This is a genomic window from Streptomyces sp. NBC_00259, assembly GCF_036181745.1.
Classification (GTDB): domain Bacteria; phylum Actinomycetota; class Actinomycetes; order Streptomycetales; family Streptomycetaceae; genus Streptomyces; species Streptomyces pratisoli.
The window spans coordinates 4691220-4920502 of sequence record NZ_CP108080.1; the positions used below are offsets into that span (position 1 = coordinate 4691220).

The 229283-nt window shown below is 71.6% G+C and carries 205 protein-coding genes, 1 pseudogene and 2 riboswitches (1 of these 208 only partly in view); of the genes and pseudogenes, 126 read left to right on the forward strand and 80 right to left on the reverse strand.

Translation table 11 applies throughout. The features are described from left to right. Positions 1-20 precede the first annotated feature (20 nt). The 3 genes from alr to tsaE are packed head-to-tail and all read left to right on the forward strand — an operon-like array spanning position 21 to position 3048. The gene (alr, locus tag OG766_RS21380; protein ID WP_328725976.1) at positions 21-1262 is read left to right on the forward strand and encodes an alanine racemase; all 1242 of its coding nucleotides are present in this window, start codon (positions 21-23) and stop codon (positions 1260-1262) included. Between the two features lie 60 nt (positions 1263-1322). Then, a complete protein-coding gene (locus OG766_RS21385; protein ID WP_266381647.1) occupies positions 1323-2552 on the forward strand; it encodes an alpha/beta fold hydrolase in 1230 nt (409 codons plus the stop codon). Continuing rightward, a complete protein-coding gene (tsaE, locus tag OG766_RS21390; protein WP_266381650.1) occupies positions 2524-3048 on the forward strand; it encodes a tRNA (adenosine(37)-N6)-threonylcarbamoyltransferase complex ATPase subunit type 1 TsaE in 525 nt (174 codons plus the stop codon). Before OG766_RS21385 ends, tsaE begins: the two co-directional genes overlap by 29 nt. Before the next feature lie 438 nt (positions 3049-3486). Here the strand turns inward: tsaE and OG766_RS21395 are convergent, their stop codons facing one another. Next, positions 3487-4014: a hypothetical protein gene (locus OG766_RS21395; RefSeq protein ID WP_266384346.1), complete on the reverse strand. Its 528-nt coding sequence runs from the start codon at positions 4012-4014 to the stop codon at positions 3487-3489. Between the two features lie 127 nt (positions 4015-4141). Here OG766_RS21395 and tsaB point away from each other — a divergent pair, with 127 nt between their 5' ends. The 7 genes from tsaB to OG766_RS21430 all read left to right on the forward strand — a co-directional run bounded on the left by tsaB (position 4142) and on the right by OG766_RS21430 (position 9206). Continuing rightward, a complete protein-coding gene (gene tsaB, locus OG766_RS21400; RefSeq protein WP_266381653.1) occupies positions 4142-4795 on the forward strand; it encodes a tRNA (adenosine(37)-N6)-threonylcarbamoyltransferase complex dimerization subunit type 1 TsaB in 654 nt (217 codons plus the stop codon). Continuing rightward, entirely contained in the window at positions 4792-5289 is a 498-nt protein-coding gene (gene rimI / locus OG766_RS21405; RefSeq protein ID WP_423247079.1) for a ribosomal protein S18-alanine N-acetyltransferase, read from the forward strand. Before tsaB ends, rimI begins: the two co-directional genes overlap by 4 nt. Further along, positions 5282-6394, forward strand: a complete 1113-nt coding sequence (tsaD, locus tag OG766_RS21410) for a tRNA (adenosine(37)-N6)-threonylcarbamoyltransferase complex transferase subunit TsaD (RefSeq protein WP_266381656.1) — start codon at positions 5282-5284, stop codon at positions 6392-6394. Before rimI ends, tsaD begins: the two co-directional genes overlap by 8 nt. Continuing rightward, positions 6391-6666 carry a hypothetical protein gene (locus OG766_RS21415; protein ID WP_266381659.1) on the forward strand — a complete coding sequence of 92 codons (276 nt, stop codon included), beginning with the start codon at positions 6391-6393 and terminating at the stop codon, positions 6664-6666. The genes tsaD and OG766_RS21415 overlap by 4 nt, the downstream gene beginning before the upstream one ends. A gap of 99 nt (positions 6667-6765) precedes the next feature. Beyond that, on the forward strand, positions 6766-7122 hold the full coding sequence (locus OG766_RS21420) for a YciI family protein (protein ID WP_266381661.1): 357 nt from the start codon (positions 6766-6768) through the stop codon (positions 7120-7122). Positions 7123-7193: 71 nt separating this feature from the next. After that, complete coding sequence (locus OG766_RS21425) at positions 7194-8531, forward strand: RNA polymerase sigma factor (RefSeq protein WP_328725977.1); 1338 nt, start codon at positions 7194-7196, stop codon at positions 8529-8531. Positions 8532-8552: 21 nt separating this feature from the next. Further along, positions 8553-9206: a hypothetical protein gene (locus OG766_RS21430; protein ID WP_328725978.1), complete on the forward strand. Its 654-nt coding sequence runs from the start codon at positions 8553-8555 to the stop codon at positions 9204-9206. A gap of 24 nt (positions 9207-9230) precedes the next feature. On the opposite strand, the gene OG766_RS21435 is transcribed toward OG766_RS21430, so the two are convergent. Then, entirely contained in the window at positions 9231-10427 is a 1197-nt protein-coding gene (locus OG766_RS21435) for a class I SAM-dependent methyltransferase (protein ID WP_328725979.1), read from the reverse strand. A gap of 165 nt (positions 10428-10592) precedes the next feature. Between OG766_RS21435 and OG766_RS21440 the strand changes: the two genes are divergently transcribed. The 3 genes from OG766_RS21440 to groL all read left to right on the forward strand — a co-directional run bounded on the left by OG766_RS21440 (position 10593) and on the right by groL (position 13914). After that, complete coding sequence (locus OG766_RS21440; RefSeq protein ID WP_328725980.1) at positions 10593-11576, forward strand: polysaccharide deacetylase family protein; 984 nt, start codon at positions 10593-10595, stop codon at positions 11574-11576. Between the two features lie 307 nt (positions 11577-11883). Then, positions 11884-12192, forward strand: a complete 309-nt coding sequence (gene groES, locus OG766_RS21445) for a co-chaperone GroES (RefSeq protein ID WP_015035628.1) — start codon at positions 11884-11886, stop codon at positions 12190-12192. Positions 12193-12291: 99 nt separating this feature from the next. Further along, positions 12292-13914, forward strand: coding sequence for a chaperonin GroEL (groL, locus tag OG766_RS21450; protein ID WP_266381674.1), 1623 nt, complete (start codon positions 12292-12294; stop codon positions 13912-13914). A 108-nt stretch (positions 13915-14022) separates the two neighbouring features. Here the strand turns inward: groL and OG766_RS21455 are convergent, their stop codons facing one another. From OG766_RS21455 to OG766_RS21480, 6 genes are all read right to left on the reverse strand, one after another. Then, positions 14023-14715, reverse strand: a complete 693-nt coding sequence (locus OG766_RS21455) for an ester cyclase (RefSeq protein WP_266381677.1) — start codon at positions 14713-14715, stop codon at positions 14023-14025. Between the two features lie 129 nt (positions 14716-14844). After that, positions 14845-15915 carry a hydroxyacid dehydrogenase gene (locus OG766_RS21460; RefSeq protein ID WP_423247081.1) on the reverse strand — a complete coding sequence of 357 codons (1071 nt, stop codon included), beginning with the start codon at positions 15913-15915 and terminating at the stop codon, positions 14845-14847. Positions 15916-15985: 70 nt separating this feature from the next. Next, complete coding sequence (locus tag OG766_RS21465) at positions 15986-16840, reverse strand: carbohydrate ABC transporter permease (protein ID WP_328725981.1); 855 nt, start codon at positions 16838-16840, stop codon at positions 15986-15988. Then, positions 16837-17727 (reverse strand): carbohydrate ABC transporter permease, encoded by an 891-nt coding sequence (locus OG766_RS21470; protein WP_328727510.1) that lies wholly within the window; start codon positions 17725-17727, stop codon positions 16837-16839. Before OG766_RS21470 ends, OG766_RS21465 begins: the two co-directional genes overlap by 4 nt. Before the next feature lie 299 nt (positions 17728-18026). After that, positions 18027-19346, reverse strand: coding sequence for an ABC transporter substrate-binding protein (locus OG766_RS21475; RefSeq protein ID WP_266381682.1), 1320 nt, complete (start codon positions 19344-19346; stop codon positions 18027-18029). Positions 19347-19486: 140 nt separating this feature from the next. Further along, positions 19487-20581: a substrate-binding domain-containing protein gene (locus OG766_RS21480; protein ID WP_328725982.1), complete on the reverse strand. Its 1095-nt coding sequence runs from the start codon at positions 20579-20581 to the stop codon at positions 19487-19489. Between the two features lie 136 nt (positions 20582-20717). On the opposite strand from OG766_RS21480, the gene OG766_RS21485 reads away from it, so the two are divergent. Further along, the gene (locus OG766_RS21485; protein ID WP_328725983.1) at positions 20718-22520 is read left to right on the forward strand and encodes a DUF2264 domain-containing protein; all 1803 of its coding nucleotides are present in this window, start codon (positions 20718-20720) and stop codon (positions 22518-22520) included. Here the strand turns inward: OG766_RS21485 and OG766_RS21490 are convergent. Beyond that, complete coding sequence (locus OG766_RS21490; RefSeq protein WP_328725984.1) at positions 22483-23256, reverse strand: SDR family NAD(P)-dependent oxidoreductase; 774 nt, start codon at positions 23254-23256, stop codon at positions 22483-22485. The two genes, OG766_RS21485 and OG766_RS21490, sit on opposite strands and share 38 nt — an antisense overlap. Before the next feature lie 137 nt (positions 23257-23393). On the opposite strand from OG766_RS21490, the gene OG766_RS21495 reads away from it, so the two are divergent. After that, on the forward strand, positions 23394-24284 hold the full coding sequence (locus OG766_RS21495) for a LysR family transcriptional regulator (RefSeq protein ID WP_266381694.1): 891 nt from the start codon (positions 23394-23396) through the stop codon (positions 24282-24284). 182 nt (positions 24285-24466) lie between these two features. Here OG766_RS21495 and OG766_RS21500 read toward each other — a convergent pair whose 3' ends face one another. Continuing rightward, complete coding sequence (locus OG766_RS21500; RefSeq protein WP_017949599.1) at positions 24467-24790, reverse strand: WhiB family transcriptional regulator; 324 nt, start codon at positions 24788-24790, stop codon at positions 24467-24469. A gap of 382 nt (positions 24791-25172) precedes the next feature. Here OG766_RS21500 and OG766_RS21505 point away from each other — a divergent pair, with 382 nt between their 5' ends. The 4 genes from OG766_RS21505 (at position 25173) to OG766_RS21520 (ending at position 29617) form a co-directional block, all read left to right on the forward strand. After that, entirely contained in the window at positions 25173-25784 is a 612-nt protein-coding gene (locus tag OG766_RS21505) for a response regulator transcription factor (protein WP_003948568.1), read from the forward strand. 356 nt (positions 25785-26140) lie between these two features. Further along, complete coding sequence (locus OG766_RS21510; RefSeq protein ID WP_266381697.1) at positions 26141-26728, forward strand: sigma-70 family RNA polymerase sigma factor; 588 nt, start codon at positions 26141-26143, stop codon at positions 26726-26728. A 153-nt stretch (positions 26729-26881) separates the two neighbouring features. Then, entirely contained in the window at positions 26882-28384 is a 1503-nt protein-coding gene (gene guaB / locus OG766_RS21515) for an IMP dehydrogenase (RefSeq protein WP_328725985.1), read from the forward strand. Positions 28385-28489: 105 nt separating this feature from the next. Continuing rightward, positions 28490-29617, forward strand: coding sequence for a GuaB3 family IMP dehydrogenase-related protein (locus OG766_RS21520; RefSeq protein WP_266381703.1), 1128 nt, complete (start codon positions 28490-28492; stop codon positions 29615-29617). Positions 29618-29774: 157 nt separating this feature from the next. Here the strand turns inward: OG766_RS21520 and OG766_RS21525 are convergent, their stop codons facing one another. After that, entirely contained in the window at positions 29775-31016 is a 1242-nt protein-coding gene (locus OG766_RS21525) for a nucleotide sugar dehydrogenase (protein WP_328725986.1), read from the reverse strand. A gap of 220 nt (positions 31017-31236) precedes the next feature. On the opposite strand from OG766_RS21525, the gene OG766_RS21530 reads away from it, so the two are divergent. From OG766_RS21530 to OG766_RS21555, 6 genes are all read left to right on the forward strand, one after another. Beyond that, the gene (locus OG766_RS21530; protein WP_266381709.1) at positions 31237-32943 is read left to right on the forward strand and encodes a glycerol-3-phosphate dehydrogenase/oxidase; all 1707 of its coding nucleotides are present in this window, start codon (positions 31237-31239) and stop codon (positions 32941-32943) included. A 164-nt stretch (positions 32944-33107) separates the two neighbouring features. Next, the gene (locus OG766_RS21535; protein WP_266381712.1) at positions 33108-35579 is read left to right on the forward strand and encodes a protein kinase domain-containing protein; all 2472 of its coding nucleotides are present in this window, start codon (positions 33108-33110) and stop codon (positions 35577-35579) included. A gap of 200 nt (positions 35580-35779) precedes the next feature. Next, entirely contained in the window at positions 35780-38500 is a 2721-nt protein-coding gene (locus OG766_RS21540; protein WP_328725987.1) for a protein kinase, read from the forward strand. A 136-nt stretch (positions 38501-38636) separates the two neighbouring features. After that, on the forward strand, positions 38637-40244 hold the full coding sequence (locus OG766_RS21545) for a serine/threonine-protein kinase (protein WP_266381718.1): 1608 nt from the start codon (positions 38637-38639) through the stop codon (positions 40242-40244). A gap of 268 nt (positions 40245-40512) precedes the next feature. Further along, complete coding sequence (locus OG766_RS21550; protein ID WP_328725988.1) at positions 40513-42141, forward strand: succinic semialdehyde dehydrogenase; 1629 nt, start codon at positions 40513-40515, stop codon at positions 42139-42141. Positions 42142-42191: 50 nt separating this feature from the next. Continuing rightward, complete coding sequence (locus tag OG766_RS21555; protein WP_328725989.1) at positions 42192-43988, forward strand: GMC family oxidoreductase; 1797 nt, start codon at positions 42192-42194, stop codon at positions 43986-43988. A gap of 94 nt (positions 43989-44082) precedes the next feature. On the opposite strand, the gene OG766_RS21560 is transcribed toward OG766_RS21555, so the two are convergent. Both OG766_RS21560 and OG766_RS21565 read right to left on the reverse strand, forming a co-directional pair. Further along, entirely contained in the window at positions 44083-45153 is a 1071-nt protein-coding gene (locus OG766_RS21560; RefSeq protein WP_328725990.1) for an LPXTG cell wall anchor domain-containing protein, read from the reverse strand. Between the two features lie 680 nt (positions 45154-45833). Next, positions 45834-46124 carry a chorismate mutase gene (locus OG766_RS21565; protein WP_328725991.1) on the reverse strand — a complete coding sequence of 97 codons (291 nt, stop codon included), beginning with the start codon at positions 46122-46124 and terminating at the stop codon, positions 45834-45836. Positions 46125-46435: 311 nt separating this feature from the next. Between OG766_RS21565 and guaA the strand changes: the two genes are divergently transcribed. After that, positions 46436-48040 (forward strand): glutamine-hydrolyzing GMP synthase, encoded by a 1605-nt coding sequence (gene guaA, locus OG766_RS21570; RefSeq protein WP_328725992.1) that lies wholly within the window; start codon positions 46436-46438, stop codon positions 48038-48040. Positions 48041-48154: 114 nt separating this feature from the next. Beyond that, a complete protein-coding gene (locus OG766_RS21575; RefSeq protein WP_328725993.1) occupies positions 48155-48739 on the forward strand; it encodes a Uma2 family endonuclease in 585 nt (194 codons plus the stop codon). Between the two features lie 15 nt (positions 48740-48754). Here the strand turns inward: OG766_RS21575 and OG766_RS21580 are convergent, their stop codons facing one another. Further along, on the reverse strand, positions 48755-49195 hold the full coding sequence (locus OG766_RS21580; protein ID WP_328725994.1) for a cupin domain-containing protein: 441 nt from the start codon (positions 49193-49195) through the stop codon (positions 48755-48757). 107 nt (positions 49196-49302) lie between these two features. Between OG766_RS21580 and OG766_RS21585 the strand changes: the two genes are divergently transcribed. The 3 genes from OG766_RS21585 (at position 49303) to OG766_RS21595 (ending at position 52114) form a co-directional block, all read left to right on the forward strand. After that, positions 49303-50118, forward strand: coding sequence for a class II aldolase/adducin family protein (locus OG766_RS21585; protein ID WP_328725995.1), 816 nt, complete (start codon positions 49303-49305; stop codon positions 50116-50118). 134 nt (positions 50119-50252) lie between these two features. Further along, positions 50253-51494: a hypothetical protein gene (locus tag OG766_RS21590; protein ID WP_423247082.1), complete on the forward strand. Its 1242-nt coding sequence runs from the start codon at positions 50253-50255 to the stop codon at positions 51492-51494. A 101-nt stretch (positions 51495-51595) separates the two neighbouring features. Next, complete coding sequence (locus tag OG766_RS21595; RefSeq protein ID WP_328725996.1) at positions 51596-52114, forward strand: DoxX family protein; 519 nt, start codon at positions 51596-51598, stop codon at positions 52112-52114. Between the two features lie 156 nt (positions 52115-52270). Here OG766_RS21595 and OG766_RS21600 read toward each other — a convergent pair whose 3' ends face one another. After that, positions 52271-53581: a PspC domain-containing protein gene (locus OG766_RS21600; protein WP_328725997.1), complete on the reverse strand. Its 1311-nt coding sequence runs from the start codon at positions 53579-53581 to the stop codon at positions 52271-52273. A 151-nt stretch (positions 53582-53732) separates the two neighbouring features. Here OG766_RS21600 and OG766_RS21605 point away from each other — a divergent pair, with 151 nt between their 5' ends. The 3 genes from OG766_RS21605 (at position 53733) to OG766_RS21615 (ending at position 56937) form a co-directional block, all read left to right on the forward strand. Further along, positions 53733-55007 carry an ATP-binding protein gene (locus tag OG766_RS21605; protein WP_266381753.1) on the forward strand — a complete coding sequence of 425 codons (1275 nt, stop codon included), beginning with the start codon at positions 53733-53735 and terminating at the stop codon, positions 55005-55007. Then, positions 55004-55702 (forward strand): LuxR C-terminal-related transcriptional regulator, encoded by a 699-nt coding sequence (locus OG766_RS21610; RefSeq protein ID WP_266381756.1) that lies wholly within the window; start codon positions 55004-55006, stop codon positions 55700-55702. The genes OG766_RS21605 and OG766_RS21610 overlap by 4 nt, the downstream gene beginning before the upstream one ends. Positions 55703-55794: 92 nt before the next feature. Further along, a complete protein-coding gene (locus tag OG766_RS21615; RefSeq protein ID WP_266381758.1) occupies positions 55795-56937 on the forward strand; it encodes an alpha/beta hydrolase in 1143 nt (380 codons plus the stop codon). A gap of 99 nt (positions 56938-57036) precedes the next feature. On the opposite strand, the gene OG766_RS21620 is transcribed toward OG766_RS21615, so the two are convergent. Then, positions 57037-57810, reverse strand: coding sequence for a GNAT family N-acetyltransferase (locus tag OG766_RS21620; protein ID WP_443045517.1), 774 nt, complete (start codon positions 57808-57810; stop codon positions 57037-57039). 12 nt (positions 57811-57822) lie between these two features. After that, positions 57823-58884: a C40 family peptidase gene (locus OG766_RS21625; RefSeq protein ID WP_328725998.1), complete on the reverse strand. Its 1062-nt coding sequence runs from the start codon at positions 58882-58884 to the stop codon at positions 57823-57825. A 253-nt stretch (positions 58885-59137) separates the two neighbouring features. Between OG766_RS21625 and OG766_RS21630 the strand changes: the two genes are divergently transcribed. After that, on the forward strand, positions 59138-59491 hold the full coding sequence (locus OG766_RS21630) for a hypothetical protein (protein ID WP_328725999.1): 354 nt from the start codon (positions 59138-59140) through the stop codon (positions 59489-59491). Positions 59492-59584: 93 nt separating this feature from the next. On the opposite strand, the pseudogene OG766_RS21635 reads toward OG766_RS21630, so the two are convergent. Next, positions 59585-60872, reverse strand: a pseudogene (locus OG766_RS21635) (MFS transporter). A 171-nt stretch (positions 60873-61043) separates the two neighbouring features. Continuing rightward, positions 61044-62216 carry a C40 family peptidase gene (locus OG766_RS21640; protein ID WP_266381764.1) on the reverse strand — a complete coding sequence of 391 codons (1173 nt, stop codon included), beginning with the start codon at positions 62214-62216 and terminating at the stop codon, positions 61044-61046. Next, positions 62215-62383, reverse strand: a riboswitch (cyclic di-AMP (ydaO/yuaA leader). (Overlaps the previous gene by 2 nt.) A 208-nt stretch (positions 62384-62591) precedes the next feature. On the opposite strand from OG766_RS21640, the gene pcrA reads away from it, so the two are divergent. Beyond that, positions 62592-65039: a DNA helicase PcrA gene (pcrA, locus tag OG766_RS21645; protein ID WP_266381767.1), complete on the forward strand. Its 2448-nt coding sequence runs from the start codon at positions 62592-62594 to the stop codon at positions 65037-65039. Positions 65040-65251: 212 nt separating this feature from the next. Here the strand turns inward: pcrA and OG766_RS21650 are convergent, their stop codons facing one another. Together OG766_RS21650 and OG766_RS21655 are read right to left on the reverse strand one after the other, a co-directional pair. Further along, the gene (locus OG766_RS21650) at positions 65252-66823 is read right to left on the reverse strand and encodes a M23 family metallopeptidase (RefSeq protein ID WP_266381769.1); all 1572 of its coding nucleotides are present in this window, start codon (positions 66821-66823) and stop codon (positions 65252-65254) included. A gap of 210 nt (positions 66824-67033) precedes the next feature. Beyond that, positions 67034-67876, reverse strand: a complete 843-nt coding sequence (locus OG766_RS21655) for an esterase/lipase family protein (protein WP_266381771.1) — start codon at positions 67874-67876, stop codon at positions 67034-67036. Between the two features lie 320 nt (positions 67877-68196). Here OG766_RS21655 and OG766_RS21660 point away from each other — a divergent pair, with 320 nt between their 5' ends. Beyond that, positions 68197-68610 (forward strand): cobalamin B12-binding domain-containing protein, encoded by a 414-nt coding sequence (locus tag OG766_RS21660; protein WP_266381773.1) that lies wholly within the window; start codon positions 68197-68199, stop codon positions 68608-68610. Between the two features lie 69 nt (positions 68611-68679). Here OG766_RS21660 and OG766_RS21665 read toward each other — a convergent pair whose 3' ends face one another. Together OG766_RS21665 and OG766_RS21670 are read right to left on the reverse strand one after the other, a co-directional pair. Beyond that, positions 68680-70299: a DUF5691 domain-containing protein gene (locus OG766_RS21665; protein ID WP_328726000.1), complete on the reverse strand. Its 1620-nt coding sequence runs from the start codon at positions 70297-70299 to the stop codon at positions 68680-68682. Between the two features lie 19 nt (positions 70300-70318). Beyond that, a complete protein-coding gene (locus OG766_RS21670; protein ID WP_328726001.1) occupies positions 70319-71665 on the reverse strand; it encodes an SWIM zinc finger family protein in 1347 nt (448 codons plus the stop codon). Positions 71666-71798: 133 nt separating this feature from the next. On the opposite strand from OG766_RS21670, the gene OG766_RS21675 reads away from it, so the two are divergent. The 8 genes from OG766_RS21675 (at position 71799) to sucD (ending at position 81509) form a co-directional block, all read left to right on the forward strand. After that, positions 71799-72221 (forward strand): MmpS family transport accessory protein, encoded by a 423-nt coding sequence (locus tag OG766_RS21675; RefSeq protein ID WP_328726002.1) that lies wholly within the window; start codon positions 71799-71801, stop codon positions 72219-72221. A 110-nt stretch (positions 72222-72331) separates the two neighbouring features. Beyond that, positions 72332-73444, forward strand: coding sequence for an ATP-binding protein (locus OG766_RS21680; RefSeq protein WP_266381784.1), 1113 nt, complete (start codon positions 72332-72334; stop codon positions 73442-73444). Continuing rightward, positions 73441-75771, forward strand: coding sequence for a DUF5682 family protein (locus tag OG766_RS21685; RefSeq protein ID WP_266381787.1), 2331 nt, complete (start codon positions 73441-73443; stop codon positions 75769-75771). The genes OG766_RS21680 and OG766_RS21685 overlap by 4 nt, the downstream gene beginning before the upstream one ends. After that, positions 75768-76976, forward strand: coding sequence for a VWA domain-containing protein (locus OG766_RS21690; RefSeq protein ID WP_328726003.1), 1209 nt, complete (start codon positions 75768-75770; stop codon positions 76974-76976). The genes OG766_RS21685 and OG766_RS21690 overlap by 4 nt, the downstream gene beginning before the upstream one ends. A 178-nt stretch (positions 76977-77154) precedes the next feature. Beyond that, positions 77155-78009: a hypothetical protein gene (locus tag OG766_RS21695; protein WP_328726004.1), complete on the forward strand. Its 855-nt coding sequence runs from the start codon at positions 77155-77157 to the stop codon at positions 78007-78009. Between the two features lie 89 nt (positions 78010-78098). After that, positions 78099-79094: a hypothetical protein gene (locus OG766_RS21700; RefSeq protein ID WP_328726005.1), complete on the forward strand. Its 996-nt coding sequence runs from the start codon at positions 78099-78101 to the stop codon at positions 79092-79094. A gap of 335 nt (positions 79095-79429) precedes the next feature. Further along, on the forward strand, positions 79430-80608 hold the full coding sequence (gene sucC / locus OG766_RS21705; protein WP_266381800.1) for an ADP-forming succinate--CoA ligase subunit beta: 1179 nt from the start codon (positions 79430-79432) through the stop codon (positions 80606-80608). Between the two features lie 16 nt (positions 80609-80624). Continuing rightward, entirely contained in the window at positions 80625-81509 is an 885-nt protein-coding gene (gene sucD, locus OG766_RS21710) for a succinate--CoA ligase subunit alpha (RefSeq protein WP_266381803.1), read from the forward strand. Between the two features lie 78 nt (positions 81510-81587). Here sucD and OG766_RS21715 read toward each other — a convergent pair whose 3' ends face one another. Then, a complete protein-coding gene (locus OG766_RS21715) occupies positions 81588-82997 on the reverse strand; it encodes a helix-turn-helix domain-containing protein (protein WP_328726006.1) in 1410 nt (469 codons plus the stop codon). 117 nt (positions 82998-83114) lie between these two features. On the opposite strand from OG766_RS21715, the gene OG766_RS21720 reads away from it, so the two are divergent. After that, positions 83115-84980 carry a cell division protein PerM gene (locus OG766_RS21720; RefSeq protein WP_266381808.1) on the forward strand — a complete coding sequence of 622 codons (1866 nt, stop codon included), beginning with the start codon at positions 83115-83117 and terminating at the stop codon, positions 84978-84980. 18 nt (positions 84981-84998) lie between these two features. Here OG766_RS21720 and OG766_RS21725 read toward each other — a convergent pair whose 3' ends face one another. Beyond that, entirely contained in the window at positions 84999-85883 is an 885-nt protein-coding gene (locus OG766_RS21725; protein WP_328726007.1) for a hypothetical protein, read from the reverse strand. A gap of 225 nt (positions 85884-86108) precedes the next feature. On the opposite strand from OG766_RS21725, the gene purN reads away from it, so the two are divergent. Both purN and purH read left to right on the forward strand, forming a co-directional pair. Beyond that, positions 86109-86726, forward strand: a complete 618-nt coding sequence (gene purN, locus OG766_RS21730; protein ID WP_328726008.1) for a phosphoribosylglycinamide formyltransferase — start codon at positions 86109-86111, stop codon at positions 86724-86726. Further along, positions 86713-88269 carry a bifunctional phosphoribosylaminoimidazolecarboxamide formyltransferase/IMP cyclohydrolase gene (gene purH, locus OG766_RS21735; protein WP_266381814.1) on the forward strand — a complete coding sequence of 519 codons (1557 nt, stop codon included), beginning with the start codon at positions 86713-86715 and terminating at the stop codon, positions 88267-88269. Before purN ends, purH begins: the two co-directional genes overlap by 14 nt. Before the next feature lie 166 nt (positions 88270-88435). Here purH and OG766_RS21740 read toward each other — a convergent pair whose 3' ends face one another. Then, positions 88436-89023: a hypothetical protein gene (locus OG766_RS21740; protein ID WP_266381816.1), complete on the reverse strand. Its 588-nt coding sequence runs from the start codon at positions 89021-89023 to the stop codon at positions 88436-88438. A gap of 260 nt (positions 89024-89283) precedes the next feature. Between OG766_RS21740 and OG766_RS21745 the strand changes: the two genes are divergently transcribed. The 9 genes from OG766_RS21745 (at position 89284) to OG766_RS21785 (ending at position 101293) form a co-directional block, all read left to right on the forward strand. Beyond that, positions 89284-90141: a bifunctional methylenetetrahydrofolate dehydrogenase/methenyltetrahydrofolate cyclohydrolase gene (locus tag OG766_RS21745; RefSeq protein ID WP_266381819.1), complete on the forward strand. Its 858-nt coding sequence runs from the start codon at positions 89284-89286 to the stop codon at positions 90139-90141. 6 nt (positions 90142-90147) lie between these two features. Further along, entirely contained in the window at positions 90148-90771 is a 624-nt protein-coding gene (locus OG766_RS21750) for a DUF3017 domain-containing protein (protein ID WP_266381821.1), read from the forward strand. 407 nt (positions 90772-91178) lie between these two features. Next, positions 91179-92285, forward strand: coding sequence for a DUF2690 domain-containing protein (locus OG766_RS21755; RefSeq protein WP_328726009.1), 1107 nt, complete (start codon positions 91179-91181; stop codon positions 92283-92285). A gap of 230 nt (positions 92286-92515) precedes the next feature. Beyond that, the gene (locus OG766_RS21760) at positions 92516-93505 is read left to right on the forward strand and encodes a malate dehydrogenase (RefSeq protein WP_266381827.1); all 990 of its coding nucleotides are present in this window, start codon (positions 92516-92518) and stop codon (positions 93503-93505) included. 530 nt (positions 93506-94035) lie between these two features. Then, complete coding sequence (locus OG766_RS21765) at positions 94036-95526, forward strand: aldehyde dehydrogenase family protein (protein ID WP_328726010.1); 1491 nt, start codon at positions 94036-94038, stop codon at positions 95524-95526. 25 nt (positions 95527-95551) lie between these two features. Beyond that, complete coding sequence (locus tag OG766_RS21770; protein WP_266381831.1) at positions 95552-97093, forward strand: GMC family oxidoreductase; 1542 nt, start codon at positions 95552-95554, stop codon at positions 97091-97093. Between the two features lie 29 nt (positions 97094-97122). Continuing rightward, entirely contained in the window at positions 97123-98229 is a 1107-nt protein-coding gene (locus OG766_RS21775; RefSeq protein WP_266384364.1) for a quaternary amine ABC transporter ATP-binding protein, read from the forward strand. A 109-nt stretch (positions 98230-98338) separates the two neighbouring features. After that, on the forward strand, positions 98339-100300 hold the full coding sequence (locus tag OG766_RS21780) for an ABC transporter permease (RefSeq protein WP_328726011.1): 1962 nt from the start codon (positions 98339-98341) through the stop codon (positions 100298-100300). Positions 100301-100330: 30 nt separating this feature from the next. Then, complete coding sequence (locus OG766_RS21785) at positions 100331-101293, forward strand: ABC transporter substrate-binding protein (RefSeq protein ID WP_328726012.1); 963 nt, start codon at positions 100331-100333, stop codon at positions 101291-101293. A 162-nt stretch (positions 101294-101455) separates the two neighbouring features. Here the strand turns inward: OG766_RS21785 and OG766_RS21790 are convergent, their stop codons facing one another. Then, positions 101456-101950: a carboxymuconolactone decarboxylase family protein gene (locus OG766_RS21790; RefSeq protein WP_266381839.1), complete on the reverse strand. Its 495-nt coding sequence runs from the start codon at positions 101948-101950 to the stop codon at positions 101456-101458. A 47-nt stretch (positions 101951-101997) separates the two neighbouring features. Here OG766_RS21790 and pdxR point away from each other — a divergent pair, with 47 nt between their 5' ends. Next, positions 101998-103458 carry a MocR-like pyridoxine biosynthesis transcription factor PdxR gene (gene pdxR, locus OG766_RS21795; RefSeq protein ID WP_328726013.1) on the forward strand — a complete coding sequence of 487 codons (1461 nt, stop codon included), beginning with the start codon at positions 101998-102000 and terminating at the stop codon, positions 103456-103458. Between the two features lie 11 nt (positions 103459-103469). Here the strand turns inward: pdxR and OG766_RS21800 are convergent, their stop codons facing one another. Further along, positions 103470-104396: a hypothetical protein gene (locus OG766_RS21800; RefSeq protein ID WP_423247084.1), complete on the reverse strand. Its 927-nt coding sequence runs from the start codon at positions 104394-104396 to the stop codon at positions 103470-103472. Positions 104397-104516: 120 nt separating this feature from the next. Here OG766_RS21800 and OG766_RS21805 point away from each other — a divergent pair, with 120 nt between their 5' ends. Together OG766_RS21805 and OG766_RS21810 are read left to right on the forward strand one after the other, a co-directional pair. Next, positions 104517-104807: a hypothetical protein gene (locus OG766_RS21805; RefSeq protein WP_266381844.1), complete on the forward strand. Its 291-nt coding sequence runs from the start codon at positions 104517-104519 to the stop codon at positions 104805-104807. Positions 104808-104827: 20 nt separating this feature from the next. Then, positions 104828-106009, forward strand: coding sequence for a glutathionylspermidine synthase family protein (locus OG766_RS21810; protein WP_328726014.1), 1182 nt, complete (start codon positions 104828-104830; stop codon positions 106007-106009). Between the two features lie 157 nt (positions 106010-106166). Here OG766_RS21810 and rocD read toward each other — a convergent pair whose 3' ends face one another. Next, positions 106167-107375: an ornithine--oxo-acid transaminase gene (gene rocD / locus OG766_RS21815; protein ID WP_328726015.1), complete on the reverse strand. Its 1209-nt coding sequence runs from the start codon at positions 107373-107375 to the stop codon at positions 106167-106169. 201 nt (positions 107376-107576) lie between these two features. Continuing rightward, positions 107577-107666: riboswitch (ZMP/ZTP riboswitch) on the forward strand. A gap of 30 nt (positions 107667-107696) precedes the next feature. Between rocD and glyA the strand changes: the two genes are divergently transcribed. Further along, positions 107697-108971: a serine hydroxymethyltransferase gene (glyA, locus tag OG766_RS21820; RefSeq protein WP_266381854.1), complete on the forward strand. Its 1275-nt coding sequence runs from the start codon at positions 107697-107699 to the stop codon at positions 108969-108971. A 158-nt stretch (positions 108972-109129) separates the two neighbouring features. Here glyA and OG766_RS21825 read toward each other — a convergent pair whose 3' ends face one another. From OG766_RS21825 to OG766_RS21835, 3 genes are all read right to left on the reverse strand, one after another. Next, the gene (locus tag OG766_RS21825; RefSeq protein WP_266381856.1) at positions 109130-109843 is read right to left on the reverse strand and encodes a hypothetical protein; all 714 of its coding nucleotides are present in this window, start codon (positions 109841-109843) and stop codon (positions 109130-109132) included. A 121-nt stretch (positions 109844-109964) separates the two neighbouring features. Continuing rightward, positions 109965-110786, reverse strand: a complete 822-nt coding sequence (locus OG766_RS21830; RefSeq protein WP_328726016.1) for a hypothetical protein — start codon at positions 110784-110786, stop codon at positions 109965-109967. Then, complete coding sequence (locus OG766_RS21835) at positions 110779-111393, reverse strand: RNA polymerase sigma factor (protein ID WP_328726017.1); 615 nt, start codon at positions 111391-111393, stop codon at positions 110779-110781. Before OG766_RS21835 ends, OG766_RS21830 begins: the two co-directional genes overlap by 8 nt. 74 nt (positions 111394-111467) lie before the next feature. Between OG766_RS21835 and trpS the strand changes: the two genes are divergently transcribed. Both trpS and OG766_RS21845 read left to right on the forward strand, forming a co-directional pair. Then, positions 111468-112481 carry a tryptophan--tRNA ligase gene (gene trpS / locus OG766_RS21840; RefSeq protein ID WP_266381863.1) on the forward strand — a complete coding sequence of 338 codons (1014 nt, stop codon included), beginning with the start codon at positions 111468-111470 and terminating at the stop codon, positions 112479-112481. A gap of 122 nt (positions 112482-112603) precedes the next feature. Further along, positions 112604-113194: a 2'-5' RNA ligase family protein gene (locus OG766_RS21845; RefSeq protein WP_266381865.1), complete on the forward strand. Its 591-nt coding sequence runs from the start codon at positions 112604-112606 to the stop codon at positions 113192-113194. Positions 113195-113505: 311 nt separating this feature from the next. Here OG766_RS21845 and OG766_RS21850 read toward each other — a convergent pair whose 3' ends face one another. Together OG766_RS21850 and OG766_RS21855 are read right to left on the reverse strand one after the other, a co-directional pair. Further along, positions 113506-114261 carry a decaprenylphospho-beta-D-erythro-pentofuranosid-2-ulose 2-reductase gene (locus OG766_RS21850; protein WP_266381868.1) on the reverse strand — a complete coding sequence of 252 codons (756 nt, stop codon included), beginning with the start codon at positions 114259-114261 and terminating at the stop codon, positions 113506-113508. A 34-nt stretch (positions 114262-114295) separates the two neighbouring features. Further along, complete coding sequence (locus OG766_RS21855; protein WP_266381871.1) at positions 114296-115657, reverse strand: FAD-binding oxidoreductase; 1362 nt, start codon at positions 115655-115657, stop codon at positions 114296-114298. Between the two features lie 150 nt (positions 115658-115807). Here OG766_RS21855 and OG766_RS21860 point away from each other — a divergent pair, with 150 nt between their 5' ends. The 3 genes from OG766_RS21860 to OG766_RS21870 all read left to right on the forward strand — a co-directional run bounded on the left by OG766_RS21860 (position 115808) and on the right by OG766_RS21870 (position 118389). Further along, a complete protein-coding gene (locus OG766_RS21860; RefSeq protein ID WP_266381874.1) occupies positions 115808-116380 on the forward strand; it encodes a phosphatase PAP2 family protein in 573 nt (190 codons plus the stop codon). Continuing rightward, positions 116373-117341, forward strand: a complete 969-nt coding sequence (locus OG766_RS21865) for a decaprenyl-phosphate phosphoribosyltransferase (RefSeq protein ID WP_266381876.1) — start codon at positions 116373-116375, stop codon at positions 117339-117341. Before OG766_RS21860 ends, OG766_RS21865 begins: the two co-directional genes overlap by 8 nt. Positions 117342-117459: 118 nt before the next feature. Continuing rightward, entirely contained in the window at positions 117460-118389 is a 930-nt protein-coding gene (locus OG766_RS21870; RefSeq protein ID WP_266381879.1) for a YihY/virulence factor BrkB family protein, read from the forward strand. Here OG766_RS21870 and OG766_RS21875 read toward each other — a convergent pair. After that, the gene (locus OG766_RS21875) at positions 118337-119605 is read right to left on the reverse strand and encodes a D-alanyl-D-alanine carboxypeptidase family protein (protein ID WP_323137307.1); all 1269 of its coding nucleotides are present in this window, start codon (positions 119603-119605) and stop codon (positions 118337-118339) included. The genes OG766_RS21870 and OG766_RS21875 overlap by 53 nt on opposite strands. 130 nt (positions 119606-119735) lie before the next feature. On the opposite strand from OG766_RS21875, the gene OG766_RS21880 reads away from it, so the two are divergent. The 3 genes from OG766_RS21880 (at position 119736) to OG766_RS21890 (ending at position 124363) form a co-directional block, all read left to right on the forward strand. After that, positions 119736-119981, forward strand: a complete 246-nt coding sequence (locus tag OG766_RS21880) for an SCO4848 family membrane protein (RefSeq protein ID WP_266381884.1) — start codon at positions 119736-119738, stop codon at positions 119979-119981. Positions 119982-119993: 12 nt separating this feature from the next. Next, a complete protein-coding gene (locus tag OG766_RS21885; RefSeq protein WP_328726018.1) occupies positions 119994-121460 on the forward strand; it encodes a metallophosphoesterase in 1467 nt (488 codons plus the stop codon). A 374-nt stretch (positions 121461-121834) separates the two neighbouring features. Beyond that, positions 121835-124363 carry an MMPL family transporter gene (locus OG766_RS21890; protein ID WP_266381888.1) on the forward strand — a complete coding sequence of 843 codons (2529 nt, stop codon included), beginning with the start codon at positions 121835-121837 and terminating at the stop codon, positions 124361-124363. Positions 124364-124372: 9 nt separating this feature from the next. Here the strand turns inward: OG766_RS21890 and OG766_RS21895 are convergent, their stop codons facing one another. Genes OG766_RS21895 through OG766_RS21905 form a run of 3 tightly spaced genes read right to left on the reverse strand, consistent with a single transcriptional unit; the run spans position 124373 to position 125995 of the window. Next, positions 124373-125143: a TetR family transcriptional regulator gene (locus OG766_RS21895; protein WP_266381890.1), complete on the reverse strand. Its 771-nt coding sequence runs from the start codon at positions 125141-125143 to the stop codon at positions 124373-124375. Positions 125144-125154: 11 nt separating this feature from the next. Continuing rightward, the gene (locus OG766_RS21900) at positions 125155-125553 is read right to left on the reverse strand and encodes a thiol-disulfide oxidoreductase DCC family protein (RefSeq protein ID WP_266381892.1); all 399 of its coding nucleotides are present in this window, start codon (positions 125551-125553) and stop codon (positions 125155-125157) included. A 7-nt stretch (positions 125554-125560) separates the two neighbouring features. Then, positions 125561-125995, reverse strand: coding sequence for a hypothetical protein (locus tag OG766_RS21905; protein ID WP_266381894.1), 435 nt, complete (start codon positions 125993-125995; stop codon positions 125561-125563). 123 nt (positions 125996-126118) lie between these two features. Between OG766_RS21905 and OG766_RS21910 the strand changes: the two genes are divergently transcribed. Further along, positions 126119-126958, forward strand: coding sequence for an alpha/beta fold hydrolase (locus OG766_RS21910; RefSeq protein WP_266381897.1), 840 nt, complete (start codon positions 126119-126121; stop codon positions 126956-126958). A 47-nt stretch (positions 126959-127005) separates the two neighbouring features. Here OG766_RS21910 and OG766_RS21915 read toward each other — a convergent pair whose 3' ends face one another. The 6 genes from OG766_RS21915 to OG766_RS21940 form a co-directional block, all read right to left on the reverse strand. Then, positions 127006-127473: a hypothetical protein gene (locus OG766_RS21915; RefSeq protein ID WP_266381899.1), complete on the reverse strand. Its 468-nt coding sequence runs from the start codon at positions 127471-127473 to the stop codon at positions 127006-127008. Positions 127474-127574: 101 nt separating this feature from the next. Beyond that, positions 127575-128336: a succinate dehydrogenase iron-sulfur subunit gene (locus OG766_RS21920; RefSeq protein WP_266381901.1), complete on the reverse strand. Its 762-nt coding sequence runs from the start codon at positions 128334-128336 to the stop codon at positions 127575-127577. Beyond that, positions 128336-130090 (reverse strand): succinate dehydrogenase flavoprotein subunit, encoded by a 1755-nt coding sequence (gene sdhA, locus OG766_RS21925; RefSeq protein WP_266381904.1) that lies wholly within the window; start codon positions 130088-130090, stop codon positions 128336-128338. Before sdhA ends, OG766_RS21920 begins: the two co-directional genes overlap by 1 nt. Positions 130091-130114: 24 nt before the next feature. Further along, the gene (locus OG766_RS21930; protein ID WP_266381907.1) at positions 130115-130591 is read right to left on the reverse strand and encodes a succinate dehydrogenase hydrophobic membrane anchor subunit; all 477 of its coding nucleotides are present in this window, start codon (positions 130589-130591) and stop codon (positions 130115-130117) included. Positions 130592-130599: 8 nt separating this feature from the next. Beyond that, complete coding sequence (sdhC, locus tag OG766_RS21935) at positions 130600-130980, reverse strand: succinate dehydrogenase, cytochrome b556 subunit (protein ID WP_266381909.1); 381 nt, start codon at positions 130978-130980, stop codon at positions 130600-130602. Positions 130981-131147: 167 nt separating this feature from the next. Further along, the gene (locus OG766_RS21940; RefSeq protein WP_443045611.1) at positions 131148-131744 is read right to left on the reverse strand and encodes a 2-oxo-4-hydroxy-4-carboxy-5-ureidoimidazoline decarboxylase; all 597 of its coding nucleotides are present in this window, start codon (positions 131742-131744) and stop codon (positions 131148-131150) included. Positions 131745-131995: 251 nt separating this feature from the next. Between OG766_RS21940 and OG766_RS21945 the strand changes: the two genes are divergently transcribed. The 3 genes from OG766_RS21945 to OG766_RS21955 all read left to right on the forward strand — a co-directional run bounded on the left by OG766_RS21945 (position 131996) and on the right by OG766_RS21955 (position 135019). Further along, positions 131996-133600: a beta-N-acetylhexosaminidase gene (locus OG766_RS21945; RefSeq protein WP_266381912.1), complete on the forward strand. Its 1605-nt coding sequence runs from the start codon at positions 131996-131998 to the stop codon at positions 133598-133600. Between the two features lie 152 nt (positions 133601-133752). After that, complete coding sequence (locus tag OG766_RS21950) at positions 133753-134439, forward strand: DUF4328 domain-containing protein (protein ID WP_328726019.1); 687 nt, start codon at positions 133753-133755, stop codon at positions 134437-134439. 61 nt (positions 134440-134500) lie between these two features. Further along, complete coding sequence (locus OG766_RS21955; RefSeq protein ID WP_266381918.1) at positions 134501-135019, forward strand: hypothetical protein; 519 nt, start codon at positions 134501-134503, stop codon at positions 135017-135019. 45 nt (positions 135020-135064) lie between these two features. On the opposite strand, the gene OG766_RS21960 is transcribed toward OG766_RS21955, so the two are convergent. Then, on the reverse strand, positions 135065-136573 hold the full coding sequence (locus OG766_RS21960) for an FG-GAP-like repeat-containing protein (protein WP_328726020.1): 1509 nt from the start codon (positions 136571-136573) through the stop codon (positions 135065-135067). Between the two features lie 147 nt (positions 136574-136720). On the opposite strand from OG766_RS21960, the gene OG766_RS21965 reads away from it, so the two are divergent. The 5 genes from OG766_RS21965 (at position 136721) to OG766_RS21985 (ending at position 140981) form a co-directional block, all read left to right on the forward strand. Next, entirely contained in the window at positions 136721-137401 is a 681-nt protein-coding gene (locus tag OG766_RS21965; RefSeq protein WP_266381923.1) for a hypothetical protein, read from the forward strand. A gap of 51 nt (positions 137402-137452) precedes the next feature. Beyond that, positions 137453-138022 (forward strand): TetR/AcrR family transcriptional regulator, encoded by a 570-nt coding sequence (locus OG766_RS21970; RefSeq protein ID WP_328726021.1) that lies wholly within the window; start codon positions 137453-137455, stop codon positions 138020-138022. A gap of 306 nt (positions 138023-138328) precedes the next feature. Next, on the forward strand, positions 138329-138850 hold the full coding sequence (locus tag OG766_RS21975; RefSeq protein WP_328727515.1) for a DUF3995 domain-containing protein: 522 nt from the start codon (positions 138329-138331) through the stop codon (positions 138848-138850). Between the two features lie 344 nt (positions 138851-139194). Next, complete coding sequence (locus OG766_RS21980) at positions 139195-139890, forward strand: RNA polymerase sigma factor (RefSeq protein WP_266384372.1); 696 nt, start codon at positions 139195-139197, stop codon at positions 139888-139890. Next, positions 139890-140981: a hypothetical protein gene (locus OG766_RS21985; RefSeq protein WP_328726022.1), complete on the forward strand. Its 1092-nt coding sequence runs from the start codon at positions 139890-139892 to the stop codon at positions 140979-140981. Before OG766_RS21980 ends, OG766_RS21985 begins: the two co-directional genes overlap by 1 nt. A 197-nt stretch (positions 140982-141178) precedes the next feature. On the opposite strand, the gene OG766_RS21990 is transcribed toward OG766_RS21985, so the two are convergent. Beyond that, positions 141179-142033 carry a L,D-transpeptidase family protein gene (locus tag OG766_RS21990; RefSeq protein ID WP_266381932.1) on the reverse strand — a complete coding sequence of 285 codons (855 nt, stop codon included), beginning with the start codon at positions 142031-142033 and terminating at the stop codon, positions 141179-141181. 195 nt (positions 142034-142228) lie between these two features. On the opposite strand from OG766_RS21990, the gene OG766_RS21995 reads away from it, so the two are divergent. Beyond that, positions 142229-143809, forward strand: coding sequence for an acyl-CoA mutase large subunit family protein (locus OG766_RS21995; protein WP_266381934.1), 1581 nt, complete (start codon positions 142229-142231; stop codon positions 143807-143809). A 63-nt stretch (positions 143810-143872) separates the two neighbouring features. Beyond that, the gene (gene leuE, locus OG766_RS22000) at positions 143873-144535 is read left to right on the forward strand and encodes a leucine efflux protein LeuE (RefSeq protein ID WP_266381935.1); all 663 of its coding nucleotides are present in this window, start codon (positions 143873-143875) and stop codon (positions 144533-144535) included. On the opposite strand, the gene OG766_RS22005 is transcribed toward leuE, so the two are convergent. Continuing rightward, a complete protein-coding gene (locus OG766_RS22005; protein WP_328726023.1) occupies positions 144519-145976 on the reverse strand; it encodes an FAD-dependent monooxygenase in 1458 nt (485 codons plus the stop codon). The two genes, leuE and OG766_RS22005, sit on opposite strands and share 17 nt — an antisense overlap. A 38-nt stretch (positions 145977-146014) precedes the next feature. Between OG766_RS22005 and OG766_RS22010 the strand changes: the two genes are divergently transcribed. Continuing rightward, entirely contained in the window at positions 146015-146677 is a 663-nt protein-coding gene (locus OG766_RS22010) for a TetR/AcrR family transcriptional regulator C-terminal domain-containing protein (protein ID WP_328726024.1), read from the forward strand. Positions 146678-146827: 150 nt separating this feature from the next. Here OG766_RS22010 and OG766_RS22015 read toward each other — a convergent pair whose 3' ends face one another. Beyond that, positions 146828-148153, reverse strand: coding sequence for an alpha-2,8-polysialyltransferase family protein (locus OG766_RS22015; protein WP_266381941.1), 1326 nt, complete (start codon positions 148151-148153; stop codon positions 146828-146830). Then, positions 148153-149151, reverse strand: coding sequence for a glycosyltransferase family 2 protein (locus tag OG766_RS22020; protein ID WP_266381944.1), 999 nt, complete (start codon positions 149149-149151; stop codon positions 148153-148155). The genes OG766_RS22015 and OG766_RS22020 overlap by 1 nt, the downstream gene beginning before the upstream one ends. Positions 149152-149339: 188 nt before the next feature. On the opposite strand from OG766_RS22020, the gene OG766_RS22025 reads away from it, so the two are divergent. From OG766_RS22025 to OG766_RS22080, 12 genes are all read left to right on the forward strand, one after another. After that, positions 149340-150653 (forward strand): DUF6716 putative glycosyltransferase, encoded by a 1314-nt coding sequence (locus tag OG766_RS22025; RefSeq protein ID WP_266381946.1) that lies wholly within the window; start codon positions 149340-149342, stop codon positions 150651-150653. Positions 150654-150685: 32 nt separating this feature from the next. Further along, positions 150686-151918 carry an acylneuraminate cytidylyltransferase gene (locus OG766_RS22030; protein ID WP_266381949.1) on the forward strand — a complete coding sequence of 411 codons (1233 nt, stop codon included), beginning with the start codon at positions 150686-150688 and terminating at the stop codon, positions 151916-151918. Between the two features lie 23 nt (positions 151919-151941). Continuing rightward, a complete protein-coding gene (locus tag OG766_RS22035) occupies positions 151942-152856 on the forward strand; it encodes an N-acetylneuraminate synthase family protein (RefSeq protein WP_328726025.1) in 915 nt (304 codons plus the stop codon). Positions 152857-152861: 5 nt separating this feature from the next. Continuing rightward, complete coding sequence (locus OG766_RS22040; protein ID WP_328726026.1) at positions 152862-153941, forward strand: hypothetical protein; 1080 nt, start codon at positions 152862-152864, stop codon at positions 153939-153941. A gap of 203 nt (positions 153942-154144) precedes the next feature. Then, complete coding sequence (locus OG766_RS22045; protein ID WP_266384376.1) at positions 154145-155431, forward strand: amidohydrolase; 1287 nt, start codon at positions 154145-154147, stop codon at positions 155429-155431. 448 nt (positions 155432-155879) lie between these two features. Next, positions 155880-156920: a BMP family lipoprotein gene (locus tag OG766_RS22050; RefSeq protein WP_266381957.1), complete on the forward strand. Its 1041-nt coding sequence runs from the start codon at positions 155880-155882 to the stop codon at positions 156918-156920. Positions 156921-157121: 201 nt separating this feature from the next. Next, positions 157122-158696 carry an ABC transporter ATP-binding protein gene (locus OG766_RS22055; RefSeq protein ID WP_266384380.1) on the forward strand — a complete coding sequence of 525 codons (1575 nt, stop codon included), beginning with the start codon at positions 157122-157124 and terminating at the stop codon, positions 158694-158696. After that, positions 158693-159805, forward strand: coding sequence for an ABC transporter permease (locus OG766_RS22060; RefSeq protein ID WP_328726027.1), 1113 nt, complete (start codon positions 158693-158695; stop codon positions 159803-159805). Before OG766_RS22055 ends, OG766_RS22060 begins: the two co-directional genes overlap by 4 nt. Further along, a complete protein-coding gene (locus OG766_RS22065) occupies positions 159802-161091 on the forward strand; it encodes an ABC transporter permease (RefSeq protein WP_266381962.1) in 1290 nt (429 codons plus the stop codon). The genes OG766_RS22060 and OG766_RS22065 overlap by 4 nt, the downstream gene beginning before the upstream one ends. Then, positions 161088-161513 (forward strand): cytidine deaminase, encoded by a 426-nt coding sequence (locus OG766_RS22070; protein ID WP_266381964.1) that lies wholly within the window; start codon positions 161088-161090, stop codon positions 161511-161513. Before OG766_RS22065 ends, OG766_RS22070 begins: the two co-directional genes overlap by 4 nt. A gap of 103 nt (positions 161514-161616) precedes the next feature. Next, entirely contained in the window at positions 161617-162894 is a 1278-nt protein-coding gene (locus OG766_RS22075) for a thymidine phosphorylase (protein ID WP_266381966.1), read from the forward strand. Positions 162895-162969: 75 nt separating this feature from the next. Next, positions 162970-163299 carry an STAS domain-containing protein gene (locus OG766_RS22080; RefSeq protein ID WP_266381969.1) on the forward strand — a complete coding sequence of 110 codons (330 nt, stop codon included), beginning with the start codon at positions 162970-162972 and terminating at the stop codon, positions 163297-163299. On the opposite strand, the gene OG766_RS22085 is transcribed toward OG766_RS22080, so the two are convergent. The 3 genes from OG766_RS22085 to OG766_RS22095 form a co-directional block, all read right to left on the reverse strand. Beyond that, positions 163274-164269: a sigma-70 family RNA polymerase sigma factor gene (locus OG766_RS22085; RefSeq protein WP_266381972.1), complete on the reverse strand. Its 996-nt coding sequence runs from the start codon at positions 164267-164269 to the stop codon at positions 163274-163276. The genes OG766_RS22080 and OG766_RS22085 overlap by 26 nt on opposite strands. Before the next feature lie 68 nt (positions 164270-164337). Beyond that, the gene (locus OG766_RS22090) at positions 164338-164982 is read right to left on the reverse strand and encodes a L,D-transpeptidase family protein (RefSeq protein WP_266384383.1); all 645 of its coding nucleotides are present in this window, start codon (positions 164980-164982) and stop codon (positions 164338-164340) included. Between the two features lie 192 nt (positions 164983-165174). Beyond that, positions 165175-166479 carry an MFS transporter gene (locus tag OG766_RS22095; RefSeq protein ID WP_266381974.1) on the reverse strand — a complete coding sequence of 435 codons (1305 nt, stop codon included), beginning with the start codon at positions 166477-166479 and terminating at the stop codon, positions 165175-165177. A gap of 62 nt (positions 166480-166541) precedes the next feature. Here OG766_RS22095 and OG766_RS22100 point away from each other — a divergent pair, with 62 nt between their 5' ends. Beyond that, a complete protein-coding gene (locus OG766_RS22100) occupies positions 166542-167495 on the forward strand; it encodes a LysR family transcriptional regulator (RefSeq protein WP_266381976.1) in 954 nt (317 codons plus the stop codon). A 47-nt stretch (positions 167496-167542) separates the two neighbouring features. Here the strand turns inward: OG766_RS22100 and OG766_RS22105 are convergent, their stop codons facing one another. Next, positions 167543-168223 carry an alpha/beta hydrolase gene (locus OG766_RS22105; protein WP_423247192.1) on the reverse strand — a complete coding sequence of 227 codons (681 nt, stop codon included), beginning with the start codon at positions 168221-168223 and terminating at the stop codon, positions 167543-167545. A gap of 295 nt (positions 168224-168518) precedes the next feature. Between OG766_RS22105 and OG766_RS22110 the strand changes: the two genes are divergently transcribed. Next, positions 168519-169706, forward strand: a complete 1188-nt coding sequence (locus OG766_RS22110) for an adenosine deaminase (RefSeq protein ID WP_266381981.1) — start codon at positions 168519-168521, stop codon at positions 169704-169706. Positions 169707-169840: 134 nt separating this feature from the next. Next, positions 169841-170125 (forward strand): hypothetical protein, encoded by a 285-nt coding sequence (locus tag OG766_RS22115; RefSeq protein WP_328726028.1) that lies wholly within the window; start codon positions 169841-169843, stop codon positions 170123-170125. Between the two features lie 100 nt (positions 170126-170225). Here OG766_RS22115 and OG766_RS22120 read toward each other — a convergent pair whose 3' ends face one another. The 5 genes from OG766_RS22120 to afsQ1 all read right to left on the reverse strand — a co-directional run bounded on the left by OG766_RS22120 (position 170226) and on the right by afsQ1 (position 174156). Beyond that, positions 170226-170426: a PspC domain-containing protein gene (locus OG766_RS22120; protein ID WP_266381987.1), complete on the reverse strand. Its 201-nt coding sequence runs from the start codon at positions 170424-170426 to the stop codon at positions 170226-170228. 92 nt (positions 170427-170518) lie between these two features. Continuing rightward, positions 170519-171085: a VanZ family protein gene (locus tag OG766_RS22125; protein WP_266381989.1), complete on the reverse strand. Its 567-nt coding sequence runs from the start codon at positions 171083-171085 to the stop codon at positions 170519-170521. A gap of 121 nt (positions 171086-171206) precedes the next feature. After that, positions 171207-171860: a hypothetical protein gene (locus tag OG766_RS22130; protein WP_443045612.1), complete on the reverse strand. Its 654-nt coding sequence runs from the start codon at positions 171858-171860 to the stop codon at positions 171207-171209. Positions 171861-171925: 65 nt separating this feature from the next. Continuing rightward, positions 171926-173482 carry a sensor histidine kinase gene (locus tag OG766_RS22135; protein ID WP_266381991.1) on the reverse strand — a complete coding sequence of 519 codons (1557 nt, stop codon included), beginning with the start codon at positions 173480-173482 and terminating at the stop codon, positions 171926-171928. Beyond that, complete coding sequence (gene afsQ1, locus OG766_RS22140) at positions 173479-174156, reverse strand: two-component system response regulator AfsQ1 (RefSeq protein WP_266381994.1); 678 nt, start codon at positions 174154-174156, stop codon at positions 173479-173481. Before afsQ1 ends, OG766_RS22135 begins: the two co-directional genes overlap by 4 nt. A gap of 193 nt (positions 174157-174349) precedes the next feature. Here afsQ1 and OG766_RS22145 point away from each other — a divergent pair, with 193 nt between their 5' ends. Next, complete coding sequence (locus OG766_RS22145) at positions 174350-175105, forward strand: SigE family RNA polymerase sigma factor (protein WP_266381997.1); 756 nt, start codon at positions 174350-174352, stop codon at positions 175103-175105. 119 nt (positions 175106-175224) lie between these two features. Here OG766_RS22145 and OG766_RS22150 read toward each other — a convergent pair whose 3' ends face one another. Continuing rightward, positions 175225-175884 (reverse strand): uridine kinase, encoded by a 660-nt coding sequence (locus tag OG766_RS22150; protein ID WP_328726029.1) that lies wholly within the window; start codon positions 175882-175884, stop codon positions 175225-175227. A 120-nt stretch (positions 175885-176004) separates the two neighbouring features. Here OG766_RS22150 and OG766_RS22155 point away from each other — a divergent pair, with 120 nt between their 5' ends. Then, positions 176005-176349 carry a hypothetical protein gene (locus OG766_RS22155; RefSeq protein WP_266382002.1) on the forward strand — a complete coding sequence of 115 codons (345 nt, stop codon included), beginning with the start codon at positions 176005-176007 and terminating at the stop codon, positions 176347-176349. Positions 176350-176414: 65 nt separating this feature from the next. Here the strand turns inward: OG766_RS22155 and OG766_RS22160 are convergent, their stop codons facing one another. Genes OG766_RS22160 through deoC form a run of 3 tightly spaced genes read right to left on the reverse strand, consistent with a single transcriptional unit; the run spans position 176415 to position 179767 of the window. Beyond that, positions 176415-177335: an aldehyde dehydrogenase family protein gene (locus tag OG766_RS22160; RefSeq protein WP_266382003.1), complete on the reverse strand. Its 921-nt coding sequence runs from the start codon at positions 177333-177335 to the stop codon at positions 176415-176417. Then, positions 177332-178801 (reverse strand): aldehyde dehydrogenase family protein, encoded by a 1470-nt coding sequence (locus tag OG766_RS22165; protein ID WP_266384388.1) that lies wholly within the window; start codon positions 178799-178801, stop codon positions 177332-177334. Before OG766_RS22165 ends, OG766_RS22160 begins: the two co-directional genes overlap by 4 nt. Before the next feature lie 12 nt (positions 178802-178813). Further along, positions 178814-179767: a deoxyribose-phosphate aldolase gene (gene deoC, locus OG766_RS22170; RefSeq protein WP_266382005.1), complete on the reverse strand. Its 954-nt coding sequence runs from the start codon at positions 179765-179767 to the stop codon at positions 178814-178816. Between the two features lie 93 nt (positions 179768-179860). Here deoC and OG766_RS22175 point away from each other — a divergent pair, with 93 nt between their 5' ends. The 11 genes from OG766_RS22175 to OG766_RS22225 all read left to right on the forward strand — a co-directional run bounded on the left by OG766_RS22175 (position 179861) and on the right by OG766_RS22225 (position 193520). Further along, complete coding sequence (locus tag OG766_RS22175) at positions 179861-180487, forward strand: PH domain-containing protein (protein WP_266382008.1); 627 nt, start codon at positions 179861-179863, stop codon at positions 180485-180487. A 269-nt stretch (positions 180488-180756) separates the two neighbouring features. After that, the gene (locus OG766_RS22180; RefSeq protein ID WP_328726030.1) at positions 180757-181143 is read left to right on the forward strand and encodes a hypothetical protein; all 387 of its coding nucleotides are present in this window, start codon (positions 180757-180759) and stop codon (positions 181141-181143) included. 365 nt (positions 181144-181508) lie between these two features. After that, positions 181509-182507: a phosphate ABC transporter permease subunit PstC gene (gene pstC / locus OG766_RS22185; protein ID WP_328726031.1), complete on the forward strand. Its 999-nt coding sequence runs from the start codon at positions 181509-181511 to the stop codon at positions 182505-182507. A 37-nt stretch (positions 182508-182544) separates the two neighbouring features. After that, complete coding sequence (gene pstA, locus OG766_RS22190) at positions 182545-183819, forward strand: phosphate ABC transporter permease PstA (protein WP_328726032.1); 1275 nt, start codon at positions 182545-182547, stop codon at positions 183817-183819. Continuing rightward, a complete protein-coding gene (locus tag OG766_RS22195) occupies positions 183816-185570 on the forward strand; it encodes a phosphate ABC transporter substrate-binding protein PstS (RefSeq protein WP_266382019.1) in 1755 nt (584 codons plus the stop codon). Before pstA ends, OG766_RS22195 begins: the two co-directional genes overlap by 4 nt. After that, positions 185554-188043 carry a hypothetical protein gene (locus OG766_RS22200; RefSeq protein WP_328726033.1) on the forward strand — a complete coding sequence of 830 codons (2490 nt, stop codon included), beginning with the start codon at positions 185554-185556 and terminating at the stop codon, positions 188041-188043. Before OG766_RS22195 ends, OG766_RS22200 begins: the two co-directional genes overlap by 17 nt. A gap of 144 nt (positions 188044-188187) precedes the next feature. After that, positions 188188-189165 (forward strand): hypothetical protein, encoded by a 978-nt coding sequence (locus OG766_RS22205; protein WP_266382024.1) that lies wholly within the window; start codon positions 188188-188190, stop codon positions 189163-189165. Positions 189166-189325: 160 nt separating this feature from the next. Continuing rightward, on the forward strand, positions 189326-190729 hold the full coding sequence (locus OG766_RS22210) for a hypothetical protein (protein ID WP_328726034.1): 1404 nt from the start codon (positions 189326-189328) through the stop codon (positions 190727-190729). A gap of 175 nt (positions 190730-190904) precedes the next feature. Next, positions 190905-191861: a sortase gene (locus OG766_RS22215; RefSeq protein ID WP_328726035.1), complete on the forward strand. Its 957-nt coding sequence runs from the start codon at positions 190905-190907 to the stop codon at positions 191859-191861. Between the two features lie 28 nt (positions 191862-191889). Further along, entirely contained in the window at positions 191890-192723 is an 834-nt protein-coding gene (locus OG766_RS22220; protein ID WP_266382032.1) for a phosphate ABC transporter ATP-binding protein, read from the forward strand. A gap of 8 nt (positions 192724-192731) precedes the next feature. Then, on the forward strand, positions 192732-193520 hold the full coding sequence (locus OG766_RS22225) for a hypothetical protein (RefSeq protein WP_328726036.1): 789 nt from the start codon (positions 192732-192734) through the stop codon (positions 193518-193520). 70 nt (positions 193521-193590) lie between these two features. Here OG766_RS22225 and OG766_RS22230 read toward each other — a convergent pair whose 3' ends face one another. From OG766_RS22230 to OG766_RS22245, 4 genes are all read right to left on the reverse strand, one after another. Further along, positions 193591-194787 (reverse strand): mannosyltransferase family protein, encoded by a 1197-nt coding sequence (locus OG766_RS22230; RefSeq protein WP_328726037.1) that lies wholly within the window; start codon positions 194785-194787, stop codon positions 193591-193593. 203 nt (positions 194788-194990) lie between these two features. Then, the gene (locus OG766_RS22235) at positions 194991-196640 is read right to left on the reverse strand and encodes a phospho-sugar mutase (protein ID WP_328726038.1); all 1650 of its coding nucleotides are present in this window, start codon (positions 196638-196640) and stop codon (positions 194991-194993) included. Between the two features lie 136 nt (positions 196641-196776). Next, the gene (locus tag OG766_RS22240) at positions 196777-197586 is read right to left on the reverse strand and encodes a purine-nucleoside phosphorylase (protein ID WP_266382042.1); all 810 of its coding nucleotides are present in this window, start codon (positions 197584-197586) and stop codon (positions 196777-196779) included. A 131-nt stretch (positions 197587-197717) separates the two neighbouring features. Beyond that, the gene (locus OG766_RS22245) at positions 197718-198155 is read right to left on the reverse strand and encodes a gamma-glutamylcyclotransferase (RefSeq protein WP_266382045.1); all 438 of its coding nucleotides are present in this window, start codon (positions 198153-198155) and stop codon (positions 197718-197720) included. 190 nt (positions 198156-198345) lie between these two features. Between OG766_RS22245 and OG766_RS22250 the strand changes: the two genes are divergently transcribed. Both OG766_RS22250 and OG766_RS22255 read left to right on the forward strand, forming a co-directional pair. Continuing rightward, on the forward strand, positions 198346-199785 hold the full coding sequence (locus OG766_RS22250) for an NAD(P)H-quinone dehydrogenase (protein ID WP_266384390.1): 1440 nt from the start codon (positions 198346-198348) through the stop codon (positions 199783-199785). A gap of 155 nt (positions 199786-199940) precedes the next feature. After that, complete coding sequence (locus OG766_RS22255) at positions 199941-200861, forward strand: DeoR/GlpR family DNA-binding transcription regulator (protein WP_266382048.1); 921 nt, start codon at positions 199941-199943, stop codon at positions 200859-200861. A 71-nt stretch (positions 200862-200932) separates the two neighbouring features. On the opposite strand, the gene OG766_RS22260 is transcribed toward OG766_RS22255, so the two are convergent. Beyond that, positions 200933-201478, reverse strand: a complete 546-nt coding sequence (locus OG766_RS22260) for a TetR/AcrR family transcriptional regulator (protein WP_443045613.1) — start codon at positions 201476-201478, stop codon at positions 200933-200935. A gap of 133 nt (positions 201479-201611) precedes the next feature. Further along, complete coding sequence (locus OG766_RS22265; protein ID WP_266382054.1) at positions 201612-203366, reverse strand: acetyl/propionyl/methylcrotonyl-CoA carboxylase subunit alpha; 1755 nt, start codon at positions 203364-203366, stop codon at positions 201612-201614. A 462-nt stretch (positions 203367-203828) separates the two neighbouring features. On the opposite strand from OG766_RS22265, the gene OG766_RS22270 reads away from it, so the two are divergent. After that, on the forward strand, positions 203829-204299 hold the full coding sequence (locus tag OG766_RS22270) for a hypothetical protein (RefSeq protein WP_266382057.1): 471 nt from the start codon (positions 203829-203831) through the stop codon (positions 204297-204299). A gap of 42 nt (positions 204300-204341) precedes the next feature. Here OG766_RS22270 and OG766_RS22275 read toward each other — a convergent pair whose 3' ends face one another. From OG766_RS22275 to OG766_RS22290, 4 genes are all read right to left on the reverse strand, one after another. Then, the gene (locus OG766_RS22275; RefSeq protein WP_328726039.1) at positions 204342-204956 is read right to left on the reverse strand and encodes a nucleoside triphosphate pyrophosphatase; all 615 of its coding nucleotides are present in this window, start codon (positions 204954-204956) and stop codon (positions 204342-204344) included. Positions 204957-205140: 184 nt separating this feature from the next. Continuing rightward, the gene (gene mmpB, locus OG766_RS22280) at positions 205141-205269 is read right to left on the reverse strand and encodes a morphogenic membrane protein MmpB (protein ID WP_266382063.1); all 129 of its coding nucleotides are present in this window, start codon (positions 205267-205269) and stop codon (positions 205141-205143) included. 74 nt (positions 205270-205343) lie between these two features. Continuing rightward, positions 205344-205550, reverse strand: coding sequence for an acyl-CoA carboxylase epsilon subunit (locus OG766_RS22285; RefSeq protein WP_266382066.1), 207 nt, complete (start codon positions 205548-205550; stop codon positions 205344-205346). 25 nt (positions 205551-205575) lie between these two features. Continuing rightward, positions 205576-207177, reverse strand: a complete 1602-nt coding sequence (locus OG766_RS22290; RefSeq protein ID WP_266382069.1) for an acyl-CoA carboxylase subunit beta — start codon at positions 207175-207177, stop codon at positions 205576-205578. 198 nt (positions 207178-207375) lie between these two features. Between OG766_RS22290 and OG766_RS22295 the strand changes: the two genes are divergently transcribed. The 5 genes from OG766_RS22295 to hutH all read left to right on the forward strand — a co-directional run bounded on the left by OG766_RS22295 (position 207376) and on the right by hutH (position 213203). Further along, complete coding sequence (locus tag OG766_RS22295; protein ID WP_328726040.1) at positions 207376-208239, forward strand: biotin--[acetyl-CoA-carboxylase] ligase; 864 nt, start codon at positions 207376-207378, stop codon at positions 208237-208239. 148 nt (positions 208240-208387) lie between these two features. Beyond that, entirely contained in the window at positions 208388-209587 is a 1200-nt protein-coding gene (locus OG766_RS22300) for an adenylate/guanylate cyclase domain-containing protein (protein WP_328726041.1), read from the forward strand. A 40-nt stretch (positions 209588-209627) separates the two neighbouring features. Further along, positions 209628-210422 carry an enoyl-CoA hydratase/isomerase family protein gene (locus OG766_RS22305; protein ID WP_266382078.1) on the forward strand — a complete coding sequence of 265 codons (795 nt, stop codon included), beginning with the start codon at positions 209628-209630 and terminating at the stop codon, positions 210420-210422. Between the two features lie 30 nt (positions 210423-210452). Next, the gene (locus tag OG766_RS22310) at positions 210453-211586 is read left to right on the forward strand and encodes a GGDEF domain-containing protein (protein WP_266382081.1); all 1134 of its coding nucleotides are present in this window, start codon (positions 210453-210455) and stop codon (positions 211584-211586) included. Positions 211587-211661: 75 nt separating this feature from the next. Beyond that, the gene (gene hutH, locus OG766_RS22315; protein WP_328727517.1) at positions 211662-213203 is read left to right on the forward strand and encodes a histidine ammonia-lyase; all 1542 of its coding nucleotides are present in this window, start codon (positions 211662-211664) and stop codon (positions 213201-213203) included. A gap of 115 nt (positions 213204-213318) precedes the next feature. Here the strand turns inward: hutH and OG766_RS22320 are convergent, their stop codons facing one another. Further along, positions 213319-213729 (reverse strand): hypothetical protein, encoded by a 411-nt coding sequence (locus OG766_RS22320; protein ID WP_266382083.1) that lies wholly within the window; start codon positions 213727-213729, stop codon positions 213319-213321. Between the two features lie 119 nt (positions 213730-213848). Here OG766_RS22320 and OG766_RS22325 point away from each other — a divergent pair, with 119 nt between their 5' ends. Both OG766_RS22325 and OG766_RS22330 read left to right on the forward strand, forming a co-directional pair. Next, entirely contained in the window at positions 213849-214214 is a 366-nt protein-coding gene (locus OG766_RS22325) for a hypothetical protein (RefSeq protein ID WP_266382086.1), read from the forward strand. A gap of 316 nt (positions 214215-214530) precedes the next feature. Then, positions 214531-215796: a L,D-transpeptidase gene (locus OG766_RS22330; protein WP_266382089.1), complete on the forward strand. Its 1266-nt coding sequence runs from the start codon at positions 214531-214533 to the stop codon at positions 215794-215796. Positions 215797-215940: 144 nt separating this feature from the next. Here the strand turns inward: OG766_RS22330 and OG766_RS22335 are convergent, their stop codons facing one another. Next, complete coding sequence (locus OG766_RS22335; RefSeq protein WP_328726042.1) at positions 215941-216804, reverse strand: helix-turn-helix transcriptional regulator; 864 nt, start codon at positions 216802-216804, stop codon at positions 215941-215943. Between the two features lie 127 nt (positions 216805-216931). Here OG766_RS22335 and OG766_RS22340 point away from each other — a divergent pair, with 127 nt between their 5' ends. Both OG766_RS22340 and OG766_RS22345 read left to right on the forward strand, forming a co-directional pair. After that, entirely contained in the window at positions 216932-217984 is a 1053-nt protein-coding gene (locus OG766_RS22340) for an NAD(P)-dependent alcohol dehydrogenase (RefSeq protein ID WP_328726043.1), read from the forward strand. 74 nt (positions 217985-218058) lie between these two features. Next, positions 218059-218424 (forward strand): DUF1330 domain-containing protein, encoded by a 366-nt coding sequence (locus tag OG766_RS22345; protein WP_328726044.1) that lies wholly within the window; start codon positions 218059-218061, stop codon positions 218422-218424. Positions 218425-218529: 105 nt separating this feature from the next. On the opposite strand, the gene OG766_RS22350 is transcribed toward OG766_RS22345, so the two are convergent. Together OG766_RS22350 and OG766_RS22355 are read right to left on the reverse strand one after the other, a co-directional pair. Beyond that, complete coding sequence (locus tag OG766_RS22350; RefSeq protein WP_328726045.1) at positions 218530-220281, reverse strand: ABC-F family ATP-binding cassette domain-containing protein; 1752 nt, start codon at positions 220279-220281, stop codon at positions 218530-218532. A gap of 172 nt (positions 220282-220453) precedes the next feature. Then, positions 220454-221842 carry a DUF418 domain-containing protein gene (locus tag OG766_RS22355; RefSeq protein WP_328726046.1) on the reverse strand — a complete coding sequence of 463 codons (1389 nt, stop codon included), beginning with the start codon at positions 221840-221842 and terminating at the stop codon, positions 220454-220456. Positions 221843-222034: 192 nt separating this feature from the next. Between OG766_RS22355 and OG766_RS22360 the strand changes: the two genes are divergently transcribed. The 3 genes from OG766_RS22360 (at position 222035) to OG766_RS22370 (ending at position 224569) form a co-directional block, all read left to right on the forward strand. Beyond that, positions 222035-222700 carry a response regulator gene (locus OG766_RS22360; RefSeq protein WP_266382104.1) on the forward strand — a complete coding sequence of 222 codons (666 nt, stop codon included), beginning with the start codon at positions 222035-222037 and terminating at the stop codon, positions 222698-222700. A gap of 200 nt (positions 222701-222900) precedes the next feature. Next, positions 222901-223989, forward strand: a complete 1089-nt coding sequence (locus tag OG766_RS22365) for a sensor histidine kinase (RefSeq protein WP_328726047.1) — start codon at positions 222901-222903, stop codon at positions 223987-223989. 265 nt (positions 223990-224254) lie between these two features. Further along, positions 224255-224569, forward strand: coding sequence for a carboxymuconolactone decarboxylase family protein (locus OG766_RS22370; protein ID WP_266382110.1), 315 nt, complete (start codon positions 224255-224257; stop codon positions 224567-224569). A 79-nt stretch (positions 224570-224648) separates the two neighbouring features. On the opposite strand, the gene OG766_RS22375 is transcribed toward OG766_RS22370, so the two are convergent. Then, entirely contained in the window at positions 224649-225146 is a 498-nt protein-coding gene (locus OG766_RS22375; RefSeq protein WP_266382112.1) for an ArsI/CadI family heavy metal resistance metalloenzyme, read from the reverse strand. 113 nt (positions 225147-225259) lie between these two features. On the opposite strand from OG766_RS22375, the gene OG766_RS22380 reads away from it, so the two are divergent. From OG766_RS22380 to OG766_RS22390, 3 genes are read left to right on the forward strand one after another with little or no spacing between them, the layout of a single operon-like run. Next, positions 225260-225646 carry an ArsR/SmtB family transcription factor gene (locus tag OG766_RS22380; RefSeq protein ID WP_266382114.1) on the forward strand — a complete coding sequence of 129 codons (387 nt, stop codon included), beginning with the start codon at positions 225260-225262 and terminating at the stop codon, positions 225644-225646. Further along, positions 225550-226389, forward strand: coding sequence for an aquaporin (locus tag OG766_RS22385; RefSeq protein WP_423247085.1), 840 nt, complete (start codon positions 225550-225552; stop codon positions 226387-226389). Before OG766_RS22380 ends, OG766_RS22385 begins: the two co-directional genes overlap by 97 nt. Positions 226390-226412: 23 nt before the next feature. After that, a complete protein-coding gene (locus tag OG766_RS22390; RefSeq protein ID WP_328726049.1) occupies positions 226413-226832 on the forward strand; it encodes an arsenate reductase ArsC in 420 nt (139 codons plus the stop codon). Between the two features lie 167 nt (positions 226833-226999). Here OG766_RS22390 and OG766_RS22395 read toward each other — a convergent pair whose 3' ends face one another. The 3 genes in view from OG766_RS22395 to OG766_RS22405 are tightly spaced (at most 16 nt apart) and all read right to left on the reverse strand, a layout consistent with a single transcriptional unit that may run on beyond the window. Continuing rightward, entirely contained in the window at positions 227000-227785 is a 786-nt protein-coding gene (locus OG766_RS22395) for an ABC transporter permease (RefSeq protein ID WP_266387926.1), read from the reverse strand. Then, positions 227782-228744: an ATP-binding cassette domain-containing protein gene (locus tag OG766_RS22400; RefSeq protein WP_328726050.1), complete on the reverse strand. Its 963-nt coding sequence runs from the start codon at positions 228742-228744 to the stop codon at positions 227782-227784. Before OG766_RS22400 ends, OG766_RS22395 begins: the two co-directional genes overlap by 4 nt. 16 nt (positions 228745-228760) lie before the next feature. Then, on the reverse strand, positions 228761-229283 hold the 3' portion of the coding sequence (locus tag OG766_RS22405) for a DUF4097 family beta strand repeat-containing protein (RefSeq protein ID WP_328726051.1). The gene runs 149 nt beyond the window's last position; the window shows 523 of its 672 coding nt (coding positions 150-672); its start codon lies off the right edge, out of view; the stop codon is at positions 228761-228763.

A 229283-nucleotide genomic window follows, 5' to 3' on the forward strand; every position in this document is an offset into this window, starting at 1 on the left:
CCTCTGAGAGACTGAGCGCGATGACTCAGAACGCACCCTTCCGAGCCCGCGCCGAGATCGACCTCGCCGCGCTGCGCGCCAACGTCCGCGCCCTGCGCGCGCGGGCGCCCCGCGCGGCGTTCATGGCCGTGGTCAAGTCGGACGCGTACGGACACGGGATGGTGCCCTGCGCGAAGGCGGCGCGGGCCGCCGGCGCGACCTGGCTGGGCACGGCCACCCCCGAGGAGGCGCTCGCGCTCCGGGCGGCCGGCATCGGCGGCCGGGTGATGTGCTGGCTGTGGACGCCCGGCGGGCCCTGGCGCGAGGCCGTCGAGGCGGACCTGGACGTCTCGGTCAGCGGCATATGGGCATTGCGCGAAGTGACGCACGCGGCCCGGCAGGCGGGCCGTACGGCCCGTGTCCAGCTCAAGGCGGACACCGGCCTCGGGCGTAACGGCTGCCCGCCGGGGGACTGGGCCGAACTGGTCGCCGCCGCCCGCGCCGCCGAGGAGGCGGGCACCGTCAAGGTCACCGGCCTGTGGTCGCACTTCGCGTGTGCCGACGAGCCCGGCCACCCGTCCGTCGCGGCCCAACTGACCGTCTTCAAGGACCTGGTGGCGTACGCCGAGAAGGAGGGAGTCGAGCCGGAGGTCCGGCACATCGCCAACTCCCCGGCCACGCTGATCCTTCCGGACACGCACTTCGACCTGGTGCGCGCGGGCATCGCGGTGTACGGGATCTCGCCCAGCCCGGAGCTGGGCACGCCCGCCGATTTCGGGCTGCGCCCGGTGATGACGCTCAAGGCCTCGCTGGCGCTGGTCAAGCGCGTCCCGGCGGGCCATGGCGTCAGTTACGGACACCACTACGTCACGGAGGGCGAGACCACGCTCGGTCTCGTTCCGGTCGGGTACGCGGACGGCATTCCGCGGCACGCCTCGGGCCGCGGGCCGGTGCTGATCGGCGGCGAACGGCGGCGGGTGGCCGGCCGGATCGCGATGGACCAGTTCGTCGTCGATCTGGGCCCGGAGGGCGACCGGATCCGGGAGGGCGCGGAGGCGGTGCTGTTCGGCCCCGGCGACCGGGGCGAGCCGACCGCCCAGGACTGGGCCGAGGCGGCGGACACCATCGCGTACGAGATCGTGACCCGGATCGGGACCCGGGTGCCACGCGTCCATCTCCACACGGAGAACATGGAGAACACGGGCAACACCGAGAACGCGGGCAACACGGGGAACACCGAGAACGCGGGGAACGCGGGCAACACGGGGAACACCCGCGTGTAGGACCGGGACGCGGAGAGCACGGAACGCGACGAGGACAGGGCGACCAGTAGGAGCGGCACGGTGAGCGAGAGCAGCGCGGGGGACGTGGCGGCGGCGGTGACCGACGCCGCCACGGGCAACTGGCGCCGGGCGGGTATCGCCGGCGCCGCCATAGGGGTGATCGCCGCCGGCGCGGCGGCGGGTGTCGCGATAGAGCGGATGACCGTGGGCCGCGGCATGCGCAGGAAGGCCCGGCTGGCCCTGGACGCTTCGGGGCCGTACGGGGCGCTGCGCGGCACCCCGGGAAGGGCCACCGCCGACGACGGCACGGCCCTGTACTACGAGACCGACGAGGTGGACCCGGAGACGGGCGGCGCCGCGCCGCGCCGGCGCAGGCTCTTCGGCCGCAAGGCTCCCGCGCCGGTCACCGTCGTCTTCAGCCACGGCTACTGCCTCAGCCAGGACTCCTGGCACTTCCAGCGGGCCGCGCTGCGCGGTCTGGTCCGTACCGTCCACTGGGACCAGCGCAGCCACGGCCGCTCGGGACGCGGGGCCGCGCAGTCGGGGCCCGACGGGGTGGCCGTCACCATCGACCAGCTGGGCCGCGACCTCAAGGCCGTCATCGACGCGGCGGCGCCCGAGGGGCCGCTGGTCCTGGTCGGCCATTCGATGGGCGGCATGACGATGATGGCGCTGGCCGCCGCGTACCCGGAGCTGATCAGGGAGCGGGTCGTGGGCGCCGCGTTCGTCGGCACCTCGGCGGGCGGGCTCGGCGAGGTGAACTACGGGCTGCCGGTGGCCGGGGTGAACGCGGTACGGCGCGTGCTGCCCGGTGTGCTGAAGGCGCTCGGCTCGCAGGCGGAACTGGTCGAGCGGGGCCGACGGGCCACGGCCGATCTCTTCGCGGGCCTGATCAAGCGGTACTCGTTCAGCTCGAAGGACGTGGACCCGGCGGTGGCCCGATTCGCGGAGCGGATGATCGAGGGCACGCCGATCGACGTGGTCGCCGAGTTCTACCCGGCGTTCACGGAGCACGACAAGGCGGCGGCACTCGACATCTTCCAGGAGGTCCCGGTGCTGGTCCTCGCCGGGGACCGGGACCTGGTCACGCCCAGCTCGCACAGCGAGGCGATCGCGGACCTGCTGCCGGACGCGGAGCTGGTGATCGTGCCGGACGCCGGGCATCTGGTGATGCTGGAGCACTCCGAGGTGGTCACCGACCGGCTGGCGGACCTGCTGGTGCGGATCGGCGCGGTCCCGGCAGCGGCTAACGTTGGCACGTATGGAAGCACCGCACAGCCCGGCGGCTGAGGCCGCCGACCCCGCCGTCGCCCGTCTCACCCTCACCTCACCGGACCAGACGCAGGAGCTGGGCCGCCGGCTCGCGAAGCTGCTGCGGCCCGGCGATCTCGTGATGCTCACCGGTGAGCTCGGCGCCGGCAAGACGACCCTGACGCGCGGTCTCGGCGAGGGCCTGGGCGTGCGGGGTGCCGTCACGTCCCCGACCTTCGTGATCGCCCGGGTGCATCCATCGCTGGTCGGCGGTCCCGCGCTGCTGCATGTCGACGCGTACCGGCTGGGCGGCGGGCTCGACGAGATGGAGGACCTCGACCTCGATGTCTCGCTGCCGGAGTCGGTGGTGGTCGTCGAGTGGGGCGAGGGCAAGGTCGAGGAGCTGTCCGACGACCGGCTGGAGGTGGTGATCCACCGCGTCGTGGGGAACACGGACGACGAGCGCCGCCGGATCACGCTGACCGGGGTCGGCGCCCGCTGGGCGGACGCGGGGCTCGGGGCGCTCACCGCCTGACCTGCCGGGTGTGTACGTTCCGACAAGACGTCGGCAAAGTGTTGCGTCTGTCGCTCCGGGCATGGTCACATGGATAACGACAGCCAGGTTAGGTGTACCTAACCACGCCTGCCCCCGGAGCACCAGGAGGCATCCATGTCGGCGTCCGAGTACGAAGCGCGGTCGCGGCCCGAGTCACGAGCCGAGGCAGAGGCCGAATCACGCATGCGGCCACGGCCGAAGCCGTCGTCCCCGTCACCGGCGTCGGCGTTCTCGATGAGGGATCTGCTGGCGTCGTGCGCGGCGGCCAGCGCCGTCTCCACTCCGCCGCGTGAGCCCGCCGTCCCCGAGGAGCGTGAAACGCGCCGCGACGCGGCGTAGTCCGTCCGGGTGAGAAGGCGTCCGCCGCGGAGGGCGCCGAACGACCACGGGCGCGCACGGACCGCGCCCACCGACCGGCTACGGAACGACGACGACCTTCGAGCCGATCGTCGCGAACGTCCACATCGCGTCGCCGTCCGCCCGCTTCATCCGTACGCCGCCGGTCTTCCGCTCCGGGTCCGGGCTCTCCAGCGTCCCGTCCACGGCGGCGCTGAAGCCGATCGACACGTCGTCGACCGTCGTGAACCGTACGACGTGCTCGATGTCCACGCCGTCCGAGCCCTGGATCCTGCCGCTGCGCGATCGCACCTCGTAGGTGCCGGGCCGCGGGCTGATGGTGCTCGGCATGACCGTGAACGTCTGCGTGAGCTGCCCCGCGCCCACCAGCCAGACCCGGCGCTCGCCCAGCGAGTAGACGACGCGCACTCCCTTGCCGGAGCCCACGGGCACGGCCAGCGGGTCCTTGCGCGGGCCCTTGGCGGCCTCCGAAGGCCGGGCCTTGGGGGAGGACGCGGCGGGCTTCTCCAGGTTCGCCGGGACGTTCGCGGAGGCCTGGTAGGCGAGGAAGGCGACCACCGCGAGGGCCGCCGCGGTGAGCCCGGCCACCGTTCCCGAGCTGCTCCTTGCCACGCCGGCTCCCCTCTCTCGCACACCTGCCTGGGTGACGGTAGCAGCAGGGGCACGACGGGGCGGGACGGCCGTGCCCCCCTCGCCGTGGCCGTAGGCTGTTTGCGTGCTCTTGCTCGCCGTTGATACCGCCACGCCCGCCGTCACCGTCGCCCTCCACGACGGCGATTCCGTCGTCGCCGAGTCGACCCAGGTCGACGCCCGCCGGCACGGGGAGCTGCTGCTGCCCGCCGTCGACCGGGTGCTCGCGTCGGCCGGCCTGAAACTCGACGCGGTCACCGGCCTCGTCGTCGGCGTCGGCCCCGGCCCCTACACCGGTCTGCGGGTGGGCCTGGTGACCGCGGCCACGTTCGGCTCGGTGCTCGGCGTCCCGGTCCACGGACTGTGCACGCTCGACGGCCTCGCCTACGCGTCCGGGCTCGAAGGGCCCTTCGTGGTGGCGACGGACGCACGGCGCAAGGAGGTGTACTGGGCGCGGTACGACGGCTTCCGTACGCGGGTGGGCGAGCCGGCGGTCGACCGGCCCGCGGAGATCGCCGAGCAGGTCGCGGGGCTCCCCGCGGTCGGTGCCGGGGCCCTGCTCTACCCCGAGGTCTTCCCCGACGCCCGCGGCCCCGAGCACCAGTCGGCGGCCGCGCTCGCCGCGCTCGCCGCCCGGAAGCTGGCGGCCGGCGAGGAGCTGCTGCCGCCGCGGCCGCTGTATCTGCGCCGCCCGGACGCGCAGGTGCCGAAGAACTACAAGGTGGTCACGCCCCGGTGAGTGCCGCCGTCCTGCGCGAGATGCGCTGGTGGGACATCGCGCCGGTGCTGGATCTGGAGCACGAGCTGTTCCCGGAGGACGCCTGGTCCCCGGGGATGTTCTGGTCCGAGATGGCGCACGCGCGCGGCCCCCAGGCCACGCGCCGCTACGTCGTCGCGGAGGACCCGGCGGACGGCCGGATCGTCGGGTACGCCGGCCTCGCGGCGGCCGGCGGCCTCGGCGACGTACAGACCATCGCCGTCGTCCGCGAACAGTGGGGCACGGGTCTCGGCGCCCGGCTCCTCACCGATCTGCTGCAGCACGCGACCGCGTTCGAGTGCGACGAGGTCCTGCTGGAGGTCCGCGTGGACAACACCCGCGCCCAGAAGCTGTACGAGCGCTTCGGCTTCGAGCCGATCGGCTTCCGCCGCGGCTACTACCAGCCCGGCAACGCCGACGCCCTCGTGATGCGGCTGCACGTACACGACGCACAAGGAACCGGAAACCATGGCTGACGAACCCCTCGTACTCGGAATCGAGACGTCCTGCGACGAGACGGGCGTCGGCATCGTCCGCGGGACGACGCTCCTCGCCGATGCCATCGCCTCCAGCGTCGACGAGCACGCGCGCTTCGGCGGGGTCGTGCCGGAGGTCGCTTCCCGCGCCCACCTGGAGGCCATGGTCCCGACCATCGAGCGTGCCCTGAAGGAAGCCGGGGTCACGGCGCGGGACCTGGACGGCATCGCGGTCACGGCGGGCCCCGGCCTCGCGGGCGCGCTGCTCGTGGGCGTCTCGGCGGCGAAGGCGTACGCCTACGCGCTGGGCAAGCCGCTCTACGGCGTGAACCACCTGGCCTCGCACATCTGCGTGGACCAGCTGGAGCACGGCCCGCTGCCCGAGCCGACGATGGCGCTGCTGGTCTCCGGCGGCCACTCCTCGCTGCTGCTCGCGCCGGACATCACGAGCGACGTACGGCCGATGGGCGCGACGATCGACGACGCGGCGGGCGAGGCGTTCGACAAGATCGCCCGCGTCCTGCACCTCGGCTTCCCCGGGGGCCCGGTCATCGACCGGCTGGCGAAGGAGGGCGACCCCGGGGCGATCGCGTTCCCGCGCGGGCTGAGCGGTCCGCGCGACCCCGCCTACGACTTCTCCTTCTCCGGGCTGAAGACGGCCGTGGCCCGCTGGATCGAGGCCAAGCGGAACGCGGGCGAGGACGTGCCGGTACGGGACGTCGCGGCGTCGTTCCAGGAGGCCGTGGTGGACGTGCTGACCCGCAAGGCCGTGCGCGCCTGCAAGGACGAGGGCGTCGACCACCTCATGATCGGCGGCGGGGTCGCGGCGAACTCGCGGCTGCGGGCGCTGGCACAGGAGCGCTGCGAACGGGCCGGGATCCAGCTGCGGGTGCCGCGGCCGAAGCTCTGCACGGACAACGGCGCGATGGTCGCCGCCCTCGGCGCGGAGATGGTCGCGAGGAACCGGCCGGCCTCGGACTGGGAGCTGTCCGCCGACTCCTCGCTGCCGGTGACCGACCCGCACGTGCCCGGCGCGCACAGCCATCACCACGACCACGACCACGACCACGTGCACGAGATCAGCAAGGACAACCTCTACTCATGACGGTCGTCACCCTGATGTGGGAGGCGCGGGCGGCCGACGGCCGGGGCGCGGAACTGCTGGCGTGGGCGCGTGAACAGACCCTCGAGGCGGCCCCGTTGCGGCGGGAGACCTTCCGGGCGCCGGGGGAGCGGGTGCTGGTGCTGACCTGGTGGGCGGCGGCCGGCTCGGACGTCCCGCTGCCCGAGCTCCCCGAACCGGCCACGGATCTGGTCACGCGACCCGTGCACCGCTGGCGCTTCGAGTCCCTCGACTTCGTCCCCGGGAGCTCCTGAGAAAAAGTCCGGTGGCCGTGTCGATCGGTGTCCCTCCCGTTCGACGTAGAGGGTGAGAGGCGGGGAACGGCCCCGCTCCACCCGACCGAGGAGGTCACCATGCCCCGCTACCTGTCGATGGTCCGTATCAACGAGTCCGAGGCCCCCGCCGAGGGCCCCAGCGAGGAACTCATGGAGCGGATGGGGAAGCTGCTCGACGAGATGACCAAGGCCGGCGTCATGCTGGACACGGCCGGACTCCACCCCACCTCCGAGGGCAAGCGCGTCACCTGGTCCGGCGGGAAGCTCTCCGTCACCGACGGGCCCTTCACCGAGGCCAAGGAGGTCGTCGGCGGCTACGCGATCATCCAGGCCAAGGACATGGACGAGGCGATCGAGTGGACCAAGCGCTTCCTGGAGATCCACGAGGAGCACTGGAACGTCACCTCCGAGGTCCGGGAGATCGTCGTGGGTTGACCCGGCCGCCCACCCGGCCGAATCCGTGTCCGGATTGCTGCCGGACCCCACGGCTGCTCTGATGGGTGTCCGTGAGCGCACGGAGCACGGACGACACCACCGACGGCACCATCGCGACCGTCTTCCGGATCGAGTCCGCGCGGATCATCGCCGCGGTGACCAGGATCGTCCGGGACATCGGCATCGCCGAGGAACTCGCGCAGGACGCTCTGGTCGCCGCGCTGGAGCAGTGGCCGGAGTCGGGCGTCCCGGACAACCCGGGCGCCTGGCTCATGGCCACCGCCAAGCACCGCGCCATCGACCTCGTACGCCGCCGTGAAACGTACGCGCGCAAGCTCGCGGAGATGGGCCGCGACCTGGAGACCGCCGCGGCCGTCCACGAACCCGATCCGGCGGATCTCGTCTCCGGACCCGACGACATCGACGACGACCTGCTGCGGCTCGTCTTCACCACCTGCCACCCCGTGCTCTCCGCCGAGGCCCGCATCGCGCTCACGCTGCGTCTGCTCGGCGGTCTCACGACCGAGGAGATCGCCCGGGCCTTTCTCGTGCCCGAGCCGACCGTCGCCCAGCGCATCGTGCGCGCCAAGCGGACGCTGGCGAAGGCGGACGTGCCCTTCGAAGTCCCCTACGGCGAGGAGCGCACCGCGCGCCTCTCCTCGGTCCTCGACGTCATCTACCTCGTCTTCAACGAGGGTTACGCGGCCACCGCGGGCGACGACTGGCTGCGTCCCGGTCTGTGCGAGGACGCCCTGCGGCTCGCCCGCGTCCTCACCGGCCTGATGCCGAAGGAACCCGAAGTGCACGGCCTCGCCGCACTGCTGGAACTCCAGGCGTCCCGGACGAGCGCCCGCACCGGGCCCGACGGAGAGCCGGTCCTGCTCGCCGACCAGAACCGCCGCCGCTGGAACCAGCTCCTCATCCGTCGCGGCTTCGCCGCCCTCGACCGTGCGGGCGCCCTCGGCGGCGCACCCGGTCCGTACGTGCTCCAGGCCGCGATCGCCGCGTACCACGCGCGGGCGGTGGCCTACGAGGACACCGACTGGAAGGCCATCGCGACCCTGTACGCCCGTCTCGCGGCCGTCGCCCCGTCCCCCGTCGTGGAGTTGAACCGCGCGGTCGCCGTCTCGATGGCCGAGGGGCCCGGGGCGGGCCTGGCGATCGTCGACGCTCTCGTCGGTGAACCGGCGCTGAAGGACTACCACTTGCTGCCGAGCGTCCGGGGCGATCTGCTGGCCCGGCTGGGGCGCGGCGCGCAGGCGCGGGCGGAGTTCGCGCGGGCCGCGGAGCTGACCCGCAACGCCCGGGAGCGTGAACTCCTGCTGGCGCGCGCGGCGTCGGAGGGCGGAGAGGGCGGGAAAGGCGGGGGGCCGACTGAGGATGCCGCCGGGGTGCCGGACGCCGGTTGAGCGGGCGATAGCCTCATTGACATGTCCCGTTCTCCCTCGCTTCCGCCGCCTCCGCCTCCGGTGGAGATACGCAGCTGGCCCGACCGCGAAGCCATGCTCGCCGACCGGGCCGCGGTGCTGGGCTCGCTCACCGACCGGCTGCTGGGTGTACCGCAACTGCTGCTGTTCCTGCTGGTGATGGCGGGGCTGCAGGCCGGCTGGGGGCTGGTGGGCGCGGGGCTGGTCATCCTGGACGACGGTTCTGATCCGCTGACCTTCGTCTTCCTGGGCGTGGCAGTGCTGCTCGGGCTCGCCGTCCTGGTGCCGCTCGGCTTCGTGGCCGGTTTCGGCATCCGCCGCGACAGCAGGATCCGGCGACTGCTCACCGAGTGGGCCGCCCTGGACCTCGACCCGGCCCGGGACGCGCGGCACGGCGCACCGGGGCTGAGCCTGCTGTGGTTCCTGGTGTCGTTCCTGCTCGGCGCGGTCGGGCTGTGGATCTCGTTCGTGGCTCCGGCGTCCGCGCGCGCCGGCAGCTGGACGTACGGCGAGGTCGCGTACTTGATGGGCGTGGGCGTCATCTGCTGGGTGACGGGTCTGATCGGCGTCGCGAAGGCGGTGGCGTACTACCGCTGGGCGGTGCGCCTGACCTCCGTCGTACCGGCCGCGGCGGCACGCGGGGGCGCGCACCGCTGACCCTTCACGCGCACCGCTGATCCTTCAGCGGACGGCGGGTGCGGCCGGCGCGCCGATCAGCATGGACGGGGCCCCGGCCACCCGGGTGAGGAACACCGTCGCGGCGTTCGGGCCGCTCGGCTTCACCTTGCGGCGCAGCTCCTCGGGCTCGACCGCCGAACCGCGCTTCTTCACCGTGAGGTGGCCGACCTCCCGCTCACGCAGCAGCGCCTTCAGCTTCTTGAGGTTGAACGGCAGTTCGTCGGTGATCTCGTACGCGGTGGCATAGGGCGTGGGGCGCAGCTCGTCCGCCGTGATGTACGCGATCGTCCCGTCGATCAGGCCGCCGTCGAGGTCCTCGGCGGCCTCGGCGACCAGATGCGCGCGGATGACGGCGCCGTCCGGCTCGTACAGGAAGCGGCCGGTCTTGCGGACCGCGGGATCCGGCAGCCCGCGGCCGACGAGCGCGGCGCCGGACGGGAGGAGGGTGGCGCGGCGGGCGCCCGGGGCGGTGCCGAACCAGAGCACCGCCTCCTTCACATCGCCGTGGTCCGAGATCCACTCGGCCTCGGCCTCCTCGGGGATCGCCTCGTGAGGGATGCCGGGGGCGATCTTGAGGGCGGCGTAGCCGGGCGCACGGGCCGCGCCGATGGCCCAGGACAGCGGTGGGGAGTACGCCTCGGGGTCGAAGATGCGGCCCCTGCCGCCCCGGCGGGCCGGGTCGACGAAGACGGCGTCGTACGAGGAGGTGTCGACCTCGGTGACGTCCGCGCAGCGGACCTCGATCAGGTCGGCGAGCCCCAGCGCCTCGGCATTGGCGCGGGCGACGGCGGCGGTGAACGGGTCGCGGTCCACGGCCAGGACGGAGATCCCGGCGCGGGCGAGCGCGAGTGCGTCGCCGCCGATTCCGCAGCACAGGTCCGCCACGCTGCGCACCCCGAGCCGGGCGAAGCGGCCGGCCCGGTGAGCGGCGACGGAGGCGCGCGTGGACTGCTCCACGCCGTGTGGGGTGAAGTACATCCGGTACGCGTCCTCCGCGCCGAACTTCGCCACCGCCCGCTGCCGCAGCCGTGCCTGCGTGAGCGCTGCCGAGACCAGCTCGGCCGGGTGCTCGCGGCGCAGCCGGGTGGCTACGGCGAGTTCCTGTCCCGGGTCGTAGTCGCGCAGCGCGGCGAGCAGGGCCTGTCCTTCGTCGCCGAGCAGCGGGGCGAGGTGGGGGGAGGGGGAGGCGGCGTCGTTCACCCGGCCATTGTCGGCCAGGCGGGGGATGGTGCGCGCCGGGCGGCGGTGTCGGGGCCTCGTGGGGGAGCGGCGCTGACAGGATGCGACGCCATGCAGCTAGTACGACAAAAGGACAAAAAGACAGCAATTCGGTGCAGGCGGACGTGGGTGTGTGCGCTGCTTGCCATGGCTGTCGGCTCGGGCTGTGCCGCCGAGCCGCCGGACGGCGGCAGCGGTGGCGGTGTCGGTGGCGGGTCCAGGGCCGCCGGCTCCAGCTCCGCGGTCAAGCCCGCGCACGGCCAGCAGCGGTCGAAGGAGAGCGGCGAGAAGGGAGCCGGGGAGGAGGCCGGGAAAAAGGCGAGGAAGGAAGCCGGGAAGGAGGCGAGGGAGGGGGCCGAGCGGGCCGATCCCGCCGAGGCGCTCGCCGCGTACGCGCAGCGCATGAAGAAGACGCAGGCGGCCCGTGCCGCGGCCGCCAAGCGGTGGCGCCTCAAGCAGACCCCGCTGCTCGCGCCGGCGCCCCCCGCCAGGAAGCCGAAGATCACCACCCGCAAGGGCTTCGAGGTCGACCACCAGAAGGGGCTGCCGCCGGTCTTCACCACCGTGCCCACCAAGAAGAAGATCGTCTTCCTGACGATCGACGACGGCGCGGAGAAGGATCCCGAGCTGCTGCGGATGATGAGCGAGCTGGAGATCCCGTACAGCGCGTTCCTGACCGACTACGTCGTACGCGACAACTACGGCTACTTCGAGAAGATGCAGGACCGCGGGGTCGCCCTGCACAACCACACCCTCAACCACCGCTACATGCCGGCGCTTTCGTACGCGAAGCAGAAGAAGGAGATCTGCGAGCAGCAGGCGAAGATCGAGAAGCGGTTCGGGAAGCGGCCACGGCTCTTCCGTCCGCCGTACGGAAGCTACAACGAGGACACCCTGCGGGCCGCGAAGTCGTGCGGCGTGAAGGCGGTACCCCTCTGGGCGGCGGAAGCCTTCCCTGACCACATGGAGTGGCGCGAGTGGGACCGGGACCTGCACCCCGGCGACATCATCCTCACGCACTTCCGGGGCAAGGCGGAGTGGAAGGGCAGCATGGCGGACATGATCCGCAACGTGATGAAGGTCGTCACGGCGAAGGGCTACGCGGTGGCGCGGCTGGAGGACTACGTGTGACGCGCACCGCGCGGGGGGCGCGGGGCCGAACCGCCTCGCCCTGCGCGCGGGGCACGGGGCCGGACCTCGCCGGCCTCCGCACGGGGCAGAGGGGTCGAAACTTCGCCGGGAGCGGGCCGAAACGCGCAGTGGATTGGCACTCCGCTTGACCGAGTGCTAATCGCAGTCATAGTCTCGGCTCTGGCACTCCCCACCGGAGAGTGCCAACACAGCGACGGGCAGGTCCGGCACCCGCGACGACGGATCGACCTGGTCGCCACCTCAGACAGTTGAACCCCGTGAGATCTCCGAAGGGGGAGGTCGGATCGTGACGACCACCAGCTCCAAGGTTGCCATCAAGCCGCTCGAGGACCGCATTGTGGTCCAGCCGCTCGACGCCGAGCAGACCACCGCGTCTGGTCTGGTGATTCCGGACACCGCCAAGGAGAAGCCCCAGGAGGGCGTCGTCCTGGCTGTCGGCCCGGGCCGCTTCGAGAACGGCGAGCGTCTTCCGCTCGACGTGAAGACCGGCGATGTCGTGCTCTACAGCAAGTACGGCGGCACCGAGGTGAAGTACAACGGCGAGGAGTACCTCGTCCTCTCGGCCCGCGACGTGCTCGCGATCGTCGAGAAGTAATTCACCGGCAGATTTGCTTTGAACTGCGCCCCTGGCCCCCGCTACTGATGAAGCCGGGTGCCCGGGGCGCAGCTCGTTTGAGAGGACTTGAGAAGCTCCATGGCGAAGATCCTGAAGTTCGACGAGGACGCCCGTCGCGCCCTTGAGCGCGGCGTCAACAAGCTCGCCGACACGGTCAAGGTGACGATCGGCCCCAAGGGCCGCAACGTCGTGATCGACAAGAAGTTCGGCGCCCCCACCATCACCAACGACGGTGTCACGATCGCCCGCGAGGTCGAGATCGAGGACCCGTACGAGAACCTCGGCGCCCAGCTGGTGAAGGAGGTGGCGACCAAGACCAACGACATCGCGGGTGACGGCACCACCACCGCCACCGTGCTCGCCCAGGCCCTGGTCCGCGAGGGTCTGCGCAACGTCGCCGCCGGTGCCTCCCCGGCCGCCCTGAAGAAGGGCATCGACGCCGCGGTCAAGGCCGTCTCCGACGAGCTGATCGCCACCGCGCGTCCGATCGAGGAGAAGTCCGACATCGCCGCCGTCGCCGCGCTGTCCGCCCAGGACCAGCAGGTCGGCGAGCTCATCGCCGAGGCGATGGACAAGGTAGGCAAGGACGGTGTCATCACCGTCGAGGAGTCCAACACCTTCGGTCTGGAGCTGGACTTCACCGAGGGCATGGCCTTCGACAAGGGCTACCTGTCGCCGTACATGGTGACCGACCAGGAGCGTATGGAGGCCGTCCTCGACGACCCGTACATCCTGATCCACCAGGGCAAGATCTCCTCCATCCAGGACCTGCTCCCGCTGCTGGAGAAGATCATCCAGGCCGGCGCCTCCAAGCCGCTCCTGATCATCGCCGAGGACGTCGAGGGCGAGGCGCTCTCCACCCTCGTCGTCAACAAGATCCGCGGCACGTTCAACGCGGTCGCGGTCAAGGCCCCCGGCTTCGGTGACCGCCGCAAGGCGATGCTGCAGGACATGGCCACCCTCGCCGGTGCCACCGTCATCGCCGAGGAAGTCGGCCTCAAGCTCGACCAGGCCGGTCTGGACGTGCTGGGCTCCGCCCGCCGTGTCACCGTCACCAAGGACGACACCACGATCGTCGACGGCGGCGGCAACAGCGGCGACGTGGCCGGCCGCATCAACCAGATCAAGGCCGAGATCGAGGCCACGGACTCCGACTGGGACCGCGAGAAGCTCCAGGAGCGCCTCGCGAAGCTGGCCGGCGGCGTGTGCGTGATCAAGGTCGGCGCCGCCACCGAGGTGGAGCTGAAGGAGAAGAAGCACCGTCTGGAGGACGCCATCTCCGCGACCCGCGCCGCGGTCGAGGAGGGCATCGTCTCCGGTGGTGGCTCCGCGCTCGTCCACGCCGTGAAGGTCCTGGAGGGCAACCTCGGCAAGACCGGCGACGAGGCCACCGGTGTCGCGGTCGTCCGCCGCGCCGCCGTCGAGCCGCTGCGCTGGATCGCCGAGAACGCCGGCCTCGAGGGCTACGTCATCACCGCGAAGGTGGCGGAGCTGGACAAGGGCAACGGCTTCAACGCCGCGACCGGCGAGTACGGCGACCTGGTGAAGGCCGGCGTCATCGACCCGGTCAAGGTCACGCGCTCCGCGCTGGAGAACGCCGCGTCGATCGCCTCCCTGCTGCTCACCACCGAGACCCTCGTGGTGGAGAAGAAGGAAGAGGAGCCGGCGGAGGCTGGCCACGGCCACGGTCACTCCCACTGACCCGAGCCCGCACCGGGCACACCGCCCGTGACTGCTGTGCGAAGGCCCCCGCTCCCGAAGAGGGAGCGGGGGCCTTCCCCGTACGCCCGCGGATCCGGCGCGACGCGCCTACATCTCCAGCGCGCCGAGCTGACCCATCAGCCCGAGCCGGTCGTACTGCCACCAGCCCTCGCAGATCATGCCCTCGTGGAGCCGATGGGTGGTCGTGCCGGTCATGGAGACCCGCTTGCCGGTGGGCGCGAGGCCCAGGAACTCGCCCTTGTGCGTGCCCTCCCAGGTCCAGCGCGTGCAGACCCGGTCGGCCTCGGCGATCTGGTCCTCGACGGTGAAGCGGAAGTCGAAGCCGTCGCGCCACATCCCGGCCTCGCGGCGGAACGCCTCGACGCCGATCACGTCCGGGGCGTTGGCCGGGTCGTGGTCGTGGTAGTCCCGGGTGAGCAGTCCGTCGAGGAGCCCGAGGTCACCGGCGAGCGCGTCGGTGAAGAGCCTGCCGCAGACGTCCTTGTTGAGTCGCTCGTCGCGGACGACCTCCAGGTCGGTGAAGGTCGGCATGTCGTCGCAGAGCGCCACCATCTCCTGGAAGACCCGGTCCGTCTCGGGGAGGTTCGAGTTCCTCATCGCGTCCTCGTACGACGGGAACTCGACGATCTCTATGACGTGCGTCGCGTCGGAGCGGTCCTTGGCGACGAGGTTGTGGGTGGCGGTGCGCTTGCCCTTGGTCTGTTCGACCCAGGTGTCCATGAGCCGGTTGAGTTCGTCGAGGCGATCCGTCTTGCAATCGATCAACTGTACGAATGTCATGGCGTCTCCCGAGCGGGTGGGTCGCTGCGTCGGATGCCCCCATTCTAGTGAAATCGGGGTAATCGACCCCGGTGTCAGTCGTACGGCATCGGCGGAGCCTTGTTCAGGCGGAGTGGTCTGGCGGAGTGGTCAGGCGGAGTGGTTGAGCGCCGCCGGAACGACCGGGTCCGCGAAGGGCCGGCCCAGGGTGTACCGCTCCACCTCGTCCAGCGCCAGGTCGGCCATCCGGTGCAGCTCCTGGCCGAGAGAGCCCGCCACATGCGGGGTCAGCAGGACGTTCGGAAGCTCGTAGAGCGGTGAGTCGGCGGGCGGTACATCGGGTTCGGTGACGTCCAGTACGGCGCCGAGGCGGCCGGAGACGAGCTCCGGAATCAGCGCGTCCGTATCGACCAGCGAGCCGCGCGCGGTGTTGATCAGCGTCGCTCCGTCCGGCATCAGCGCCAGCCTGCGGGCGTCGAACATATGGTGGGTCGCCGGAATCTCGGGGGCGTGGACGGTGACGACATCGCTGCGCAGGCACAGCCCGTCCAGCGTCACCGCCTCCGCTCCGAGCCGGGCCGCCTCGGCCGCGTCGGTGTACGGGTCGTACAGCAGCACCCGCAGATCGAAGGGCCTCAGCAGCTCGATCACCCGCCGGCCGATCCGGGAGGCGCCCACGACGCCGACCGTACGGCCGTAGTTGCCGGCGTCGTGCAGCTCCTCGCGCCAGTCGTGGGGCGCGCGGAGCTGGTGGTAGCGGCGACGGCTGTGCAGGACACGCTTGTTGGCGAAGAGGATCGCGGCGAGCGTGTACTCGGCGACGGGCAGCGCGTTGGCCGCGGCGGCGGAGGTGACAACGATGCCGCGGTCCCAGCAGGCCTGGGTGATGTGGTGCTTCACGGAGCCCGCCGCGTGGACGACGGCACGCAGGCGGGGGGCGGCGTCCAGGACGCGCTCGTCCAGCGGTGTCACGCCCCAGCAGGTGAGCAGCAGTTCGGCCTCGGCGAGCGCGGCGGCGACCGCGGGTGAGGGATCGGCCAGATCGTGGGCGACGAACCGGGGGTCGGTCCGGGTCAGCGTGGCGAGGCGGGCCCGGTGGGCGTCGGTGAAGAGGCGTTCCGCGATGCCGGGCTCCATGGCGAGCAGCAGGGACGGCGGGCCGGACGGCCCGCCGCCGCTGCCGGTGGCACCGGCGGTCGCGTTGTCAGTGGCGTGGTGCATGGTGGAAGTCGGACTCCTCGTCGGTCACTCGGGGTCAACTGGCGGGCTGCTCGGCAGGTCACGTCCGAGGTCACTTGACGCTGCCGGCGGTCAGGCCCGCCTTCCAGTGACGCTGCAGGGAGACGAACGCGACGATGAGGGGGATGACGGCGAGCAGGGAGCCGGTGACGACGAGGGGGTAGAACTCCGGCTCGCTGTGGGTGTTGGTGTTCCAGGCGTACAGGCCGAGGCTCAGCGGGAAGAGCTCACGGTCGGAGAGCATCACGAGGGGGAGGAAGAAGTTGTTCCAGATCGCGGTGAACTGGAAGAGGAAGATGGTCACGAACCCGGGCATGACCATGCGCAGCCCGATCGACCAGAAGGCGCGCAGCTCGCCCGCGCCGTCGATACGGGCGGCCTCCAGCGCCTCGCCGGGGACGTAGCCCGCGCTGAAGACCCGGGCGAGATAGACGCCGAACGGGTTGACGAGCACGGGGATCAGCACGGCCCAGTAGGTGTTGACCAGCCCGGTCTTCGAGGCGAGCAGGTACATGGGCAGCGCGGTGGCCGTGGTCGGCACCAGCACACCGAGCAGCACGACGCCGAACAGCTTCTCCTTGCCGCGGAAGTCGTACTTGTCGAAGGCGTAGCCGGCGGCGATGCAGATGAGCGAGCAGCCGAGGGCTCCGCCGCCCGCGTAGAGAAGGCTGTTGAGGTACCAGCGGAAGTAGACGCCGTCGCCGAAGGAGGCGAGGGCGGTGAGGTTGGCGCCGAGGTTGAAGCCCTCGAAGGACAGCGCGTCGCCCGCGAGGAGATCGCCGGTGTCCTTGGTGGCGGCCGTGACCAGCCAGACGAGGGGGAACAGCATGTAGACGACGGAGAGGACCAGCACTCCGTTGACGGCGGTCCTGGACAGCCAGCGGTTGGCGGCGGGTCGGCCGGTCATGTCTGCTTTCCCTTCCGGCCGGCGGCGAGGCGGGTGACGGCGAACGACAGCAGTGCCGCGGTCAGTGCGAGGAGTACGGAGGCGGCGGCCGCGAGTCCGTAGTCGTTGCGGTCGAAGGCCGCGGAGTAGGCGTACATGTTGGGCGTCCAGGTGGAGGAGACGGCGGAGCCGGCGCCCTTGTTGAGGATCAGCGGCTCGGTGAACAGCTGCAGCGAGCCGATGACCGTGAACAGGGCGACCATGGTGACGGAGGCGCGGATCAGCGGGATCTTGATGCTGAACGCGGTGCGCCAGGAGCCGGCGCCGTCCACCGTGGCCGCTTCCAGGACGGAGCGGTCGATGGCCTGGAGCGCGGCGTAGAAGATCACCATGTTGTAGCCGAGCCACTCCCACAGGGCGATGTTGACCACGGAGGGCAGGGCGCCGTCGGAGGAGAGGAAGTCGAAGCCGACACCGCCCGCCTCCATGGCCTGGACGACCGGGCTGAGCTGGGGTGTGTACAGATACACCCAGATCAGCGCGGCGATGATGCCCGGCACGGCATGCGGCAGGAACAGCGCGAGCTGGAAGAAGCGGCGGGCGCGGGCGAGGGCGGAGTCGAGCAGCAGCGCGAGCGCGAGGGCTCCGCCGAGCAGCAGCGGAATGTACAGGAGGCAGTACCCGGCCAGGACGAGGAACCCGTCCCGGAACGCCGGATCACCCAGCGCGGCCGCGTAGTTGCCGAACCCGGTGAACACGGTCTCGGCCCCGCCGAACCCCAGCCCCGAGTGCTTCTCGGTGAACAGGCTCAGCCACACGGCGTACCCGATGGGCACCACCGTCACCGCCACGAACAGCGCGAAGAACGGCACGAGCAGCACGACCGCGGCCCCCGCACGTCCCTTCACCCGCACACCGCGCCGCGGTGTCCTCCCGGCCGGCCTCGCCTCGGCGCGGCCCTGCCCCGAGGCGCCGGGGGCCGGGTGCCGGCCCGGGGTGCCCTGCTGGGCGGGAGCGTTGTCCTCCGTGGTCCGGGGGCGGTTCGCGGGGGTGGCACGCACGACGGCGTCGGGGGCGCCGTCGTGCGTGCCCGTCGCGGGGCGCCGTCCTGCGGGGCCGGCGCTCGCCCCGGCGCCCGCAGGCGCCGGGACGGCCGCGGCGGCCGGGGCCTGCCGGCCCGTGCCGCCCCGGGGAGTCGGCGAGGGCATCAGCCCTCGACCTTCAGGCCGCGCTTCTTCAGCTCCGCCACCGTCGCGTCATGACCGGCCTTGATGCCGTCGGCGATCGTGGCGTCGCCGCTCTTGAGCTTGCCGAAGCGGTCCTTGATCGCGGTCGTGGTCGTGCCCGAGGTGGGACCCCAGGTCCAGTCGGGGCGGATCGACGCGGCCGCGTCCTCGAAGATCTGGTAGATGTCCTGGCCGCCGTAGAAGCCCGCGTCGAAGGCCGACTTGGCCACCGGCCGCAGCTCGGACGCGGCCGGGAAGGCGCTCGACGTCCCGGACGCGATACGGGCCTTGATGCCCTCCGGCGTCGTGGCCATCCAGGTCGCGAACGTCACCGCGGCCTCTGCCTGCTTGCTGTCCTCGGTCACCGCGAACGTCGATCCGCCGAGCATCCCGCTCGCCGGCTTCCCGTCCCACGTCGGGATCGGCGCGACGGCCCACTTGCCGTTCTGCTCGGGCAGCGTGGTCTTGACGACGCCGCCGCCCCACGACGCCCCGACGTATCCGACGGTGCCGCCGCTCTTGAGCGAGTTGACCCATTCCGGCGTGAACGACACCTGGTTGTGGACGAGGTCCTTGTCGAGGAGGCCCTGCCAGTACGCGGCGACCTTCTGCGTGGCCGGGTCCGTCGTGTCGACCTTCCACGTGTCGTTCTCGGCCTTGAACCAGTGCGCCCCCGCCTGCCAGGACATCGCCTGGAAGGTGTTCGGGTCATCGGGGAAGAAGGTCCCGATACGGGCCTTCTTGTCGGCCGCCTTGATCTTCTCCGCGGCCTTGCGGTACTCGTCCCACGTCTTCGGTACCGCCACCTCGTACTTCTCGAAGAGGTCCTTCCGGTAGAAGAAGGCCTGCGGCGCCGCGTCGAACGGCACGGCCCAGTTCTTGCCGCCCAGCGTGGTCAGTTCGACCGCCTGGGGCAGGAACTTCTGGCGTACGTCGTCGCCGACGAGCTTGCCGATCTCCTGGACCGCGCCCTGGCTGACGAACTCCGGCAGTTGCGGGTACTCCACGGCGACGAGGTCCGGCGCGTTCCCCGCCTTCACGGCGTTGGAGATCTTGGCGTAGCCGCCCGCGTTGCCGGACGGGATCTCCTCGAACTTCACCTGGATGTCCTTGTGGGAGGCGTTGAAGGCGTCCACGACGTCCTTCGACCCCTTCTGCCACGCCCAGAAGGTGATGGTGACCGGCTTCCCGTCCGCCGCGGGGCCTGATGCGCCGTCACCGCCGCCGCACGCCGTGAGGACGGCGAAGGCCGCGGCGGTGCCGGCTATGACTCGGGACGATCTGCTCCAACTACGGATCACGGCGGGGCTCCTGGCTCCTGGTGGCCGCGTCGGCACCGGTGGGTGGTGCCGGCGACGGCCGAACGGCGTTGGCCGAGATACTTGAGCCAGACATGAGCGAAGTCAAGAGCGAAAGATTGATTGATCGAAATTTGATCAAACTATGAGCGCGTCGACGCCCCGCACGACTCCCGCACGTTGAGCCGCGGCAGCAGCGTCAGATGCCTCCCCGGCTCGTCCTCGTCCCGCCCGGCCGTCAGCCGTTCCACCAGCAACTGGGCGGCGTGCCGCCCCACATGACGCTTCGGCGGGGCGACCGCCGTCAGCGGTGCGTCGGCCAGCGCCGCGACCTCGTCGTCGTACGCGATCAGTGCCAGGTCCTCCGGTACGCGCACACCCAGCTCGGCCAGCCGCTGCACCAACTGGATCGCGTCGACGTCGTTGTGCACGAGCGCCGCCGTCGCCTCGCCGGACGTCACCGCCGACCGCAGCGCCTGCGCCGCCGCCTCGAAGCCCGCGGGATCCCGCTCGGCCGGCACCGAGTCGATCACCGTGCCCGGCCCGCGCAGCCCGAGCGCGCCCAGCGCCTCCCCGTAGCCGGACCGCACCTCCAGTGCCGTCGGACTGTCCGCGCGCGCCACCAGCAGCGGCGTACGGTGCCCGAGCCCGACCAGATGCCGCAGGGCGAGCAGCACCCCGTGCCGATGGTCGGACGACACCCGGTCCAGCTCGTCGAGCGCGCTGCCGGGGACGGGCCGCCGCTCCAGCAGCACGGCGGGGACCGGCAGCTCGGTGATCCAGGCGCCGTGCTCGGCCGGGTCGTCGGGACCTCGCCAGCCCGGCGCGACCAGCAGCCCCTCCGCGCCCGCCGCCAGCAGCCCCTCCGTGCGGGCGCGGTCCTCCTCCGGGCGGTAGTCGGAGATCCGCAGGATGAGCCGTGCGCCGGCGTGCGCCGCCGCCTCGTGCGCCCCGCGGATCACCTCGGCGAAGTAGTACGTGGACGAGGGCGCGAGCAGTCCCAGGACCAGCCCCTCGCCGCCGCCCTGGCGCTGCCGGGGCAGTCCGTCCCGCTCCGGCCAGGACACCGAACCGTGCACCCGGTCCAGGAGTCCGCGCCCGGCCAGCGCCTCCACGTCCCTGCGCACGGTGACGTGGGAGACCCCGAGCTGCCCGGCGAGATCGGAGACGCGCGCGGTGCCGCGCTCCCGTACCAGGCCCAGCAGTCGGTCATGACGTTCGGCAGCACTCTCGCGCACGGCGGCTGTCCCCCTCGCAGTGATGACTCGCTTCGGTCGCTCGCAGGAAGTCGACCTTAATGCAAGGTGATCGAACGACAAGAGTTTCGATCATTCGCTCTCATTCTATTGACCGTTGAATCACCTGCGGTGAAGGATGCGGAACGTGCCCACGTTGCCCGAAGACCGTGAGCTGAGCCCGTACACCGGCTGGACCCGCGGCCACTGGGAGGCCGTCGCCGACGAACTCCTGCTGGCCGTACGGCCCTACGCCTCGCCCCACCACGGGCTGATCAACCTTCCCGGCCCGCGCCCCAGTGCCTCGGGCCCCAGGTCGGACGGTCTCGAAGGCTACGCCCGTACCTTCCTCCTCGCAGCCCTCCGGGTCGCGGGAGCGCACGGCGACGACCCCCACGGCCACCTCGCCCGGTACGCCGAAGGGCTCGCCTCCGGAACCGGGCACACCGACGGGCACGACCGCTGGCCGCTCATGGCCGACTGCCCCCAGGCGATCGTCGAGTCCGCCTCCGTCGCCCTGTCCCTGCGGCTGACCCGCCCCTGGCTGTGGGACACCCTCGACGACCGCACCCGCCGGCGCGCCGTCGACTGGCTGCTGCCCGCCCTCGGGCCGCCCCCCGTCGACAACAACTGGTGGCTCTTCGGCCTCACCGTCGCCGGATTCCTCCAGGACGCCGGCATCGAGACCGACCTGGCCCGGCGCACCATCGACCGCTCGCTGGCGCGTATAGAGGAGTGGTACGAAGGCGACGGCTGGTACAGCGACGGCGACAACAGGTCCTTCGACCACTACAACGGCTGGGCCCTGCACCTCTATCCCGTCCTGCACGCCCACCTCGCCGGCGACGAGGACCTCCTCGACCGCTACGGCCCCCGGCTGCGCGCCCATCTCGACGGCTACGCGCGCCTCTTCGGCGCCGACGGGTCACCGATGCCGTACGGCCGCTCGCTGACGTACCGCTTCGCCGCCGCGTCCGCCCCGTGGCTCGGCGCCCTCACCGGCCACACCCCGCTCGGGCCCGGCGCCACCCGCCGGCTCGCCTCCGGCGCCCTGCGCCACTTCCTCGACCGGGGCGCCACCGACGACCGCGGCCTGCTCACCCTCGGCTGGCACGGCCCGTACGAACCCGTCCTCCAGGGCTACTCGGGACCGGCCTCCCCCTACTGGGCGTCGAAGGGCTTCCTCGGCCTGCTCCTGCCACCGGATCACCCGGCCTGGACCGGCCGCGAGGAGCGGCTGCCCGCCGAGACCGAGGACGCCGTCACCGCCCTCGCGTCGCCGGGTCTGCTCGTCCAGTCCACCGTCGCCGACGGACTCGTACGGCTGCACAACCACGGCTCCAGCCAGAGCGGTGGGCAGGACGACCCCGGCTACGCGCGCTTCGCCTACTCCACCCGCACCGGGCCCACTACGGAGCCGACCGCGCTCCCCGACAACCACTTCGCCCTGGTCGTCGACGGAAGACCCACCTCACGGGGCCCCGCGGAACCCAGGGGCGCCGGCCCCGGCTGGGCCGCCTCCGCCCACACCCCGTGCCCGGGAGTGCGGGTCCACTCCCTGACACTCGCCCACGGCCGCGCCGAGATCCGCGCCCATCTCGTCACCGGAGCGCCCGAAGGCACCCCCGTACGCCAGACCGGCTGGGCCACCACCCCGGGCGGCCCCACCGCCCAGCTCCAGCCGGTGCACGGCTACGCGGTGCGCACCGCGTCCGCGTCCGGTCCCACTCTCCAGGGTCCGCGCACCCGCACCGCCGCCCTCCACGGCACCACCGGCGGCGGGCCGGACAGCCTCTTCGTCGCGCTCGCCTCGCTCACCGCCGAGCCGGACCCGACGCCCGTCACCGCGCTCGCGGACATCGAGATCACCGGCCGCACCCTCACGGTGACCTGGGGGGACGGAACTACTTCGGTCCGTACTTGCGGCCCGCCCGGGAACTGACCCCGCCGAGCAGACCGCGCGGAGCCAGCTTCACCACGCCCATCAGCGCCTTGTAGCGCGGGTCCGGGATCGACAGCGTCCTGCCACGGGCGAGGTCGGCGAGTGCCGACGACACCAGCTTGTCCGCGTCCAGCCACATCCAGCCCGGGACGTTCTCCGTCCCCATCCCCGCCCGCTGATGGAACTCGGTCCGCACGAACCCGGGGCAGAGCGCCATCAGCCGTACGCCCGTGCCCGCCAGGTCCCGGGCCGCGCCCTGGGTGAACTGCACGACCCACGCCTTCGACGCCCCGTACGTCCCGCGCGGTACGAACGCGGCCACCGACGCCACGTTCACCACCCCGCCCCTGCCCCGGTCGCGCATCGGCTCGGTGGCCGCGGACGTCAGCCGGAGCACGGCCTCGCAGTGCACCTTCAGCATCCGCAGCTCATCGGCCATGGACACTTCGAGGAACCGGCCCTTGTTGCCGAAGCCGGCGTTGTTCACGAGCAGATCCACCGGCCGCCTGCGGTCGGCGAGCCTCTTCTCGACCGAGACGATCCCGTCCTCCTCGGCCAGGTCCGCCGTCAGCACCTCCGCCTCGATGCCGTGCAGGTCGTGCAGCTCGGTCGCCTGCTCCTGCAGCCGCTCGGTGTTCCGTGCCACCAGGACCAGATCGTGCCCGTCCGCCGCGAGACGCCGCGCGAAGGCGGCCCCGATGCCCGCGGTCGCGCCCGTAATCAGTGCTGTCGTCATAGGCGGCACGTTAGTGCCAGGGGTCCGGCCCCGGCCTGTCAGGCCCGGCCCTCGGAACGGTCGCTTCCCCTCCAAGCCTCCTCAAAGCGACCCGCGAACAATTCGCCGGGCCTCCAAGCGTCCCTTATGCTCGAAAAGTGATCGAAGCCCGTCATCTCCGTGTCCTGCGTGCTGTGGCCGCCACCGGTTCCTTCTCCGCGGCGGCGCGTGAACTGGGCTGCACCCAGCCCGCCGTCAGCCAGCAGATGAAGGCGCTCGAAACATCCGCCGGCACCCCGCTGCTGATCCGCGCCGGCCGGGAGATGCGGCTGACCCAGGCCGGTGAGGCCCTCGTGCGCCATGCCGCCGGCATCCTGGCCGGGCTGACCGCCGCGGAGGAGGAGGTCGCCGCGATCGCGGGCCTGCGTGCGGGCCGGGTCCGGCTGGTGTCGTTCTCCAGCGGCAGCTCCACCCTCGTGCCCACCGCACTGGCCGCGCTGCGCGCCGCGCATCCGGGCACCCGCGTCTCCCTCGTCGAGGCCGAGCCGCCGCGTTCCGAGGAGATGCTGCGCGAGGGGGACTGCGATGTGGCCCTGGCCTTCCGTTACGGCGCCGGGGGCACGGAGTGGGAGGACCTCGTCGTACGGCCGCTGCTGAGCGACCGGCTCGTCGGGCTGGTGCCCGAGGGGCACCGGTTGGCGGACTCCGGCTCCCTGTCCATCGCGGAACTGGCGGACGAACCCTGGATCGCCGGGTGTCCGCGCTGCCGCCGCCAACTGGTGGCGGTCTGCGAGGAGTCGGGCTTCACCCCCAGGATCGACTTCGCCACGGACGACTATCCGGCCGTGGTCGGACTCGTCGGCGCGGGTCTCGGCGTGGCCGTACTGCCGGAGCTGGCGCTGGAGTCCGTACTGCCCAAGGGCGCCAGAACGGTGGCGGTGGAGCCGGCCGTCCACCGCGAGATCGTCGCCCTGACCCTGCCCGATCTGGCCCAGGTCCCCACGGTCGCGGCCACCCTGGACCGGCTGGCGCTGGCCGCCGCGCGCTGATCCGCCCGCGGTCGCGCCTGATCCGCCCGTGGTCCCGCCCGATCCGCGCACCCGCCCGCGGTCCCGCGCCGGACCGAACGGTGCGGGACCGCGCACGACAGGGCAGGGGCGGGTCGTGCAGGACCGGCCGGCCCGGGGCCGGACTGTGCAGGAACGTTTCTTCGAAAGGTTGGCGGCTCGATTCAGCCGTGCGGGGCACCTCCCGCGCCACCCGCCGGGATCAGCCGGTGCCGGGCCCGCCCCATGAGCTCCTCACGCTCGTCCTCCGTCAGTCCACCCCATACCCCGTAGGGCTCCCGCACCGCCAGTGCGTGCGCCGCGCACTCCGCGCGCACCGGGCACCGCATGCAGACCTCTTTCGCCGAGTTCTCGCGCGCACTCCTTGCCGCGCCGCGTTCCCCCTCGGGATGGAAGAAGAGTGAGCTGTCTACCCCACGGCATGCTGCGAGCAGCTGCCAGTCCCACAGATCGGCGTTCGGTCCGGGAAGGCGGGAGAAATCTGCCATAGCGCATGTCCCCTTGTAGCCGTGCTGAGTGGATGCCTGAGCTCCGACCGTACATCTACGGTGTAAGTAGATGTAAATATGACTCATTGCGAATCTAGCCACAGACACCAGTAAAAGGGAAGAAATGCCGCTAAATGGGGCATAGCTGCCATGTGACGTGCTGATGAGCTGTGTCGCTCTCCTCCGCTCACGGGTCCTCACGTAGAGTGCCGAAGGTGCCCGGCCCACCCGTAACTCTTTCGAGTGACCGTCGTTGAGAGGGCGGAGGCGGTTGAGAGAACAAGCACTCGGGCAGATGTCCGGGGGCGTTCAACCGCACAGGTGACGATACGTAACCAGCCTGGAGGCTCAAGGTGACGCGCATCAGCTGCGGAGGGCGGCCATGACATCCGTCCTCGTCTGCGACGACTCCCCGCTCGCCCGAGAGGCGCTCCGTCGCGCGGTGGCAACCGTGCCCGGCGTAGAGCGCGTGACGACCGCGGCCAACGGCGAGGAAGTCCTCCGCCGCTGGGGCGCCGACCGCTCGGACCTGATTCTGATGGACGTACGCATGCCCGGACTGGGCGGCGTCGAGACGGTCCGCCGGCTGCTGTCCGCCGATCCCGGCGCCCGGATCATCATGCTCACCGTCGCCGAGGACCTGGACGGCGTCGCGCTCGCCGTGGCCGCCGGCGCCCGTGGGTATCTGCACAAGGACGCCTCGCGCGCCGAGCTGCGGGCCACGGTGACCCAGGCCCTCGCCGACCCGACCTGGCGGCTCGCCCCACGGCGGCTGCGCTCGGCCGAGATGGGCGCCGCGCCCACGCTCACCGCGCGTGAGATCCAGGTGCTCGAAGGCATGAGCCACGGCAGGTCCAACGCCGAGATCGGGCGTGAGCTGTTCCTCTCCGAGGACACGGTGAAGACGCACGCCAGGCGGCTGTTCAAGAAGCTGGGCGCCTCGGACCGGGCGCACGCCGTCGCGCTCGGCTTCCGCTGGGGCCTGGTTCGCTGAGCGGTGCCGGGCGTGGCCGGGACCGCTCCCGGCGGGCGAACCGAAGGGGCGCGCGGCCGTTCGTACGTGCGACGCGCGCCCGGTGCGCCGCCCCACGGGTCCCACTGGTCCCACAGGCATCGTGAGTCCCGCCCGTCACACGGTGGGCGGGGCGGCGGACGAGGTGATGGCGACAGCGGGCGCACGTTTCCCGCGCGATGCCGCATCCTTGAGTTGTGGAGTTCCTCGGGGACGAGTCTGTCGAGCGCAAGGGGAGGGCGCAGGAGATGACTTCCGGCGCACCTGCTCATAACGCTTCGGTGCACAACTATGGACACGGTGCCACGGATCGACGGCAGTCGAGGCACCATGGACCGATGCGTGACGACGAGGCGGCGACCGCCCATGGGGCAATCGGTGCACTCGTTCACCGTGCCGTCGACGGCGACGATCAGGCCACGCACGACCTGCTCGCCCATGTGCACCCGCTCGCGCTGCGGTACTGCCGCACCCGGCTGAGCCGGCTTCCCGGTGATGCCCGTCACTTCGTCGAGGACCTCGCGCAGGAAGTCTGCGTCGCGGTCCTCATGGCGCTGCCGCGCTACAAGGACACGGGGCGCCCGTTCGAGGCGTTCGTCTTCGCGATCGCGGCCCACAAGGTCGCCGATCTGCAGCGGGCGGCCATGCGGCATCCCGGCTCGACGGCCGTGCCCTCCGACGAGATGCCGGAGCGGCCCGACGACTCGCTCGGGCCCGAGGAGCGGGCACTGCTCAGCGACGACGCGGAGTGGGCCAAGAGGCTTCTCGCCAGCCTTCCGGAGAACCAGCGGGAGCTGCTGGTGCTGCGGGTCGCGGTCGGGCTCACCGCCGAGGAGACCGGGCAGATGCTCGGGATGTCCCCGGGCGCGGTCCGGGTGGCACAGCACCGGGCCCTGAGCCGCCTGCGGGCGCTGGCGGAGCAGTAGCGTTGACGGATGACGGCACGCGATGAACCGCACGCCGCGTCCGTACGTACGAACGTACAAAGCTGCTCGGCGATCTTGATCGTGGAATGAGACACCTTCGGATCCCGTTAGCATGGACATCCGCACCGATCAAGGCCATTTGGGGAAGGTGTCATGACTGCCAACGTCGACGGAGTGCCCGAGAAATTCGCGACACTCGGGCTGACCTACGACGACGTGCTGCTCCTGCCGGGCGCGTCCGACATGGCGCCCGACCAGATCGACACCGCCTCGTTCATCTCGAAGAACGTGCGGGTGAACATCCCGCTGCTGTCCGCCGCCATGGACAAGGTCACCGAGTCCCGGATGGCCATCGCCATGGCCCGCCAGGGCGGCGTGGGCGTGCTGCACCGCAATCTCTCCATCGCCGACCAGGCCAACCAGGTCGACCTGGTGAAGCGCTCCGAGTCCGGCATGGTCACCGACCCGGTCACGGTGCACCCGGACGCGACGCTCGCCGAGGCGGACGCCATCTGCGGCAAGTTCCGGATCAGCGGTGTCCCCGTCACCGACGCGGCGGGCAAGCTGCTCGGCATCGTCACCAACCGCGACATGGCCTTCGAGACGGACCGCTCCCAGCAGGTGCGCGACGTCATGACGCCGATGCCGCTGGTCACCGGCAAGGTCGGCATCTCCGGCGTGGACGCCATGGAGCTGCTGCGCCGCCACAAGATCGAGAAGCTTCCGCTGGTCGACGACGCGGGCATCCTCAAGGGCCTCATCACCGTCAAGGACTTCGTCAAGGCGGAGAAGTACCCGAACGCGGCGAAGGACCGGGAGGGCCGGCTCCTCGTCGGTGCCGCCGTCGGTGTCGCCGGTGACGCCTTCGAGCGCGCCCAGGCCCTGATCGAGGCCGGAGTCGACTTCATCGTCGTCGACACCGCGCACGGTCACTCCAAGCTGGTCGGCGACATGGTCGCCAAGATCAAGTCCAACGCCCCCGTCGATGTCATCGGCGGCAACGTCGCCACCCGCGACGGCGCCCAGGCGCTCATCGACGCCGGCGTCGACGGCATCAAGGTCGGTGTCGGCCCGGGCTCCATCTGCACGACGCGAGTCGTGGCCGGTATCGGAGTTCCGCAGGTCACCGCGATCTACGAGGCCTCGCTCGCCGCCAAGGCGGCGGGCGTCCCGGTCATCGGCGACGGCGGCCTGCAGTACAGCGGCGACATCGCGAAGGCCCTGGTCGCGGGCGCCGACACGGTGATGCTCGGCTCGCTGCTCGCGGGCTGCGAGGAGTCGCCCGGCGAGCTGCTGTTCATCAACGGCAAGCAGTTCAAGTCGTACCGCGGCATGGGTTCGCTCGGCGCGATGCAGTCCCGTGGCGAGCAGCGTTCCTTCTCCAAGGACCGCTACTTCCAGGAGGGCGTCGCCTCCGACGAGAAGATCGTCCCCGAGGGCATCGAGGGCCAGGTCCCCTACCGGGGCCCGCTCTCCGCGGTCGTCCACCAGCTGGTCGGCGGTCTGCGCCAGTCGATGTTCTACGTCGGCGGCCGCACGGTGCCGGAGCTGCAGGACCGCGGCCGGTTCGTGCGGATCACCTCGGCCGGACTCAAGGAGAGCCACCCGCACGACATTCAGATGACCGTCGAGGCGCCGAACTACAGCAGGAAGTAGCGCACGCGTTTCGTCAGGGGCGGTTCCGGGGATTCCCGGGACCGCCCCTGACGTGTGCGTCGGGGATACTGGTAGGCGCAGACGTAGAGGGAAAGGCCACACATCGTGACTGAGATCGAGATCGGGCGCGGCAAGCGCGGCCGCAGGGCATACGCCTTCGACGACATCGCCGTCGTCCCGAGCCGGCGCACCCGGGACCCGAAGGAGGTCTCGATCGCCTGGCAGATTGACGCCTATCGCTTCGAGCTTCCGTTCCTGGCCGCTCCCATGGACTCCGTCGTCTCGCCGCAGACCGCGATCCGCATCGGTGAGCTGGGCGGACTGGGCGTGCTCAACCTCGAGGGCCTGTGGACCCGGTACGAGGACCCGCAGCCGCTGCTCGACGAGATCGCCGACGAACTGGACGAGGACGCGGCGACCCGCCGTCTGCAGGAGATCTACGCCGCGCCGATCAAGGAAGAGCTGATCGGACAGCGCCTCAAGGAGGTGCGCGACTCCGGAGTCGTCACCGCCGCGGCGCTGTCGCCGCAGCGCACCGCGCAGTTCTCCAAGACCGTCGTCGACGCCGGTGTGGACATCTTCGTCATCCGCGGCACGACCGTCTCGGCCGAGCACGTCTCCGGTGCGGCCGAGCCGCTCAACCTGAAGCAGTTCATCTACGAGCTCGACGTCCCGGTCATCGTCGGCGGCTGCGCCACGTACACGGCGGCGCTGCACCTGATGCGCACGGGCGCGGCCGGTGTCCTCGTCGGCTTCGGCGGCGGCGCCGCGCACACCACGCGCAACGTGCTGGGCATCCAGGTCCCCATGGCGACGGCGGTCGCGGATGTCGCCGCGGCCCGCCGCGACTACATGGACGAGTCCGGCGGCCGCTACGTGCACGTCATCGCCGACGGCGGGGTCGGCTGGTCCGGCGACCTCCCGAAGGCCGTCGCCTGCGGTGCGGACGCCGTGATGATGGGCTCCCCGCTGGCCCGCGCGACGGACGCGCCCGGCCGCGGCCACCACTGGGGCATGGAGGCCGTCCATGAGGACGTGCCGCGCGGAAAGCTCGTCGACCTGGGCATCGTCGGCACGACGGAGGAGATCCTCACCGGTCCGTCGCACACCCCCGACGGCTCGATGAACTTCTTCGGCGCCCTGAAGCGGGCCATGGCGACGACCGGCTACAGCGAGCTCAAGGAGTTCCAGCGCGTCGAGGTGACGGTCGCGGACTCCCAGCACAAGCGCTGACGCCTGCTGCGACGACGACATGGGGCCCGGCACCACCAAGGTGCCGGGCCCCATGTGGGTTCGTGCCCGGTTTATGCGGCGACCTTCTTGGTGATGGCGAAGCCCTCGTAGCCGGCACACGGGGATTCCCGGGCCGTCCGTCGCGGACCTGGGCAGGTCAGAGGCGGTGTGCCGCGCCTGCCGGGGACGCGCCCCTGGTGTCCAGCAGGATCTGCGCCTTCACCGCGAGGCCCTGCAGGTCGTAGGTGCGGTGATGCTGGAGCAGGACCGTGAGGTCGGCGTTGGCGACCGCCTCGTAGAGGGAGTCGGCGCGCGGGACCGGGCGGTCGTGCACGCGCCAGTCCTGGACGTACGGGTCGTGGTAGCCGACGGAGGCGCCGAGGTCGATGAGCCGCTGGGCGATCTCGGGTGCTGGAGAGCCTTCGAGGTCTGCGAGGTCCGGCTTGTAGGTGATGCCGAGGAGGAGCACCCGGGCCGCGCGGGCCGACTTGCCGTGTTCGTTGAGCAGGGTCGCGCAGCGCTGGATGACGTACTGCGGCATGCGTTCGTTGATCTGTCCGGCGAGTTCGACGAGCCGCAGGGTGCGGTGGGGGCCGACCGTGTCGAGGGGGACGCCGTGGCCGCCGACGCCGGGGCCGGGGCGGAAGGCCTGGAAGCCGAACGGCTTGGTCTCGGCGCAGCGGATGACGTCCCAGAGGTCGACGCCGAGATCGTGGCAGAGCACCGCCATCTCGTTGACGAGGGCGATGTTGACCTGCCGGAAGTTGGTTTCGAGGAGCTTGGCGGCCTCTGCCTCGCGGGGGCCGCGGGCGCGGACCACCTTGTCGCTGACGCGGCCGTAGAACGCCGCCGCCGATTCGGTGCAGGCGGGGGTGAGCCCGCCGATCACCTGGGGGGTGTTGGCGTAGCCGTAGGCGCGGTTGCCCGGGTCGAGCCGGCTGGGGGAGTAGGCCAGATGGAAGTCGTGGCCGGCGCGCAGTCCGGAGCCCTCTTCGAGGATCGGCTTCAGATAGCTCTCCGTGGTGCCCGGCTCGACGGCGGATTCGAGCAGCACGGTCGTGTGCGGCCGCAGCCGGGCGGCCAGCGCCCTGGCGGCGTTGCCGACCGCGCCGAGGTCGGGTCTGCGGTCGGCGCCCAGGGTGGTGGGGGCGCAGATGACGGCCGTGCGGACCCGGCCGAGTTCGGCGGAGTCGGTGGTGGGCCGGAAGCCCCCCGAGAGCATCCGGCGGATTTCGGAGGCGCTGAGCGAACCGTCCACGGGGGGACGTCCTGCGGCGAGTTCGGCGGCGGGGCGGGGGTCGGTGTCGTATCCGACGGTCGCGATGCCCGCGGCTACGGCGGCCTGGGCGAGTGGCAGTCCGAGGTGGCCGAGTCCGATGACGGCGAGGTCTGCGGGCATGGTGGTGAGGCGTCCTTCCCAGTAGCCGAAGGGGACGTGACGCGCAAGTTCTGTGGACAGAACGAGGAGGCGCAATGTCAGACTAGGAGTAAATATGACCGTTATGCGGGATTGTGAGTGTCTGGCTGCCCGAGTGTTGTCCACAGGCGGTGGCTGAAGTCGCGGAGTGCGGACAGAATCATGTGTGTGAGCCCGACCAGTGGGGGCGACGGGAGGCACCGTGAGGACAGCGACACTGGGACCCGCGCAGCGCGCGGAGGCCCTCGCCGCAATGGCAGAGCGTGAGCTGGACGTGCTCGTGGTCGGCGCCGGGGTGGTCGGCGCGGGGACCGCGCTGGACGCCGCGACGCGCGGACTGTCGACCGGGCTGGTCGAGGCCCGCGACTGGGCCTCCGGCACATCGAGCAGATCGAGCAAGCTCATCCACGGAGGGTTGCGCTATCTGGAGATGCTGGACTTCGCGCTGGTGCGCGAGGCGCTCAAGGAACGCGGACTGCTGCTGGAGCGCCTGGCCCCGCATCTCGTGAAGCCGGTGCCCTTCCTCTACCCGCTGCAGCACAGGGGCTGGGAGCGGGCCTACGCCGGAGCGGGCGTCGCGTTGTACGACGCGATGTCGGTGTCCTCGGGTCACGGCCGCGGCCTGCCCGTCCACCGCCACCTCTCCCGGAAGCACGCTCTGCGGGTCGCACCGTGCCTGAAGAAGGACGCCCTGGTGGGCGCCCTGCAGTACTACGACGCCCAGATGGACGACGCCCGCTATGTGGCGACCCTGGTGCGGACGGCCGCGGCGTACGGCGCGCATGTCGCCAGCCGGGCACGGGTCATCGGCTTCCTGCGCGAAGGGGAGCGGGTCGTCGGCGCCCGGGTGCAGGACGTCGAGACCGGCGGGGAGTACGAGATCCGGGCGAAGCAGATCGTCAACGCCACGGGTGTGTGGACGGACGACACCCAGGCCCTGATCGGTGAGCGCGGGCAGTTCCACGTCCGGGCGTCCAAGGGCATCCATCTGGTCGTGCCCAAGGACCGGATCCATTCGACCACCGGACTCATCCTGCGCACCGAGAAGTCCGTGCTGTTCGTCATCCCCTGGGGACGGCACTGGATCCTGGGGACCACCGACACCGACTGGGATCTCGACAAGGCCCATCCGGCCGCGTCCAGCGCCGACATCGACTACCTGCTGGAGCACGTCAATTCGGTGCTCGCCGTGCCGCTCGGCCGCGACGACGTCGAAGGGGTCTACGCGGGCCTGCGCCCGCTGCTCGCCGGTGAGTCGGACGCGACGAGCATGCTCAGCCGCGAGCACACGGTGGCCCACCCCGCGCCCGGTCTGGTCGTCGTCGCCGGCGGAAAGTACACGACGTACCGCGTGATGGCGAAGGACGCCGTGGACGAGGCGGTGCACGGACTGGACCAGCGGGTCGCCGCCTGCGTCACGGAGGATGTGCCGCTGATGGGCGCCGAGGGCTATCGGGCCCTGTGGAACGCGCGCGCGAGGATCGCGGCGCGGACCGGCATCCATGTCGCCCGTGTCGAGCATCTGCTCAACCGCTACGGATCCATGACGGAGGAGCTGCTGGAACTCATCGCGGCCGACCCGAAGCTCGGCGAGCCGCTCGGCGGCGCGGAGGACTATCTGCGCGCCGAAGTCGTCTATGCCGCCTCCCACGAAGGGGCGCGCCATCTCGACGACGTGCTCACACGCCGGACCCGCATCTCCATCGAGACGTTCGACCGCGGCACGCGCTGTGCGCGGGAGTGCGCGGAGCTGATGGCCCCGGTGCTCGGCTGGGACAAGGGGCAGATCGAGAGGGAAGTGGAGCACTACGAGAAGCGGGTGGAGGCCGAGCGGGAATCGCAGCGGCAGCCGGACGATCTGACGGCCGACGCGGCGCGGCTGGGGGCGCCGGACATCGTCCCGATCTAGGATCCAGCGGAATCCCTTCCTCCGGAGCCTTCCTGACACACGGTGGACCCGGGAGATTCGCCAGTGCTGGAGTGAGAGAGAATGGGGGCTCTTCCAGGGCGGGTTACCGCATCGCGCGGGAAGCGGCAGGCGCGGGCGAAGATCAGGGATCGCAGAGGGGACGCATGTCGGAGGCGGAGCAGTCGCGGGACACGACACAGGAGCCCCTTCGGGACGCGGCGCGGAACGGCGAACGTGCCACCGGCGCGGACTCGACGGCGGATGCGACCGGGGGCTCGGCCGGGCGTGAGCACGGCGGTTCGGGCGCGAGCACGGCGAAGGACGGCGGACGCGACGCGTCGGACGCGTCGCGCCCGGGGGCGGGGAGCGGCGACGCGAAGGACGTGAACGGCGCGAAGGAAGCGAAGAGCGAGAAGCCGGACCCACGACGTGCCGGCACGCGGCCGGAGACCGGGGGCGACGCGCCTGCGGCCTCCGGCGGGGCGGACGACGCCAAGTCGGCCGCCGGGCGCGGTGGTACGGCGAAGGACGCGCCCGGGAGCGCGGGCGGCGGCACGAAGTCCGGGCCGCAGGACGCCCGCGGCGCCCGTGCCGGCGCCGGTGCCGGTGACCGGGGTGCCGGTGAGCGAGGCGCCGGTGACCGAGGTGCCGAGGACGCGGCAGCCGGGCCCAAGGGCGCGCGGGACTCGGTGAAGGACGCGGCGGAGCAGGGCGCCCGCGGCGGTGACGCGAAGGCCGCCGGATCGTCGGCGCGACGCGGACCGACGGCCGAGGGACGGCTGTTGGCCGGACGGTACCGGCTGGGAGGCGTCCTCGGACGCGGCGGCATGGGCACCGTCTGGCGGGCCGTCGACGAGACGCTCGGCCGCACGGTCGCCGTGAAGGAGCTCCGCTTCCCCAACAGCATCGACGACGACGAGAAGCGCCGCCTCATCACACGCACCCTGCGCGAGGCGAAGGCGATCGCCCGGATCCGCAACAACGGCGCGGTGACGGTCTACGACGTGGTCGACGAGGACGACCGGCCGTGGATCGTCATGGAGCTCATCGAGGGCAAGTCGCTCGCCGAAGCCGTCCGCGAGGACGGCCTTCTGACGCCCCGCCGGGCGGCCGAGGTCGGTCTCGCCATCCTCGACGTGCTGCGCTCCGCGCACCGCGAGGGCATCCTGCACCGCGATGTGAAGCCGTCCAACGTGCTGATCTCGGAGGACGGCCGGGTCGTGCTCACCGACTTCGGCATCGCCCAGGTCGAGGGCGACCCGTCCATCACCTCCACCGGCATGCTCGTCGGCGCGCCCTCGTACATCTCGCCGGAGCGCGCCCGCGGCCACAAGCCGGGACCGGCGGCCGACCTCTGGTCGCTGGGCGGGCTGTTGTACGCGAGCGTGGAGGGCTGCCCGCCGTACGACAAGGGTTCCGCCATCGCGACCCTGACCGCCGTGATGACCGAGCCGCTCGACCCGCCGAAGAACGCCGGGCCGCTGGAGGAGGTCATCTACGGCCTGCTCGCCAAGGACCCGGCGCAGCGACTCGACGAGGCCGGGGCACGGGCACTGCTGCTGGACGTGATCCACGCGCCGGAGCGGCCGGCCGAGCCGGAGCCGTCGCCCGAGGCGACCCGGGTCGTCGCGCTGCCGCCGCTCCCGCCGGAGCCCGCGGTTCCCGCCAGGGACCGGGCCAAGGAGGCGGCCGACGCGGCGGCCGACCGGGTCCGCGGCGCACTGCGCTCCGTGCGGAACGCGGCGGCGAAGCCCGAGCAGAAGTCCGCGGCCGCGGCCGCGGCTCCGAGGCCGGCGAACGGGCCCGCGGTCACGCGGACGGCCCCCGTGCGGGCGCCGCTCACCGATGTGGTGCCCAAGCGCACGCTGGTCGTCATCGCGGTCGTCGCCGTGCTCGCCGTCCTGTCCACCGTGCTCGTCCTCACGCTGGGCGGGGACGACGAGGGCAGCAAGGGCAAGCCCAAGGGCGGTACGACCGCTTCGGCCGGGGCCACCGCCGGCGGTGACGCCAAGGGCAAGGGCGACGGCAAGGACGGCGGCAGTGGCCAGGGCGGCCAGGGCCAGGGCGACGACTCCCCGAAGGATGACACGGGCCAGACCGGCGGCGGGGGCACGGGCACGGGCGGCACACAGCCGTCCGGCGGCAAGGACACCGGCGGACCCGCCGGCGGGAAGGCGATTCCCGCCGGGTACGCGAGGGTGACGAACGACCAGTTCCACTTCAGCATGGCGATGCCGAAGGACTTCCGCCGCACCGGTACCGCCGGCCAGAACTCGGGCGCGATCTTCAGCGCCAACGGCGGCTTCCCGCGCGTCCAGGTGGACTTCACGGGCAGCCCGGGCGACGACGCGAAGGCCGCGTGGACGGCGGCGGTGTTCGCCGTCAAGAGCAGCAGCAACGGCTACAAGCACCTCGGCATCGACACGGTCGACTACAAGGGCTACCCGACCGTCGCCGACTGGAGCTTCGAGCGCAACCAGAACGGTCAGCGGGTGCGGGTGCTCAACCGGGGCTTCAAGGTCGACGCCCGTCACGGCTACTCGATCATGATCAGCTGCAAGGCGAGCGAATGGGACGGCGCGGAGTGCAGCACGCTGCGCAAGACGGCGTTCGACACGTTCGCCCCAAAGGACTGAGGGGTTCACCCCCAAGGACTGACCAGGCCACGTATCGTGAGAGGCCGTGGACCGTACGCAGCCGCAAGAGACCGGTGAACGACCGGAATTGACGGCTTCGTGCGGTCGGCGCGACCGGGGGACGGCGAGTGGGCCGAAGGGCGGCCCGAGCGGCCCGAGGCGAGCCGAGCCATGAAAGCAGCACGCTGTGGGGAGGCGTCGTGGACGACTATGCGGGAAGGGTGCTCGCCGAACGCTATCGGCTGCCTCTGCCGCCCTCCGACGAGTACGAACTCGTCGAGACACGCGCCTTCGACACCTACAGCGGTCAGGAAGTCCTCCTCCGGCAGGTGCCGTTGCCGGAGGTCGTGGAAGCGGAAGTGCTCGACGCGGACGGCTACGGGGGCGTTCCCGCGCCTCGCCGGGCTCCCGGGCGCAGCACCCGGCGGCCCACGGATCCGGCGGTGCGGCGGGCCGTAGAAGCCGCCCAGGCCGCCGCGCAGATCCCCGACCACCCCCGGCTCGACCAGGTCTTCGACGTGTTCGCCGAGGACGGTTCGCTGTGGATCGTCAGTGAACTGGTCGCGGCACGGCCGCTGGCCGCGCTGCTTGCCGAGGAGCCGCTGAATCCCTACCGGGCGGCGGAGATCGGCTCGGACGTGCTCACGGCGCTGCGTGCCCTCCATGCGCACGGCTGGACCCACCGGAACATCACGGTGCGCACGGTCCTCGTCTGCGACGACGGCAGAGTCGTCCTGACCGGCCTCGCGGCGGGCGCCGCCGAGGAGGCCCTGTGCGGGTACGCGCCGGTGCCGGACCCCGTGGAGCCGGTGGAGGAGGCGGAGCTGGTGGAGGACGCCGGGCCCGCCGCCGGCGAGGCGGTGCAGCCGCACGCGCCGTACACCCCGCCGGCGTACGGGTACGGCTTCGGTGAGGGCGCCGGGGACGTACGGGCCGCACGAGCCGGTGCCATCGCCGCGTACCGGGCGGGCACCCGGGCCGCGGCCCGCGTCAGCGAGGACCGCCGGCAGGAAGTGACCGGCCCGGAGGACCGCCAGGACCGCCAGGACCACCAGGATCGCGAGGACTACCAGGAGGGCCGACTCGGCCGGTACGGCCAGGACGACGCGTACGGCCAGGACGACGCGTACGGCCAGGACGGCGGGCATGCCCAGGGCGGTGACGGCGCCGTCGACGACCACGGTGATCCGGGCCTGCTGCCCGCCCCCGGTCGCGGGATCGACGGGGTCGGGCGACTGCACCACCCCGGTGTACGGGACGAGCCGGACGACGACCGCGGCGCCCTCCTGCCCGCGCCCCGCACCGGTACCGCCCCGGCCGCGCCGCAGTGGTGGTCCCAGCCGGCAGGCGACGCCGACGGCAGGGACGACGGCACGGACGACGACAGGGACGACGACAGGGACGACGACCTCTACGAGGATCCGCCCCCGAACCCCCGCCGGCCCCGGCTCGCGGGCGTCTGGCGGGACGGCCCCGCATCCGGCGCGGACGGCCCCGCGCCGATCTCCGCAGGCGGCGGCACCTCCCGCTACGGTGCGTCCCCCTACGCCGGCACCGGCCGCGACGCCCTGCGTGCCGACGCACGGCGCCAGAGCGGCGCATCCGTCCACGAGGAGCAGGCGACCGTCGGCGGCCGCTGGGACGAGGTGGTCGCCGCCGGTGCGGCCACGGCCTATCGAGGACCCGCCACGCCTCTCGCCGCCGAGCGGGCGCGCCAGACCCGCATCGCCGTCGTCGGCGCGGTCACCGAGCGCTGGGCACCCGAGCAGGCCGGACCCGTGCACGAGAACTGGCAGCTGGCGCCGCCCATCGGCCCGGCCACCGATCTCTGGGCGCTCGGCGCGCTGCTCTACCGCGCGGTGCAGGGCCACGCCCCGTACCCCGAGGAGAGCGCCGTCGAGCTGGTCCAGCTCGTCTGCGCCGAACCGCCCGCCTTCGCCGAGGAATGCGGACCGCTGCGCCCGGTCGTCGAGTCGCTGCTGCGTCAGGACCCCACCGAGCGCCCGGACTTCGAGGAGCTGCGCGGCTGGCTGCGCTCGCTCGTGCGGTCCGCTCCGGAACCCGACGCGGGCGCCGAGGTCGTTCCGCTGCCCTCGGTCGACGGCACCCGTCTGCCCGTCGTACGCCGCCGGGGCGAACTGGTCCGCAGGCGCCGGGCCGGTTCCCCGGACATCAGGCACGGCCGCCATCGCCACAAGAAGGCCAAGGCTCCGCGTGAGCCCCGGGAGCGGCGCCCGCGCGGACCCCGCTCGCTGGGCAGGATCCTGCTCCTGCTGATCCTGCTCGCGCTCGCCGCCGCCATCGCCTACGCCGTGCTGTTCATGCCGAAGTCCGGCCCGGGGACGGGCGCCGGGGAGGCTCCGCAGTCCCCTCCCGCGTCCCAGGGGGGCACGCCCGCGAACGAGCCGGCGGGCGACGCCTCCCCGGACGGCCGGCAGCCGCAGACCTCCGCGCCCGCCGTCGACCTCGCCGACGGCTATGTCGTGCGTATCGACCCCGAGGGCTTCCGGATCGGTGTCGACAAGACCTGGCAGCGCAGGCCCGTCAACGACAGCGGCCAGGTCCGGTACATCGGCGGTGACTTCACGCTCATCGTCGTCCCCGGCCGCGATCCGGTGAGTGCCAACGGCGCGGACCCGATGGCGTACCAGCGCGACAAGGAGCGTGAACTCCAGCCGTTCCGCGACTCCTCGTGGTCCTCCGCGTCCGGGCTGCGCCGGATAGACGTGGGCAAGCAGGCCATGGCGGAAGGCCAGTTCACCTGGCAGGACAGCACCGGGCGCGAGGTGTTCGTCCGCAACCTCGCGATGATCGTCGGCGACAGGTACCACGTGCTGCAGGTGATCGGTCCCGAGGACCGGCGGGACAAGGTCACCGAGATCTACGAGCAGGCCACGGCGGCCTATCGGGCGGGTGGTTGACCCGGTCGCCCGGGCCCCGCGAGGCGACCGCGCCCCGCAACCATCGGATCACGGTGCGAGTTACTGAGCCGCCCCAGGTTCCGCGTACGTACCTCCCCTCCGTAACCTGTCAATCCAAGGAACGGGGCGGGGACACGTGGAACACGCACAGAGCGCGAGTACGGCAGCGGGACTGCTGCTGGCAGGCCGGTACCGGCTGACCGAGACCATCGGCCGGGGCGGCATGGGCAAGGTCTGGCGCGCCCAGGACGAAGTCCTGCACAGAACCGTCGCCGTCAAGGAACTCACCGCAGGTCTGTACGTGTCCGAGGCGGACCGTACGGTGCTGCACGCCCGCACCCAGAAGGAAGCCCGCGCGGCAGCCCGTATCAGCCACCCCAACGTCGTGACCGTCCATGACGTCCTGGAGCACGACGGCCGGCCGTGGATCGTCATGCAGTACGTCGACGGGCCGTCACTCGCCGACGCGGCCAAGGAGTCGGGCCGTATCCCGCCCGCCGAGGCCGCCCGCATCGGTCTGCACGTCCTCGGCGCACTGCGCGCCGCGCACGCCGCCGGTGTGCTGCACCGCGACGTCAAGCCGGGCAATGTGCTGCTCGCCTCCGACCGACGGGTCCTGCTCACCGACTTCGGCATCGCCGCGATCGAGGGCGACTCGACCATCACCAGGACCGGTGAACTGGTCGGCTCCATCGACTACCTGGCCCCCGAGCGGGTACGCGGCGGCGACCCGGGGCCCGCCTCCGACCTGTGGTCCCTGGGCGCCACGCTCTACACCGCGGTGGAAGGGACGTCGCCCTTCCGCCGTACGTCACCGCTGTCCACGATGCAGGCCGTGGTCACCGAGGAGCCGGCGCCCGCCGAGCACGCGGGATCGCTGGGGCCGGTCATCACCGCGCTGCTGCGCAAGGAGCCCGGGCAGCGCCCGCCGGCCGACGAGGCCGAGAGGATGCTGCTGGAGGCGATGGAGGGCCGCCGCCCCAAGTCGGCGCAGCAGTACGTCCCGACGCAGTCCGTGGACGCCGAGGAGCGGCGCGCGGCGACGGCGGTGCTCTCCGGGCCGCACGTACCGGACGGGCACGCACACCCGTCCACCGCGGCGGTGCCGGTGCGGAAACGTTCCGGTCGCTGGCGCAGGACGTTGCTCGTCATCGCCCTGGCGGCGGTTGTCGGAGGCGGGGCGGGATTCCTGGCACTGCGCTACGCGGATAGCGGCGGCCAGGGCAAGGACGACCCCGGTTCGTCCACCACGTCCGGCGCGGCCGGCGGCAAGACCACGCCATCGGCCGAGCAGGACGGATGGGAGCGGGTCGACGACCCCGCCGGCTTCAGCCTGCTCGTACCGGAGGGCTGGGAACGGCAGCTGGACGGCGACCAGATCGACTACACGCCCGACAACGGACGCCATCTCATCCGGATCAGCATCGACAGGACGCCCGACTTCGAGAACCCGTACATGCACATGCAGGACGTCGAGAAGACCGTCCGCACCCGGCTGCCCGAGTACCAGCGGGTGAGGCTGGACCAGAACACCTTCCGCGACCAGGAGAAGTCCGCGCTGTGGGAGTTCACCTGGACCGAGACCAAGAACAACGCGGGCGAGCGCCGGGCGATCGACCAGGTCTACTACGCGGACGACGGCACCGAGTACGCGCTCTACATGTCGAGCCCCGCGAAGGAGTGGTCGACCACGCGGAAGCAGTTCGACACGATGGTGCAGAGCTTCCAGCCTCCGGCGGGCTGACCAGCGGGTCGTCCCCACCAACCTGGACGGCATGGACGCCGCTCTGCTGCGGCCGGGACGAGGCCGAAGGCATCGACCTCTTCAAGGGCGTCCGGGAGCGCGTCCCGCCTCGGAAAGGTGGCGACGGGGGCCACGGGGAGGGCCAACGACGCCACAAGCCCCTGATCAGGGGTTATCTGCCAGTGATCGCTGGCGCAATGTGTGGGCCTCGCGAAAAGCTGTTACCGACGGGTACCCAAAGCCTTGATTGCGTCATACCCTCGCCCCCATGACGGACTCGCAGGCCCCCGCCGCCCAGCACACCGACGCGCTCGGCACCAACCCCACCGCCGCCGCCCCCGCCGGCGCGCGCACCGCCGCCGACGTGGTCACACCCGAGGTGGTCGCCCAGCTCACCCGAGGCGTCGTCGGTTCCGGCCGTACGGCCAACCACACCCCCTTCACCGGGGAGAAGCTGGCCGATCTGCCCGAGTCCACCCCCGAGGACGTCGCCGAGGCGTTCACCCGCGCCCGCGCCGCCCAGCCCGCCTGGGCCGCGACCTCCCCGCGCGCCCGCGCCGCCGTACTGCTGCGCTTCCACGACCTGGTCCTGGAGCGCCAGGCCGAGGTCCTCGACCTGATCCAGCTCGAGACCGGCAAGGCCCGCCTCCACGCCCACGAAGAGGTCCTGGCCGTCGCCGTCGCCGCCCGCCACTACGGCCGCAAGGCTCCTTCGTACCTGAAGCCGAAGCGGCACACCGGTGTCGTGCCCGTGCTCACCAAGACCACCGAGCTGCGCCAGCCGCGTGGCGTCGTCGGCCAGATCGCGCCCTGGAACTACCCGCTGGAGCTGTCGGTCGGCGACGCGCTGCCGGCGTTCGTCTCCGGGAACGCCGTCGTGATGAAGCCCGACACCGAGACCGCGCTCACCGCCCTGTGGGCCCGTGACCTCCTCATCGAGGCCGGGCTCCCGGCCGGTGTCTTCCAGGTCGTCATCGGCGACGGACCGGTCGTCGGCCCCGAGGTCGTCAAGCACGCCGACTACGTCTCCTTCACCGGCTCCACCCGCACCGGCCGCGAGGTCGCCCAGGGCGCCGCCGCCCGTCTCGTCGGCGTCTCTCTCGAACTCGGCGGCAAGAACGCCATGCTGGTGCTGCACGACGCCGACATCGACAAGGCCGCCGCCGGTGCCGTACGCGCCTGCTTCTCCTCGGCCGGCCAGCTCTGCATCTCCATCGAGCGCCTGTACGTGCACGAGTCCGTCGCCGACGCGTTCGTGGAGCGCTTCGCGGCCCGTACGAAGGCGATGCGCCTCGGCAACTCCCTCGCGTACGGCGCCGACATGGGCTCCCTCGTCGGCGAGCGCCAGCTGGAGACCGTGCAGCGGCACGTGGACGAGGCCGTCGCCAAGGGCGCCACGCTCGTCACGGGCGGTGTCCACCGCACCGACATCGGCCCGCTCTTCTACGAACCCACCATCCTCGACGGCGTAGAGGCACCGATGGCCGTCTGCGCCGAGGAGACCTTCGGTCCCGTCGTCTCCATCTACCGCTTCAAGGACGAGGACGACGTCATCGAGCAGGCCAACGGCACCCCGTACGGCCTGAACTCCAGTGTCTGGACCAAGGACGGCAGGCGCGGCCACGCCGTCGCCGCCCGACTGCGCACCGGCACCGTCAACATCAACGAGGGGTACGCGCCCGCGTACGGCAGTGTGCAGTCCCCGATGGGCGGAATGAAGGACTCCGGTCTCAGTCGTCGGCACGGCTCCGAGGGCATCCTCAAGTACACCGAGGCACAGACCGTGGCCCAGCAGCGGCTGATCCCGCTCGCCCCGTCCTTCGGCATGGACGACGCGAAGTACGCGGCGTTCATGAGCACGTCCCTGAAGGTGATGAAGGCCCTGCGCCTGCGCTGACCCCCGAACCCGCACGATCGCACGTCCGCACGTTCTCGACGAGGAGAGCCATGTCCGAGGTCCCCCCTGCCCAGAATCACGACTACGACTACGACGTCATCGTGGTCGGCTCCGGCTTCGGCGGCTCGGTCTCGGCGCTGCGCCTCACCGAGAAGGGCTACCGCGTCGGAGTCCTCGAAGCCGGCCGCCGCTTCACCCGCGAGACGCTCCCCAAGAACTCCTGGGACCTGCGCAACTACCTCTGGGCCCCGGCGCTCGGCCTCTTCGGCATCCAGCGCATCCATCTGCTCGGCAATGTGATGGTGCTGGCCGGAGCCGGGGTCGGCGGCGGCTCCCTCAACTACGCCAACACGCTGTACGTCCCCCCTGCCCCCTTCTTCAACGACCCGCAGTGGAAGGACATCACGGACTGGCAGGAGGAGCTGAAGCCGTACTACGACCAGGCCAAGCGCATGCTCGGGGTCCGGCTCAACCCGACGATGACCCCCTCGGACGTCCATCTGAAGGCCACCGCCCAGGCGATGGGCGTGGGGGACTCCTTCCACATGGCGCCGGTCGGCGTCTTCTTCGGCGACGGGGTCGACGCCGACGGCAAGGCGAAGGCCGAGCCCGGAGCGGAGATCCCCGACCCGTACTTCGGTGGCGCGGGCCCCTCCCGCCGCGCCTGCACCGAGTGCGGCGAGTGCATGACCGGCTGCCGCCACGGCGCGAAGAACACCCTGAACGAGAACTACCTCTACCTCGCCGAGAAGGCGGGAGCCGTCATCCACCCCATGACGTCGGTCTCCGCCGTCACCGAGGACTCCCGTGGCGGCTTCGCCGTCACGACCCTTCCCAGCGACAACAAGCGCAAGGGCCGGGGCCGTACGTTCACGGCGCAGCGGGTCGTCATCGCCGCCGGTACGTACGGCACCCAGACCCTCCTCCACCGGATGAAGGACAGCGGGCTCCTGCCCCGCGTGTCCTCGCGGCTCGGGGAGCTGACCCGCACCAACTCCGAGGCGATCGTCGGCGCCCAGACGGACAACCGCAGGTACCGCAAGCGGCACGGCCAGGACCGGGTCGACTTCACGCGGGGCGTGGCGATCACGTCGTCGATCCACCCGGACGCCAGCACCCACATCGAGCCGGTGCGCTACGGCAAGGGCTCCAACGCCATGGGCGGCATGACCGTCCTCCAGGTCCCCTACAGCTCACGGCGCGTCCTGGCCTGGCTGGCCAACTGCGCCCGCCACCCCTGGCTCACGCTCCGCGCGCTGTCCAACCGCCGCTGGTCGGAGCGGACCATCATCGGCCTGGTCATGCAGTCCCTGGACAATTCGCTGACGACGTACCGCAAGCCGAAGGGCCTCGGCAAGGGTCTCCTCACCGCCCGCCAGGGCCACGGCGTCCCGAACCCGAACCAGATCCCCGAGGCCACGCGGGCCGCGTCCCTTCTCGCGGAGGAGATCAACGGCTTCGCCGGCTCCAACATCGGTGAGCTGATGGGCACCCCGCTCACCGCCCACTTCCTGGGTGGCTGCCCCATCGGCGACTCGGCGGAGTCCGGCGTCATCGACCCGTACCACCGCCTCTACGGCCACCCCGGCATCTCGGTCGTCGACGGGGCCTCGGTCTCCGCGAACCTCGGTGTGAACCCGTCCCTCACGATCACGGCCCAGGCGGAACGCGCGATGTCCTTCTGGCCCAACAAGGGCGAGAGCGACCCCCGTCCGCAGCAGGATGCCGCGTACGAACGCCTCACCCCGGTCGCCCCGAAGTCCCCCGCGGTCCCGGCGGACGCCTTCGGCGCGCTGAACCTGCCCTTCCTGGGCATGCCGGCGGTCCCGCCGAAGTCCTCCGCCTGACCGCCTCCGGACATGAGACCTGACCGCCTCCGGACATGAGAGAGGCGCTGCACCCCCCTCCGAGTGCAGCGCCTCCCTTGCTTGTCGCGGTGTGTTACGCGATCGCGTCGCCCTTACGGCGCTTCATCGCGAAGACCACACCCGCACCGGCGACGACGGCGACACCGCCGGCGATCCCGATGGCCGGCAGCACCGAGGACGAACCGGTCTCGGCCAGGTTGCCCGTGACCTCGATCGGCTTGGCCTCGCCCTGCGGCTTGACGTCGTTCGACGGCTTCTCACCGGTCGGCTCGGAGTCCTCGACGTCACCGGCGTCGCTGCCGGCCTTGATCACCTGGAACGGGTAGACGTCGCCGTTCTCGAAGCACGCGAACGTCTCGTCCTCGGCGCCGTTGTCGTAACCACCGGCGGCGAGCGCCAGGCCGTCGCCCGCGGGGGCGGCCTTGTCGATCTTCACGCGGAGGTCGATGCTGACCTTCTGGCCGGCGTCGAGGGCGAACTCGCCGAAGAAGATGCCGTTGTTGATCCCGGAGCCGGCGAAGTCGTTGACCCACTTGCCCGACGGGTCCTTGTACTCGAAGTGCGCGTACTTCTCGATGAGCCTGTCGTCGAAGTCCTCGGGGGACTTGCCGTACGTGGCGACCGTGTAGACCTGCAGGCTCTCGATGTCGTTCTTGCCGGAGTTCTCCACGTCGAACGTGAAGTTCTTCCAGCCGCTGCCCGCGACGATCTTGTTCGGGAAGCCGCCGAGGGAGACCTGGATGTCGCCCTCTTCGCAGATCGGGAACTCCTCGTCCTCGCCGTCCTCGGCGGGGTCCTCCTCGCCCGGCTTGGTGTCCTCGTCGGGCTTGGTGTCCTCGCCCGGCTTGGTCTCCTCGTCCGGCTTGGTGTCCCCGGCCGGGGTCTCGCCCTCCGGCTTGGTCTCCTCCGCCGGGGTCTCGCCCTCGGGCTTGGTCTCCTCGGCCGGGGTCTCGTCCGCCGGCGTGGTGTCCTCGCCCGGCGTGGTGTCCTCGGCAGGCACGGCCCCTGTGTCACCCGTCGAACCGGAGGTCGTGCTGGTGGTGCCGCCGGTCGTCGCGAATGCGACCGGCGCCGCCGCCAGGAAGGCGGCGGGGGCTATGACAGCGGTCGCGGCGGCGACGGCCATAGCGCGGCGAAGCTTCATGAAGACCTCGGTGAAGTCCGGCGTACCGCGTCATGCGGTACGGAGTCTGATGGCCCTCACCGGTTATGGGGGTACGGGTGTGGCCGATGTTCCGCATGCATGACCTGTGACCAGGGGGATTGGTTGCACGGGAACTCACACAGACTTTATGTGACCCCCGACACATTGCCTCCGGCCTATGCCAGGCGAACGCAGCGCGCTCCTGTCCGGACAACAGGAAGGGCCCCGCGGAACGTTTCCGCGGGGCCCTTGGCTGTCAGCACCGGCGTCAGGGCAGCGCCGGTGCCGAGGGCGGCGCCCGGGGGGGTGGGGCACCGCTGGTCTGGTGTGTGGTGTGGACCAATGGCAGTGGTGATGCGTTTCTGCATCGTGCTGGACGGTCCTGGTGTGCGCAACTGTTTCGACCGGATGCGGTCGGTTCCGGGCGTCCCCGGAACCGACCGCCTTGGGGTGACCGGGCTGCTGTCCCCTGCCGACCGGTCACGCGCGCCGGGGCGAGGTCCCACGACGTACCCGTTACCTGTGGTACGCCACACGCCCCGGCGGAGCCACGCGTGGTTCTTTCCTGCGGGGCCCGCCCCTGGCTGACACGGACATCGGTACCAACGAAGTGGTCCAGGAGCGGTCACGGGCCGTACGGGTGAGAGCGCGCCCGTACAGATGTATGGATCGGTCGCGTCTCAGATACGGCCCCGGCACAGCTCCAGCATCGTCATCGCCAACGCCGTACCCGGCTTGCCGAGCGCGTCCCGGTAGTGGCCGAGCACCTCCATCTCCCGCGACAGGTTCACCCGGCGGCCGCCCGACGTGACCCGGGCCTCCTGGATGACGGCCGAGACGGCCATGCGTTCCTGGATCAGACCGATGATGCGGTCGTCGAGGGCGTCGATCCGCTCACGGGCGCCGGAGATCAGATCCGCGGCCTCGTCGGTGCGGGCGCCGGTGTCGGTCGGGAGGGACATGGCGGTCATCAGGGGGCTCCTTGTGTACGAGGCCCCGGACCGACCAGCCCCGGAAGACACAGAACGCCCCGGGCCTTGTCGGCCCGGGGCGCCTGGGAAGTCGCTTGTCAGTAGCTCAAGCAGCACGACCATGGCAGCCGGCGGGCCGGGTGCCATAGGTAAAGACGAAGGTCGGGTGCTTGCGCATGGGAGCAGTATGGCCCCCCGGTCCCCGTCGGGGCCAATGCGGGTTCGGATGGTGAGACGAAAACCGGCCCCGGGGCGCCGGTAGAATCGACAAATAGAGCCCCTCCTCCCACCACCGCCGGAAGGCCGCCGTAGTGTCCTCAGCGTCCCCTGCTGCCGCGCCCGACATCGCCAACCCGGACGTCGTCCTCGTTGTCGACTTCGGCGCCCAGTACGCCCAGCTCATCGCCCGCCGCGTCCGTGAGGCCCGGGTCTACAGCGAGATCGTCCCGTCCACCATGCCGGTGGCGGAGATGCTGGCCAAGCAGCCGGCGGCGATCATCCTCTCCGGCGGCCCGTCGTCCGTGTACGAGGAGGGCGCCCCGAGTCTCGACCGGGCCATCTTCGAGGCCGGCATCCCCGTCTTCGGCATGTGCTACGGCTTCCAGCTGATGGCGCGGACCCTCGGCGGCACCGTCGACAACTCCGGCGCCCGCGAGTACGGCCGCACCGACCTGCACGTCTCCAAGACCGGCTCCACCCTCTTCGAGGGCACCCCGGCCGAGCAGCCGGTGTGGATGTCCCACGGCGACGCCTGCTCCGCCGCGCCCGAGGGCTTCACCGTGACCGCGTCCACGGACGTCGTACCGGTCGCCGCCTTCGAGAACGACGAGAAGAAGCTGTACGGCGTTCAGCACCACCCCGAGGTGATGCACTCGACGTACGGCCAGCAGGTCCTGGAGCACTTCCTCTACCGGGGCGCCGGCATCGAGCCGACCTGGACGACCGGCAACGTCATCGAGGAGCAGGTCGCCGCGATCCGTGAGCAGGTCGGCGCGAAGCGCGCGATCTGCGGACTGTCCGGCGGTGTCGACTCGGCGGTCGCCGCGGCGCTCGTGCAGAAGGCCATCGGCTCCCAGCTGACCTGTGTGTACGTCGACCACGGTCTGATGCGCAAGGGCGAGACCGAGCAGGTCGAGAAGGACTTCGTCGCCGCGACCGGCGTCTCGCTGAAGGTCGTCGACGCGCAGGAGCGCTTCCTGAACGCGCTCTCCGGCGTCTCGGACCCCGAGGAGAAGCGGAAGATCATCGGCCGGGAGTTCATCCGGGTCTTCGAGCAGGCCCAGGTCGAGATCATCGCCGAGGCCGGCGCCCACGGCGACGAGCCGGTCCAGTTCCTGGTGCAGGGCACGCTCTACCCGGACGTGGTGGAGTCCGGCGGCGGCACCGGCACCGCGAACATCAAGTCGCACCACAACGTCGGCGGCCTCCCCGAGGACCTCGAGTTCGAGCTGATCGAGCCGCTGCGCAAGCTGTTCAAGGACGAGGTCCGGATGGTCGGCCAGGAGCTGGGCCTGCCCGAGGAGATCGTCCACCGCCAGCCGTTCCCGGGCCCCGGCCTCGGCATCCGCATCGTCGGCGAGGTCACCAGGGACCGCCTGGACCTGCTGCGCGAGGCCGACGCCATCGCCCGCGAGGAGCTCACCGCGGCCGGTCTCGACCGTGAGATCTGGCAGTGCCCGGTGGTCCTGCTCGCCGATGTCCGCTCCGTGGGCGTCCAGGGCGACGGCCGCACGTACGGCCACCCGATCGTGCTCCGGCCCGTCTCCTCCGAGGACGCGATGACGGCGGACTGGACGCGCATGCCGTACGACGTGCTGTCGAAGATCTCGACCCGCATCACCAACGAGGTCGCGGACGTCAACCGCGTCGTCCTCGACGTGACGTCGAAGCCGCCGGGCACTATCGAGTGGGAGTGATTCCCGCTCCGTAGGTCAACGCCGACGCCGTCGCTCATACGTTTGGGTGGCGGCGTCGGCGTTCACGGTGGGTGGTCTGATCGGACGCACGAGACTCATGCTCATGGAGCATGCATGAGTGCAGAGATCTCGCACCAGTGGCCGGTGCCGCCGCGCGAGGGTTACACCGTGGACGACCTTCTCACCCTGCCCGACCTCCCGCCGCACACCGAGCTGATCGACGGGAGCCTGGTCTTCGTGAGTCCCCAGTGCTGTTTCCACAGCATCGCGATCGACCTCCTGGTGCAGGGGCTGCGCGGCACGGTGCCGCCCGAGCTGAGGGTCATCCGGCAGATGACCGTGGTACTCGACAAACGCAATGGTCCCGAGCCGGACGTCTCGGTCGTCCGAGCTGCCGCCGTGCGGAGCCGGGAGCAGACCTACTTCCAGGTCCGGGACGTACTCCTCGCAGTCGAGGTCGTCTCCCCCGACTCCGAGGCGCGCGACACCGACACCAAGCCGCACAAGTACGCCAACGCGGGCATCCCCTACTTCTGGCGGGTCGAGATGGCAGGCACGGACGAACGCCCGATCGTCCATACCTTTGAGCTCGACAAGGAGTCGCGCGTCTACGAGCCCAGCGGCATCTTCCGCGACCGGCTCAAGCTCGCCGTCCCCTTCGACATCGACATCGACCTCGCGGAGATCGACAACCTCTGAGCGGGGCCCGCCCCGTCAGGACTCCTCAAGTGTGAAGTCGTCGAAGTGGAAGCCCGGAGCGACGACGCAGGTGACCAGGACCGGCTCGTCGCCCGCGGGAGCCGCGGACTGCCAGGTGCCGGCGGGGACCAGGAGTTGGGGCTGTTCGCCGGATTCGACGGACGGGCCGAGGGTGAGGGCCGTGGCGGGTTCCGCCTTCTCGCCGGTGCCGCCCAGAAGGAGTCGGAGCGGGCCGCCTCGGTGCCAGAGCCACAGTTCGTCGGAGCGGACGCGGTGCCAGCGTGAGGTCTCTCCGGGGTGGAGCAGGAAGTAGATCCCCGTGGCGTAGGCGCGCGCGCCGGGGTAACCGGGTGGGGTCGTGGAGCCCTCCGTCCGCCAGGTCTGGCGGTACCAGCCGCCTTCGACGTGCCGTTCCAGGCCGAGGAGCGCGACGAGGGGTGAAGTCGGTGGGGTCATGTGCACATTGTGGCGACGGGCCGTACGGAACACCTGCCGGGCATGTGCTTTCGCGGAGCCTGCGATCGCTCTGGCCTGTTGTGGTGACCGGAGGTACCTTCCGCCGCATGACCGAGACGACGCCGGCCGGAACGCCGCTCCCCGTCCCCGTGCCCATCCCCGTCGATCAGCTCCACTTCGCCATGCCGCCGGACCACGAGACACCGGCCCAGGAACGCGCGTACCGCAAACAGCGGCTCGCCGGCGCGCTCCGGCTGTTCGCGCGGCTCGGGTACGAGGAGGGCGTCGCCGGGCACATCAGCGTGCGGGACCCGGAGGTGCCGGACTGCTTCTGGGTCAATCCGTTCGGGGAGCCGTTCGCGACGATGACCGCGGGCAAGCTGATCCTCGTCAACGGTGACGGTCAGGTCGTACGCGGCACCCGGCACGTCAACCAGGCCGCGTTCACCGTGCACGCGGAGGTGCACCGGGCCCGTCCCGAGGCCGTCGCCGTCGCGCACACGCACTCCGTGCACGGCCGCGCGCTGGCCGCGCTGGGCGAACTGCTCGACCCGGTCACGCAGGAGGCCTGTGCCTTCTACGAGGACCACGCGCTGTACGACGCGTACACCGGAGTGGCCGTCGACGCCCAGGAGGGCCGGCGCATCGCCGCCGCGCTCGGCGCGTACAAGGCCGTCATCCTGCGCAACCACGGGCTGCTCACCGTCGGAGCCTCGGTGGACGCGGCCGCCTGGTGGTTCATCTCGATGGAGCGCTGCGCCCAGGTGCAACTCACCGCCCGCGCCGCCGGGAAGCCGCTCCTCATCGACCACCGTGACGCCCTCGCCACCCGGGAGCAGCTCGGCAGCGATCTCGTCGCATGGATCAACTATCAGCCCATGTGGCGGCAGATCGCCGCCGCCGAGCCCGAACTCATGTCGTAGTACGTCAATTTGATCGTGCGGAAATCACCCGCGCGGCGGCTCAGCGGTGCGTGCGCAGCCCGGCTCGTGCGGCACAATTCCTTGCAAATGCGGGGTAGTTGCCGAAGCTGCCTACCGGGGAAGGATGCGTCGCCGTGGCGGTGCAGGACGTGGGACAGAGCGTGCACGGCGGTGGCTGCACCTGCGGCGACTGTCCGCACGGCAGGCGCGAGGGCCATCGCAGAGCGGTCGCCTGGTTCCTCGCCCGGCGGGACGAACTCGCCGACGGGCAGGGGCTGCCCGCCCAGGTCGCCTACTCCGCCGGCGGAACCCGCCAGTGGATCTCGGACGAGCTGACCGAGTCGGCCCAGGCCGTCGCCGAACGAAGCCGCTCCGCCGGGGAGGCCTGGCTCACCCGCGTCTGGCGGCGCACCCTGCTCGTGCTGTGGGGCTGGGTCACGCTGCTGCTCCTCGCCTTCGCGCTGACCGCGATCGGCTCCGGCTGGACCACCTCGCGCACCGCGGGCCTCGCCGCCGCGGCCTGCCTGGCCGCGCTGCTCACCGCCGCGGCCCGGCTGCACCGGGCGCACGGCGGCCTGCTCGCCCCGCTCGTCGGCGAGGACAACCGGCTGTCGACGTCGCGGGCCGTCGCCGCCGCGTGGGTGCTCTTCGCCGCGTACACCGTGCTGTTCCTCGCGTTCCGCCTCGCCGCCTCCGCCCCCGCGGGCCTCGGGCTCGCCCAGGGCGCCGCCCTGCTGACGATCGTCGCGGTCGTCTCCCTGATCGCCGTCGTCGTACGCCGGGTCGTCACCGTCCGCGTCATCACCCAGCGACTGCAGAAGGTGCAGGCCGACCGGCCCCGCCCCGCCGACCTGCTGTGCGACGACGCGGGCCGCGGCAGCTTCCCGGACGCGCAGTACGTCCTCGTCGGCGCCGTCGCGCTGACCTGTGCGACGGTGCTGCTCGCCCGCCGCCCCGACCAGCTGCCGGGGCTGCCGTGGGGCCTGACCGTGCTGGTCCTGGTCTCGGCGGGGGTCTACCTCGCCGGGAAGTATGCGGAGGGCGGCCGCCCGGTCGTCCTCTCCGTCGTCCGCGCCCGTGAACCCGGCGGCCTCGACGGCCCCATCCGCACCGGCGACGACATCGAGATCCGTGGCGCCGGTTTCGTCCCGCCCGGCGCGGAAGGCCCCGACCGGCTGGCCCGGATGACGGTCCGTATCGGCGCCGTCCATGTGCATGTGCCGCTGGTGCCCGTGCCCGGCGGATTCATCAACCCCAGTGATACAAGCATCACGGTCCCGGTCCCGGTCGAGGTCGCACCCGGCCGGGTGGACGTGCAGGTGGTGACGGCCTCGGGGGCCGAATCGAACCGGATGACGATCGACGTCGCCGACTGAGCGCACCGAAAGCGACTGAGCCGTACGGCCGTCCTCTCCGTATCCAAAAGTGCGGGACGTGGGGACAATCGTCCCAGCCGGGTGAGACCGCGGAGGCGACGATGACGCATGTGTACCGAACGACGGCGACGTACGCGACCGACGAGGCGCGCAGTACCTGGAAGGAGCGCGCGGCGCGTCACTCCCTGCTGCCGCTGCGGCTCTTCCTCGGCGTGACCTTCATCTACGCGGGGCTGGACAAGCTCACCGACAGCGCGTTCCTGTCGGCGAGCGGAGCCGGCTCCATCGGGGAACTGATGAACAACGTGCGGAACACCTCCGCCGTCCCCGCGCTCGTGGACATGGCCCTGAAGAACCCCGAAGGCTTCGGCTACGCGATGGCCCTCGGCGAACTCGCTGTCGGCATCGGCACCCTGGTCGGGCTGCTGGCGCGGCTCGCCGCGCTCGGCGGGGTACTGATCTCGCTGAGCCTGTGGCTGACCGTCAGCTGGCAGACCGAGCCGTACTACTACGGCAACGACCTGGCCTATCTGATGGCCTGGCTGCCGCTGGTGCTGGCCGGCGCCGCCACCTTCTCGCTCGACGGGGCACTGGCGGACCGGCGCCGACGGGACCTGTAGTGGACGAAGGTCGCGAACGCGGCCGCCAGCAGTCCGCCGAAGACCACCGGCAGGGCCACGAACCACGCGGTCTCCCAGGCGCCCGCCGCGTCGCCCAGATAGGCCGCGGCGGCAGCCAGGGCGGCCAGGCCCGCGATCAGCCGGCCCGGACGGAACTCATGAAGCAGCACGGGTGACCTCCACCTGTCCGAGCGCGACCCTCAGATCGAGGTCGAGCGTGCCCGCGGCTTTCCCACCGGCCGGCGGGGCGAGCGTATGCGTACGGTCCCTGTCCGGGGCGACGTCGACATCGCCCCGCGGGTCGTCGCCGGGCAGCCGGATGTCTCCGAGCCCCGCGCGCGCGGTGACGTGCACCGTCACGTCCTTCGGCACGACGACCTTCAGCCGCCCCGCCCCCACCTCGGCCTCGGTGCTCACCGTCGTCCTCGCCGGGACCGCCAGCCGGCTCAGATCGAGCGTGGCGAGGCCCGAGCCCAGTTCGTAGCGCGGCTCGACGGCCGCCGCCGTCACCGGCTTCCACTCCGTGCGCATCCACTGCGTACTGATCTCCTTGGGGAGCACCGCGGCGCCCGCCAGCAGCATCGCCGTGACCACCGTCAGCAGGATCGTGCCCACACCGATCCGCCCGAGGAAGCTGCCGACCACGAGGCCGAGACCGAACACCGCCATCGCGCACGCGAACCCGATCTGCAGGCTCGTGCCCAGCGGCTGGGATTCCCAGGACAGCCCGCTGCCCAGCCCGCCCGCCACCAGGGCCAGCAGAAAGACGAGCCCACCGATGCCGCGCGGCCCGCGGGGGCGTGCCGCGGGGGCGGTGTCCCGCAGGTCGCGCCCGTGGCCACGGGCGGGCGGCCCCGCCGTCGCCGCGTCGGCGGGGCCCCACAGATAGCCGGTGGCGACCGGTCCGGTGGTGCCGTCCTTGACGATCGGGTCGCGCCACCAGGAAGGGCTGTCCGGCGTCGGCGGCGCCTTCGTCTCCGGCGGGGCCTCGGCCACCGCGTGCGCCGTGGCCGCGTCGAGCGGGCCGCCGTCCGGAGTGACCCTGGTGCGCCGCTGGGACCACACGGCGGCGCCCGCGACCGTCAGCGACAGCAGCGCGGAGAAGGCGAGCGTCCCCCCGTTGCCGAGCATCGACAGGAACAGGCCGCAGCCGAGCAGCGCCACCAGCACGGCGACCAGGGCGGGCCCGTCGACGCGGCCGGACAGGGCGCGCCGTGCCTCGTTCTCCTCCTCGCCCTCCAGCGGGATCAGCAGCCAGGCGAAGCCGTAGAAGATCAGGCCGATTCCGCCGGTCACCGACAGCACCCCGATGGCGATGCGGAAGATCACCGGGTCTATGTCGCAGTACCGGCCGAGGCCGCCGCACACACCGCCCACGACCTTGTGCCGCGGGGACCGGCGCAGCAGCGCCGGCGCGGGCTGCTGCTCCGGTGGCGGCTGGGGCGGCGGAGCGGTCGGCTGAGTCATGACTCCATGGTGACGGGCCGTCTCCGCGGGCGGCAGCCGCCCCGACCCTGGCCCTTCCCTGATATTGCACCCCGGTTGCCCCTGACGTTCAGGGTCGGTCTCAGGGACGGCCCTGATGCCCGGGCCCGTACGCGCGTGTGACCATCGGGGCATGCCAGTCGCCGCCGCCCGTCCGACCGAGACCGAGGAGCCCGCCGTCCGCAGGCTGTACCGCAGCGCGGACGGACGGTGGCTGGGCGGTGTCGCGCGAGGGCTCGCCGGGCATCTCGGACTGCCGGTGATCTGGGTCCGGCTGGTGTTCCTCGCGCTGTTCATGGCCGACGGTCTCGGCGCGCTGCTGTACGCGGTCTTCTGGATCGTCGTACCGCTCGGTGTAGGGGGCAGGCCCGCCGAGCCGAAGCCGGTCTTCGAGACGGCCCCCGACGGCAGACGGCGACTGCGCAAGCCCGACAAGGGGCAGCTGTTCGCGCTGATCGCGCTGCTGATCGGCGCGGTCGTCTTCGGCGCCAACGTCGAACTGGGCGGCCCCGTCAGCCGCTATCTCTGGCCGGTGCTGCTGACCGGCGCCGGTCTCGTGCTGGTGTGGCGGCAGGCGGACAACGCCCGCCGCGCCCAGTGGGCCGGGGACGGCCGCCGCCGCAGACTGCTGCAGCTCGCGCGCGGACTCGCCGGTGTCGCCCTGGTCGGCATGGGCCTGACCGTCTTCGTGGTCGTCCGCGGCTCGGCCGCCCAGCTCGGCAACGTGCTGACGGCCGCACTCGCCGTGATCGTCGGCATCGGCCTCCTCGCCGGCCCCTGGCTGGTGCGGATGACCCAGGACCTCTCGGAGGAGCGCCTGATGCGCATCCGCGCCCAGGAGCGCGCCGAGGTCGCCGCCCACGTCCACGACTCGGTGCTGCACACCCTCACCCTGATCCAGCGGAACGCGGACGACGCGGGCGAGGTGCGCAGGCTCGCCCGCGCCCAGGAGCGCGAGCTGCGCAACTGGCTGTACCGGCCGGAGGGCACCGGCAAGGAGGAGGACGAGGAGCCGTCCACGCTCGCCGACGCGGTCAAGAAGGCCGCGGCGGAGGTCGAGGACAAGCACGGCGTCCCGCTGGAGGTCGTGGTCGTCGGCGACTGCCCGCTCGACGAGCGCCTGACCGCGCAGCTCCAGGCCGCGCGCGAAGCAATGGTCAACGCCGCGAAGTACGGTGGCGAGGGTGGGCCCGTTCAGGTGTACGCGGAGGTCGAGGGCCGTACGGTGTTCGTCTCCGTACGGGACCGGGGGCCCGGTTTCGACCCGGACGCGGTTCCGGAGGACCGGATGGGCGTACGAGAATCGATCATCGGCCGTATGCAGCGCAACGGTGGCACGGCGCGCCTGCGGTCGGTGCCCGGAGGGGGCACCGAAGTGGAGCTCGAGATGGAGAGGGCGGACGGATGACCGAGCAGACCGACGGAACGCCGGGGGCGTCGGAGCGTCGCGTACGGGTCGTGCTCGTCGACGACCACCGGATGTTCCGGGCCGGAGTGCAGGCCGAGATCGGCAGGACCGAGGAGACGGGTGTCGAGGTCGTCGGCGAGGCCGCCGACGTGGACCAGGCGGTCACCGTGATCACGGCGACGCGGCCCGAGGTGGTGCTCCTCGACGTGCACCTGCCGGGCGGCGGCGGGGTCGAGGTGTTGCGCCGCTGCGCGGGCCTGGTGGGCGCGGCCGAGCGCCCGGTCCGCTTCCTGGCGCTGTCCGTCTCGGACGCCGCCGAGGACGTCATCGGGGTGATCCGCGGCGGGGCCCGCGGCTACGTCACGAAGACCATCACCGGCACCGACCTGGTCGACTCGATCTTCCGGGTCCAGGACGGCGACGCGGTGTTCTCACCCCGGCTGGCCGGGTTCGTCCTCGACGCCTTCGCGTCGACGGACGCCCCGCCGGTGGACGAGGACCTGGACCGGCTCACCCAGCGCGAGCGGGAGGTGCTGCGGCTGATCGCGCGCGGGTACGCGTACAAGGAGATCGCGAAGCAGCTCTTCATCTCCGTGAAGACGGTGGAGTCGCATGTGTCGGCGGTGCTGCGGAAGCTGCAGCTGTCGAACCGGCACGAGCTGACGCGATGGGCGACGGCGCGCCGGCTGGTGTGAGCGCCGGGTGCGCGTATGTACGCGCATGTGTGAGGAAACCGGCATAGGGCCATGGCAACCGGGACGGGGCCTGTTCCCTCTAACCGTCCGTGATGAGCCTGACCGGAACTCCCTTCTTCGTGACCGCGATCGTGCTGGCCGTGGTCGCGGTGCTGCTGCCGCTCGCCCTGTGGAGCAGGGTGCGCGGCCCCGCCGTGGTGCGCGGCGTCACGCGGCTGCTGATGGTCGGCTTCGCGCAGGCGACCGCGCTCGTCGTGGTCTTCGTCGCCGTGAACAACAGCAACGGTCTGTACGACAGCTGGGACGACCTGCTCGGCACGGGTGACCATGTCACGGCCGCGACGGACCTCGGCAAGGACGGCATGGGCGGCGTGCGCCTCGCCGATCTGCCGAGGTCCAGGTCGGTCTTCAAGCCCGCGACGGACCCGGTCCTCGGCGAGGGCGTGCGGGTCACGAACCTCTCCGGGCAGGTGTCGGGGGTCGAGGGCGAGGTGTACGTCTGGCTGCCTCCGCAGTACGACGAGCCGGCGTACCGGAACACCAAGTTCCCCGTCGTCGAGCTGCTGCCCGGCTACCCGGGCTCCGCCAAGGCCTGGTTCGGCACCCTCAAGGTGCAGGAGCAGCTGCGGCCGATGATGGAGAGCGGCGAGATCGCGCCGTTCATCCTGGTCGCCCCGCGCACGACGCTGCTGGGGCGCGTCGACACGGGCTGCGCCAACATCCCGGGCCGCATCAACGCGGACACCTGGCTCAGCGTCGACGTCCGCAAGATGGTGACGGACACCTTCCGCGCCACCCAGCGTCCCGAGGGCTGGGCCGTCGCCGGCTACTCGGCGGGCGGCCACTGCGCGGCGAAGCTCGCCGTCGCCCACCCCGACCGCTACCGCGCCGGGGTGAGCCTGTCCGGCTACAACGACCCGGCCGCGGAGAAGGCCTCCCTCGCCGCCCTGGACGAGGAACTCCGGCGCGCCAACGACCCGCTCCACCTCCTGCGGTCCGCCCCGACCCCTCCGCGCACGTCCCTGTTCGTCTCCGGCGCCCGCGGCGACGGGTTCGAGTCCGGCCTCGCCCTGCGTGCCGCCGCCAAGCCCCCGACACTCGTCGACGTCGTCGAGATCGGCGGCGCCCACGACACCGGCGAGTGGAAGCGCCAGGTCCCCGACGTCTTCTTCTGGCTGACCCGCCACCTCGCGTACGAGCGCGGTACGACCCCGTCGGCATCGGCGGGGCACTGACGGGGGCGGCTGCGGAGGCGGTCGGACCGGCCTCGGTGGCCCCGGGCGGAGCGGCCCGGGCCGAAACGGACCCGAATCGGGGCCGGTCGGTCGCAGTCGTCAGTTCAGGGTGAAGTCCGCCTTCTCCGCGACCCGGTGGTAGCCGATGCCGGCGTAGATGCGCTCGACGGCGGCGTCACCCGGCTCCAGCCAGACCGTGCCGATGCCGCGGCCGAAGGCGGTGGCGGTGAGGAAGGCGGAGACCGCGGCGCCGATGCCGCGGCGGCGGAAGGCGGCTGCCACGCCCAGACCGGCGAGCTCGCTGAGGCCATCGGTCGGGACGGAGCAGCCGCCCGCGCCGACGGGGGTGCCGTCGTCCACCGTGGCGAGGGCCGTGACACCGCCGCCCCCGGACGCCTCCTTCAGCCAGCGGACCGAGCCCGCCGAGGGTTCGCCCGTCCCGCCGTACGCGAGGTGCTGGACGCCGGCCGCGGCCGCGTACTCGGCATCCGTGGACGGTTCGGTGACGGTGATACCGGCGGCCGGCTCCGGCGCCCGGAGGCCGTCGGGCGTACAGGCCAGCAGCGGGGCGCGGTTGCTGACCGTGAACCCGGCCGCCAGCAGCGCCTCTTCGGCCCCCGGCGCGGTGGACGGCAGGAACTCCAGCCGCGGCACCCTGCCGAGCTCCCGGAACAGCGCGACGAGCGCCTCGATGTCCGCCGTCGACGGAGCCGCGTCCGGGTCGGGAATGGCGTAATTGGCGGGCGGGATGTCCCAGTCGGGGTTGTACCGCACCGTGAACGGGCCGATCCGCCGGTGGTGCGGCGAACTCCGTGCCAGTGTGCGCGTGGAGTTCTGGATGGCCCGGCCCATGTCCTGATCGATCGTGTCCATGGGGCCGGGATGCTACGCGACCCGGGTCGCCCCCGCATACGGCATTTGGTCGATCGGCGCGATCCGCACCGGAGCACCCGCCCGCGGGGCGTGGATCATCCGGCCGCCGCCGATGTAGAGGCCCACATGGGAGACACCGGAGTAGAAGAAGACCAGGTCCCCGGGGGCGAGTTGGGACCGGGGCACCCTTTGGCCCGCGTTGATCTGGGTGTACGTGGTGCGGGGGAGGGAGACGCCCGCGGAGCGCCACGCGGCCTGCGTCAGACCCGAGCAGTCGAACGCGGACGGCCCGGTCGCGCCCCATACGTACGGCTTCCCCAGCGCCCCGTACGCGTAGGCGACGGCCTGTGCGGCACGGGCGTTGGGGGCGGCGACCGGGGCCGGCGTGCCGGGGGCGGTGCGGGCGGTGTCGCGGTCCGCGCGGCCCGTCGGCGTACCGTCCTGGGCCGTGTACGCGGCGCGCTGATCGGCGGTGAGCCGTGCCAGCAGCGCCTCGGCCGCGGCGAGCTTCTTCCGTATCGTCGAACGGTGGTGCGCCAGTTCGGCCCGCCGCTCCTCCAGTTCGGCCAGCCGCTCGCCCGCCTCCCTGCGCACCTGGGAGATCTCCCGCATCTGCCGTTGCACCCCGGCGATCGCCGTGGCCTGCCGTTCCCCGACTCGTTCGGTCAGCTCCGCGCCCGCCAGATACCGCACGGGGTCGGAGGTGAGCGCGAGCTGCACGGCCGGATCGAGGCCGCGGGACCGGTACTGCGCGGTGGCGAAGGAACCGAGGGCGTTACGGGAGGCGTTGAGACGCTCGGTGCGCCGAGCCGCCTCGTCGCGGAGCGCGTTGGCCGCGGTCCGCGCCGCGTCGGCCTTCTCCTTCGCTCCGTTGTACTTCTCGGTCGCGGCCTCCGCCTCCTCGTAGAGCCGGTCGGCCTTGGCCTTCACCTCGTCCGGGGTGAGCAGGGGCTCTGCGTGCCCGGAGCCCTCGAAGGCGGTGGCGGCCGTCGCACCGGCGAGCGCGAGGGTGGCGGAGAAGCGGGCGGCTGAGCCGGGAAGCGTGCGCTGCCTCGGTTTGCGGTGCGCTGCCACGAGGGCCGGTCCTTCCGTCGGAGTCCGCCGGTGCGGGTACCGGCGGCGGACCGCACAGGGGGAGCGGTCCACCGCCGGGTCTTTCGGCGGGGGCGACCGACTGCCGCCCGGGTACGGGACGGTGGATGGGAGCCGGTCACCTGGTGGAGGACGCTAGACCGCCGGGTTACGGCGAAGTGGCGCCATGACCGTTATTGGCGCCAGAAGGACCGCCGGGGTTCGCTTTGGGACCGTACGGCTAGGCTCCGGTGCCATGGACGTACTCATCAATGTCTTCGTCGCCCTGCACATCATCGGTATCGCGTCGCTGCTCGGCGGCTTTCTGACCCAGATGAAGGCCATGGGCGAGGGGACGACCCGCTTCACCCCGGCGATGCTGCACGGTGCGCTGACCATGCTGGTGACGGGCGTGGCGCTGGTGGGGCTCAACCAGGCGGACGACCAGCCGGTGAACAACCTCAAGATCGGCATCAAGCTGGCCGTGCTCGTCGTGATCCTGGCACTCGTCTATGTGAAGCGGGACGAGGAGAAGGTGGACAAGGGCATGTTCGCCGCGGTGGGCGGACTGACGCTGGCGAACATCTTCATCGCGACGCTGTGGACGTGACGTGACGGCGCGCAGGTCGACGATCATCGGCGGACCGGTGGAGATCGCCGGGAATGTGCTTCGAGCCGGCTGATGAAGGCCACCGCGAGCTGATCAGCCCTTGCCTTCCCCGGCAGCTGCTTCTGCGCCGTGACGTGTCAGATCAGCTGTCGAGGGAACGAGTTCGTCGTCGGTGCGGGCCCTGCGGGTGGGAGAAACGGCCAGCGCGAGTGCCTGGACGACTGCTCCGGACAGTCCGATCCACAGGGCGAAGCGATAACCGACCTGGTCGGCGAGTACGCCGCCAAGTGGTGCGCCCACCGCTACCATTCCCCAGTTCATCGAGCGGATCGTCGCGTTCATCCGCCCGCGCAGCCGGTCGGGTGTCACCGCCTGCCGGTAGCTCATCTCCACCGGGCTTTCGATGCCGATGGCCAGGGACACGATGAAGAAGCCGAGCGAAACGGAGACGAGCGCCCACGGTCCCCGCTCGGCCAGGACCAGGGGCAGCCAGCCGAAGGCGGCGACCAAGCGGAAGGCGATCAGAGTGGCGCCGACGTCCAGCCTTCCGGCCACGCGCCCGGAGAGCGCACCGCCGAGGACCGCGCCGACACCCGCGCAGGCATAGGTGCCCCCCAGACCGAATTCCCCGATCCTGAGATCGTGCAGGGCGAAGACCAGGAAGACCGTGCTCACCATGCTGTTGAAAAGCAGCATCGCGTGCGAGGTCAGGGCCATGGACGCGCCAGCGTGCGATGCCGGTAGACCCAGGCCACCCCCTCACGCAACTCGCTGCCCAGGCTGCGCCGTGCGCGATCGGGGACGGGGTCGGGCGCCTTCAGCGAGGAGAGGAGCAGGCCGGACATCAGATAGGTGAAGGCGTCCACCAGCACGGCGAGCGGCGCTCCACGATTTTGATCAGGACCCCGGCGATCAGCGGGCCTGTCGAGCCGGCCACCGCGCCGGCCTGTTCCACCCGGGCGTAGCCTGCGTTGAGCAGTTCTTTTGGGACCAGCTGGGGCACATACGACTGGTTCGCCGCCTCGAACAGCAACGACAGCACCCCGAACGCGAAGACGAACATGCACAGTGCAGGGATGCTGAGCCGACCCAGCGCACAGAGCACGGGTATCGCACCGAGCAGGACCGCCCTTGCGAGGTCCGTGACGACCATCATCAGCTTGCGCCGGCAGCGGTCCACCACGACCCCGGCCATGAGACCGAAGAGCAGATACGGAACCCAGCGGGCGGCGTTGACGATGCCGACCTCCGTGGCGGATGCGCTCAGGGCCACGGCGGCGAGGATCTGCAGGGCCAGCCCGGTGACCTGAGAACCGAAGGCAGACACAGCCGAGGCGGTCCAGAAGCGTACGTACCCAGGAACGTCCACCAGGCGCGGCATGACCGGACCGTACCAGGAAGATCACCGATGGACGATGTCGGACCAGGTCACCCAACGACGGCATCCACCCGCGAGAGCGGACTTCTCATCGCCCTGTCCAACCGGACAAGCCGCGGACAGAACGATGAGAAACGGCCAACTCACATGCGGACCTGCAACCGCGTCCACCGGCTACGCGGGGCGGATGCTCCCGTAGATCGGCATGTAGTAGATCGACTCCTCGCGGACGTTCGCACCCGGCTTCGGGGCGTGGATCATCTTGCCGTCGCCGATGTAGATGCCGACGTGGCTGATGTCGTCGTAGAAGAAGACCAGGTCCCCGGGGAGCAGGTCCGCCGTCGCCACGCTCTGTCCGGCCTTCACCTGGTCCCAGGTGGTACGGGGCAGATCGACGCCCGCGGCCTTCCAGGCGGCCTGGGTGAGCCCGGAGCAGTCGAAGGAGCTCGGGCCGGTCGCGCCCCAGACGTACGGCTTGCCGATCTGGGCGCGCGCGAAGGACAGGACCTTCTCGGCCTTGGCGGCGTACGCGCCGCCGGCGGTGCCGGTGCCCGTGCCGGTGCCGGATCCCGTGTCCGAGCCCGCGCCCGTACCGGAACCGCTCTGCTCCTGCTGCTCACGCTCCTGGCGCTGCCGCTCGGCCTCGGCCTCCGCTTCCGCCTTGGCTCTCGCCTCGGCCTTGCGACGGGCCTCTTCCTCGCGCTTGCGCTCCAGTTCCGCGAGCCGCGCCTTCTCCTCGGCGGTCAGCTGCGAGAGCAGCTCACGCGCCTCGGCGAGCTTCGTCTGGACGGTCTGCTTGCTGGTGCGCAGCGACTGCTGCGAGGCCGTCAGCGACTCCAGGCTCTTGGTGGCCTGCGCTCGCTGCTTCGCCGCCGCGGCCTGTTCGGCCTCGAACTCGGTGATGGTGCTGCGCTGCTGCTCGGTCAGCCGGTCCATGAGCTGTGACTGCTCGAAGTAGGCCTGCGGGCTGTCGGCGAAGAGCAGCGCGGCGGTCGGGGTGACCGCGCCGGTGCGGTACTGCGCGGCCGCGTAGCTGCCGAGAGCGCGGCGGGACTCGTTGAGGGAGTCCGTGCGCTTGGCGACGTCGTCGAGGATCCGGTCCACCGTGCGGCGCTGCTTCGCGGTGGACTCCTTGGCCCTGTTGTACTCCTGGGTCGCGGAACCCGCCTGCCGGTAGAGGTCGTCGACCTTCTTCTGGACCTCGTCGATGCTGGGCTTCGGGTCGGCTGTCGCGCTCTGTGCCGAGAGGAGCGAGACGCTCGCTATGGCGGCCGTCGTCAACCCGACGGCGGGGGAGTTGGTGCGTGTACGGCTGCGCGGCTTGCGGTGCGACGCCAAGGCCGGCATCTCCTTCCGTGGACCGCCTACCGGGTTAGCTGTCGGGTTCGGACGGAACGGAAGGCTGTCCTACGGGCCGAGAGAAACGCGGCCCGATTCACCCCAGTTATGCACAAATGGTGGGTCCCCGGTTCCGAACTCCCGCGAGGGAAGCACGGATTCGGCGTGGCGACCCGGTTGGCGTGGTTCGCCGATGGGGGTACGGGCTGCCTGGGCGAGCACGCTAGCCAAAGTGTGGTGCTGCTGTGAAGGCGGATGTTCGATATGCCCGATACATTTTCGTTACCTTAGCGCTGTGTGCTCCGATGTGACCGTGTGTGTTCGTGGCGAGTGTGGTGAAGGCGGCGGCGGGCTGTCAGTGGAGCGGCCTAGACTCGTAGAGCGATGAGCAGCCTCTTTGACGACAGCTTCCTGGCGGACCTCCAGCGCACCTCGGCCTCGGAGGGGCCCCCGCCCCCCGAGCACGACGAGCACGCGCCCCACGAGGAGGTCCCGCACGACCTCTTCGAGGGCACGTTCGACGTGCCTCCGTCCGGGGGCGCGTACTACAGAGACGGCGCTCCGCGCCCCGTCGTGGACCCGGCTGCGCTGCTCGAAGGGCTGAACGAGCAGCAGCGCGCCGCCGTCGTGCACACGGGCTCGCCGCTGCTCATCGTGGCCGGCGCGGGCTCCGGCAAGACCCGGGTGCTGACCCACCGGATCGCCCATCTGCTGGCGACCCGCAATGTCCACCCCGGCCAGATACTGGCGATCACGTTCACGAACAAGGCCGCGGGCGAGATGAAGGAGCGCGTCGAGCATCTCGTCGGCCCGCGCGCCAACGCCATGTGGGTCTCCACCTTCCACAGCGCCTGCGTGCGCATCCTGCGCCGCGAGAGCAAGAAGCTCGGCTTCACGTCGTCGTTCTCGATCTACGACGCCGCCGACTCCAAGCGGCTCATGGCCCTGGTCTGCCGTGATCTCGACCTGGACCCGAAGAAGTTCCCGCCGAAGTCCTTCAGCGCCAAGGTCTCGAACCTGAAGAACGAGCTGATCGACGAGGAGACCTTCGCCGACCAGGCCGCCGACGGTTTCGAGAAGTCGCTCGCCGAGGCCTACCGGATGTACCAGTCGCGGCTGCGCGAGGCCAACGCGCTGGACTTCGACGACATCATCATGACCACGGTCCATCTGCTCCAGGCGTTCCCGGACGTCGCCGAGCACTACCGGCGCCGCTTCCGCCACGTCCTGGTCGACGAGTACCAGGACACCAACCACGCCCAGTACACGCTGGTGCGCGAGCTGGTGGGGGAGGGGTACGAGGACCTGGCCCCGGCCGAGCTGTGCGTCGTCGGCGACGCCGACCAGTCGATCTACGCCTTCCGCGGCGCCACGATCCGCAACATCCTCCAGTTCGAGGAGGACTACCCGGACGCGACCACGATCCTGCTCGAGCAGAACTACCGCTCGACCCAGACCATCCTCTCCGCCGCCAACGCCGTCATCGAGCGCAACGAGAGCCGCCGTCCCAAGAACCTGTGGACGAATGCCGGTGCCGGAGCGCAGATCGCCGGCTATGTCGCGGACACCGAGCACGACGAGGCGCAGTTCGTCGCCGACGAGATCGACCGGCTGACGGACGCGGGCGAGGCCAAGGCCGGCGATGTCGCCGTCTTCTACCGGACGAACGCCCAGTCCCGTGTCTTCGAAGAGATCTTCATCCGCGTCGGCCTGCCCTACAAGGTCGTCGGCGGCGTGCGCTTCTACGAGCGCAAGGAGGTCCGGGACGTCCTGGCGTATCTGCGGGTCCTCGCCAACCCCGAGGACAACGTCCCGCTGCGCCGCATCCTCAACGTCCCGAAACGCGGCATCGGTGATCGCGCGGAGGCGATGATCGACGCGCTGGCGCTCAGGGAGAAGATCACGTTCCCGCAGGCGCTGCGCCGCGTGGACGAGGCGTACGGCATGGCGGCCCGCTCCGCCAACGCCGTGAAGCGCTTCAACACGCTGATGGAGGAGCTGCGCACGATCGTCGAATCGGGTGCGGGCCCCGCCGTCGTGCTGGAAGCCGTGCTGGAGCGGACCGGCTATCTGGCCGAGCTGCAGGCGTCGACCGACCCGCAGGACGAGACGCGCATCGAGAACCTGCAGGAGCTCGCGGCGGTGGCCCTCGAGTTCGAGCAGGAGCGCGGGGCGGAGGAAGGCGCAGGCACGCTCGCCGAGTTCCTGGAGCAGGTCGCCCTCGTCGCCGACTCCGACCAGATCCCCGACGAGGACGAGGAGGGGACGGGCGTCATCACGCTGATGACGCTGCACACGGCCAAGGGCCTGGAGTTCCCCGTGGTGTTCCTCACCGGCATGGAGGACGGCGTCTTCCCGCACATGCGGGCGCTCGGCCAGACCAAGGAGCTGGAGGAGGAGCGTCGGCTGGCGTATGTGGGCATCACCCGCGCCCGCGAGCGGCTCTATCTGACGCGGTCCTCGATGCGGAGCGCCTGGGGTCAGCCGGCGTACAACCCGCCGTCGCGGTTCCTGGAGGAGATCCCGGACGCGCACATGCAGTGGAAGCGGACGGGCCCGATGGCTGCGCCCGCAGGGCCGACGTCCGGCATCACTTCCTCGCTGTCGTCGTCCCGCGCACGCTCCGGGCCCTCGGGCTTCGCGACGCGGCGCGCGACGGACAAGCCGGTGATCGCGCTGGCGGTCGGCGACCGGGTCACGCACGACCAGTTCGGGCTGGGGACCGTCATGGCGGTGACGGGCACGGGCGGGGACGCCCAGGCGACGATCGACTTCGGGGACGAGAAGCCGAAGCGGCTGCTGCTGCGGTACGCGCCGGTGGAGAAGCTCTGAGGCCGTGAGGCCGTGAGCCCTGAGCCCTGAGGCCGTGAGGCCGTGAGGCTGCGAAGTCGTGAGGTCCTGAGGCCGTGAAGTCGTGAAGCCGTAGGGAGTGTGAGGCGCTCGGCCGTCCTGGGCCGGGCGCCGGACGAAGGGCGCCGGACGACGGCAGGCGAGCGGACGGCAGGCAGGGTCCTGCCCGGGCGGCTGATCCGGGTGCCGCAGGACTACGTGGGGTTGAGACCGTGGCTGCGCAGCCACGACAGCGGATCGATCGCCGACCCGCCACCCGGCCGGACCTCGAAGTGCAGGTGCGGACCGGTGGAGTTGCCCGAGTTGCCCGAGTATGCGATGGTCTCGCCGGCCTTGACCGTACCCGAACGGATCTTGGTGCTGCTCAGGTGGCAGTACCAGGTCTCCGTCCCGTCCGCGGCGGTGACGATGGCCATGTTGCCGTACGCGCTGTTCCACTGGGTGCGTACCGTGCCGTCGGTCGCGGCCAGCACCGGCGTTCCGTAGGAGACCGGGAAGTCGATGCCGGTGTGCATGGACATCCAGTTGACGCCGGCCTGGCCGTAGTACGCGCTGAGCCCGTGCTCGGCGACCGGCAGGGCGAACTTGGGGCGCAACGCCTCGCGGCGTGCGGCCTCTTCCTCGCGCTTCTTGCGCTCGGCCGCCTGGCGCGCCTTGAGGTCGATACGTTCCTGGGTGCGGCTGGCGCGGTCGCCGAAGTCGCGGGCGTCGGCGCTGAGCGCGGCGAGCTGGGTGTCGAGCTTGCTGTTCGCGGCGACGGGCTTCACGGACGCCGGATCGGCGGCGGTGACCGCGGTGTTGTCGTCCTTCGTCTCCTCGCTGCCGGTCAGTCCGCTGACCGAGGCCGCCGCCACACCGGCAACGCCCATCACGCAGACGGAAGGCACCGCGACGGTCAGGAGTGCGGAACGCTTGGCGGGAGTACGGCGGCGGCCGCCGCGGCCGCCGGACCGGCGCACGGGGCGGGCGGAGGCGGCGGAGCGGGTGACGGCGGGCGTGACGTCCGTGTCGGTGTCCGTGTCGGCGGCCGGCTCGTCGTCGTACGCGGACTCCGCCGTTCCCGTCTCGGACCCGGGGTCGGCTTCCTGCTCGTACTCGTACTCGTACTCCACCGCATGTTCAGGCTCGGTGTCGGTGTCGAGCGGTGCGTCGAGGGGCACTTCGAGCGGGGCGTCGTACTCGGCCGTGGGCGAGAACTGTTCCGGGACGAAGGCCTCGCCGAGATCCTGGTGCTCTTCGTACGCCGCATACTCGGTGTGTTCGGAGTGCACCGTGTGCTCGGTGTACTGCGGATAGGCGGTGGCCGTCGCGTCCGCGCCCGTGTTCCAGGCGGTGGCGTCGTAGGCGCCCGTCTCGTACGACGTGGCCGCGCCGTAGCCCGGCGCCGTCCACTGGCCGGTCGTGTCGTAGGCGAAGGTCGCCGCGGCGGTCTCGAACTGCTCCGTGGCGAACTGCCCCGACTGGTTCCAGGCGTTGGCGTCCCACTGGCCGGTGGTGTCGTACTGCGTCGCGTCGTACTGCGCCGCGTCGAGCGGTGTCGCGTCGTACTGCTGCGGGTACGCCTGCTGGTGTGTCTGCGCGCCGTAGGCGTCGTAACCGGCCGCGGCACCCGTGTTCCACTGCGTGGCGTCGTACTGTCCGCTGTGTCCGTCGTGCCCGACATGTCCCGTCTCGTAACTGCCCGGCATGGCGCCGAAGAGCGGGTCGGTGTCGAAGCTGCCGGTGGCGTACGCGTCGTACCCGGCGTGGGGGTGCTGGTCGTTCACCAACTTCTCTCTCGCCTCGGCAGCAGGACCAGGGTCTGGGGTCACCCCGCGGCGGGGGTCCCAGGGGCAACGCAGTGGCGCGACTGTACCCGGCGGTATGCGACGCCGACAATCTTCGGCAGGTTTTGGGTCAGCGGGAAACGGGCATTCGGCCGTGTTTCGGCGAACTGCGGGCAGAGCTTTGGCTTTACGTTCGACTGTTGTTCGACCTCAGGCCACCGAGGCCGCGCCGGAGGACTCGGCTTCCGCACCCGACGACTCGAGCTCCTCGCGGATGCTCGTGGCGACGGTGGGATGGACCGGGAGCGCGAGATGGCCGATGCCGCTCACGCGGACGTTCCGCACGATCAGGTCGGGGTGCTCCAGGCGGGCCGTCTCGAGCGGAACCATCAACTGGTCGAGGTCGCTCCAGAAGCTGACGAACCTGGTCCGGCAGCCCGGCGCGGGCTGCCGCAACTCCTCGATCACGGCGGAACCCGGACGCATCTGGCGCACGATGGGGTGAGCGCTCGCGAGCGGGGCGACGCCGGTGCCCGAATGGGGCGTGCCGAGGGTGACGAGCGTGCGGACGCGGCGGTCACCGCCGAGGCGCTGGACGTAGTACCTCGCGATGAGGCCGCCGAGGCTGTGTCCGACGATGTCGACCCGCTGGTGGCCGGTCCGGACGCAGATCTCCTCGACATGGCGGCCCAGCAACTCGGCGGCCGCCCGGATGTCACAGGTCAGCGGTGAGTAGTTGAGCGACTCCACATGGCGCCCGCCGGGCCGGGTGAGGGTACGGCGCAGCAGGACGAAGACGGAGCGGTTGTCGACGAAGCCGTGGAGGAGAACGGCGGGCGGGCCCGGCGGTCCCTGGGCGGGCAGTACGGAGGCGCCGTCCCCTGACGCCGCGTCGGGGGCCCGCTCGGGCGTGCGGCGCCCCGGGGCGTGGCGCTCGGGAGCGATGCCCGATGGGTAGAGGAGCAGATGCCCGGCGAGAATGGCCAGCTCCAGGGCCGTGGCCCGCAGCAAGGCGATCGACATTCGTATCCGCAAGAGCGGCAGGAACCCCATGGCCGACCTCCCGAACGGCGCACGGGTGGGCGGCTCCGTCCCCCGTATGCCCTCATGGGGCTGCCGACGGGTCGCGCCCTCGTACCGTCGCGCCGCGCGGCCGGCGGCACGGTGGTACGACGACCGAATGGCGGCTCCCCTGGCGATCGTCCCGGCTGCGGGTGTGCGGCTCCGAATGCGGGTACGACGCGTAGCGAACATGTCCCACGTGTGATTTCCCCCTCGCTGTCCACCGCGAAACGGCCGGTTGCGGGATGCTGTAGATAACGTTCGTTCACCTCAGGTGCCAATGGCGGCACAGGCGGTATGTGGAGGCAGTGATGGGTGTGACCGGTCCGATCCGCGTGGTGGTGGCCAAGCCGGGTCTCGACGGCCACGATCGCGGCGCGAAGGTGATCGCACGGGCTCTGCGGGACGCCGGTATGGAGGTCATCTACACCGGGCTCCACCAGACCCCCGAGCAGATCGTGGACACCGCGATCCAGGAGGACGCCGACGCGATCGGCCTCTCCATCCTGTCCGGCGCGCACAACACGCTCTTCGTGAAGGTGATCGAGCTGTTGAAGGAGCGCGACGCGGAGGACATCAAGGTCTTCGGCGGCGGCATCATTCCGGAGGCGGACATCCCGCCGCTGAAGGAGAAGGGCGTCGCGGAGATCTTCACCCCGGGCGCGACGACGACATCGATCGTCGACTGGGTCAACGCGAACGTGCGGCAAGCGGCCGACGCGTAGCGCCCCCGGCGAACGGCGGTACGGGAGGCGGTACGGACGGCACAGGGCGCGCCGGTACCGCACCCGGGGCTAGAGGGTGTCGCCCTGGGGCGTGAGTTCCGTGTGCATCGTGGCGCGGAAGCGCAGCGTGGAGACGAGGCGCTGGAAGGCCTCGGACCAGTAGCCGCCCGCGCCGGGCGATGCGCCCTCCGGTTCGTCGGGCGTGGCCGTGAGGAGGTCGAGGCGGCTCGCCTCCGCCGGATCGAGGCAGCGCTCCGCGAGGCCCATGACACCGCTGAAACTCCACGGGTAGCTCCCCGCGTCCCGCGCGATGTCGAGCGCGTCGACGACCGCGCGGCCGAGCGGCTCCGCCCACGGCACCGCGCAGACGCCGAGCAGCTGGAACGCCTCCGACAGCCCGTGCGCCGATATGAACGCGGCCACCCACGCCGCCCGTTCCTCCGCGGGCAGCGTCGCCAGGAGCTTCGCCCGCTCGGCGAGCGAGGACGTACCGGGGCCGGTCGCCGGTGGCTCGGACGGCGCGCCCAGGAGGGCGCGGGCCCAGTCCGGGTCGCGCTGACGCACCGCCGCCCGGCACCACGCCGCGTGCAGCTCACCGCCCCAGTCGTCGGCGACGGGCAGGGCGACGATCTCCTCGGGCGTCCGGCCGCCGAGCCGCTCCGTCCAGGCCGGAAGCGGCGCGGCCTCGACCAACTGGCCCAGCCACCACGAGCGTTCGCCCCGGCCGGAAGGCGCCGTCGGAACGACTCCGTCCCGCTGCATCTCCGCGTCGCATGCGTGCGGAGCCTCGACCGCGATCCCCGCCGCGCGCTTCGTGCGGTCCAGGCCGACACAGTCGGCGGCCCGGGCCGCCATCCGCCCGGCGAGCGCGGAGTGCGGCAGCGCGGACAGCAGCTCGGCCGCGGTCGCCCGGACATTGCGGCTGCGGTCGGCCAACGCCTGCTCCAGGAAGGGCTCGTCCGCGTCGGACAGCCCGGTGCGCAGGGAATCCAGGAACATCAGCCGGTCCTCCGCGCGCTCGGTCGCCCATGTCCGTGCCAGCAGGGCCGATGCCGCCGCCGGATCGTGGGCACGCAGGGAGCCGAGGAGCGCGACCCGCTCGGCGAACAGGCCCTCCTCCCACAGCTGCCGGACGGCCTCCGTGTCGGCGGGGCCCGGGAGCGCGGTGCCGGCCGACGTCCCGCGCAGGGCGAACTTCCAGTCCGCGTTGAGCCGGGCGAGCCAGATGCCGCGCGGTCCGGCGAAGCGCAGCGCCAGGGGCCGCAGATCGGTGCGTGCACGGGCCGCGTCGAGCAGGGCGGGCAGCGTGGACGACGGCGCCCGGTAGCCGTGCTCGTTGGCGGCGGTGAGCCACTGCGGCAGCAGCTCCGTCAGGTCCGGTGCGGTGCCGCGGCGGCCACCCGAGCTGGGCGCGGCCCGGTCGGCCAGCAGCAGCGCCAGCCGCCGCCGGGCCGCTTCGGGCAGCACCCGGCGGGTGTCGGGCGGCGCCGGCTCGGGCCTCGGCCGGGCCGTGGCGGGCCGCAGTCCGGCCCGTCGCCGCACCGTGTGCAGCGCGGCCGCGTCCAGCAGCGCGACGGGTGCCTCCCGGTCCGGGGCCAGGACGTCGGCCGGTGGTGTGCGCCGGTCGGTGCCGAGAAGGGCGGAGGTGACGAGCTCTTCCCAGGCGGTGGTGCCGGTGGTGCTGGACATCGCGTCCTCCGTGGTGCGTTCAGGTGAGGGTGACCGTCTCGGCGCTGTCGTCGGACCAGGCGGCCAGCGGGACGAAGCCGCGGTGACCGCACTCGCCGAAGACGGTGACCGGACTGCCGCCGGACAGCGCGGCGAGCTTCCACAGCCCAGGCCGGGAGAGCGCGGCGGGAGCGACGGGAAGCGCGGACCGCCCGTCCGCGTCGGCCAGCTGCCAGCCGTCGTCCCCCGGCACCGGTATGGCGTCCGTCAGCGTGACCGGCCACGAGTCCAGCCACGGGTCGTCGCGCAGCGCGGCCCCATAGGCGGCGAGCGCGTCCTGAGTGGTGCCGCCCGGGGGCGGTGCCTTGATGGGGACCGGGGCGCCGAACTGCTCGCCCAGATCCGCCCGGAGCTGCCCCGCGCCCCCGTACGGAACGACCTCGGCGTCGATCATCAGCCCCGCCGGCAGGGCCAGTTGCGGCGCGCGGCCGGCCACGCCGAAGGAGAGCAGCAGGGCCGTGCGGTGCGTCTCCCGCCCGTACAGCCAGACGCGCCGGCTGGTGATCCTGCCGTCCGCCGAGTCGTACTGCGCGAGCACCAGCCAGTCGTCCCGGACGGCGGGGCCCTCGGCGGGAGCGGTCAGCCCCACCCTGGTGCGCACGGTCGCGGCGAGCGGCTCGGGCAGCCGGTCGATGCCGAGCCAGGCCCGGTCGAGGAGGTGCACCAGCGCGGACTCCTCCAGCAGCCGGACGGGCCAGCCGGGGCCGGAGCCGGGGACGGCGCCCAGCTCCCGCACCCGTCCGGCCAGCCCGGGGGCCTGGGCGTCGACCATGCGCGCGGCCGTCTCCTCCCACAGTCCGTACCCGGAACGCTCCGCCGAGGCCAGGCCGCCCCGCAGCAGATCCGCCAGCCGCTGCTCCAACTCCCGGGCTCCCGCGGTGATCCGGCTCGCCCTGCGCTCCGCCCTGCGCCGGGCCGCCTCCGGATCGGCGGACTTCGCGGACCGCCCCTCGGCCGCGCCCCCCTCCTCCTGGTCGGCGGCGCGCTTGCGGCGTCCCGCCAGCCATGCGTCGGCCCAGTCCGGCACCTCGCCGTCCCGGACGCTCTCCTTGTCCCCCGCCCAGAGCAGCAGCAGCCCCAGCGCGTGCTTGCACGGGAACTTCCGGCTCGGACAACTGCACTTGTACGCCGGGCCCGTCGTGTCCACGATCGTCTGATACGGCTTGCTGCCGCTGCCCTTGCACAGGCCCCAGACGGCACCGCCGCCGCTGCCCGCCCCGGACCACGGGCCTGCCGTGCCCAGCTTGCTTCCCGCCTTGCGTGACGCGGCGTCAGGAGCCAGAGCCAGCACCTGTTCCGCCGTCCAGCGCACCCCCTGCTGATTCATGCCGACGACGCTACGGGCCACCACTGACAATCGCCTCTGACCTGCGGCTTCGCCTCCTCCGCAACGGTTTGACTTTGCCTTTCCTCTGCGATTCGCTGCCGGGGACAACCCGACGATCCTTGGGGGGATCCACATGCGCCGGTCCATCCGTACCGCCGTCTGCACGCTCGCTGCCGCGGGCCTCGCCTTCGGCCTGACCGCCTGTTCCGAGGCCGCGGACAAGGCGGTCGACCAGGTCGACAAGGCCGTGACCGACACGTACGAGGTGACCTACGAGGTCACCGGCAAGAACGTCGACTCGATCGAGTACCACGCGGGCGGCGGCACGGCCATGGAGCCGAAGATCGAGACGGTGCAGAAGCCCACGCTGCCGTGGAAGAAGACCGTGACGCTGAAGGGCATCATGCCGCCCGCCGTCATGCCGGTCGCGGTGGACGCCGCCGGCGCCGAGGTCACCTGCCGGATCACCTACCAGGGCAAGGCGATCAAGGAGGCGAAGGGCGAGGGCATCGCGACCACCGGCGGCTGCATCGCGGTCTCGCCGCTCGCGGGATAACTCCTCGACCGAGCCGCTGACTTCGGCCCTGACCTGCGGGAACGGGCCGTTGTCAGTGGCGTGGTGCACGGTGGGATCCACACCCGGTCGAACGATCTGGAGGGGGATCCATGACCGTGCCCGAAACCACGGCGGACACCGGCGCCGAGGCCCTGCGGCCGCATGCGGAGGACGCCTTCGCCGACGAGCTCAAGGCCCTGGCCGCGGCGGACGACCGCCCGCGTCCGGCCCGCTGGCGGCTGTCGCCGTGGGCCGTGGCCACGTATCTGCTCGGCGGCACGCTGCCCGACGGGACGGTGATCACACCCAAGTACGTGGGCCCGCGCCGGATCGTCGAGGTCGCCGTCACGACGCTCGCGACCGACCGCGCGCTGCTCCTTCTCGGCGTGCCCGGCACCGCCAAGACCTGGGTCTCCGAGCATCTGGCCGCGGCGGTCAGCGGAGACTCGACCCTGCTCGTGCAGGGCACCGCCGGCACGCCCGAGGAGGCGATCCGGTACGGCTGGAACTACGCGCGGCTGCTCGCCCACGGCCCCAGCCGTGACGCCCTCGTGCCCAGCCCGGTCATGCGCGCGATGTCGGACGGTATGACCGCGCGCGTCGAGGAGCTGACCCGCATTCCGGCGGACGTGCAGGACACGCTCATCACCATCCTGTCGGAGAAGACGCTGCCGATCCCGGAGCTGGGCCAGGAGGTCCAGGCGGTCCGCGGGTTCAACCTCATCGCCACCGCCAACGACCGGGACCGTGGGGTCAACGATCTGTCGAGCGCGCTCCGGCGCCGGTTCAACACCGTGGTCCTGCCGCTGCCCGCGACCCCGGACGCCGAGGTCGACATCGTGTCCCGGCGGGTGGACCAGATAGGGCGCTCGCTCGATCTGCCCGCCGCGCCCGAGGGCGCGGACGAGATCCGCCGCGTCGTCACGGTCTTCCGTGAGCTGCGCGACGGCGTCACCGCGGACGGGCGCACCAAGCTCAAGTCTCCCTCGGGGACGCTCTCCACGGCCGAGGCGATCTCCGTCGTCACCAACGGGCTGGCGCTCGCGGCGCACTTCGGGGACGGAGTGCTGCGGCCGGGCGACGTGGCGGCCGGGATCCTCGGGGCGGTCGTCCGGGACCCGGCGGCCGACCGCGTCATCTGGCAGGAGTATCTGGAGACGGTCGTGCGTGAGCGGGACGGCTGGAAGGACTTCTACCGCGCCTGCCGCGAGGTGAGCGTATGACGTCACGGACGGCGCCCGCGCCGACGGCCTGGCCGGCCGAGGGCCCCCTGTTGCTCGGGGTGCGCCATCACGGGCCGGGGTCCGCCCGGGCGGTGCGGGCCGCGCTCGACGCCGCAGGGCCGAAGGCGCTGCTGATCGAGGGTCCGCCCGAGGGTGACGCGTTGCTGCCGCTCGCCGCCGACGAGGGCATGGTCCCGCCCGTCGCGCTCCTCGCGCATGCCGTGGACGATCCCGGCCGGGCCGCGTTCTGGCCGCTCGCCGAGTTCTCCCCCGAATGGGTCGCGATCCGCTGGGCCCTGGCGCACGACGTGCCCGTACGGTTCATCGACCTCCCCGCCGCCCACTCCCTGGCGGCCGCGACCGACCCCGGCTGGGGCGAAGGGGAGGACGAGGCGGACGGTGGAGAGGGCGCGCTGCGGATCGATCCCATCGCCGTGCTCGCCGACGCCGCCGGCTACGACGATCCGGAGCGCTGGTGGGAGGACGTGATCGAGCACCGCGGCACCACGGCCCCGCAGGACGGTGCGGACCCTGGCGGCCCGTTCGCACCGTTCACCGTGCTCGCCGAGGCCATGGCCGCTCTCCGGGAGACCTACGGGCACGGCGGGCACGCGCGTGACCTGGTCCGCGAGGCCCATATGCGGATCCAGCTGCGCGCCGCCCGCAAGGAGTTCGGGGACGAGGTGGCCGTCGTCTGCGGAGCCTGGCATGTGCCGGCGCTGGCCGTCAGGTCGACGGCCACCGCGGACCGCGCCCTGCTGAAGGGGCTGCCGAAGGTCAGGACCGAGATGACCTGGGTGCCCTGGACCCACCGCAGGCTCGCCCGGCACAGCGGGTACGGCGCGGGGATCGACTCCCCGGGCTGGTACGCGCACCTGTTCAGCGCCCCGGACCGTCCCGTCGAGCGCTGGATGACGAAGGTCGCCGGGCTGCTCAGGGACGAGGACCGGATGGTGTCCTCGGCCCATGTCATCGAGGCGGTCCGGCTCGCCGCGACGCTCGCCGCCATGCGGGCCCGTCCGCTCGCCGGGCTGGGCGAGACGACGGACGCGATCCGGGCCGTGATGTGCGACGGCTCCGACGTTCCGCTCGGGCTCGTCCACGACAAGCTGATCACCGGCGATGTGCTCGGCGAGGTCCCGGACACGGCCCCGGCCGTCCCGCTGCAGCGCGATCTGACCCGCCTCCAGCGCAGCCTGCGGCTCAAACCGGAGCTGTTGGAGCGGGAGCTGGAGCTCGACCTGCGCAAGGACACCGACGCCGCGCGCAGCCGGCTGCTGCACCGGCTCCGGCTCCTCGGCGTCGGCTGGGGCGCGCCGGAGGCGGGGCGTGGCTCGACCGGCACCTTCCGGGAGACCTGGCGGCTGCGCTGGGAGCCCGAGCTGTACGTCAAGGTCGCCGAAGCGGGCGTGTGGGGCACCACGGTGCTCTCCGCCGCGACCGCCAGGGCGGAGGCGCAGGCCGTGTCGGCGACGGCGCTCGCCGATGTCACCTCCCTCGCCGAGCGCTGCCTGCTCGCCGAACTGCCCGAAGCCCTCCCGGTGGTGATGAAGGCCCTCGCCGACCGGGCCGCGCTGGACGCGGACGTCGGCCATCTCGCCCAGGCCCTGCCGGCGCTCGCCCGCTCCCTGCGGTACGGAGACGTCCGTGCCACGGACACCGCGGCGCTCGGTGACGTGGCGGCCGGGCTCGCCGAGCGGATCTGCGTCGGGCTGCCGCCCGCCTGCACCGGCCTCGACGCGGACGGCGCGGCCGAGATGCGGGGGCATCTCGACGGCGTCCACACGGCGATCGGACTGCTGCCGCGGGCCGAGGAGTTGAGCGGGCGCTGGGCGGACGTGCTGCGCAAGCTCGCGCTGCGCGACACCGTGCCCGGGGTGATACGAGGGCGCGCGGTCCGGCTGCTGCTGGACGACGGCCGCCTCGCCGAGGACGAGGCCGCACGGCTGATGGGGCTTGCGCTCTCTCCCGGCACCCCGCCCGCCGACGCCGCGGCCTGGATCGAGGGCTTCGTCGGCGGTGCGTCGGGAGGCGGCATGCTCCTGGTGCACGACGAGCGCCTCCTCGGACTGGTCGACGCCTGGCTGACATCCGTTCCGGCGAGCGCGTTCACGGATGTGCTGCCGCTGCTGAGGCGCACGTTCTCGGCATACGAGCCGGGCGTGCGCCGCACCCTCGGGGAACTGGTGCGGCGCGGCCCCGCGGCCGGGGGGCGGCCGGCGCGGGGAGAGGCAGGCGTGCCCGGATTCGGGGCCGGGCTCGACGAGGAGCGGGCGGACGCGGTGCTGCCCGTACTGCGGCTGATTCTGGAGGGGGAGCACGTATGACAGCGCCGGGAGCACAGAGGGCAACGCCGGACGCGCCGGCGGACACGGCACCCGACGAGCGGCTGCGGCGCTGGCGGCTCGTCCTGGGAGGCGACGCGGCCGACGGCACCGGCTGCGCACTGTCCGGGACGGACACCGCGATGGACGGCGCACTGGCCGCGCTCTACGGGGCGGCGGGCAGCGGCCAGGACAGGCGGGGCGGCAGGCGTTCGGCCGGGCTGGAAGGCTCCGCGCCCAGTGTCGCGCGCTGGCTCGGAGACATCCGCACCTACTTCCCGAGCTCCGTCGTCCAGGTCATGCAGCGCGACGCGATCGACCGGCTCGGCCTGTCCACACTGCTGCTGGAGCCGGAGATGCTGGAGGCCGTCGAGGCGGACGTCCACCTCGTCGGGACCCTCCTCTCCCTGAACAAGGCGATGCCCGAGACGACCAAGGAGACCGCCCGCATGGTCGTCCGCAAGGTCGTCGAGGACCTGGAGAAGCGCCTGGCCAGCCGCACCCGTTCGACGCTCACCGGCGCGCTCGACCGCAGTGCGCGCATCAGCCGCCCGCGGCACCGGGACATCGACTGGGACCGCACGATCCGGGCGAATCTGAAGAACTACCTGCCCGAGTACCACACGGTGGTGCCCGAGCGGCTCGTCGGCTACGGACGCGCGTCGCAGTCCGTGAAGAAGGACGTCGTCCTGTGCATCGACCAGTCGGGGTCGATGGCGGCGTCCGTCGTCTACGCCTCGGTGTTCGGCGCGGTGCTCGCCTCGATGCGCTCGATCGCGACGCGGCTCGTCGTCTTCGACACCGCGGTCGTCGACCTGACGGAACAACTGGACGATCCGGTGGACGTCCTGTTCGGCACCCAGCTCGGCGGCGGCACGGACATCAACCGGGCCCTCGCGTACTGCCAGTCGCAGATCACCCGGCCCGCCGACACCGTCGTCGTGCTGATCAGCGATCTGTACGAAGGCGGCATCCGGGACGAGATGCTGAAGCGGGTCGCGACGATGAAGGCGTCGGGCGTGCAGTTCGTCACCCTCCTCGCGCTCTCCGACGAGGGAGCCCCCGCCTACGACCGCGAGCACGCGGCGGCCCTCGCGGCGCTGGGTGCCCCGGCGTTCGCGTGCACGCCCGACCTCTTCCCCGAGGTGATGGCCGCAGCGATCGAGAAGCGGCCACTGCCCATACCGGACAAGGCGACTCATCAGTAACAAGGGACTTGCGTAAACCCAGGAGGCTCGTGCAAGCATCGTCCCTGTTGCCCGTGGAGGGTCATGTTCCGCGACTGGGAGGGCTCGTCCCATTTCGACTGTCACCGCTGCTCAGCCTGTTGCCGCCGGGCGCTTCGTGCGCCGTGCGGCCGGCCGGCATGCGGTGCGTGCGGCAGCGGTGTTGCTGTTCCTCGGCGGGCTGGCGGTGCTGGGATTCGTCCTCGGCGGCCAGGCGCACGCGGCGGAACGGCCCGGCGTGGCCACGGCGTCGGCCGCCGCGGCCGACCGCGGTGCTCCCGTTCGCAGTGGTCCCGTCCGGCAACTCCGTGACAGCGCCGAGCCGGTCAAGAGCGTGGCACGGCACGCGGTGCGGCCGGCCGCCGAGCAGGCCGTGCGCGACGTCGTGCGGCCCGTCGCCGAGCCGGTGGTGGAGCGGGCGGTCCGTCCGGTCGTCCGGCCCGTCGCCGACGCCGTCGAGAAGACCGTCACCGATGTGACGGAGCCCGTCGCTGACGTGGTCGACCCGGCCGTCCAGGGCCTGCCCGCACGGCCGTTGCCCGTACCCGCCCCGATGTGGCCGGGCGACGGAGCGGCCGTTCCCGGCCTGGATCTGCCCCTGGGCAGCGCTCCGGCGGCCGGCATGCTCGACGTGCCACGACCCGTCGCACCCGCGGGCCCCGCCCCCGTCGCCATCGCGGCCGGCAAGGTCCCGGCCACCGACCGGCAGTACCGCTACGGGTACGTCGCGGACGCACCCGGGTCCGCCCGCGCCGACGCGGCCGTCCGTACTCCGGTGTTCGGTGACGGCCTGGGCGGCGGTCCGTACCCGCGGTACCCCGGCCACGTTCCGGCCGGTCCGCACGGTGGCGTGATCCAGACCGCCGCCGACAACCACACACCACGACCCGGCGACCAGCACGCCGCGTGGTTCCCGCACGCCATGGCCTTCGGGCTCGTGCCCGGCTCCCGGCAGCCGGCGACCGGCGCCGACGTCCGCGACCGGCATCGCGACATCCTCGAATTTCCCGGATAGGGCAGGCCGTTCCCCCGCCTCATGACCTGCCGCGCGGGGGCGGAGCAGGTCTGCCCGAAACCGTCGGAAACCGAAGGAAACTCCCGATCATGAACAAGAACATCCGCCGTTCCATAGCCGTCGCGGCCGGTGCCGCCGGCATGTGGGCCATCGGCACCGCCGCCGCCAGCGCGGACGAGCTGCCCTCGCTCTCCCTCTCGACCGCCGACCAGGCGGTGGACTCCGTCGACGACACCGTCACCGGTGTCACCGAGGCCCCGGCCGTCGCTGCCGTGACCGGCAAGGCGCAGGCCACGGTGCAGGCCACCGCGGGTGCCGCGAGCGCCACCGCCGCCACCGTGACGGGCACCGCCACCGCGACGGCAGAGCAGGCCAAGGGCGCCGCCCACGACGCCACCCGGGCCCCGGTCGCCGCCACCGCGGACCAGACCCGCCACTACGTCGAGAGCGAACTGCCCGACGCGGGCGCCGAGATCGACTACCTCTTCGGTCCGCTCTCCGCCTTCGCCCCCGAGCTGGTGGAGCAGACCCCGGCCGCGGCCCAGGGCTACGCCCAGGGCGCGGTCACCGCCGCCGGCCCGATCGTCGACGAGACCGCGCAGGACGTTCTGCCGCCCGTCGCCGACCGCGCGGTCGACGGTGTGCTCCCGGTCGCCGGCCAGGCGGTCGGTGACGTCGATGGCCTGGCCACGGGTGTCGTCGGCGACGTGACCCCGTTCGCGGGCGGTGTCGTGGGCGAGGTCCAGCCGTTCGCGTACGGCGTGGTCGGCGAGGTCCAGCCCTTCGCGGGCGGCGTCGTCGGCTCGGTCCAGCCGGTCGTCGAGACCGTCGTCGACCACGTTCGCCCGGTCGTGCACGGCGTCGGCGGCAGCGCCGGGAACCTCGCCCACGGCGTCGTGGGCGACGTGACCCCCTTCGCGGGCGGCGTCGTCTCCGAGGTACAGCCGTTCACGCAGGACCTGACCGGCACGGTCGCCGCGACGCCGGTCGCGGGCAACGCCGTCTCGGGCGTGCAGGGCGTGGCCACCGCGGTCACCCCGAGTTACGTCGACACCCTGGGCGGGCAGCTGACCCAGGGCGTCTGACGGCGCCACGCAGCAGGTGACCGGCGGGTCACGGACATCGACGGGCGGTTCCCATTGGGGTGGGGACCGCCCGTCCCCGTACCCGGCTCGTGCCGGGTGCGTCGCCGTCCCGTCACCGCAGAGTTCCGCCGCGCGCGCGATCTGTGACCGGTATCACCGCTCCGGTGTGATCTGCGATTTAGGCCCCCACGGCCCACGGGGATAACCTGCGAGACGGACATGCCGCGTGCCCGGACACCGTGTACGCCTCCCTAGTGACAGCGCAGTCACGTTGCCCTTCGCGGCACGCCCACGCAGACAACGAACCGCGAATCACGGAAAAGGGACGGACGCGCGTGGACCTGTTCGAGTACCAGGCGAGGGACCTCTTCGCCAAGCACGGTGTACCGGTGCTGGCCGGTGAAGTCATCGACACGCCTGAGGCGGCGCGCGAGGCGACCGAGCGACTGGGCGGCCGTTCGGTCGTCAAGGCGCAGGTGAAGGTCGGCGGCCGTGGCAAGGCCGGTGGCGTCAAGCTCGCCGCCACGCCGGACGAGGCCGTCGCCCGCGCGACCGACATCCTCGGCATGGACATCAAGGGCCACACGGTCCACAAGGTGATGATCGCCGAGACGGCTCCGGAGATCGCAGACGAGTACTACGTCTCCTACCTCCTCGACCGCACCAACCGCACCTTCCTGGCCATGGCCTCGGTGCAGGGCGGCGTGGAGATCGAGGTCGTCGCGGAGGAGAACCCCGAAGCCCTCGCGAAGATCCCGGTCAACGCCAACGAGGGCGTCGACCTGGCGAAGGCCCGCGAGATCGTCGCGGCCGCGAAGTTCCCGGCCGACGTCGCCGACCAGGTGGCCGACATCCTGGTCACCCTGTGGAAGACCTTCATCGAAGAGGACGCGCTCCTCGTCGAGGTCAACCCGCTGGCCAAGGTCGCCGACGGCCGTGTCATCGCCCTCGACGGCAAGGTCTCGCTCGACGAGAACGCCGACTTCCGCCAGCCGGAGCACGCGGTGCTCGAGGACAAGGACGCAGCCAACCCGCTCGAGGCTGCCGCCAAGGCCAAGAACCTCAACTACGTCAAGCTCGACGGCGAGGTCGGCATCATCGGCAACGGCGCGGGTCTGGTCATGTCGACCCTCGACGTCGTCGCGTACGCCGGTGAGAACCACGGTGGCGTGAAGCCCGCCAACTTCCTCGACATCGGTGGCGGCGCCTCGGCCGAGGTCATGGCGAACGGTCTCGAGATCATCCTCGGCGACCCGGACGTCAAGTCCGTCTTCGTCAACGTCTTCGGTGGCATCACCGCCTGTGACGAGGTCGCCAAGGGCATCGTCCAGGCCCTGGAGCTGCTCAAGGCCAAGGGCGAGGACGTCTCCAAGCCGCTGGTCGTGCGCCTCGACGGCAACAACGCGGAGCTGGGTCGCCAGATCCTGTCCGACGCCAACCACCCGCTCGTGCAGCGTGTGGACACCATGGACGGCGCGGCCGACAAGGCCGCCGAGCTCGCGGCCGCGAAGTAAGGGAAATCAGACCACCATGGCTATCTTCCTCAACAAGGACAGCAAGGTCATCGTCCAGGGGATGACCGGCTCCACCGGCATGAAGCACACCAAGCTCATGCTGGCCGACGGCACCAACATCGTCGGTGGCGTGAACCCCCGTAAGGCGGGCACCACCGTCGACTTCGACGGCACCGAGGTGCCGGTCTTCGGCACGGTCGCCGAGGCGATGGAGAAGACCGGGGCCGACGTCTCCGTTCTCTTCGTTCCGCCGGCCTTCGCCAAGGCCGCCGTCGTCGAGGCGATCGACGCCGAGATCCCGCTGGCCGTCGTCATCACCGAGGGCATCGCGGTGCACGACTCCGCCGCCTTCTGGGCGTACGCGGTCAGCAAGGGCAACAAGACCCGGATCATCGGCCCGAACTGCCCGGGTCTGATCACCCCCGGCCAGTCCAACGCCGGCATCATCCCGGGCGACATCACCAAGCCCGGTCGCATCGGTCTCGTGTCCAAGTCCGGCACGCTGACCTACCAGATGATGTACGAGCTCCGTGACATCGGCTTCTCCTCGGCCGTCGGCATCGGTGGCGACCCGGTCATCGGTACGACGCACATCGACGCCCTCGCGGCGTTCGAGGCGGACCCCGAGACCGAGCTGATCGTGATGATCGGCGAGATCGGCGGCGACGCCGAGGAGCGTGCGGCCGACTTCATCAAGGCCAACGTCACCAAGCCGGTCGTCGGTTACGTCGCGGGCTTCACCGCGCCCGAGGGCAAGACCATGGGCCACGCCGGCGCCATCGTCTCCGGCTCCTCCGGCACCGCGCAGGCCAAGAAGGAGGCCCTGGAGGCCGCGGGCGTCAAGGTCGGCAAGACGCCGACCGAGACGGCCAAGCTGGCGCGCGAGATCCTCGTCGGCTGACCTTCACAGGCACCCAGCGGATGGGCCCGCACCCCGGTCTCCGGGGTGCGGGCCCATCCGCGTTCCGCCGCCCGGCCGTCATCGGGCGAGCGGAAGGAGACGCTCCGGGCCGGTGTCGAGATGGGAGCGGAGCTGCCCGCGGAGCCGGTAGTCCGCCTTCGTGTAGGGCTCGGGGCCGCCTCGGGGCGGTACGCCGCCGACCGTCTCGCCCGGCGACTGCGGCGGCTCGTAGTGGTCCTCGGTGACGGCCATGGTGATCGCCGCGGCCCCGAGGATCAGCGCGGTCAGTCCGATCGCGGCGCGGGTCCAGAGCTCGGCACGGTGCTCGCTGCCCGCGCGGACGCTACGGGCCGACGCGATCTTCGGCGCCGCGACATGGGCGACCAGATCGCCCAGCTCGGCCTGCAGAGCCTGCGGTTCGGCCAGCTCCGGCAGCCGCTCGGCGACGGCGGCGCGGGCGTTCAGCAGCCGGTTCGCTGCGGCCGGCGTGCTGGCCTCGGTCTCGGCAGCCGTCTCGGGCAGGTCGATGCCGAGTCCGTCGTACAGCAGCAGCGTGCGGCGGTACGAGGGCGGCAGTCCGAGCAGCGCCTCGCGGAGCGTGGTCCGGCGGGGAGCGGGGGGAGCGGAAGGCCCGGCTGTCCGGGTGGCCGGGGCGGCCGGATCGTCGGGGTCGGGGCGGCGGTGGACGCGGCGCAGCCGGTGCCAGGGCGACATGGCGTGCTCGTACGCCACCATGCGCACCCAGCTCGCGGGGTCCCGGTCCACGGCGACCTCGGGCCAGCGCTGCCAGGCGAGGTGGAAGGCGCGCTCGACGGCCTCCTGGGAGAGCAGGCGCCGACCGGTGAGCAGATAGGTCTGGCGTACGAGACCGGGTGCGGTACGGGCGTAGAGGTCGTCGAAGGCCTGCTCGGCGGTGAGGAAGGCAGGGGCGGCCGGAGCCCCGTCGGCGGAATCGGACGTGGAGGGGGCCTTGGCCGGGGTCGGGGCCTTGGCCGGAGGCGTGACCGGGGGTGGCGGCGGGGGCGCCACGGGTGGCCTGAGAGCGGGCGGCGTTCGCGGTGCCTCCGGCGCTTCCCGGGCTTCCGGAGTCTCTCCGGCTTCCCGTGCCGGCCGGGCGGCCGGCGACGTTCCCCGGGATCCCGGCGCTTCAGGCGCAGGCGCAGCCGGGGACACGTCGGGGGCCGCGGCCCATTCCGCCTCCTGGGCCTGCACGACGTCCACGGCGTCCTCGGCCTGCACGGCGTCCTTCGCCTCTTCGCCGTCCCGGGTCGCACCCGTGGCGAGGAGCTTCGCGTACGCCTCGCGCTTGCGGCCGCGCGGGGTGGTACGTCCGGTCTCCCAGGACCTGATGGTCGTCTTGGTGACGCCCAGGGCCTTCGCGAACCGTTCCTCGCTCAGTCCCCTGGCCTCGCGCAGCCTGCGTCGTTCCTTGGGGGAGGGCAACGGGGGCGCGGCCGCTTCGGTGCTGTCCGCGGTGCGCTTCGTCATGAAGGCCTCCCGGGGGAGCCGTACTGGGCCGAAAAGTACATAAGCGTATTTTTAGCGACACAGCGAGCAATCTCCTGTTACGCGGATAAAGCGCGTGTCGTTGGGAGCATGGCCCGCGTGACGCAGACGACCGATCACAGCCTGCCGTTCGCGGCCGTGCGGGGCGGCCGGTCCGCGGCCGCGCTGGTGACCTCACTCGTGCGGGGGGCGATCGCGGCGGGGCTCGGGCTCGGCGCGATCGCCGCGCTGGTGATGGTGATGTGGATCAGCTCGCCGTATCCGGACAGCGGACCGGGCGGCGCGCTCCATGTGGCGGCCGGGCTGTGGCTGCTCGCGCACGGTACGGAACTGGTCAGGGCCGACACGCTCTCCGGTGTGCCCGCGCCCGTGGGGCTGGTGCCGATGCTGCTGGCGGCGGCGCCCCTGGTGCTGACCCACCGGGCGGCCCGGGACTCCATCGAGGCGGTGGAGGACTGGCGACAGCCGTCCGCGGCCGTGGCGGTGTGCGGGGTGACCTGCGGATATCTGCTGGTCGGAGCCGCGGCGGCGCTCTACTCGCTGGGCGGTGCGCTCGCCGCGAAGCCGCTCAGCGCGGCGCTGCATCTGCCCGTGGTGGCGACACTGTCCGCGGCGGCGGGGGTGTGGACGGCGCACGGCCGGCCGCTCGGGCCGCTGCCGGCCTGGCTCCCCGAGGGCATGCGGGTCGCCCTCTTCCGTACCCGGGTGCTGGTCGCGCTCCGGTCCGCGGGGGCGGCGGTCGCGGTGCTGCTCGGGGGCGGCGCGCTGCTCGTCGGGGCGTCGCTGGTGTGGCACGCGGAGGCCGCGCAGGAGTCGTTCCTGCTGCTCGCGAACGACTGGCAGGGGCGCTGCGCGCTGCTGCTGCTCGTGCTGGCGCTGATGCCGAACGCGGCGGTGTGGGCGGCGGCGTACGGACTCGGTCCCGGTTTCGCGCTCGGTACGGGAGCGACGGCGACGCCGCTGGGGCTCGCGGGTGACCCGGCGCTGCCCGCCTTCCCGCTGCTCGCCGCGGTACCGGCGAACGGTGCCGGGACGCCGCTGAGCTGGGCGACGGTGGTGATGCCGCTCGCGGCGGGCGCGGCGGTGGCGTGGTGCACGGTGCCGGGAACGGAGGTGGCGCGGACGGCGGGGCCGGGAAGCCGCCGGGAGACCGCGCTCACCGCGCTGCTGGGAGCCGCGGTGTGCGGCGCCCTCATGGCCCTGCTGGCGTCGGCGGCCGGCGGCGCGCTCGGTACGGGGGCCCTGGCCGCCTTCGGCCCGTCCTGGTGGCTCACGGGCCCGGCGGCCTTCCTCTGGACCGCCGCGGTCGGCGTTCCCGTCGCGCTCGCCCTTCACGTCTGGCGCTTCCGCGACACCGACCGCCATCTCCGGGTGCCACGCTGGTCGGCCATCAAGCAGGCGTCGGGCGGCCTGATGGCGGCGTTCCCCTTCCCCTTCCCTTCGCCCTCGGCTCCTGCCGTTCCGGTGCCCGAGGTGCCCCCGCGGCCGGCCGACCCACCGGTTGCCGGGTCCGGGTCCGGGTCCATGTCCGGGTCCATGTCCGAGTCCGAATCCGGGTCCGCGCCGGAGCCGCGACCGGCCGTCCCCGAGCCCTCATCCGCGCCGAGTGCCGGGCCGTCCAAGGACGCTGCACCGGATTCGGACGGGTCGGACGGGTCGGACGGACGCGCCGACGGGTCCGCAACGCCTGTATCGCCCGTCTCGGCCGACCCGCTCGCCTCGCCCGCCGGTTCGGTGGGCCTGCTCGGTCTGGGCGCCTGGTCGGGCCTCTCGGGGCTCCGCCCCCAGGAGCCGGCAGCCGCGCCCTCGCCCCGGGCCCCGATCCCGGTCGGCCAGGGCGGGACGGACCGGGCGGATGCGGCCGCCCCGGCCGAGCCCGCCGACGCGGCCGAGACGGGCCCGCCGGTGAAGGACTCGGACGACCCGGTCGGGAAGGCGCTGCACACGGAGCCGCACGACGCGTAGCCCGTGAGCGGTCCCGCGCTACTCCTTGACGCCGATGACCCCGCGCAGCGGTTCCGGCAGGAGCTCGTTGCAGGAGAGCTGGCCCGTCTTCGTCAGGGAGTCGGACACGCAGGTGTAGAAGTCCTTGTACACCAGCTGCATCGTGAAGGTCATCGCCACGATGGTGAGGGCGATTCCGGCCATCACGATGCCGCTCACCGCGGCCGTCACCTGGGGTCTGCCCGTCGGCCGTTCGGACGCCGAGGCGGAGGCGGAGGCGGGGGCGGGTGCCGAAGGCGCCGCAGACGTGACGGACGTCGCGGACGTCGCGCCGCCGGTGGACGCCGCGGTACGGCGGGACTTGGAGCGCAGCGAGCTGGCGCCCCAGTAGATCGCGAGGGCGCCGAGGAGCAGCGCGATCTCGGGGAAGTCGAAGAGGGCGAAGAAGAACGCCCACATACCCGAGAGCAGCGCATAGCGGGCGCGGCGCTGGACCGGGTCCGTCGGGTCCCAGCGAAGGCCGGTGCCCTGGCTGCCGCCGCCTTCCGGGCCGGTGCCCTGGCCGCCTCCACCGCCACCGGTGCCGCTGTTCTGGCCGCCCGTGCGGCCGCCGAAGCCGCCCGAGGAGCGGCCCGGCTGGCGGCTGCTCCACTGGCTGCCCCAGGACGAGCGCCCACCCTCACGCCCGCCTTCACGTCCGCCTTCGCGGTCGCGGTCGCCGTCGTCGCCCGAGCCCTGCCCCGGATCGTTGTCGCCCGAGCCCCGCCGGGGCTGCCACGGCCGGTCCTGCGAGCCCTCCGGCGGAGGAGCGAACGGGTTGCTCTCGTCCTTGGGCTCCGTGGACTGGCGTTCCCGCAGCAGCAGGGAGTCCCGCTCGAGGGAGAGCGGGAGGCGGAGTGCCGTGCGGCGGCGTCGGTCCGGCATGTGGTGAACGTCTTCCCCTCTTGTACGTCTGTACGCGGGTACTCCGTCTGGAACGGGCCCTGCCCCCAGACGCTACCTCCCGGCCTCGCCCCCGTCCCGTGGGGGCCGCTCGGTGTGCCGGTATCGTTGCTGACGGTCGACGGCTTCGTAGAGTTCCCCTATCGCCGGGCTCTTTTCATTCGTACGACCATACAAAAACGTACCGCAACGCGAAATGAGTGCCCCGTGGCTGCCGCCCGCCTCGTCGTCCTGGTCTCCGGATCCGGCACCAATCTCCAGGCGCTGCTCGACGCCATCAGCGACGATCCGCAGGGCTTCGGCGCCGACATCGTCGCCGTGGGTGCGGACCGCGACGGCATCATCGGCCTCGACCGGGCCCGGCTGGCCGGGATCCCCACCTTCGTCTGCAAGGTGAAGGATCACGCGACCCGCGAGGAGTGGGACCGTGCGCTGACCGAGGCCACCGCCGGGTACGAGCCCGATCTCGTCGTCTCGGCCGGCTTCATGAAGATCGTCGGCAAGGACTTCCTCGCCCGGTTCGGCGGCCGGATCGTGAACACGCACCCCGCGCTGCTGCCCAGCTTTCCCGGTGCCCACGGAGTGCGTGACGCACTCGCCTACGGGGTGAAGGTCACCGGATGCACCGTCCACTTCGTCGACGACGGTGTCGACACCGGCCCGATCATCGCCCAGGGCGTGGTCGAGGTCCGGGACGAGGACGACGAAGCCGTTCTGCACGAGCGCATCAAGGAAGTCGAGCGTCAGCTGCTCGTCGAGGTCGTGGGGCGTCTGGCCCGTAACGGCTACCGCATTGAGGGACGAAAGGTTCATGTCGGTGAATAAGCCCATCCGTCGCGCGTTGGTGAGTGTCTACGACAAGACGGGGCTGGAGGAGCTCGCCCGCGGGCTCCACGAGGCCGGCGTCGAGCTCGTGTCCACCGGCTCCACCGCCGCGAAGATCGCCGCGGCCGGTGTCCCGGTCACCAAGGTCGAGGAGCTCACCGGCTTCCCCGAGTGCCTGGACGGCCGGGTCAAGACCCTGCACCCGCGCGTGCATGCCGGAATCCTCGCCGACCTGCGCCTGGAGACGCACCGCGAGCAGCTCGCCGAGCTGGGCGTGGAGCCGTTCGACCTCGTGGTCGTGAACCTGTACCCGTTCCGGGAGACCGTCGCCTCCGGCGCGAGCCCCGACGAGTGCGTCGAGCAGATCGACATCGGCGGCCCCTCGATGGTCCGCGCCGCCGCCAAGAACCACCCCTCGGTCGCGGTCGTCACCAGCCCCGCGCGGTACGGCGACGTCCTCACCGCGGTCGCCTCCGGCGGCTTCGACCTGGCCGCCCGCAAGCGCCTCGCCGCCGAGGCGTTCCAGCACACCGCCTCCTACGACGTCGCCGTCGCCTCCTGGTTCGCCTCCTCGTACGCCCCGGCGGACGAGTCGGCCTTCCCCGACTTCACCGGTGCCACGTACGCCCGCTCCAACGTCCTGCGCTACGGCGAGAACCCGCACCAGGGCGCGGCGCTGTACGTCACCGAGGCGGGCGGCGGGCTCGCCCAGGCGGAGCAGCTGCACGGCAAGGAGATGTCGTACAACAACTACACGGACACGGACGCCGCACGCCGTGCCGCCTACGACCACACCGAGCCGTGCGTGGCCATCATCAAGCACGCCAACCCGTGCGGCATCGCGATCGGCGACGACGTCGCCGAGGCGCACCGCAAGGCCCACGCCTGCGACCCGCTGTCGGCCTTCGGCGGTGTGATCGCGGTCAACCGCCCGGTGTCGGTGGCGATGGCCGAGCAGGTCGCCGAGATCTTCACCGAGGTCATCGTCGCCCCGGACTACGAGGACGGCGCGGTCGAGGTCCTGGCCCGCAAGAAGAACATCCGCGTGCTGCGCTGCCCCGACGCTCCGTCAGCACCGGTCGAGCTCAAGCCGATCGACGGCGGCGCGCTGCTCCAGGTCACCGACCGCCTCCAGGCCGACGGGGACGACCCGGCCAACTGGACCCTCGCCACCGGTGAGGCGCTGTCCGACGCCGAACTGGCCGAGCTGGCCTTCGCCTGGAGGGCGTGCCGCGCGGTCAAGTCCAACGCGATCCTGCTCGCCAAGGACGGCGCGAGCGTCGGCGTAGGCATGGGCCAGGTCAACCGGGTCGACTCCGCGAAGCTCGCCGTGGAGCGCGCGGGCGAGGAGCGCGCGGCGGGCGCGTACGCCGCCTCGGACGCGTTCTTCCCGTTCCCCGACGGCCTGGAGATCCTGACCGCGGCCGGCGTCAAGGCCGTGGTCCAGCCCGGTGGTTCGGTCCGTGACGAGCAGGTCGTCGAGGCCGCGCAGAAGGCGGGCGTGACGATGTACTTCACGGGTACGCGGCACTTCTTCCACTGACCGGTGACCGGTGACCGGTGACCGGCCACGCTGATCGGCCCCACCGACCGGCCCGCTGATCGGCCCCACCGACCGGCACTCGACAGGCCGAAGGCCGTAACACCCGCTCAGGGGCGGGGGTTACGGCCTTCGTGCGTACGCCGGGATGTACGGCCGGCGGACCGGCTCAGTAGCGCGGGCGGTTGAACCACGCGGAGGCGCTGCTGTTGACCATCGAGGCGAGGATGATGCCGCCGATGGCGAGACCGATGACACCGCCGACCGCGGAGCTCGCCTGGCCGCCCGCGAAGTTGGCGAGGCTGAGCAGGATGTACAGCGACGCGTAGACGATCGTCGTCACGCGAACGCCGTTGCCGCCCTTGGAGAACTTGACGCCGAGGACGATGGCCCAGGCCGCGAAGCCGAGCAGGATCACGACCAGGAAGAAGCCGAGGCCGGCGATGACACCGGTCTCCTCGCCGGCGCCCACCGAGTCCGACACGTCCTGAGCGGCGGCGATGGCGATCGCGGCGATGAGGCCGACGATGATCTGCAGGCCGGCGACGATGAAGAGCAGGACGCGAGCGGTCTGCATGAGGCCGGGCATGGTCATCTGAGCACCGGGGTAGCCGCCGTAGGGCTGCTGCACGGGCGGCGCCTGCGGGTAGCCGTAGCCGGGCTGCGGCGGCTGCTGCGGCTGCTGGCCCTGCGGGTAGCCGTAGCCCGGCTGGCCCTGCTGCTGGCCGTACGGGTTGTTCGGGTCGCCGAAGCTCATGGCGGGATTCCTCCGTAGGGATTTGCGGGGACGACGCGGTCCTTACCGGAGGAACGTCACAAAGAAATCAAGCGGTCTGCCCCCCGACACTGCCCGCGCACTGCGCGGTTCATCGTCGTCTCAACGTCTACTTTTTGTCCAGCCGATTACCCAATGTGTTGTGCAAGTGCAACCTCGTGCACCGCTGAGCGAACTCTCCGGTGCGGGCCCGAAGGGGCCCGAATTGGAACCGGGGAGGGGTCATCCGCGAGGATGGGGGTATGACCGCCCAGATTCTCGATGGCAAGGCCACCGCAGCCGCGATCAAGTCCGATCTGACCGCCCGCGTGGCGGCGCTCAAGGCCAGGGGTGTGACGCCCGGCCTCGGGACCCTCCTGGTCGGTGACGACGTCGGCAGCCAGAAGTACGTCGCCGGCAAGCACCGCGACTGCGCGGAGGTGGGCATCGCCTCCATCCAGCGCGAACTGCCCGGAACCGCCACGCAGGAGGACATCGAGGCGGTCGTCCGCGAGCTGAACGCGAACCCCGAGTGCACGGGATACATCGTGCAGTTGCCCCTGCCGAAGGGCATCGACGAGAACCGGGTGCTGGAGCTGATCGACCCGGCGAAGGACGCGGACGGGCTGCACCCGATGAACCTCGGGCGCCTCGTGCTGAACGAGCCGGCCCCGCTGCCGTGCACACCGGCCGGTGTGATCCGGCTGCTGCGCCAGTACGGCGTCGAACTGAACGGCGCGCACGTCGTCGTCGTGGGACGGGGCACCACCATCGGCCGCTCGCTGCCGCTGATGCTCACCCGCCGCTCCGAGAACTCCACGGTCACCCAGTGCCACACCGGCACCCGCGACCTTTCCTCGCACCTGCGCCAGGCCGACATCATCGTCGCCGCCGCGGGCTCGGCCCATCTGGTCCGCCCGGAGGACGTGAAGCCGGGCGCCGCCGTCCTCGACGTCGGCGTCAGCCGCGACGGCAACGGGAAGATCGTCGGCGACGTCCACCCGGACGTCGCGGAGGTCGCCGGCTGGGTCTCCCCGAACCCGGGCGGCGTCGGCCCGATGACCCGGGCTCTGCTCCTGGTCAACGTCGTCGAGGCGGCCGAACTCGCCGCCACGGACTGAGCCATCATGAACACCTCGGACAACGACGCCCCCCTCGACGGCCCCCGCCCGGCACCGCGGCCGGACGCCGCCGCTCCGCCCGCCAACGGCGCGGGCCGGACGACCCCGCCCGCCCGCGCGAGGGCGAACGGCAGCGCGGGGCACTCCGAGGGCGACGACCCGGCCCGGGTGAACGGGCATGCCGGGGAGGCGGCCGACGACGCACCCGCCGCGGTGGGGCCCGGCGCCGCGGGCAAGTCGCGCAGGCCGCCCACGGTCACCCGGGACACCGCGAGGCCCGAGGGCGGCGGTCGCGCGGCACCCGGTGACGCGTCCGCGCCCGCCCGGCAGTGGCCGTTGCTGACGGTGCTCGGGCTCACGGGGCTCGGGCTGCTGATCGTCGCCGCGGATCCGTTCGACCAGGCCTTCAGGATCGGCACGATCCTGGTCGGCGTCGCACTGCTCACGGGCGCGGTGCTGCGCCGGGTGCTGCCCTCCGTGGGCATGCTGGCGGTGCGCTCACGCTTCACGGACATGGTCACGTACGGCCTGTTCGGCACCGTGATCGTGCTGCTCGCCCTGATGGTGCAGCCGCGGCCGTGGCTGGAGATCCCGTTCCTGGAGGACGCGGTCCGCTTCACCGTGCGTTAGGGCGGGGCGCCGCCCCGTTCGCCGGTGGGCCGTCCGTCGTGGGGCACCGCGGGTGAGCGACGGCGCCCGTCCCCTCCCCCGAGGAGGACGGACGCCGTTGTGTGCACCAGCGTCATGCACGCGCCAAAGGGGGACAAGATCCGGCCGGTGCCTGTGGCACGGAAGTGACCGTTCCGCCATGGTGTGATCGCCGGGCAACGAATGCGAGACTGGGGCGGGCTTCAGGCAGGGGCGCACACGGGGGTGCGCCAAGGTCCCGAATGCTCCCGTGCGCCCCGGCGCCAGGAACTGCCATCCTGGCTCCGCGCATCCCTCTGGGTAGTCCACACGACGCGTGCCCGGAGGCATGGCGGGGGGTACGACCGCGCGGGGCACATCAGGCACGTTCGGGGGACAAGGGGGAAGCAATGCCTCGTTGGAAGGCGCTACCGGAAGAACTCGATCCGCAGGTGAGGGAGTTCGCGAGCCAGCTGCGCAGGCTCGTCGACCGCAGCGGGCTCAGCATCGCCGCGGTCTCGGACCGCACCGGCTACAGCAAGACGTCGTGGGAACGCTATCTGAACGGACGGCTGCTCGCGCCCAAGGGCGCGATCGTCGCGCTCGCCGAGGTGACGGGCACCAACCCGATTCATCTCACGACCATGTGGGAGCTCGCGGAGCGCGCCTGGAGCCGCGCCGAGATGCGCCACGACATGACCATGGAGCAGATCCGGATCTCCCAGGCGCGGGCCGCGCTCGGTGAGTTCGGTCCGACCGCGCCCGCGCAGCCCGGCCCCGGCGGCACCCGCTCCGGCGGACCGGCCACCGCCCAGCAGGGTGCCGGGGACGCCTACGGACGGCAGCCGTTCGTACCCGAGCAGCGCGGTGCCCGCTCCGGCCACCCGGCCGGCCACCCGACAGGTCATCCGTCCGCCGGCCACCCTTCCGCCGGTCATCAGTCCGGCCATCCGTCCGGTCCGCCGCCCTATGCAGGCGCCCCGGCGTCGCCCGCCGCCCCCGACCAAGGGCGTGGGCGACGCAGGATGGTGATGTTCCTCGCGGGCGTCGTCGGCGCGCTGCTGGTGATAGCCGCGGCCGTCCTGCTGACCGATCTCGGCGGCGGCGGCGATGACAAGCCCGGGGCGAACGTGGCGAAGACGCCGTCCGCCGCCCCGACGACCAGCGGTCCGCAGCTGCCCGCCGGAGTGGAGTGCTTCGGGGCGGACTGCACCGGCAAGGACCCCGAGAACATGGGGTGCGGCGGGCAGTTCGCGACGACCACCTCCCGGACGAAGGTCGGCACGGCCGTCGTCGAGGTGCGCTACAGCAAGACGTGCGGGGCCGCGTGGGCGAGGATCACCCAGGCCACACCGGGCGACAAGGTGCAGATCAGCGCGGACGGCGCGGACCAGAACGGACTCGTCAACGCCGACAAGGACGCGTACACACCGATGGTCGCCGTGGCCGCCGAGTCCGAGGCCAAGGCGTGCGCGACGCTGACGACCGGCACGAAGGGCTGCACGACGGAGCAGTGAGCCGCTCCAGTGAGCCGCGCCACAAGGGGGCGGCGGTTGGTGGGGCCTTGGGTCGGATAGCCTGACCGCTGGATATCTCTTCACGTCGAGAGATCGATCACCCGTCGATCCGCATCGATCACGCCGAAGTGCGCCGATCGCGTCGATCGGGCCGGTGCCGATCACTACGGTGGAGCTATCCAGCACCAGGGGCAGGGACCCCCACCGCCAGCTGTCTTACGGAGATCGCCATGACCCGCACTCCCGTGAATGTCACCGTCACCGGCGCGGCCGGCCAGATCGGCTACGCGCTGCTCTTCCGCATCGCCTCCGGCCACCTGCTCGGCTCGGACGTGCCGGTCAAGCTCCGCCTCCTGGAGATCCCGCAGGGTCTGAAGGCCGCCGAGGGCACCGCCATGGAGCTCGACGACTGCGCCTTCCCGCTGCTCCAGGGCATCGACATCACCGACGACCCGAACGTCGCCTTCGACGGTGCCAACGTCGCGCTGCTGGTCGGCGCCCGTCCCCGTACCAAGGGCATGGAGCGCGGTGACCTGCTGGAGGCCAACGGTGGCATCTTCAAGCCGCAGGGCAAGGCCATCAACGACCACGCCGCGGACGACATCAAGGTCCTCGTCGTCGGCAACCCGGCCAACACCAACGCGCTCATCGCGCAGGCCGCGGCCCCGGACGTACCGGCCGAGCGCTTCACCGCGATGACCCGCCTCGACCACAACCGCGCGCTGTCGCAGCTGGCCGCCAAGACCGGCGCCGCCGTCTCCGAGATCAAGCGCCTCACCATCTGGGGCAACCACTCCGCGACCCAGTACCCGGACATCTTCCACGCGGAGATCGCCGGCAAGAACGCCGCGGAGGTCGTCAACGACCAGGCGTGGCTGGCCGACACCTTCATCCCGACCGTCGCCAAGCGCGGTGCGGCCATCATCGAGGCCCGTGGCGCCTCCTCGGCCGCCTCCGCCGCGAACGCCGCGATCGACCACGTCCACACCTGGGTCAACGGCACCGCCGAGGGCGACTGGACCTCCATGGGCATCCCGTCGGACGGCTCCTACGGCGTCCCGCAGGGTCTGATCTCCTCCTTCCCGGTCACCTGCAAGGACGGCAAGTACGAGATCGTCCAGGGCCTGGACGTCAACGAGTTCTCCCGCACCCGCATCGACGCGTCGGTGAAGGAGCTGGAGGAGGAGCGCGAGGCGGTTCGCGGCCTCGGCCTCATCTGACACCCGGTACACGAGTGGGGCGCTGCGCATCCGCGCGGCGCCCCACTGTGCTTTCCGGCGCTCCACGCCTTCCGGCGCCCCACTCGCCCCACTGCTGTCCGGCCCCCGCGTCCTGTCCGGCCACCGCATCCTGCCCGGACACAAAACAGTCCCCGGTAGTCGACGTCGGTCCCATATGCCCCGGTCGTCGCTGGGACATCGGTTCCCGCATCTTCTGCCGGGGGCCTAGCCAGAGCCTGGGGATGGGTCACTCCGACCGATGGACGTCTCCATCGAGGGGTGCGGCTCTCTCCGGTTATCCGGTATATAGACCAGTTTCCTCCCGTTCTGTCCGAAGTCAAGGGCCGCCTTGAGCCCTCCGTCCCGGGCGGGAGTCAAGGATCATGAACCGCGTGGAGCGGCCCGCCGGGGAGTGACACGCATTACTTCCGGCCATGCGTCGCGCATGCTTTCCACCCTCCGGGGCAGGCGCCCCGATCACCGGTTCTCGCTGGTGAGGGACATAACGGGAATGGAAGGCAAAACGCGACGTGTCGGCACAACTGACCATCCACGTGGCCGGAGAGTGGCGCAAAGCCGCCTCCGGGGCCACGCGCGACATCCTCGACCCCGCTGACGCCACGACCTTCGCGGTCGTGGCCGAGGGCGGGGCCGAGGACACCGACGCCGCGATCGCCGCCGCGCGCAAGGCGTTCGACGAGGGGGACTGGCCCCGTACACCGGTGGCCGAGCGGGCCGCGCTGCTGCGGCGGGTCGCCGCACTGCTGGAGCGGGACCGTGAGGAGCTCGGACGACTGGAGAGCCGCGACGCCGGCAAGACCCTGGAGGAGGGCCGCGTCGACGTCGACTGCGTGGCCGACGCCTTCCGCTACTTCGCCGATCTCGTCGTCAACGAGAACGGACGCGTCGTGGACGCCGGTTCGCCGGACATCCACAGCGTCGTCGTGCACGAACCCGTCGGGGTGTGCGGGCTCATCGCGCCCTGGAACTATCCCCTGCTCCAGGCCAGCTGGAAGATCGCCCCGGCGCTCGCCGCGGGCAACACCTTCGTCGTCAAGCCGAGCGAGATCACCCCGCTCAGCACCGTCGCGCTGATCCGGCTGCTCGTCGAGGCCGGGCTCCCGGACGGCGTCGCCAACATCGTCACCGGCCCCGGCGACCCGGTGGGCGCCCGCCTCGCCGAGCACCCCGACGTCGATCTCGTCTCGTTCACCGGCGGACTGATCAGCGGCACCAAGGTCATGCGGGCCGCCGCCGACACCGTCAAGAAGGTCGCCCTCGAACTCGGCGGCAAGAACCCGAACGTCGTGTTCGCGGACGCCTGCACGGACGACGAGAGCTTCGACACCGCGGTCGACCAGGCACTGAACGCCGCCTTCATCCACAGCGGCCAGGTCTGCTCCGCCGGCTCCCGGCTCATCGTCGAGGAAGCGCTGCGCGAACGCTTCGTCGCCGAACTCGCGCGCCGGGCCGAGAGGATCCGCCTCGGCCGCGGCACCGACGACGCCGCCGAGTGCGGTCCGCTCGTGTCCGCGCAGCAGCGCGCGAAGACCGAGGAGTACGTCGCCTCCGCGCTGGCCGAGGGCGCCGTCCTGCGAGCCGGCGGCCGTCGGCCCGAAGGGCCCGGGTACGAGGGCTACTTCTACCGGCCCACCGTGCTCGACCAGTGCGACCGGACCATGCGCGTCATCCGCGAGGAGGTCTTCGGGCCGGTCCTGACCGTGGAGACGTTCCGCACGGAGGACGAGGCCGTCGCGCTCGCCAACGACACCGAGTACGGGCTCGCGGGCGCCGTCTGGAGCGGCGACCCCGGGCGGGCCCGGCGCGTGGCCGCGCGGCTGCGCCACGGCACCGTCTGGATCAACGACTTCCACCCGTACCTGCCGCAGGCGGAGTGGGGCGGCTTCGGCAAGTCCGGCATCGGCCGGGAGCTCGGCCCCGCCGGGCTCGCCGAGTACCGCGAGACCAAGCACGTCTATCAGAACCTCGCCCCGCGCCCCGTGCGCTGGTTCGCGGGCTGAACACGGGGAGCAGGAGCACCACACCATGACCGAGCACCATCACGAGTACGACTATGTCGTCGTCGGAGGAGGCACCGCGGGGTCGGTGATCGCCTCACGGCTGACCGAGAACCCGGACGTCACCGTCGCCGTCATCGAGGGCGGCCCCAGCGACGTCGGCCGTGAGGACGTCCTCACCCTGCGCCGCTGGATGGGCCTCCTCGGCGGGGAACTCGACTACGACTACCCCACCACCGAACAGCCCCGTGGCAACTCCCACATCCGCCACAGCCGTGCCCGCGTGCTCGGTGGCTGCTCCTCGCACAACACCCTCATCGCGTTCAGGCCGCTGCCGTCCGACTGGGACGAGTGGGCCGAGGCCGGTGCGGACGGCTGGGACGCGGCCGCCATGGACCCGTACTTCGACCGGCTGCTCAACAACATCGTGCCGGTCGACGAGGCGGACCGTAACGCCATCGCGCGGGACTTCGTCGAGTCCGCCCTCGGCGCGCTCGGCGTGCCCCGTGTGGAGGGGTTCAACAAGAAGCCGTTCCACGAGGGCGTCGGCTTCTTCGACCTCGCGTACCACCCGGAGAACAACAAGCGCTCGTCGGCGTCGGTCGCGTATCTCCACCCGGTCATGGACCGGCGGCCCAACCTCACGCTGCTGCTGGAGACCTGGGCGTACCGCCTGGAACTGGACGGGACCACGGCGCGCGGCGTCCACGTGCGCACCCAGGACGGCCGGGAACAGCTCGTACGGGCGCGGCGTGAAGTGATCGTCTGCGCCGGCGCGGTGGACACCCCGCGGCTGCTGCTGCACTCCGGCATCGGGCCCAAGGCCGATCTGGAGGCGCTGGGCATACCCGCCGTCCACGATCTGCCGGGCGTCGGCGAGAACCTCCTCGACCACCCCGAGTCGGTGATCGTCTGGGAGACCCACGGACCGATCCCCGAGAACTCGGCGATGGACTCCGACGCGGGGCTGTTCGTACGACGGGACGAGAACGAGCGCGGCCCGGACCTGATGTTCCACTTCTACCAGATCCCGTTCACGGACAATCCGGAACGACTGGGCTACGAACGCCCCGAGTACGGGGTGTCGATGACGCCGAACATCCCCAAGCCCCGCAGCCGCGGCCGGCTCTATCTGACCAGCGCCGACGCCGAGGTGAAGCCCGCCCTCGACTTCCGCTACTTCACGGACGAGGACGACTACGACGGCCGCACGCTCGTCGACGGCATCCGGATCGCCCGGGAGATCGCGAAGACGGAGCCGCTGGCGAGCTGGCTGAAGCGGGAGGTGTGTCCGGGGCCCGAGGTCACCGGCGAGGAGGAGCTGGGGGAGTACGCGCGCAAGGTCGCGCACACGGTGTACCACCCCGCAGGTACCTGCCGCATGGGTGCCCCGACCGATGAACGTGCCGTGGTGTCACCGGATCTGAAGGTCAGGGGGCTCGACGGGATCCGCATCGCCGACGCGTCCGTCTTCCCGACGATGCCAGCCGTCAACCCGATGATCGGGGTCCTGATGGTCGGTGAGAAGTGTGCGGATCTGCTGACGCCTACGGGAAGTGAGACGCGATGAACGCCGACATCAACGCCGAGAAGGCCGACATGACCACCGGCATCAAGGGCCTCGAGGACCTCGAGGGCATCGAGGACAAGGGCGTGGGCCAGGAACCGCCCGTGTTCTCGGTGCGCGAGCTGTGGAAGGTCTTCGGACCCCGCGCCGGCCGCGTGCCCGAGTCGCCCGAACTCGCCGCCCTCAACCCCACCGAGCTGCGCGAACGTACCGGCTGCACCGCCGCCGTGCGTGACGTCAGCTTCGACGTCCGCAAGGGCGAGGTCTTCGTCGTCATGGGCCTGTCCGGCTCCGGCAAGTCGACGCTCGTGCGCTGTCTGACCCGGCTGATCGAGCCGACGTCGGGCTCGATCGCGATCGACGGCGAGGACGTGCTGTCGATGGACAAGGCCCGGCTGCGCGAGCTGCGCCGGCACCGGGCCGCCATGGTCTTCCAGCACTTCGGGCTGCTGCCGCACCGCTGCGTCCTCGACAACGTCGCCTACGGACTCGAGATCCAGGGCATGGGGAAGGCCGAGCGGCGCGCCAGGGCCGCCGAGGTCATCACCAAGGTCGGCCTCGAAGGTCTGGAGGACCGCCGGCCGGGACAGCTCTCCGGCGGCCAGCAGCAGCGCGTCGGGCTGGCACGAGCGCTCGCCGTCGACCCCGAAGTGCTCCTCTTCGACGAGCCGTTCAGCGCGCTCGACCCGCTCATCCGCCGCGACATGCAGGAGGAGGTGATCCGGCTGCACCGCGAGGAGGGCCGCACGATGGTCTTCATCACGCACGACCTGAACGAGGCGCTGCGCCTCGGCGACCGGATCGCGCTGATGCGGGACGGGCGGATCGTGCAGCTCGGCACGCCCGAGGAGATCGTCGGCTCGCCCGCCGACGACTACGTACGGGACTTCGTCCGCGATGTGCCCCGCGAGCAGGTCATGACCGTCCGCACGGCGATGCGCCCGGCGAACGGCGCGGACGAGGCCGGGTCGGGCCCCGCGGTCGCCCCCGACGCCACGGTCTCCGCGGCCATCGAGGCGGTCGCCCGCGCGGGCGGCCCCGCCCGGGTGATGGAGAACGGGCGCTGCGTGGGTGTCGTCGACCACGCGGCGCTGCTCGCCGTGGTGGCGGGCGTGCCGGCCCAGGAGGTGGCGGCGTGACGGGCGCGGTGGTGCACCCGCCGCGGGGCCGCAGAGCCCCCGGCCTGGTTCTCGACCGCCGGACGCGCTCCGGCGGAGCCCCGGCGCGCGGTACGGGGCGGTGGTCCCGATGAGCGTGACCGTGACCGATGTGTCCAAGACGGCCGGGACCGCCGGGGCCGGAAGCCCGGCTTCCGTGTCCGAGTGGGTGCGCCGCCGCCGCGGGCTGATCGCGGGCGTCGGGGCGCTCGTCGTACTCGTCGTGCTCGGCAGCGTCCTGCTCGGTGGTGGCGGCTGGCCGGCCGGGCTGACCGCCGACATCTCGGGGCCGCTCGACGACGCCAACGACTGGGTCGTCGACAACCGGGACACCCACCCCCTGTTCCTCTACTTCCTGCTGCATCTGTCCAACACCGCCACCGACGCGGTCGACGGCGTCTACCAGGTGCTCGACGCCCTGGGCTGGCTCGGCGTCGTGGCGGCCGGCGTGCTGGTCGCCTGGCGGGCGGCCGGACTCGGGCGGCGCGGGCTGCGCGTGGCGCTGACCTCGCTCGGGGCGTTCGCCGTGTGCGGGCTGCTCGGGATGTGGGACGCCACGTTGCTCACCATCGCGCTGATGGTGGTGTCCGTCGCGGCCGCGGCCCTGCTCGGCGCGCTGATCGGGCTCGCGGCCGGACTGTCGGACCGGGTGAACCGGCTGCTGCGGCCGGTGCTCGACACCATGCAGGTGCTGCCGGCGTTCGCCTACCTCCTGCCGTTCGTGCTGGTCTTCGGCACGGGTACGCCCGCCGCGCTCGTCTGCACCGTGATCTACGCCGCCCCGCCGATGGCCCGCCTCACCGCGCTCGGACTGCGCGGCGCGGACCCGGCCGCGCTGGAGGCGTCCGCCTCCCTCGGCGCGAGCGGCTGGCAGCGGCTGCGGACGGCGCGGCTGCCGCTCGCCCGCAAGCAGATGCTCCTCGGCCTCAACCAGACGATCATGATGGCGCTTTCGATGGTCGTCATCGCCGCGCTCGTCGGCGCGGGCGGTCTGGGCGAGGAGGTGTACTCGGCGCTGTCGACCACCGACGTCGGCAAGGCCTTCGCCGCCGGTGTCCCGATCGTGCTCATCGCGATCTGGCTGGACCGTACGACGGCGGCCGCCGGCGACCGTATCGGCGAGCCCACCCCCGCCGGCAGCTGGCTGCACGGCGGCCGGGCCTGGGCGCTGGTGGCGGCGGCGGTCGCCGTCGCGGCGGCGGTACGCACCACCACCTGGCCCGAGGCGTGGACGTACGACATCTCGACGCCCGTCAACAAGGCACAGGAGTGGATCACCGCGAACCTGACCTTCACCGAGGTCTGGGCCCGCGAGTTCACGCTCTGGATCCTCAACCCGCTGCGGGACACGCTGGTCTGGCTGCCGTGGTGGTCGGTGCTGCTGCTCGTGGCCGCCGTGACCTGGTTCGTCGGGAACTGGGCGGCCGCGGTCACCGCGACCGCCGCGATGGCGGTCATCGGCGCGCTCGGCGTCTGGGCGAAGTCCCTGGACACGCTCTCCCAGGTGCTCGCGGCGCTGGTGGTGACGCTGGTGCTCGGCTTCCTCGCGGGAGTGCTCTGCGCCCGTGCGGGGCGGCTGGAGCGGTGGCTGCGGCCGGTGCTGGACGCCATGCAGACGATGCCGCAGTTCGTGTACCTCATCCCGGTCGTCGCGCTCTTCGGCGCCACCCGCACCTCGGCGATCGTCGCGGCCGTCGTCTACGCGCTGCCCGCCGTCGTCCGCATCACCACCCAGGGCCTGCGTGAGGTCGACCCGGCCGCGGTCGAGGCGTCCCGCTCGCTCGGTGCCTCCACCCGGCAGCAGCTCTTCGGGGTCCAGCTGCCACTGGCCCGTCCCGCACTGCAACTCGCCGTGAACCAGGGCGTGGTGCTGGTGCTGGCCGTGGTCGTCGTCGGCGGTCTGGTCGGCGGAGGCGCGCTCGGTTACGACGTCGTCAAGGGCCTCTCGCGCGGCGAGATGGGCCTCGGCATGACGGCCGGCATCGCCATCGTCTGCCTCGGGCTCGTCCTGGACCGGATCACCCAGCGGACCTCCCGCCCCACCGACCGCTGACCCCCACCTTTCCCTTACGACAGGAGCACCATGCGTACCGTACGAACCCTCCGCACAGCCGCTGCGGTCACCGGAGCCATAGCCCTGCTGTCCCTCACCGCGTGCAGCGCCGCCGACACCGGCAAGAGCGACGACGTCGGCGGCAAGAAGACCGTGAAACTGACCGTCCCGTCCTGGGTCGGCGCCCAGGCGAACACGGCCGTGGCCAAGCACATCCTCGAGAAGGAACTCGGCTACAAGGTCAAGACCCAGCAGATGGGCGAGGTCCTGGCCTGGGACGCGCTGTCCAAGGGCGACGTCGACGCGATCCTCGAGGACTGGGGCCACCCCAAGGAGGAGAAGCAGTACGTCGAGACGAAGAAGACCGTCGTCAAGGGCGGCGACCTCGGCGTCACGGGGCACATCGGCTGGTTCGTGCCGAAGTACTTCGCGGACGAGCACCCCGATGTCACGGACTGGAAGAACCTCAACAAGTACGCCGAGGACTTCAGAACCGCGGAGAGCGGTGACAAGGGCGAACTGCTGGAGGGCTCGCCCGACTACGTCACGAACGACGACGCGATCATCAGCAATCTGAAGCTGGACCTGAAGACGAACTACGCGGGCTCCGAGGCCGCGCAGATCACGGCCATCAAGAAGTACGCGAAGGAGAAGAAGCCCTTCCTGACGTACTGGTGGACGCCGCAGTGGCTGAACGCGCAGATCGACATGGTCGAGGTCAAACTGCCGGAGTACAAGGAGGGCTGCGACGCCGACCCGAAGAAGGTCGCGTGCGCCTACCCGAACACGCCGCTGCAGAAGTTCTTCAACGCCGACTTCGCGAAGGACGGCGGTGAGGCGGCCGAGTTCCTGAAGAACTTCACGTGGACGACGGAGCAGCAGAACGAGGTCGCGCTGATGATCGCCGACCAGAAGCTGTCGCCGGAGGCGGCGGCGGAGAAGTGGGTGAAGGAGAACGAGTCCACCTGGAAGGCGTGGCTCCCGAAGAAGTAGCCGGGCCCCGCGCGTAGCCGGCGGCTGCCCGGGCCGCGCGCCCCGGACACGTGCCACAAGCGCCGAACGGGCCGGAAACTTCCGGCCCGTTCGGCGCTTTCAGGAAGCGGCAGCGGAGTCCATGAACGGCAGCGGAGTCCATGACCCGCGCCACTACGCCCGTCAGTGGTTGTACTGGCCCGGCGTGTAGTGGCCCGGAGCCATCCGGGTCGTGACACCGAAGCGGTTCCAGGCGTTGATGACCGTGATCGCCGCGATCAGCTGCGCCAGCTCCGCCTCTTCGAACTGCGTCGCGGCCCGCTCGTACACCTCGTCCGGGACGAACCCGTCGGTCAGCACGGTCACCGCCTCCGTGAGCTCGATCGCCGCGATCTCCCTGGCCGTGTAGAAGTGCCGGGACTCCTCCCACGCGCTCAGCTGGATGATCCGGTCGACCGACTCGCCCGCGGCCAGCGCGTCCTTCGTGTGCATGTCGAGGCAGAAGGCGCAGTGGTTGAGCTGCGAGGCGCGGATCTTCACGAGCTCCAGGAGGGTGGGGTCGACGCCCTGCCGGGCGGCCGCGTCGAGCCTGACCATCGCCTTGTACACCTCGGGGGCGTGCCTGGCCCATTCCATGCGGGGGTTGTGCTCGTGGTTGTACTCGTTCTTCGTCGCCATGATCCCGACCGTATGCCGTGGATGGCGCCTCGGTATGGTCCATTTCCATGACGGATGACTGGGCCGGTTTCCGGTCGGCGTTCGGAGCCGACTTCCATATCGAGCTGCGCGGTACGGGCCTGCGCTCCGGGCTGATGGACGCGCTGCGGGACGCCGTCCGCGGCGGCAGGCTGGCGCCCGGGACCCGGCTTCCGTCGTCCCGTACGCTCGCCAGCGACCTCGGCATCGCCCGCAACACGGTCGCCGACGCCTACGCCGAACTCGTCGCTGAGGGCTGGCTCACCGCCCGCCAGGGCTCGGGCACCAGGGTCGCCCGGCGCGCCAGCCCGCGCAGGCCCGGGCCCACGGCCGGTTCCGTGTCCTCGGGCGCCGGTTCCGCGGCCACCGCGCCGCCTCAGGGCCGGGCGCCGCGGGTCCGGCCCGCGTACAGCCTGATGCCCGGCACCCCCGACCTGTCGTCGTTCCCGCGAGCCGAGTGGCTGAAGGCGGCCCGGCGGGCGCTGACCGCCGCACCGCACGAGGCCCTCGGCTACCCGGACCCGTACGGGCGGATCGAACTGCGCACCGTCCTCGCGGACTATCTCGCCCGGGCACGCGGGGTGTACGCCGATCCCGGCCGCATCGTGATCTGTGCCGGGTACATCCACGGGCTGATGCTGCTCTCCTCGGTGCTGCGCAAGCGGAGGGTGCGGGAGGTGGCCGTCGAGGCATACGGGCTCGATCTGCACTGGCAGCGGCTGAGGGACGCGGGGCTGCGGCTGCCCGCGCTGCCCTTCGACGAACGCGGCACCCGGACCGAGGCGCTGGGCGGTGCGGGGCTCAAGGGCGCGGGCGCGGTGCTGCTCACACCGGCGCACCAGTTCCCGATGGGCGTGGCACTTCCCCCGGACCGGCGGACGGCCGTGGTCGACTGGGCGCGCGGCACGGGCGGGCTGATCCTGGAGGACGACTACGACGGGGAGTTCCGCTACGACCGCCAGCCCGTCGGAGCGCTCCAGGGCCTCGACCCCGAGCGGGTCGTGTATCTCGGTACGGCGAGCAAGTCCCTGGTCCCCGGGCTGCGACTGGGCTGGATGGTCCTGCCCGAGAGCCTCGTCCCCGAAGTCGTCGGTGAGAAGGGCGAGTCGGACTGGGCGACGGGCGTGCTGGACCAGCTGACGCTGGCGGAGTTCATCGGCTCCGGCGCGTACGACCGTCATGTGCGGGCCATGCGGCTGCGCTACCGGCGGCGCCGCGACCAGCTCGTCGACGCGCTCGCGGAGCGTGCCCCCGGCATCAGGGCGAGCGGTATCGCGGCCGGGATGCACGCGGTGCTCGAACTCCCGCCGGGGACCGAGCGCACGGTCTGCCAGGCCGCGGCATGGCAGGGCCTCGCGCTCGAGGGTCTCGGCCGCTTCCACCACCCCGCCACCCCACCCGGCCCGGACGCCCTCGTCGTCGGCTACGGCACCCCCTCGGACAGCGCCTGGTCGGGCACGCTGGACGCACTCTGCCGGGTGCTCCCCTGACCGCGCTGCCGCTACGGATTCCCGTCGTCCGGTGGCGAACCGGAAGGCGGCGAACCGGAGGGTGCTGAACCAGAGGGTGCTGAATCGGGGCGCGCTGAATCGGAGGGCGCCGGTGGGATCTCCCCGAACCGTGCGAGCGCCAACGCACCGCCCACCGAGATCGCGAAGCCCAGGACGGCGAGCCAGGCCATCCCCTCGCGCGGACGGTCGCCGAGCCAGACCACACCGACCGCCGAGGGCAGCAGGGTCTCCGCCAGCACCAGGCCCGCGGTCGCCGTGGTCACCGAGCCGCGGGCGAACGCCGAGGTCAGGAGCAGAAACGCGGCCGCTCCGCCGAGCAGCAGCGCGTACAGCGCGGGGCTGGTGAAGTCCACCTCGTCCAGCAGCCGCACCGCGACCTCCGGCACCCCGAAGCCGATCCCCGCGCCCGCGCCCAGCACCAGCGCCCGTGATCGTCCGGGCAGCCGGCCCGCCGCCGCGCCGATCAGCAGCACGGCGACCGCCGTGACCAGCAGTGCCCACTGCAGCCAGGGCGGCGCGGGCGTCTCGCCCTCCGGGCCCGAGGCCAGCCCCAGCATCGCGAGCCCCAGGCAGACCAGGGCGACCGCCGTCCATTCGGTACGGGTCAGCCGCACCGCCAGCACGCGGGTCGCCAGCACCGCCGTGACCGCCAGGCTCGCGGCGAGCGCCGCGCCCACCGCGTAGATGGGAATCAGCCGCAACGCCACGATCTGCAGCGCGAATCCCGCCCCGTCGAGGGCGAGTCCGGCGAGGTAACGCCACTGCCGTACCGCGCGCAGGAACAGCGCGGCGTCCACCCCCGAGGCCGCGCCCGGCTCGCCCGGTTCGACGGCCGCCCGCGCGGCGACGGCCTGGAGGACCGTGGCCGTGCCGTAGCAGACCGATGCCGCGATCGCGCAAAGCATTCCAAAGACCACAAAACGACTCTAGACGTGGAGTGTTTGTGGACCGGGCTTACGGCCGGGCGGCGCGGCCCTCTAGTGTGTGCGGCGATCGTTGACTGGCTTGATGTGTACAAGGACGGGGAGGCCGGAAGGATGGCGCGGCGCAGGCTGAGGTCGGGCACAGTGGTGCTCGGCGGTATGGGGGTGCTCGCGGCGACGCTCACATCCTGTGGCTCGGAGCCCGATGAGCGGTGCATCGATCCGGTGACGTACGAGGTGCTGCCCGACTACGAGTGCGACGACGACGGCAGTGGCAGTGGCAGCGGTGGCGGCCGCTACTACTACGGCGGAAGCGTCCACAGCGGCAAGGTCTCGGGCGGCAGTTACGACAAGGCGGCCGTGGACAGCGGGGGCTTCGGGTCCTCCGGCAGCGGCGGCGGCTGAGCCGGGACACGTACGCACCGATGAAGCGCCACACCACAGAACCCCGCCCCGGCTGGCAGGAAACCGTCGAGGAGCAGGGCTGCATATACCCGCTCACCCGCTACCCCGACGGCTCCCTGCGCCCCTACTGGGACGAGAGCGCGTACTACGAGTTCTCGCTGCCCGAGGTCGAGGCGCTGGAGGAGGTCGTCGAGGAACTGCACACGATGTGCCTGGCAGCGGCCGCGCACATCGTGGAGCACGACCGCTTCGCCGACCTCGGCATCAAGGACGCCCGGCTGGCGAGGCGCGTCGCCGAGTCCTGGCGGCGCCGCGCCGAACTGCCGTCGCTCTACGGCCGGTTCGACCTGCGCTACGACGGCACCGGCCCCGCCAAGATGCTGGAGTACAACGCCGACACCCCCACCTCGCTGGTGGAGGCGGCCAGCCCCCAGTGGTTCTGGATGGAGGAGCGCTTCCCCGGCGCCGACCAGTGGAACTCCCTCCACGAGCGCCTCGTCGCGGCCTGGAAGCGGCAGGCCCCGCTGCTGCCGCCCGGGCCGCTGCACTTCGTGCACTCCGACGGGGACGAGCTCGGCGAGGACCTGATGACGGTCGCGTATCTGCGCGAGACGGCTCAGCAGGCCGGGCTCGCCACCGAGGCGCTGTCCGTCGAACGGATCGGCTGGGACCGGCTGTCCGGCCGCTTCGTCGACGACCGGCTCCGCTTCATCCGCAGCTGCTTCAAGCTGTATCCGTGGGAGTGGCTGACGACGGACCGCTTCGGCCCGTACGTCCTGGACACCCTGGACAACGGCGGCGGCACCGGCACCACCTGCTGGATCGAGCCCGCCTGGAAGATGCTGCTCTCCAACAAGGCGCTGCTCGCGGTGCTGTGGGAGCTCTACCCCGGGCACCCGAACCTGCTGCCCGCCTATCTCGACGGCCCGCGCGAACTCGCCGCCACCGGCGGCTATGTCGCCAAACCGCTCCTCGGCCGCGAAGGCGCCGGCGTCACCGTCCACGAGCCGGGCGCGGACCCCGTCATGCGGGACGAGCCCTGCTGCTACCAGGAGTTGGCACCGCTGCCGGACTTCGACGGCAACCGGGTCGTGCTCGGCGCGTGGGTCGTCGAGGACGAGGCCGCCGGGCTCGGCATCCGTGAGTCGTCGGGACTGATCACGGACGAGTACGCGCGCTTCCTTCCGCACGTGATCCTCTAGGTCGTGTCAGACACGGCCTAGGGGCAATACCAGTGACTTTGGCGCCCGGCGGAGGCCCCATGGGCGATGTTTCCGCACGTCAGAGCTTCGAGTGGCTCGTTAAGTCACTGGCATTGGGCCTAGGGGCGGTGGTCCACCGGGACCACCGCCCCCGGGGTCACTCTCCGGCCAGCACCGCGCGCAGCTGGTCGAGTCCCCAGTCCAGGTCCTCCTTGCTGATCACCAACGGTGGGGCGATCCGGATCGTCGAGCCGTGGGTGTCCTTCACCAGGACACCGCGGTCCATGAGCTTCTCGGAGACCTCCCGGCCCGTGCCGCGCGAGGGGGCGATGTCGATCCCCGCCCACAGTCCGCGCCCGCGCACCGCGTCCACCGATCCGCCGCCCACCAGCAGACCCAGCTCGTGGTGCAGATGGTCGCCCAGCTCGGTCGCCCGCTGCTGGAACTCGCCGCTGCGCAGCATGGCGATGACCTCCAGAGCCACCGCGCAGGCCAGCGGATTGCCGCCGAACGTCGAACCGTGCTCGCCCGGCCGGTACACCCCGAGCACCTCGGAGGAGGACACGACCGCCGAGACGGGCACGACACCCCCGCCCAGCGCCTTGCCCAGGATGTACATGTCGGGGACGACACCCTCGTGCTCACAGGCGAAGGTGCGGCCCGTACGGCCCAGGCCGGACTGGATCTCATCGGCGATGAACAGCACGTTCCGCTCGCGGGTCAGCTCCCGCACCCCGGCGAGATAGCCCGGCGGCGGCACCAGGACGCCTGCCTCGCCCTGGATCGGCTCCAGCAGCACCGCCACGGTGTTGGCGCTGACCGCATGCTCCAGGGCCGTGAGATCGCCGTACGGCACGATCTCGAAGCCCGGCGTGTACGGACCGAAGTCGGCCCGCGCCTCCGCGTCGGTGGAGAAGCTGATGATCGTCGTCGTACGCCCGTGGAAGTTGTTCGCGGCGACGACGATCTTCGCCTGGCCGGGCGGAACGCCCTTGACCTGGTAGCCCCACTTGCGGGCGGTCTTCACGGCGGTCTCCACCGCTTCCGCCCCCGTGTTCATGGGCAGCACCATCTCCATGCCGCACAGCTCCGCCAGCTGCGTACAGAAGTCGGCGAACCGGTCGTGGTGGAATGCGCGGGAGGTCAGCGTCACCCGCTCCAGCTGGGCCTTCGCGGCGTCGATCAGCCGCTGGTTGCCATGGCCGAAGTTGATCGCCGAGTAGCCGGCGAGCATGTCGAGGAAGCGGCGCCCCTCGACGTCCGTCATCCACGCACCGTCCGCCGACGCGACGACGATGGGCAGCGGGTGGTAGTTGTGGGCGCTGTGCGCCTCCGCGGAGGCGATGGCTCTCTCCGTTGCAGACACGGGGTCTCCGTTCGTACGTCGGCGTGGGTCGCCGGATCGCTGGCGCGTACCAGGGCCTGGGTGGGTGCCTCTTTCTATCGTCGCTCGGTCACCAGGTGAAGAAACATCGGGCTTCGCACGGGACTCGCCGGAGACCTTCCCGTTTCCCCGGGGTTTGCGCACCCGTGCCCGGGCCGCGTGGCCGCCGAGAGTAAGCTGGGCGGTACGCACGGCGACTGGCGTACGCGGAACCGACCGCGGTGGAGCCGTGCGCGGCAGAACCTACGGGTGCCGCCCGCCTGGGCACCGCGGGTGCACTCATCACCTGCCCCGGAGGACGCCATGACGCTTTCCGCTCAGCACAGCCATCCCGCGCTCACCGCCGCCGACCCCGAACTGGCCGCGCTCATCGGCGCCGAGGAACGGCTCCAGGCCGACACCCTGCGGCTCATCCCCAGCGAGAACTATGTGTCGCAGGCGGTTCTCGAAGCCTCCGGCACCGTCCTCCAGAACAAGTACAGCGAGGGCTACCCCGGGCGCCGCTACTACGAGGGCCAGCAGAACATCGACCAGGTCGAGCTGCTCGCGATCGCCCGCGCCAGGTCCCTGTTCGGCGTCGAGCACGCCAACGTCCAGCCCTACTCCGGCTCCCCGGCCAACCTGGCCGTCTATCTCGCCTTCGCCGAGCCCGGCGACACCGTGATGGGCATGGCTCTCCCGATGGGCGGCCACCTCACCCATGGGTGGGGCGTGTCCGCCACCGGGAAGTGGTTCCGCGGCGTGCAGTACGGCGTGCGCCACGACACGGGCCTCATCGACTTCGACGAGGTGCGCGAACTGGCCCTCAAGGAGCGGCCGAAGCTCATCTTCTGCGGTGGCACCGCCCTTCCCCGCACCATCGACTTCGCGGCCTTCGGCGAGATCGCCCGCGAGTGCGGTGCGGTGCTCGTCGCCGATGTCGCCCACATCGCCGGCCTGATCGCGGGCGGCGCGCACCCGTCGCCGGTCCCGTACGCCGACGTGATCTCCACGACCACCCACAAGACGCTGCGCGGGCCGCGCGGCGCCATGCTGATGTCCCGTGAGGAACACGCCAAGGCGATCGACAAGGCCGTCTTCCCCGGCCTCCAGGGCGGCCCGCACAACCAGACCACCGCCGCCATCGCGGTCGCCCTGCACGAGGCGGCCCAGCCCTCCTTCCGTGACTACGCGCACGCGGTCGTCGCCAACGCCAGGGCCCTCGCCGAGGCGCTGCTCGCCCGTGGCTTCGACCTCGTCTCCGGCGGCACCGACAACCATCTGATCCTGATGGACCTCACGTCCAAGGACGTCCCGGGCAAGGTGGCGGCGAAGGCGCTGGACCGGGCGGGGATCGTGGTCAACTACAACACCGTCCCGTACGACCCGCGGAAGCCCTTCGACCCCTCGGGCGTCCGCATCGGCACCCCCTCCCTCACCTCGCGCGGTCTCACCGCCGAGCAGATGCCGGCCGTCGCCGCCTGGATCGACCGCGGCGTCACGGCGGCCCGCACGGGCGACGAGGACGCCCTCGCCGTGATCCGCGCCGAGGTCGCCGACCTGATGTCCGCCTTCCCGGCCCCCGGCCTCCCGGCCTAGCCCCACCCGGGCTCTGCCGCCCCACCCGGGCTCTGCCGCCCCACCCGGGCTCTGCCGCCCCACCCGGGCTCCGCCGTCCCACCCGGGCGCCCGCGCGGTGTCCGGGTGTCCGGGTGGCCGGCAGGGGCTGGAGAGGGCCTGGAGGTCCGGCAGCGGTCCTAGAGGTCCAGGAGCTGCCGGCGGGGCCCGTCGTCCCGCTCACGGCCGCGCGGGCCGGACAGCGGGTGGGGCAGGCGGGCAGCGAGGGGACGCAGGGCCAGACCGAGGGCCAGGCCCAGGGCGAGGCCCGGTATCGCCCACCACCAGTCGGTGGAGCCGGTGGAACCGGTGGAGCCGGCCGATGCAGCGGGCGGTGGGGTCGCGGTGCCGCCGTCCTGCCAGGACGAGTCCGGTGGCATGCCCGGCCCGCCCAGCTCGGTGCTCTTCTCGCCCATCACACCGAGGCTCGTCAGCAGCCGGGTCAGCTCGGCCGGCTTCGCCGCCTTGTGCCACACCCCGTCGTACGAATCCGGCAGTCCGGCCGCCGAATGGACCCAGACCGTGCGGGCGTCGTCGGACGGATAGACGCGGTCCAGCCGCCAGGGACTGATGTCGTGGGCCATCCACGTCACATTGATCTGGCGCACCCCCGTCACCGAGTCCAGGCCCGGCGGCCGGTCCTTCCCGCCGGCGGAGCCGGAGCGCAGCAGCGAGGACAGCTGCCCGTACTCCGGTGCCGAGGCGTAGAGCGCGGTCGCCTCGCCGCTCTCGGGTGAGACGATCAGCACGCTCGTCGGGCCCCCGGCCACCGCGCCGGGAGCGAGGAACAGGGCCGCACCGAGGGTCAGGCCCAGCAGTGCCACCAGTGCGGCGAGTCGTCGAAGCAGTCCCATGTCTCCCCCTGCCGACGCCGGCGCGGTACGGACCGTCCGCACCCTGTCCGCGTCACTTCTGGTACACCGCCCGAGCCCTCCGGGTTCCCACTGCGCCCCGACTTCCTCCGCCCCGATGTCCTCAGGGCATGGACTCCGCGATCTCCCGCCCGCGTGCCATGTCGGCCTCGCCCTCCAGCCGCAGCGTCGTCCGCCCGTCGGCGGACATCCACAGCAGCGTCGGCCCCGCCGTCCGCCGCGACTCGGTCCACCGCTGCCCGGCCCCGCCGGTCAGCGGGAACCTGAGCACATGCGGCTCCGCGAACCACAGCGCGGTCCGTCCGCCGGACAGCTCCAGCCACTGCGGACGGATCCGCACCTGCTTGGAGAAGCCGAGGTCCAGCCGGGCCGGGAAGACATCGAGCCTGACGGTGCTGCCCGCCCGCCCGTACCAGCACAGGCTGACCGTGCTGCGGCCGCCCGGGACCGCGCTCACCGACACCGCGTCCGGCTCGCCGAGTGCCCGCGGCGCGCGGGGCACGAAGCCCGCCCGCCGTCCGGCCTCGGCCGCCGAAACCGGCTCCCGGCACGCGGGAAGCGCCGCGCCCGGCGGAGGCGACGCCGAGGGGTCGTAACGCACCTGGACGCCGCCGAAGCCGAACCAGTCCGCGACGGCGGCCCGGACCGGGGGAGTGAGGACGAGCACCACCAGCACGCCGGAGAGCGTGACGGTCAGCGTCCGCCACCTGCGCCGGATCCACGAAGCGACCCGGCGGCGGACGGGCACCGTCTCCGCCACGGGAACCGGCACCGACTCCGCGATCATCCGGGCGAGCACCCGCTCGGCCATCGTCCCGCCGTCGACGTCCGGCAGCGGCAGTCGGCGCCCCAGCTCCCTCAGCTCGTCCTCCAGCGCGTCCCCGGGCCCGGGCCCGGGGACGGGCGGCAGCTCCCGCTCAGCCATGGTCCTCACCCCCTTCGGGGGCATCGGGCAGCAGCCGCTCCAGCTTGCGCAGCGCGCGGTTCAGCCGGGACTTGACCGTGCCGCGCGGCCAGCCCAGCGCCTGAGCGGTCTCGGACTCGTCCAGCTCCAGCAGATAGCGGTGGATCACGACCTGCCGATGCTCCTCGCCCAGCTCGTCCAGAGCGGCGAGCAGCCGCCCCCGGCGCTCGCCGGCCACCGCCGCGGCCGCCGGATCCGCCGTGTCCGGTATCAGCGGCTCCGCGGCGCCCAGCAGCATCGCCTCCCGCCCCGCCAGCTCCCGCATCCGCACCGCCGACCGCACTGTGTTCCTCGTCTCATTGACGACGATCCGGAGCAGCCACGGCCGGAAGGCCGAGCCCTCCCGGAAGCTGCCCAGTGACCTGTACGCCTTGAAGAAGGCGGACTGCACCACGTCCTCCGCGTCGGCACCCGCGCCGCAGGCCACCGCCGCGCGCAATGCCACCCGCGTGTACGCGCGCACCAGCTCCGCATACGCCTCGGGCTCCCCGGAACGTACGCGCGCGATCACCGCGGACTCGTCGACGACGGTCAGAGTGCGGCCCCCCTCCAGGGTCCCCTCCCGCATGCTCACACCCTTGATACACCGCGCGCCGCCGATCGGTTCCCGACCTGTCGGCACCACCTGAGAGAATGCTGAACATGGCCTCTGACAGTCCTCGTGTGCTCTCCGGAATCCAGCCCACCGCTGGCTCGTTCCACCTCGGCAACTATCTCGGCGCGGTCCGCCAGTGGGTCGCCCTGCAGGAGACCCACGACGCCTTCTACATGGTCGTCGACCTGCACGCGATCACGGTCCCGCAGGACCCGGCCGAGCTGCGGGCCAACACCCGGCTCGCCGCGGCCCAGCTCCTCGCCGCCGGCCTCGACCCCGAGCGCTGCACCCTCTTCGTCCAGAGCCACGTCCCCGAGCACGCCCAGCTCGGCTGGGTCATGAACTGCCTCACCGGCTTCGGCGAGGCCTCGCGCATGACGCAGTTCAAGGACAAGTCCGCCAAGCAGGGCGCCGACCGGGCCACCGTCGGCCTCTTCACGTACCCGATCCTCCAGGTCGCCGACATCCTGCTCTACCAGGCCAATCAGGTCCCGGTCGGCGAGGACCAGCGCCAGCACATCGAGCTGACCCGCGATCTCGCCGAGCGCTTCAACGGCCGCTTCGGCCGGACCTTCACGCTCCCGGAGCCGTACATCCTGAAGGAGACGGCGAAGATCTACGACCTGCAGGACCCGCAGATCAAGATGAGCAAGTCGGCGTCCACCCCCAAGGGTCTGATCAACCTGCTCGACGAGCCGAAGGCGACGGCGAAGAAGGTCAGGAGCGCGGTCACCGACACCGACACGGTCGTCCGCTTCGACCAGGTCGAGAAGCCGGGCGTCAGCAATCTGCTGACCATCTACTCCACCCTCACCGGCACCGCGATCGTGGAACTGGAACAGAAGTACGAGGGCAAGGGCTACGGTGCGCTGAAGACGGACCTCGCCGACGTCATGGTGGAATTCGTCACTCCGTTCCGGTCCCGCACCCAGGAGTACCTGGACGACCCCGAGACGCTGGACTCCCTCCTGGCCAAGGGCGCGGAGAAGGCCCGCGCGGTCGCCGCCGAGACCCTCGCCCAGACCTACGACCGGGTGGGCTTCCTGCCCGCCAAGCACTGAGCCGGACCCTGGGACCAGTGGTCCCGTCGGGCACCGAGGAAAAGGACTCTGGCGGGACCATGGCCGCAGCCGTCACACTGGCGACTGCGCAGACCACCGAAAACCCGGATAAGGAGAACGACGTGGGGACCGTAACGCTCGGCGTTTCGATCGCGGTCCCGGAGCCCTACGGCAGCCTGCTCCAGGAGCGGCGCGCGGGCTTCGGGGATGCCGCCGCGCACGGCATCCCCACGCATGTCACCCTCCTGCCGCCGACCGAGGCCGACGCGTCGGCCCTGCCTGTGGTCGAGGCGCACCTCACGCGGGTCGCGGCGGCGGGCCGCGCCTTCCCGATGAGGCTGTCCGGCACCGGTACGTTCCGCCCGGACTCGCCGGTCGTCTTCGTCAAGGTGGCCGAGGGCGGGGCGGCCTGCACCCAGCTCCAGCAGCGGGTGCGGGACGCGTCCGGCCCGCTCGTGCGCGAGCTGCAGTGGCCGTACCACCCGCATGTGACCGTCGCGCACGGCATCGCCGAGGAGGCGATGGACCGGGCCTACGAGGAGCTGGCCGGGTACGAGGCGGAGTGGACCTGCACGTCCTTCGCGCTGTACGAGCAGGGCGCGGACGGGATCTGGCGCAAGCTCCGTGAGTACGCGTTCGGCGGCGGCCCCGCCGTGCCGAGCCTCCCGGCGCAGAGCACCCCCGTGGACGAGCCGGCCGCGACCCCGTACTGAGCGGGCGGCCCGGCCTAGGGGGTTTCCGGTGGGTCTTGCTGGGCTCGCGACGCCCTGCGACTCCGTCTCCGGCGTTGTCGTCGGGCGCCAACTCCCCCGTAGCCCTCCGGGCACGGGAGGTACCCCCACCGCGTTGTCTTCCTCCTCCGCCTTGGATCCGAAGCTGCATGACGCCGCTCGCTGATCCAGCCTGACCCACCGGACACCCCCTAGACCCAATACCAGTGACTTTGGCGCCCGGCGGAGGCCCCATGGGCGATGTTTCCGCACGTCAGAGCTTCGAGTGGCTCGTTAAGTCACTGGCATTGCCCCTAGACCGGGAGACGGCGGAACAGCGGCCGTGGCACATGCCGCAGCGCCGACATCACCACCCGCAGCGCCCCCGGCACCCACACAGTCTCGGCGCGCCGCCGCAGACCCTTCTCGATCGCCAGGGCGACGTGCTCCGGCGTCGTGGCCAGCGGTGCCTCGGCCAGCCCGGCCGTCATCTTCGACCGGACGAACCCGGGCCTGACGACCATCACATGCACCCCCGTGCCGTGCAGGGCGTCACCGAGGCCCTGGGTGAACGCGTCGAGTCCCGCCTTGCTGGATCCGTAGATGAAGTTGGCCCGGCGGGCGCGCTCGCCCGCCACCGACGACAGCACGACCAGCGAGCCGTGGCCCTGCGTCTGCAGGGCGCCCGCGCAGATCAGCCCGGAGGAGACGGCTCCGGTGTAGTTCGTCTGGGCGACCCGGACCGCCGCGAGCGGTCTGGCCTCGTCGTGGGCCTGGTCGCCGAGGACACCGAAGGCGAGCAGCACCATGTCGATGTCGCCCTCGGCGAAGATCTTGCCGAGGACCTCCTCGTGCAGGCTGGGATCCAGCGCGTCGAAGGCGACGGTGCGTACGTCCGCGCCCAGTTCGCGCAGGCCGTCGGCGGCGGACTCCAGCGCGGGGGAGGGGCGGCCCGCCAGCCAGACCGTACGGGTACGGCGGGCCACCAGCCGGCGCGCCGTCGCCAGGCCGATCTCCGACGTGCCGCCGAGGACGAGCAGGGACTGCGGGGTGCCGAATGCGTCCTTCATGGTGCGTGCTCCTTCATCACAGAGGTCACGGAAGTCACAGCGAGAGACGGCGGGAGAGATCGGACACGAACACTCCCCTAGGGTCCAGCCGGGCCCGCAGGGCACGGAACCGGTCGAGCCCGGGATACATCGCCGCCAGCAGTTCCGGCCGCAGCCGGGAGTCCTTGGCCAGATAGACCCGCCCGCCCGCCCCCGCCACCACGTCGTCGAGTTCGTCCAGGAACACGCCGAGCCCCGGCAGTCCGGCCGGCAGGTCCAGGGCGAGCGTCCAGCCGGGCATCGGGAACGACAGCCAGCCCGGGTCGCCCTCGCCGAAGCGCTTCAGCACGGCGAGGAACGACGGGCAGCCCTGGCGGGCGATGCGCCCCACGATCGCGCGCAGCGCCTCCTCCTGCCCGTGCCCGACCACGAACTGGTACTGGACGAAGCCGCTGCGCCCGTAGATCCGGTTCCAGTGCGGGACGCCGTCCAGCGGATGGAAGAAGGCGGGGATCGACTGGAGTTCGCCCGTGCGGCGACGCGGCGCCCGGCGGTACCAGAGCTCGTTGAACACGGTCACGGAGGCGCGGCCGAGCAGTCCCTCCGGGACGAGCGCGGGCGCCGGGGGAAGGCGCAGGGGCCGGAACCCCAGCGGCCGGCGCCGAGCGCGCCGCGGGAGCGCGTCGAGGGGCGCGTGCTCCCCGCGGGTGAGGACCGAGCGCCCGGTCGCCGCGCCGCGGGCGAGCAGGTCGATCCAGGCCACCGAGTAGCGGTAGCGGTCGTCGGTCCCGGTCAGCCGCGCCATCAAGTCGTCGAGGTCGGCGGCGCGTTCGGTGTCCACGGACATCAGCGACGTCTCGACCCGGTGCAGCCGGACGGTGGCGGAGAGGACGATCCCGGTCAGGCCCATGCCGCCCGCGGTCGCGTCGAACAGCTCGGTGCCGGGGAGCACCGTACGCAGCTCACCGTCGGCCGTGAGCAGCTCCAGCGAGAGCACGTGGCGGGAGAACGAGCCCGAGACATGGTGGTTCTTGCCGTGGATGTCGGCGCCGATGGCTCCGCCCACCGTCACATGGCGGGTCCCGGGCGTGACCGGGACGAACCAGCCGAGCGGCAGCAGCACCTCCATCAGCCGGTGCAGGCTGACCCCCGCGTCGCAGACGACGACGCCCGCCTCCGCGTCGATGGTGCGAATCCGGTCCAGGCCGGTCATGTCGAGGACGGCGCCGCCCGCGTTCTGCGCCGCGTCCCCGTACGCCCGGCCCAGTCCGCGCGCGATGGCGCCGCGTGCCCCGCAGCGGCGTACGGCCGCGGCGGCGTCGTCGAAGGTACGGGGACGGACCAGCAGCGCCGCCGAGGGCGCGGTACGGCCCCAGCCGGTCACCGGCACCGGCAGGTCGTCGTCGTAGGGGGACATGCGCGCGACGGTATCGCCCTCTTCGGAGGATTTGCCTTAATGCCCCTGACTCGCCGAAACGGGTGATTAAACGAGTGTCATGAAAAATGACCGCAAATGTCGGCCCGTCGTTGAGAAGAGTCGCTTCCGGCTCATCGAAAGGGGTGGCAGATGCGAGAGGCCGACGGGACACGACGGCCGGGCGTCGAGCACCGGCTGCTGACGGTGTTGCGCGGCTTCGGCACGGAGCCACGGGTGGCCGCGGCGGCCCGCGCGCTCTCGCACACCGGCGAGCACGCCACGCTGTGGATCGCCGCCGGCCTCGCGGGCGCCGCGGCCGACCCCGAGCGGCGCCGCGGCTGGCTGCGCGGCACCGTGCTGATCTGCGCGGCCCACGTGACCAGCATCGGCGTCAAGCGGGTCGTACGCCGCCCCCGCCCCCGACTGCCGGTGGGCGAACCGCTCGTACGCACCCTGGGCCGGCACTCCTTCCCCAGCTCGCACGCCGCCTCTGCGGCCGCGGCCGCCGTGGCCTTCGGCACGCTCCGCCCGGCGGTCCGCCGGCTCGTGCGACCACTGGCCGCCGCGATGTGCGTCTCCCGGCTGGTCGCCGGCGTCCACTACCCGACCGACGTCCTCGCCGGCGCGGCCCTCGGCGGCCTCATGGCCCACCGGGGCGCGGGATGGCTACGGGCCGGCCGGGCCACGACGCGGGATGGAGCCGGAGGCCGCGGACATGTCTGAGCGGAGCACCGTGCTGCTGGAGCAGCCGGAGCCGCCGGAGCAGCGCGTCGGGCGGGCCGTGTCCGCGCGACGGCGGCCGCTTCGGGTGCCGCTGGGCTTGATCCGGACCGCCAGGCCCCGCCAGTGGATCAAGAACGTGCTGGTCGCGGCGGCCCCGGCGGCCGCGGGGGAGCTGGACTCCCGGCACACGGTCGTCCAACTCGCTGTTGTCTTCGCCCTGTTCACGGCCGCCGCCTCCGCCGTCTACCTGATCAACGATGCGCGCGACGCCGAGGCCGACCGCGCCCACCCGGTCAAGCGCACCCGACCGGTGGCCTCGGGCGACGTGCCCGCGGCCGTCGCCTGCGCCGCCGGGGTGCTGCTCGCCGCCGCCGCGACCGCCGCCGCGGCCGTCCTGTGCAACACGATGACCGCGGCGCTGCTCACCGCGTACGTGCTCATGCAGATCGCCTACTGCGTCCGGCTCAAGCACGTCCTCGTCGTCGACCTGGCCATCGTCACCACCGGATTCCTGATGCGGGCGATGATCGGCGGAGTGGCGCTGTCCATTCCGCTCTCCCGCTGGTTCCTGATCACCGCCGGCTTCGGAGCGCTCTTCATGGTGGCCGCCAAGCGCTACTCGGAAGCCGTCGAGATGGCCGGCTCGGACGGTGCGACCCGGGCGCTGCTCACCTCGTACACCACCGGCTACCTCCGCTTCGTGTGGCAGCTGGCGGCAGGCGTCGCGGTCCTCGGCTACTGCCTGTGGGCGCTGGAGAGCGGCGGAACCGCGAACGGTTCGCTCCTGCCGTGGCGTCAGCTCTCGATGATCGCGTTCATCCTGGCGGTGCTGCGGTACGCGGTCTTCGCCGACCGGGGCACCGCCGGCGCTCCCGAGGACGTCGTGCTGCGCGACCGGCCGCTCGCCGTCATCGGGCTGGCGTGGCTGGCGATGTACGCGATGGCGGTCGCGGACCTGTGACCGGGCCGGTCGCCGAAGCCGAGGCCGAAGCCGAGCCCGGGACGGCCGAATCCGGGACGGCGGCATCCGGGACGCATCGCTCCGTGGCCGGACCCGCGTGCCGGGGAAGGCGTACGTCATGGACTGGCTGAAGAAGCTCCCCGTCGTCGGCCCGCTCGTGGAGCGGCTGATGCGAACGCACGCATGGCGCTCGTACGAAACGCTCGAAGAAGCACGCTGGACCAGGCTCGCGGCCGCGATCACCTTCATCAGCTTCCTCGCGCTCTTCCCGCTGATCACCGTCGCCGCCGCGATCGGCGCCGCGCTGCTCAGCAAGGAACGGGTGACGGCCCTGCAGGACAAGCTGGCCGAGCAGGTGCCGGGGATCTCCGGCCAGCTCGACATCGGCGCGCTCGTGGACAACGCGGCCACCGTCGGCCTGATCGCCGGCGCGCTGCTGCTGCTCACCGGTATCGGCTGGATCGGCTCGATGCGGGAGTGCCTGCGGGTGGTCTGGGGCCTCGACGACAAGGACGAGGGGAACCCGATCGTACGCAAGGGCAAGGACGCGGCCGTGCTCTTCGGCATGGGCGCGGTCGGCCTGGCCTCGTTCGCCGCGTCCGCCCTCGGCTCCAGCGCCGTCGGCTGGAGCGCGGACCGTCTCGGCATCGAACGCGACGGCGCCGGCGGCGTCCTGCTGCAGATCGTCGCCGTCGCCGTCGCGGTCCTCGCCGACTTCCTGGTGCTGCTGTACGTCCTGACCCTGCTGCCCGGCGTCCACCCGCCCCGCCGCCGGCTGATCGTCGCGGCGCTGCTCGGGGCGGTCGGCTTCGAGCTGCTGAAGCTGCTGCTCAGCGGCTACATCTCGGGCGTCGCGACGAACTCGATGTACGGCGCCTTCGGTGTCCCCGTCGCGCTGCTGCTGTGGATCAACTTCACCGCGAAACTGCTTCTGTACTGCGCCGCGTGGACCGCGACGGACAGCAGCCCCGGCACCGCCGGTGCCGGGGAGACCGCTAGCGACGCGGCAGACGACGGACCAGATCCGGCAGCGGCCAGCGCCGGTTGACCAGGAACGCGGCACCCGCCAGCAGCACCAGCACCCCGGCGGTCACGGAGAGCGCGACACCGGCGCCGCCGGACCCGCCCTGCGCCGTCGCGGAGGCCTTGTCCGGACCGGGCCGGTTCTTCTTGCCCTCGTCGCCGCTCGCGGCGCGCTGGTCGGGACCGCTCGACGTGTCCGTACGCGCGGACTCCGGCGCCACCAGTTCGCCGACCGGCTTCACCTTCCCGGCCGCCGCGAAACCCCAGTCGAGGAGGCGGGCGGTCTCGTTGTAGACCGCGTGGTTCTCCTTCGACGACGGGTTCATGACCGTGACGAGCAGCACCTTGCCGTTGCGCTCGGCGACGCCGGTGAAGGTCGAGCCTGCCAGCGTGGTGTTGCCGTTCTTCACGCCCGCGATGCCCTGGTACGGGGTGACGCCGGACTCGCCGGTGAGCAGCCGGTTGGTGTTCTGGATCTCGAACGTCTCGCGCTTCTTGCCCGGCTTCAGTTCGCCCGGGAACTTGGCGCGGGCGGTCGAGCAGTACTCCCGGAAGTCCTTCTTCTGCAGACCGCTGCGGGCGAACAGGGTCAGGTCGTACGCGCTCGACACCTGGCCCTTCTCGTCGTAACCGTCCGGAGTGACGACCTCCGTGTCGAGGGCCTGCAGCTCCTCGGCGTGCTCCTGCATCTGCTTGACGGTCTCCTTGACACCGCCGTTCATCTCGGACAGCACATGGACGGCGTCGTTGCCGGAACGGAGGAAGACGCCGAGCCACAGGTCGTGGACGGTGTAGGTCTGCTTCTCCTTGATCCCGACGAGGCTGCTGCCCACGCCGAGCCCGGCGATCTCGCTGCGTTCGACCGTGTGCTGCCGGTCCTTGGGGAGCTTGGGCAGCACCGTGTCCGCGAAGAGCATCTTCAGCGTGGAGGCGGGAGGCAGCCGCCAGTGCGCGTTGTGGGCGGCGAGCACATCGCCGCTCTCCGCGTCCGCGACGATCCAGGAACGGCCCGACACGTCCTTCGGAAGGACGGGAGCGCCGGGCATCAGGTTGACCTGGGTGCCCGGCTTGCCGAGCAGGGTGCCGCCGACGGTGGACATGACCGACGGTGGGTTCGGGGCCTTGTTGTCCTTGCTGACCTGCTTTTCGGCCTTGGTGGCCGCTGTCGCGGGCGCGGTGGCGAGTGCGGGAAGCAGCGCGGCGGCGGCGACCGTCAATGCGGTCTTCTTCAAAGCAGACACGGACGAGAACGTACATGGAGTTGACGCCGATGCCGACACCGGCCGGGTGACCCGCCGCGAGCTCCGCCGGTACAGCCCATCACCCGGACCCCGCCGCACCGGGACGGAGGACGGCGGTGATACTGAGTCCATGAAGCTCAGCCGCCCGGTCTCCTGGTTCCTGCTCGCGTTCGGGGTGTGGAGCTGGGTCATCTGGGTCACTTTCGTCAAGAACCTGTGGCAGGACGCCGGCGGGCTCGCCTTCGACGACGCGGGTGACCCGACTGCGTACTTCTGGGTCCATCTGCTGCTCGCCGTTACGTCCCTGGTTCTGGGGACGGTGGTCGGGGTCATCGGGTTGCGTGGCGTACGCGCATTGCGTCGCGACCGTGGATAGGGGAACGGTTCCGTGCTGGTCGTCCTGCTCGTGATCGCTGTCGTGGTGGCCCTGTTGGTGGCCGTCCACTGGTACGTCTGGCGGCGTCTGGTCCGCGACACGACGGCCGGCCCCGGTGCGCTCCGCCGCGCGGGCACGGCGGCGGTCGTCCTGCTGCCCGTGCTCTCCGTCGGCGCCCTCGCCTCCGGCCGCGCAGGGGCGCCGTTCTGGCTCCAGCAGGGCCTCGCCTGGCCGGGCTTCCTCTGGCTCGCCACGCTCCTGTACCTGACCCTCGCCCTCGTCGTGGGCGAGGCCGCCCGGCCCCTCCTGCGCCGCGCCCTGTCCCGCCGGGCCGACGCCAGGTCGGCGTCCGGCGCTCGGGCCGCCGCGGCCGGAAGCGTCACCGTCGCCGTGAAGGAAGGCGGCCCGCAGGACGCCGAGGTGCTCGAAGGCACGGGTTCGGTCGCCGTCTCCGTTGCCGTCGCCACGGACGGTGGGTCCGGCGCGGGAGCCGCGCCCGGCCAGGTACGTGCCACGGCCCCCGCCGATGTCGATGCCGACACCGGCACCCGCGCCGTCTCCGACGCCACGGCCGTGTCCGGCGATCCGGCGGACGTCCGCCCGGAGGCCACCGCGGCCACCGCGTCGACCGCCGGTGTCGTCCCCACGGGCGGCGTGTCGCGGCGGTTGTTCGTCGCGCGCGTGGTGGGCGGCGCCGCGGGCGTCGTGGCGGCGGGAACCGTCGGGTACGGCGCGTACGGGGTGCTGCGCGGGCCGAAGGTCAAGCGGGTCACCGTGCCGCTCGCGAAGCTGGCGCGCGGGATGCACGGGTACCGGATCGCCGTCGTGAGCGACATCCACCTCGGGCCCATCCTCGGCCGGGCCCACGCCCAGCGGATCGTGGACACGATCAACGCCACCCAGCCCGACCTCGTCGCCATCGTCGGCGATCTCGTCGACGGCAGCGTGGCCGACCTCGGCCGGTCCGCCGAGCCCCTCGCGCAGCTCCGCGCACGCGACGGCTCGTACTTCGTCACCGGCAACCACGAGTACTTCTCGGGCGCCGACGCCTGGGTCGACCACGTCCGCGAACTCGGCCTCACCCCCCTGCGCAACGACCGCGTCGAGATCGCCGGTTTCGATCTCGCCGGCGTCGACGACGTCGCGGGTGAGAGCGAGGGCCAGGGCCCGGACTTCGCGCGGGCGCTCGGCGACCGCGACCGCGGCCGCGCCGCCGTGCTCCTCGCCCATCAGCCGGTCGTCATCCACGACGCCGTACGCCACGGAGTGGACCTCCAACTCTCCGGCCACACCCACGGCGGCCAGCTCTGGCCCGGCAACTACCTGGCGGAGCTGGCCAATCCGACCGTCGCCGGTCTTGAGAAGTACGGCGACACCCAGCTCTACGTGTCGCGCGGCGTCGGCGCCTGGGGCCCGCCCGTACGGGTCGGCGCGCCCTCCGACATCACCGTCGTGGAGCTCGCCTCCCGCCACGCGTGACGAACTGACCCGGTCCACGCGGCACTACGGGGCAGTTCAGCGAGCGGGGTCGCGCCCACCGCGCCCCGCCAGCCGCGCCCCGCGGTGAGGACGCCGAGCCCGATCTCCGGGTGGGAGGCGCGCAGTTGGCGGGCGGTCCCACGTCCGGCGCCGTCCGGGAGCGGCATCACATCGAGCAGCGCCGTGCCGGGGCGCGTCGTCCGTGCGGTGACCCTCGCCTCCCGTACGCTGCCGGTATCCGTACGGGGGACGGGCCGGGCACCGGATTCCGCCTTGGAGTTCCCTGGGAGTCGCGCCCGTGACGCGGCCGCGCCCGCACGTCCGCACCGACTCCGGGAGCCGGCCCGAGGGACCGGCGGAGAGGAGCGGGAATCGTGGCGGCATGGGCGCGCTGGTGCTACCGGCACCGAGTGGTGGTCCTGGTGCTGTGGGTGGCGGCACTGTTCGGCCTGGGGGCCGCGAGCAGTACCGCGGGCACCAACTACGCGAACGTCTTCAGCCTTCCGGACACCGACTCGTCCGAGGCCTACGACCTGATGGCACAGGCCTTCCCGGAACGCTCCGGCGACACGGACACGGTGGTGTGGCGGGTGTCCGGCCACGACGGGGCGGGCACCGGCAGAGCCGACGGCGGCTCCGTACGGGACCATGCCGTACGGGAACGGATCGAGCCCGCGCTGCGGAAGATCGCGGCGATGGACGGGGTCGGCGAGGTCGCGAGCCCGTACGCCGAAGGACCGGCGGCCGCGGCGCAGATCAGCCGTGACGGGCGCATCGCCTACGCCCAGGTGACGTTCGCCGAACAGGCGAACTCCGTACCCAAGGCGCTCGTCGAGGACGTCGTCGCCACGGCGCGGGACGCCGAACGCCCCTGGCTCCAGGTGGAGCTGGGCGGCCAGGCGATCACCAGGACGCAGGAGCCGCCGGCCGGGATCGCGGAGGCCGTCGGCATTCTCGCGGCCGCCGTGGTGCTCTTCCTGGCCTTCGGCTCGCTCTTCTCGATGCTGCTGCCGATCGTCGTCGCCGTCTTCGGCGTCGGCACGGGCATGCTGTCGACGACCCTCCTCGGCCATGTGACCGACGTCCCCGAAGTGGCCCCGCTGCTCGGCTCGTTGATCGGCCTCGGCGTCGGCATCGACTACGCGCTCTTCATCGTCACCCGGCACCGCCGCGCGATCCTGCGCGGCCACGAGCCGGAGGACGCCGCCGTGCTGGCGCTCAACACCTCCGGGCGCGCCGTGCTGTTCGCGGGCGGCACGGTGTGCATCGCGCTCGCCGGCATGCTGGTGATGCGGATGCGCTTCCTGGACGGCGTGGTCGTCGCGACCACCCTGACGGTGGTGCTCAGCGTGCTCGCCGCGATCACGCTGCTCCCGGCGCTGCTCGGGCTGCTGGGACCGCGCGTGCTGAGCAGGAGGCAGCGGCGCGCGCTGGCCGCGAACGGTCCTGAGCCCCTTGAGGCGGGCGGCGCCGCCGCACGCTGGTCCGCGACGGTGCAGCGGCGGCCCCGCGCCGTGGCGGCCGTCGCCGTCGTGGTGATGGCCGCGCTGGCGGTCCCGGTGCTGTCGCTGCGCCTCGGCGCGACCGACCAGGGCAACCAGCCGGAGTCGACGACCACCCGGCAGGCGTACGACCTGCTCGCGGAGGGCTTCGGGCCCGGGTTCAACGGGCCGCTGCAGATCGTCGTCGAACAGCCGGGCGCCACCGCCCTGGTGGAGCGGGTACGGGACGTGGAGGGCGTCGCTCAGGCTGCGGCACTGCCCGTACCGCCGGATGCCGACCTCACCGTCATCCAGGTCGTGCCGACGACCTCGCCGCAGTCCGAGGAGACCGACCGGCTGATCGACACCCTGCGGGACGAGGTGATCCCGGCGTCCGGCGTCGAGGCGCACGTCGGCGGAGTGACCGCGGTCTTCAAGGACTTCGCGACGGTGACGGGCGACCGGCTGCCCGCCTTCGTCGCCACGATCATCGGTCTGGGCTTCGTGCTGCTGCTGATCGCGTTCCGTTCGTTCGTCGTGCCGCTGACGGCCGCGCTGATGAACCTGATCGCGGCGGCGGCGTCGTTCGGCGTGCTGGTCGCGGTGTTCCAGTGGGGCTGGGGTACGGAACTGCTGGGCATCGGCAAGGAGGGGCCGATCACGTCCTTCCTGCCGGTGATCATGCTGTCGCTGCTGTTCGGGCTCTCCATGGACTACCAGGTGTTCCTGGTCAGCCGGATGCACGAGGAGTGGGTGCACTCCCGCGACAACGCGCGGGCCGTGCGGATCGGCCTCGCCGAGACCAGCAGGGTGATCAACTGCGCCGCGCTCATCATGATCTGCGTCTTCGGCGCGTTCGTCCTGAGCGGCGACATGGAAGGGGCGATGGCGGGCATCGGCCTCGCGGCGGCGGTGGCGCTGGACGCGTTCGTGCTACGGACCGCGCTGGTGCCGGCGGCGATGCATCTCCTGGGCCGCTCCAACTGGTGGCTGCCCGGGTGGCTGGACCGGCGGCTGCCGCATCTGGCGGTCGAGCCGAGCGAGGAGGAGACGGACGGCCCGGCTCCGGACGTGGAGCCGGAGCAGGATCCGACGCCGGAACCGTCCGCCGAGGACGCGACCGGTCAGGCGGGTGTGCCGGGTGTGGCGGTGGTCCACGGCTTCGTACGGGCCGACGACGGCGGCCCCGTCGCGGACGCGGTGCTCACCCTGATCTCGGCGGGCGGCCGGCAGCTCGACCGGGTGCGGTCGCTGGCGGACGGCTCGTACATCCTGGCCGCACCGGGCGCCGGGTCGTGTCTGCTGGCGGTCCGCGCGCGCGGGTTCGAGGCGGACGCGCGCCACATCAGGACCGGCGTCGAGCCGCTCGTCCAGGATCTGGTGCTGACGCAGGAGCAGCCGGCCTCGCGCCTTCCGGCGTGAGGCCGTCCTCTACTTCCCGTCCTGGTCCTCGCGGGCAGCCGTGCGCTTGGGCTTGCCCGAGGCGGCCATCCCCGCCGCCGTCGGCATGAAGTCCCTGAGCAGATCGTGCGTCTCCTTGACCAGGGGCCGCAGGATGCGGAACCGGGACAGCGAGATCGCCCGGGCGGTGACCGGTGCGAGCCGCTCGACCAGGCGACGGCTGTTGGCACAGCCCTCGGAGCGGTCGTACACCCAGAACAGCACGAGCCCCATCTGCTGGAGCCAGAGCAACCGCGGCAGAGCGTCGGCCAGTTCGGGATCGACCTTCACCGTCGCCCCGGACAGCACCCGGCGGTGGACCTCGATCGCCGCGTTCCTGGGGCCCTCGGACTCCGGGGAGAAGGGGCTGAGGGGACTGTCCGGGTCCGCCGCGTTCTTGAAGAACTGGGACGCGAACTCGTGGTAGGGCTCCGCGATGTCGAGCCAGCCGAGGAGGACCCCGCGGATGCGTGCCGTGAGGTCCTTCTCGCCGCCGTCCAGGACCTCGGCGACGGCCGCCTGGTGCTGCTCGGCGATCCGGTCGTAGAAGCCCTGGACCAGATGTTCCTTGGAGGAGAAGTAGTAGTACGCGTTGCCGACGGAGACGCCCGCCTCCTGGGCGATGGCCCGCATCGTCGTCTTGTCGTAGCCGCGCTCCTGGAAGAGCCGGAGCGCGGTTTCGAGGATGAGGGTGCGGGTCTGCTCGCTCTTGGCGGGCTTGGCCGACCGGTCGTCCTGCTTCTCGTCCTTCACGTCGTTCACGGTGACCGAGCCTAACCGGGCGGGGCCGGGACCTCGCACCGGCCTTCGCAGGGCGCGGCCGTCATCTCCCGGTACTTCGCGGCGGCGAGGACGGTGACCTTGGCGAAGGGCGCCCCGGCCGGAGTGCTCAGCCAGTGGGCCCTGGGCCGGTGCTCGGCCAGTGCCCAGAGGCAGACGATCCAGGCGGCGGTGGACCGGTACACCTGGCCCCGGTCCCCGATCACCGTGATCTCCCGCAGGGTGCTCTCATGGTCGAGGTCCGGGAAGCGGCGCCTCGCCTCCTGCGACGCCGCCGGGACCAGGTCGAGCGGGACGAGCTGCCGCTGCCGCAGCAGCCAGTGGCGCAGATGGACGCAGAGCGGGCACTGCGCGTCGTACAGCACGGTCAGCCGCTTCACCGGGATGCCCATGACCCGCTCACGCGCCCGCGGCGGGTGCCGTCCAGGGGCCCTGGCCGGCCGGTCCGGTCCAGCCCTGCGGCGGGACCGGCGGGGTCTGCTCCCGCTCCATCACACCACGCCGGCGGATCTTGTTGAGGACGTAGACGTTGGCGAGGTGCATCACCCCGAGGACGAGCAGCACGACTCCGAGCTTCACCGAGAGCGCCTCGAAGAGCCGGCGGGCGTCGGCGACCGCGTCGTCCTGGCTGAGGTAGAGCGCGACGAAGCCGAAGTTGACGAGGTAGAAGCCGACCACCAGAAGGTGGTTGACGGCGTCCGCGAGCTTCTCGTTCCCCTGCAGCACGTCGGAGAGGAAGATCCGTCCGTTCCGGCTGAGCGTACGGGCCACCCAGATGGTGAGCGCGACGCTGATCAGCAGGTAGACGACATACGCGATGACTGTGAGGTCCATTCCCCACCCTCCCTTGAACACGTTCAAAAGGTCTTGGGACGGACTGTAGACCTGTTCTTGAACATGTTCAAGTGGAGTGGAAACGGGAGGCGGTTCCGCTTGTGGGCGCCTAGGCTCAGCCGGATGACGCTCTCTCACGATGTCGCGGGGCACGGCCCCGTGGTGGTACTGCTGCACTCGTCCGTCTGCGACCGGCGGATGTGGGACGACCAGTGGAAGGCCCTGACCGACGCCGGCCACCGCGTCGTGCGCTGTGACTTCCGGGGTTTCGGCGACACCCCGGCGGAGGCGGTTCACCCCTACCGCGACGCGGACGACGTTCTCGCGCTGCTCGACACGCTCGGCGTCGGGCGCGCCGCCCTCGTCGGGGCGTCCTTCGGGGGCCGTGTCGCCGTCGAGATCGCCGCCCGCGACCCGGAGCGGGTGACCGCGCTGGCGCTGCTCTGCGCGGCGCTGCCCGGGCACGAACCCGGCCCGGCTCTGCGGGACTTCGACAGCCGCGAGGACGAGCTGATCGAGGCGGACGACCTCCTGGGCGCGGTGGAACTGAACGTCACCACCTGGCTGGGCCCGGAGGCCACCGAGGCGGTGCGCGAGCGCGTACGGGCCATGCAGCGGCACGCCTTCGAGGTCCAGCTCGCGGCGGACGAGGCGGCGGACGAGGCGGCGGGCGAGTCAGCGCAAGAAGCGGCGGACGAGGCGGCGGGCCTGGAGGCGCCGGGGTCCGAGGAGCCCTCCGTCGACCCTGCCGCGATCACGGCGCCCACCCTCGTCGTCTCCGGCGCCCACGACATGGCCGACTTCCGCGCCATGTCCACCCGCCTCGCCCGACTGATCCCGGACGCGCGGCACATCGAACTGCCCTGGGCCGGACACCTTCCCTCGCTGGAGCGTCCCGCCGAAGCGACGGCCCTGCTCACCGCCTTCCTCCGCGAGCACACGCCCGTCGAGCGGGCCGCGTAGCGCCGAGGAGCGCGGGCCCTCGCCCGGCTGTGCGACGCCTCGGTGACCTACGCGCTCAGCGAGCGCGCGTAGCCGATCTGGCCGACGACCCAGTGGATGGTGTCCGGCCCGGTCGCCGGGATCATCGTCGAGTGGTGGCGGCCCGCGCTGGTGACGCTGATCTGGATGAAGCCCGTCGTGCGGCGTTCCTTCATGAGCAGGAAGAGAAGGCCGAGAAGGCAGAAGACGGCGAAGACGACCGCGAGGACGATGCCGACCGTGGGGATCTTCTCCTCGGTGCGGGACATGTCCGTGCAGTTCCACACCGCGCCCTTGAGCGGCATCGTGCCATTCGGCGTGATGACCGAGTTCTGGAGCACGGTGATGTCACCGAGGGCCAGCAGCGGTGCACCGGGGCTGCCGCCCATGGGGGCCAGCGGTGCCTGGGGGTAGCCGTAACCGTCGGGGGCGCCCGGCGGCTGCGTGGGCCCCCACTGGTAGTCGCCGCCGTCCTTGTAGGGGTTCGGCTCGGTCATCAAGTCCCCGCTCTCACATCGTGCATCACACATGACAAAGGCCCGTTCCGGTACGGCGAGCGTACAGAAACGGGCCTCTGACGGAGCATCTGACTCTTCGCTCAGAAGCGGCGGGTGATCAGCGCCCGCTTGACCTCCTGGATCGCCTTCGTGACCTCGATGCCACGCGGGCAGGCGTCCGTGCAGTTGAACGTCGTGCGGCAACGCCACACGCCGTCCTTGTCGTTGAGGATCTCCAGGCGCTGCTCGCCCGCCTCGTCACGCGAGTCGAAGATGAAGCGGTGCGCGTTGACGATCGCGGCCGGGCCGAAGTACTGCCCGTCGTTCCAGAACACCGGGCAGGACGACGTGCACGCGGCGCACAGGATGCACTTGGTGGTGTCGTCGAAGCGCTCGCGGTCCTCGGCGGTCTGCAGACGCTCACGCGTCGGCTCGTTGCCCGAGGTCACCAGGAACGGCATGACGTCCCGGTACGCCTGGAAGAACGGCTCCATGTCCACGACCAGGTCCTTGAGGACCGTAAGACCCTTTATGGGCTCGACCGTGATCGGCTTCTCCGGGTCGATGTCCTTGATCAGCGTCTTGCAGGCGAGCCTGTTCCTGCCGTTGATCCGCATCGCGTCGGAGCCGCAGATGCCGTGGGCGCAGGAGCGCCGGAAGGTCAGCGAGCCGTCGACGTCCCACTTGATCTTGTGGAGACCGTCGAGCACACGCTCCTTCGGGTCGATCTCGATCGGGAAGTCCTGCCACTGGGCCTCGTCCGAGATCTCGGGGTTGAAGCGGCGGATCCGGAAAGTGACCGTGATGTACGGGGACGCGTCGGCGGGGGCCGCGTCGTTCTTCTCCAGTACGGGGGTAGCCATCAGTACTTACGCTCCATCGGCTGGTAGCGGGTCTGGACGACGGGCTTGTAGTCGAGACGCACGGTCTCGGAGCCGTCGGCGCCGACCTCGCGATACGCCATGGTGTGGCGCATGAAGTTGATGTCGTCGCGGTTGGGGAAGTCCTCGCGGTAGTGGCCGCCGCGGGACTCCTTGCGGGCCAGGGCCGAGATGGCCATGACCTCGGCCAGGTCGAGCAGGTTGCCCAGCTCGATGGCCTCCAGCAGGTCCGTGTTGAAGCGCTTGCCCTTGTCCTGGATGGACACGTTCCGGTAGCGCTCGCGCAGCTCCGCGATCTTCTCGACGGCGGTCTTGATGGTCTGCTCCGTACGGAACACCATCACGTTCGCGTCCATCGTCTCCTGCAGCTCACGGCGCAGTTCCGCGACGCGCTCGCGGCCGGTGGAGTTGCGCAGCCGCTCGACCTGCTCCTCCACGAGGGAGGCCGGGTTCTCCGGAAGGTCCACGTAGTCCGCCGTCGCCGAGTACTCGGCGGCGGCGATACCGGCGCGGCGCCCGAACACGTTGATGTCGAGCAGCGAGTTGGTGCCGAGACGGTTGGCGCCGTGCACCGACACGCACGCGACCTCGCCGGCGGCGTACAGACCCGGGACGACGGTGGTGTTGTCGCTGAGGACCTCACCCTCGACGTTCGTCGGGATGCCGCCCATCGCGTAGTGCGCGGTCGGCTGGATCGGGATCGGGTCCGTGTAGGGCTCGATGCCGAGGTACGTCCGCGCGAACTCGGTGATGTCGGGGAGCTTGGCGTCCAGCTGCTCCGGCGGCAGGTGGGTCAGGTCCAGGTAGACGTGGTCGCCCTCGGGACCGCAGCCGCGGCCCTCGCGGATCTCCGTGTAGATGGAGCGCGAGACGACGTCACGCGAGGCGAGGTCCTTCATGACGGGCGCGTACTTCTCCATGAAGCGCTCGCCGTCCTTGTTGCGGAGGATGCCGCCCTCACCGCGGGCGCCCTCCGTCAGCAGGATGCCCATGCGCCAGATGCCCGTCGGGTGGAACTGGAAGAACTCCATGTCCTCCAGCGGCAGACCGCGGCGGTAGCAGGCGGCCTGGCCGTCACCGGTCAGGGTGTGCGCGTTGGACGTCACCTTGAAGAACTTGCCGGTGCCGCCGGAGGCGTAGATGACGGCCTTCGCCTGGAAGACGTGGATCTCGCCGGTGGCCAGCTCGTACGCGACCACACCGGCCGACTTCCTGACCCCGTCGACCTCGGTGATCAGCTGGTCCAGGACGTAGAACTCGTTGAAGAACTCCACGCCCTCCTTGACGCAGTTCTGGTACAGCGTCTGGAGGATCATGTGGCCGGTGCGGTCCGCGGCGTAGCAGGACCGGCGGACCGGGGCCTCGCCGTGGTTGCGCGAGTGGCCGCCGAAGCGGCGCTGGTCGATGGTGCCGTCCGGGGTCCGGTTGAACGGCAGGCCCATCTTCTCCAGGTCGAGGACGGCGTCGATGGCCTCCTTCGCCAGGATCTCCGCGGCGTCCTGGTCGACCAGGTAGTCACCGCCCTTGACCGTGTCGAAGGTGTGCCACTCCCAGTTGTCCTCCTCCACGTTCGCCAGCGCGGCGGCCATGCCGCCCTGCGCGGCGCCCGTGTGGGAGCGGGTGGGGTAGAGCTTCGTCAGCACGGCGGTGCGGCTGCGCTTCGTCGCCTCGATGGCGGCGCGCATGCCGGCGCCGCCGGCGCCGACGATGACGGTGTCGTACTTGTGAATCTTCATGGGTTTAGAACCTCAGCCCCGTGCCTAGCGGATGTTCGGGTCGAAGGTGAAGATCACCAGCGTGCCCAGAAGGATGGTGAACACCGTGGCGGTGTACAGCAGGCCCTTGAGCCACAGACGCGTGTTCGGCCGCTCGGCGTAGTCGTTGATGACCGTACGCAGGCCGTTGGCGCCGTGCAGCATCGCCAGCCACAGCATCAGCAGATCCCAGATCTGCCAGAACGGGTTGGCCCAGCGGCCCGCGACGAACGCGAAGCCGATCTTGGAGACGCCGCCGTCCAGGACCAGCTGGATCAGCAGGTGGCCGATGACGAGGACGACGAGGACCACGCCGGAGAGCCGCATGAAGAGCCATGCGGCCATCTCGAAGTTGCCGCGGGTCGACTTCGGGGTCCTGCCCGTGCGCTTGCGCGGGGCCTCGATGACCGGGGCGGGGTTGTCGACGTCGTACAGACGCACGCCCTCGACGGATCCGATCGCGGAAGAAGTCTCAGCAGACATGTCTGGCGTCAGCTCCCGAACAGTTCACGTGCGGCGTGGCCGAGCACCGGGTAAAGGGCGCCTGCCATCAGTACGACCCAGATGCCCATCGCGGTCCAGAGCATCTGCTTCTGATAGCGCGGGCCCTTGGACCAGAAGTCCACGGCGATGACGCGAAGGCCGTTGAGCGCGTGGAAGAGGATGGCGGCCACGAGGCCGTACTCCAGCAGCGCGACGATCGGCGTCTTGTACGTCGCGACGACGTCGTCATAGGCCTCGGGGGAGACACGGACGAGAGCGGTGTCCAGCACGTGTACGAACAGGAAGAAGAAGATGAGGACGCCGGTGACTCGATGAGCCACCCAGGACCACATACCTTCCCGGCCGCGGTACAGCGTTCCAGCCGGCACGGAAAAACCCTCCGGGAGCGGGGATTGGAGCCGGCCGCCAGCGTTCTACCAAAGGTGACAGCTCTGTCGGTCTGGCCCGGCCGGGTACGGTCCACCGGCCCTCGCCATCGTAGCGACGAGATGTCGGTTCCCTCGCGCGGGGTCCATAGGTGTGATCAAACCGGCAATCAAACAGGCACGGACGGGCTATCGGGGCGGCTGTCGGGGCGGCCGGAATCGCCGCCGGCCGGGTGATTGGCCCATACATGTGCCAGTACGTGCGTCAGTCGGGCGCGCGCCAGCCGCCGCAGCTCGTCGGCGGCGACCACCCGTTCCTCGTCCCGATCGTTACCAAGTCTCGACCGGATCCCGGCCAGCACCTGGTCGGGCTGCTCGTCGGGCCGGAAGCCGTGCAGGCAGATCACGAAGGTGTGGCCGAAACTCGCCTCGTACGCGGCGTGGGCGGCGCGCAGCGCGGTGTGTGCGGCGGGCGGGGCCGCGGGGTGGAGGCCGGGGGAGGATTCGCCGGCGAGGGCCTCGTCGAGGTCGGCGGCGGAGAGGTCGTAGCTGGCCTCGTCGGCGGCGGCGAGGAGGGCGTCCACGTCGGGATAGGGCCGGTGGGCGGCGATCCGCCGGGCCCAGCGGGGGCTGGCGCAGCAGGAGAGCAGGGCCGTGGTGACCGAGGAGGCCGGTGCGGTGTTGAAGCGTGTGAGGCCCGGTGGGCGGCGTCCGGCGGGACGGCCGACGGGCTCGTCGGCGGGTGGCGAGGGGGCAGGGATCCGCAGTGCGGGCTGGAGTGGCGGTCGCTGCGGGAGGCCGGTGGGCGGTTCGCTGGACAGCGTGGGCTCCGGGGCGACAGGGGAGGATGGGGTGGTTGAGTCTCAACGCTATCGAGGCGCGACCGGAGCTGTCCGAAGGATGCGCGATTTTCACTCGGACGGAAGAGTTCCGGTGCGCATGATAGACGACCTGGGGTGAGATCACCCGATTCGACTTTGTTCGATAGTTTTGCGGGTAAGAGGAGGTTCGAACGGTGATGTGGCATTCCCGTGGCGTACGGCGTGTCGGCCCGGCCGTGGCGACGGCCGTGGCCCTGTCCACGGTGGTCTCCTGCTCCGCCGGGGCGGAGCAGGGCGGCGCTTCACACGCCCCGGGGACCACGGCGAAGGCCGCGGCGCCGACTCCGCCTCCCTCGCCGACGAAGACGTACCCGCTCTCCGCCGCGCCCCGCACCATTCCGGCCGTACGCGCCCACGAGGCGGCGCGCGGCCCGGGCTGGCGTCCGGCGGCGGGCAGCGCGGTCGTCGTCGCCAAGGGAAGCGAGGCCCTCGCCGACGAGGGGCGGCTGCTCGCCCAGGAGCTGAAGACCGGCTTCCGCAACAGCGGGCCCGTCAAGGCCGGCGACATCGAGCTGTCGCTCGCCCCGTCGGGCGGCCAGGGCGGCCCCGAGTCGTACACCCTCACGACCCGCGACAACCGTGTCCGGATCACCGGCCCCGCCGAGGCCGGGGTCTTCTACGGCACCAGGACCTTGAAGCAGGCCCTCCGCTCCGGCGGCACGGTTCCCGAGGGCGTCATCCGCGACCGGCCGGACCGGCCGCAGCGCGGACTGAACGTCGACATCGCGCGCAAGCACTACACCGCGGGCTGGATCGAGGCCCGGCTGCGCGAGATGGCCGACCTCAAGCTCAACACGCTCGGCCTGCACTTCTCCGACGACCAGGGTTTCCGGATCGCCTCCGACTCGCATCCCGAGGTCGTGTCCGCCGAGCACCTCAGCAAGGCCGAGGTGCGCAGGATCATCGCCCTCGCGCAGAGCCTGCACATCACCGTCGTGCCCGAGATCGACTCGCCGGGGCATCTGGGCGCGGTCATGAAGGCCCACCCGCAGCTCCAGCTGCGCAACATCAACGGGGTGCCCCGGCAGGGCGCCGTCGACATCTCCAACCCCGAGTCCGCGCGGATCGTCGACGACCTGCTGCGCGAGTACTCCGGGCTCTTCCCCGGTGCCTGGTTCCACGTCGGCGCCGACGAGTACCAGGCGCTGACCGTACGGAACCCGGAGGCGTCCTACCCGCAGCTGGCCCGGGCGGCCGTGCAGAAGTACGGACCGAACGCCGGCGTCCAGGACCTGGCCACCGGCTGGCTGAACGACCGGGCCGCCGTGGTGCGTGCCGAGCAGAAGCAGCCCAAGGCGTGGAACGACGGCTTCTTCCGCGGCGGGGTGACCTCGGCCGACAAGAACATCGAGGTCGAGTACTGGACGGGCAAGGAGAACGGGGCGCGCGAACCGCAGGAGTACCTGGCGGAGGGCCGCAAGGTCGTCAACCTCAACGACGAGTACCTGTACTACGTGCTCGGCGAGCCCAACCAGTTCACCTACCCCACCGGCCGGCGCATCTACGAGCAGTGGACCCCGCTCGTGCTGCGCGGCACGACCGCCGTCCCGGAGCGCTATTCCGGCCAGATCCTCGGCGGCCGCCTCGCGATCTGGAGCGACCTCTCCCGGGCCCAGACCCAGAGCCAGGTGGCGGCGGGGATCCACATGCCACTGCGCGCGGTGTCCCAGAAGCTGTGGGCACCGGGGCAGCCGGCGCTGTCGTGGGCGGAATTCAACGCGCTGGCGAGCAAGCTCGGCTGAGGGTTAGGGTCCGCAAGCCGGTCGTCCTCGTACGACCGTTCGACGCGCGCCCTGGGGAGGGGCGCGCTTCTCCTTCTGTGACCCGTGGGGGGTTCTCCGTCATGACCCAAACGCCTTGGTCTGCGCAGACGCCGTCGGCCGCGCCTGCACCGATGCCCGTGCCCTGGCCGGTCCTCCGGTCGCCCGTCGGGCTCTCGTACGCCGTGACCGCGCTGCTCGGGCTCGTCGTCGTGGCCGATCTGCTCATCGCCGCCGCGTCGCTCAACATGCGGCTGCTGATGGGCAGAGTCGTCGGGGACGATCTCGCCGTCATCGACCAGGCCGAGGCGGACCGTGCCGACTACGCCATGGCCGGTGCGAGTGTGCTGTACGTGCTCGCTCTGCTGGCGACGGCCACCGTCTTCATCGTCTGGTTCCACCGGGTCCGCACGAACGCCGGCGTCTTCGCACCCGATCTGCAGCGCAGGGGCGCGGGCTGGGCGATCGGTGGCTGGTTCATTCCGATCGGAAACCTCTGGATACCGCGCGGGGTCGCCGGCGACGTCCTGCGGGCGAGCCAGCACGACACCTACGGACTCGAGCCCGCGCGCACTGGTCTGCTCAACGCCTGGTGGGGTGCCTGGCTCTGGTCCCTGGCCTTCGACCGTTACGCGACCAAGGCGTACGACAAGGCCGGGGACGTGGAGGCGATCAACGACGCCTCGGCGCTGGTGATGGCCGGCGCGGGGTTCGACATCGTCGCGGCCGTGCTCGCCATCCTCTTCGTACGGCAGGTCACGGCTCTTCAGCACGCCAAGGCCGTCGGCGGGCAAATGGGAACCAACCAGGCAGCCGGGTGACGAATTTCGGCCACTCGGCGCAGTAAGTGACGTACTGCGTCCGCACAGTCGGGAGACGTCGATGAGCCTGGTGCAACTGATTGCTGAGGCGGATGAGCGGAGCCTGGCCGCGAGTGGTCTGGCGTGTCTGGACCGCTGCCTGCCCCTGCTCGACGACGAGAACGACGTGCTGCGCCCCCTGTGGGCGGGCATCGCCTCGGGCGAGGAGGGCTGGGCCGGGCGGCTGGCCACCGCCAGGGCCGCCCTGGACGAGACGTCGGCCGCCGACGAGGCGAGCGAGGCGTGGGCCCCGGTGCGGAAGATGATCGGGGCCGCCCCGTCGGAGTGGGCCCCGGGGCCGTTGGCCGAATGGGCCACGGCCTGTTCCGCCCTGGCGCTCGAACTCCACCAGGAACTCGACCCGTCGGGCGGCGCCGCGGGTCCGCTCGTCGCCGGTGAGGAGCGCCGGCAGATCCAGATCCTGGAGATCCTCGCCTGCGGCGCGGACGGCGCCGCGCTGCGCCGGGCCCTGGACCTGTCGACGGAGGGCCGGCGCGTGTTGCGTGCGGCCCTGTCCCGCCGGGCGCGGGCCAAGGGCTGACCGGCCCGGGACCGATCAGCCCGGACCGATCAGCACGAGGGTGTGTCAGCCCGAGGGCGTGACGGCGCCCCGCGGGCCGCCCCTGGCGACCACTTCCCCGCCGGAGAGAAGGTCCGCGTATCCGTCGCCGTCCGTGTCGTGCGCGGTCAGCGATCCGTTCCGGACGACCCTCGTGAGCGTCGGCGCTCCGGCCGTGGTCAGGCCGGCGGGTGAGCCGTGGTACGTGACGATGCCCCGCCCGGTCGCCACGGCGAGATCGTCGTACCCGTCGCCGTTCAGATCCCCCGAGGCGAGCGCGTGTCCACCGGCTCCCATCAGGACGGTGGGCGAGGCGGTGGCGCGCGGCCCGCGCTCCGGACCGCTCCGTACGGTGAGCGACGAGGCGCCGTCCCGGGTCTCGCGGCCGACCGCCCTGTCCTGGTCGCCGTCCCCGTCGAAGTCGCCGGTGGCGTCCCGGTTCGCCGCGGACTCGCGCATCGCGGACAGATCGGCGTAGAGGTTGTCCCCCGGGCAGTCGGTGTCGTAGGCGTCGCGATGCCCCGACAGCCGGTCGAAGGTGCCCCGTTCGCCTTCCTCGAACCTGCCGTTGTCGTCGGCGGAGGTGAGCGTCGTCGTCCCGGAGACGGTCGCTCCGTGGAGCCCGAGCTTCCACGACGCGATGTTCATGATCGCCTCGCGGGCCTCCGGGGTGGTGGTCGCCGCGTTGTAGTCGCCGATCACCGCGATGCTGCTGGTGTCGACGTTGAACCCGTAGGTGTGCGCGCCCTGGACGGGCCGGTCGATGCCGCCCGCGCGGCCCTCGAAGACCGTGCCGCACTTGTCGACCAGGAAGTGGTAGCCGATGTCGTTCCAGCCCTGGCTCTCCACGTGGTAGGTGAAGACGGCCCGCACGATCGAGGCCGACTCGGCGCACGCGTACCCGTTCGACGTGCCGGTGTGGTGGACGAACGCCGCTTCCGTACTCGCGTTGTACGTGGGCGCGTCCCCGACCATCGACTCGTCCGCGCCCCAGCCCGAGCGCAGCGTCACGTCCGGGGCGCCGGCGGGCAGCTCCTCCTGGGGCGACACGGACGCGGGGACGCCGCCCTGTGGGTCGACCAGGTCGATGCGGAGTCCCCGGGGCAGCGCCGAACCCTCGGCCCGCAACTCCACCCCGTCGGAGGGGCCCGCCCACAGCGGCTTGGTCCCGGCCCGCAGCCCGGCCCCGGTGTGGTCGGACCCCGACTCGTGCGTGCGCGCGTCGGTGTCGAGCGCCTGCCACCGCGACCAAGCGCCGGTACGGCTGTCGCGGGTGCGGACCTCGGCCGTGCCGCCGAGCCGCGCGTACGGATCGTCCCAGGTGAGGCCGACCATGCTGAACGGCCGTGTGGTGCGCGCGGAGAGCGAACGCTGTACGGGGTCGATGCCGGGGACGGCCACGGTGTGGACCTCACCGCCACCCGTCGCCGCCGTCCGAGCGGCCGGAGGTGCCGGAGGTGCGGCGACAGTGGGGGCCGAGGTGAGACAGATGGCGGCGGTGCACACGGCGGTGACGGCCACAGGGCGGCATCTCATGTGCCGCGAGCATAGGGAAACAGCGGGCATATGGTGTGCAATGACGCTCCGGCCGGGCCGTTGACGACCGAAATGAGCGGGTGGGGCGGGCTGTCGGACGTCGGCCCGTCCGAACTCCCGTTCACTGGTCATTGGTACGGTCCCGCCATGGCCGTTGATCACGCGTCAGGCGCATCAGGCGCACCGGACGAAGCAACGAGAACGCCCGTCACCGCCGACGACGTCCAGCACGCCGTCCGCTTGGCACTCACCACTCTGCGCGCCGGCCTCGGCGCCGACTGGGACGGCAGGGCCGGAACCCTGGAGTGGAGCTGCTGGGAGACCGTCGAGCATCTCGCCGACGACCTCTTCGCCTACGCGGCGCAACTCGGGCCCGAGGCGCCGCCGCTGGACGGGGAAGTGCCGTTCGTCTGGGTCCGCCGCCAGGAGGGCGCGCCCCCGAACGTCATCTTCGCGGACCGGGCCGCGGGGCCCCGGGGCCTGCTCCAGGTGCTGGAGGCGTGCGGTGCCATGCTCACCGCGATGGTCCGCACGACTCCTCCGGAAGTCCGCTCGCACCATGTCTTCGGGGTGTCCGACGCGGAGGGCTTCGCCGCGATGGGCGTGGTGGAGACCCTCGTCCACACCCACGACCTCGCCCAGGGGCTCGGCCTCTCCTGGACGCCTCCGGCCGGCCTCTGCGACCGCGTCCTGGCCCGCCTCTTCCCGTACGCCCCGACGGACGCCGACCGCTGGGCCACGCTTCTGTGGGCCACGGGCCGCGGGGAACTGCCGGGGCGCGGGCGGCTGGAGTCATGGCGCTGGTACGGCGCGGTCCCCGACTGCTGACGGCGCCGCCTATGTAGTCGCCGCCAACATCGGGTGGTAGGCTTCGGAATCATGCCGTACCACCATGGAAACCTGCGGGCCGAGCTGCTGGCCCGCGCCGAGAGCGTCGTCGCCTCCGAGGGGGTCGACGCACTCTCGCTGCGCTCGCTGGCGCGCGACATCGGCGTCTCGCACGCGGCACCCGGCCGGCACTTCCCCGACCGTCAGGCCCTGCTCGACGCGCTCGCGATCGAGGGTTTCGAGCGGCTCGGCGGCGAGCTGTCGGCGGCCGTAGGGGACGGCGGGTCGTTCGAGGACCGGCTGACGAGGACCGCCCTCGCCTACGTCCGGTTCGCCACCGGCCATCCGGCACTGCTGGAGCTGATGTACGCGCGCAAGCACCGTGAGCCGACGGACGAGGTGCGCGCCGCGGCCGACGCCTGGGCGGGAGTCCTGCTCACCCTCCTCGCGGAGAGCGACGCGGCGATCGATGACCCGGAGCGGTTCGGCGTGATCCTCCTGGCCGCGCTGCACGGCATCGCGTCCCTGGCCGCCGGCGAGTCGCTGCCCCCGGCACACGCCCCCGACCAGCTGGCCGTCGACGCGGTCCAGCGGCTCCTGCGTGGCTCACGCGTCGACTGACGCGGATCAGGGCCAGGTCGAGGAGGAGGCAGAGCGTCTGCGACGGCGTCAGCGGAAGGGGACTTCCTCGGCCCCCGGCGAGCTGCCGGCGGCCGGCCGGGGAACGGAAGCCGGCCCGTTTCGGCACGATCCGGTGTCCCGTTGCGCAGCCCGAGCGCGGCGTTGCAGGGCCTCATCGACCGGCACGAGCCGTTGCGCCCACGGTCTTCCTCGGCCGGGACGACGTACCGGCCAGAAGATCCTCGCCCCGGGCTTGCGGAGCCTTCTGACGCCGGGAAAGGATCGGCCGTGTCGCAGGGTGCTGCGATGCGGTGGCACAACGGGGGTTGCGAGGTGAGGTTGAGTTCGTCGCGCTGCTATGGACGTCTTGCTGCCGGTTGGGCAGTAGCTTTCGCTGGTGTGCATTTCTTCTGGGCCCTCGGCGGGGAAGTGGGGCTGGATGTCTCGTCCGGCGAGCGACTCGCGTCCGAACGGCCGACCTGGTTCGTAGCCGGAGGCCTCTGGGGAGTGGGCATCCTCTGCCTGGTCGGCGCTGCGGTGGCGATCGGGCTGCAACGGCGCGGGGTGCATGGGCGCCGGTGGCGTGCGCTCCGGTGGCTCGGCGTTGCGATCTGCGTGCTGCTGCTGACCCGGGGGTTTCTTGTCGAGGTGCTGCTCATCGCCGGAGTGCCGACCGTCGGCGAGATCAGTGCCGCGCAGAAGTTCTGGACGCTCGCCCTGTGGAACCCCTGGTTCATTCTCGGTGGCCTGGTGTTCGGGCTGGCAGCCCGCAGCTTCGGCAAGGGCATGGCGGGCCGGGCGGCAGAGGGAGCCGCGTTCAGTCACTGACTGACCAGGGGCCCGGAAGCGCGCACGGGGGACGGCGCAGCGCTCGGTCAGGCAGAAGTCCCGCGCCCTGGGCATTGCTCCGGTCGCAGCGGGGGGCGGAAGGGACGACCGGGGCCGCCACCCCCCACAGGAGAGGCCCCGGTCGCCGTCCGCCGGGGCCGCGGAGCGACCCCGTACTTCTCTCAGCGCCGTGGATGCGTTTTCTGTCACACCGCGTCGGGTCCGGCAGAATGTTGCAGGTTGTACAAGACGTGGACGCGGCCCCCGTCGAGGACGTAGCGTGGCGCTGCGCGCTGGGCTGTGCGGCGGTGGTGACCAGCCGCGATGACGAACGGGTAGTGGGAGTGCTGGGGGACGACGCGGAGCTGACCGCCGCGGTGGGCGCGGCGCAGGACGGAGACGAAGACGCTTTCCGGACTGTGTACCGCGCCGTGCACCCGCGGCTGCTCGGATACATACGGACGCTCGTGGGCGAGCCGGAGGCCGAGGACGTCGCCTCGGAGGCCTGGCTGCAGATAGCCCGCGACCTCGACCGGTTCAGCGGCGACGCGGACCGCTTCCGCGGCTGGGCGGCGCGGATCGCCCGCAACCGGGCGCTGGACCACATACGGATGCGGGGCAGGCGCCCCGCCGTCGGCGGCGACGAGACCGAACTGACCGGGAAACCGGCCGAGTCGGACACCGCCGGAGAGGCCATGGAGGCCCTCGCGACCGGCCGGACCATGGCCCTGATCGCCCAGCTGCCCCAGGACCAGGCCGAAGCCGTCGTCCTGCGCGTGGTCGTCGGCCTCGACGCGAAGAGCGCGGCCAAGACTCTGGGCAAGCGTCCCGGTGCCGTGCGAACCGCGGCCCATCGCGGACTGAAACGGCTCGCCGAGCTGCTGGGAGCCGAGCACGGAGCCCTCCCGGAGGGCCATGGACACAGCCCCGGCACCGGCCCCGGGCTGGGCGCGGTACCGTCTCCGCGCAACGTCCGTCCGGGTGCCGCACGGTCCGCGGGTGTGACGCATTCGCGTCTGCGGACGCAGAAGGACATGTGATGGCCGACGAGCGTTACGAATGGCTCGACCAGGCGGCGGCGGAGCGATTGCTTCGCGGTGAACCGGTCGAGCCGGTCGGTGTTGACGCGCGTAGCGAAGCCCATCGACTCGCGGAACTGCTGGACGGCGCCCGGGTCCAGGGCATCGGGGCCGAGCCGCTGCGGGGCGAGGACGCCGCGCTCGCGGCGTTCCGCAAGGCCCGCGACGGCGGCGCGGCGGAGCTGTTGCCGACCGTGCATCTGACGACCGAGCCCCGGCCGGTTCCCTGGGTCCGGTCCGTGCGCTGGGGGCTGGCCGCCTCGCTGGCCGGTCTGATGGTGGGCGGCGTGGCCGTCGCCGCCGGGGCCGGAGTGCTGCCGGCGCCGTTCGGCGGCGACAACAGTCCCCAGCCGGCATCCTCCGTCTCCGCGCCCGTCGACCCCGGACCGCTCGCCTCGAAGTCCCCGGCCGACGACTCGGGTACGTCCCAGCCGCCCGCCAGCCCGGGCACTCCGAGCGCGCCGCCGTCCCCGGGCGACGCCTCCGGCGGGCCCCGGGACGGGACGAGCGCCGGTGCCGGTCAGGGCGAGAGCGCCGGGCCGCGCGACGACGCGAAGGGCCGGGACGAGCACAACAAGGACTGGTACCGCAGGACGGCCGACGCCTGCCGTGACTATCGCAACGGCACGCTCGACGAGGAGCGCAGGCGCCGACTGGAGGCCGCGGCCAGGGGAGCGGACCGGGTCAAGCGGTTCTGCGACCGGGTGCTGTCCTCCGACGGCAGGGGCGACGACTTCGACGGCGGCGACAGCGGTGACGGCAAGGGCGACGGCGACAGCGGCGGCGGTGACGACGGCGACGACGGCCCCGCGGGCGGTGGTGGCTCCGGACCCGGCGGCGTACCGCATCTCCCGGCCATGCCGCCCGCCGGCGTACGGCCGGCTCCGGTGACCCCGGTCCCCGCACCGTCGATCACCGTACGGCCCGTCCCCTGGCCGTCGGTCTCCGCGCCGTCCCCGTCCGCGCCGTCCCTGTCCGCGTCGTCGGTCTCCACGTCGCTGGCGGCCGTCACGGGCGGCCTCCTGGCATTTCCCGCGAACGCACCCTTCTGACCTGCTGTTTTCTTCTCGCGAAAGATTTTCCGGCCAAGGTGTGACGTTTTTCGGCTGCCCGGCGCAGTACTAAGTGAGCCGACTGGTCATCGGCCGTGCCAGAGCCGGGGTTCCCCCCGTACCCACGGCTCGGCGCACACAGGCGCGGGCGGGACACGTTCCCCCGGTCCCGCCCGCGCCTCCTGAACTTCTCGCCGTCACCAGTGGACGACGACCTTGTCGCCGACCTTCACCTGGCTGAAGACCGACGCGATCTTCCCCTTGTCCCGGACGTTGACGCAGCCGTGCGAGGCGCCGTTGTAGCCGCGGGCCGCGAAGTCCGCGGAGTAGTGGACCGCCTGGCCGCCGCTGAAGAACATCGCGTACGGCATCGGCGTGTGGTAGATCGTCGACTCCCACTTCCTGGCCTTCCAGCCCACGCTGAAGGTGCCCTCGCGGGTCGGCGTGTTCTCCGAGCCGAAGCGCACGTCCATCGCCGCCACCACCGTGCCGTCGATCATCCAGGCGAGCGTCCTGCTCTCCTTGCTGATGCAGAGCACCCGACCGGTCATGCACCGTGCGTCGGGCTTGTCCAGCGTGTTCGTCGTCGACGGGCGCAACTCGTCGGCGGTCGGCGTGCGGGACAGCCCGATCAGCCGCTCCCAGGTGACCTCGTCGACCGAACCGGTCGTGGGCAGCCCCCGCTTGCCCTGGAAGGCGCTGACCGCCGTCGACGTCATCGAGCCGTAGAACGCGGTGGGGCTGCGGTGGAAGTGGCCGATCTGCCGCAGTCGCGCCTGGAGTTCGCGGACCTGCTCGTTCTCCGTGCCCTCCGCCATGAGCACCTTCGGCTGTGCCGTCGGCGAGGGGGAGGGCGTCACCGAGGCCGGGGACGCCTTCGGCTTCGCGTCGTCCGGCGCCCGGGTGGGGCTGGAGGCGGGTGCCTTCGCGTCACCGCCGGCGGGGGTCGAACCGGCGGCACCGCCGCCCGTCGCCTGGGTGGTGCAGCCGGCGGCCAGGGCCGCGGCCGCGAGGGCCATGAGCGATCTGCGCAGGACGGACGTACGGTGCATGAGGGCCCCCGGGTTCTCGTGTGTGTGAGTAGTGATGCTTCCTGGCCGCGCTTGGTTGCGGGCGGAGGAGCATCCTGTGAGCAAGGTCCCAGCAACGGGCACACCATGGCCGGGAGACCCGCCGATACAGTCCGTCGCGAGGGTTGCGTACTGACAGGTAACTTTGACGAGTGGCTTTACCGGGAGGCACAGCACATGGCGCGCGAATCCGAGTCGGGACTGCCCGTCGAGCCGGTCTACGGGCCGAGCTCCCTGGAGGGGTGGGACCCGGCCGAGAAGCTGGGGGAGCCCGGCTCGTACCCCTTCACGCGCGGCGTCTACCCGTCCATGTACACCGGCCGGCCGTGGACCATGAGGCAGTACGCGGGCTTCGGCACGGCCGTCGAGTCCAACGCCCGCTACCAGCAGCTCATCGCCAACGGCACGACGGGCCTGTCCGTCGCCTTCGACCTGCCGACCCAGATGGGCCACGACTCCGACGCGCCCATCGCGCACGGCGAGGTCGGCAAGGTCGGTGTGGCCATCGACTCCATCGACGACATGCGGGTGCTGTTCGACGGCATCCCGCTGGACAAGGTCTCCACGTCGATGACGATCAACGCCCCGGCCGCGCTGCTGCTGCTCCTCTACCAACTGGTGGGCGAGGAGCAGGGTGTTCCGGCGGACAGGCTCACCGGCACCATCCAGAACGACGTGCTCAAGGAGTACATCGCCCGCGGGACCTACATCTTCCCGCCCAAGCCCTCGCTGCGGCTCATCGCCGACATCTTCAAGTACTGCCGGGCCGAGATCCCGAAGTGGAACACGATCTCGATCTCCGGCTACCACATGGCCGAGGCCGGGGCGACGCCCGCGCAGGAGATCGCCTTCACCCTCGCGGACGGCATCGAGTACGTCAGGACCGCCGTGGCCGCGGGCATGGACGTGGACGACTTCGCGCCCCGGCTGTCGTTCTTCTTCGTCTCCCGCACGACGATCCTGGAGGAGGTCGCGAAGTTCCGCGCCGCGCGCCGGATCTGGGCGCGGGTGATGCGGGACGAGTTCGGCGCGAAGAACCCCAAGTCGTTGATGCTGCGCTTCCACACCCAGACCGCGGGCGTCCAGCTCACCGCCCAGCAGCCCGAGGTGAACCTGGTGCGCGTCGCGGTGCAGGGCCTGGCGGCCGTCCTCGGCGGCACCCAGTCGCTGCACACCAACTCCTTCGACGAGGCGATCGCCCTGCCGACGGACAAGTCGGCCCGCCTCGCGCTGCGCACCCAGCAGGTCCTCGCGTACGAGACCGATGTCACCGCCACCGTCGACCCGTTCGCCGGTTCGTACGTCGTCGAGACGATGACGGACGACGTGGAGGCCGCGGCGCTGGAGCTGATGACGAAGGTGGAGGACCTCGGCGGTGCGGTCAGCGCCATCGAGCGCGGCTTCCAGAAGAGCGAGATCGAACGGAGCGCGTACCGCATCGCGCAGGAGACCGACAGCGGGGAGCGCGTCGTCGTCGGCGTGAACCGCTACACCCTCGACGAGGAGGAGCCGTACGAGCCGCTCCGCGTCGACCCGGCGATCGAGGCGCAGCAGGCGGAACGGCTGGCGAAACTGCGCGCCGAGCGCGACCGGCCGGCGGTCGACGCGGCGCTCGCCGCGCTGAGGGCGGCGGCGGAGGGCACGGACAACGTGCTCTACCCGATGAAGGACGCGCTGCGGGCGCGGGCGACGGTGGGAGAGGTGTGCAACGCGCTGCGGGAGGTGTGGGGGACGTACGTGCCGAGTGACGTGTTCTGATCACGTTTCCGCCATCCGGAACGCCGAGGCGGGGTGTCGTACCCGTGTGCGACACTCCGCCACATGCTGGGTGTCACCGATCTGCCGACGTATCTCGCAGGCCTTGTCCTGATCATTCTCCTTCCGGGGCCGAACTCGCTGTACGTGCTCTCGGTCGCCGCGCGCCGTGGTGTGCGCACCGGATACACGGCCGCCGCGGGTGTGTGGTGCGGTGACACCGTGCTGATGGTGCTGTCCGCGGCGGGCGTCGCCTCGCTCCTCCAGGCCAACGCCGTGCTGTTCGGCATCGTGAAGTTCGCCGGCGCGGGCTATCTGACCTGGCTGGCGATCGGGATGCTGAGGGCCGCCTGGTCGATGTGGCGCACCCGGCACGAGCGGGTGGCGGAGGCCGGGGCCCTGGCCTCCGAGCCGGCGTCCGCCGCCGAGAGGCCGTTCCGCCGGGCGCTGGTGATCAGCCTGTTCAACCCGAAGGCGATCCTGTTCTTCATCGCCTTCTTCGTGCAGTTCGTCGATCCGGCGTACGCCTACCCGGCCGTGTCCTTCACCGTGCTCGGGGGCCTCGCCCAGCTGGCGAGCGTCCTCTATCTCACGCTGCTCATCTTCACCGGCACCCACCTCGCGGCCGCCTTCCGCCGCCGCAAGCGCCTGTCGGCGGGGGCGACGTCCGCGGCGGGCGCGCTCTTCCTGGGCTTCGCCGTGAAGCTGTCGCTCAGCTCCGGAGCGTAGGGGTCGCGAGCGTAGGGGTCGCCCCTGGTGCCACGCGGCTCAGGTGGGCGTCCAGGCCGGCGGCGGTCTCGCCGGCCCAGCCCACGTAGCCGTCCGGGCGGACCAGGAAGAGGCCCTCGCCGTACGCCTCGTACGCGTCGATCCGGTGGAAGCGCACCGGGCCGGGCAGCGTCGGCGGTTCCGCGTCCGTGCCGACCGCGAGCAGCGTGAAGTGGGGGCCGCGGAGCAGGTCGAAGATCCTGCGGCCGTCCGGGAGCCGTCCGTCCGGGGCGCGGTCGCCTGCCACCAGCGCGCCTGCCGAGCCGTCCGCGAGCGGGCCGCCGCGGTAGCCGAGGCCGAGCTGGCGGGTCTCGGCGCCGCGCCGTGCGGTGCCGTGGTGGATCCGGGTCGACAGGCCCAGCATGTGGGCGGCGACGGGCAGCCGCTCCTCCTCGTAGGTGTCCAGCAGAGCCTCCGGCGCGCCCTCGCGCAGCACCTGGCCGAGCTTCCAGCCGAGGTTGTAGGCGTCCTGGACGCTGGTGTTCAGGCCCTGGCCGCCGGCGGGGGAGTGGATGTGGGCGGCGTCCCCGGCCAGGAAGATCCGTCCGTCGCGGAAGCGCTCGGCGAGCGCCGCGCGGGGCCGGAAGTCCGACGCCCAGCGCACCTCGGTGACCTGGTCGGCCGTCAGATGCGTACGGGCGGCGACCACGGCCCGTACGCCTTCGGGCGTGGTGTCCGGTCGGCCCCGCGTGAACTGCGCGACCAGCTGGAAGTCCTCGGTGCCGGGCAGCGGGCACAGGGCCAGGTAGCCCGCGTCCCCGCCGCCGAACATGTGCCAGTTGTCCCGGTCGAGGCCGGGTACGCGGACATCGGCCACGAGCACCGGGGCGGGGTCGACGTCCTCGCCGTGCATCGCGATACCGAGCGCCGAACGGACCGTGCTGCGGCCGCCGTCCGCGGCGACGGCGTACCGCGCGCGGACCGTCGTGCCCGTCGCGAGCCGCGCCGTGACGCCGTCCGCGTCCTGCGCGAGGCCCGTCACCTCCTGGCCGAAGGCCACGTCCCCGCCGAGCTCGCGGAGCCGGGCGAGCAGGATCTCCTGGGTGCGCCACTGGGGCAGCAGCCAGGGTTCTCCGTACGGCTCGGCCCCGGACGGCCGGGCGCGGTCGAACATGTCGTGCTCGCCGAGCCGCTCGCCGTCCTGCCAGACCATGCCCATGGGAGCGGGGCCGCCCGCCGCGAGGACCGCGTCCACCACGCCGAGGTCGTCGAGGACCTCCATCGTGCGGGGCTGGAGGCCCTTGCCGCGCGAGCCGGGGAAGAGGCCGTCCGTCCGCTCCGTGACGAGCACGCCGACTCCGCGGCGGGCGAGGTCGACGGCGAGCGCGAGACCTGTGGGCCCGGCGCCCACGACGAGCACGTCCGTCCCCGTCGATGTTTCCTTAACGCTGTTAAGTGCCATGGGCGGGAGCGTGCCCTTAACGGCGTTAAACTGTCAAGGTGGGACCGACGAAGATCGACCGGGCGCTGGTCGCCGACACCGCGCTGCGCCTGCTGAACGAGGTGGGCCTGGACGGGCTGACCCTGCGCGCCATCGCCAGGGAACTGGACGTCAAGGCACCGGCTCTGTACTGGCACTTCAAGGACAAGCAGGCGCTGCTGAACGAGATGGCGACGGAGATGCTCCGGCGCATGGCCACCGACATGGGCGAGCCGTCGACGGCGGGCCGGGACTGGCGGCAGGGCCTCACGGACATGATGTGCGGGCTCCGCGCCCATCTGCTGCGCTACCGCGACGGCGCGAAGGTCTACAGCGGCACGCACTACACGGACACGAGCTACGCCGCACCGATGGAGGCGAATCTGCGCGTGCTCGTCGACGCGGGCTTCAGCCCCGGGGCGGCGGCACGCGCCTGGTTCACCGCGTACAGCTACACGATCGGGTACGTGATCGAGGAGCAGGCGACGGGGCCGGACCCGGTGGCGGGCACGGAGGGCTACGACCTCGCCGCGCGCGCGGAACGCCTGGCCGCGTACCCGCTGGCCGCGGGGGCGGGAGCCGAACTCTTCGCCGACCACGACGCGGGCTTCCGCACGGGCCTGGGGGCGGTGGTCGCGGGCATCGCCCACGCTCTCGGTCCCGAGGGGGACGCGGCTCCTTAGCCCGGTGGCGTCGGGGCGGGCCGGCATCTCCGTCCTCGAACGCAGGACGGACGCCGGGACGGTGAGGTCCCCCCGCGCCCTCGGACGCAGGGGGACCCAGGGGGGCCGGAGGCCCTCGTCGGCGCAGGCCCCCGTCGGCGCACGCCCTCGTCAGCGCAGGACGCGGCGCACCTTGCGGGCCACCCGGCGCACCGCCGCGTGGCGGGGGACCGGGAGGCCGCCCGGGAGGCCGAGCACGGTCAGGCGGCGGCGCTTGAAGTAGCGCCAGGTGCTCGTCGAGAGGTGGGCGGCGAGATACCGCTCCGCCGCCTCGCGCAGGTCCGCACGGATCTGCGGCTGCATCGCGAAGCCGACCGCCCGGACCAGCCCGGACACCTCGTCGTCCACGGGGCGCGGTGCGCCCGGTGTCCCGTCCTCGAGGTCCGGCAGCAGCGTGTCGACGAGCGTCAGTGGCACCCGGTTGCTGTTCTGGTACGGCGTGAGCCGGTCGAGGAGCGGCTCCGTGCCCGTCCTCGCGACGGGGATGCCGTAGAAGGTGCTCGCCGTCAGCAGCGCCGTCGAGAAGCACCCGACCACCAGCGCCGGCTTCAGCTGCCGGTACAGCACCTCCGCCAGCAACGGCCGGTCCAGCACGGTCAGTTCCGCGCCCAGCTTCTCCGCCTCGCGCTCCAGTGCCCGCGACCACGCCGCCGGCGCCACCGGATGCGGCTTGAAGACGAGCCGGCGGTGGCCGAGCGCCACCGCGCCCCGCACCATCCGTACGTGCAGGGCCTCTTCCTCCGCGGCGGTGATGATGTCCAGCGCCGCCAGGTACTGGCCCAGCAGCAACGCGGGCGCCTCGTCCTGCGCCCAGGCCGGTTCCCCCGCGTCCTCCGCCAGTTCCGCGACCACCTTCGTGAACGCCTCCGCCGGCACCAGCAGCGGCTCCGCGCCGAACTCGGCGAGCAGCAGCGGCTTCAGGCCGGGCACCAGGTCCAGGTGCAGCAGCCTGCGCACCCGCTCGCCCACCAGCGGATCGATCTTGTTCCGGGTCGGCCCGTAGCTCATCAGCCCGTCCGCGTACACGTCGAGCCGCGCGTCCGGGAACAACTGGGCCACCGACAGCGCCGGGCTGACCTGGATCGACTCCAGGGCCAGCTCGATCCGGTCGTCCCCGAGGTCCCACAGCATCCGCAGATACCGCTCCCACATGGGGACGTCGTCGGACCGGGGCGACCAGCCGCCCGGATGGAACGGGTCGATCGCGTCGTTCCACGACAGGACCCCGTCGAAGCGCCCGCGCAGCCGCTCGAAGCCCGGCATCTCGTCGAGCGCCGGTGTCGTCTCCGGAGTCGTCGCGTTGTTGCTGACCAGCAGCAGCCGCCGGTCCGCGGGCTCGAAGCAGCCGCTGTCGAGCGCGGCCGCCAGCGTCGCCGCGCCGTACAGCGTGGAGGCGAAGAAGATCTGCGTCGTGCGCGTCGTCCGTGTCGTACCCATCAGGCCGCCGCCCCCGCCGAGCCGGATCCCGAGGGCACCGCGACCGGCCGGCGGCGCAGCCTGCGCAGCCGGGAGGACCGTTCGACGTCCATCGAGTCGAGTGCGTCCTTCAGAATGTCCTGCGGCATCCGCCGCAGTGCCGCCGCACTCATGGAGCGCAATTTCCGGGCCACTGCCGGTTCGAACCTCTCGACTGATCCCAGGTGATGGGAAATAACGGCACAGTACGTTCGCACGGCTTTCGGCAGCAGCCGATCCGAATCCGGATCCTTTGCAGTTTCTTCGAGCACCTGATCGAAAGCCTTGATGAAATCGAGCTGCCTGACGTCACCGATCTGCGTCAGCGACGAGGCCACCCCGCGCCGGTAGAAGATCCCCAGCAGGCTCACCGCCGCGAAGGACTCCGCCTCGCGGTGCAGCCGCCAGATCCAGGGCCGGTCCTCGGCCGTCCGCAGCCCGTCCGTGAAGTGCAGCAGCCCCCGGTCGAGGAGCTCGCGCCGGTAGATGCCGGCCCAGGCCATGGGGTAGTCGACGGAGGTGGACCGGTCGGCGGGCAGGATCGCGTCACGCGGGCGCAGCACCTCGCCCCGGCGGCCGACCGGTACCCGGAACACCTTGCGCTCACGGGCCGTGCACTGCACATGATCGGTACGGACGAAGTCGACACCGAGTTCCTCGATGGCCGCGAGGAGCCGCTCGTAGTAGCCGGGCGCCAGCCAGTCGTCACCGTCGAGGAAGGTGATGTACTCGCCGCGCGCGGCGTCCAGACCGGTGTTGCGGGCCGTGGCCAGCCCGCCGTTCTGTTCGTGTCTGATCAGGACGGCTCCGGGGACCTCTCGCTCGGCCCGCTCGAGGATCTCCGGTGTCCCATCCCTGGAACAGTCGTCGATGAGCAGGAATTCGAAGTCCTCGCGGGCGTTCGCACGCAGGCTTCTGAGGGTGTCGGGCGCGTATGACTGCACGTTGTAGAACGGCACGATGACGGAGAGCTTGACCACGCGCCGGACACTAGGCGCCGGCCCCGTCATTCACTCTGACCGTCGGAGAGACGGCGGGTGAACAGGGTGCGGCGGAATTGTTAACCGGCTCGACCGGTCTGCGCTTTCGCGATTCGTAGACCCGCTGTTAACCATTTGTTGCTGTCCAGTTGGGCCGCCAAACGAAATGCCTTTCTAACGTCCTCGACGTGCCATCACGTACCAGCCAGGCGCCACGCGTCGCCGTGCTCGCCGACTCCGACACCCGCTGGAAGTGGGGCGCGCTGACCGCGCGCCGCATAGCCGAGGACGAAGCCGAGCTCACCGGCTTCCTGCTCCGCGGCCGTGCGACCCCCACCGCCCGCCAGCTCGCCGAGGTCGGCGTCGACGCGGACGAACTGCGCGAAGTGACCGGCGTCGAGTTCCTCCACGCGATACGTGACGAGGGGTACGACCTCGTCGTCCTCGCCCTCGTCGGCGGCGCGGTGCAGGCCATGCTGCACGGACTCGCCGCCCTGCGCCTGCCGCGCAGGCCGGTGCTGGTCACCGGCTATGTCGGCGTCGTCTACGAGAAGCTCGCCGACGGACTGCTGCTGCGCCACGGCGCGGATGTCGTCCTCGCCAACTCACGCCACGACGCCGACCGCTTCCGCGCGGTGTACGAGGGCGTCGGCGCCGACGCCTCGTCGGTGACCGAGGCGGCGCTGCCGTTCCTCGGCGGCGCCCCGTACGCCCGGCAGGAAGGCCGCGACACGGTCGTCTTCGCCGTGCAGCCGTCGGTGCCGGAGAGCCGCGCCGACCGTACGTACCTGCTGAGGCGGCTCGTCGAGCACGCCAGGCTCCACCCCTCCCGCGAGGTGCTGCTCAAGCTGCGCTCCAAGCCCGGCGAGCACACCACGCACCTGGAGGAGGTGCCGTACCAGAAGCTGGCGGACAGGCTCCCCGGCGGACTGCCGCCCAACTTCAGCCTCGTGTACGGGCACATGGGCGAGGTCCTCGACCGCACCGACCTGCTGGTCACCGTCTCCTCCACGGCGGCGCTCGAAGCCCTGCACCGCCGGATCCCGACGGCCGTACTGACGGACCTCGGGGTGCGCGAGGCCCTCGGCAACCACCACTTCCTCGGTTCCGGGCTGCTGACGTCCTGGGACCGGCTCGACGGCGGCCACCGCCCCGAGCCCGACGAGGAGTGGCTGGCCCGGCAGGGCGTCGCCGCGGACGGGGCCTACGAGACGGCCTTCGAGGAGGCACGCAAGCGGGTCGCGGAGCTGCTGTCGCAGCCGGAGCTCCCGCCGGTCACCCCCTACTACACCCCCGCCACCGCACCCGGCTATCTGCCCGGGATCCTCGCCCGTCACCGCCTCGCCGCGGACGGCACCCCGCTGGCCGGGGCGGCCCCGGCGGCCGAGGTCACCGGCGTGCGCCGCGTGGTGCGCGACGCGGTGCGGGGCGCGGCGCGCGGCGCGTACCGCCACGGCGTGCAGCGCGTCGCCCCTGTCATCCGCCGCATGGGCGAACTGTGAACCCCCCGAAAGCCCTGAAGGAGCCCCACCAGATGACGACCGTCCTCGCCGTGATCCCCGCCCGGGGCGGCTCCAAGGGCGTCCCCGGCAAGAACCTCGCCACGGTCGGCGGCGTCCCGCTCGTCGCCCGTGCCGTACGGGCCTGCGCGCAGGCCCGCCTGGTCACCGACGTGATGGTCTCCACGGACGACCCCGCGATCGCCGAGGTGGCTCGCGCGGCCGGGGGCACCGTCGTGGAACGGCCGCCCGCCATCGCGGGTGACACCGCGACCAGCGAGTCCGCGGTGCTCCACGCCATGGACGCGTACGAGGCGATCCACGGCCGCCCGGTCGACGTGGTCCTCCTCGTCCAGTGCACCAGCCCCTTCATCACCCGCGACGACATCGACGGTGTCACCTCCGCGGTCGTGAACGACGGCGCGGACACCGCCGTGACGGTGGCCCCCTTCCACGCCTTCGTCTGGCGCCGCACCCCCGCGCCGGTGCCGGCCACGGTCCCGGCCTCGCCGCTCCCCCCGGAGGCTCCGGAGGAGGACGGCCAGGGCGTCAACCACGACAAGTCCTACCGGCCCCGCCGTCAGGACCGACCCGAGGACTTCGTGGAGACCGGGGCCGCGTACGCCATGGACGCCCCGGGCTTCCGTACGCACGGCCACCGCTTCTTCGGGCGGACCGCGCTCGTCGAGACCGACCCCGCGCGGGTGCTGGAGATCGACGATCCGCACGATCTGGCCCGGGCCCGTGCGCTGGCGCCGCTGCTCGACCCCACGTCCGTCCCCACCAGCGAGGACGTCGACGCCGTCGTCCTCGACTTCGACGGCACCCAGACCGACGACCGCGTCCTCGTCGACGCGGACGGCCGTGAGCTCGTCGCCGTCCACCGAGGAGACGGCCTCGGCATCGCCGCGCTGCGCCGCGCCGGGCTGAAGCTGCTGATCCTCTCCACCGAACAGAACCCCGTCGTCGCGGCCCGCGCCCGCAAGCTCGCCATCCCCGTACTGCACGGCATCGACCGCAAGGACATAGCCCTGAAGCAGTGGTGCGAGGAGAACGCGGTCGCGCCCGAGCGGGTCCTCTACGCCGGCAACGACGTCAACGACCTGCCCTGTTTCGGGCTCGTCGGCTGGCCCGTCGCCGTCGCGAGCGCGCACGACTCCGTGCGCGCCGCAGCCCGCGCCGTCACCGCCACCCCCGGTGGCGCCGGCGCGATCCGGGAGATCGCCACCTGGCTTCTCGGTCCCACCCTCACCACCCCCACCCAGTAAGCCGACCCGTAAGGAACCCCCTCATGAACTCCCGTCTGCGCACCCTCGGCAGCAAGACCGCGGGCCCCGGCCACCCCGTCTACGTCACCGGCGAGATCGGCATCAACCACAACGGCGACCTCGACAACGCCATCGCGCTGATCGACGCCGCCGCCGACGCCGGCTGTGACGCGGTCAAGTTCCAGAAGCGCACCCCGGAGATCTGCACCCCGCGCGACCAGTGGGACATCGAGCGCGACACGCCCTGGGGCCGGATGACGTACATCGACTACCGCCACCGCGTCGAGTTCGGCGAGGACGAGTACCGCGCCATCGACGAGCACTGCAAGAAGCGCGGCATCGACTGGTTCGCCTCCCCGTGGGACACCGAGGCCGTCGCCTTCCTGGAGAAGTTCGACCTCCCCGCCCACAAGGTCGCCTCCGCGTCCCTCACGGACGACGAGCTGCTGCGCGCCCTGCGCGCCACCGGCAAGACGGTCATCCTCTCCACCGGTATGTCGACGCCGAAGCAGATCCGGCACGCCGTCGAGGTCCTCGGCAGCGACAACATCCTGCTCTGCCACGCCACCTCGACGTACCCGGCCAAGGCCGAGGAGCTCAACCTGCGCGTCATCAACACCCTGATGCAGGAGTACCCGAACGTCCCGATCGGCTACTCCGGCCACGAGACCGGTCTGCAGACCACGCTCGCCGCCGTTGCCCTCGGCGCCGCGTTCGTCGAGCGTCACATCACCCTCGACCGCGCCATGTGGGGCTCCGACCAGGCCGCCTCCGTCGAGCCCGGTGGTCTGCAGCGCCTCGTCCGTGACATCCGCACCATCGAGGCCGCCCTCGGTGACGGAGTCAAGAAGGTCTACGACTCCGAGCTCGCCCCGATGAAGAAGCTCCGCCGCGTCGCGGGCGTCGTCGCCGAGCAGTCCGAGCCGGTAGCGGTCTGACGACCATGGACCTTGCCTTCGTCGAGAGCCCGGTCCAGCTGCTGAACGTCCTGGAGTGGTCGCACGCCCCCGCGCTGCCCGGTGTCCCCGTGCAGCCGGGGCCGGAGTCCACCGTCCGCACCCGGCCGAGCCGCACCGGCGACCTGACGGTCGTGGTGCTCTCGCCCACCGACCCCATGTCGCGGGGACAGCTGCGCCGTATGGCCGAGCTGGCCCGCGACGAGGGGATCACGGTGCGCTGGCAGGAGGCCCGTGGGGGTGCGGACGCGGTCGTGCGGACGGTACGTGCGCTGGGCCCGGCGCTGCGCCGGGCGGAGCGGATCGTCATAGGCGACCCGTTCTCCCGCTACGTACAGCTCCTGCTGACCCTGGTGCGTACCCGGCAGCTGACCGTGGTCGACGACGGCACGGCGACCATGGAGTTCGTCGCGCAGCTCGCGCGCGGCGAACGGCTGGTGCGCTGGCATCGGCGTGGCCGCCGCGGCCCGCGCGAGCTCGTGCTCGCGCCGGTCTCGGCGGCCGCCCGCCGCCGGCTCACCCCCTCGCGCTCCCGCGAGGTCGAGGTCTTCACGGCGATGCCCGTGGACGCGCCGGAAGGGCTCACGGTCACCGCCAACCAGTTCCGCTGGACCCGCTCCCGGTTCGGCCCGCCCCGGCTCACCCGTGGCGCCGATCTGGTCGGCACCTCGCTCGTCGAGACGGGCGTGATCGACCAGGATCAGTACTCCGAGGCCGTCGCCTCGCTCGCCAGGACGCACGGCGCCACCCGCTACTTCGCCCACCGCCGGGAGAGCGCGGACAAGCTCCACCGGCTGACCGCCGCCACCGGCCTGGAGATCGTCCGCCCGGACCTGCCGCTGGAGCTGATCGCCCGGCGTGGCCCGATCGGGCGTACGGTGCTGAGCTTTCCCTCGACCGTCGTGCACACCCTGCCGCTGGCTCTCGCGGGCACCGGCGTCACGGTCGCGGTGTGCGACATCGCACCGGAATGGCTCAAGGACACGGCGTCCCCGCGGGCGCACGGCTTCCTGGCCGGGGTCACCGGCACCGCCCGGGACGTGCACCGGCTTCCGGCACCCGCCTGAGCGGCGGCCCGGGGCCCGGGGACTGAACGCGACAGGACGCCACAGTGTCCATATCGTGGTCAGAAGGTGGGTGAGCTTACCCACACCGAATGACGGCCATGCGTCGTCAGACGCATTTTCTTCCCCCTATCGGGCTGAACTTTTGTTGATCTCGAGTTAGTTGGGCCTTGAAGGGGCCTACTCTTCAACGGGTGAACCAGTTGATGTCCCGCGAGCCCGACGCCGGCCTGCCCGGCGATGCCGAGTTGCCTGGCGACTACGCTCTGCCAGGCACACTGTCCGACGCCCTGCGCACGGAACTCATTGCCTTCCGCCGGGACTTGCACATGCACCCGGAGCTGGGGAACCAGGAGTTCCGCACCACCGCCGCGCTCAAGGCCAGGCTGGAGGCCGCCGGGCTGCACCCGCAGGTGCTGTCGACCGGTACGGGACTCGTCTGTGACGTGGGCGCCGAAGCAGGGGCACGCGGTGCGGGCCAGGACGGTGGGGGACGACGGACGGGCGTGCGTCCCATGCTCGCGATCCGCGCCGACATCGACGCCCTGCCCATCCCGGACACCAAGACGGGCGTGCCGTACCGCTCGACCGTGCCGGACCGGGCCCACGCCTGCGGCCACGACGTCCACACGACGGCCGTGCTCGGCGCCGGACTGGTCCTCGCCGAGCTGGACCGGCAGGGCCTGCTGCCGCAGCCGGTGCGGCTGATCTTCCAGCCCGCCGAGGAGGTCCTGCCGGGCGGCGCGGCCGACGCGATCGAGTCCGGCGTACTGGACGGAGTCGGCCGGATCATCGCCGTGCACTGCGATCCCCGGGTCGACGCGGGCAGGATCGGGCTGCGCGTCGGCCCCATCACCTCCGCCTGCGACCGGCTGGAGATCACGCTCGACGGCCCCGGCGGCCACACCGCGCGCCCGCATCTGACCACGGATCTGGTCACCGCGGCCGCCAAGATCGTCACCGAGGTTCCGGCGCTGCTGTCCCGCCGCGTCGACACCCGCTCCGGACTGGCCCTGACCTGGGGCCGTATCGAATCCGGCCACGCCTGCAACGTCATCCCGCAGCACGCGGAGCTCGCCGGAACCGTGCGCTGCCTGGACCTGCCCGCCTGGCGCGAGGCCCCGGACCTGGTGCACGCCGCGGTCGACGAGATCGCCACGCTGCACCGGGCGAAGTCCCAGATCAACTACATCCGCGGGGTGCCGCCCGTGGTCAACGACCCCGTGGTCACCGAACTGCTGCGGGACGCCCATGCCGCCCGCCGTGGAGCGCCGGCGATCGAGGACACCGAGCAGAGCCTGGGGGGCGAGGACTTCTCCTGGTACCTGGAGCACGTCCCGGGCGCGATGGCCCGCCTCGGAGTGCGTGCGCCGGGCTCGGGCTCCAGGCTCGACCTGCACCGTGGGGACTTCGACGTGGACGAGGCCGCGATCACGGTGGGCGTGGAACTGTTCACGGCGGCGGCGCTGCTCGACGCGGCACACGGTCGCTGAGCCGCCCCTCCGAGCGTTGAGCCGCCCCTCCGAGCGGCGGCCTTCGGTCTGTCCGCGGGGCCGCCCGGGAGTGGGCGGCCGGCTGCCCGGTCCGGTCTTCCGGGCCGGGCAGTTCGTTCGTTCCGGGATTCCCCGACCGGGTCCCGAATTTATTCATTCCGAGAACATTCTCGGAACGGGTACTCCCGTTTCCCGTCCGGGAATTGCCCGGAAAGCGCCTGCCCGCCTGGGCAACTGGCCCGCGGTGGCGGGGCTCCACCCGTGAGAGCCTGGGGACGAGGCATCCCCGTCATCACCCGGATGCCGTGTGTGTCGATCGACGCTTCCTGCGCGTCGATCTGATAACGACTGGTGAACGGGTCTTTAACCGACATCTACGCGCGTTACGATCGCCGCGAAACCAGCGCCGCAAGGGGCGCTTTCGGTCAGTCTTGAAGGGACCCTCCTCGTGCGCCGGGTATCCAAGATCACCGCCGCGTGTGCAGTCACCGCGGCCCTCGCCCTCACTGCCACCGCCTGCGGCGAGTCGTCCACCGAGTCGACCGGCTCGGGTGAAGGCAAGCTCAAGATCGGCATGGCCTACGACGTAGGTGGCCGTGGCGACAACTCCTTCAACGACTCCGCGGCCCGCGGACTGGACAAGGCCAAGGCCGAGTTCGGCGCCGAGACCAAGGAGCTCACCGCCAAGAACGGCGAGACCCCCGCCGACCGCGAGCAGCGGCTCGCGTCGCTCGCCGAGGGCGGCTTCAACCCCGTGATCGGTGTCGGCTTCGCCTACAAGGACGCGATCGACAAGACCGCGGCCAAGTACCCCGACACCACCTTCGGTCTGATCGACTCGGTCTCCGACAAGAAGAACGTCAACTCGATCGTCTTCACCGAGGAGCAGGGCTCCTACCTCGCCGGTGTCGCGGCCGCCCTCAAGTCCAAGGACGGCAAGATCGGCTTCATCGGTGGTGTCGACCTCCCGCTGATCAAGAAGTTCGCGGCCGGCTTCGAGCAGGGCGTCACGGACACCAACCCGAAGGCCTCGGTGCAGATCCAGTACCTGACCACGGGTACGGACCTCTCCGGCTTCGGCGCCCCGGACAAGGGCAAGGCCGCCGCCAAGGGCATGCTCGACAAGGGCATCGACGTCATCTTCGCCGCGGCGGGCGGCTCCGGTGCCGGCTCCATCGAGGCCGTCTCCGCGAAGCCGGGCGCCTGGTCGATCGGCGTGGACTCGGACCAGGCCAAGGACCCGGCCCTGTCCAAGTACGCCTCGACGATCATGACCTCGGTCGTCAAGAACGTCGACACCGGCGTCTACGACCTGGTCAAGTCCGTCAAGGACGGCAAGCCGCGGACCGGCACGCACGCCTACTCGCTCTCCGAGAACGGCGTCAGCCTCACCACCACCGGTGACCACCTGAAGGACATCCAGGCCAAGGTCGACGAGGCCAAGAAGAAGATCGTGGACGGCACCATCAAGGTGAAGACCACCACCTGACGTACCGTGTGACCGGGGTTCGGCGAACGGCTTCGGCCGAGGTCCGGACCCCGGCCCTGCATGGCCCGCGGGCCCCGGTCCCAGCGTCCGGGTCCCGCATCGTCAATTCTCCGCGCTACGCGCGTAGCGCGATCGCCCACGCGGTAGTTTTCGCGCCAACCACCGCCTCCGCTCCTCCGCTCCTGCCAAGGAGAGTGCGCCATCAACGCGTCCAGCAGTCCTCATGCCGTAGAGCTCCGCGGCATCACCAAACGATTCCCCGGAGTCGTGGCCAACCACGACATCGACATCACCGTGCGCCGCGGCACCGTCCACGCCCTCGTGGGCGAGAACGGCGCCGGCAAGTCCACCCTGATGAAGATCCTCTACGGCATGCAGAAGCCGGACGAGGGCACCATCGCGGTGGACGGCGAGCAGGTGACGTTCCACGACCCCGGTGACGCCATCGCCCGTGGCATCGGCATGGTGCACCAGCACTTCATGCTCGCGGACTACCTCACGGTCCTCGAGAACGTCGTTCTCGGCTCCGAGAAGCTCTACGGCATCGGCGACCGCGCCCGCGCCAAGATCAAGGAGATCTCCGACGCGTACGGTCTCAACGTCCGCCCGGACGTCCTCGTCGAGGACCTGGGCGTCGCCGACCGCCAGCGCGTGGAGATCCTCAAGGTCCTCTACCGCGGCGCCCGCACCCTCATCCTCGACGAGCCGACCGCCGTGCTCGTCCCGCAGGAGGTCGACGCGCTCTTCGACAACCTGCGTGAGCTCAAGGCCGAGGGCCTGACCGTCATCTTCATCTCGCACAAGCTGGGCGAGGTGCTCACGGTCGCCGACGAGATCACCGTCATCCGCCGTGGCACCACGGTCGGCAACGCCGACCCGAAGTCCGTCACCACCAAGCAGCTCGCCGAGCTGATGGTCGGCGCCGAGCTGCCCTCGCCGGAGACCCGTGAGTCGACCGTCACCGACGTCCCGATGCTCCAGGTCGAGGACCTCCGGCTGACCGCGACCGACCCCGACGGCGTCGTGCGCTCGGTGCTCGACGGCATCTCCTTCACCATCCACAAGGGTGAGGTGCTGGGCATCGCGGGCGTCGAGGGCAACGGCCAGTCCGAACTGGTCGAGGCCGTCATGGGCATGCGCAACCTGGACACCGGCGTGGTGACCCTGGACCGCACCGACATCTCGGCGACCCCGACCCGCAAGCGGCGCGAGGACGGCATGGCCGTCATCCCCGAGGACCGCCACCGGCACGGACTGCTGCTGGAAGCACCGCTCTGGGAGAACCGCATCCTCGGTCACGTCACCGAGAAGCCCAACAGCAAGGGCGCGTTCCTCGACCTCAAGGCCGCCCGCGCCGACACGGAGCGGATCGTCCGCGAGTACGACGTCCGCACCCCCGGCATCGAGGTCACCGCGGCCTCGCTCTCCGGCGGCAACCAGCAGAAGCTGATCGTCGGCCGCGAGATGAGCCACAACCCCAAGCTGCTCATCGCCGCCCACCCCACCCGGGGCGTCGACGTCGGCGCGCAGGCGCAGATCTGGGACCAGATCCGCGCGGCGCGGCGTGAGGGCCTGGCCGTGCTGCTGATCTCCGCCGACCTGGACGAGCTGATCGGGCTGTCCGACACGCTGCGGGTGATGTACCGCGGCCGGCTGGTCGCGGACGCCGACCCCGCCTCGATCACCCCCGAGGAGCTGGGCTCGGCCATGACCGGCGCGGCATCCGGCCATCTCGAGCACCACGAAGACAGCGCCCCGGAGGACGAGGCCCGATGAAGAAGTTCGACAAGGAGCGGGTGCTCCTCGGGCTGGCGGCCCCGCTGCTCGCGATCGTGGCCGCGTTCGCGGTCACGGCGCTGGTGCTGGCCGCGACCGGCAAGGAGCCGTTCAGCGCCTTCGGCATCATGTTCGACTACGGCATCAAGTCGGACAGCCAGGTCTACATCATCAACAAGGCGACGACCTACTACCTGGCGGGTCTCGCGGTGGCCATCGGCTTCCGCATGAACCTGTTCAACATCGGCGTCGACGGCCAGTACCGGCTCGCCGCGTTCTTCGCCGCCGCCGTCGGCGGCGCGCTGACGCTGCCCGGCTTCCTGCAGATCCCGCTGATCATCGTGACCGCCATGATCGTCGGCGCCATGTGGGCCGGTATCGCCGGTGTCCTCAAGGTCACCCGGGGCGTCAGCGAGGTCGTCTCGACGATCATGCTCAACATGATCGCCACGGCCATCATCGGCTACCTCCTCCAGCCCGGCCGCCTCGGCCACCTCGACCCGGCCGGCACGGAGGTCGCCACCAGCCCGCTGCCGGAGTCGGCGCACTTCTTCGAGTTCCCGACGACGCCGAACCCGATCGACGGCTTCATCGTCATCGCGATCGCGGCGGGCGTGGCGTACTGGTTCACGCTCTCCCGCACCCGCTTCGGCTTCGACCTGCGCACCGTCGGCCAGTCCGGCTCCGCGGCCGAGGCGAGCGGTGTGAACGTGAAGAAGATGGTCGTCACCTCCATGCTGATCTCCGGCGCGGTGGCCGGCCTGATCGGCATGCCGACGCTGCTCAACGACTCCTATGAGTACGGCGGAGGCTTCCCCCTCGGCATCGGCTTCACGGGGATCGCCATCGCCCTCCTCGGACGCAACCACCCCATCGGCATCGCGCTCGGCGCGCTGCTGTGGGGCTTCCTGGAGCGCGGCTCGCAGAAGCTCGAGTTCGAGGACTACGACAGGGAGATCGTCGGCGTCATGCAGGGCGTCATCGTCCTCTGTGTCGTCATCGCCTACGAAGTCGTGCGCCGCTACGGCCTCAAGCGCCAGCAGCGACAGGTCGGCGAGAAGCTCGCCGCGCAGGCCCGTAACTCCGACAACCAGGAGGTGTCGGCGTGAGCGCCACGGCGACTTCCACCCCGCCGCCCGGGGCGACCAAGGTGTCCGGCGGCAAGGGCGGCCGCACCCGCCTCTCCTTCCCCGTCATCCTGCTGATCATCGCGGGAGGACTGGTCGCCCTGTCCGCCGTGCGCGCGATCACGGGCGCGCAGGACCTCACCTCGGCCGGCCAGATCAGCGCCGCGCTCTCGATGGCCGTGCCGATCGGCCTCGCCGGTCTCGGCGGCCTCTGGGCCGAGCGGGCGGGTGTGGTCAACATCGGTCTCGAGGGAATGATGATCCTCGGCACCTTCTTCGGTGCCTGGGCCGGCTGGCAGACGAGCCCCTGGCTCGGTGTGCTCGCCGGTGTGCTCGGCGGCATGGCGGGCGGTCTGCTGCACGCCGTCGCCACCGTCACCTTCGGCGTCGACCACATCATCTCCGGTATCGCGATCAACATCCTGGCCGTCGGCTTCACGACGTACTTCGCCAAGCTGTGGTTCAACAGCGGCGAGGCCGCGGCCAAGGGCGGCAGCCCGAAGCAGTCCCCGCCCGCGGACGAGATCACCTCGGTGACCGTGCCGGGGTTGTCCGAATGGCTCGTCTCGATCGAGAAGCACCACTGGTTCTTCGTCTCGGACCTCGCCGGCATCCTCGGCGGCCTGGTCAGCAACGTCTCGCTGCTGACGATCGTGGCCGTCCTGCTCTTCTTCGGCACGTTCCTGGTGCTGTGGAAGACCTCGTTCGGTCTGCGGCTGCGCTCCTGCGGCGAGAACCCGATCGCGTCCGAGTCGCTGGGCGTCAACGTCTACAAGTACAAGTACATCGCGGTGATCGTCTCCGGCGGAATGGCCGGACTCGGCGGTGCCTTCCTGTCCCTGGTCACCTCGCACATCTACAACGAGGGCCAGACCGCGGGGCGCGGCTACATCGGCCTCGCCGCGATGATCTTCGGTAACTGGCGGCCCGGCGGACTCGCCATGGGCGCGGGCCTGTTCGGCTTCTCCGACGCCCTGCAGCTGCGCGCCGGCGGACAGTCCGTCCACGCGCTGCTCCTGCTGCTGGCCGTGGTGCTCGTCGCCCTCGGCCTGTGGAAGCTGTACCGCAAGAGCTATCCGACGGCAGCGATCAGCCTGGTCGTCGCCGCCGGTGTGCTGGTCTGGTACCTCGGCACGGACACGGTGCCGACCGAGTTCGTGAGCGCCACGCCGTACGTCGTGACCCTGCTCGTCCTCTCGCTCTCCGCGCAGCGTCTGCGGATGCCGAAGGCCGACGGTATGCGCTACCGCAAGGGCCAGGGCAAGTGACCGCCGGCGCACCGGCGCCCGACGCCGTCGACTGGGAGGCCCTGCGCGAGGTGGCGCGGGGCGTGATGGCCCACGCCTATGTGCCGTACTCGGGCTACCCGGTCGGCGCGGCGGCCCTCGTCGACGACGGCCGTACGGTCAGCGGCTGCAACGTCGAGAACGCCTCGTACGGCCTGTCGCTGTGCGCGGAGTGCGGCCTCGTGTCGCAGTTGCAGGCCTCGGGCGGCGGCAGACTCACGCACTTCACCTGCGTGGACGGGCACGGCGACGTACTGATGCCGTGCGGCCGCTGCCGTCAGCTGCTGTACGAGTTCGGCGGGCCCGGACTGCTGCTGGACACGGCGGCCGGCATCCTGCCGCTCGCCGAGATGCTGCCCCAGGCCTTCGGCCCGGAGAAGCTCGGACCCGAGAAGCTCGGCTAGGCCCACCGCACAGGGCCGAGACCCGCGGCCCCTCCGCTCCCCGGTGGAGGGGCCGCGACATTTTCGTACCACCTGGTTCGTACCGGAAGGACCCCTGAAGCACATGGACGCCATCTCCGTCATCCGCACCAAGCGCGACCGAGGCGAACTCACCCCCGAGCAGATCGACTGGGTCATCGACGCGTACACCCGTGGCGAGGTCGCCGACGAGCAGATGTCCGCGCTGGCGATGGCGATCCTGCTCAACGGCATGAACCGGGCGGAGATCGCGCGCTGGACCGCCGCGATGATCGCGTCCGGGGAGCGCATGGACTTCTCGTCGCTGTCCCGGCCCACCGCCGACAAGCACTCCACGGGCGGTGTCGGCGACAAGATCACGCTGCCGCTGGCCCCGCTGGTCGCGGCCTGTGGTGCGGCCGTGCCGCAGCTGTCCGGCCGCGGTCTCGGCCACACCGGCGGCACCCTCGACAAGCTGGAGTCCATCCCCGGCTGGCGCGCCCTGCTGTCGAACGAGGAGATGCTGCACGTCCTCGACACGACCGGTGCGGTCATCTGCGCGGCGGGCGACGGCCTGGCCCCGGCCGACAAGAAGCTGTACGCCCTGCGTGATGTCACCGGCACGGTCGAGGCGATCCCGCTGATCGCGTCCTCGATCATGTCGAAGAAGATCGCCGAGGGCACGGGTTCGCTGGTGCTGGACGTGAAGGTCGGCTCCGGCGCCTTCATGAAGAACATCGAGGACGCGCGCGAACTCGCCTCCACGATGGTCGGTCTCGGCACGGACCACGGGGTGCGGACCGTCGCCCTGCTCACCGACATGTCGACCCCGCTCGGCCTCACCGCGGGCAACGCCCTCGAAGTCCGGGAGTCGGTCGAGGTGCTCGCGGGCGGCGGTCCTGCCGACGTCGTCGAGCTGACCCTGGCGCTGGCCCGCGAGATGCTCGACGCGGCCGGCATCAAGGACGCCGACCCGGCGAAGGCCCTGGCCGACGGCTCGGCGATGGACGTCTGGCGCCGGATGATCGCCGCTCAGGGCGGCGACCCGGACGCGGAGCTGCCGGTGGCCCGCGAGCGGCACGTCATCACCGCCCCCTCGACGGGTGTCCTCACCCGCCTCGACGCCTACGGCATCGGCGTCGCCGCCTGGCGCCTGGGTGCGGGCCGCGCCCGCAAGGAGGACCCGGTCCAGGCGGGCGCGGGCATCGAGCTCCACGCCAAGCCGGGCGACGAGGTCACGGCGGGCGCTCCGCTGCTGACGCTGCACACGGACACCCCGGAGAAGTTCGACTACGCCCTGAAGTCGCTGGAGTCGGTGTACGACATCGCCCCGTCGGGCACGGCGTTCGTCCCGGATCCGATCGTCCTGGACCGTATCGCCTGACCCGGACGACAGGGGCTGACCGGGTGCGACCGAGCCGCGGCGATGAGTTGTCGCCGCGGCGGAGGTCTCTTCCATGTGGACAGCACACAACAGCCGATCGTCGTCGAACTCGTCGGCCGGGTCGCCCCCGCCGACGTGCCGTTGCTGTGTGCGCGTCTGCAGGCACAGGTCGTCGCCGCCGAGGGGGCTGAGGTGATCTGCGACGTCGGGGCTCTCGTCGTCGCCGATCTCACCGCCGTCGACGCCGTCGCCCGGCTGCGGCTCACCGCCCGCAGACTCGGCAGGGAGCTGCGGCTGACGAACGCCGGTCCCGAGCTGCTGGCCCTGCTCGCCTTCGTCGGACTGGGCCGTGGGGACGACCCGGACCGGCCGTCGGCGCTCAGTCCTCGGCGCCCTCCGGGCTGAGCCGCTCCGGCAGCCCGAACAGCGGGAACCAGCGCTTGGTGTCCAGGAAGAAGTCCATGCCACCGATCCGGCCGTCCGAGACCTCCAGGACGATCAGCGCCCACGGCTCGTACCCCTCGCCGTCCTGGCTCGGGTGGTACTGCGCGAACGCCGGCGAGCCGTTGGCCACGGTCGGGACCAGCTTGGAGCCACGGCAGACCTCGCCGACGCCGAGCATCCAGCCCACGATGTCGTCATGGCCGCGCAGCCACAGGTCGTACGGCGGCATGGACATCGTCGCGTCCTCGTGCAGCAGCGCCGTCAGCGCCTTCATGTCGTACCCCTCGAAGGCGGCGACATAGCGCTCCAGCAGCTTCTGCTGCTCCTCGTCGAGCAGGTCCGCCGGGTCGCAGGAGGCGGGATCATGGTCGGCGAGCGTGGCGCGGGCCCGCTGCAGCGCGCTGTTGACCGAGGCGACGGACGTGCCCAGCAGCTCGGCCACCTCGGCGGCCTTCCAGGCCAGCACCTCGCGCAGGATCAGCACCGCTCGCTGCTTCGGCGGCAGATGCTGCAGCGCCGCGACGAACGCCAGCCTGATCGACTCCCGCTCCACCGTCGTATCGGCCGGGTCGGCCACCGACGGCAGCACGCGCCCGTCCGGCACCGGCTCCAGCCAGGTGATCTCCGGACGGGCGGTGAGCTGGGCCTGGGCCACCGGGGTGGCGGCGGTCAGGTCCATCGGGCGGGCCCGGCGATTGCCCGCGTTCAGCATGTCCAGGCAGACGTTCGTCGCGATGCGGTACAGCCACGAGCGCAGCGACGATCTCCCTTCGAACTTCTCGAAGCTCTTCCAGGCCCGCACCATGGTGTCCTGGACGGCGTCCTCCGCCTCGAAGGCCGAGCCCAGCATGCGGTAGCAGTAGCCGGTCAGCTCCGTCCGGTAGCTCTCCAGCCGGGATTCGAGGTCCTGCGTCGTTGCGAGATCACTCATCGGGTCCACCCCTGTCGACCGTCCTCACCAGCCCTTCGGACGCTACAGGAGGGGACTGACAACAGGGGTCAGGTTCCCGGCTTGCGGCCGTAGACGTGGACGTCGTCCCCGTTCTTCAGCAGGCCCCAGTACGCCTTCGCGTCCGCCGGCCGCATGTTGACGCAGCCGCCCGATCCCGGCGGGTTGTAGACGCTCTTGGTGACCGAGTGGAAGGCCTGCCCGCCGTCGAAGAACTGCGAGTACGGCATCCACACCTTGTAGATCGTCGACCAGTGGTTGATGTGCCGGTAGTAGACCCGCTTGGCGCCGGTGCGGGTCTCCGCCCCGTCCCGCCCGGTCCGCACCGGCACCGGGCCGTACTTCAGCTTGGCCCCGTCCTGGATCCAGGTGAGCTGTCTGGTCAGGTCGACACAGGCGATGCGGCCCTTGTTGGTCGGGCACGCGCCCGCCTTGTTCGGGGTCTTGCCCGCCGCCCGCTGGGCCAGGATCGTGTTCATCGTGCGCCAGGTGACCGGACCGGCGTAGCCGATCGTCGGGGTGATCCCGTGCCAGCGCTGGAACGTCTGGATGGCCTTGCAGTCGGCGGCGGACTGCCGTCCGTCGACCTTCAGGCCCATGAACTTCTCGACCTGCTTCTGGTACGGCCCGGTCGACGTCGTGCAGGACGCGGCCTGTGCGGGCCCGGCGCCGAGCGCGAAGGTCAGCGGCACCACCAGCCCGGTGACGCCGAGGGCGACACCGCCCCTTCTCCGTATGTTCCTTGTGTGTCTTGCCCGATCCACAGTGACCAACTCCCCAGTCGCGCAGTGCGGTTGCTCTGCACTTTGGACGCGTACGGGGGAGCGGCGGTTGTAGGAACGAGGGCCTGATTCACGGAGATTTCCGCGCCGGCCGTCCCAGGAGCCTCAGTGGCGTACAGCCGTCGCTGTGGCCGCGGCGAGCACCGGCCGGCGCTCCTGGGCGCGGGCCGCGTAGGACCCGTAGAGCGTGATCGACACGACGCCGAGGACCGAGAGCAGCCCCAGCAGGACCGTGCCCGCCCAGCCGCCGGAGTGGAAGGCGATCGCGCCGAGCGTGCCGCCCGCGCTGCTGCCGAGGTAGTACGCCGACTGGTACAGGGCCGAGGCCTGCGCCCGGCCGGTCTTCGCGGTACGGCTCACGGAGGAGGAGGCGACCGCGTGGCCGGCGAAGAAGCCCGCCGTGATCAGCACCAGGCCGAGCAGCACCGCGGTCAGCGAGTCCGCGAGGGAGAGCAGCAGACCCGCCGTCGTCGTGCCGACCGCGAGATAGAGGGCGCCGCGCCTGCCGAGCCGGCCGACCAGCTTCCCGGCGGCCGCCGACGAGACCGTACCGACCAGATAGACCAGGAAGATGGAGCCGACGATGCCCTGGGGGAGGCTGAACGGGGCCTCGACGAGCCGGTAGCCGATCACCGTGTAGACCGCGCCGAAGACCGTCATGAACAGCGCGCCGATCGCGTACAGCCGCATCAGCAGCGGGTCGGCGAGATGACCCCGGACGGTCCGCGCCAGCTCACGGGGGTTCAGCGAACCCGGCACGAAGTGACGGGCCTTCGGCAGCAGCAGCCTGCAGGCCACCGTGCACACGACCGCCATCAGTCCGACCGCGGCGAGCCCGGCCCGCCAGCCCCACAGCTGCGCGACCCAGCCGGTGACGATCCGGCCGCTCATCCCGCCGATGCTGTTGCCCGCGACGAACAGCCCGATCGCGGCGATCAGGGCCTTCGGGCGTACCTCCTCGGCGAGATACGCCATCGCGGAGGCCGGGACCCCGGCCAGTGCGGCGCCCTGCACCGCACGCAGCGCCACGAGCCACTCCAGGCTCGGCGCGAACGGCACCAGCAGTCCGACCACGGCCGCGACCACCAGCGAGACCGTCATCAGCCGCACCCGTCCGAACCGCTCGGACAGCGCGCTCAGCGGCAGGACGCACAGGGCCAGCGCCCCGGTGGCCGCGGAGACCGTCCAGCTGGCCGCGCTCGCCGTCACACCGAAGTCGTCGGAGACGGCGGGCAGCAGGGCCTGGGTCGAGTAGAGGAGGGCGAAGGTCGCGACGCCCGCGGCGAAGAGCGCGAAGCTCATGCGGCGGTAGCCGGGGAGTCCGGGGGCGTGGCGGGAATCGGTGGTCTCGGGGGACTGCGAGGGGAGGGCACCCACGGTGGTGGGCGCCCCGGTACTGGCGGAAGGCATACCTCGAAGGTAGGCACGCAGGTTTGATGCGTCCAATGCATGGAACGGCTTTAATCGTTCCCATGGTGCATGACTACAGCTCACGGCCTCGCGTGTCACTGAACAGTTACGAAGAAGACATGCCTCTGCTGCTCGCTCCGCGCCTCGCGTACTTCGCGGGAGTCGCCCGGCACGAGCATGTGACCCGGGCCGCGCAGGAGCTCGCCGTACCGCAGTCGACGCTGTCGCGCGCCATGGTCCGGCTCGAACAGGACCTGGGCGTCGCCCTGTTCACCCGCAAGGGGCGCACGGTGTCGCTGACGGCGGCCGGCCGCACCTTTCTCACCTCCGTGGAGCGCGCCCTCGCCGAGGTCGAACGGGCCGCGGAGTCCGTACGGGCCGACGCCGACCCGTCTGCGGGCAAGGTCGCCTTCGGCTTCCTGCACACCATGGGTTCCGAGACCGTGCCGGAGCTGATCCGCGCCTTCCGGGTCGACCATCCCCGGATCCGCTTCACGCTCGTCCAGAACTACGGCGAGGCGATGATCGAACGACTCCGGGCCGGCGAACTCGACCTGTGCCTCACCTCACCGGTGCCGGACGCGCCCGACCTCGTCGCCCGCCGCCTCGACGAACAGCGGCTGCGGCTCGTCGTCCCCGACGACCACCGCCTCGCGACGCGCAAACGGGTCCGGCTCGCCGAGGCGGCGGACGAGACCTTCGTGACGCTCGAACCGGGGTACGGGCTCCGCCGCATCACCGACGCGCTGTGCGCAGAGGCCGGCTTCTCGCCCCGCGTCGCCTTCGAGGGCGAGGAGGCCGAGACGCTGCGTGGTCTGGTCGCCGCGGGGCTCGGCGTGGCGCTGCTGCCGCCGCCGGCGGCGCCCCGTCCGGGGGTGGTGGAGCTGACGGTCACGGCGCCGCGGGCGGTGCGGGAGATCGGCGTCGCCTGGCTGGACGGGCATCCGGACACGCCGCCGGTGACGGCGTTCAAGAGGTTCCTGCTGTCCCGGCGGGGGAACCTGCTCCCGGACTGACGTGCGACGCCGCCCGCGGGCAAGCCCTCAGCTTCGGAGGCGCCCGCTCAGTGGCGCAGGGCGCGGCCGAAGCCCGCGGCCAGGGGCATGCGCAGGCCCAGCGGGGGCGGCGCGGCGAGGGCGTCGGCGACCGGGCGGGCGTAGGCGCGGGAGAAGAGCGAGCCGAGGACGAAGTCGCTCGCCAGGGAGTGGACTTCGTCCTGGTACTGCCGCAGCGCGTGCCCGTCGGAGTGCACCTCGAACCTGCACGTGTCCCGGTTGGACTTCTTCGCCCGCTCGGCCAGCCGGTACGACAGCTCCGGATCGGTCCTGGCGTCCTTCGTGCCGTGCACGATCAGGACCTGGCGGCCGGCGAGCTGCTTCACCGGTTCGGGTTGCGCCGCGACGTCGTCCTCCGGCAGCCACGGGGCGATCGCCAGCACCGAGTTGACGGCGTCGTGCCCGGCGGCGTGCAGCGCGGCACGGCCGCCCATGCCCCGGCCCGCCAGGCACACCGGGACGTCGCCGTAGCGCCGTACCGCCTCGTCCGCCGCCCAGGACGCGTCCGCCGCGAGGCGCGCGTCCGTACCGTTCCAGCCGCGTCCGCGGTAGCGCACGACATGCGCGACGAGGCCGTCCCCTCGCCCCGCCCGCGCCAGCGAACGTGCGAGCGGCAGTGCGGCCGCGTGGGACACCGTGGAGGGCCCGCGGGCCGACTCCGGTTCCCCGTCGGGCAGCAGCAGCACCACACCGCTGACGACCCCGTCCGCCGTCCCGCCCGAGGGCCGGACCGCGCGGCCCAGCCGGGCCTGTGCTTCCCGCACGTCCTGCCGCTCCCCTCGCGCCACGTTCGCTTCGAGCCGGGCGCGTGCCGGTCCGGCCGCGCCCGCCGTGTGCCCCCACCACCGGGGCAGTGCGTGGTGTGCCATGGCAGAACAGTCTCAGAAGGGCAGGTGTACTCCACCCGTCCGCACGGTCACTGTTACGTATCGACAGGTGATTCGTGCAGCTGCCCTCTACGCGCGTAGGGATTAGAGTGCGCAGATGACGAGCCAGACCACCCACGTGTCCTCCCGGGGATCCACCCCCGGACCCCAGGGGCCCACCTCGGACCAGATCCGCCGCGCTCCGAAAGTGCTCCTGCACGACCACCTCGACGGCGGGCTGCGTCCCGGCACGATCATCGAACTCGCCCGTGACGTCGGCTACGACGCGCTCCCCGAGGCCGAGCCCGACAAGCTCGGCATCTGGTTCCACGAGGCCGCGGACTCCGGCTCGTTGGAGCGCTACCTGGAGACCTTCGCGCACACCTGTGCCGTCATGCAGACCCGTGAGGCCCTCAAGCGCGTCGCCTTCGAGTGCGCCGAGGACCTCGCCGAGGACGGAGTGGTCTACGCCGAGGTGCGGTACGCGCCCGAGCAGCACCTCGAAGCGGGACTGACCCTCGAAGAGGTCGTCGAGGCCGTCAACGAGGGCTTCCGGGAAGGCGAGCGACGGGCCCGCGCGAACGGTCACCGCATCCGCGTGGGCGCCCTCCTCACCGCGATGCGGCACGCCGCCCGTGCCCTGGAGATCGCCGAACTCGCCAACCGCTACCGGGACTCGGGCGTCGTCGGCTTCGACATCGCCGGCGCCGAGGCGGGCTACCCGCCCACCCGCCATCTCGACGCCTTCGAGTACCTCAAGCGCGAGAACAACCACTTCACCATCCACGCCGGGGAGGGCTTCGGGCTGCCGTCGATCTGGCAGGCCCTCCAGTGGTGCGGAGCCGACCGGCTCGGTCACGGTGTGCGCATCATCGACGACATCGAGGTCGCCGCCGACGGGACGGTGAAACTCGGGCGCCTGGCCGCGTACGTACGGGACAAGCGCATCCCGCTCGAACTGTGCCCGACCTCCAATCTGCAGACGGGCGCGGCCGCCTCGTACGAGGAACACCCCATCGGGCTGCTCCGCCGGCTGCACTTCCGGGCCACCGTCAATACCGACAACCGGCTGATGAGCAACACGAGCATGAGCCGTGAATTCGAGCTGCTGACCGAGACCTTCGGCTACACGCTCGACGACATGCAGTGGTTCACGGTCAATGCGATGAAGTCGGCGTTCATTCCTTTTGATGAGCGACTCGCGATGATCAATGACGTGATCAAGCCGGGATACGCCGAATTGAAATCCGAATGGCTGTTCAAGCAGACCGCCGCGACCAGCGGATCCTCGTCGGACGAGGGCTGAGCGGGAGCACGACGGAACGGCCGGGAGTGTCAACTCCCGGCCGTTTTCACGACTCCCGGGTGTTTGCGGGGCACAGGACGCGCTGGCTAGCTTGCAAAGCCGCTCAATTTCCCCTTCCCAAGGAAAAGCACCTGATGAAGCAGTCTGCTGCCAAGACCCTCGGTGTCGCCGCTCTCGGCGCCGCCTTCGCCGCTGCCGCCGCCGGTTCCGCGTCGGCCACGACCTCCCTCCCCGAGGTCGGCACCCCCGTGGACGCCCTCTCCGCCGTCCAGCCGACCGTTCTGCCCGCCGTCGAGCGGATCACCCACCAGGCCGGTCCCGAGGTGCTGCCCGCGCAGGCGGCCAACCCGCTCGGCGGCCTCCTCGGCGGTCTGCCGCTGAACGGTGTGCCGCTGAACGGACTGCCGCTCGCGCAGTGACGGCCGTACGGGACGCCTGACGGGCGTTCAGGACGCCTGACGAGAAGGGGGTGCACACCCGGTACCGGGTGTGCACCCCCTTCTCGTCGCTCCGGCGCCGTCACCAGGCGGTCGTCGCGGACTTCTCCGTCGGCAGCAGCAGCCACAGCGCCAGGTACAGCAGGAACTGCGGGCCGGGCAGCAGGCACGACACCAGGAAGATCACGCGCATCGTCGTCGCGGAGGTGCCGAAGCGCCGTGCCAGCGCTGCGCACACTCCGCCGATCATGCGTCCGTCACGAGGGCGGGCAAGGGCGGCCATGGTGGGCTCCTTCACGAGTCCTTCGAGGAAGCCGCTTCGTCGGGCTCCCGATGACTCCATACTCGCCGGGACCAAGGGGGCGAAGCGTCGCTCTACGGGGCGATCCCGACCCTGGGAATCGTCGGGGTGCGCCCCTGAGAGGCCTCCTCCCGAAGCAGGGCACCCCGCTCCTTCCGAGGTCCTGCGGCACGACCGGACCGCCTGCGCCGCAGCCGCGCCCGGCCCGCCGGGACGACCAGGAGATGCGCCAGTGCCACACCCGACGTGTTCAGCAGCAGCGAGTCCACGTCGACGACCTGCCCGGGCACAGCGGTCTGCAACAGCTCGATGCCCAGCGACAGCAGCGCCCCGGTCGCGACCGTGCGGGCCAGCGAGGCCCAGGGGGAGACGGCGAGCCGGCCGCCCGTCATCGGCAGCAGTATCCCGAGCGGCGCCAGCAGCAGCAGTCCCTCACCGATCCGCCGGGCCGCGTGCACCGGACCCAGCGCCAGATCGGCCTTGATCCCCGCGAGCGGCTCCAGATTCGCCGCCGTCACCCACGGCACATCCAGCGGACGAAGCGTCAGCCATGCCACGAGTACCAGATGCGCGAGGAGGAGTACGCCCCCCGCCGCGCGGAAGCGGATGACGGCACTGCCGCCCGAACCTTGACGCTGCACGCCCCCCAAGACGCGGCGACCGGTGCGATCGGTTCCGCCCGGCCTTCGCGGTGTCGGAAAGTGCCGCTCCCTGGCCTTGCGATGGCTTGTTCCCGGCCTCGGGAAGAGTGGTGTCCCGGCGTCAGGAAGGGCCGGCCGAGGGCAGCGGGCCGGCCGTCGGCAGCGCCGTGTCCGGGCGCAGCTTGACCGACGGCGTGCAGCGGTAGCCGCGCGGCGGGTACTCGCCCGGGCCGCCGAGGACCACCGTCCCGTCGTCGGCCGCGGCCTCGCTCTCCGCGAAGGTGCACACGATCTGCGCGAGCGCCGCCGGCGGCAGGTCCTCGGGCTGGCGGCTGAGCCGCAGCGTCCCCGCCGCATCGCCGGAACGCGGTCCAAGGACGGTCAGCGGGGCCCGTACGAGCGTGGTGAACCCGGCCTCCCGCTCGGTCTCCGAGGGGTTCTCCTGCAGTTCGCCGAGGAGCGCCTGGGCGATCCGCACCCGGTTGCCGGTGCGGCCCTCGGCGATCGGGACCGCACGGTCCACCGCCTCCAGCGCCGACGCGCAGACCAGGTACACCCGTACCGGCACCTGGGGTTGTGTCTGGGTGGCGGTCTCCTTGCCGGAGAGCGTGCACGGCACCCGTGACGGGGCGGGCCCGGCGTCCACCGGCACCGTGGTCGTCCTGATCCCGCACCCGGCGACAACGGCCGCGAACGCGACGGCCCCGGCGGCCGCGGCGACGACCCTGCGCATCCGCAGCCCGGCCGAATCCCGGCCGGCCGTGCTCGTCCCCATGCCCGTACCCGTGCTCGTGCTCGTACCCGCGCTCGTACCCGCGCCCCTCGGGATGGTCCTTCCGCTCACGGAGCGTCGCCCGCCTCTCCCCGCTCGCCGTCCCGCTCCCGGCCGGCCAGGCCGCGGCCGTCCGCAGTGATGTCCGACGCGTCACGGGGCAGCCGCAGCACGAAGACCGCGCCGCCGTCGCCGTCCGTGCTGTTCGCGGCGGTGATGCCGCCGCCGTGGATCAGGGCGTTCTCCATCGCGATCGACAGCCCGAGCCCGCTGCCCTCGGACCGCGGCCGCGAGGCGCTCGCCTTGTAGAAGCGGTCGAAGACATGCGGCAGCACGTCCTCCGGGATCCCGGGCCCGTGGTCCCGTACCTCGATGACGAGTTCGTCCTCCGCCTCGTCGCCGGTCCCGCCCTCTTCCCCGGTCTCCGTCCGCACCGAGACCCGCACCGGAGAGCCACCGTGCTTCAGCGCGTTGCCGATCAGATTCGCCAGGATGACGTCGAGCCGGCGCGGATCGAGGCGGGCCATGATGCCGCGCTCCGCGTCCAGGTCGACCGCGTCCAGCCAGGCCCGCGCGTCGATACAGGCGGTGACCTGGTCGGCGACGTCGACGTCGTCGAGGACGAGCCGGGCCGTACCCGCGTCGAAGCGGGTCACCTCCATCAGGTTCTCCACCAGGTCGTTCAGCCGCCGGGTCTCGCTGACCACCAGCGCCACGGCCGGCGCGACCATCGGGTCCAGGCCCTCCTGCTCGTCCTCCAGGACCTCGGTCACGGCCGTCAGCGCGGTCAGCGGCGTACGCAGCTCGTGCGACATGTCGGCGACGAAACGGCGGCTCGACTCCTCCCGCGCGCTCATGTCCGCGACCTTCTTCTCCAGCGACTCCGCCGCGTTGTTGAAGGTCCGTGACAGCTCGGCCAGTTCGTCGGTGCCGGAGACCTGCAGCCGGGTGTCCAGCTTGCCCTCGCCGAGCTGCCTGGCCGCCTGGCCGAGCCGCTGCACCGGCTTCAGCACGGTCGTCGCGGCGGCCTGCGCGAGCAGCGCGGAACCGGCCAGCGCCAGGGCCGTGGCGATGCCGAGCGACCAGGCGAGCGAGTTCAGGTCCTGCCGCTCCTGGTCGAGGGACTTGAACAGATAGCCGGTGGGCCCGCCGCCGACGATGCGCGTACCGGCCACCAGATACGGGGTGTTGCCGCGCTGGGTGCGCACCCAGAACAGATGCTCCTGGTCGCCGACCGCCTTCCTCAGCTCGGCCGGAACGTCGTCGAGCGTGAAGGCGTCCGGGTCGGAGGCCCCGACGATCGGCTTGCCCGCCTCCCGCTCCCCGAGCAGCAGCACGCTGTAGCCCGCGGTGCCGGCCGCCATCTGCTCGGCGGTCGTCTGCAGCTCGCTCTGCGTCGGCCGCGCCGGCAGCGACGCGACCCGGTTCTGCATCTGCTGCCGGAAGTCGCCCAGCGCCGCGTCCTGAGTGCGCGTCAGCACGGCCTCGCGGTTCAGCCAGTACGCGATGCCGGACGCGGACACGGCGGCGATCAGTGCGACCATGCCGAACACGACGACCAGGCGCAGCCTGAGGCTGGTCCAGCCAAGTCCCGCCAGTATGGCCTTCTTCGCGGCACCGCTCACTGAGGAGTGTCCAGCCGGTAGCCCACGCCTCTGACCGTGCGGATCAGCGTCGGCGAGGACGGTACGTCCTCCACCTTGGCCCGCAGCCGCTGCACGCACGCGTCCACCAGACGCGAGTCGCCCAGATAGTCGTGCTCCCACACCAGCCGCAGCAGCTGCTGGCGCGACAGGGCCTGGCCCGGACGGCGGCTCAGCTCCAGCAGCAGACGCAGCTCCGTCGGCGTGAGCTGCAGGTCCTCGCCGTTCTTGGTGACCGTCATCGCGGAGCGGTCGATCACCAGGGAACCGAAGGTGGCCGAGTCCGTCGACTCGCGCTCACCGCGCCGCAGCACCGCGCGGATCCGGGCGTCCAGCACCCGGCCCTGCACCGGCTTGACCACATAGTCGTCGGCGCCGGACTCCAGTCCGACCACGACGTCGATGTCGTCGTTGCGGGCGGTCAGCAGGATGATCGGCAGCTGGTCGGTGCGCCTGATGCGCCGGCACACCTCGAAACCGTCGATGCCGGGCAGCATCACGTCCAGCACGATCAGATCCGGCCGCTGCTCACGCAGCAGTTTCAGGCCGTCCTCGCCCGTCGCCGCGGTGGCCACACGGTGGCCCTGGCGTGACAGGGAGAGTTCGAGGGCCGTGCGGATGGCGTCGTCGTCCTCGATCAGCAACAGGAAAGGCACGGAGGTCATTCTGGCCCATGCGGCCCCGGTAGTTCGACCGTCGGTGCGTTCAAGCCTTGTTCCGGCAGGGCCGAGGCGCCTCCCGAACCCCTGTGACAGGCCTGTGACAGTCGGCGGACAGTGGCGTGAAGTCCCCCGGGCAGAGTCTTTTTCACAAGGCCGAACACACACTCCTATCGACGGGGGGCGCGAGATGAACGCACTGCACAGCACCACTTCAAGCGCAGTTGTCACGCGTCTCCACGACGTCGTGCGGAGCACGGAGAAGTCCGGCGCCGTGAACGGGCGGGGGTGCGTTCGCGGCGCCGGGCGTCAGCACAAGCCGTCGTACATGACGGTCGTTGACGCGAAGGCCGAGGGCACACACGGGGGAAGCGCGTACGGGGAGGCCACGGGGGAACGGGGCGGCCTGACGGAGCGGGCGGACGCGGAAGCGGCCTTCACCGCCTACGTCCAGGAGCGCCGCGCCTCCCTGTACGCGACCGCGTACCACCTGACCGGTGACCGGTACGAGGCGGAGGACCTGCTGCAGAGCGCGCTGTTCTCCACGTACCGGGCCTGGGACAGGATCAGCGACAAGGCCGCGGTCGGCGGCTATCTGCGCCGCACCATGACGAATCTGCACATCAGCGCCTGGCGCCGGCGCAAGATCGACGAGTACCCGACCGAGGAGCTCCCCGAGACGGTGGGCGACACGGACGCGATGCGCGGCACGGAGCTGCGGGCGGTGCTGTGGCAGGCGCTGGCGCGGCTGCCCGAGCTGCAGCGCACCATGCTGGTGCTGCGCTACTACGAGGGCCGTACGGACCCGGAGATCGCGGAGATCCTCGGCATCAGTGTCGGCACGGTGAAGTCCAGCATCTGGCGGTCGCTCCGCCGGCTGCGCGAGGACGACGTCCTCAGCTTCGGCCGTGACGAGGAAGAGTCCTTCGGCGAGCTGGTGGCCTGAGGGCGGTACGGGGGAACACGGGGATCACGGGGGATCCACGGGGGAAAGCGAAGCGGGGCCGGACAAGACCGGGGGTCTTGTCCGGCCCCGCTCCGCGTGCGCGCCGTACTCCCGCGCCACTACGTGCGTTGCCGGGCCGCTTCCCCGGCCGTGGGCGCCGGTGAGCGGCGGCAGCGGCCCGCCGCCGCGGCGGCGAGGCGGCCGAGGGCCTCGGCCTTGTCGCAGGGGTGGGCGCCGAGGGTGGTCTGGCGGGCGACGATGCCGCGTTCGGCGCGCATCAGGCGCCAGCCGCGGCGGAGCAGGAAGAGAACGGACTTGCGGCCCTCGCGGAGGTCGCGCAGCAACCGGCGGCGGAACGTGGTCGAGGGGCGGCCGCGCAGGCAGAGCGCGTCGGCGAGCACGTCGAGGTCCTGGCAGCGGGTGATGATGTCCGCCGCGAAGATGCCCTCGGCGACGAACAGCGGCGTGCGTTCGACGGCGAGGCTCTCACGGCCGATCCGGGAGCTGGTGGCGATGTCGTAGACGGGCACGGTCGTCCGTCCCGTACGGCACAGCTCGACGACCGCGGCGACGGCGGCGTCGGCGTCCCAGGAGGCGGGGGAGTCCCAGTCGATGTCCGTGGTGCCCGTGACCAGCGGGAGGGTGGGGTCGTCCGCCTCCTTGTAGAAGTCGTCGAGGCGCAGCACCGGGAGGCCGGAGCGGGCGGCGAGGGACGACTTTCCGGAGCCGGAGGGTCCGGAGAGCAGGACGACGCGTGTCGGCGGGGGTTGGGAACTCACGGGACACCAGTGTGAGGCATTGACCCGTGCAGGGGACCCCCGGGAGGTCCGGTTGGTATCGAGCGTCACATGCCAACTACGCTGCGCAGTCATCCGGTTACTTCTGAAGGCAGGATTCGCATGGCAGGCAAGAAGTTGCTCAGGGCGGCCGGGCTCACCGTCACCGCGGTGGGTGCGGCGCTCGGCGCCGGGGTCGGCACGGCCCAGGCGGCCCCGGCGGGCGAGCACGATCCGTCGGCGTCGGTGCAGGCACTGGCGGACACCGTCGGGTACGTGAGCCGGCCGGTGAAGAGCGTTCCGCTCAACCCGCTCGCGCACACCGGTGTGGACCCGCTGGACAACGGGGTCGGCACGCAGGTCGCCGACTTCAAGTCGCTCGACACCACGGGCCTCACGGGCTCTCTCGGCACGCCGGGCGAGGTTCCGGTCGCCGGGCCGCTGCTCGGCGGTCTCATCCCGGGGTGAGCGTCGGCGCGTAGGGGAACGGGCCCGGGGATCGCTCCCCGGGCCCGTCGTCCGTCCTCGATGCCTCAGTACGCCGAGCCGGACGCGCCCAGCGACCCCGTGGGGTGCCAGACCGTCTTCGTCTCCAGGAGCGCGGTCATCCGGTGGGTGCCCGGGTCCGCCGACCAGTCCTCGGCGCGCGGGCGCAGGACCCGCTTGAGGTTGTCGGCGGCGGCGACCTCCAGCTCCTTGGCGAGCTGTTCGCCGGCGCCGGTCAGATCGATCGCGTTGACGTCCTGGTGCGCGGCCAGCGGGGCCGCGATCTCGGCCGTGCGGCCGGACAGGACGTTGACGACGCCGCCGGGGAGGTCGGACGTGGCCAGCACCTCGCCGAGCGAGAGCGCCGGCAGCGGGGCCTTCTCCGAGGCGATCACCACGGTCGTGTTGCCGGTCGCGATCGCCGGGGCGATCACCGAGACCAGGCCCAGGAAGGACGAGTCCTGCGGGGCGAGGACGGTGACGACACCCGTCGGCTCGGGGGTGGACAGATTGAAGAACGGGCCCGCGACCGGGTTCGCCCCGCCCACGACCTGGCCGATCTTGTCCGTCCAGCCCGCGTACCAGACCCAGCGGTCGATCGCCGCGTCCACGACCGCGGCGGCCTTGGACTTGGACAGCCCCTCGGCGTCGGCGACCTCGCGCACGAACTGGTCCCTGCGCCCCTCCAGCATCTCGGCGACGCGGTAGAGGATCTGGCCCCGGTTGTACGCCGTCGCGCCCGACCAGGCGCCGAACGCCTTGCGTGCCGCGACGACCGCGTCACGGGCGTCCTTGCGGGACGAGAGAGGCGCGTTGGCCAGCCACTTGCCCTTGCCCGCCGCGCCAGCGGCTGATGTCGCTGTGGTCACCTCGTACACCCGGCCGCTCTCGCTACGGGGGAACTTGCCCCCGACGTACAGCTTGTAGGTCTTGAAGACGGACAGACGCGTCTGCTCAGCGGCGCTCATCGGCGCTCCCCTTCCGGGGTCGACGGGGCGAGGTAGGCCTCCAGGCCGTGTCGGCCGCCCTCGCGGCCGAAGCCCGATTCCTTGTAGCCGCCGAAGGGCGAGGTCGGGTCGAACTTGTTGAAGGTGTTGGCCCAGACGACGCCCGCGCGGAGCTTGCCGGCCACCGCGAGGATCCGGGAACCCTTCTCCGTCCAGATGCCCGCCGACAGGCCGTACTGGCTGTTGTTGGCCTTGGCGACGGCCTCGTCCGGCGTACGGAACGTCAGCACCGACAGCACCGGGCCGAAGATCTCGTCGCGGGCGACGGTGTGCGCCTGGGTGACGTTCGTGAAGAGCGTCGGGGCGAACCAGTAGCCGGACGAGGGCAGCTCGCACGGCGCGGTCCAGCGCTCGGCGCCCTCCGCCTCGCCGGTCTCGGCGAGCGCCGTGATCCGGGCCAGCTGCTCGGCCGAGTTGATCGCGCCGATGTCGGTGTTCTTGTCCAGCGGGTCGCCGAGGCGCAGGGTCGACAGACGGCGCTTGAGCGAGTCGAGCAGCTCGTCGTGGATCGACTCCTGCACGAGGAGCCGGGAGCCCGCGCAGCAGACCTGGCCCTGGTTGAAGAAGATGCCGCCGACGATGCCCTCGACGGCCTGGTCGATGGGGGCGTCGTCGAAGACGATGTTGGCGCCCTTGCCGCCCAGCTCCAGGGTGACCTTCTTGTCCGTGCCGGCCACGGAGCGGGCGATGGCCTTGCCGACCGCGGTGGAGCCGGTGAAGGCCACCTTGGCGACGTCCGGGTGCTCGACGAGCGCCGCGCCCGTGTCGCCGTAGCCGGGAAGGATGTTGACGACGCCCTTCGGCAGCCCGGCCTGGCGGCAGATGTCGGCGAAGAAGAGCGCGGACAGCGGGGTCGTCTCGGCCGGCTTCAGCACCACCGTGTTGCCGGTGGCGAGCGCCGGGGCGATCTTCCACGCGAGCATGAGGAGCGGGAAGTTCCAGGGGATGACCTGGCCGGCGACGCCGAGCGGGCGCGGGTTCGGCCCGTAGCCCGCGTGGTCGAGCTTGTCGGCCCAGCCCGCGTAGTAGAAGAAGTGCGCGGCGACCAGCGGGAGGTCCGCGTCGCGGGTCTCCCTGATCGGCTTTCCGTTGTCCAGGGTCTCCAGGACGGCCAGCTCGCGGCTGCGCTCCTGGATGATCCGGGCGATACGGAAGAGGTACTTGGCGCGCTCGGAGCCCGGCAGCGCGGACCACTTCTCGAACGCCTTGCGCGCCGCCTTCACGGCCCGGTCGACGTCGTCGGCTCCCGCCTGGGCGACCTCGGCGAGGACCTCCTCGGTGGACGGGGAGACGGTCTTGAAGACCTTGCCGTCGGCGGCGTCGGTGAACTCGCCGTCGATGAACAGGCCGTACGACGGGGCGATGTCGACGACCGAGCGCGATTCGGGTGCGGGTGCGTACTCGAACACTGATGTCTGCTTGTCCATGGTCATGGGGTCTCAGTCCACCGTCACGTAGTCGGGGCCGGAGTAACGGCCGGTCGCCAGCTTCTGGCGCTGCATCAGCAGGTCGTTCAGCAGGCTGGACGCGCCGAAACGGAACCAGTGGTTGTCCAGCCAGTCCTGGCCGGCGGTCTCGTTGACGAGCACCAGGAACTTGATCGCGTCCTTGGTGGTGCGGATGCCGCCGGCGGGCTTCACGCCCACCTGCACGCCGGTCTGAGCCCGGAAGTCGCGGACGGCTTCGAGCATGAGCAGGGTGTTCGCCGGGGTCGCGTTGACCGCGACCTTTCCGGTCGACGTCTTGATGAAGTCGGCCCCGGCCATCATGCCGAGCCAGGAGGCGCGGCGGATGTTGTCGTACGTGGAGAGCTCGCCGGTCTCGAAGATGACCTTGAGCCGTGCGGCGCCGGAGGCGTCCTTCACGGCGCGGATCTCCTCGAAGACCTTCATGTAGTCGCCCGCGAGGAAGGCGCCGCGGTCGATCACCATGTCGATCTCGTCCGCGCCCGCCGCGACCGCGTCACGGGTGTCCGCGAGCTTGACGCCGAGGGCGGCGCGGCCGGCCGGGAAGGCGGTGGCGACGGAGGCGACCTTCACGTCGGATCCGCCCAGGGCGGCCTTGGCGGTGGCCACCATGTCGGGATAGACGCAGACGGCGGCGGTCCTGGGGGTCGTGCGGTCGGTGGGATCGGGATGGACGGCCTTGGCGGCGAGCGCCCGGACCTTGCCCGGGGTGTCCGCGCCTTCCAGCGTCGTCAGGTCGATCATCGAGATGGCCAGATCGATCGCGTACGCCTTGGCCGTCGTCTTGATCGAGCGGGTGCCGAGGGACGCGGCGCGCGCTTCCAGGCCGACAGAATCGACCCCGGGCAGCCCGTGCAGGAAGCGGCGCAGTGCGCTGTCGGACGAGGTCACGTCAGCGAATGCAGGTGCAATGGTGGGCATGGTCACCAGACCAGCATATCTACGCGCGTAGCGACCTGTACAGAGGGCACCCGGGACTCTCCGTGGGAGCTGAGGGGCGCATGGGGCAGAATCGGGAGCATGAAGAGCCCCCAGCAGCCGCCCGCCGAGCCGGTCTACGCCGACCGCGCCTACCGTTCGCTCTCCGCCCTCATGGGCGGGGTGCTGCTGCTCGCGCTCACCGCCTGGATCGGCGGCGACGCGGTGTTCCAGGGCGAGGGGCGCGCGCCCTGGATCGGGATCGCGGGGCTCGTGGTGCTGGTGCCGTTGATCGTCGCCTTCACGCTGCGGCCCGCCGTGTTCGCCAACGACGACCGGATCCGGATCAGGAACCCGTTCCGCACGATCACGGTGCCCTGGGCCGCGGTCGCCCGAGTGCGCGCCGGGTACACCAGCGAGGTCGTCACGCAGGAGGGTGCGAAGTACCAGCTGTGGGCCGTGCCGGTGTCGCTGCGGCAGCGCAAGATCGCCGCGCGCCGGCAGGCGAAGGCCGCCCGCGACGAGGCGCGTGGCCGTGGGAGCGACAGTGCCGCCGATTCCCCCGTCGCGCCCGGCGACCGGACCATCGCCGAGCTGCGGGAGCTGGCCGAGCAGGGCGCGTCCCGGCCGAGCGCGAAGGGCGAGCCGCAGGTGCGCTGGGCCTACGAGGTCATCGGGCCGGTGGCCGTGGGCGCGATCGCCCTCGTGGTGCTGCTCGCCGTGGGGTGACTCCTCCGGTGGCGCCCCGCGCCGGGCGAAGGCGGCTCCGGGCCCCGCGAGCGACGCTCCGAGGGGCCTCGCGTGAAGATCCCGCGCGGCCATGTGAACCGCTTTCTTTCTAGCGCTCCACTGTGTCGTTCCGCCGACACCCGGAGTCCAGGAGACCCCCAAGGGGCAACGGCCTGATGAACCATCAGGCCGACAATTGGTTTAGACCCCAACCGTCACGTGCCTCTCCATAAATTTGCTCCCGCCGACACAGTGGGGGTGGGGGCAAGATGAAGCAGCCCGAGGAGGGCGGCAGATCTGCCGTTTCCGGCACCAGATGTCTGATCGACATCGATGCCAGAGGCGCTTACGGATGGAGGCTGATCGCCCAGAACGGGCGCGTCGTGGCCGTATCGGCCTGTACCTACCAGGAGCACGGCGCCTGCCGCGACGCGTTCGAGGTGCTGTGCACCCGGCACGCGGACATGGCGGGCGGGGTCCAGCACGCGCCCGAGGGCAACGGCTGGATGTGGTTGCTGCGGGACGCGGAGGGCACGCCGACGGCCGTCTCCGGTCGCGCCTATGAGCGCCATTCCACGTGCCGTTCGGCGTACGAGCGGTTCAGGGCACTGCTCGGCGAGGAGGGGGAGGTGCTGCTCTCCGCAACTGCCTCGTAACCGGATGTTGCCCTTAGGGTGCACCTCGTTCACATCTTGGTGCGCGCATGTCAACGCTGTGCCATGAGCGTCACTGCTGTGACGACTGAAACGACGGGTTCGCCGAGACGGTCCTGCGCCGGCCCGGTCCGGCCCGGCCGAGGGGTCCGGTCCACCGCCCACCGCGGTGGACCGGACCCTTCGTTGTGCGGAGCGCCGGTCCGGCAGCCGACCTCGGCCGGCTTCCCGGCCGGTTCCCGCTGGAGGTTCCCCCCTGGGAACCCCTCGTTCACGGTGGATTGCTCGCCGATACGCCGGCTCCCGACAGCGTCACGGGCGCACCCGGATTCGTGTGGTGCGAACGCGTGGTGAGGGAGGGGACTTCAGTGGCAACCGCGACCGGCGTCGAGGACGAGCCGCGCCGACTGCATGCCGATTCGGGGCTGCCCGACCGGCTGTTCAGGGGCACGCTGCGAGGCGGCGGTGCCGCCGTGCTGGCGATCATGCTCCTGGTGGGCGGCTTTCTGACCTACCGCGCCTGGCAGGCGCTGGAAGTGGCGGAGTTCTCGTTCCTCACCACCGAGGCATGGGAACCGGGCTCCGGGAACTTCGGTGTCGCGGCCGTGCTGGTCGGTACGGTGCTGATCGCCTCGGTCGCCATCGTCATCGCGGTGCCGCTCGCGACCGGAACCGCGCTGTACATCTGCGAGTACGCACCGGCCCGGTTCAGGCGCACGCTCATCAGCCTGGTCGACCTGATGGCCGCCGTGCCGTCCGTGGTCTACGGCCTGTGGGGCATGTTCTTCCTGGAGGGCCAGGCCATCGGGGTGGCGCGCTGGCTGTCGACGTACTTCGGCTGGTTCCCGCCCTTCACGGTGGACGGAGCCGATCCCCACGACCCGCTGAACTCCGCGACCGTCTACACCTCTTCCACCTTCATCGCCGGCATCGTCGTGGCGATGATGGTCGCGCCGGTCATCTGCTCCATCATGCGCGAGGTCTTCTCCCAGGCCCCCGTCGGCGAGCGCGAGGGCGCACTGGCCCTGGGCGCCACACGCTGGGGCATGATCCGCTCCGTGGTGCTGCCCTTCGGCAAGGGCGGCATGATCGGCGGCACCATGCTGGGCCTCGGCCGTGCACTCGGCGAGACGATCGCCGTCTTCCTCGTCATCTCGCCGGTCTTCGTCATCCAGCCGCACGTCCTGCAGGCCGGCACCAGTTCCGTCTCGTCGCTGATCGCCCTGCGCTACGGCGAGGCCGGCGCGTTCGAGATGTCGGCGCTGATGGCCGCGGGCCTCGCGCTCTTCCTCATGACGCTCGTCGTCAACTTCGTCGCCTCCTCGATCGTCGCCCGGAGCCGCTCCGGCGCCGCGTCCGATGCCTGACCCGACCAACCCGACACAGAAGGAGGGCGGCAACCGCATGGGTACGCTCGCCACCGAGTCGACTCCCGGCACGGGACCGGGCACGGAGCCGAAGGCAGCGGCCGACGTCGCGACGAGTCCGCCCGCCGCCGTCGGGCCGAAGCGCCCGGAGACGCGCCGCAGCACCTCCGGTCTGCGCGCGACCGACGTGTACGCCTGCGTGGGCGCCGCCGCGGCGTCGCTCAGCATCACCGGGCTGCTGTACACGCGCCTGACCGGGTTCTCCGGGTTCCTGGGCTTCGTCGTCACCGCGTACGCGGTCTTCATCGCCCTCTACGCGCTGCTGGTCTCGTTCGACGAGGACGGTCCGGCCGTACGGGACCGCATCGTGTCCGCGGTCGTCCACAGCATGGGTCTGCTGCTGATGACGGCGCTCGTCTTCGTCGTCGTCTACACCCTCTGGGAAGGGCGGCGCGCGCTGTGGCACCTGAACTTCTTCATCGAGGACATGGTCCTCGCGGGGCCGCTGCAGCCGCTCACCGTGGGCGGCATCCGTCACGCGTTCATCGGCACGCTGATCCAGATCGCCCTGGCCCTGGCCATCACGGTGCCGGCGGGCCTGCTGTGCGCGGTCTTCCTCAACGAGGTCCCGGGCCGCTACTCCCGCCTGGTCCGCACCATCGTCGAGGCGATGACCGCGCTGCCGTCCATCGTGGCGGGCCTGTTCATCTACGCCCTGGCCATCGTGGCCCTCGGAATGGAGAAGTCCGGCTTCGCCGCCTCGCTGGCCATCACCGTGATGATGCTGCCGATCGTGATCCGGGCCGCCGACGTCGTCATCCGGCTGGTGCCCGGCACCCTGCGTGAGGCCTCCTACGCGCTGGGCGCGCCGCGCTGGCGGACGGCCTGGCACGTCGTGCTGCCCACGGCCCGGTCCGGGCTGACCACCTCCGTGATCCTCGGCACCGCGCGCGGCATCGGCGAGACCTCGCCGGTGCTGCTGACCGCCGGCTTCACGACGGCCACCAACCTCGACCCGCTCTCCGCGCCGATGGTCTCCCTGCCGTTGGCGACCTTCCAGCTCGTGAAGTCCCCGGAACAGGCCTTCATCGACCGCGGCTTCGGCACGGCCGCCACGCTGCTGGGGCTCGTGCTCGTGCTCTTCGTCATCGCCCGGGTCATCGGCGGCCGCGGTCCGGGCCAGCTGACCAGGCGCCAGCTGCACCGCCGTGTCCTCGGATCGCGCAAGGACCTGCACCGCATCGAATCGGGTCGCCGTACCGGCCGGTTCTCCACCGCACCCGCCCAGGAACCCACAAGGAGACACCCGTGACATCCGCACACGTCCCCACGAGCAGCGGCCCGCCGGGGTGGCGGCAGGCAGGGATCCTGCCACGCTGGATGCGCGTGCCCGCCCTGGTCACCGGCATCGTCCTGGTGCTGTGCTCGCTGCTGGCCCTCGACACCCCGCGCGCCTACGCCGCGACGTACACGCGCATCAGCGGGGTCGGATCCACCTGGAGCGCGAACGCGATCCAGCAGTGGATCACGAACGTCGCCCATCAGATGACCGTCAACTACGCGGACTCCGGGTCCTCGCAGGGCCGCCAGGAGTTCCGCAACGGCACGGCCGACTTCGGCGTGTCCGAGATCCCCTACGGCCTCAGGGACGGCGGAGTCCTCGACGCGCCCCCGAGCCGTGGCTACGCCTACATGCCCATCGTCGCCGGTGGTACGTCGTTCATGTACAACCTCAAGATCGGCGGACAGCGGGTCAGGAACCTGCGGCTCTCCGGTGACGTCGTCACCAGGATCTTCACGGGGAAGATCACCCGCTGGAACGACGCCGCCATCAAGGCGGACAACCCGAGCCTGAACCTTCCGCCCATCAAGATCGTTCCGGTCTACCGCTCCGACGGCTCGGGCACCACGGCCCAGTTCACCCTCTGGATGTCCAAGCAGTACCCCAGTCTGTGGAACGACTACTGCCGGCGGGCGGGGCGGAACGCGAACCCCTGCGGCATGACGTCCAACTACCCCTTCGTCAACGGCTCGGGCTTCATCGGCAAGAGCCAATCGCTGGGTGTGCAGGGCTTCGTGAAGCAGGACCACAACCAGGGCTCGATCACCTACGTCGAGTACTCGTACGCGAAGTCCATCAACTTCCCCGTGGTGAAGGTGCTCAACAAGAGCAACTACTACGTCTCCCCCACCGCCGAGGCCGTCGCCGTCGGTCTGCTCAAAGCGCAGATCAACAACGACAAGAACTCCAAGGACTACCTGACCCAGATCCTCGACGGCGTCTACAACAGCACCGACCCCCGGGCCTATCCGCTCTCCAGCTACAGCTACATGATCCTGCCGACGAAGGCCGAGGCGGGCTTCACCACGGCCAAGGGCCGCACGCTGAGCGCCTTCTCGTACTACTTCCTGTGCGAAGGGCAGCAGCAGGCCGCGCCTCTGGGGTACTCGCCCCTGCCCATGAACCTGGTGAAGGCCGGCCTCGAACAGGTCAGGAAGATCCCGGGCACGGAGCGGCAGACCGTCGACCTCAAGGGCTGCAACAACCCCACGTTCGCCCCTGACGGCAAGACCAACACCCTGGCCAAGAACGCGCCGCAACCGCCCGCCTGTGACAAGAAGGGCGGCCCGGCGCAGTGCACCGCCGCCGGAAAGCCGGCGCCCGGGAACGGCGGCTCGGCCTCGGGTGGTTCCGGTGGTTCGGGTGGGGCCTCTTCGGGTGGCTCGAACGGCTCGGGAGGTGCCAGTGGCGGCTCCGGAGGACCGGGCGGAGCCACCGGTGGCGCCGACGGGGGAGCGGACGGAGGTGCCACGGGTGGCGCCGGCACGGAAGGCGCCGTCATCGACCCGGACACCGGCGAGATCCTCGACACGGGCAGTGGCGCGAACGGCGCGGAGCAGGTCTACGGCACCAATGTCGCCATCGGAGCGGAATCCACCTGGGGGGTGCGGACCGCGCTGATGCTGCTGTCCGGCGCCATGATCATCGGCGTCGTCGTGGCCCCGCCGCTCGCTTCGCGGTATCTGAACAGCCGAGGGAGGCGTCGTGCGAACGCAGCGTAGGGTCCGCCTGATATCGGGACTCACGGCCCTGCTCGCGGCCGTCGGGCTGGTCGTGCTGCCTCCGTCGGGGGGTGCCGGTCAGGCACGGGCGGCGGAGGCCGAGGACTCGGCGTTCACCGCACCGGGAAGGGCCGGCCGGTACGACGACTTCTCGGACCTTCGGGTGACGGTCCACCAGACGAGGGGACTGCGCGGCCAGGGCGTCCGGATCTCCTGGACGGGCGGCAAGCAGACCAAGGGCAGCTTCGAGAGCAACTTCCTCCAGATCATGCAGTGCTGGGGGGACGATCCGAGCGGGCCCAGGCGCGAGCAGTGCCAGTTCGGCAAGATCCAGGCGATGCCCGACGGCATCCGCAACCGGGGTCTCGCGAGCTCACTGGTCGGCTTCCAGAGCGGCGAGGCGCAGTTCGACCCCGATGAGAACGAGTATCCGTTCGCGCCCGCTCCTGGCGATCCGACGCAGGGCGAGAAGGGCTGGGTCCCCTTCCGGCCGGTCAGCGGCGCGCCGACGACAGGCCCGAACGACCACACGTACTTCACGCAGTTCACCACCAACGAGCAGCCGTTCCTGTCCACGGGGCCGGACGGCACCGGTGAAGCCGTCTTCGAGGTGCAGACCGCCCTGGAGTCGGACCACCTGGGCTGCGGCGCCGTCGAGGGAGCCGCGGCGCGCTCGTGCTGGCTCGTCGTCGTGCCCCGCGGCGAGCACGACGCGAACGGACAGCTCGCGGGGAACAACGGCCTCGCCAGCTCGCCCCTGTCCGCCTCCAACTGGGCCAACCGCATCACGGTCAAGCTGGAGTTCGAGCCGATCGGCGCCAGCTGTCCGCTGGACCTGCGGGTACGCCCGGTCTACGGCTCGGAGATTCTGGCCGAGGCCACCGGCTCCTGGCAGGCGGCGCTGTGCGAGTCCAAGGACGTCAGCTTCAACCACATCCGGCAGGGCGAGGAGGCGGCCCGCGGCCAGGTCGGCACCGGCCTCGGCCTCACCATCGCGCCCGTCGAGGCCTCCGAGGACAGCGACAAGGTGGTCCATGCGCCCATGGCCGTCTCGGGGCTGGTCATCGGCTACAACGTCGAGTTCCCACGCTCCTCGAAACAGCTGCCGCGGCTGCGTCTCAACGCCCGGCTCGTCGCCAAGCTCCTGACGTCCTCCTACCATCACGACCTGCCGGGACAGGGAGCCCAGCGGGGTGACCTGCCGAAGGAGAACCCCAGGACCCTCCGGCACGACCCGGAATTCCTGGAACTCAATCCGGAATTCCGGCAGGGATGGCCGCCCGAGCTGAACATGCCGGCCGGGATCATGGTCCCCCAGGGCAATTCGGATTATGCGCGCATGCTCTGGCGCTGGCTGCAGAACGACAAACACGCCCGGGAATTCCTCTCCGGCAAGGAGGATCCTTGGGGCGCCAAGGTCAACTCCCATTTCCTGGCGCTGCACCTCGAGAAGGACGATGCGATATCGGACTTCCCCAAGGCGGACCCGGTCTCGTACGCACCGGACCCCCGCTGCCCGGAGATGAAGGTCGACCTGATCGACTACCGGCCCTACACGGCGAGCCTGCACGACTCGGGCCTCAGGGCACGCAAGGGCTACAACGGCCAGAAGGCCGGCGCGGACTGCAGCTCGGACCCGCGCAAACTCACCGGTGATGCGCAGCCCGCCGGCGAGCGCTTCCAGCTCGCTCTGGTCGATGCGGCGACCGCTGCCCGCTACGGGCTCGGGACGGCCGAGCTGCGCAACGCCGACGGCGACTGGGTCAAGCCGGGCACCACGTCGTTCAACAAGGCGGTCGCGGGCATGAAGAAGGGCCCCGAAGGCGTCCTCGACCAGGACCCGACCCTCAGGACCGAGGGGGCCTACCCGTTCACCACCGTGATCTACGGAGCCGCCTCGACGGGGCTGGGAGCGGAACTGCGCAGGGACTACGCGGACCTCATCCGCTATGCGGCCGAACCAGGTCAGCAGCCGGGCATCGAACCCGGCAAGCTGCCTCCGGGCTACGCGCCGCTCACCGGCGAGCTGCGGAGCCAGGCCCTGGAAGCGGCCGACGAGCTGGCCGAGGCACAGCCAGGAGAGACCGCGGGGGCGTCGTCCGGGAGCTCCGAAGGCGGCTCCTCCGGGGGCGGCGGAACCTCAGGCGGCGACGCGGCGGCGACCGGGGGAGCCGCCTCCGGCGGGCCGGAAGGCGGTGCGTCCGGCGAGAGCGACTCCGGCACCACGGCCTCGCCCGCGCCCGGGGGCGCCGCGGACGGATCGAGCAAGGACACCGTCGCCCGGACCGGACCTCTCACACCCGAGAAGATCCTCGGAATCATTCGCTGGGTGCTGCTGGCCACGCTCATCGCCGGAATCGTCGGCGCTGTCGCCGGGCCCGTTCTCCTGCGCGTGGGTTCAATGCGCGCCGCCGGCGCCCCTGGGTCCCACTTGGAAGGAAACTCCTCAGTGCCTCAGGGGGGCATTCGTTAACCCAACGACGCCGGGAACTTTGTTGCAGTCACGAAACGTCCTTGGAATATTCGTCACTGCCCGGCCGACGGGTTGGGTGCGGAAAAGAATCCAGGATTCGATGCAGTGTCTCACCTGAAATTCCATCCGAATTACGGAGGAAAGATGAACCTGAAGTCCGCCAAGCGTGCTGGTGTCGTCCTCGGCGCCGTTGCCCTGGGCACCACCGTCCTCGGTGCCCCGGCGCAGGCCGACCCGACCGCCCCCCGTCCGGTCGTCGCCGTCGGTTCCGACACCACTCAGTACGTGATGAACGGCCTCAGCAGCGCCGGTTCCCTGATCGGCTCTTACGACGCGATCGGCAGCGCCACGATCGACACCCGTGTTCCCGCCGGCGTCTGTGACACCGTCACGCGTCCGAACGGTTCTTCGGCCGGCATCAACGCGCTGAACGCCGACATCGCCGACCCCGCGGTGAACTGCATCGACGCCGCCCGCTCTTCCCGTGGCCCGAACAACACGTCGACCAGTGACCTGACGTGGTACCGCTTCGCCAAGGACGCGGTGACCGTGGCGGTGCGCAACGACAGCGGCCTGCTGTTCCACACCTTCACCAAGGCCGAGCTGCAGTCCATCTACACGTGCGAGACCACCGTGGTCGACGGCATCACGGTGAACCCCCTGATCCCGCAGGCCGGTTCGGGTACGCGTACCTACTGGGCCGCCGAGATGGGCATCAACGCCACCACCCTGCCGTCCTGCGTGAAGGACACCAACGGCGGCGCGGCGGTTCAGGAGCACGACGGCGGCGCCCTGGTCAACGAGGGCGACATCATGCCGTACTCGATCGCCCAGTACATCGCCCAGGGCAACGGCCTGCCGGGTGTCCCGGACCGCCGTGAGGCCGCCGAGCTGCTGTCCATCGACGGCCAGGACGCGGTCGTCGGCGGTGTGTTCAACGCCGCCTTCCCGATCCAGCGTGAGGTCTACAACGTCGTCGAGACCGCCCGCACCGGCGAGGCGAACATCATCGGCGCGTTCGTCGGCGCCGGCTCGGAGGCCTGCAACAGCACGGTCATCCAGCAGTACGGCTTCGGCACGCTCGCGAACTGCGGCACCGTCGCGTTCACCGGCGAGAGCTGACCGTTGCCCCCGCACCACAACTGATCGTCCGGCCGGGCACCTTCCAGGTGCCCGGCTCCGGGCGCGTCCGCGCACAGGCGCTCCGTCCCACCCACCATCCTTCGACCTGCTGGGGGCTGCTGAAGTGAAACGAAGACTGCACATACTCATGATGACGCTGATGGCGTTGCTCCTGACGTCGGGAGTGGTGGTCATCGCCGCGGCGGACACGACCAACGCGGCGGAGACCGGGACGGTCACGGCGACGCCCGCCACCGGGAGCATCACCACCAAGCCGATGCTCCAGTCGGTGACGGTGTCCGAGGCCTGCCCGGAGGGTTTCCAGGCGAAGGCGGCCGTCGGCGTGGTCAAGCGCGGTGCCACGGCCGCCTCGTGGATGGCCATGAACATCACCCAGAACGCCCCGTACGACCAGGCCGGCTTCACCGTCCCCGTCCCCACGACGGGAACGGCGAAGTCGCTCGCGGAAGTGCTGCAGGAGGCCACTCCCTCCGGTGACTACGAGATGCGTGTCCTGTGCCAGCCGGCGACCGGTGCTCCGGACCTCACCAAGTACTTCAGCCTCTACATCGAGGTCACGGGGGACACCTGGCGGGTGAAGGAGCCGGTCGCACCCGCCGTGGAGACGACGACCACCCTCGCGGTGAGCCCCGCCCAGCAGGTGCGCATCGGCGGCAAGTACACGCTGACGGCGACCGTCACCCCGTCCGACGCCGCAGGCATCGTCAGCTTCAAGGTCGGGGGCGTCTCGCAGGGCGCCCCGGTCCCGGTGGTGGGCGGCGCCGCGACCCTGGAACTCACGGCGGCCGCACCCGTGAAACTCTCGGAGCTGAACGCGGTGTTCGCCGCGACGGACGCGACCAAGTTCCACGGGAGCCAGTCGGAGAACGTCGGCTACGCCTTCGTCGACGCACCGTCCGTGCGGGCCCGGGACGAGAGCGGCGACACCGTCGAGCCGAACGCGACCCTCGAAGCCGGTCAGAAGATCAAGCTCGTCATCAAGGGCTACCAGCCCGGCGAGACGGTCGGCGCGGCTCTCTCGGGCAGTCAGGCCCCGCTGGCCGACGGGACCGCCGACGCCGCGGGCATCCTGAACGACTACGAGTTCACCGTTCCCGCCGGCGCCGCCGACGGGCCCGCCACGCTCTCCTTCACGGGCGCCAAGGGCGGCACCAAGGTCGACTTCGCCTTCACCGTGGGTGACGCGCCGTCCGACGACCCGTCGGACGACCCGTCGGACGATCCCTCCGGCGACCCCTCCGGCGATCCGTCGGACGACCCGTCCGCCACCTCCGGCGCCGACTCCGGCGGCACCGATGCCGGCGGAGCGGACAGCGGTGGCACGGACTCCGGCGGCACGGCCGAAGGTGGCGGCTCCGGTGGCGGCTCCGGCGGCGGCTCGGGTGGCGGCGAGGAGAACACCGGTCCGCTGGCTTCCACCGGTGGCATGGCGCTCGGGCTCGGAATCGGCGCCGCTCTGCTGATCGCGGCCGGCGCCGTGGTCGTCGTCCAGGCGCGCCGTTCGGGCCGGCTGCTCACGTTCGGGCCGCCTGCCGGCGACTGAGGCCCGTTCGTTCCTGCCGGGCGGCCGGGGTGTCCAGGCCCCGCCGCCCGGCGGCCGCAGTGCCGGAACCCGTGCCGGACCCGTCCCGAACCCGTGCCGGACCCGTCCAGAACCTGCCCCGGAACCGCCCCGTTTCCGTAAGAACCGAACGACCGACAGCGAGGAGCGCGTCACCGTGACCGTTCTGTCGTCTCCGCCCGAGACCGACGCCGCGGCTGTGTGGAAGCCGCCGACGGACGGTACGCCGGCCGGCGAGACCACCAGATCCCTGCCCGAGCCCCCCGCCCCCGACCCGGCGTTCGCCGTACCGGGCGCCGCCCTGATGATCCTTGCGGCGCTGCTGCTCGGCTTCGTCGCCAACCTCACCGTGGTCGGCCACCTCCAGCACGCCAGGGCCCAGCAGATCGGCTACGCCGACCTGCGGAAACAGCTCGCCGAAGGCGTCGCCCCCGTCGGGCAGACCGACGTCGACGGCACGCTGCTGACGCCCGGCGCCCCGGTCGCCGTGCTCCGCGTCCCGGCCATCGGACTGCGCGAGGTGGTCTTCGAGGGCACGACGTCCTCCGTCCTCACCGGCGGCCCCGGCCACAGCCGGGACACCGCGCTGCCCGGCCAGGCCGGCACGAGCGTCATCCTGGGCCGCCAGTGGGGCTACGGCAGCCCCTTCCTGGACCTCGATCGCCTCGATGCGGGCGCCCGGATCGAGGTGACGACCGGTCAGGGCAAGCACACGTACAAGGTCGTCGGGCTCCGCCGCGCCGGAGACCCCGTCCCGTTCGCCAAGGAGGGACAGGGCCGGCTCACGCTGGTCACCGCCACCGGCTCCCCCTACACGCCCTCAGGGGTGCTGCGGGTCGACGCCGAGCTGACCTCCGAGCTCCAGCCGCGTCCCGCCCGCGTGCTCGACCCCGGCCGGATGAGCCGGGCCGAGGAAGTGCTCGAAGGCGATCCCGACGCCTGGCTGCCGATCCTGCTGTGGAGCCAGCTGCTGCTCGTCGTGGCCGCGGCGGTGACCTGGACCCTTCGCCGCTGGGGCCGCTGGCAGACCTGGATCGTCGGTGTCCCCGTCCTCGGGGCCGTGGGCATCGCCCTGTCCGGCGCCCTCACCCGGCTCCTCCCCAACCTCCTCTGACCCCGCCGCGACCCGAGGTGCCCACACCATGACCACCACCGACGCCATCGACCCCACCGTCAAGCTGCCCGCCGTCGGCGGCGGGCGTCCCGCGACGCTCGAAGCCCGTGACATCTCCGCCTGGTTCGGCGACCACAAGGTCCTCGACCGAGTGTCGCTCACCATGCCCGCCCAGAAGGTGACGGCGCTCATCGGCCCGTCCGGCTGCGGCAAGTCCACGTTCCTGCGCATCCTCAACCGGATGCACGAGCTGATCGGCTCCGCGTCGCTGGCCGGACAGGTGCTGCTCGACGGCGACGACATCTACGACCGCGGACGCCGTATCACCCACGCCCGCCGCGAGATCGGCATGGTCTTCCAGAAGCCGAACCCCTTCCCGGCGATGTCGATCTACGACAACGTCCTGGCCGGCCTGAAGATGAACGGCATCAAGGCCTCCCGCGCCGACAGGGACGACCTCGTCGAGGAGTGCCTGACCAAGGGCGGCCTGTGGAAGGAGGTGCGGGACCGGCTGCGCCAGCCGGGCGGCGCGCTCTCCGGCGGCCAGCAGCAGCGGTTGTGCATCGCCCGGTCGCTGGCGGTGCGTCCGCGCGTGCTGCTGATGGACGAGCCGTGCTCGGCCCTCGACCCGACCTCGACGCGCCGTATCGAGCAGACCATCGGCGAGCTGTCGAGCGAGGTGACCATCGTCATCGTCACCCACAACATGCAGCAGGCCCAGCGGGTGTCGGACGGCTGCGCCTTCTTCCTCGCCGAGCAGGGCACCCCGGGCGTGATCGTCGAGTACGGCGACACGGAGGCCATGTTCACCTCGCCCCAGGACGAGCGGACGTCGGACTACGTGAACGGCCGCTTCGGCTGAGGGGGAACGTGGTCCCGCACGTCACACACCGCTGGGCCCGCGCCGTCGTCTGCGCCGCCCTCGCGGGGGCGCTCGCCTCGTGCGCCCCCGCCCCCACCCCCGCCGGCGGGCAGGCCGATGCCGGCCGGGGCCGGTCCGTGCAGCCCGCCGCCCCGCGCCCGGACCCTTCCGGGCGGCCGGGCGCGTCCGCCTCGTCGCCCTCGGCGTCGTCGGCATCGCCCCGGACGCCGGCCGGGAGCCCTGCGCCGTCCCGCAGCGCGCAGCCCGAGGGCTCTGCGCCGTCCCGCGTCGCCGAGCCCCCGACGACCGCCCGAGCCGCCGGACCCGCCGGACCGTCGCGTGCCGCCGCGCCGTCGACCGCGAAGCCCGCGGCACGCGAGTCCCGCGCGTCGCGGGTTCCGGCGTACGACCCGAAGGAGACCGTCCTCCACATCGGCGGCTGGTCCCGGCCGCTGCGCCGTGGCGGCCAGCAGGAGGTGGACGCCTGCCGGACGGCGGTCCTCTTCGACGGGCCCGAGCCGGGCAGGGAGAACGGCTTCGAGCTGGACACCTCGGTGATCGTCGGTCATGACTTCTGCGGCTTCGACCTGTTCGCGGATCTCCCCGTCGGCACCGACGTGCGGATCACCGGCCCGAAGGGCGAGCTGAGGTACCGCGTCTACGCCACCTACGTCACCCCCGGCCAGGGCGGCTCCAACAGCGGTCTCTACTGGGGCGACATCACCCTGCAGAGCTGCCTCGGCCCGGACACCGGCTTCAGCTACCTCGAACGCGTCTCGCCCGCGCGCGAACCCTGAAGGTGCTGCGAAGGCGCCCTGGAGGGGAGTGCCCTGACGGCCTGAAAGAGACTCCCGGAGCTGCCCCCGGTCACGGCGGCCCCTGCCACACCAGCAGCAGATGTCCGCCGAGCCACGCCGACGACAGCACCGCCCCGCCCAGCACCAGCAGGGCCACCGGCCGCCGCGCCCGTGCCACCCCCGCCGCGACGGGCAGGAGCAGCGGGAAGGCGGGCAGGAGGAAGCGGGCCCGCGGGAAGTAGACGCCGCCGCTGCCGAGCACGATCAGCAGCATTACGCCCGTGAACACCAGCAGCACCAGCGGCTGCCGGTCGGTGAGGCAGAGCAGGTACAGCCCCGTGGACACCAGCAGGACGACGGAGACCACCACCATCAGCAGCTGCGGGTGCGGGCGGTAGGCGAGCTGCTTCGTCAGCTCCTCCAGCGTCAGACGCCCGCCGTCCCACGCGTTCTTCCACCGCTCCTGCACGGCGAAGTAGCCGTCCCACCGCCCGAGCCGCAGCGCCACCCACGTGACGTATCCGCACCAGCCCAGCGGGGCGATCAGCGCGCCCGCGAGCGGGCGGAGCTCACGGGTGCGGACGAGCGCCACCAGTCCGGCCAGCGTCACCGCCGCCGCGATCGCGATGCCCGTCGGGCGGGTCAGCCCGGCGAGCGTCGCGAGCCAGCCCGCCCACAGCCAGCGGCCGGTGAGCACCGCGTACAGCGCCCAGGCGACGAACGCCGTGAACAGCGACTCGGTGTAGCCCATCCACTGGACGACCGCGACGGGCATCGCCCCCCACAGCACCGCCGCGACCGTCCCGGTACGCCACCCGTGGAGCCGCTCGCCGACCGCGAAGATCCCCCACGCGGCCACCAGGGACGACCCGATCGCCAGGGCCAGGGCCACGGAGGCACGGCTGCCCGGTGTCACCCCCGCGACGGCCTTGACCAGCATCGGATACAGCGGGAAGAAGGCGAGGTTGTTCGACTCCATCGCGGTGCCGAGCCGGTGCTCGTAGCCGTGGTCGGCGATCCCCAGATACCACTCGGAGTCCCAGGACGTGGCCAGCGCCGGCCACAGCGTCTGCCCCTTGAGGTGCGACCAGTGCGCGAGGATGAGAAGCCCGGTCAGCCGTACCGCGACATAGCCGAGCAGCGCGGGCGCGGCCCGGGTCAGCGCCCGGAACAGCCGGTTCTCCCTGCCCGGTACGGGACCGCCTCCCGGGGCGGGTGGCCGGCGGGAGGCGGGGACGGTGACGTGATGCGTTGCGGTCGGGGGCACGGGCGTGGCTCCGGTGACTCGACGGGCACTGCTCGGGGCCACCATCGCCCGCGCGGCGGGGGCAGGCACGGGCCGCTGCGTCAACTGCCGTACGGAAATCACCCGCAAGTAGACCGCGCGGGCGCGGGTGCCGCGGCCGCGCCCGCGGCCTTCGGAAGTCCCGGCCCGCAGCCGTCAGATGCCGGCGGCGGCCCCCGCAGCCGTCAGATGCCGGCGGCGGCCGCCAGATCGCGCTTGACCGCCGAGAGGACCTCCGCCGCCCGGGCCCGCGCGTCCGTCAGCCCGCTCGCCCCGGCGACCGGGACCACGACCTCCAGGTAGCACTTGAGCTTGGGCTCGGTGCCGCTCGGCCGGACGATGACCCGCGCCGTGTACGCGCCGTCGAGGTGGTAGCGCAGACCGTCCGTCGGCGGCAGCTGTTCGCTGCCCTGCGTCAGGTCCTCGGCCGACACGACCCGCAGCCCGGCCAGCAGCACCGGCGGCTGCTCGCGCAGCCGGCGCATGGCGTCCGCGATGACGCCCAGGTCCTCCACCCGCACCGACAGCTGGTCGGTCGCGTGCAGACCGTGCGTGACGGCCAGGTCGTCCAGCAGGTCCGAGAGCGTACGGCCCTGCGCCTTGAGCTCCGAGGCCAGTTCGGCGACGAGCAGCGCGGCGGTGATGCCGTCCTTGTCGCGGACGCCGTCGGGGTCGACGCAGTAGCCGAGCGCCTCCTCGTACCCGTACCGCAGGCCGTCCACGCGCGAGATCCACTTGAAGCCGGTCAGGGTCTCCTCGTACCCGAGCCCGGCGGCCTCGGCGATCCGTCCCAGCAGCGACGACGACACGATCGACTCGGCGAACGTGCCACGGGCGCCCTTGTGCACCAGGTGCGCGGCGAGCAGTGCGCCGACCTCGTCGCCGCGGAGCATGCGCCAGCCGCCGTCGACCGTGTCGTCGGGGACGGCGACCGCGCAGCGGTCCGCGTCGGGGTCGTTGGCGATGACGATGTCCGGACGGGCCTCGCGCGCCCTGGCGAACGCCAGGTCCATCGCGCCCGGCTCCTCCGGGTTGGGGAAGGCGACCGTCGGGAAGTCGGGGTCCGGCTCGGCCTGTTCCTCGACGAGCACCGGCGCGGGGAAGCCCGCCCGCTTCCAGGCGGCCAGCACCACGTCCGTGCCGACGCCGTGCAGGGCCGTGTGGACGACGGTGGCCGTCCGCGGGGAGCCGGGGCTCAGCACGGCGTCCGTCCGCTCCAGATAGGCCTGAAGGACCTCGTCCCCGAGCGTCTGCCAGCCGTCCCGCGGACGCGGTACGTCGTGCAGGGACCCCACGGCGTCGATCTGCGCCGCGATCCCGCCGTCGGCCGGGGGCACGATCTGGGAGCCGTCACCGAGGTAGACCTTGTAGCCGTTGTCGCGCGGCGGGTTGTGGCTCGCCGTGACCTCGACACCGGCGACGGCGCCCAGGTGCCTGATCGCGAACGCGAGCACGGGCGTCGGCAGCGGGTGCGGCAGCAGTGCGGCGCGCAGCCCGGCGCCCACCATCACGGCGGCGGTGTCGCGGGCGAAGTCCGCGGACTTGTGACGGGCGTCGTATCCGATGACGACGAGGCCGTCGCCGTGGCCCTGGGCCCTGAGGTACGCCGCCAGGCCCGCGGCCGCGCGGATGACGACGGACCGGTTCATCCGCATCGGCCCGGCTCCGAGCTCGCCACGCAGCCCGGCGGTCCCGAACTGCAGCGTCCCGGCGAACCGGGCGCCCAGCTCCGCCGTGTCCTGGGCCTCGATGAGCTTGCCCAGCTCGTCCCGGGTCTCCGCGTCGGGGTCCTCGGCCAGCCAAGCCCGGGCCTGCGTGATCAGGTCCTGCGCCACGGTGATGTGCCTCTCTGATGTCGTTGTCGCAGTGAGCTACGCGTCCCCGCTCGGCCGCGTCCACCCGCTGAGGGCGGGGTCGCCGCCGGGCGGCGAAGCGGCCCCGGCACCGCGCGGGCACCGGGGCGAGGGCCCGTCAGATACGGGCCAGCACCTGGGTCAGCAGCTCGCCCATCCGCGCGGCCGAGTCACGCCCGGCCTGCAGGACCTCTTCGTGGTTCAGCGGCTCGCCCGACAGCCCCGCCGCCAGGTTGGTGACGAGCGAGATGCCCAGCACCTCGGCGCCGGCCTCGCGGGCCGCGATCGCCTCCAGCACCGTGGACATGCCGACCAGGTCGCCGCCCATGACGCGGACCATGTTGATCTCGGCCGGGGTCTCGTAGTGCGGGCCGGGGAACTGGACGTACACGCCCTCCTCCAGCGTCGCGTCCACCTCCTTGCACAGCGCCCGCAGCCGGGGCGAGTACAGATCGGTCAGGTCCACGAAGTTCGCGCCGATGATGGGGGAGGCGGCGGTCAGGTTGATGTGGTCGCTGATGAGGACCGGCTGGCCGGGCCGCATGCCTTCGCGCAGGCCGCCGCAGCCGTTGGTCAGCACGACGGTCTTGCAGCCCGAGGCGACGGCGGTGCGCACTCCGTGCGCCACGGCGGCGACGCCGCGGCCCTCGTAGTAGTGCGTACGGCCGAGGAAGACGAGCGCGCGCTTCTCACCGATCTTGTACGAGCGGATCTTGCCGCCGTGGCCCTCGACCGCCGGCGGCGGGAAGCCGGGCAGCTCGGTGACCGGGAACTCGGCGTCGGGGGCGCCGAGCGCATCGACGGCGGGCGCCCAGCCCGAGCCCATCACCAGGGCGACGTCATGGGTCTCGGCGCCGGTCAGCTCGCGCAGGCGCGCGGCCGCGGCGTCGGCGGCGGCGTGGGGGTCCGGGGTAACTGAAACGTTCACGGGAAAAGGGTAGCCCGAGAAGCCCTACGCGCGTAGATGAGGATGCTCACGACTCTGTGAACGTTTCCTCGTGGGAACGTACAAGGGGACGCACGGACCGGCTCCGGCCGGGCGTACGAGAGGGCCGTCGCTCAGCAGGGGCGCTTGCGCAGCTCCATCACGTAGTCGTGCGGTGCGCCGGCGGACTCGGCCGCGTCGGCGATCTCGCCGAGGTAGCGGGCGGAGGGCAGCCCTCCCTCGTATCCGTTCAGCACGTACACCCAGGCGGGTTCCTCGCCGTCCAGTGTGTGCACCCGCACCCGCATGCGCCGGTAGATGTCGAGCCCGACACCCTCCCAGCGGTCCAGCGAGTCCTCGTCCAGCGGAGCGACGTCGTACAACGCGACGAAGACCTGTGAGCGCGGGGCCTCCACGATCGTGGCCAGCGCGCCTTCCCAGCCCATCTGCTCGCCGCCGAACGTCAGCCGCCAGCCGTTGAGCCAGCCCGTGCCGCGCAGCGGCGAGTGCGGTGCGCGGCGGGTCATGAGCCGCGCGTCGAGGTTGCCGGCGTACGCGGCGTAGAGCGACATGGGATCGAGGGTACGGGAGGGGGAGCCGTGACCGCCCGTCCCGACGGACGGGCCCCGATCGAGAGGCGCGTCCGCGGGGCCCGGATCCCGGCCGGTACCGAGGCCCCGGCGCGAAGCACCTTGAAGCGTGCGGGACAATGGGTGGGACCGACCCCCGGCAGAGCGAGCGAGAGCGCGAGGCGTGACCCCAGTGACCCGGATCGTGATCATCGGTGGCGGACCCGGCGGATACGAGGCGGCCCTGGTGGGCGCCCAGCTCGGCGCGGAGGTGACCGTCGTCGACTGCGACGGCCTCGGCGGGGCGTCCGTCCTCACCGACTGCGTGCCGTCGAAGACCCTGATCGCCACCGCCGAGGTGATGACGAACTTCGACTCCTCGCACGAGGAGCTCGGCATCATCGTCGCGGACGACACCCCGCACATCGAGCAGGCGGCCCGGATCGTCGGCGTCGACCTCGGCAAGGTCAACCGACGGGTGAAGCGGCTCGCGCTCGCCCAGTCCCACGACATCACCGCCTCCGTCACCCGTGCCGGCGCCCGCGTCATGCGCGGCCGGGGCCGGCTCCAGGGCATGCAGGCCATGGACGGCTCCCGCAAGGTGGTCGTCACCGCCGCGGACGGCAGCGAGGAGACGCTCACGGCCGACGCCGTGCTGATCGCGACCGGCGGTCACCCCCGCGAGATCCCGGACGCGCAGCCCGACGGCGAGCGGATCCTCAACTGGACCCAGGTGTACGACCTGACCGAGCTGCCCGAAGAGCTGATCGTGGTCGGTTCGGGTGTCACCGGCGCCGAGTTCGCCGGCGCCTACCAGGCGCTCGGCTCCCGGGTCACGCTCGTCTCCTCCCGCGACCGGGTGCTGCCGGGCGAGGACCCGGACGCCGCCGCCGTCCTGGAGGACGTCTTCCGGCGCCGCGGGATGAACGTCATGGCCCGCTCCCGCGCCCAGTCCGCCAAGCGGGTCGGCGACCGGGTCGAGGTGACGCTGGCCGACGGCCGGGTCATCTCGGGCACGCACTGTCTGATGGCCGTCGGCGCCATCCCGAACTCCGCGGGCATGGGTCTGGACGAGGCCGGGGTCAAGCTCACCGAGTCCGGGCACATCTGGACGGACAAGGTCTCGCGCACGACGGCGCCGGGTGTGTACGCGGCCGGTGACGTCACCGGGATCTTCGCGCTGGCGTCGGTGGCGGCGATGCAGGGACGTATCGCCATGTACCACTTCCTCGGCGACGCGGTGGCCCCGCTGAACCTGAAGGCGGTCTCCTCGAACGTCTTCACCGACCCGGAGATCGCCACCGTCGGCTACTCGCAGGCGGACGTCGACGGCGGCGTCATCGACGCCCGCGTCGTCAAGCTGCCGCTGCTGCGCAACCCGCGCGCCAAGATGCAGGGCATCCGGGACGGCTTCGTGAAGATCTTCTGCCGTCCGGGCACGGGCATCGTGGTCGGCGGAGTGGTCGTGTCGCCGCGCGCTTCGGAACTGATCCATCCCATCTCGATCGCGGTCGACAACAACCTGACGGTGGAACAGATCGCAAACGCGTTCACGGTGTACCCGTCGCTGTCGGGCTCGATCGCGGAGGTCGCCCGCCAGCTGCACACGCGGAAGGCGATGGGCGAGGCGTAGCGGAGCCGGTGGCCGGCGCGGCGGGGATCAACCCCGGCAAGCCGGGACGATCGGGCAGGGCGCCTATACCACTTCAGGGGTCCCTGTGTGCGCAACTTCCCCAATTCGGCGCAAAGTGCTGAAACCCCTAGACCGCTGGGGTTACTGTCAGTTTCGTGTTCGCTGCAGAACGTCGTCAATTGATCCTCGAAATGGTGCGTGCCAACGGTGCCGTGTCGCTCCGTGAGCTCGCCCGCGTCGTCCAGACCTCCGAAGTGACCGTACGGCGGGACGTGCGGGCGCTGGAGGCAGAAGGACTCCTCGACCGCCGGCACGGCGGTGCGGTGTTGCCGGGTGGATTCACGCGAGAGTCCGGCTTCCCGCAGAAATCCCATCTCGCGACCGCGGAGAAGACGGCCATCGCCGACGCCGCCGCGGCCCTGGTCGAAGAGGGCGAGGCCATCGTGGTCGGCGCCGGTACGACCACGCAGGAGCTGGCGCGCCGGCTCGCGCGGATTCCGGGGCTGACCGTGGTCACCAACTCCCTGCTGGTCGCCCAGGCGCTGGCGCACGCCAACCGGGTCGAGGTCGTCATGACCGGCGGCACGCTGCGTGGCTCGAACTACGCGCTGGTCGGCAGCGGGGCCGAGCAGTCGCTGCAGGGGCTGCGGGTCTCCCGTGCGTTCCTCTCCGGCAGCGGGCTGACCGCGGAGCGCGGGCTGTCCACGTCCAACATGCTGTCCGCGAGCGTCGACCGGGCGCTGGTGCAGGCGGCGGCCGAGGTCGTGGTCCTGGCGGACCACACGAAGCTGGGCACGGACACGATGTTCCAGACGGTGCCGACGGACGTGATCACGCGCCTGGTGACGGACGAGCCCCCGCCGCACGACGACCGCGCGGTGACGGAGCTGCAGGCGCTCGCGGACCAGGGCGTGCAGGTCGCGGTGGCGGGCGGCACGGTCGACACCCCCCGCGCCCGCCGCGAGGTCCCCCTCCCGGGCCAGCGCCGCACGCACCCCACGCCGACCCTCCGCCCGGCCACGTCCCTCTCCACGGACGCCCCGGACCGCCGCGTGGCCGACCTCCGCCGCCGCTGACCCTTCCGTCCGACGGGGACGCCCCTGCGGGGTGTCCCTCGCGGGGGCTCCGTGAGCCCGTACCGCCCGGGTTACGGCTTCAGGCCCCGCAGGGTCAGGGTCAGCAGGCGGTCGGCGAGTTCCGGGTCCGTGGGGGCCTGCTCCGCGGCCAGCGCGATGGCGTTGGTCAGCTGCATCAGGTCGGCGACGGAGACGTCGGTGCGGACCGTGCCCGCCTGCTGCGCGCGGGCGAGGAGACGGGCGCCCGCCTCGCGCAGGGGGACACTGCACTGGGAGAGGGCCGAACTCGCGTCGTGCGAGGCGGACATGAGCGCGCGTGCGACGCCGCGATACTCACCCGCATGAGTGACGACGGCACGCAGCCACTCCACGAGCGCCGCGCACGGCTGCTCCGCCGAGGCCAGCTCCCTCGACCGGGAGAGCAGTGACTCCAGCGCGTCCTGGAAGACCGCGTTCATCAGCGCGTGCCGGTTCGGGAAGTGCCGGTACAGCGTCCCGATGCCCACGCCCGCCCGCCGTGCGATGTCCTCCAGCGACGCGTCCGTTCCGTGCTCGGCGAACGCCGCGCGCGCCTCGACGAGCAGCCGCTCGTAGTTGCGGCGCGCGTCGGCCCGCATCGGCCGTGCCGCGCCGCCCGGTACCGGATCAGCTGCCGTACTCGTCGTCATGGCACCCAGAATGCCATCGCCGCGCAACGCCGACGGGGCCCGCCGGACGACTCCGGCGGGCCCCGTACGCGTCAGGCTGACGTCAGTCCTTGATCTCGCAGATCACCGCGCCGGACGTGAGCGAGGCGCCCACCTCGGCGTTCAGCCCCTTGACCGTGCCGGAGCGGTGCGCGTTCAGCGGCTGCTCCATCTTCATGGCCTCCAGGACGACGACGAGGTCGCCCTCCTTGACCTCCTGGCCCTCCTCGACGGCGACCTTGACGATGGTGCCCTGCATCGGGGAGGCCAGCGTGTCGCCGGAGGCGGCGGGCCCGGACTTCTTCGCCGCGCGGCGCTTCGGCTTGGCACCGCCGGCCGCTGCCGTACGCGCCAGGGTCATGCCCAGCGACGAGGGGAGCGAGACCTCCAGGCGCTTGCCGCCGACCTCGACCACGACCGTCTCGCGGCCCGGCTCGTCCTCCACCTCGGCGTCGGCCGGAGCGGCGAACGCCGGGATCTCGTTGACGAACTCGGTCTCGATCCAGCGGGTGTGGACGCGGAACGGGTCGCTGGTGAACGCCGGGTCGGCGACCACCGCACGGTGGAACGGGATGGCCGTGGCCATGCCCTCCACCTGGAACTCCGCCAGCGCCCGCGCCGCACGCTGCAGCGCCTGCTCGCGCGTCGCGCCGGTGACGATCAGCTTCGCCAGCAGCGAGTCCCACGCGGGACCGATGACGCTGCCGGACTCCACGCCCGCGTCCAGGCGGACACCGGGACCGGTGGGCGGGACGAAGGACGTCACGGTGCCGGGCGCGGGCAGGAAGTTACGGCCCGGGTCCTCGCCGTTGATACGGAACTCGAAGGAGTGACCCCGCAGCGGCGGGTCGTCGTAACCGAGCTTCTCGCCGTCGGCGATGCGGAACATCTCCCGCACCAGGTCGAGGCCGGTGACCTCTTCGGTGACCGGGTGCTCGACCTGCAGCCGGGTGTTGACCTCCAGGAAGGAGATCGTGCCGTCCACGCCGACCAGGAACTCCACGGTGCCCGCGCCGACGTAGCGGGCCTCCTTGAGGATGGCCTTGGAGGCGCGGTACAGCTCGGCGTTCTGCGCCTCGGTGAGGAACGGCGCGGGGGCCTCCTCCACCAGCTTCTGGTGCCGGCGCTGCAGCGAGCAGTCACGGGTCGACACGACCACGACGTTGCCGTGCTGGTCGGCCAGGCACTGGGTCTCCACGTGCCGGGGCTTGTCCAGGTACCGCTCGACGAAGCACTCGCCGCGACCGAACGCGGCGACGGCCTCGCGCACCGCCGAATCGTAGAGCTCCGGGACCTCCTCCAGCGTGCGGGCGACCTTCAGGCCGCGCCCGCCGCCGCCGAAGGCGGCCTTGATGGCGATCGGCAGCCCGTTCTCCTTGGCGAAGGCGACGACCTCGTCGGCGCCCGAGACCGGGTCGGGGGTGCCGGCGACCAGCGGGGCACCGGCGCGCTGGGCGATGTGACGGGCGGCCACCTTGTCGCCCAGGTCGCGGATCGCGGCCGGCGGGGGGCCGATCCAGGTCAGCCCGGCGTCGATGACGGCCTGGGCGAAGTCGGCGTTCTCGGAGAGGAAGCCGTAACCGGGGTGGATGGCGTCCGCGCCGGAGTCGGCCGCGGCCTGGAGGACCTTGGCCATGTCCAGATAGCTGGCTGCCGGGGTGTCACCGCCCAGGGCGAACGCTTCGTCGGCCGCGCGGACGTGCAGAGCGTCACGGTCCGGGTCGGCGTAGACGGCTACGCTCGCGATCCCGGCGTCCCGGCATGCACGGGCAACGCGGACAGCGATCTCGCCTCGGTTGGCGATGAGCACCTTGCGCACGATGGCTCCCTCCTTGCTGTTATTCCGGGGGATCCCACCCCCGGTGTGCGGCTACGCCGCGGGCCGGTCCCCGGTCCGGGCGCGCCGGGACCGGAGCACTCGGCAGGTCACCGCGCCGAAGACTTCGCTGAAACACGCTGAGTTTAGGGACTACCGACACGGCCTTTCGACCCGTTCCCAGTCGTGAGCTTGCCCACACGGAGGGTGATCCGAGGCGTATCCGTATCGCGAAAGCCCTTGTCGCACCACGGTACGCCGGGTTCCTCCTGAGCAGCGTAGCCGTCCGATGTGGTCAAGGTCTCTGCCCGGGCGGCCAGCGGCGCCACGCGTTTCTTTGTGGAGTCCCTACGAATGGCCGAATGATTCTTTGCCTGTGCCCGGACCCTTGTCCACGGGTTTACCCGTTAGTAGCGTTCGCGGTGTCGTTCGTACTGCTGGTAACAGAGGCTGTGAACCAAAGGGGTGGGCGCCGTGGTGCGCAGACCGGTGGCCGTGGTGGCCGCGATCGTGCTCTATCTGGAAGCCGTGGGCATCGTGGTGATCAACGGCGTTCTCGCCACCTTCGTGGGCAAGCAGAACATGTCCCTGGACGGCCTCGACCCCGAAGCCATGGCCATGGGCACGTGGGTGATGGGCGGGGTGTTCGGCGTCTTCCTCGCCGCCTGCGGCACGGTCCTTCTCGTGGCGGGCATCCGTGACCGTGCGCCCGGCCGCTTCGGCCGCATCCTGCTGGTCAGCTGCGCGGTCGTGCACGGTGTCCTGGGTGCGCTGACCGTGGGTCTGGTCGGCTGGCACGCGTTCGCGTTCCTGATGGTGGTGCTGGGACTGGTCGTGCTGTCGCTCGTCGCGTACGGCACGCCGGGCGCGGAGAAGAGTGCGGAGAAGAGCGAGGACGGCGGCCCCGTGGTCAGCGACGGCGCCGCCACCGCCTGAGGACTCTCCCGGGGCGCGGCGCCCGCCGGCGTACGGCCCGCGTCAGACCCAGAGGTCCGTGATCCCGATCCCCAGCTCGCCCAGCAGCCGCCGGAGCAGCGGCAGCGACAGCCCGATGACATTGCCGTGGCTGCCCTCGATGGCGTCCACGAACGGCGCCGAGCGGCCGTCCAGCGTGAACGCGCCCGCCACGTGCAGCGGTTCGCCGCTGGCGACGTACGCGGCGATCTCGGCGTCCGTCGGCTCGCCGAAGCGGACCGTGGTGGAGGCGGTCGCGGAGACGCGGCGGCCGGAAGCGGTGTCGATGACGCAGTGGCCGGTCTGCAGGATGCCGGCGCGGCCGCGTATGGACTTCCAGCGGGTGGTGGCCTCCTCCGCGTCGGCGGGCTTGCCGAAGGCCTCACCGTCGAGTTCGAGGACGGAGTCGCAGCCGATGACGAGGGCGCCGGCGGCGTCGGGCCGCCCGGCCACCGCGGCGGCCTTCGTCTCGGCGAGGACCAGCGCGAGCGCGCCCGGATCGGGTGCGGTCAGCGCGTCCTCGTCGACACCGCTGACGATCACCTCCGGCGCGAGCCCGGCGTCCCGGAGCAGATTGAGTCGGGCGGGCGAGGCGGAGGCAAGCACGACACGACGGCGCTGATCACTCATGCGGGCCATCGTAGGCGCCGTGTGCGACCGCGTGGGCGCGGACCAGGGATACGCGACGACCGCCCCGGGCCGCGGTCCTGGTGCGGGCGGCCGGCGTGGGCACGGGGCCACGTGGGCGCCGGGTGCCGGCCTCGCTGTACGGCAGCCGGGCTCCGGCCTCGCGGTACGGCACGTCGCAGGCGGCCCGGCGCGGTCAGTGCAGGCCCACCACGAACATCGCGACGATCATGGCGAGGGCCAGCAGGATTCCCGCGCGGCGCAGCATCGCCTGCATGTCGCGCATGTCCTGTGGGGGTTCGTTCTCCGGGTCGGACCACAGCATGCTTCCGATCGTGCTGGCGGGACGGCCCGGGCGCCTGAGTACGCGTACTCAGGCGCCCGGTGCCGATGGACCAGTCAGCCCGGCCAGAACGTGCGCGTCCAGGCCCGGGGGCCCGGTCGCAGGGCCCGGGCCCGCGCGATCCGTGCGGGATCCGACCACTCCTCGGGCGGTTGCGGCGCGCCCGAGGAGGCCGAGGCCGTCGCCGCGGCGCGCGCCTGGACCACCGCCAGGGCGGCGGCCAGCTCCTCCGGGGTCGGGTTTCCCCGTACGACCTTGATCATCGCGGCTCCTCGCGGTCTCGGGGATCTACAGGGGGATGTTGCCGTGCTTCTTCGGGGGAAGGTTTTCCCGCTTCGTCCGCAGCTGACGCAGGCCCTTGACCACCTGCGCGCGGGTCTCGGACGGCATGATCACGGCGTCGATGTAGCCGCGCTCGGCCGCGGTGTAGGGGTTGAGGAGGGCGTCCTCGTAGTCCGCGATCAGTTCGGCGCGGACCGTCTCCTGGGCCTCCGCGTCCCCGGCGGCCGCGATCGTGCGGCGGTGCAGGATGTTCACCGCGCCCTGCGCGCCCATCACCGCGATCTGCGCCGTCGGCCACGCGAGGTTCAGGTCCGCGCCCAGGTGCTTGGAGCCCATGACGTCGTACGCGCCGCCGAACGCCTTGCGCGTGATGACGGTGATCAGAGGGACGGTCGCCTCTGCGTAGGCGTAGATCAGCTTGGCGCCGCGGCGGATGATGCCGCCGTACTCCTGGTCCACACCCGGCAGGAAGCCGGGCACGTCCACGAACGTCAGCACCGGGATGTTGAACGCGTCGCAGGTGCGCACGAACCGCGCGGCCTTCTCGCTGGCGTCGATGTCGAGACAGCCCGCGAACTGCATGGGCTGGTTGGCGACGATACCGACCGGGAAGCCCTCGACCCGGCCGAAGCCGGTGACGATGTTCGGCGCGAACATCGCCTGGGTCTCCAGGAATTCACCGTCGTCCAGCACATGCTCGATGATCGTGTGCATGTCGTACGGCTGGTTGGCGCTGTCCGGCATCAGCGTGTCCAGCTCCTGGTCCTCGGCGGTGAGGTCCAGCGAGGTGTCCTCCGGGAAGGCCGGCGGCTCGGACAGGTTGTTCGACGGAAGGTACGACAGCAGCGACTTGACGTACTCGATCGCGTCCTTCTCGTCGCCGGCCATGTGGTGCGCGACACCGGACGTGGTGTTGTGCGTACGGGCGCCGCCCAGTTCCTCGAAGCCCACGTCCTCGCCGGTGACCGTCTTGATGACGTCGGGTCCGGTGATGAACATGTGCGACGTCTGGTCCACCATGACCGTGAAGTCGGTGATCGCGGGGGAGTAGACGGCCCCGCCCGCGCACGGGCCGACGACCAGCGAGATCTGCGGGATCACGCCGGAGGCATGGGTGTTCCGGCGGAAGATCTCGCCGTACATGCCCAGGGCGCTGACGCCCTCCTGGATCCGCGCGCCGCCGGAGTCGTTGATCCCGATGACCGGACAGCCGGTCTTCAGCGCGAAGTCCATCACCTTGATGATCTTCTGGCCGAACACCTCGCCCAACGCCCCGCCGAAGACCGTGAAGTCCTGCGAGAACACGGCCACCGGCCGGCCGTCCACCGTGCCGTAGCCGGTGACGACACCGTCACCGTACGGTCGGGTCTTCTCCAGGCCGAAGTTGGTCGAACGGTGTCGTGCGAGCTCGTCCAGCTCGACGAACGACCCCTCGTCGAGGAGGAGTTCGATCCGTTCACGGGCCGTCAGCTTGCCCTTGGCGTGCTGCTTCTCGACCGCGCGCTCGGAGCCCGCGTGCGTCGCCTCGTGGACACGGCGCTGGAAATCCGCGATTTTGCCAGCGGTGGTGTGGATGTCGATCTCGTGGTGCTCTGCCGGCTCGGACATCGGGATGCGGCTCCCTGCCTGGTCACGGGGGTGTTGGCTACGGTGAAGAGAGGTCTGGCTACTGACTCGTAGCGTATCGGCGCGGATACGGTTCGGCAGTGCGGCGTTGGCCACACCCCGGGGTGCTTGCGCACGTGACCCGACACGGTCCTCCGCGTGGTTCGCGCCGCGGGGACCGAAGGGTTCAAGCTGTGCGGCATGACGCCTCACGACGCCTTCCACGGCCGCTGGTCCGATCTCGACCGTCCGCCGCTGAACGCCACCGCGCTGCGCCGCGCCCTGATCCGCCCCGGCGGTCTGTGGACCTCGCTCGACATCGTCGAGGCGACCGGCTCCACCAATTCCGATCTCGCCGCCCGCGCCGGTGAGCTCGCCGAGGGGGCCGTGCTCGTCGCCGAGGAGCAGACCGCGGGGCGCGGCCGCCTCGACCGCAGCTGGACGGCGCCCGCGCGCTCCGGGCTCTTCCTGTCCGTCCTGCTCAAGCCGGACGTGCCCGTGGACCGCTGGGGCTGGCTGCCGCTGCTCACCGGAGTCGCCGCCGCGACCGGACTGGCCAGGGCGGCCGGCGCCGACTTCACCCTCAAGTGGCCGAACGACCTGCTGGTGAAGGTCGGCGGCGAGGAGCGCAAGACCGGCGGCATCCTCGCCGAGCGGGTCGGCACGGACGGCGTCGTCATCGGCATCGGCATCAACGTCACCCTCCGCGAGGACGAGCTCCCGGTGCCCCAGGCGGGCTCCCTCGTCCTCGCCGACGCCATCTCCACCGACCGCGACCCGCTGCTGCGGGCCCTGCTGCGTTCGCTGGAGAACTGGTACGGGACCTGGCGCGCGGCCAACGGCGACGCGCACGCCTCACGGCTCCAGGAGACGTACGCGGCGGGCTGCTCCACCCTGGGCCTCACCGTGCGTGCCGAGCTGCCGGGCGACCGGACGCTGGTCGGCGAGGCGGTCGCGATCGACAGCGACGGACGACTGGTGGTGACCACTCCGGACGGCAAGGATCACCCCATCGGCGCCGGTGACATCGTCCACCTGCGGCCGGGCGGCCAGGACACCCCCTGACGGGGCGGGCCGCCGGGACGTGAGCCAGGGCACACCTGCCGTATCGTTGAGGCCGCGCCGGGCATCCGCGGTCGTACGCGGACCAGCGGACCAGCACGGCACGACAGATCGGCAGGGCAGTGCGCACGGAACGGGCAGGAGGCGGCCGGTGACCGTCGACGACACGACCTCCGGCGCGGGCGCTTCCGGCGACGGCCCCTCGGGCGGCGGCGCCTCCGGCTCCGGCAGGAAGCAGACGTCGGACGTCCACCCGACGCCGCACCACGAGGTCGACCACACCGTCGAGCCGACCAAGGACCCGCTCGCCATCCGTCTGGAGCAGCTGATCCTCGGCGCCGACCGGCGCTACACGCCGTTCCAGGCCGCCAGGACCGCCGGGGTCTCCATGGACCTGGCCTCCCGCTTCTGGCGGGCCATGGGCTTCGCCGACATCGGCCAGGCCAAGGCGCTCACCGAGGCCGATGTGCTCGCGCTGCGCCGGCTCGCCGGTCTGGTGGAGGCAGGGCTGCTGAGCGAGCCGATGGCGGTGCAGGTGGCGCGGTCGACCGGGCAGACCACGGCGCGGCTCGCGGAATGGCAGATCGACTCCTTCCTGGAGGGTCTGACCGAGCCGCCCGAGCCGGGGATGACCCGTACCGAGGTCACCTATCCGCTGGTCGAGCTGCTGCTCCCGGAGCTGGAGGAGTTCCTCGTCTATGTGTGGCGGCGCCAGCTGGCCGCCGCCACCGGCCGGGTCGTGCAGGCCGCGGACGACGAGGAGATGGTGGACCGGCGGCTCGCGGTCGGTTTCGCGGACCTCGTCGGATTCACCCGGCTCACCCGCCGTCTGGAGGAGGAGGAGCTCGGCGAGCTGGTCGAGGCCTTCGAGACGACCTGCGCCGACCTGGTCGCCGCGCACGGCGGCCGGTTGATCAAGACCCTCGGGGACGAGGTGCTGTACGCGGCGGACGACGCCGGTACGGCCGCGGAGATCGCGCTGCGGCTGATCGAGACGCTGACGAACGACGACTCCATGCCGGCGCTGCGGGTCGGTATCGCGTTCGGGACGGTCACGACCCGGATGGGCGACGTGTTCGGTACGACGGTGAACCTGGCGAGCCGGCTGACGTCGATAGCGCCGAAGGACGCGGTCCTGGTGGACGGGGCGTTCGCGGAGGAGCTGTCGCGTACGGGGGACGCACCCGTGTCGGAGGCGGAGGCCGCGGAGGCGGCGGCCGCAGCCGAGAAGGAGGGCGAGGAGCCGGTGGCCGCCTCGAAGTACCGTTTCGCGCTGCAGCCCATGTGGCAGCGGCCGGTGCGTGGACTGGGTGTGGTCGAGCCCTGGCTGTTGACGAGGCGCCCCACCTAGGATCCCCCTGGTAACGACCGTTAACCAGGAGGGTGCACCCATGTCCGAGCAGCGCTTCGGGGAGTTCGTCGTCGTCCGTCGGCACGAGGGCGGGCACGTCGCCGAGCTGGTGCTCGACCGGCCCAAGGCGATGAACGCCGTCTCCACGGACATGGCCCGGTCGATCGGCACGGCCTGCGAGGCGCTCGCGGGTGACCGTACGGTCCGGGTGACCGTCCTGGCCTCCTCGAACGAACGGGCCTTCTGCGTCGGCGCCGACCTCAAGGAGCGGAACTCCTTCACGGACGCGGAGCTGGTGCGGCAGCGGCCGACCGCCCGCGCGGCGTACACCGGGGTGCTGGAGCTGCCCATGCCGACGGTCGCCGCGGTGCACGGGTTCGCGCTGGGTGGCGGGTTCGAGCTGGCGCTCGCCTGCGATGTGATCGTGGCCGACGCGACCGCGGTCGTCGGGCTGCCCGAGGTGTCGGTGGGCGTGATCCCGGGCGGCGGCGGTACGCAGCTGCTGCCGCGACGGGTGGGCGCGGCCCGGGCGGCGGAGCTGGTCTTCACCGCGCGGCGGGTGGAGGCGGGCGAGGCGCGGGAGTTGGGCCTGGTGGACGAGCTGGCCGAGGACGCCCGTACCGCCGCTCTCGCGCTGGCGGCGCGGATGGCCGCGAACTCCCCGGTCGGGCTGCGGGCCGCGAAGCGGGCCCTGCGGCTCGGTCAGGGGCTGGACCTGCGGGCGGGTCTGGAGGTCGAGGACGCGGCATGGCGGTCGGTGGCGTTCTCCGGTGACCGGGCCGAAGGTGTGGCGGCCTTCAACGAGAAGCGGAAGCCGGAGTGGCCCGGCGAGTGAAACCCGTACAAAACTCCCTAAGCTGGGGTAATGGGTGAGGATGTACGGCTGCGAGCCGTGGTGGCGCTCGCACAGTCGATGGCCGCCTCGCACACTCCGCGGGAGTCGTGGCGGGCGGCGGCGGTGGGCGCGTGCGACGCGCTGGCCGGGAGTTTCGGCGCGCTCTCGGTCTGGGAGCGGGAGCGTGGCCGGCTGAAGGTGCTCGTCAACGCGGGGGAGCGTGCCGCGGACGAGGAGGAGTTCCCGGACGGCGAGACCTATCCGGTGCATCGCTTCCCGGAGATCACGGAGTTCCTCCACGAGCAGTGGGCCGGGGGCGGTGCGCCGCGTGCATGGGTCGAGACGGCGGAGGGCCCGGCGGAGGGCGAGCAGGGCTACAGCCATCAGCGGGTCGACGCGCTGCGGCAGCGGGGGCGCGGCTGCTGCGTCGTCGCGCCGATCGTGCTGCACGGGCGGGCATGGGGCGAGCTGTACGTGGCCAGGGCGGTCGGGCAGCCCGTCTTCGACCGGGACGACGCGGACTTCGCGACCGTGCTGGCGCAGGTCGTCGCGGCCGGGCTCGCCCAGCAGGAGCGGCTGGAGGAGGTCCGCAGGCTGGCGTTCACGGACCCGCTCACCGGGCTCGCGAACCGGCGGGCGGTCGACCTGCGCCTCGACGAGGCGCTCGAACAGCACCGGGCGGACGGCTCGGTGCTCTCGCTGGTGGTCTGCGATCTCAACGGCCTCAAGCGCGTCAACGACACGCTCGGCCACGCGACGGGCGACCGCCTGCTGGAGCGCTTCGGCTCCGTGCTGTCGCTGTGCGGGGCCATGCTGCCGGGCGCGCTGGCGGCGCGGCTGGGCGGCGACGAGTTCTGCCTGCTGACGGTGGGGCCCTCGGCGGACGACGTGGTGAAGGTCGCGGAGGAACTCTGCGAGCGGGCCGGTGAGTTGAAGCTGGGCGAAGGGGTGGCCTGCGGGGTCGCGTCGACGGGCGACCCGATCGGGCCGGTCCGCTCGGCCCGCCGCCTCTTCCGTCTCGCGGACGCCGCGCAGTACCGGGCGAAGGCGGCGCGCTCGCGGGGGCCGGTCGTCGCGGGCCGCGACGACACGGTGCTGTCGCTGGCGGACGCGCCTCCGGGCCCGTCCCAGGACCGCCGCCGCTTCCGCGACGCACGGCCCTGACCCTACGGGCCGGAACGGGGTCGACGGCACCCCGTGACAGAGAGGGATTCAGTCCGTAGGGTGCTGAATATGGATATGCACACTGTCGTGGTGGGGACGTCCGGGACCACCGCCGAAGACGTCATCGCCGTCGCCCGCGGCAACGCCCGCATCGAGCTCTCCGACGACGCCCTCTCCGCGCTCGCCGCCGCGCGCGGGATCGTGGAAGCGCTGGCCGCGAAGCCCGAGCCGGTGTACGGAGTGTCGACCGGGTTCGGCGCCCTGGCGACCCGGCACATCGGTCACGACCTGCGCACCCAGCTGCAGCGCAACATCGTCCGCTCGCACGCCGCCGGCATGGGCCCGCGCGTCGAGCGCGAGGTCGTCCGCGCGCTGATGTTCCTGCGGCTGAAGACCGTGGCGTCCGGGCACACCGGTGTGCGCCCCCTGGTCGCCCGGACCATGGCGGACGTGCTCAACGCCGGCATCACGCCCGTCGTGCACGAGTACGGCTCCCTCGGCTGCTCCGGCGACCTCGCGCCGCTGTCGCACTGCGCGCTGACCCTCATGGGCGAGGGGGACGCCGAAGGCCCCGACGGCACCGTCCGCCCCGCCGGCGAGCTCCTCGCCGCCCACGGCATCGAGCCCGTCGAGCTGCACGAGAAGGAGGGCCTCGCCCTCCTCAACGGCACCGACGGCATGCTCGGCATGCTGATCATGGCCCTCGCCGACCTCCGCCGGCTCTACACCTCCGCCGACATCACCGCCGCCCTCTCCCTGGAGGCCCTGCTCGGCACCGACAAGGTCCTCGCGCCCGAGCTGCACGCCATCCGCCCCCACCCGGGCCAGGCCGCCGCCGCGGCCAACATGAGCGCGGTGCTCAAGGGCTCCGAACTCGTCGGCCACTTCCAGGAGGAGGAGGCGCCCCGCGTCCAGGACGCCTACTCGGTGCGCTGCGCACCCCAGGTCGCCGGGGCCGGCCGCGACACCGTCGCGCACGCCGCTCTGGTCGCCGACCGCGAGCTGGCCGCCGCCGTGGACAACCCGGTCGTCCTGCCCGGGGGCCGTGTCGAGTCCAACGGCAACTTCCACGGCGCCCCCGTCGCGTACGTCCTCGACTTCCTCGCCATCGCCGCCGCCGACCTCGGCTCCATCGCCGAGCGCCGCACCGACCGGCTCCTCGACAAGAACCGGTCGCACGGCCTTCCGCCGTTCCTCGCCGACGACCCGGGCGTCGACTCGGGCCTGATGATCGCCCAGTACACCCAGGCCGCCCTGGTCAGCGAGATGAAGCGGCTGGCCGTCCCGGCCTCCGCCGACTCCATCCCGTCCTCCGCCATGCAGGAGGACCACGTCTCCATGGGCTGGTCGGCCGCCCGCAAGCTGCGCACCGCGGTCGACAACCTGGCCCGGATCATCGCCGTGGAGCTGTACGCGGCGACCCGGGCGATCGAGATGCGCCGCGGTCTGACCCCGGCGCCCGCGTCGAAGGCGGCCATCGTTGCCCTGCGCGCGGCGGGCGTGGAGGGCCCGGGCCCGGACCGCTTCCTCGCCCCGGACCTGGCCGCCGCCGAGGCGTTCGTCCGGGACGGACGGCTCGTCGCGGCCGTGGAGCCGGTGACCGGCCCGCTGGCCTAGGTCGCGTTCGACCAATGGCGCCGTGACGGCAGGAAGGGTCTCCCCGGTGCGGGGAGGCCCTTCCGTCCCAGGCGTTCGTCGCAGTCGTCTCAGGCGTTCGTGCCCGGCGTTCGTCTCAGGCCGGGTGGACGCCGCTCCTGCGGACCGCGAAGCTCACGAACCCGGCCCCGACGGCCAGGAACATCGTGCCGCCGATCAGATACGGCGTCGTGTCCACGCTGCCCGTATCGGCGAGCGACAGCTGCTGCGGCGTCCCGCCCTGCGCCTCCTGCGCTCCCGGGGAGTCCTCAGAGCCCTGGACGTCCGGGGACCCTTCGGAGTCCTCAGGGCCTTGGGTGTCCTGAGCTTCCCGCCTGTCCTGCACAGCCTCGGCCGGGTGGCCGGAAGCGGAACCTCCGGACTGCTTCTGGGCGGCCTGCACGGCCGCACCCTCCGCCGTCGCGTTCGCCGAGGGGACGAACCACAGCGCACAGAGCAGGGTGCCGGCTGCGGCAGCGGTCAGCAGTGGGCGTCGGGCGACGGGCACGGGAACGATCCCCCTTGTGACAGCGGCGACTTGGCCGCGGGAGGTGATGCTGCGGCGATGCTAATGAAAGCAGCGGGTCGCTGGAAAGTCGGGATGCCCGGAGGCCTAGTCTCCGTCGTATGACCACTTCTGAGACATCACGCTATGTGCGGCTACACGTCGAATTGGTGCTGGAGGTCGGCGAACCGGAAGAGCTGACCGACGCCGCCCTCGACCGGATCGACACCGACGAACTCATGCCGGACGAGGAGCGCGCGCACGCCGGGGCCGCCGTACGCGACGACCCCGCCGAGGCCCTCGCCTATCTCGTCGACCCCTTCGACCTGGTGGGCGACGTCCCGGGAGTCGACCTCGCCCAGGCGTCCTGGAGCTGTGAGCAGATCGACTACGACCCCGATGCCGAGGAGTGGGATATCGACGAGGAAGATGGGGAGACGGACGAGGACGAGAACGACGGCGAGGACGACGAGAGGGACCGCGCCTGAGGCCCGTGACGCCGGAGCCGCAACGATCGGATCCACCGGATCCACCGGATCCACCGGATCCAGCTGATCAGCCCGATGGGCCTGACCAGTTCGGTCCACCGGGCCCCGGGCGCCGCGGCCGGCGAACCGGGGCCCGCTCCCGTCCGTGTCCCACAAGGGGAAGCGCACGGGAAACGCCCAACAGAATCCTCAGCACTGCAACCGGCGGCGCCCAGCGTGCGTCGATCAGTGGTGTTGCCCACATATTTCGCCAGGACTGGAACCGGGCGGGTGGTTGTGGGTCTTCTTGTAAGAGATCGCAGGTAAATCGGTGACGATGGAGAAGCGTGTGATGACGGACAGCAAGCGGCGCGGGCGCCTGGCGGCCGCGTCCGCACTGCTCGGCGGCGTACTGGTACTCACGGGCTGCAGCAGCGCCGACGCGGACGGCTCCGCTGCCGAGAGCTCGAAGAAGTCGCAGGAGCAGGTCGACGAGGCGGCCGCCAAGGACTCCTCGGACGCCCGAATAGTCATCTCGCCCAAGAACGGCGCGACCAACGCGAGCATCAACAACGACGCCAAGGTCACCGTCAGCAACGGCAAGCTCACCGAGGTCACCATGACCACCGCCGACGGCAAGGCCGTCGAGGGCACGCTGGCCGCCGACGGCAAGAGCTGGCAGCCAGAGGGGCAGCTCGAGCGCGCGACCGTCTACAAGATCGCCGCCAGCGCGAAGGACTCCAAGGGCCGTGAGGCCCACGAGAACGCGTCGTTCACCACCGTCTCGCCCGACAACAGCTTCATCGGGAACTTCACGCCCGAGGACGGCTCCACCGTCGGCGTCGGCATGCCGGTCTCGATCAACTTCAACAAGGCGATCACCGACCGCAAGGCCGTCCAGTCCGGCATCACCGTCTCCACCAGCGGCGGTCAGGAGGTGGTCGGCCACTGGTTCAACTCGCAGCGGATCGACTTCCGTCCGGACGAGTACTGGCAGGAGGGCTCCACGGTCACGCTGAAGCTGAACCTCGACGGCGTCGAGGGCGCCGACGGCGTCTTCGGCGTCCAGCAGAAGACGGTCACCTTCACGATCGGCCGCAACCAGGTCTCCACCGTCGACGCCGCCACCAAGACCATGACGGTCACCCAGGACGGCAAGACGATCAAGACCATCCCGATCTCCGCCGGCTCCCCCGAGAACCCGACCTACAACGGCCGGATGGTGATCTCGGAGAAGTTCAAGGAGACCCGGATGAACGGCGCGACCGTCGGCTTCACCGATGACGACGGCAAGGGCGAGTACGACATCAAGGACGTCCCGCACGCCATGCGGCTGTCCACCTCCGGCACGTTCATCCACGGCAACTACTGGGGCCCGGACTCGGTCTTCGGCAGCGCCAACACCAGCCACGGCTGTGTCGGTCTGAACGACGTCAAGGGCGCGGGCGACCCGAAGCAGCCGGCCGCCTGGTTCTACGACAACTCGATCGTCGGTGACGTCGTCGTCGTGAAGAACTCCAAGGACACGACGATCAAGCCCGACAACGGCCTCAACGGCTGGAACATGAGCTGGGCCGACTGGAAGGCCGGCTCGGCGGTCTGACCGCCGCTCCCGCCATCCACGTACGACGTACCCACGTACCCACGTACCCACGTACCACGTACGAAGGCGGCGGCTCCCGGAACGCTCCGGGGGCCGCCGCCTTCGTCGTACGGCGAGTGCTCAGCGGCGCCGCTCAGCGGCCGTTCAGCGGATCGCCGGGGCGGGCACCTCGTCGACCCCCCACTTCGCCAGCAGCCCCAGCGACTCCTCCGACGCCGAGCCCGGCTCCGCGTGATAGGTCACCAGCGACACGTCGGGATCGTCGGGCAGCCTCAACGTCTCGTACAGCAACGTCAATTCGCCGACCAGCCGATGGCGCAGCCCCTTCGTGCCATGGCCCTTCTCCTGCACCGTGTGCGCCGCCCACAGCGTGCGGAACTCGTCGCTCTTGACCGACAGTTCGCCGACCAGGGCCGAGAGCTGCGGATCGTCCGGATAGCAGCCCGCGCACAGCCGCAGCATGCTCACGACCTCGAGCGCCTTGCCCTCCCAGTCGAGGTACAGATCACGCGCGCCCGGGTCGAGGAAGACCATCCGCGCCATGTTCCGCTCCTGCGGAGGCAGCGCCGCGAGGTCGCCGAGGAGGGCGCACGCCATCCTGTTCCACCCGAGGATGTCCATCCGGCGCCCGACGAAGAACGCGGGCACCCCGTCCATGGCGTCGATCAGCATCTGCAGTTGCGGCCGCAGCTTCTGGGCCGCCCGCACCGCGCGCCTCTTCTTCTTCGGGTTCGGCTTCGCGAGGTGCGTCAGATGGTCGCGCTCGGTGTCGGACAGCCGAAGGGCGCGGGCGATCGAGTCGAGCACCTCGATGGACACGTTCTGCCCATGACCCTGTTCGAGCCGGGTGTAGTACGCGACGGACACCCCGGCCAGCTGGGCCAGCTCCTCACGGCGCAGCCCCGGCACCCGGCGACGGCGGCCGAAGTCGGGCAGCCCGACGTCCTCCGGCTTCAGCCGGGCCCGGCGGGAGCGCAGGAATTCGCTGAGTTCGGCACGCTGGTCCATACGTCAAGTATTCAGGCTTCGCACGCCGACGTACGAGCCGAGCCTGATCCTGTCAGTGGTAGGCACGGCGTGCGTAGGTACGACAGAGGTCTGGGTGACCCGCGGGAAAGGCGTCAGGCTCCTGGACATGACCACACAGGCGACCACTGTCCCCGCGTACGCTGCCCCCGCCGCCGACGCCCCTCTGGAGCGGACCACCGTCCCGCGCCGGGCGGTCGGCGAGCACGACGTACTGATCGACATCAAGTACGCGGGCATCTGCCATTCCGACATCCACCAGGCCCGCGACGGCTGGGGCGAGGGCATCTTCCCGATGGTGCCCGGCCACGAGATCGCCGGCATCGTCACCGAGGTCGGCCCGGGCGTGACCAAGTTCGCCGTCGGCGACCGCGTCGGCGTCGGCTGCATGGTCGACTCCTGCCGGGAGTGCGACAACTGCAAGGCCGGGCTGCAGCAGTACTGCACGGGCGGCAGTGTCCTCACGTACAACGCCCTCGACAAGAACGGTGAGCCGACGTACGGCGGCTACTCCACGCACATCGTCGTCGACGAGGAGTTCACGCTCCGTATCCCCGACGGGCTGTCCCTGGACGTCGCCGCACCGTTGCTGTGCGCCGGCATCACGACGTACTCGCCGCTGCGGCACTGGAACGCCGGCCCGGGCAAGAAGGTCGCCGTCGTCGGCCTGGGCGGGCTCGGCCACATGGCCGTCAAGCTCGCGAGCTCCATGGGCGCCGAGGTGACCGTGCTGTCCCAGTCGCTGCGCAAGAAGGACGACGGACTGCGGCTCGGTGCCGAGAACTACTACGCGACCAGTGACGAGGCCACGTTCGAGGCCCTGGCGGGCACGTTCGACCTGATCATCAACACGGTGTCGGCGCCGCTCCCGCTGGACCGGTTCCTGGGCCTGCTGAGGACGGACGGAGCGATGGTGAACGTGGGCGCTCCCGAGGAGCCCGTGTCGCTGAACGTCTTCTCCCTGATCGGCGGCCGCAGGACCCTGGCCGGTTCGGGCATCGGCGGCATTCCGGAGACCCAGGAGATGCTCGACTTCTGCGCCGAGCACGGCCTGGGCGCCGAGATCGAACTGATCCGTGCGGACCAGATCAATGAGGCGTACGAGCGGGTGCTGCGCAGCGACGTCCGCTACCGCTTCGTGATCGACACGGCGACGATCTGAGGCCTGTAGCCGGATGAAGCCGGATGACCTGGCAGGTAATCGACGGGCGGGCCGGCCGGGGGCACGATCGAGACATGAGCGCATACGCGATCGGCAACCTGTTTCCCCCGGCCCGTCTCGACGACGAGGTCTTCACCTACATGGAGCGCATCCAGGCCACCCTCGACCCCTTCGGCGGCCGGTTCCTCGTGCACGGCGCCCCGGAGCGGGACGTGTGCGAGGGGGAGTGGCCCGGAGCGCTCGTCGTCATCGGCTTCCCTTCGATGGCCGCGGCCCGCGGCTGGTACGGGTCCCCGGCCTACCAGGAACTCGTTCCGCTGCGGACGCGGCACATGACGGGCGACATCATGCTGATCGACGGTGTCCCGGAGGGGTACGAGGCGGCCGCGACGGCGGCGAAGCTCCGGGCGGCACAGGACGGGCGGACGGCGACGCCGTAGCGGACCCCGGCCGGCGGGTCCGCCGCGGCGGCGTCGTGTGCCTGTCCCAACCGTCCGTTCGTCCCGCCGTCCGTCTGGCCCGCTGTCCGTCTGGCCCTCTGTCCGTCAGCGCGGGCGCCCCGCGCGCAGTTCCAGCCGCGGGGCCCGGAAGGTCGCGCGGAAGCGGCGGTCGTGGGTGACGACGACCACCGCGCCCGCGTACGCGACGAGTGCCGCCTCCAACTCCTCGACCAGGCCGAGCGCGACATGGTTCGTCGGCTCGTCCAGGACGAGGAGGTCGGCGGGCCGGGTCACCAGCCGGGCCAGCTCCAGCCGGCGCTGCTGGCCGGCCGAGAGCGCGGCCACCGGCACCGTCAGGTCCTCCTCGCGGAACAGCCCGAGGGCCAGCAGCTCGTCCGCGTACTCCTCGGCCGGGCCGGGGCGACCGGCCGCGTACGCCGACAGCAGTGGGCGGCGGGTCGGCGTCGGGGACAGCTCCTGCGGCAGATAGCCGATCCGCGCCCGGCGGCGTACCGTCCCCTCGTCCGGCTCCAGTTCCCCCGCGAGCACCCGCAACAGGGTCGACTTCCCCGCCCCGTTGGGCCCGGTCACCAGCAGCCGCTCGCCGACCTTCACGGCCAGCTCGTCGATGCGCAGCCGGTCACCGACCGCGACGCCCTTCAGCTCGGCGAGCACGTCACTGTCCAGCTCGGCGAGCATGCCGCCGTCCGGCTCGCTGTGTTCGCCGGCCGTCGGCTCGCTGTGCATGCCGCTGTCCGGCTGGGCGTGTTCGTCGGGCGTCGGCGGCGCGAGCAGGTCACCGTCCGCGGTCCTGGCCGCGGTCGTCAGCTCCGCCCGGAAGGAGAGGGGCTCGGGTGGCGCCGCCACCGGTTCCTGCCGCAGGCGTACCAGCCGCTGCCGCGCCGCCCTGACCTGCCCCGACAGCTTGGCCTCGTGAGAGCGGCGATGCTTGCCGAAGCCCTGGCGCGGGTCCTTGCCGGTGGCCGCGAGACGCTGCCCGGCCGCCGCCACCAGTTCCTCCGTACGCGCCAGCTCGTCCAGCCACTCCTGGTACTCCTGCTCCCAGCGGCGGCGCGTCGCCGCCCTCGCGGCCCGGTAGCCGCTCCAGCCGTCCCCGTACCGCGTCACCGTCCGCCGGTCCCGGTCGACCTCCAGGATCGTCGTCGCGATCCGCTCCAGGAACTCCCGGTCATGGGTGATCGCCACGACCGTGCCGCGGTGCGCGAGCAGATGGTCCTCCAGCCAGGCCGTGGCCTGCCGGTCCAGATGGTTCGTCGGCTCGTCCAGCAACAGCAGCTCCGGCGCCGCGGCCAGCACACACGCGAGGGCGAGCCGGGACTGCTCGCCACCGGACAGCGAGCCGATGCGCCGCTCCCGTGTGACGCGGGCGAGGCCGAGACCGTGCATCGCGGCGTCGACGCGGGCGTCCGCCTCGTATCCGCCGCGCTCCTCGTACGCGTCCAGCAGTTCGCCGTACGCGGTCAGCTCGGCCGTCGACGCGGTGGCGAGGCCCGCTTCGGCGTTCCTCATCCGCCGTTCCAGCTCGCGCAGTTCGGCGAGGGAGGCATCCACGGCGTCCTGGACGGTCGCCGCCGGATCGAGGTCGAGGACCTGTGCGAGATGGCCGGTGCCGCCGGGGAACAGGACGGTGATCTCCCCCTCGTCCGGTCGTTCGGCCCCGGCCAGCAGCCGGAGCAGCGTGGACTTTCCCGAGCCGTTGTCGCCGATGACTCCGGCCCGTTCGCCGGGGCGCACGGTCAGCGACACCTGTTCGAGGACGGAGCGGTCCCCGTATGCCTTGGAGACGTCCTTCATGGTCAGTTGGGTGGAGCGATGACTACGGGCGCGGTCGCGCATGGGCTTTCCCTGAAATGACATGCCCGGAATAGGGGCGGGGTTCTGTCGGACCGGGGAGGGATACGCCTGACATGCCGGGGACCACCCGCGACCAGGAAAGGTCGGCGGGTCAGAGGGTCACGCCGGCTCGGCGCCCGGAATCAGAGAAAGAAGTAGTACGAACCCATGCGCGTCAGTCTACGGGGCGCCCGTCAGGCTGCCGAAGCGATTTTGGTTCCGCCCGGCGGTCGGCCGACGCGGTCGGGACCGGGGTCGGGACCGGGGTCGGGACCGGGACGGGGGGCGGGAGCAGGGCCGGCGTCGGCGTCGGTGATGGTGATGGTGACGGGACCGTGGTCGTGGTCGCGACGTGCAGAAGGTGTTCCAGCGGTCCGCGTCGGAAGCAGCGCTTCCAGACGAGGGCGAACAGCATGGTCGCCGTGATGAAGGTGACCAGGACCGGAAGGGCCGCATCGGCCGGCAGTTCGTCGGCTCCCAGGATCTTGATCGCGCCGATGTGGCCGACGTACGCCGTCAGGGAGATCGAGCCGGCCGCGACGACGGGCGCGGCCGACCGCCGCAGGAACGCCGAGCGGTCCATGGCCGCGAGGCATACGGCAAGCACGAGCAGGGCCACGCCGGTGTTGCCCAGGATGGACCAGGTCGTCTGGCTGTGCGGCGCGGCCACCAGCAGCCAGTAGGGAGTGCCCTCGCTGGGGGCGCCGGCGGCGTCGGACCACCAGGCCGAGCCGGCGGAGCTGCCCGCCGTGACCGCGTTCACGGCGGACAGCGCGCCGGGAACCAGATGGAGGGCCAGCCATGACCCCCCGTATCCGAGCGCGGCCAGCGCCCCGCCGGACAGGGCGAGCCTGGTGAGCATCCCGGGGCGGGTGAGGTCGAGCTTCGCCACCGCCATGCCGGCGATGATGAACGGCAGCCAGGTCAGTACGGGGTACGCGCCCGTCACGAACAGCTCGACGAACCCGTCGCCACCCGTGACCCTGGCCAGCGGATCACGGGCGACGACGGCATCGGCCCAGCCCCCGCCTTCGCCCGCGGCGCGCAGCGCGTACAGCACCAGGGGCATGACGAGCGCGGCCGACGCGGCGATGACGGCCAGGGTCGCGGCGCGCAGACGGTACAGCGGGAGGGCGAGGACGAAGATCATCCCGTAGCAGGCGAGGATCACGTCGACATCGGTGTCCAGCCAGGTCAGGGCGTATCCCAGGGCGATCAGGACGGCGGAGCGGATCAGTACGCGGCCCATCGCCTGCCGCCCCGCGCGTCCGGTCCGCGGCTGCGGACGGCCGGTGAGAATGATCAGGGTGAAGCCTGCGAGGAGGGCGAACAGGGCCGAGGACCGGCCGTGCGCCACCTCCATCAACCAGCCCAGCGCGCCGCCCACGGAGGGGGCGGGGCTCACGTGGTCCGCGTACATGCCGAAGATCGCCAGCCCGCGGGCCAGGTCGATGCCGATCAGACGCCCTGTCGACGGCGCACGGGAGGGCGAGCCGCCCGGAGTGGCGGCCGCGGCCGTCCCGGAGCGCGCGGCTGTCGCCGTCGGCACTGCGTCGTGCGTCATACGCCCAAGGGTTGGGGAAGCCGCGAGGCGCAGCCATCCGGCAGGTGTCCGGAACCGCCCCCGCCGACCGGGGGGCATATCGTGCGAATCGGGCAGCAGCCCGAGGTTCCCGTGGCCCGGACGATTCCGGCGGTCCGGACGATTCCGAAGGTCCCGATGGTTCCGAAGGTTCCGATGGTGAGTGGAGCACGCGTGATCCGGGTAATGGTGGTCGACGACGAAGCCCTGATCCGCACGGGCTTCCAGCACATCCTCGACACGGCGGACGACATCGAGGTCGTCGCGGCGGTCCCCGGCGGACAAGCGCTCAAGACCGCGCAGGAAGTGCGCCCCGACGTCGTGCTGCTGGACATCCGGATGCCCGACGTGGACGGGCTCACCGTACTGGCCGGCCTGCGCCGGCTGCCGAACCCCCCGGTGGTGGCCATGCTCACGACGTTCGACATGGACGAGTACGTGACGACCGCCCTGCGCGCGGGCGCCGCCGGGTTCCTGCTCAAGGACACCGACCCCGAGGGGCTGCCGTACCTGGTGCGGACGCTGGCCGACGGCGGCACCGTACTGTCGTCCAAGGTCACCAGAGCGGTCGTGGACGGCTATCTGGAGGCCGGCCCCCAGGACGCCGCCGTCCACGGCGTCGCCCGGCTGACCGACCGCGAGCGCGCCGTGCTCGTCCTGATCGCCGAGGGACTGTCGAACGCCGACATCGCCGTACGCATGCATCTGGGAACCGGCACGGTCAAGGACCATGTGAGCGCCATCTTCACCAAGCTGGAGGTCGGCGGCCGTGTCCAGGCGGCTCTGCTCGCCGAACGGGCGGGCCTGCTCAGGCCGCAGCGGGACGAGGAGGGGGCATGACTCCGAGCGGTCCGAACCCGAGCGGTCCGAACCCGAGCGGTCCGAACCCGCGTGATCCGAACCCGAGCGACCCGAGCCCGGGCCGTCCGAGCTCACCGCGTCCACAGGGTCCGACCCCGAGCGGTCCGATCCTGAGGGATCCGGCCCTCGGTCGTCCGAATCCGGTCGGTCCGGTCTCTCCCCGGCTCCCCGCCCCGCTGATGGACGCCGTGCTCGTCGGAATCGCGCTGATCGACGTCTTCTTCAACGTCCACACCGCCGAGTCGCTGCGCCTTGCCTTCGCCCTGGTCGGCGCGTTCGCCCTGCTGCTGCGCCGGCGCATGCCCCTGCTCACGTTCGTGCTCACGCTGCCCTCCGTCGTCCTGTCCGACGCGATCTTCGCCGCGCTGGCCGCGCTCTACACCCTCGCCTCGCTCAGCCGCCGCCGCGTCCTGCTGGGCGCCTGCGCGCTGGCGTTCACGATCAGCGACATGACCTCGCTTCCGTCACCGAGCCTCGACCTGTCGTCCACGGCGACCCTGATCACCCTCGGCTACACCGCGGCGACCGCGGCCGCGCCCGTCTTCCTCGGTCAGCTCGTACAGACCCGGCGTGATCTGTCGCTGCGGCTCGCGGAGATCTCCGAGGCACGCGACCACGAGCGGCTCCTCACCACCCAGACCGTGCTGGCCAAGGAGCGCGCACAACTCGCCCGGGAGATGCACGACGTGGTCTCCCACCAGGTCAGCCTGATCGCGGTCCGGGCCGGAGCGCTCCAGGTCGGCACCCGGGACGCCGAGACCAGGCAAGCCGCGGCCACGATCCGGCGACTGAGCGTGCAGACGCTCGACGAACTGCGGCACATGGTCAGCGTCCTGCGCGCCTCCGGGGGCCGTCCCGCGGAACTGACCCCGCAACCGTCGCTGGCCGAACTCCAGCGGCTGGTCGACGGCAGCGGCATCGAGGCGGAACTGCACACGGACCTGCCGCCCGAGACGCTGCCCGACGGCCTGCCGCCGACGGTCCAGCGCGCCATCTACCGCACCGTCCAGGAAGCGCTGACCAACGTCCGTAAACACGCTCCCGGCGCCACCGCGACGGTCCGCATCCACCGCGAGGCCGACACCGTCCACGTCACCATCACCAACACCACCCCGACCCGCCCCGCCCTCCCCCTGCCCAGCGCCCACTACGGCCTCGTCAGCCTCCGCCAACGCGCCGAACTCCTGGGCGGCACGGTCACCTCCGGCCCAACGGCGGACGGCGGCTACGAACTCCGCCTGGAACTCCCGGCCGACAACTCGGCATGACATGGCGGAGACGGTGGTGAGGGCGGGGATCGCTCCCGTCGGTGGCTCTCGACCCGCAGCAGCGGTCCGCGGCCGACGCCGTCCGCCGGCAGGTCCGCGCCGCTGTTTCCCGTCCTGCGCCCGTCCGTCTCCCTCCCTCGGAAGGCCCTCGACAGGCGATCCACGGACAGTGGACTTACGGTCGAGCAGGAGATGCGGAGCCCTGTCTTGCTTCCTGCTTGCGCCCGCTGATCCTCGTCACGACACCAGAAGGAGACGCGTAGCCATGGCCACAGCCTCTGAAACTCCGGTACTGGACACCCTCGCCGCGATGACGGTCGACTCCGTCGAGCGGTGCGGTCTGGCCCCGGACATGTTCATGCTCACCCGCATCGCCGCCCTCGCCGCCTCCGACGCTCCGCCGATCTCCTACGTCGCCCACATCGACCCCGCGATCCAGGCCGGCCTGACCACCGAGCAACTGCAGGACGTCCTGGTCGCCATCGCCCCCATCGTGGGCACGGCCCGCGTCATGACGGCAGCCGGCAACATCGCCAAGGCACTCGGCATCGCGATCGCCGTCGCGGACGCCGAGAGCTAGGCCGAGATCTAGGCCGAGATCTAGGCCGAGGGCGAGGGCGAGGGCGAGGGCCAGGCCGAGGGTCGGGGCGGACGCGTCATCAGCGTCCGCAACGGCATCCGGTCGTGGCCTTCGCCTCTGCCGGGCCGTGCGCCAGGTCGAGGTCGGTGTTCTGCTCCTCGCTCGTGCAGCAGCTCGGCCGAGGCTCCTCTGCGCTCTTGCCGAGCGTGTCGGCGTCGGCCTTCACGACGTAGACCTCCCACGGCTCCTGGCCGGGACCGTGCACCCACACCTTGTCCTGGCGGGCGTAGCAGCAGGAGATGTCGTTCTCCTCGAACGTGGCCAGGCCGGCGTCCTTGAGCCGGGTGGTGGCCGCGTCGACCTGGTCGGTGGACTCCACCTCGACGCCGAGGTGGTCCAGGCGCGTGTCCTCGTCGGCCTCGCCCTCGATGAGGACCAGCTTGAGCGGGGGCTCGGTGACGGCGAAGTTCGCGTACCCCGGGCGGCGTTTGGCGGGCTCGACGCCGAAGAGCTTGGAGTAGAAGGCCACGGAGCCTTCGAGATCACTGACGCGCAGGGCGAGCTGAACGCGGGACATGGCGGTCTCCCTCACTTCTCGATCGACGATGCGTCGACGTTCATCGACGTTCATCGATACAGGCTGGTGAGATCGAGGTTGTCAATTAATTCGATAGCTGTCAACATAGACACATGTCGAAATCAGAGCTGCCGGTGATCGGGCAGGACGATCAGACGGAGTGCTGCGCGCCGATGGTTCGCGAACCGCTCGGCGAAGAGGTTGCCGCCGACCTGGCCCGGATGTTCAAGGCCCTGTCCGACCCGGTCCGCCTGCGCCTGCTGTCCCTGATCGCCTCGTACGAGGGCGGCGAGGCATGTGTCTGTGATCTGACCGGCCCGTTCGACGTGTCCCAACCGACGATCTCCCACCACCTGAAGGTGCTCAGGGAAGCGGGCCTGGTGGGATCCGAGCGGCGCGGCACATGGGTCTACTACTGGGTCGTGCCCGCCGCGCTGGCCCGGCTGTCGTCGCTCCTGCAGGCACCGTCCGAATCCGTACCGGTCGGAGCGGCCACGTGACCGAGCCCGCTCCCCTCGGACGCCGTGCCCTGGCCGAGCTGGTGGGCACGGCCGCCCTCGTCGCGATCGTGGTCGGCTCGGGCATCCAGGCCACGGAGCTGACGCGCGACGTCGGCATACAGCTGCTGGCCAACTCCCTGGCCACCGTCTTCGGCCTCGGCGTCCTGATCGCTCTGCTCGGCCCGGTCTCCGGCGCTCACTTCAACCCGGTCGTCACGCTGGCCGCCTGGTGGACCGGACGCCATACGGGGGACAGGCTGAGCCTGCGCGCCGTCGCCGCGTACGTACCCGCGCAGATCGCCGGGGGCATCGGCGGCGCGATCCTCGCGAACGCGATGTTCGCCGAACCCCTGATCCGGTTCTCCACGCACGAACGGTCCGCCGGGCCCCTGTGGCTGGGCGAGGTCGTCGCCACCGCGGGCCTGGTCCTCCTCGTCCTCGGGCTGGCACGTACCGGCCGGCAGAACATCGGCCCGGTCGCGGTCGCCTCCTACATCGGCGCGGCGTACTGGTTCACGTCCTCCACCAGCTTCGCCAACCCGGCGGTGACCATCGCCCGCGCCTTCTCCGACACCTTCGCCGGGATCGCCCCCGCCTCTGTGCCGCCGTTCATCGCGTTCCAACTCGTCGGCGCCGTCGTCGGTGTCGCCCTCGTCGCCGTCCTGTTCGGCCGGCCACAGGCGACGGCGGACGACGTGACCGCCTCCCACGGTGAGCCCGAACTCACCACCGTCAACCGCTGACCGCCCTGCCCGAGGAAGACTCCGTGAGTACTGCCGAAACCCCGTCCGTGCTGTTCGTCTGCGTCCACAACGCGGGGCGCTCCCAGATGGCCGCCGCGTTCCTCACCCACCTCGGCGGCGACCGGGTCGACGTCCGCTCGGCGGGCTCCGCCCCTGCCGACACCGTGAACCCCGCCGTGGTCGAGGCCATGGGCGAAGCGGGCATCGACATCTCCGCCGAGACCCCCAAGGTGTTGACCACCGAGGCGGTACAGGCGTCGGACGTCGTCATCACCATGGGCTGCGGCGACGCCTGCCCCTACTTCCCCGGCAAGCGCTACCTCGACTGGACGCTCGACGACCCCGCCGGCCAGGGCGTCGACGCCGTACGGCCGATCCGGGACGAGATCGAGCAGCGCATCCGCGGCCTGCTGGACGAACTCGGCGTCGACGTACGCGGATGACACCTCGGTGGGCATCCACCGATCCGGCATCGACGACGGCGACGACACCTCCTTCGAGGTGCGATGGCCTTGCAGACGAACGGGGCGGCGCACTCCGACGGGGTGTCGGTGTACGCCGCCCTTGGGTGGGACGAGTTGCGGGAGGCGGCCCGTAGGCTGCCGCCCTCCTACTTCGGATCGCGGTTGAAGACCGACTTGGACCAGACGTAGCCGAGCACCGTGAGGCCCAGGCACCAGGCCACGGCGAGCCATCCGTTGTGGCCGATCTCGGTGCCGAGCAGCAGGCCGCGCAGGGTCTCGATGGCTGGCGTGAAGGGCTGGTACTCGGCGATCGGCTGGAACCAGCCCGGCATCGCGTCGACCGGCACGAAGGCGCTCGAGATGAGCGGCAGGACGACCAGCGGCAGCGCGTTGTTGCTCGCCGCCTCGGCGTTCGGGCTGACCATGCCCATCCCGACCGCGATCCAGGTCAGCGCCAGGGCGACGAGCGCCATCAGCCCGAGCGCCGCCACCCACTCCAGGACGGTGGCGTCCGTGGACCGGAAGCCGATGGCCACGGCGACGGCACCGACGAGGACGACACTCATCACCGACTGCAGGACGCTGCCGATGACGTGCCCGATGAGCACGGAGCCTCTGTGGATCGCCATCGTGCGGAAGCGGGCGATGATGCCCTCGGTCATGTCGTTGGAGACGGACACCGCCGTCCCGACGACGGTGCCTCCGATGGTCATCATCAGGATGCCCGGCACGACGTAGGCGATGTACTCGGAACGGTCGCCGCCCCCCATGCCCGCACTCATCACGTCGCCGAAGATGTAGACGAAGAGCAGCAGCAGGACGATCGGGGTGAGCAGCAGGTTGAGGGTGAGGGAGGGGTAGCGGCGGGCGTGCAGGAGGTTGCGGCGCAGCATGGTGGAGGAGTCGCGTACGGCGAGGGAGAGGGAGCTCATCGGACGGTCTCCTCGGTCTGGTGGGGGATGTGGGTGGTGTCGGTGAGGGCGAAGAAGACGTCGTCGAGGTCGGGGGTGTGGACGGTCAGTTCGTCGGCCTCGATGCGGGCCGTGTCGAGGCGGTCGAGGATGGAGCGCAGTTCGCGTTGGCTGCCGTCGCTGGGGATCTGCAGGGCCAGTGCTTCGTCGTCCCGGGAGGCTTCGCGCAGTGCGGAGGCGGCGGAGCGGTAGGTGGCCGGGTCGGTGAAGCGGAGCCGGACGTGTCCGCCGGGGATGAGCCGCTTGAGTTCCTCGGCGCTCCCCTCGGCGGCGATCCTGCCGCCGTGGAGTACGGCGATGCGGTCGGCGAGTTCGTCGGCCTCCTCCAGGTACTGGGTGGTGAGGAAGACGGTGACGCCGCCTGTGACGAGTTCGCGGATGATCTGCCACATGTTGTGGCGGGCGCGGGGGTCGAGGCCGGTGGTCGGCTCGTCGAGGAAGATGATCCGCGGGTTGCCGACCAGGGTCATGGCGATGTCGAGGCGGCGCTTCATGCCGCCGGAGTAGGTGGACGCGGGCTTCTTCGCCGCCTCGACCAGGTCGAAGCGTTCCAGCAGTTCGGCGGCGACCCGGCGTCCCTCGCGCTTGGAGAGGTGGTGCAGGTCCGCCATGAGGAGCATGTTCTCCTCGCCGGTGATCAGGCCGTCGACGGCGGAGAACTGCCCGGTGACACCGATCGCCGCCCGTACGGCCCGCGGGTCGGTGGCCAGGTCGTGGCCGCCGACGCGGAGCTGGCCACTGGCGGGGTCAGGGGAGATGAGGGTGGAGAGGATCTTGACGGCGGTGGTCTTGCCGGCGCCGTTCGGCCCGAGCAGGGAGAAGATCGTTCCTTCCGGGACGGCCAGGTCGATGCCGTCGAGGACGGTCTTGTCGCCGTAGGACTTGCGCAGCCCGTTCGCCGCGATGGCCAGGTCGGTCATGAGAGGTGCTCCTTCTTCACAGACTGCGGGCGGTGACGTCGCCGTAGGCGGTGGTCGCGTGGATGTGCAGGCCGGCGGCGGCGCCGTCGGTGTTCTTGAGCGCGTTGTGGATCCGGCCGTAGGTGGTGCCGGCGTCCAGGGAGGCGGAGACTCCGTGGGCGGCGCCGACCGAGATCTCACCGTGCTCGGTGCGCAGCGTGACCGTGCCGCGCACCGCCTCGGTGATGTGGATGTCGCCCTTCTGGGTGCTCATCTCCGCGGGGCCGCCCAGACGGCCGACCGAGATGTCGCCGGCGAGGAGGGTGACGCGGGTGCTGTCGGCCTCGTCGAGCTTGACCGTCGCCTGCGCGCCCTCGAAGGCGACGTCACCGAGCCGTCCGACGCCCCGGAACTCGGCGCCGGCCGCCTTCGCCTCGATCCGCGAGCCGGCGGGCAGTTGGACCGTCACCTCGATGGACCCGGAAGCGCCGAGGATCCGCTTCTTCGCCTCCCGGGTCTTGATCCGCAGGACGCCGTCGCCGTACGCGACTTCGGTCTGC

Excerpts from the sequence above, each read along its gene's own strand:
- alr (WP_328725976.1), top strand. The coding sequence starts at position 21 with ATGACTCAGAACGCACCCTTCCGAGCCCGCGCCGAGATCGACCTCGCC.
- tsaE (WP_266381650.1), top strand. The coding sequence starts at position 2,524 with ATGGAAGCACCGCACAGCCCGGCGGCTGAGGCCGCCGACCCCGCCGTC.
- tsaD (WP_266381656.1), top strand. The coding sequence starts at position 5,282 with ATGGCTGACGAACCCCTCGTACTCGGAATCGAGACGTCCTGCGACGAG.
- OG766_RS21415 (WP_266381659.1), top strand. The coding sequence starts at position 6,391 with ATGACGGTCGTCACCCTGATGTGGGAGGCGCGGGCGGCCGACGGCCGG.
- OG766_RS21420 (WP_266381661.1), top strand. The coding sequence starts at position 6,766 with ATGCCCCGCTACCTGTCGATGGTCCGTATCAACGAGTCCGAGGCCCCC.
- OG766_RS21430 (WP_328725978.1), top strand. The coding sequence starts at position 8,553 with ATGTCCCGTTCTCCCTCGCTTCCGCCGCCTCCGCCTCCGGTGGAGATA.
- OG766_RS21440 (WP_328725980.1), top strand. The coding sequence starts at position 10,593 with ATGGCTGTCGGCTCGGGCTGTGCCGCCGAGCCGCCGGACGGCGGCAGC.
- groL (WP_266381674.1), top strand. The coding sequence starts at position 12,292 with ATGGCGAAGATCCTGAAGTTCGACGAGGACGCCCGTCGCGCCCTTGAG.
- OG766_RS21455 (WP_266381677.1), bottom strand. The coding sequence starts at position 14,715 with ATGACATTCGTACAGTTGATCGATTGCAAGACGGATCGCCTCGACGAA.
- OG766_RS21460 (WP_423247081.1), bottom strand. The coding sequence starts at position 15,915 with ATGCACCACGCCACTGACAACGCGACCGCCGGTGCCACCGGCAGCGGC.
- OG766_RS21465 (WP_328725981.1), bottom strand. The coding sequence starts at position 16,840 with ATGACCGGCCGACCCGCCGCCAACCGCTGGCTGTCCAGGACCGCCGTC.
- OG766_RS21485 (WP_328725983.1), top strand. The coding sequence starts at position 20,718 with ATGCGGAACGTGCCCACGTTGCCCGAAGACCGTGAGCTGAGCCCGTAC.
- OG766_RS21490 (WP_328725984.1), bottom strand. The coding sequence starts at position 23,256 with ATGACGACAGCACTGATTACGGGCGCGACCGCGGGCATCGGGGCCGCC.
- OG766_RS21500 (WP_017949599.1), bottom strand. The coding sequence starts at position 24,790 with ATGGCAGATTTCTCCCGCCTTCCCGGACCGAACGCCGATCTGTGGGAC.
- OG766_RS21505 (WP_003948568.1), top strand. The coding sequence starts at position 25,173 with ATGACATCCGTCCTCGTCTGCGACGACTCCCCGCTCGCCCGAGAGGCG.
- OG766_RS21510 (WP_266381697.1), top strand. The coding sequence starts at position 26,141 with ATGCGTGACGACGAGGCGGCGACCGCCCATGGGGCAATCGGTGCACTC.
- guaB (WP_328725985.1), top strand. The coding sequence starts at position 26,882 with ATGACTGCCAACGTCGACGGAGTGCCCGAGAAATTCGCGACACTCGGG.
- OG766_RS21525 (WP_328725986.1), bottom strand. The coding sequence starts at position 31,016 with ATGCCCGCAGACCTCGCCGTCATCGGACTCGGCCACCTCGGACTGCCA.
- OG766_RS21535 (WP_266381712.1), top strand. The coding sequence starts at position 33,108 with ATGTCGGAGGCGGAGCAGTCGCGGGACACGACACAGGAGCCCCTTCGG.
- OG766_RS21550 (WP_328725988.1), top strand. The coding sequence starts at position 40,513 with ATGACGGACTCGCAGGCCCCCGCCGCCCAGCACACCGACGCGCTCGGC.
- OG766_RS21555 (WP_328725989.1), top strand. The coding sequence starts at position 42,192 with ATGTCCGAGGTCCCCCCTGCCCAGAATCACGACTACGACTACGACGTC.
- OG766_RS21560 (WP_328725990.1), bottom strand. The coding sequence starts at position 45,153 with ATGAAGCTTCGCCGCGCTATGGCCGTCGCCGCCGCGACCGCTGTCATA.
- OG766_RS21565 (WP_328725991.1), bottom strand. The coding sequence starts at position 46,124 with ATGACCGCCATGTCCCTCCCGACCGACACCGGCGCCCGCACCGACGAG.
- OG766_RS21575 (WP_328725993.1), top strand. The coding sequence starts at position 48,155 with ATGAGTGCAGAGATCTCGCACCAGTGGCCGGTGCCGCCGCGCGAGGGT.
- OG766_RS21580 (WP_328725994.1), bottom strand. The coding sequence starts at position 49,195 with ATGACCCCACCGACTTCACCCCTCGTCGCGCTCCTCGGCCTGGAACGG.
- OG766_RS21585 (WP_328725995.1), top strand. The coding sequence starts at position 49,303 with ATGACCGAGACGACGCCGGCCGGAACGCCGCTCCCCGTCCCCGTGCCC.
- OG766_RS21595 (WP_328725996.1), top strand. The coding sequence starts at position 51,596 with ATGACGCATGTGTACCGAACGACGGCGACGTACGCGACCGACGAGGCG.
- OG766_RS21600 (WP_328725997.1), bottom strand. The coding sequence starts at position 53,581 with ATGACTCAGCCGACCGCTCCGCCGCCCCAGCCGCCACCGGAGCAGCAG.
- OG766_RS21605 (WP_266381753.1), top strand. The coding sequence starts at position 53,733 with ATGCCAGTCGCCGCCGCCCGTCCGACCGAGACCGAGGAGCCCGCCGTC.
- OG766_RS21610 (WP_266381756.1), top strand. The coding sequence starts at position 55,004 with ATGACCGAGCAGACCGACGGAACGCCGGGGGCGTCGGAGCGTCGCGTA.
- OG766_RS21615 (WP_266381758.1), top strand. The coding sequence starts at position 55,795 with ATGAGCCTGACCGGAACTCCCTTCTTCGTGACCGCGATCGTGCTGGCC.
- OG766_RS21620 (WP_443045517.1), bottom strand. The coding sequence starts at position 57,810 with ATGGACACGATCGATCAGGACATGGGCCGGGCCATCCAGAACTCCACG.
- OG766_RS21630 (WP_328725999.1), top strand. The coding sequence starts at position 59,138 with ATGGACGTACTCATCAATGTCTTCGTCGCCCTGCACATCATCGGTATC.
- OG766_RS21640 (WP_266381764.1), bottom strand. The coding sequence starts at position 62,216 with ATGCCGGCCTTGGCGTCGCACCGCAAGCCGCGCAGCCGTACACGCACC.
- pcrA (WP_266381767.1), top strand. The coding sequence starts at position 62,592 with ATGAGCAGCCTCTTTGACGACAGCTTCCTGGCGGACCTCCAGCGCACC.
- OG766_RS21655 (WP_266381771.1), bottom strand. The coding sequence starts at position 67,876 with ATGGGGTTCCTGCCGCTCTTGCGGATACGAATGTCGATCGCCTTGCTG.
- OG766_RS21660 (WP_266381773.1), top strand. The coding sequence starts at position 68,197 with ATGGGTGTGACCGGTCCGATCCGCGTGGTGGTGGCCAAGCCGGGTCTC.
- OG766_RS21665 (WP_328726000.1), bottom strand. The coding sequence starts at position 70,299 with ATGTCCAGCACCACCGGCACCACCGCCTGGGAAGAGCTCGTCACCTCC.
- OG766_RS21670 (WP_328726001.1), bottom strand. The coding sequence starts at position 71,665 with ATGAATCAGCAGGGGGTGCGCTGGACGGCGGAACAGGTGCTGGCTCTG.
- OG766_RS21675 (WP_328726002.1), top strand. The coding sequence starts at position 71,799 with ATGCGCCGGTCCATCCGTACCGCCGTCTGCACGCTCGCTGCCGCGGGC.
- OG766_RS21680 (WP_266381784.1), top strand. The coding sequence starts at position 72,332 with ATGACCGTGCCCGAAACCACGGCGGACACCGGCGCCGAGGCCCTGCGG.
- OG766_RS21685 (WP_266381787.1), top strand. The coding sequence starts at position 73,441 with ATGACGTCACGGACGGCGCCCGCGCCGACGGCCTGGCCGGCCGAGGGC.
- OG766_RS21690 (WP_328726003.1), top strand. The coding sequence starts at position 75,768 with ATGACAGCGCCGGGAGCACAGAGGGCAACGCCGGACGCGCCGGCGGAC.
- OG766_RS21700 (WP_328726005.1), top strand. The coding sequence starts at position 78,099 with ATGAACAAGAACATCCGCCGTTCCATAGCCGTCGCGGCCGGTGCCGCC.
- sucD (WP_266381803.1), top strand. The coding sequence starts at position 80,625 with ATGGCTATCTTCCTCAACAAGGACAGCAAGGTCATCGTCCAGGGGATG.
- OG766_RS21715 (WP_328726006.1), bottom strand. The coding sequence starts at position 82,997 with ATGACGAAGCGCACCGCGGACAGCACCGAAGCGGCCGCGCCCCCGTTG.
- OG766_RS21725 (WP_328726007.1), bottom strand. The coding sequence starts at position 85,883 with ATGCCGGACCGACGCCGCCGCACGGCACTCCGCCTCCCGCTCTCCCTC.
- purH (WP_266381814.1), top strand. The coding sequence starts at position 86,713 with ATGTCGGTGAATAAGCCCATCCGTCGCGCGTTGGTGAGTGTCTACGAC.
- OG766_RS21740 (WP_266381816.1), bottom strand. The coding sequence starts at position 89,023 with ATGAGCTTCGGCGACCCGAACAACCCGTACGGCCAGCAGCAGGGCCAG.
- OG766_RS21745 (WP_266381819.1), top strand. The coding sequence starts at position 89,284 with ATGACCGCCCAGATTCTCGATGGCAAGGCCACCGCAGCCGCGATCAAG.
- OG766_RS21750 (WP_266381821.1), top strand. The coding sequence starts at position 90,148 with ATGAACACCTCGGACAACGACGCCCCCCTCGACGGCCCCCGCCCGGCA.
- OG766_RS21755 (WP_328726009.1), top strand. The coding sequence starts at position 91,179 with ATGCCTCGTTGGAAGGCGCTACCGGAAGAACTCGATCCGCAGGTGAGG.
- OG766_RS21760 (WP_266381827.1), top strand. The coding sequence starts at position 92,516 with ATGACCCGCACTCCCGTGAATGTCACCGTCACCGGCGCGGCCGGCCAG.
- OG766_RS21770 (WP_266381831.1), top strand. The coding sequence starts at position 95,552 with ATGACCGAGCACCATCACGAGTACGACTATGTCGTCGTCGGAGGAGGC.
- OG766_RS21775 (WP_266384364.1), top strand. The coding sequence starts at position 97,123 with ATGACCACCGGCATCAAGGGCCTCGAGGACCTCGAGGGCATCGAGGAC.
- OG766_RS21780 (WP_328726011.1), top strand. The coding sequence starts at position 98,339 with ATGAGCGTGACCGTGACCGATGTGTCCAAGACGGCCGGGACCGCCGGG.
- OG766_RS21785 (WP_328726012.1), top strand. The coding sequence starts at position 100,331 with ATGCGTACCGTACGAACCCTCCGCACAGCCGCTGCGGTCACCGGAGCC.
- OG766_RS21790 (WP_266381839.1), bottom strand. The coding sequence starts at position 101,950 with ATGGCGACGAAGAACGAGTACAACCACGAGCACAACCCCCGCATGGAA.
- pdxR (WP_328726013.1), top strand. The coding sequence starts at position 101,998 with ATGACGGATGACTGGGCCGGTTTCCGGTCGGCGTTCGGAGCCGACTTC.
- OG766_RS21805 (WP_266381844.1), top strand. The coding sequence starts at position 104,517 with ATGGCGCGGCGCAGGCTGAGGTCGGGCACAGTGGTGCTCGGCGGTATG.
- OG766_RS21810 (WP_328726014.1), top strand. The coding sequence starts at position 104,828 with ATGAAGCGCCACACCACAGAACCCCGCCCCGGCTGGCAGGAAACCGTC.
- glyA (WP_266381854.1), top strand. The coding sequence starts at position 107,697 with ATGACGCTTTCCGCTCAGCACAGCCATCCCGCGCTCACCGCCGCCGAC.
- OG766_RS21825 (WP_266381856.1), bottom strand. The coding sequence starts at position 109,843 with ATGGGACTGCTTCGACGACTCGCCGCACTGGTGGCACTGCTGGGCCTG.
- OG766_RS21830 (WP_328726016.1), bottom strand. The coding sequence starts at position 110,786 with ATGGCTGAGCGGGAGCTGCCGCCCGTCCCCGGGCCCGGGCCCGGGGAC.
- OG766_RS21835 (WP_328726017.1), bottom strand. The coding sequence starts at position 111,393 with ATGCGGGAGGGGACCCTGGAGGGGGGCCGCACTCTGACCGTCGTCGAC.
- trpS (WP_266381863.1), top strand. The coding sequence starts at position 111,468 with ATGGCCTCTGACAGTCCTCGTGTGCTCTCCGGAATCCAGCCCACCGCT.
- OG766_RS21850 (WP_266381868.1), bottom strand. The coding sequence starts at position 114,261 with ATGAAGGACGCATTCGGCACCCCGCAGTCCCTGCTCGTCCTCGGCGGC.
- OG766_RS21855 (WP_266381871.1), bottom strand. The coding sequence starts at position 115,657 with ATGTCCCCCTACGACGACGACCTGCCGGTGCCGGTGACCGGCTGGGGC.
- OG766_RS21860 (WP_266381874.1), top strand. The coding sequence starts at position 115,808 with ATGCGAGAGGCCGACGGGACACGACGGCCGGGCGTCGAGCACCGGCTG.
- OG766_RS21865 (WP_266381876.1), top strand. The coding sequence starts at position 116,373 with ATGTCTGAGCGGAGCACCGTGCTGCTGGAGCAGCCGGAGCCGCCGGAG.
- OG766_RS21870 (WP_266381879.1), top strand. The coding sequence starts at position 117,460 with ATGGACTGGCTGAAGAAGCTCCCCGTCGTCGGCCCGCTCGTGGAGCGG.
- OG766_RS21880 (WP_266381884.1), top strand. The coding sequence starts at position 119,736 with ATGAAGCTCAGCCGCCCGGTCTCCTGGTTCCTGCTCGCGTTCGGGGTG.
- OG766_RS21900 (WP_266381892.1), bottom strand. The coding sequence starts at position 125,553 with ATGGGCATCCCGGTGAAGCGGCTGACCGTGCTGTACGACGCGCAGTGC.
- OG766_RS21905 (WP_266381894.1), bottom strand. The coding sequence starts at position 125,995 with ATGGACCTCACAGTCATCGCGTATGTCGTCTACCTGCTGATCAGCGTC.
- OG766_RS21910 (WP_266381897.1), top strand. The coding sequence starts at position 126,119 with ATGACGCTCTCTCACGATGTCGCGGGGCACGGCCCCGTGGTGGTACTG.
- OG766_RS21915 (WP_266381899.1), bottom strand. The coding sequence starts at position 127,473 with ATGACCGAGCCGAACCCCTACAAGGACGGCGGCGACTACCAGTGGGGG.
- OG766_RS21920 (WP_266381901.1), bottom strand. The coding sequence starts at position 128,336 with ATGGCTACCCCCGTACTGGAGAAGAACGACGCGGCCCCCGCCGACGCG.
- sdhA (WP_266381904.1), bottom strand. The coding sequence starts at position 130,090 with ATGAAGATTCACAAGTACGACACCGTCATCGTCGGCGCCGGCGGCGCC.
- OG766_RS21930 (WP_266381907.1), bottom strand. The coding sequence starts at position 130,591 with ATGTCTGCTGAGACTTCTTCCGCGATCGGATCCGTCGAGGGCGTGCGT.
- OG766_RS21945 (WP_266381912.1), top strand. The coding sequence starts at position 131,996 with ATGTGGCATTCCCGTGGCGTACGGCGTGTCGGCCCGGCCGTGGCGACG.
- OG766_RS21950 (WP_328726019.1), top strand. The coding sequence starts at position 133,753 with ATGCCCGTGCCCTGGCCGGTCCTCCGGTCGCCCGTCGGGCTCTCGTAC.
- OG766_RS21955 (WP_266381918.1), top strand. The coding sequence starts at position 134,501 with ATGAGCCTGGTGCAACTGATTGCTGAGGCGGATGAGCGGAGCCTGGCC.
- OG766_RS21960 (WP_328726020.1), bottom strand. The coding sequence starts at position 136,573 with ATGAGATGCCGCCCTGTGGCCGTCACCGCCGTGTGCACCGCCGCCATC.
- OG766_RS21965 (WP_266381923.1), top strand. The coding sequence starts at position 136,721 with ATGGCCGTTGATCACGCGTCAGGCGCATCAGGCGCACCGGACGAAGCA.
- OG766_RS21970 (WP_328726021.1), top strand. The coding sequence starts at position 137,453 with ATGCCGTACCACCATGGAAACCTGCGGGCCGAGCTGCTGGCCCGCGCC.
- OG766_RS21975 (WP_328727515.1), top strand. The coding sequence starts at position 138,329 with ATGCGGTGGCACAACGGGGGTTGCGAGGTGAGGTTGAGTTCGTCGCGC.
- OG766_RS21985 (WP_328726022.1), top strand. The coding sequence starts at position 139,890 with ATGGCCGACGAGCGTTACGAATGGCTCGACCAGGCGGCGGCGGAGCGA.
- OG766_RS21990 (WP_266381932.1), bottom strand. The coding sequence starts at position 142,033 with ATGCACCGTACGTCCGTCCTGCGCAGATCGCTCATGGCCCTCGCGGCC.
- OG766_RS21995 (WP_266381934.1), top strand. The coding sequence starts at position 142,229 with ATGGCGCGCGAATCCGAGTCGGGACTGCCCGTCGAGCCGGTCTACGGG.
- leuE (WP_266381935.1), top strand. The coding sequence starts at position 143,873 with ATGCTGGGTGTCACCGATCTGCCGACGTATCTCGCAGGCCTTGTCCTG.
- OG766_RS22005 (WP_328726023.1), bottom strand. The coding sequence starts at position 145,976 with ATGGCACTTAACAGCGTTAAGGAAACATCGACGGGGACGGACGTGCTC.
- OG766_RS22015 (WP_266381941.1), bottom strand. The coding sequence starts at position 148,153 with ATGGGTACGACACGGACGACGCGCACGACGCAGATCTTCTTCGCCTCC.
- OG766_RS22030 (WP_266381949.1), top strand. The coding sequence starts at position 150,686 with ATGACGACCGTCCTCGCCGTGATCCCCGCCCGGGGCGGCTCCAAGGGC.
- OG766_RS22035 (WP_328726025.1), top strand. The coding sequence starts at position 151,942 with ATGAACTCCCGTCTGCGCACCCTCGGCAGCAAGACCGCGGGCCCCGGC.
- OG766_RS22040 (WP_328726026.1), top strand. The coding sequence starts at position 152,862 with ATGGACCTTGCCTTCGTCGAGAGCCCGGTCCAGCTGCTGAACGTCCTG.
- OG766_RS22045 (WP_266384376.1), top strand. The coding sequence starts at position 154,145 with ATGTCCCGCGAGCCCGACGCCGGCCTGCCCGGCGATGCCGAGTTGCCT.
- OG766_RS22060 (WP_328726027.1), top strand. The coding sequence starts at position 158,693 with ATGAAGAAGTTCGACAAGGAGCGGGTGCTCCTCGGGCTGGCGGCCCCG.
- OG766_RS22075 (WP_266381966.1), top strand. The coding sequence starts at position 161,617 with ATGGACGCCATCTCCGTCATCCGCACCAAGCGCGACCGAGGCGAACTC.
- OG766_RS22085 (WP_266381972.1), bottom strand. The coding sequence starts at position 164,269 with ATGAGTGATCTCGCAACGACGCAGGACCTCGAATCCCGGCTGGAGAGC.
- OG766_RS22095 (WP_266381974.1), bottom strand. The coding sequence starts at position 166,479 with ATGCCTTCCGCCAGTACCGGGGCGCCCACCACCGTGGGTGCCCTCCCC.
- OG766_RS22100 (WP_266381976.1), top strand. The coding sequence starts at position 166,542 with ATGGTGCATGACTACAGCTCACGGCCTCGCGTGTCACTGAACAGTTAC.
- OG766_RS22110 (WP_266381981.1), top strand. The coding sequence starts at position 168,519 with ATGACGAGCCAGACCACCCACGTGTCCTCCCGGGGATCCACCCCCGGA.
- OG766_RS22115 (WP_328726028.1), top strand. The coding sequence starts at position 169,841 with ATGAAGCAGTCTGCTGCCAAGACCCTCGGTGTCGCCGCTCTCGGCGCC.
- OG766_RS22120 (WP_266381987.1), bottom strand. The coding sequence starts at position 170,426 with ATGGCCGCCCTTGCCCGCCCTCGTGACGGACGCATGATCGGCGGAGTG.
- OG766_RS22130 (WP_443045612.1), bottom strand. The coding sequence starts at position 171,860 with ATGGGGACGAGCACGGCCGGCCGGGATTCGGCCGGGCTGCGGATGCGC.
- OG766_RS22145 (WP_266381997.1), top strand. The coding sequence starts at position 174,350 with ATGAACGCACTGCACAGCACCACTTCAAGCGCAGTTGTCACGCGTCTC.
- OG766_RS22155 (WP_266382002.1), top strand. The coding sequence starts at position 176,005 with ATGGCAGGCAAGAAGTTGCTCAGGGCGGCCGGGCTCACCGTCACCGCG.
- OG766_RS22160 (WP_266382003.1), bottom strand. The coding sequence starts at position 177,335 with ATGAGCGCCGCTGAGCAGACGCGTCTGTCCGTCTTCAAGACCTACAAG.
- OG766_RS22165 (WP_266384388.1), bottom strand. The coding sequence starts at position 178,801 with ATGGACAAGCAGACATCAGTGTTCGAGTACGCACCCGCACCCGAATCG.
- OG766_RS22175 (WP_266382008.1), top strand. The coding sequence starts at position 179,861 with ATGAAGAGCCCCCAGCAGCCGCCCGCCGAGCCGGTCTACGCCGACCGC.
- OG766_RS22180 (WP_328726030.1), top strand. The coding sequence starts at position 180,757 with ATGAAGCAGCCCGAGGAGGGCGGCAGATCTGCCGTTTCCGGCACCAGA.
- pstA (WP_328726032.1), top strand. The coding sequence starts at position 182,545 with ATGGGTACGCTCGCCACCGAGTCGACTCCCGGCACGGGACCGGGCACG.
- OG766_RS22205 (WP_266382024.1), top strand. The coding sequence starts at position 188,188 with ATGAACCTGAAGTCCGCCAAGCGTGCTGGTGTCGTCCTCGGCGCCGTT.
- OG766_RS22210 (WP_328726034.1), top strand. The coding sequence starts at position 189,326 with ATGGCGTTGCTCCTGACGTCGGGAGTGGTGGTCATCGCCGCGGCGGAC.
- OG766_RS22220 (WP_266382032.1), top strand. The coding sequence starts at position 191,890 with ATGACCACCACCGACGCCATCGACCCCACCGTCAAGCTGCCCGCCGTC.
- OG766_RS22245 (WP_266382045.1), bottom strand. The coding sequence starts at position 198,155 with ATGTCGCTCTACGCCGCGTACGCCGGCAACCTCGACGCGCGGCTCATG.
- OG766_RS22260 (WP_443045613.1), bottom strand. The coding sequence starts at position 201,478 with ATGCGGGCCGACGCGCGCCGCAACTACGAGCGGCTGCTCGTCGAGGCG.
- OG766_RS22275 (WP_328726039.1), bottom strand. The coding sequence starts at position 204,956 with ATGGCCCGCATGAGTGATCAGCGCCGTCGTGTCGTGCTTGCCTCCGCC.
- mmpB (WP_266382063.1), bottom strand. The coding sequence starts at position 205,269 with ATGCTGTGGTCCGACCCGGAGAACGAACCCCCACAGGACATGCGCGAC.
- OG766_RS22285 (WP_266382066.1), bottom strand. The coding sequence starts at position 205,550 with ATGATCAAGGTCGTACGGGGAAACCCGACCCCGGAGGAGCTGGCCGCC.
- OG766_RS22290 (WP_266382069.1), bottom strand. The coding sequence starts at position 207,177 with ATGTCCGAGCCGGCAGAGCACCACGAGATCGACATCCACACCACCGCT.
- OG766_RS22295 (WP_328726040.1), top strand. The coding sequence starts at position 207,376 with ATGACGCCTCACGACGCCTTCCACGGCCGCTGGTCCGATCTCGACCGT.
- OG766_RS22305 (WP_266382078.1), top strand. The coding sequence starts at position 209,628 with ATGTCCGAGCAGCGCTTCGGGGAGTTCGTCGTCGTCCGTCGGCACGAG.
- OG766_RS22310 (WP_266382081.1), top strand. The coding sequence starts at position 210,453 with ATGGGTGAGGATGTACGGCTGCGAGCCGTGGTGGCGCTCGCACAGTCG.
- hutH (WP_328727517.1), top strand. The coding sequence starts at position 211,662 with ATGCACACTGTCGTGGTGGGGACGTCCGGGACCACCGCCGAAGACGTC.
- OG766_RS22325 (WP_266382086.1), top strand. The coding sequence starts at position 213,849 with ATGACCACTTCTGAGACATCACGCTATGTGCGGCTACACGTCGAATTG.
- OG766_RS22330 (WP_266382089.1), top strand. The coding sequence starts at position 214,531 with ATGGAGAAGCGTGTGATGACGGACAGCAAGCGGCGCGGGCGCCTGGCG.
- OG766_RS22335 (WP_328726042.1), bottom strand. The coding sequence starts at position 216,804 with ATGGACCAGCGTGCCGAACTCAGCGAATTCCTGCGCTCCCGCCGGGCC.
- OG766_RS22340 (WP_328726043.1), top strand. The coding sequence starts at position 216,932 with ATGACCACACAGGCGACCACTGTCCCCGCGTACGCTGCCCCCGCCGCC.
- OG766_RS22345 (WP_328726044.1), top strand. The coding sequence starts at position 218,059 with ATGAGCGCATACGCGATCGGCAACCTGTTTCCCCCGGCCCGTCTCGAC.
- OG766_RS22350 (WP_328726045.1), bottom strand. The coding sequence starts at position 220,281 with ATGCGCGACCGCGCCCGTAGTCATCGCTCCACCCAACTGACCATGAAG.
- OG766_RS22355 (WP_328726046.1), bottom strand. The coding sequence starts at position 221,842 with ATGACGCACGACGCAGTGCCGACGGCGACAGCCGCGCGCTCCGGGACG.
- OG766_RS22365 (WP_328726047.1), top strand. The coding sequence starts at position 222,901 with ATGGACGCCGTGCTCGTCGGAATCGCGCTGATCGACGTCTTCTTCAAC.
- OG766_RS22370 (WP_266382110.1), top strand. The coding sequence starts at position 224,255 with ATGGCCACAGCCTCTGAAACTCCGGTACTGGACACCCTCGCCGCGATG.
- OG766_RS22375 (WP_266382112.1), bottom strand. The coding sequence starts at position 225,146 with ATGTCCCGCGTTCAGCTCGCCCTGCGCGTCAGTGATCTCGAAGGCTCC.
- OG766_RS22380 (WP_266382114.1), top strand. The coding sequence starts at position 225,260 with ATGTCGAAATCAGAGCTGCCGGTGATCGGGCAGGACGATCAGACGGAG.
- OG766_RS22385 (WP_423247085.1), top strand. The coding sequence starts at position 225,550 with ATGGGTCTACTACTGGGTCGTGCCCGCCGCGCTGGCCCGGCTGTCGTC.
- OG766_RS22395 (WP_266387926.1), bottom strand. The coding sequence starts at position 227,785 with ATGAGCTCCCTCTCCCTCGCCGTACGCGACTCCTCCACCATGCTGCGC.
- OG766_RS22400 (WP_328726050.1), bottom strand. The coding sequence starts at position 228,744 with ATGACCGACCTGGCCATCGCGGCGAACGGGCTGCGCAAGTCCTACGGC.